This window comes from Chitinophaga sp. CF118, from assembly GCF_900112615.1.
Taxonomy (GTDB): Bacteria; Bacteroidota; Bacteroidia; order Chitinophagales; family Chitinophagaceae; genus Chitinophaga.
Window position 1 is genome coordinate 634,385 of the sequence record NZ_FOMK01000001.1, and the last position, 230,686, is coordinate 865,070.

General features: G+C 42.5%; 186 protein-coding genes (2 of these 186 cut by a window edge). 82 read left to right on the plus strand and 104 right to left on the minus strand.

All coding sequences use genetic code 11. From position 1 onward, the window contains the following. The 8 genes from BM176_RS02425 to BM176_RS32350 all read left to right on the plus strand — a co-directional run. Positions 1-164 carry the end of an ester cyclase gene (locus BM176_RS02425; RefSeq protein ID WP_090099189.1) on the plus strand. Its footprint begins 223 nt before the window's first position, so the window shows 164 of its 387 coding nt (coding positions 224-387); its start codon lies beyond the left edge, outside the window; the stop codon is at positions 162-164. Between the two features lie 30 nt (positions 165-194). Continuing rightward, positions 195-1,229, plus strand: a complete 1,035-nt coding sequence (locus BM176_RS02430; RefSeq protein WP_090099192.1) for a S66 peptidase family protein — start codon at positions 195-197, stop codon at positions 1,227-1,229. A gap of 76 nt (positions 1,230-1,305) precedes the next feature. Then, on the plus strand, positions 1,306-3,768 hold the full coding sequence (locus BM176_RS02435) for a ligase-associated DNA damage response DEXH box helicase (protein WP_090099193.1): 2,463 nt from the start codon (positions 1,306-1,308) through the stop codon (positions 3,766-3,768). Between the two features lie 4 nt (positions 3,769-3,772). Then, positions 3,773-4,414: a ligase-associated DNA damage response endonuclease PdeM gene (gene pdeM, locus BM176_RS02440; protein WP_218162139.1), complete on the plus strand. Its 642-nt coding sequence runs from the start codon at positions 3,773-3,775 to the stop codon at positions 4,412-4,414. Further along, positions 4,414-5,310, plus strand: a complete 897-nt coding sequence (locus BM176_RS02445) for a histone deacetylase family protein (RefSeq protein ID WP_090099195.1) — start codon at positions 4,414-4,416, stop codon at positions 5,308-5,310. Before pdeM ends, BM176_RS02445 begins: the two co-directional genes overlap by 1 nt. An 88-nt stretch (positions 5,311-5,398) precedes the next feature. After that, a complete protein-coding gene (locus BM176_RS02450) occupies positions 5,399-6,451 on the plus strand; it encodes a hypothetical protein (RefSeq protein WP_090099198.1) in 1,053 nt (350 codons plus the stop codon). 185 nt (positions 6,452-6,636) lie between these two features. Further along, a complete protein-coding gene (locus tag BM176_RS02455; protein ID WP_090099200.1) occupies positions 6,637-7,089 on the plus strand; it encodes a DUF6934 family protein in 453 nt (150 codons plus the stop codon). A 30-nt stretch (positions 7,090-7,119) separates the two neighbouring features. After that, positions 7,120-7,293 (plus strand): hypothetical protein, encoded by a 174-nt coding sequence (locus BM176_RS32350; protein WP_177230274.1) that lies wholly within the window; start codon positions 7,120-7,122, stop codon positions 7,291-7,293. Between the two features lie 213 nt (positions 7,294-7,506). Here BM176_RS32350 and BM176_RS02460 read toward each other — a convergent pair whose 3' ends face one another. Beyond that, positions 7,507-8,259 (minus strand): XRE family transcriptional regulator, encoded by a 753-nt coding sequence (locus BM176_RS02460; RefSeq protein WP_089779385.1) that lies wholly within the window; start codon positions 8,257-8,259, stop codon positions 7,507-7,509. Positions 8,260-8,371: 112 nt separating this feature from the next. Between BM176_RS02460 and BM176_RS02465 the strand changes: the two genes are divergently transcribed. Beyond that, entirely contained in the window at positions 8,372-8,833 is a 462-nt protein-coding gene (locus BM176_RS02465) for a hypothetical protein (RefSeq protein ID WP_090099202.1), read from the plus strand. Positions 8,834-8,929: 96 nt separating this feature from the next. On the opposite strand, the gene BM176_RS02470 is transcribed toward BM176_RS02465, so the two are convergent. Next, positions 8,930-9,604: an SdpI family protein gene (locus BM176_RS02470; RefSeq protein WP_090099204.1), complete on the minus strand. Its 675-nt coding sequence runs from the start codon at positions 9,602-9,604 to the stop codon at positions 8,930-8,932. A 271-nt stretch (positions 9,605-9,875) separates the two neighbouring features. Between BM176_RS02470 and dinB the strand changes: the two genes are divergently transcribed. Both dinB and BM176_RS02480 read left to right on the plus strand, forming a co-directional pair. After that, entirely contained in the window at positions 9,876-11,093 is a 1,218-nt protein-coding gene (gene dinB / locus BM176_RS02475) for a DNA polymerase IV (RefSeq protein WP_255373411.1), read from the plus strand. Between the two features lie 2 nt (positions 11,094-11,095). Then, positions 11,096-14,041, plus strand: a complete 2,946-nt coding sequence (locus BM176_RS02480; RefSeq protein WP_090099206.1) for a DNA polymerase III subunit alpha — start codon at positions 11,096-11,098, stop codon at positions 14,039-14,041. Between the two features lie 29 nt (positions 14,042-14,070). Here BM176_RS02480 and BM176_RS02485 read toward each other — a convergent pair whose 3' ends face one another. The 11 genes from BM176_RS02485 to trpS form a co-directional block, all read right to left on the minus strand. Continuing rightward, complete coding sequence (locus BM176_RS02485; RefSeq protein ID WP_090099208.1) at positions 14,071-15,393, minus strand: aspartate kinase; 1,323 nt, start codon at positions 15,391-15,393, stop codon at positions 14,071-14,073. A gap of 65 nt (positions 15,394-15,458) precedes the next feature. Further along, the gene (locus BM176_RS02490) at positions 15,459-16,532 is read right to left on the minus strand and encodes an Ldh family oxidoreductase (RefSeq protein WP_090099210.1); all 1,074 of its coding nucleotides are present in this window, start codon (positions 16,530-16,532) and stop codon (positions 15,459-15,461) included. Between the two features lie 50 nt (positions 16,533-16,582). Next, on the minus strand, positions 16,583-16,897 hold the full coding sequence (locus BM176_RS02495) for a DUF3467 domain-containing protein (protein ID WP_090099212.1): 315 nt from the start codon (positions 16,895-16,897) through the stop codon (positions 16,583-16,585). 89 nt (positions 16,898-16,986) lie between these two features. After that, positions 16,987-18,327, minus strand: coding sequence for a SusD/RagB family nutrient-binding outer membrane lipoprotein (locus tag BM176_RS02500; RefSeq protein ID WP_090099214.1), 1,341 nt, complete (start codon positions 18,325-18,327; stop codon positions 16,987-16,989). A 19-nt stretch (positions 18,328-18,346) separates the two neighbouring features. Continuing rightward, positions 18,347-21,583 carry a SusC/RagA family TonB-linked outer membrane protein gene (locus BM176_RS02505; protein ID WP_090099218.1) on the minus strand — a complete coding sequence of 1,079 codons (3,237 nt, stop codon included), beginning with the start codon at positions 21,581-21,583 and terminating at the stop codon, positions 18,347-18,349. A 491-nt stretch (positions 21,584-22,074) separates the two neighbouring features. After that, positions 22,075-23,511 (minus strand): SusD/RagB family nutrient-binding outer membrane lipoprotein, encoded by a 1,437-nt coding sequence (locus BM176_RS02510; protein WP_090099219.1) that lies wholly within the window; start codon positions 23,509-23,511, stop codon positions 22,075-22,077. A gap of 24 nt (positions 23,512-23,535) precedes the next feature. Continuing rightward, a complete protein-coding gene (locus tag BM176_RS02515) occupies positions 23,536-26,775 on the minus strand; it encodes a SusC/RagA family TonB-linked outer membrane protein (RefSeq protein ID WP_090099221.1) in 3,240 nt (1,079 codons plus the stop codon). 489 nt (positions 26,776-27,264) lie between these two features. Then, positions 27,265-29,316, minus strand: a complete 2,052-nt coding sequence (locus BM176_RS02520) for a ComEA family DNA-binding protein (protein ID WP_090099222.1) — start codon at positions 29,314-29,316, stop codon at positions 27,265-27,267. Continuing rightward, a complete protein-coding gene (locus BM176_RS02525) occupies positions 29,289-30,068 on the minus strand; it encodes a hypothetical protein (RefSeq protein ID WP_143097680.1) in 780 nt (259 codons plus the stop codon). Before BM176_RS02525 ends, BM176_RS02520 begins: the two co-directional genes overlap by 28 nt. Positions 30,069-30,183: 115 nt before the next feature. Beyond that, positions 30,184-30,819 (minus strand): deoxynucleoside kinase, encoded by a 636-nt coding sequence (locus BM176_RS02530; RefSeq protein ID WP_090101564.1) that lies wholly within the window; start codon positions 30,817-30,819, stop codon positions 30,184-30,186. A 135-nt stretch (positions 30,820-30,954) separates the two neighbouring features. Then, positions 30,955-31,959, minus strand: a complete 1,005-nt coding sequence (gene trpS / locus BM176_RS02535) for a tryptophan--tRNA ligase (protein ID WP_090099226.1) — start codon at positions 31,957-31,959, stop codon at positions 30,955-30,957. Positions 31,960-32,097: 138 nt separating this feature from the next. Between trpS and gatC the strand changes: the two genes are divergently transcribed. From gatC to BM176_RS02550, 3 genes are read left to right on the plus strand one after another with little or no spacing between them, the layout of a single operon-like run. Continuing rightward, complete coding sequence (gene gatC / locus BM176_RS02540) at positions 32,098-32,388, plus strand: Asp-tRNA(Asn)/Glu-tRNA(Gln) amidotransferase subunit GatC (protein ID WP_090099227.1); 291 nt, start codon at positions 32,098-32,100, stop codon at positions 32,386-32,388. Between the two features lie 20 nt (positions 32,389-32,408). Next, on the plus strand, positions 32,409-33,116 hold the full coding sequence (locus BM176_RS02545) for an ABC transporter ATP-binding protein (protein ID WP_090099229.1): 708 nt from the start codon (positions 32,409-32,411) through the stop codon (positions 33,114-33,116). A gap of 11 nt (positions 33,117-33,127) precedes the next feature. After that, entirely contained in the window at positions 33,128-33,691 is a 564-nt protein-coding gene (locus BM176_RS02550; RefSeq protein ID WP_090099231.1) for a cob(I)yrinic acid a,c-diamide adenosyltransferase, read from the plus strand. On the opposite strand, the gene BM176_RS02555 is transcribed toward BM176_RS02550, so the two are convergent. Beyond that, the gene (locus BM176_RS02555) at positions 33,684-34,364 is read right to left on the minus strand and encodes an ABC transporter ATP-binding protein (RefSeq protein WP_090099233.1); all 681 of its coding nucleotides are present in this window, start codon (positions 34,362-34,364) and stop codon (positions 33,684-33,686) included. The two genes, BM176_RS02550 and BM176_RS02555, sit on opposite strands and share 8 nt — an antisense overlap. A 100-nt stretch (positions 34,365-34,464) precedes the next feature. Between BM176_RS02555 and BM176_RS02560 the strand changes: the two genes are divergently transcribed. Beyond that, positions 34,465-34,686 carry a DUF2795 domain-containing protein gene (locus tag BM176_RS02560; RefSeq protein WP_012794455.1) on the plus strand — a complete coding sequence of 74 codons (222 nt, stop codon included), beginning with the start codon at positions 34,465-34,467 and terminating at the stop codon, positions 34,684-34,686. Between the two features lie 507 nt (positions 34,687-35,193). On the opposite strand, the gene BM176_RS02565 is transcribed toward BM176_RS02560, so the two are convergent. From BM176_RS02565 to BM176_RS02585, 5 genes are all read right to left on the minus strand, one after another. Then, positions 35,194-36,006 carry an enoyl-ACP reductase FabI gene (locus tag BM176_RS02565; protein WP_090099235.1) on the minus strand — a complete coding sequence of 271 codons (813 nt, stop codon included), beginning with the start codon at positions 36,004-36,006 and terminating at the stop codon, positions 35,194-35,196. A 69-nt stretch (positions 36,007-36,075) separates the two neighbouring features. After that, positions 36,076-37,725 (minus strand): DNA repair protein RecN, encoded by a 1,650-nt coding sequence (recN, locus tag BM176_RS02570; protein ID WP_090099237.1) that lies wholly within the window; start codon positions 37,723-37,725, stop codon positions 36,076-36,078. 87 nt (positions 37,726-37,812) lie between these two features. Further along, positions 37,813-39,312, minus strand: a complete 1,500-nt coding sequence (locus BM176_RS02575) for a tetratricopeptide repeat protein (RefSeq protein ID WP_090099239.1) — start codon at positions 39,310-39,312, stop codon at positions 37,813-37,815. Positions 39,313-39,456: 144 nt separating this feature from the next. Next, a complete protein-coding gene (locus BM176_RS02580; RefSeq protein WP_090099241.1) occupies positions 39,457-40,209 on the minus strand; it encodes a zinc ribbon domain-containing protein in 753 nt (250 codons plus the stop codon). A 4-nt stretch (positions 40,210-40,213) separates the two neighbouring features. Further along, positions 40,214-41,308: a Nif3-like dinuclear metal center hexameric protein gene (locus BM176_RS02585; protein WP_090099243.1), complete on the minus strand. Its 1,095-nt coding sequence runs from the start codon at positions 41,306-41,308 to the stop codon at positions 40,214-40,216. A gap of 65 nt (positions 41,309-41,373) precedes the next feature. Between BM176_RS02585 and BM176_RS02590 the strand changes: the two genes are divergently transcribed. The 6 genes from BM176_RS02590 to BM176_RS02615 all read left to right on the plus strand — a co-directional run bounded on the left by BM176_RS02590 (position 41,374) and on the right by BM176_RS02615 (position 50,614). Further along, entirely contained in the window at positions 41,374-41,913 is a 540-nt protein-coding gene (locus tag BM176_RS02590; RefSeq protein WP_090099245.1) for an ORF6N domain-containing protein, read from the plus strand. Between the two features lie 26 nt (positions 41,914-41,939). Further along, the gene (locus BM176_RS02595; RefSeq protein ID WP_090099247.1) at positions 41,940-43,451 is read left to right on the plus strand and encodes a carboxypeptidase M32; all 1,512 of its coding nucleotides are present in this window, start codon (positions 41,940-41,942) and stop codon (positions 43,449-43,451) included. 223 nt (positions 43,452-43,674) lie between these two features. Next, positions 43,675-48,549, plus strand: a complete 4,875-nt coding sequence (locus BM176_RS33055; RefSeq protein WP_090099249.1) for a PKD domain-containing protein — start codon at positions 43,675-43,677, stop codon at positions 48,547-48,549. Positions 48,550-48,587: 38 nt separating this feature from the next. Then, positions 48,588-49,619, plus strand: coding sequence for a PorP/SprF family type IX secretion system membrane protein (locus BM176_RS02605; RefSeq protein ID WP_090099251.1), 1,032 nt, complete (start codon positions 48,588-48,590; stop codon positions 49,617-49,619). Positions 49,620-49,657: 38 nt separating this feature from the next. Continuing rightward, positions 49,658-50,128 (plus strand): redoxin domain-containing protein, encoded by a 471-nt coding sequence (locus tag BM176_RS02610; RefSeq protein WP_090099253.1) that lies wholly within the window; start codon positions 49,658-49,660, stop codon positions 50,126-50,128. A 135-nt stretch (positions 50,129-50,263) separates the two neighbouring features. Beyond that, on the plus strand, positions 50,264-50,614 hold the full coding sequence (locus BM176_RS02615; RefSeq protein WP_090099255.1) for a T9SS type A sorting domain-containing protein: 351 nt from the start codon (positions 50,264-50,266) through the stop codon (positions 50,612-50,614). A 183-nt stretch (positions 50,615-50,797) separates the two neighbouring features. Here BM176_RS02615 and BM176_RS02620 read toward each other — a convergent pair whose 3' ends face one another. Continuing rightward, a complete protein-coding gene (locus tag BM176_RS02620) occupies positions 50,798-51,970 on the minus strand; it encodes a class I SAM-dependent rRNA methyltransferase (protein WP_090099257.1) in 1,173 nt (390 codons plus the stop codon). 137 nt (positions 51,971-52,107) lie between these two features. Between BM176_RS02620 and BM176_RS02625 the strand changes: the two genes are divergently transcribed. The 4 genes from BM176_RS02625 to BM176_RS02640 all read left to right on the plus strand — a co-directional run bounded on the left by BM176_RS02625 (position 52,108) and on the right by BM176_RS02640 (position 56,082). Further along, on the plus strand, positions 52,108-52,683 hold the full coding sequence (locus tag BM176_RS02625) for a nucleotide exchange factor GrpE (protein ID WP_255373412.1): 576 nt from the start codon (positions 52,108-52,110) through the stop codon (positions 52,681-52,683). Between the two features lie 66 nt (positions 52,684-52,749). Then, positions 52,750-53,916 carry a molecular chaperone DnaJ gene (dnaJ, locus tag BM176_RS02630; protein ID WP_090099259.1) on the plus strand — a complete coding sequence of 389 codons (1,167 nt, stop codon included), beginning with the start codon at positions 52,750-52,752 and terminating at the stop codon, positions 53,914-53,916. A 168-nt stretch (positions 53,917-54,084) separates the two neighbouring features. Beyond that, the gene (locus tag BM176_RS02635) at positions 54,085-55,032 is read left to right on the plus strand and encodes a class I SAM-dependent methyltransferase (RefSeq protein WP_090099261.1); all 948 of its coding nucleotides are present in this window, start codon (positions 54,085-54,087) and stop codon (positions 55,030-55,032) included. A gap of 3 nt (positions 55,033-55,035) precedes the next feature. Beyond that, a complete protein-coding gene (locus BM176_RS02640; RefSeq protein ID WP_090099263.1) occupies positions 55,036-56,082 on the plus strand; it encodes a glycosyltransferase in 1,047 nt (348 codons plus the stop codon). Here the strand turns inward: BM176_RS02640 and BM176_RS02645 are convergent. From BM176_RS02645 to BM176_RS02685, 9 genes are all read right to left on the minus strand, one after another. After that, positions 56,071-57,198, minus strand: coding sequence for a glycosyltransferase family 4 protein (locus BM176_RS02645; RefSeq protein WP_090099265.1), 1,128 nt, complete (start codon positions 57,196-57,198; stop codon positions 56,071-56,073). The genes BM176_RS02640 and BM176_RS02645 overlap by 12 nt on opposite strands. A gap of 144 nt (positions 57,199-57,342) precedes the next feature. After that, positions 57,343-59,106: a YfbK domain-containing protein gene (locus tag BM176_RS02650; protein ID WP_090099267.1), complete on the minus strand. Its 1,764-nt coding sequence runs from the start codon at positions 59,104-59,106 to the stop codon at positions 57,343-57,345. Positions 59,107-59,199: 93 nt separating this feature from the next. After that, entirely contained in the window at positions 59,200-59,736 is a 537-nt protein-coding gene (hpt, locus tag BM176_RS02655; RefSeq protein ID WP_090099268.1) for a hypoxanthine phosphoribosyltransferase, read from the minus strand. A gap of 26 nt (positions 59,737-59,762) precedes the next feature. Continuing rightward, positions 59,763-61,256 (minus strand): glucosaminidase domain-containing protein, encoded by a 1,494-nt coding sequence (locus BM176_RS02660; RefSeq protein WP_090099270.1) that lies wholly within the window; start codon positions 61,254-61,256, stop codon positions 59,763-59,765. Between the two features lie 26 nt (positions 61,257-61,282). Then, positions 61,283-61,927 (minus strand): O-methyltransferase, encoded by a 645-nt coding sequence (locus BM176_RS02665; protein WP_090099272.1) that lies wholly within the window; start codon positions 61,925-61,927, stop codon positions 61,283-61,285. Positions 61,928-62,014: 87 nt separating this feature from the next. After that, complete coding sequence (locus tag BM176_RS02670) at positions 62,015-62,713, minus strand: LOG family protein (protein ID WP_090099274.1); 699 nt, start codon at positions 62,711-62,713, stop codon at positions 62,015-62,017. 490 nt (positions 62,714-63,203) lie between these two features. Then, positions 63,204-63,806 carry a hypothetical protein gene (locus BM176_RS02675; RefSeq protein WP_090099275.1) on the minus strand — a complete coding sequence of 201 codons (603 nt, stop codon included), beginning with the start codon at positions 63,804-63,806 and terminating at the stop codon, positions 63,204-63,206. A gap of 48 nt (positions 63,807-63,854) precedes the next feature. Beyond that, complete coding sequence (locus BM176_RS02680) at positions 63,855-64,877, minus strand: PorP/SprF family type IX secretion system membrane protein (RefSeq protein WP_090101569.1); 1,023 nt, start codon at positions 64,875-64,877, stop codon at positions 63,855-63,857. A 5-nt stretch (positions 64,878-64,882) separates the two neighbouring features. Then, positions 64,883-68,548: a gliding motility-associated C-terminal domain-containing protein gene (locus BM176_RS02685; protein WP_090099277.1), complete on the minus strand. Its 3,666-nt coding sequence runs from the start codon at positions 68,546-68,548 to the stop codon at positions 64,883-64,885. Between the two features lie 521 nt (positions 68,549-69,069). Between BM176_RS02685 and BM176_RS02690 the strand changes: the two genes are divergently transcribed. The 6 genes from BM176_RS02690 to BM176_RS02715 all read left to right on the plus strand — a co-directional run bounded on the left by BM176_RS02690 (position 69,070) and on the right by BM176_RS02715 (position 76,780). Beyond that, positions 69,070-69,483, plus strand: coding sequence for an EamA family transporter (locus BM176_RS02690; protein ID WP_090099279.1), 414 nt, complete (start codon positions 69,070-69,072; stop codon positions 69,481-69,483). Positions 69,484-69,487: 4 nt separating this feature from the next. Beyond that, positions 69,488-70,165 (plus strand): response regulator transcription factor, encoded by a 678-nt coding sequence (locus BM176_RS02695; RefSeq protein ID WP_090099281.1) that lies wholly within the window; start codon positions 69,488-69,490, stop codon positions 70,163-70,165. Then, positions 70,162-71,397 carry a sensor histidine kinase gene (locus tag BM176_RS02700; protein ID WP_090099283.1) on the plus strand — a complete coding sequence of 412 codons (1,236 nt, stop codon included), beginning with the start codon at positions 70,162-70,164 and terminating at the stop codon, positions 71,395-71,397. The genes BM176_RS02695 and BM176_RS02700 overlap by 4 nt, the downstream gene beginning before the upstream one ends. Positions 71,398-71,563: 166 nt before the next feature. After that, entirely contained in the window at positions 71,564-72,811 is a 1,248-nt protein-coding gene (locus BM176_RS02705; RefSeq protein ID WP_090099285.1) for a TolC family protein, read from the plus strand. Positions 72,812-72,817: 6 nt separating this feature from the next. Beyond that, on the plus strand, positions 72,818-73,738 hold the full coding sequence (locus BM176_RS02710) for an efflux RND transporter periplasmic adaptor subunit (protein WP_090099287.1): 921 nt from the start codon (positions 72,818-72,820) through the stop codon (positions 73,736-73,738). A gap of 9 nt (positions 73,739-73,747) precedes the next feature. After that, complete coding sequence (locus BM176_RS02715; RefSeq protein WP_090099289.1) at positions 73,748-76,780, plus strand: efflux RND transporter permease subunit; 3,033 nt, start codon at positions 73,748-73,750, stop codon at positions 76,778-76,780. A 58-nt stretch (positions 76,781-76,838) separates the two neighbouring features. On the opposite strand, the gene recG is transcribed toward BM176_RS02715, so the two are convergent. From recG to tgt, 4 genes are all read right to left on the minus strand, one after another. After that, the gene (gene recG, locus BM176_RS02720) at positions 76,839-78,971 is read right to left on the minus strand and encodes an ATP-dependent DNA helicase RecG (protein ID WP_255373413.1); all 2,133 of its coding nucleotides are present in this window, start codon (positions 78,969-78,971) and stop codon (positions 76,839-76,841) included. 186 nt (positions 78,972-79,157) lie between these two features. Further along, positions 79,158-80,477, minus strand: coding sequence for a citrate (Si)-synthase, eukaryotic (locus BM176_RS02725; protein WP_090099290.1), 1,320 nt, complete (start codon positions 80,475-80,477; stop codon positions 79,158-79,160). A gap of 194 nt (positions 80,478-80,671) precedes the next feature. Beyond that, on the minus strand, positions 80,672-81,751 hold the full coding sequence (locus tag BM176_RS02730; protein ID WP_177230275.1) for an LptF/LptG family permease: 1,080 nt from the start codon (positions 81,749-81,751) through the stop codon (positions 80,672-80,674). Positions 81,752-81,840: 89 nt separating this feature from the next. Continuing rightward, positions 81,841-82,971 carry a tRNA guanosine(34) transglycosylase Tgt gene (tgt, locus tag BM176_RS02735; protein ID WP_090099295.1) on the minus strand — a complete coding sequence of 377 codons (1,131 nt, stop codon included), beginning with the start codon at positions 82,969-82,971 and terminating at the stop codon, positions 81,841-81,843. 209 nt (positions 82,972-83,180) lie between these two features. Between tgt and BM176_RS02740 the strand changes: the two genes are divergently transcribed. The 5 genes from BM176_RS02740 (at position 83,181) to BM176_RS02760 (ending at position 86,429) form a co-directional block, all read left to right on the plus strand. After that, entirely contained in the window at positions 83,181-84,314 is a 1,134-nt protein-coding gene (locus BM176_RS02740; RefSeq protein WP_255373414.1) for a glycosyltransferase, read from the plus strand. 114 nt (positions 84,315-84,428) lie between these two features. Next, on the plus strand, positions 84,429-85,058 hold the full coding sequence (rsmG, locus tag BM176_RS02745) for a 16S rRNA (guanine(527)-N(7))-methyltransferase RsmG (protein ID WP_090099299.1): 630 nt from the start codon (positions 84,429-84,431) through the stop codon (positions 85,056-85,058). Between the two features lie 98 nt (positions 85,059-85,156). Further along, positions 85,157-85,750 (plus strand): RNA polymerase sigma factor, encoded by a 594-nt coding sequence (locus BM176_RS02750; RefSeq protein WP_255373415.1) that lies wholly within the window; start codon positions 85,157-85,159, stop codon positions 85,748-85,750. An 11-nt stretch (positions 85,751-85,761) separates the two neighbouring features. Next, the gene (locus BM176_RS02755) at positions 85,762-86,175 is read left to right on the plus strand and encodes a hypothetical protein (RefSeq protein ID WP_177230277.1); all 414 of its coding nucleotides are present in this window, start codon (positions 85,762-85,764) and stop codon (positions 86,173-86,175) included. A gap of 5 nt (positions 86,176-86,180) precedes the next feature. After that, positions 86,181-86,429 (plus strand): hypothetical protein, encoded by a 249-nt coding sequence (locus tag BM176_RS02760; RefSeq protein ID WP_255373416.1) that lies wholly within the window; start codon positions 86,181-86,183, stop codon positions 86,427-86,429. An 87-nt stretch (positions 86,430-86,516) separates the two neighbouring features. Here the strand turns inward: BM176_RS02760 and BM176_RS02765 are convergent, their stop codons facing one another. The 5 genes from BM176_RS02765 to BM176_RS02785 form a co-directional block, all read right to left on the minus strand. Next, positions 86,517-88,406 (minus strand): M1 family metallopeptidase, encoded by a 1,890-nt coding sequence (locus tag BM176_RS02765; protein ID WP_090099303.1) that lies wholly within the window; start codon positions 88,404-88,406, stop codon positions 86,517-86,519. A gap of 35 nt (positions 88,407-88,441) precedes the next feature. After that, positions 88,442-89,113 carry a 16S rRNA (cytidine(1402)-2'-O)-methyltransferase gene (gene rsmI / locus BM176_RS02770; RefSeq protein ID WP_090099305.1) on the minus strand — a complete coding sequence of 224 codons (672 nt, stop codon included), beginning with the start codon at positions 89,111-89,113 and terminating at the stop codon, positions 88,442-88,444. 99 nt (positions 89,114-89,212) lie between these two features. Further along, on the minus strand, positions 89,213-89,458 hold the full coding sequence (gene purS, locus BM176_RS02775; RefSeq protein WP_090099307.1) for a phosphoribosylformylglycinamidine synthase subunit PurS: 246 nt from the start codon (positions 89,456-89,458) through the stop codon (positions 89,213-89,215). 91 nt (positions 89,459-89,549) lie between these two features. After that, entirely contained in the window at positions 89,550-90,323 is a 774-nt protein-coding gene (locus tag BM176_RS02780) for a CDP-alcohol phosphatidyltransferase family protein (RefSeq protein ID WP_090099309.1), read from the minus strand. Between the two features lie 99 nt (positions 90,324-90,422). After that, positions 90,423-91,715 carry an aminopeptidase P N-terminal domain-containing protein gene (locus BM176_RS02785; protein ID WP_090099311.1) on the minus strand — a complete coding sequence of 431 codons (1,293 nt, stop codon included), beginning with the start codon at positions 91,713-91,715 and terminating at the stop codon, positions 90,423-90,425. Positions 91,716-92,528: 813 nt separating this feature from the next. Here BM176_RS02785 and pckA point away from each other — a divergent pair. From pckA to BM176_RS02840, 11 genes are all read left to right on the plus strand, one after another. Continuing rightward, the gene (gene pckA / locus BM176_RS02790) at positions 92,529-94,130 is read left to right on the plus strand and encodes a phosphoenolpyruvate carboxykinase (ATP) (protein WP_090099313.1); all 1,602 of its coding nucleotides are present in this window, start codon (positions 92,529-92,531) and stop codon (positions 94,128-94,130) included. Between the two features lie 222 nt (positions 94,131-94,352). Beyond that, on the plus strand, positions 94,353-95,240 hold the full coding sequence (gene folD, locus BM176_RS02795) for a bifunctional methylenetetrahydrofolate dehydrogenase/methenyltetrahydrofolate cyclohydrolase FolD (protein ID WP_090099315.1): 888 nt from the start codon (positions 94,353-94,355) through the stop codon (positions 95,238-95,240). Positions 95,241-95,264: 24 nt separating this feature from the next. Then, positions 95,265-95,894 carry a 7-carboxy-7-deazaguanine synthase QueE gene (locus BM176_RS02800; protein WP_090101575.1) on the plus strand — a complete coding sequence of 210 codons (630 nt, stop codon included), beginning with the start codon at positions 95,265-95,267 and terminating at the stop codon, positions 95,892-95,894. A 231-nt stretch (positions 95,895-96,125) separates the two neighbouring features. Further along, entirely contained in the window at positions 96,126-98,030 is a 1,905-nt protein-coding gene (locus BM176_RS02805; protein WP_090099317.1) for an OmpA family protein, read from the plus strand. A 201-nt stretch (positions 98,031-98,231) separates the two neighbouring features. Then, positions 98,232-99,332, plus strand: a complete 1,101-nt coding sequence (gene dprA / locus BM176_RS02810; protein ID WP_090099329.1) for a DNA-processing protein DprA — start codon at positions 98,232-98,234, stop codon at positions 99,330-99,332. A gap of 74 nt (positions 99,333-99,406) precedes the next feature. Next, a complete protein-coding gene (guaB, locus tag BM176_RS02815) occupies positions 99,407-100,879 on the plus strand; it encodes an IMP dehydrogenase (protein ID WP_090099331.1) in 1,473 nt (490 codons plus the stop codon). A 207-nt stretch (positions 100,880-101,086) separates the two neighbouring features. Beyond that, entirely contained in the window at positions 101,087-102,709 is a 1,623-nt protein-coding gene (gene lnt, locus BM176_RS02820; RefSeq protein WP_090099333.1) for an apolipoprotein N-acyltransferase, read from the plus strand. Positions 102,710-102,820: 111 nt separating this feature from the next. Beyond that, positions 102,821-103,606 carry an alpha/beta fold hydrolase gene (locus BM176_RS02825; RefSeq protein WP_090099335.1) on the plus strand — a complete coding sequence of 262 codons (786 nt, stop codon included), beginning with the start codon at positions 102,821-102,823 and terminating at the stop codon, positions 103,604-103,606. Positions 103,607-103,615: 9 nt separating this feature from the next. Next, positions 103,616-106,270 (plus strand): PKD domain-containing protein, encoded by a 2,655-nt coding sequence (locus BM176_RS02830; protein ID WP_143097681.1) that lies wholly within the window; start codon positions 103,616-103,618, stop codon positions 106,268-106,270. A gap of 109 nt (positions 106,271-106,379) precedes the next feature. Further along, the gene (locus BM176_RS02835) at positions 106,380-108,308 is read left to right on the plus strand and encodes a T9SS type B sorting domain-containing protein (RefSeq protein ID WP_090099338.1); all 1,929 of its coding nucleotides are present in this window, start codon (positions 106,380-106,382) and stop codon (positions 108,306-108,308) included. An 11-nt stretch (positions 108,309-108,319) separates the two neighbouring features. Continuing rightward, positions 108,320-109,075, plus strand: a complete 756-nt coding sequence (locus BM176_RS02840) for an SDR family NAD(P)-dependent oxidoreductase (protein WP_090099340.1) — start codon at positions 108,320-108,322, stop codon at positions 109,073-109,075. A gap of 421 nt (positions 109,076-109,496) precedes the next feature. Here BM176_RS02840 and BM176_RS02845 read toward each other — a convergent pair whose 3' ends face one another. The 5 genes from BM176_RS02845 to ruvA all read right to left on the minus strand — a co-directional run bounded on the left by BM176_RS02845 (position 109,497) and on the right by ruvA (position 121,475). Then, positions 109,497-110,693, minus strand: a complete 1,197-nt coding sequence (locus BM176_RS02845) for a sialidase family protein (protein WP_090099342.1) — start codon at positions 110,691-110,693, stop codon at positions 109,497-109,499. A gap of 5 nt (positions 110,694-110,698) precedes the next feature. After that, the gene (locus tag BM176_RS02850; protein ID WP_090099344.1) at positions 110,699-112,978 is read right to left on the minus strand and encodes a TonB-dependent receptor; all 2,280 of its coding nucleotides are present in this window, start codon (positions 112,976-112,978) and stop codon (positions 110,699-110,701) included. A 94-nt stretch (positions 112,979-113,072) separates the two neighbouring features. Then, positions 113,073-113,435, minus strand: a complete 363-nt coding sequence (locus BM176_RS32095; protein ID WP_143097682.1) for a hypothetical protein — start codon at positions 113,433-113,435, stop codon at positions 113,073-113,075. Positions 113,436-113,607: 172 nt separating this feature from the next. Then, entirely contained in the window at positions 113,608-120,852 is a 7,245-nt protein-coding gene (sprA, locus tag BM176_RS02860; protein ID WP_090099348.1) for a T9SS outer membrane translocon Sov/SprA, read from the minus strand. A 35-nt stretch (positions 120,853-120,887) separates the two neighbouring features. Then, positions 120,888-121,475, minus strand: coding sequence for a Holliday junction branch migration protein RuvA (gene ruvA, locus BM176_RS02865; RefSeq protein ID WP_090099350.1), 588 nt, complete (start codon positions 121,473-121,475; stop codon positions 120,888-120,890). 140 nt (positions 121,476-121,615) lie between these two features. On the opposite strand from ruvA, the gene BM176_RS02870 reads away from it, so the two are divergent. Beyond that, positions 121,616-122,614, plus strand: a complete 999-nt coding sequence (locus tag BM176_RS02870; protein WP_090099352.1) for a beta-ketoacyl-ACP synthase III — start codon at positions 121,616-121,618, stop codon at positions 122,612-122,614. 159 nt (positions 122,615-122,773) lie between these two features. Further along, on the plus strand, positions 122,774-123,406 hold the full coding sequence (locus BM176_RS02875) for a zinc-ribbon domain-containing protein (protein ID WP_090099353.1): 633 nt from the start codon (positions 122,774-122,776) through the stop codon (positions 123,404-123,406). A 2-nt stretch (positions 123,407-123,408) separates the two neighbouring features. Here BM176_RS02875 and BM176_RS02880 read toward each other — a convergent pair whose 3' ends face one another. The 4 genes from BM176_RS02880 to BM176_RS02895 form a co-directional block, all read right to left on the minus strand. Next, positions 123,409-125,274 carry an ATP-binding protein gene (locus BM176_RS02880; RefSeq protein ID WP_143097683.1) on the minus strand — a complete coding sequence of 622 codons (1,866 nt, stop codon included), beginning with the start codon at positions 125,272-125,274 and terminating at the stop codon, positions 123,409-123,411. Positions 125,275-125,333: 59 nt separating this feature from the next. Beyond that, positions 125,334-127,178, minus strand: a complete 1,845-nt coding sequence (locus BM176_RS02885; protein WP_090099357.1) for a sensor histidine kinase — start codon at positions 127,176-127,178, stop codon at positions 125,334-125,336. Positions 127,179-127,261: 83 nt separating this feature from the next. Further along, positions 127,262-127,957, minus strand: a complete 696-nt coding sequence (locus BM176_RS02890) for an NUDIX hydrolase (protein WP_090099359.1) — start codon at positions 127,955-127,957, stop codon at positions 127,262-127,264. Between the two features lie 94 nt (positions 127,958-128,051). Then, a complete protein-coding gene (locus BM176_RS02895) occupies positions 128,052-128,549 on the minus strand; it encodes a DinB family protein (protein WP_090099361.1) in 498 nt (165 codons plus the stop codon). Between the two features lie 70 nt (positions 128,550-128,619). On the opposite strand from BM176_RS02895, the gene BM176_RS02900 reads away from it, so the two are divergent. Further along, positions 128,620-129,084, plus strand: coding sequence for a GNAT family N-acetyltransferase (locus BM176_RS02900; RefSeq protein ID WP_090101578.1), 465 nt, complete (start codon positions 128,620-128,622; stop codon positions 129,082-129,084). Between the two features lie 61 nt (positions 129,085-129,145). Here the strand turns inward: BM176_RS02900 and fabD are convergent, their stop codons facing one another. The 3 genes from fabD to BM176_RS02915 form a co-directional block, all read right to left on the minus strand. Next, positions 129,146-130,039 carry an ACP S-malonyltransferase gene (fabD, locus tag BM176_RS02905; protein WP_090099363.1) on the minus strand — a complete coding sequence of 298 codons (894 nt, stop codon included), beginning with the start codon at positions 130,037-130,039 and terminating at the stop codon, positions 129,146-129,148. Between the two features lie 170 nt (positions 130,040-130,209). Then, complete coding sequence (gene folE, locus BM176_RS02910; protein WP_090099365.1) at positions 130,210-130,812, minus strand: GTP cyclohydrolase I FolE; 603 nt, start codon at positions 130,810-130,812, stop codon at positions 130,210-130,212. A 49-nt stretch (positions 130,813-130,861) separates the two neighbouring features. After that, the gene (locus tag BM176_RS02915; protein WP_090099367.1) at positions 130,862-131,278 is read right to left on the minus strand and encodes a 6-pyruvoyl trahydropterin synthase family protein; all 417 of its coding nucleotides are present in this window, start codon (positions 131,276-131,278) and stop codon (positions 130,862-130,864) included. A gap of 108 nt (positions 131,279-131,386) precedes the next feature. Here BM176_RS02915 and mqnB point away from each other — a divergent pair, with 108 nt between their 5' ends. Continuing rightward, the gene (gene mqnB / locus BM176_RS02920; protein WP_090099369.1) at positions 131,387-132,037 is read left to right on the plus strand and encodes a futalosine hydrolase; all 651 of its coding nucleotides are present in this window, start codon (positions 131,387-131,389) and stop codon (positions 132,035-132,037) included. Beyond that, on the plus strand, positions 132,028-132,813 hold the full coding sequence (locus BM176_RS02925) for a 1,4-dihydroxy-6-naphthoate synthase (RefSeq protein WP_090099371.1): 786 nt from the start codon (positions 132,028-132,030) through the stop codon (positions 132,811-132,813). Before mqnB ends, BM176_RS02925 begins: the two co-directional genes overlap by 10 nt. 68 nt (positions 132,814-132,881) lie before the next feature. On the opposite strand, the gene BM176_RS02930 is transcribed toward BM176_RS02925, so the two are convergent. From BM176_RS02930 to BM176_RS02970, 9 genes are all read right to left on the minus strand, one after another. Beyond that, the gene (locus BM176_RS02930; RefSeq protein ID WP_090099372.1) at positions 132,882-134,186 is read right to left on the minus strand and encodes a cryptochrome/photolyase family protein; all 1,305 of its coding nucleotides are present in this window, start codon (positions 134,184-134,186) and stop codon (positions 132,882-132,884) included. A gap of 138 nt (positions 134,187-134,324) precedes the next feature. Further along, entirely contained in the window at positions 134,325-135,164 is an 840-nt protein-coding gene (locus BM176_RS02935) for an aminotransferase class IV (RefSeq protein WP_143097684.1), read from the minus strand. A 772-nt stretch (positions 135,165-135,936) separates the two neighbouring features. Further along, a complete protein-coding gene (locus BM176_RS02940; RefSeq protein ID WP_090099376.1) occupies positions 135,937-136,593 on the minus strand; it encodes a 3-oxoacid CoA-transferase subunit B in 657 nt (218 codons plus the stop codon). A gap of 43 nt (positions 136,594-136,636) precedes the next feature. Beyond that, positions 136,637-137,332 (minus strand): CoA transferase subunit A, encoded by a 696-nt coding sequence (locus tag BM176_RS02945; RefSeq protein WP_090099378.1) that lies wholly within the window; start codon positions 137,330-137,332, stop codon positions 136,637-136,639. Between the two features lie 24 nt (positions 137,333-137,356). Further along, positions 137,357-137,842, minus strand: a complete 486-nt coding sequence (locus BM176_RS02950; RefSeq protein ID WP_090099380.1) for a DUF4296 domain-containing protein — start codon at positions 137,840-137,842, stop codon at positions 137,357-137,359. A 29-nt stretch (positions 137,843-137,871) separates the two neighbouring features. Beyond that, positions 137,872-138,816: a type IX secretion system protein PorD gene (locus BM176_RS02955; RefSeq protein ID WP_090099382.1), complete on the minus strand. Its 945-nt coding sequence runs from the start codon at positions 138,814-138,816 to the stop codon at positions 137,872-137,874. Positions 138,817-138,840: 24 nt separating this feature from the next. Continuing rightward, the gene (coaBC, locus tag BM176_RS02960; RefSeq protein ID WP_090099384.1) at positions 138,841-140,061 is read right to left on the minus strand and encodes a bifunctional phosphopantothenoylcysteine decarboxylase/phosphopantothenate--cysteine ligase CoaBC; all 1,221 of its coding nucleotides are present in this window, start codon (positions 140,059-140,061) and stop codon (positions 138,841-138,843) included. A gap of 67 nt (positions 140,062-140,128) precedes the next feature. Beyond that, positions 140,129-140,470 carry a DNA-directed RNA polymerase subunit omega gene (locus BM176_RS02965; protein WP_089779550.1) on the minus strand — a complete coding sequence of 114 codons (342 nt, stop codon included), beginning with the start codon at positions 140,468-140,470 and terminating at the stop codon, positions 140,129-140,131. A 23-nt stretch (positions 140,471-140,493) separates the two neighbouring features. Next, complete coding sequence (locus BM176_RS02970) at positions 140,494-141,342, minus strand: outer membrane protein assembly factor BamD (protein ID WP_090099386.1); 849 nt, start codon at positions 141,340-141,342, stop codon at positions 140,494-140,496. 455 nt (positions 141,343-141,797) lie between these two features. On the opposite strand from BM176_RS02970, the gene mraZ reads away from it, so the two are divergent. The 13 genes from mraZ (at position 141,798) to ftsZ (ending at position 157,819) form a co-directional block, all read left to right on the plus strand. After that, on the plus strand, positions 141,798-142,265 hold the full coding sequence (gene mraZ / locus BM176_RS02975; RefSeq protein ID WP_090099388.1) for a division/cell wall cluster transcriptional repressor MraZ: 468 nt from the start codon (positions 141,798-141,800) through the stop codon (positions 142,263-142,265). 6 nt (positions 142,266-142,271) lie between these two features. After that, positions 142,272-143,180, plus strand: coding sequence for a 16S rRNA (cytosine(1402)-N(4))-methyltransferase RsmH (rsmH, locus tag BM176_RS02980; RefSeq protein WP_090099390.1), 909 nt, complete (start codon positions 142,272-142,274; stop codon positions 143,178-143,180). A gap of 77 nt (positions 143,181-143,257) precedes the next feature. After that, positions 143,258-143,611 (plus strand): FtsL-like putative cell division protein, encoded by a 354-nt coding sequence (locus tag BM176_RS02985; protein ID WP_255373417.1) that lies wholly within the window; start codon positions 143,258-143,260, stop codon positions 143,609-143,611. Between the two features lie 8 nt (positions 143,612-143,619). Continuing rightward, the gene (locus tag BM176_RS02990; RefSeq protein ID WP_090099394.1) at positions 143,620-145,725 is read left to right on the plus strand and encodes a penicillin-binding protein; all 2,106 of its coding nucleotides are present in this window, start codon (positions 143,620-143,622) and stop codon (positions 145,723-145,725) included. 3 nt (positions 145,726-145,728) lie between these two features. Beyond that, the gene (locus tag BM176_RS02995; protein ID WP_090099395.1) at positions 145,729-147,195 is read left to right on the plus strand and encodes a UDP-N-acetylmuramoyl-L-alanyl-D-glutamate--2,6-diaminopimelate ligase; all 1,467 of its coding nucleotides are present in this window, start codon (positions 145,729-145,731) and stop codon (positions 147,193-147,195) included. Positions 147,196-147,219: 24 nt separating this feature from the next. Further along, positions 147,220-148,470 (plus strand): phospho-N-acetylmuramoyl-pentapeptide-transferase, encoded by a 1,251-nt coding sequence (gene mraY, locus BM176_RS03000; RefSeq protein ID WP_090099397.1) that lies wholly within the window; start codon positions 147,220-147,222, stop codon positions 148,468-148,470. Between the two features lie 2 nt (positions 148,471-148,472). After that, positions 148,473-149,813 carry a UDP-N-acetylmuramoyl-L-alanine--D-glutamate ligase gene (gene murD / locus BM176_RS03005; protein ID WP_090099399.1) on the plus strand — a complete coding sequence of 447 codons (1,341 nt, stop codon included), beginning with the start codon at positions 148,473-148,475 and terminating at the stop codon, positions 149,811-149,813. Positions 149,814-149,830: 17 nt separating this feature from the next. Then, positions 149,831-151,015, plus strand: a complete 1,185-nt coding sequence (locus BM176_RS03010) for an FtsW/RodA/SpoVE family cell cycle protein (protein ID WP_090099401.1) — start codon at positions 149,831-149,833, stop codon at positions 151,013-151,015. Between the two features lie 16 nt (positions 151,016-151,031). Then, positions 151,032-152,129 (plus strand): undecaprenyldiphospho-muramoylpentapeptide beta-N-acetylglucosaminyltransferase, encoded by a 1,098-nt coding sequence (murG, locus tag BM176_RS03015; protein WP_255373418.1) that lies wholly within the window; start codon positions 151,032-151,034, stop codon positions 152,127-152,129. 5 nt (positions 152,130-152,134) lie between these two features. Continuing rightward, the gene (gene murC / locus BM176_RS03020; protein WP_090099402.1) at positions 152,135-153,517 is read left to right on the plus strand and encodes a UDP-N-acetylmuramate--L-alanine ligase; all 1,383 of its coding nucleotides are present in this window, start codon (positions 152,135-152,137) and stop codon (positions 153,515-153,517) included. A gap of 11 nt (positions 153,518-153,528) precedes the next feature. Continuing rightward, a complete protein-coding gene (locus BM176_RS03025; protein WP_143097685.1) occupies positions 153,529-154,584 on the plus strand; it encodes a cell division protein FtsQ/DivIB in 1,056 nt (351 codons plus the stop codon). Next, the gene (ftsA, locus tag BM176_RS03030; RefSeq protein ID WP_090099406.1) at positions 154,581-155,984 is read left to right on the plus strand and encodes a cell division protein FtsA; all 1,404 of its coding nucleotides are present in this window, start codon (positions 154,581-154,583) and stop codon (positions 155,982-155,984) included. The genes BM176_RS03025 and ftsA overlap by 4 nt, the downstream gene beginning before the upstream one ends. Before the next feature lie 158 nt (positions 155,985-156,142). Then, positions 156,143-157,819 (plus strand): cell division protein FtsZ, encoded by a 1,677-nt coding sequence (ftsZ, locus tag BM176_RS03035; RefSeq protein WP_090099408.1) that lies wholly within the window; start codon positions 156,143-156,145, stop codon positions 157,817-157,819. A 273-nt stretch (positions 157,820-158,092) separates the two neighbouring features. On the opposite strand, the gene BM176_RS03040 is transcribed toward ftsZ, so the two are convergent. The 3 genes from BM176_RS03040 to BM176_RS03050 form a co-directional block, all read right to left on the minus strand. Continuing rightward, entirely contained in the window at positions 158,093-159,841 is a 1,749-nt protein-coding gene (locus BM176_RS03040; protein ID WP_090099410.1) for a DUF4091 domain-containing protein, read from the minus strand. 95 nt (positions 159,842-159,936) lie between these two features. Further along, a complete protein-coding gene (locus BM176_RS03045) occupies positions 159,937-161,895 on the minus strand; it encodes a KUP/HAK/KT family potassium transporter (RefSeq protein WP_255373419.1) in 1,959 nt (652 codons plus the stop codon). Between the two features lie 150 nt (positions 161,896-162,045). Continuing rightward, a complete protein-coding gene (locus tag BM176_RS03050; protein WP_090099414.1) occupies positions 162,046-163,596 on the minus strand; it encodes an OmpA family protein in 1,551 nt (516 codons plus the stop codon). Positions 163,597-163,909: 313 nt separating this feature from the next. On the opposite strand from BM176_RS03050, the gene BM176_RS03055 reads away from it, so the two are divergent. Beyond that, a complete protein-coding gene (locus BM176_RS03055; RefSeq protein WP_090099416.1) occupies positions 163,910-164,875 on the plus strand; it encodes a polyprenyl synthetase family protein in 966 nt (321 codons plus the stop codon). A gap of 69 nt (positions 164,876-164,944) precedes the next feature. After that, positions 164,945-166,654: a single-stranded-DNA-specific exonuclease RecJ gene (gene recJ / locus BM176_RS03060; protein ID WP_090099417.1), complete on the plus strand. Its 1,710-nt coding sequence runs from the start codon at positions 164,945-164,947 to the stop codon at positions 166,652-166,654. A gap of 132 nt (positions 166,655-166,786) precedes the next feature. Here the strand turns inward: recJ and htpG are convergent, their stop codons facing one another. After that, positions 166,787-168,616 carry a molecular chaperone HtpG gene (htpG, locus tag BM176_RS03065; protein ID WP_090099419.1) on the minus strand — a complete coding sequence of 610 codons (1,830 nt, stop codon included), beginning with the start codon at positions 168,614-168,616 and terminating at the stop codon, positions 166,787-166,789. A gap of 193 nt (positions 168,617-168,809) precedes the next feature. Between htpG and BM176_RS03070 the strand changes: the two genes are divergently transcribed. The 6 genes from BM176_RS03070 (at position 168,810) to BM176_RS03095 (ending at position 174,933) form a co-directional block, all read left to right on the plus strand. After that, on the plus strand, positions 168,810-172,070 hold the full coding sequence (locus BM176_RS03070; protein WP_090099421.1) for a T9SS-dependent choice-of-anchor J family protein: 3,261 nt from the start codon (positions 168,810-168,812) through the stop codon (positions 172,068-172,070). Between the two features lie 452 nt (positions 172,071-172,522). After that, positions 172,523-172,873: a 30S ribosomal protein S6 gene (gene rpsF / locus BM176_RS03075; RefSeq protein WP_255373420.1), complete on the plus strand. Its 351-nt coding sequence runs from the start codon at positions 172,523-172,525 to the stop codon at positions 172,871-172,873. Positions 172,874-172,877: 4 nt separating this feature from the next. After that, the gene (gene rpsR / locus BM176_RS03080; protein WP_089779598.1) at positions 172,878-173,144 is read left to right on the plus strand and encodes a 30S ribosomal protein S18; all 267 of its coding nucleotides are present in this window, start codon (positions 172,878-172,880) and stop codon (positions 173,142-173,144) included. Positions 173,145-173,200: 56 nt separating this feature from the next. Further along, positions 173,201-173,647 carry a 50S ribosomal protein L9 gene (gene rplI / locus BM176_RS03085; RefSeq protein WP_090099426.1) on the plus strand — a complete coding sequence of 149 codons (447 nt, stop codon included), beginning with the start codon at positions 173,201-173,203 and terminating at the stop codon, positions 173,645-173,647. A gap of 97 nt (positions 173,648-173,744) precedes the next feature. Further along, the gene (locus tag BM176_RS03090) at positions 173,745-174,485 is read left to right on the plus strand and encodes a hypothetical protein (protein ID WP_090099428.1); all 741 of its coding nucleotides are present in this window, start codon (positions 173,745-173,747) and stop codon (positions 174,483-174,485) included. Positions 174,486-174,546: 61 nt separating this feature from the next. Continuing rightward, complete coding sequence (locus tag BM176_RS03095; protein ID WP_090099430.1) at positions 174,547-174,933, plus strand: hypothetical protein; 387 nt, start codon at positions 174,547-174,549, stop codon at positions 174,931-174,933. A 2-nt stretch (positions 174,934-174,935) separates the two neighbouring features. Here the strand turns inward: BM176_RS03095 and BM176_RS03100 are convergent, their stop codons facing one another. The 5 genes from BM176_RS03100 to BM176_RS03120 are packed head-to-tail and all read right to left on the minus strand — an operon-like array spanning position 174,936 to position 180,322. Next, on the minus strand, positions 174,936-176,009 hold the full coding sequence (locus BM176_RS03100) for a dipeptidase (RefSeq protein ID WP_090099431.1): 1,074 nt from the start codon (positions 176,007-176,009) through the stop codon (positions 174,936-174,938). 13 nt (positions 176,010-176,022) lie between these two features. After that, positions 176,023-177,126 carry a D-TA family PLP-dependent enzyme gene (locus BM176_RS03105; protein WP_090099433.1) on the minus strand — a complete coding sequence of 368 codons (1,104 nt, stop codon included), beginning with the start codon at positions 177,124-177,126 and terminating at the stop codon, positions 176,023-176,025. 10 nt (positions 177,127-177,136) lie between these two features. Then, positions 177,137-177,598, minus strand: a complete 462-nt coding sequence (locus BM176_RS03110; RefSeq protein ID WP_090099435.1) for a RidA family protein — start codon at positions 177,596-177,598, stop codon at positions 177,137-177,139. 54 nt (positions 177,599-177,652) lie between these two features. Next, the gene (locus BM176_RS03115) at positions 177,653-179,020 is read right to left on the minus strand and encodes a gluconate:H+ symporter (protein WP_090099438.1); all 1,368 of its coding nucleotides are present in this window, start codon (positions 179,018-179,020) and stop codon (positions 177,653-177,655) included. Positions 179,021-179,050: 30 nt separating this feature from the next. Next, the gene (locus tag BM176_RS03120; RefSeq protein ID WP_090099440.1) at positions 179,051-180,322 is read right to left on the minus strand and encodes an ABC transporter permease; all 1,272 of its coding nucleotides are present in this window, start codon (positions 180,320-180,322) and stop codon (positions 179,051-179,053) included. Positions 180,323-180,376: 54 nt separating this feature from the next. Between BM176_RS03120 and BM176_RS03125 the strand changes: the two genes are divergently transcribed. Both BM176_RS03125 and BM176_RS03130 read left to right on the plus strand, forming a co-directional pair. Then, positions 180,377-181,390, plus strand: coding sequence for a LacI family DNA-binding transcriptional regulator (locus BM176_RS03125; RefSeq protein ID WP_090099444.1), 1,014 nt, complete (start codon positions 180,377-180,379; stop codon positions 181,388-181,390). An 80-nt stretch (positions 181,391-181,470) separates the two neighbouring features. Further along, positions 181,471-182,538, plus strand: coding sequence for a phosphotransferase enzyme family protein (locus tag BM176_RS03130; RefSeq protein WP_090099446.1), 1,068 nt, complete (start codon positions 181,471-181,473; stop codon positions 182,536-182,538). 103 nt (positions 182,539-182,641) lie between these two features. Here the strand turns inward: BM176_RS03130 and BM176_RS03135 are convergent, their stop codons facing one another. From BM176_RS03135 to BM176_RS03215, 17 genes are all read right to left on the minus strand, one after another. Further along, positions 182,642-184,015 carry an NADH-quinone oxidoreductase subunit N gene (locus BM176_RS03135; protein WP_090099448.1) on the minus strand — a complete coding sequence of 458 codons (1,374 nt, stop codon included), beginning with the start codon at positions 184,013-184,015 and terminating at the stop codon, positions 182,642-182,644. 23 nt (positions 184,016-184,038) lie between these two features. After that, positions 184,039-185,475 (minus strand): complex I subunit 4 family protein, encoded by a 1,437-nt coding sequence (locus tag BM176_RS03140; RefSeq protein ID WP_090099450.1) that lies wholly within the window; start codon positions 185,473-185,475, stop codon positions 184,039-184,041. Positions 185,476-185,499: 24 nt separating this feature from the next. Further along, positions 185,500-187,401 carry an NADH-quinone oxidoreductase subunit L gene (nuoL, locus tag BM176_RS03145; RefSeq protein ID WP_090099452.1) on the minus strand — a complete coding sequence of 634 codons (1,902 nt, stop codon included), beginning with the start codon at positions 187,399-187,401 and terminating at the stop codon, positions 185,500-185,502. Between the two features lie 60 nt (positions 187,402-187,461). Beyond that, positions 187,462-187,779 carry an NADH-quinone oxidoreductase subunit NuoK gene (gene nuoK, locus BM176_RS03150; protein ID WP_089779627.1) on the minus strand — a complete coding sequence of 106 codons (318 nt, stop codon included), beginning with the start codon at positions 187,777-187,779 and terminating at the stop codon, positions 187,462-187,464. 32 nt (positions 187,780-187,811) lie between these two features. Then, entirely contained in the window at positions 187,812-188,309 is a 498-nt protein-coding gene (locus tag BM176_RS03155) for an NADH-quinone oxidoreductase subunit J family protein (RefSeq protein WP_090101584.1), read from the minus strand. Between the two features lie 37 nt (positions 188,310-188,346). Then, the gene (nuoI, locus tag BM176_RS03160; protein ID WP_090099454.1) at positions 188,347-188,856 is read right to left on the minus strand and encodes an NADH-quinone oxidoreductase subunit NuoI; all 510 of its coding nucleotides are present in this window, start codon (positions 188,854-188,856) and stop codon (positions 188,347-188,349) included. A gap of 25 nt (positions 188,857-188,881) precedes the next feature. Next, positions 188,882-189,919, minus strand: coding sequence for an NADH-quinone oxidoreductase subunit NuoH (gene nuoH / locus BM176_RS03165; protein WP_177230278.1), 1,038 nt, complete (start codon positions 189,917-189,919; stop codon positions 188,882-188,884). Positions 189,920-189,944: 25 nt separating this feature from the next. Beyond that, positions 189,945-191,033, minus strand: coding sequence for an NADH-quinone oxidoreductase subunit G (locus BM176_RS03170; protein WP_090099455.1), 1,089 nt, complete (start codon positions 191,031-191,033; stop codon positions 189,945-189,947). Between the two features lie 34 nt (positions 191,034-191,067). Next, on the minus strand, positions 191,068-192,432 hold the full coding sequence (gene nuoF, locus BM176_RS03175; protein ID WP_090099457.1) for an NADH-quinone oxidoreductase subunit NuoF: 1,365 nt from the start codon (positions 192,430-192,432) through the stop codon (positions 191,068-191,070). Between the two features lie 6 nt (positions 192,433-192,438). Continuing rightward, on the minus strand, positions 192,439-192,924 hold the full coding sequence (gene nuoE, locus BM176_RS03180) for an NADH-quinone oxidoreductase subunit NuoE (protein ID WP_090099459.1): 486 nt from the start codon (positions 192,922-192,924) through the stop codon (positions 192,439-192,441). Positions 192,925-192,948: 24 nt separating this feature from the next. After that, positions 192,949-194,166 (minus strand): NADH-quinone oxidoreductase subunit D, encoded by a 1,218-nt coding sequence (locus tag BM176_RS03185; RefSeq protein WP_090099461.1) that lies wholly within the window; start codon positions 194,164-194,166, stop codon positions 192,949-192,951. 17 nt (positions 194,167-194,183) lie between these two features. Then, complete coding sequence (locus BM176_RS03190) at positions 194,184-194,705, minus strand: NADH-quinone oxidoreductase subunit C (RefSeq protein ID WP_090099463.1); 522 nt, start codon at positions 194,703-194,705, stop codon at positions 194,184-194,186. Positions 194,706-194,739: 34 nt separating this feature from the next. After that, positions 194,740-195,303, minus strand: a complete 564-nt coding sequence (locus tag BM176_RS03195; RefSeq protein ID WP_090099465.1) for an NADH-quinone oxidoreductase subunit B — start codon at positions 195,301-195,303, stop codon at positions 194,740-194,742. 53 nt (positions 195,304-195,356) lie between these two features. Then, complete coding sequence (locus BM176_RS03200; protein ID WP_255373421.1) at positions 195,357-195,650, minus strand: NADH-quinone oxidoreductase subunit A; 294 nt, start codon at positions 195,648-195,650, stop codon at positions 195,357-195,359. Between the two features lie 262 nt (positions 195,651-195,912). Further along, complete coding sequence (locus BM176_RS03205; RefSeq protein ID WP_143097686.1) at positions 195,913-197,628, minus strand: tetratricopeptide repeat protein; 1,716 nt, start codon at positions 197,626-197,628, stop codon at positions 195,913-195,915. 40 nt (positions 197,629-197,668) lie between these two features. Beyond that, positions 197,669-198,592 (minus strand): substrate-binding domain-containing protein, encoded by a 924-nt coding sequence (locus tag BM176_RS03210; RefSeq protein ID WP_090099471.1) that lies wholly within the window; start codon positions 198,590-198,592, stop codon positions 197,669-197,671. Between the two features lie 11 nt (positions 198,593-198,603). Next, positions 198,604-198,894 carry a hypothetical protein gene (locus tag BM176_RS03215; protein WP_090099473.1) on the minus strand — a complete coding sequence of 97 codons (291 nt, stop codon included), beginning with the start codon at positions 198,892-198,894 and terminating at the stop codon, positions 198,604-198,606. 362 nt (positions 198,895-199,256) lie between these two features. On the opposite strand from BM176_RS03215, the gene BM176_RS03220 reads away from it, so the two are divergent. Both BM176_RS03220 and hisS read left to right on the plus strand, forming a co-directional pair. Next, positions 199,257-199,697 (plus strand): low molecular weight protein-tyrosine-phosphatase, encoded by a 441-nt coding sequence (locus tag BM176_RS03220; protein WP_090099475.1) that lies wholly within the window; start codon positions 199,257-199,259, stop codon positions 199,695-199,697. Beyond that, a complete protein-coding gene (hisS, locus tag BM176_RS03225) occupies positions 199,697-201,052 on the plus strand; it encodes a histidine--tRNA ligase (protein ID WP_177230279.1) in 1,356 nt (451 codons plus the stop codon). Before BM176_RS03220 ends, hisS begins: the two co-directional genes overlap by 1 nt. Positions 201,053-201,377: 325 nt before the next feature. Here hisS and mnmD read toward each other — a convergent pair whose 3' ends face one another. Together mnmD and BM176_RS03235 are read right to left on the minus strand one after the other, a co-directional pair. Then, positions 201,378-202,040 carry a tRNA (5-methylaminomethyl-2-thiouridine)(34)-methyltransferase MnmC2 gene (gene mnmD, locus BM176_RS03230; RefSeq protein ID WP_090099479.1) on the minus strand — a complete coding sequence of 221 codons (663 nt, stop codon included), beginning with the start codon at positions 202,038-202,040 and terminating at the stop codon, positions 201,378-201,380. Between the two features lie 3 nt (positions 202,041-202,043). Next, a complete protein-coding gene (locus BM176_RS03235) occupies positions 202,044-202,697 on the minus strand; it encodes a suppressor of fused domain protein (RefSeq protein WP_090099481.1) in 654 nt (217 codons plus the stop codon). 86 nt (positions 202,698-202,783) lie between these two features. Between BM176_RS03235 and BM176_RS03240 the strand changes: the two genes are divergently transcribed. Beyond that, positions 202,784-203,692, plus strand: coding sequence for a helix-turn-helix domain-containing protein (locus BM176_RS03240; protein WP_090099483.1), 909 nt, complete (start codon positions 202,784-202,786; stop codon positions 203,690-203,692). 63 nt (positions 203,693-203,755) lie between these two features. Beyond that, entirely contained in the window at positions 203,756-204,487 is a 732-nt protein-coding gene (locus BM176_RS03245; protein ID WP_090099485.1) for an SDR family oxidoreductase, read from the plus strand. Positions 204,488-204,634: 147 nt separating this feature from the next. On the opposite strand, the gene BM176_RS03250 is transcribed toward BM176_RS03245, so the two are convergent. Next, the gene (locus BM176_RS03250; RefSeq protein WP_090099487.1) at positions 204,635-204,841 is read right to left on the minus strand and encodes a hypothetical protein; all 207 of its coding nucleotides are present in this window, start codon (positions 204,839-204,841) and stop codon (positions 204,635-204,637) included. Between the two features lie 524 nt (positions 204,842-205,365). Between BM176_RS03250 and BM176_RS03260 the strand changes: the two genes are divergently transcribed. Together BM176_RS03260 and BM176_RS03265 are read left to right on the plus strand one after the other, a co-directional pair. Then, positions 205,366-205,821, plus strand: a complete 456-nt coding sequence (locus BM176_RS03260) for a hypothetical protein (RefSeq protein ID WP_090099491.1) — start codon at positions 205,366-205,368, stop codon at positions 205,819-205,821. A 19-nt stretch (positions 205,822-205,840) separates the two neighbouring features. Beyond that, positions 205,841-206,338, plus strand: coding sequence for a hypothetical protein (locus BM176_RS03265; RefSeq protein ID WP_090099493.1), 498 nt, complete (start codon positions 205,841-205,843; stop codon positions 206,336-206,338). A gap of 69 nt (positions 206,339-206,407) precedes the next feature. Here the strand turns inward: BM176_RS03265 and BM176_RS03270 are convergent, their stop codons facing one another. The 16 genes from BM176_RS03270 to BM176_RS03345 all read right to left on the minus strand — a co-directional run bounded on the left by BM176_RS03270 (position 206,408) and on the right by BM176_RS03345 (position 230,019). Next, complete coding sequence (locus BM176_RS03270; protein WP_090099495.1) at positions 206,408-208,390, minus strand: protein-disulfide reductase DsbD family protein; 1,983 nt, start codon at positions 208,388-208,390, stop codon at positions 206,408-206,410. Positions 208,391-208,483: 93 nt separating this feature from the next. Then, complete coding sequence (locus BM176_RS03275; RefSeq protein WP_090099497.1) at positions 208,484-208,939, minus strand: protein-disulfide reductase DsbD domain-containing protein; 456 nt, start codon at positions 208,937-208,939, stop codon at positions 208,484-208,486. 49 nt (positions 208,940-208,988) lie between these two features. Further along, complete coding sequence (gene purQ / locus BM176_RS03280) at positions 208,989-209,684, minus strand: phosphoribosylformylglycinamidine synthase subunit PurQ (RefSeq protein ID WP_090099499.1); 696 nt, start codon at positions 209,682-209,684, stop codon at positions 208,989-208,991. Between the two features lie 166 nt (positions 209,685-209,850). Next, complete coding sequence (locus tag BM176_RS03285; RefSeq protein WP_090099501.1) at positions 209,851-210,831, minus strand: hypothetical protein; 981 nt, start codon at positions 210,829-210,831, stop codon at positions 209,851-209,853. A gap of 96 nt (positions 210,832-210,927) precedes the next feature. After that, the gene (locus BM176_RS03290) at positions 210,928-211,518 is read right to left on the minus strand and encodes a Crp/Fnr family transcriptional regulator (RefSeq protein WP_090099503.1); all 591 of its coding nucleotides are present in this window, start codon (positions 211,516-211,518) and stop codon (positions 210,928-210,930) included. A gap of 43 nt (positions 211,519-211,561) precedes the next feature. Beyond that, entirely contained in the window at positions 211,562-212,059 is a 498-nt protein-coding gene (locus BM176_RS03295) for a hypothetical protein (RefSeq protein ID WP_090099505.1), read from the minus strand. A gap of 113 nt (positions 212,060-212,172) precedes the next feature. After that, on the minus strand, positions 212,173-214,914 hold the full coding sequence (locus BM176_RS03300) for a M14 family metallopeptidase (RefSeq protein ID WP_090099507.1): 2,742 nt from the start codon (positions 214,912-214,914) through the stop codon (positions 212,173-212,175). Between the two features lie 8 nt (positions 214,915-214,922). Further along, positions 214,923-216,365, minus strand: coding sequence for an amidohydrolase (locus BM176_RS03305; RefSeq protein ID WP_090099509.1), 1,443 nt, complete (start codon positions 216,363-216,365; stop codon positions 214,923-214,925). 27 nt (positions 216,366-216,392) lie between these two features. Next, complete coding sequence (locus BM176_RS03310; RefSeq protein WP_090099511.1) at positions 216,393-219,116, minus strand: M14 family metallopeptidase; 2,724 nt, start codon at positions 219,114-219,116, stop codon at positions 216,393-216,395. Positions 219,117-219,195: 79 nt separating this feature from the next. Continuing rightward, positions 219,196-220,491 (minus strand): M20/M25/M40 family metallo-hydrolase, encoded by a 1,296-nt coding sequence (locus BM176_RS03315; protein ID WP_090099513.1) that lies wholly within the window; start codon positions 220,489-220,491, stop codon positions 219,196-219,198. Between the two features lie 24 nt (positions 220,492-220,515). Next, on the minus strand, positions 220,516-221,136 hold the full coding sequence (locus BM176_RS03320; protein WP_090099515.1) for a hypothetical protein: 621 nt from the start codon (positions 221,134-221,136) through the stop codon (positions 220,516-220,518). A 26-nt stretch (positions 221,137-221,162) separates the two neighbouring features. Then, entirely contained in the window at positions 221,163-222,770 is a 1,608-nt protein-coding gene (locus BM176_RS03325; RefSeq protein WP_090101589.1) for a SusD/RagB family nutrient-binding outer membrane lipoprotein, read from the minus strand. A 33-nt stretch (positions 222,771-222,803) separates the two neighbouring features. Further along, positions 222,804-226,325 carry a SusC/RagA family TonB-linked outer membrane protein gene (locus BM176_RS03330; RefSeq protein ID WP_255373422.1) on the minus strand — a complete coding sequence of 1,174 codons (3,522 nt, stop codon included), beginning with the start codon at positions 226,323-226,325 and terminating at the stop codon, positions 222,804-222,806. A gap of 244 nt (positions 226,326-226,569) precedes the next feature. After that, positions 226,570-227,550: a FecR family protein gene (locus BM176_RS03335; protein ID WP_177230280.1), complete on the minus strand. Its 981-nt coding sequence runs from the start codon at positions 227,548-227,550 to the stop codon at positions 226,570-226,572. Between the two features lie 96 nt (positions 227,551-227,646). Beyond that, entirely contained in the window at positions 227,647-228,273 is a 627-nt protein-coding gene (locus tag BM176_RS03340) for an RNA polymerase sigma-70 factor (RefSeq protein ID WP_090099522.1), read from the minus strand. 228 nt (positions 228,274-228,501) lie between these two features. Further along, on the minus strand, positions 228,502-230,019 hold the full coding sequence (locus BM176_RS03345; RefSeq protein ID WP_090099523.1) for a hypothetical protein: 1,518 nt from the start codon (positions 230,017-230,019) through the stop codon (positions 228,502-228,504). A gap of 283 nt (positions 230,020-230,302) precedes the next feature. Here BM176_RS03345 and BM176_RS03350 point away from each other — a divergent pair, with 283 nt between their 5' ends. Continuing rightward, positions 230,303-230,686, plus strand: partial view of a TIGR01777 family oxidoreductase gene (locus BM176_RS03350; RefSeq protein ID WP_090099524.1) — the beginning only. The gene runs 543 nt beyond the window's last position; 384 of the gene's 927 nt are visible here — the first part of the coding sequence; the start codon lies at positions 230,303-230,305; its stop codon lies off the right edge, out of view.

The window sequence follows — 230,686 nt, forward strand, 5'->3', positions numbered from 1 at the left end:
TAGTAACCCGCAAAGCGATCATTGGTACATTACATGCCCCTTTTATGGGAATGCCCGGCAATGGACAGCAAGTGATTATTCCCACGATAGATATCGTAAAATTAAAAGATGGAAAATATATGGAACATTGGGCTGAAAGACATATACAGCAGGCATCCATTTAACTTTTGTAAAATAATGCTTACATTAAACTTATGAATCGTAAGCATTTCTTATCAGCACTGGCGGGCACCGGTTTAGGGTTGCCTGCTTTTGCACGTTTGCAAAAGACTGCTACCGCCATCCGGCATCAGCAAGAAACATCTATGATTCCTCCATACCTGCAACAAGGAGATATCATCGGGATCACTTGTCCTGCAGGGCATATTACTCTTGAAGAAATCACTCCTTCCATACGCATTATGGAAAGCTGGGGTTTTAAGATCCGCGTAGGCAGTACAGTAAACAAAAGTGATTTCAGTTTTGGCGGCACAGATACAGAAAGGCTACAGGATTTACAATCTATGTTAGACGATCCTTCAATCAAAGCAATCATGTGCGCCAGAGGAGGATATGGCAGCGCCCGTATTGTGGATCAGCTTAACTTTTCCACCTTTATACAACAGCCCAAATGGATCATCGGGTTTAGTGATATCACTGTATTGCATTGCCATATCAACCGGTTATACGGTATTGCTACACTGCACTCAAAAATGTGTAACAGCTTCCCGGATGACTTTAACACAACAGAACCAATTGTAAAGGAAACAATCCTTTCTATTAAGAAAGCACTAACCGGTGAGCAGATGCAATACTCCCTCCCGGCCGATCCGAAGAATCGCATTGGTACTGCCAGCGGTGCCCTGATCGGAGGTAATCTTTCTATACTGACAAGTATAGCAGGTACCAATTCAGAACTCAACACCATTGGCAAAATATTATTCCTTGAAGAAGTGGGTGAATACCTTTACAGTCTTGACAGAATGTTCAATAACCTGCAACGTTCTCATAAACTGGACAATCTTGCAGGATTAGTCATCGGCGGTTTTAACCGGCTCAAACCGGATGATCCGGGGGAGGAATTCGGAAGAACGGTGTATGATATTGTAATGGAAAAAGTGAAGGATTTCAAATACCCTGTGTGTTTCAATTTTCCCGTAGGACATCAGAAGAATAATTATGCGCTGAAATGTGGTGTGATGCATAAGCTGGATGTTCAGACAGGGGGTGTTGTACTAAAGGAAAATTAGCTTTTATTTTACCAGGATACCTACGGGATATTCTGAGTATATATTGCTCGTTGTTTTTTCATAATTTCATAAACTAATGAAAAACAACGAGCGTGGATGGCAAGTGATAACGGAATGGCTGGAATCTCATGAGAGACAGCCTTTTGCTTTCCAGGAAGAAGCCTGGGAGCATTACATACAGGGACGATCGGGCCTGGTGAATGCCCCTACCGGTTATGGTAAAACATTCTCTCTATTTCTTGGAGCGGTGATAGACTGGATCAATCATCACCCGAAAGATTATCAGCAAAAAACAAAGAACGGCCTGCAAATGTTATGGATCACCCCGCTAAGGGCGCTGGCCAAAGATATTGCACGTGCTATGAATGAAGTTTTGGAAGAACTGGGAATGCCCTGGCAGGTAGGCATTCGCAGTGGTGACACTTCTACTTCCTTAAGGGCTCAGCAGAAAAAACAGATGCCGGAAATACTCATCATCACACCGGAAAGTTTGCACTTACTCATGGGACAAAAAGACTATCCCAAAGTATTTACACAACTTACCACTGTAGTGGCAGATGAATGGCATGAACTGCTGGGAAGCAAACGCGGTGTGATGGTAGAACTGGGGCTTAGCAGACTGAGAGGACTGGCAAAAAAAGCAGACCGTCCGCCGCTGAAAATATGGGGCATTTCCGCTACTATCGGCAATCTAAGTGAAGCGCTGGACGTCCTGATGGGCGCTCCAGATCCTTCTGCAGTAATTGTTCGTGCCCAGATCGACAAGCAGATCGAACTGCAAAGTATCCTTCCGGATGAAATAGAAAAGTATCCCTGGGCAGGCCACCTGGGTACCAAACTGCTACCCAAGGCACTTCCCATTATCCTTAACAGCAGAACCACCCTGATCTTTACGAACGTACGTTCACAAACAGAAATCTGGTATCACGAAATACTCCGGCAATGCCCGGAACTGGCAGGAGCCATCGCCCTCCACCACGGTTCTGTCGACATGGAACTGCGGGTATGGGTAGAAGAAGCCCTGCATGAAGGCATCCTGAAAGCAGTTGTATGTACTTCCAGTCTTGACCTGGGAGTGGACTTCCGCCCGGTAGACACGGTGATTCAGGTAGGTAGCCCGAAAGGGGTAGCCCGTTTCCTTCAAAGGGCTGGCCGTAGTGGCCATCAGCCGGGAGCAATAAGCAAGATCTGGTTCCTGCCCACACATAGCCTTGAACTGGTAGAAGCCGCCGCATTAAAGGCTGCCATGAAAGAGCAACTGGTGGAAAGCCGGATGCCAGTACTACTGGCTTTCGATGTACTGGTGCAATACCTGATGACACTCGGTATTTCGGATGGCTTTCACGCCGCTGAAATATGGGAAGAAGTGACCAGCACCTTCTGCTTCCGTGATATGACAGAAGATGAATGGCAATGGATTCTCTCCTTTCTCACCACCGGAGGAGAAGCACTTTATAGCTACGATGAATTCAAAAAACTGGAACGGGAAGACGACTTCTATATTTGCCGCAGTCGTCAGCTGGCACTGCGACATCGCCTGCACATAGGTACCATTGTCAGTGATGCTATGCTGAAAGTGAAATTCGTTAGCGGAGGATATATCGGTGTGATAGAGGAATGGTTCATTGCCCGTTTGCAACCCGGCGATGCCTTCAGTCTGGCGGGACATACCCTGGAATTTGTGATGATCAAAGACATGACGGCGCTGGTGCGAAAATCGAAAGCCAAGCGGGCCATTGTACCCAGCTGGATGGGCGGACGGTTGCCACTTTCTGCCAATCTGGGAAGTGTGCTGCGTCGAACATTCAGCGAAGCTATGTCTGGCAATACTACCGAACCGGAACTGAAAATCCTGCAGCCATTATTTAATCTGCAGGAATACCTTTCTCATGTGCCAAAGGATGATGAACTGCTGATAGAAAAAATTCATACCAAAGATGGTTATCATCTTTTTGCTTATCCTTTTGAAGGGCGCCTGGTACATGAAGTGATGGCAGCCCTTTTAGCATACCGGATCAGTAAACGGCAGCCCATCACTTTTTCCATCGCCATGAATGACTATGGATTCGAGTTGCTCTCAGATCAGGAAATACCAGTCACCCATGAAGACGTACAGGAATTGTTCTCCCTTGAGAACCTGAGTACAGATCTGCAAGCCAGTGTAAATTCTACTGAAATGGCACGGCGCAAGTTCCGTGATATCTCAGTGATTGCAGGATTGATCTTCCAGGGATATCCCGGCAAGCATAAAGCTAACCGGCATCTGCAATCATCTGCCTCATTATTGTTTAATGTATTCAGGGATTACGATCCGCAGAATCTGTTGCTCCGCCAGGCGTTCAGTGAAGCCTTCTTTTATCAGATGGAGGAAGCCCGCCTGCGGGAAAGCATGGAACGCATTTACAATAATAAAATCATCATTACCGAACCGGAACAACTCACCCCCTTCTGCTTTCCTATTAAAGTAGACAGTTTGCGGGAAAGTTTGACCAGTGAGAAGCTGGCAGACAGGATTAAAAAAATGAGACCACAGTTTTAGCGATATGGAGGAAATGATCTACCATTACCAGAATCAAACCTGGCATTTATCTGCCCACCGGGCTATTTTCTGGAAAGAAGAGCAGACAATCATTGTGTCTGATATGCACCTGGGTAAATCAACTCATTTCAGGAAGGCAGGCATTGCCGTACCAGCCAACATCGGACAGGACGATCTGTTTCGCCTTCAACAACTGATTACGGCATATAATCCTGTTCAGGTAATCATTGTGGGAGATATGTTTCACAGCCATGAGAACAATGATGTGTCTTACTTTAAACTTTGGCGGCTGCAGTTTGCACATATCAGCTTTAAACTGGTAAGAGGCAATCATGATATCCTGGGCGATCATTTATATGATGCCATGAGTGTAGAAGTATACGATACGCTCTGCATCGGGGAAATACATTTTGTACATGAACCCTGCGACAATGAAAAAGGATATACCTTTTCCGGACACCTGCATCCCGGTATTGCAGTCGCCGGTGCAGGCAAACAACGTTTACGTCTTCCCTGCTTTTATTTTGGCAGGAGCTGCAGCATTCTGCCTGCCTTTGGCCGGTTTACCGGGCTGGCAATGCTGGAACCAGAAGAAGATGAAGCCGTTTTTGTTATAGCGGAGAACACCGTTCTAAAAGTAAATTGATGCTGATTGCCTTTAATCCGATATATGCACATCCGCTGCCAGAAGGCCACCGTTTCCCTATGGTGAAATATGAACTGATTCCCGCACAATTGTTACGTGAAGGAATTATTACAGAAAGTCAGATTCTTATACCAGCTCCGTTAGAAGAAGATATTATTTTGCAGACACATGCCCCTCACTACTGGCAGCAGCTGAAACAGCAGACACTTACCGATAAAGAACAACGTCGTATAGGCCTGCCACAATCACCGGAACTAACACTACGGGAAATAGTGATATCCCGCGGAACGATCGATTGTGCACTACATGCGCTGTATCATGGTGTAGCCCTTAATGTAGCAGGAGGTACACATCATGCTTTTGCAGACCGTGGCGAAGGTTTCTGCCTGCTGAATGATTTTGCAATAGCAGCGAATTACCTGCTATCGCAACGTTTAGTAAAGCAGGTGCTGATCATAGATCTCGATGTACATCAGGGCAATGGGACTGCCGCACTCTTTATGGGTAATCCTCAGGTATATACTTTCAGTATGCATGGTGCGCATAATTATCCTTTTCATAAAGAAACTTCTGACTGGGATGTTCCACTTCCAGATGGGATGAATGACAACGACTATCTACGCACTTTACGGGATTGTCTTCCTGTATTGATAGATGAAGTGAAACCTGATTTTGTTTTTTACTTATCAGGAGTAGATATTTTAGAGACTGACCGTTATGGTAAGTTAAAAGTATCTGCACAGGGTTGCTTGCAGAGAGATGAGTTGGTATTTAGTACGTTAAAGAAGCATGGAATACCTTGCGCAGTGGCGATGGGTGGCGGATATTCTACACAGATCAGGGATATTGTGAATGCACATTGTAATACGTTTAAAGCTGCGGGTGAGATATTCTGAGTGAAACCGCAGGTGAGTTTAAAGCAGATGTGGATGCCATGAAGCCTTTCTCATTGTTTTATCTATATTTACAATCAATATATATACTATGCCTCTTACTAAAGAAATCTATCGCGACGAGTATTCCCTGCAGACCAAAGAGATATTTTACAACAACAAGCAACAGATTATCGGGACTTTAGAAGTAAATAAAGCGAATGGGGAGGAGCATGGTCAGTTAGGAGTGTATGAATACGCCGGGGAAAACTATAGTTTGATTAAATATAAAAACGGGACAAAAGCCTATACTCATTTTACCTCCCAGGGACATACGGTATTGGGCAAAACAGGCTGGTACTCGATAGAGGAAGCATTTTCTGTTCAGGATTTTAAGTATGAGAAGGGAGTATTGATTGCTGAAAATTATCGAAACCAGGATGGGGCAAAGTATTCTTTTAGCTACAGCTATCAGAATGGGGTGAAAGTTTCCGAGACAACAGTCGCTTTAGATGGTACTGTAACAAAGGTTAATTTGGTGTATCAGGGCACCACTCTGCTCTCAAAAGCGACCTTTATTAATGACCAGTTTTCCGATCAGATCAATTATTTGTATCATCAGAATAACTTGTTATCGGAAGAGCAAAAATTTCTCAAGCATAAAGAAAGTCTCTATTTATCCTCACAAAAGAAATTTTTCTATAATGCTAAAAAGGAACTTGAAAAAACGGAGCATTATGGCAGGTATGATTCAAATCTGCATTTGTATAAAGTAGAAGAAATGATCCGTAAGGGCAATGAGCGAACCATGAAACATTCCTTCATTCCGGACCTGGAGATGGTGATTGGTCACTATGATCTGGCAACCATGCACGATCACCTAAGGCGGGAGAATATGGAATGGGCTGTTTCAATATTTAATAAGCAATATATAACAACTGCGAAGTTGCAAACGTTCAACCATACGATTGAGACAGTTGACGACCAGGGCAACATTGTTGAAACAAAAATGATGCATCCAGAGAACAATGAGGTAATGGCGAAGGTGCTTTATCGCAATGAATATAATGACAAGTCTCTTTTAGAATTTGTGATTTGTTATAGGGTGACTGAAGAAGGGAAAGCAGAGGAAAGTAGTATCAGGAAGTTTTATTATAAGGACTAGTGGTAGGTGGTGGATATTCTACACAGATCAGGGATATTGTAAATGCCCATTGCAATACGTTTAAAGCTGCGGGGGAGATATTTTAAGATGTTATTAATGAACATCTAACTAATATAAATATACGTTTAAGACTTAGCATAAATTATGTAAATTGCCTCCCATTGTTTGTTATTCAAAAAATAAGAATGCGTCTTGATCAGTATAAATTCATCGCTAATGAGACATTCGCAAGTTTTACATTTAATAGCGTTGGTCCCAATGGAATAATAAAAAAAGTAATTAACTATCAGCAAGTAGATGCATTGGCTGATGGCACACCTGTTATTAATCTTGGATTTGGTGATTGGGATGAACAAAAAGGTAAAGTAGACGATTCAATAATTTCGAATAATCAGGATAGAGAAAAGATACTTGCAACAGTAGCCTCAACGATATTAATGTATACCGAAAAATATGGAAAGCTACCCATTGTTGCTAAAGGAAGCTCTCCCGCTAAAACAAGGCTTTATCAAATGGGGATTAATGCCAACAGAACTGAGGTTGAAAATTTGTTTAGTGTATTTGGCCTTTTAAATAAGAATTGGGTAAAATTCGAATCCGGCCAAAATTATGAAGCATTTTTAGTTATTAGAAAATAGTGTTAAATTAGTAGAAAAAAGGGGGTATTTATGTTCTCCACATTTTCCAGAAAACAGAAGACCACAAATATTAAGAAACGTAAAGTAACTGTTAATAAATCCATGAAGGATTATAGCAAGGAAGATTTCTTTGTTAAAAAGGCTGAAGCAGCAAGAGAATTGTTAGCTAAATATGGCTACCCTAAGGAATTGATAACAAAATAGATAATATCTAATCTAATAAAAAAAGAGCTTGTATAGAATACAAGCTCTTTTTTTATTAGGGGCCAGTGATGGAATTATGCAGTTGTTTAAGCAATTCCCAGACCCTTCATTTATTTTTGATATATCAACTTTTATTAAAAATACTATCCAGAAGGTTTAACTCATCATTTTTTACAAACCCCGATGTACTTTTCAAAATTCATCGCCCATCCTCTAATTCTTAATCCTCTTCTTCAGCAAACTTACCTGATCCTGCAGGTGGCTCACCATATCTGCCAGGTGATTCACGCTAAGGCGGCTTTGCTGCCCGGATTTGCTGATTACAGCATCAGACTGCCAGAGTTCCAGTACCTCGTCCATACCAACCGCATAAGGCTCAAATTGGGGATTATCGGATACCAGGGTGATCTTCCCTTTTGTCCGGTTACTCTTCAATATACGTTTGTACACAATCCCTTCCCGGGTGGTTACTACAACATATGCTTCGTTATTGCGGATCTCTTCCCATCCATCTACTTTATGACAAACAATTACAGAACCGGAAGGGGTGGGTAACATGGAATCTCCTGCTATTTCAAATGCGCGGTAACTACCGGCCCCCATCATTGGTAATGTAAAAGTGTTGAGTTCTTCGATGAACTCATCATCATTATAGCCTGCCAGGTAACCTGCAGCAGCTTTCACCGGTACAAATTCTATCTGTTGCCTGTCATTAGACATTTTCAGCTGCCTTCGTTTTTCCAGGAAATTCTCTTTCTGCGATCCTACATCACGACGTAACAGATCGTCAATCGATACACGAAACATATCACTGACCAGCTCCAGTACTTCCGTACGCGGCTCTGCACGCTCTTCTTCATAAGCTCCAAGCAGGGAACGTTTAATCCCTAATTTATCAGCAAACTCTTGCTGAGTCCATCCTTTCTGCTTACGCAGGAACTTCAAATTGCGGCAAACTACTGACATAATCTAAATAATTTAGTACATTACTAACAAAATTAGCATATAATTTTCGTAATAACCAAATATATTCCGCCTGGGTTAACTTATTTTTGCGCAGTAAATCCAACTCAATATTATGCATAACACGCTGTTACTTATTCACTCGCTGTTAAGATGGGCTATTTTACTGGCCGGCATCTGGGCCGTTATCCGTGCTTTCAAAGGCTTTAGCGGTAAAACACCCTTTACCGGTGCAGATAAAAAAGCAGGTCTTTTCTTTATGATCTTTTTTGACCTTCAGTTAGTGGTAGGGTTGCTTCTTTACTTTGTTACCAGCCCTGTGGTTAAAACGGCTTTACAGGATATGAAAGTTGCTATGAAAGATAGTGTACTCCGCTTTTATGCCGTAGAACACATTACCATGGCTGTAATTGCCTTTATACTGGTACATATTGGCTATTCAAAAGTGAAGAAAGCAGTGACCGATGTACAAAAACATAAAACTGCACTGATATTTTTCGGTATTGCACTGATTCTCGTATTACTGCTCACTCCATGGCCTTTCCGCATGGCAGGTGCAGGCAGAGGATGGCTGTAATTTCCAAAGAAGATACTGAGGAGATAAAGTCATCCTTCGTTCATCCTTCGTTTTTAAACGAAGGATGAACGAAGGATGACTTTATCTCTAAACTAATTATCCTTTATCTGTATTAAATAACCTGAAGGAATAAATGTAGGGCAGAAATGCCAGGATAGCCCCCAGGAAGATCAGTATAAACACCCCAACTACCACCGGCATGAAAAATCCGGCTATAATCATCGCAATACCGGAACACATCCACAATGTACCTGCCATATTATGCGTTTGCCGCCATATTTCCGGGCTTTGAAGCGTCCAGGGTGTTCTTACACCTATAAAATAATTGGGCTGTAATCTTTTCAGGTAAAAGCCGATCCCTCCAATCAGCACTCCTACTCCTGTAAATACCCAGCGTTCCATTACAAACGGCTGACCCTGACTTACCATAAAAATGATGGCTCCAGTAAATACTGCCAGGTAAATATGGATCATGAAACGGATCCGGTAATATTTCCTCTGTAATACAGCCAATGGCTCAGTACTGAATGTGGGTTCCTCTACATGGGGAATATACCGGAACAGGAAATATAGCAACAGATTGGTGAAAAAAAGAAAGATCATCAGCAATAAAAAATCACTTTTCTCACCTACCCTTTCAGGTACTCCCTTAATACTAAAGTTTGTAGGAATGATCTCTGGCAACGATGGCCAGATGATTCCGAGGTAAACCATGGGCAAGAGTAATAACATCAATAACAGCAGCTCTTGGCCAATATCAGGCTTTTTCATGCAAAAGTGTTTTTGTATAAGAAGATGTGAACAAATACTATACCCGCATCTTTTATAATTACGCACTCATCCGCCCGATTGTTCTGAACAATTGTTATTTATTAACAACTATACTAATATTATTAGTAATAGCTAAAAATATTAGTACTTTTGAGAAAAAGGTCAGCATCCCGGTTCCTATAAAAAAGTGATAAGAAGACTGTAAAAACATTTGAATCTGCTTAATCTTCGTAAACGTTTTCCATAAAGCCGGGTTGACCGCATATAAGTTATGATCACTTTACAACACAGGTCCATCGCTCATTTTGATATGGACAGCTTCTTTGTGTCTGTAGAATGCAGAGAAGATAACAGTCTGAAAGGAAAACCTCTGCTCGTAGGCGGCATGGGAGATCGTGCTGTAGTAGCAGCCTGTAGCTATGAAGCCCGCCGTTATGGGATTCATTCCGCCATGCCCATGAAAATAGCTCTTAAATTATGCCCGCATGCGGTGGTCCGCAAAGGCGATATGGAACTGTACAGTAATACCTCCAGGGAGATTACCGATATCATTGCCGGGCGGGCTCCACTCTATGAAAAATCATCCATCGATGAATTTTATCTGGACCTTACCGGCATGGATAAATTCTTTGGCTCCATGAAATGGACCATAGAACTTCGTCAGCATATCATGAGGAAAATGAAACTACCTGTTTCATTTGGACTAGCCTCCAATAAGATGATCTCCAAAGTGGCAACCAACGAAGCGAAGCCCAACGGACAAATGGAAATAAACTTCGGAAATGAGAAATCATTCCTTGCACCTATGCCTGTAGAAAAACTTCCTATGGTGGGAAAAGAAACTGCCGGACAACTTCGCCGCCGTGGCGTGGAAACAGTGAAAACACTCAGTGAAATACCCGTGGCATTACTGGAAGCATGGCTGGGGAAAAATGGGATTTCACTCTGGAATAAAGCCAATGGCATTGATGAATCTCCTGTAGTACCCTATCATGAACAGAAATCCATCTCTACAGAAAATACATTTTCTACAGATACAATAGACATGCAGTTCATTCATGCAGAACTGGTACGCATGACGGAAAAGATAGCATTCGAACTACGGCAGCAAGACAAACTGACCGGCTGTGTGACTGTAAAAATCCGCTACTCCGATTTCGAAACCGTTACAAAACAAATGACCATTGCCTATACAGGATCAGATCATGTACTGCTGGCAAAAGTGAAAGAACTGTTCAATAAACTGTATGACAGACGTTTGCTGATTCGCCTGATAGGGGTTCGTTTCAGCCACCTTGTACAAGGCAACTACCAGATCAGCATCTTCGATGATACACAGGAAATGATTGCTCTCTACCAGGCAATCGATCATATTAAAAACCGCTTCGGATGGCAGTACCTGATGAAAGGAACCAATGCGGCTCCTCCCGATAAATCGCATAAAAAGGAAGCACCGGCTGTTACTCCTTACCCAAGAAAAACACGGTAAATATGTACCTGAACTGTAAATCATTTTTCAGCCTGCGGTATGGTACCATTGGTACAGACGACCTGGTGAAGTTTGCCTGTAAATACGGCATCACATCACTCGCATTAACGAACATCAATATCACTTCTGATACCTGGAACTTCGTAAAAGAATGCCGGAATAATGGAATTAAACCCATCATCGGATTAGAATGCCGGAATGAACATGATTTTAAATATATCCTGCTGGCCCGTAACATGGAAGGATGGTTTCACATCAACCGCTTTTTATCAGAGCATCTGCAAAAAAAAGCACCCTTCCCCGATCGTGCTCCTTTCTTCCCAGGTACTTTTGTAATATATGCATGGGGCTGTATTCCTTTATCAGAGCTTGCTCCGAACGAACTAACAGGAATAAGACCTCGTGAAATAAATAAACTATTCCGGGTAGATACACTAACACATAAGGACAAACTGGTGATTTTACAACCTGTTACTTTTCAGAGTGAAGAACACTATCAACTTCATCGTGTATTACGGGCAGTAGACCAAAATATTCTGATCAGCCAGTTATCTCCACACACCACTGCACAACCGGATGAATGCCTGATAGAACCGGGTGTATTATTCGATCGTTTTGAACAATATCCGCATATCATCAGCAACACATTACAGGTAATGGAAGCATGCGATATTCAGTTTGATTTTAAAGTACCACGCAACAAAAAATACTTCCTGAACAGTGAAGCTGAAGATCAGGCAAAGCTGAGAGAGCTGGCGTATGAAGGAATGTTAAAACGTTATGGCCCCGATAATAAAGAAGCACGTGAGCGTATTGAAAAGGAACTGAAAGTAGTACAGCAGCAACATTTTAACTGCTACTTTCTCATTACCTGGGATATTATCAGATTCGCACAGGAACAGGGGTTTTTCTATGTTGGCCGGGGCAGTGGTGCTAACTCTATCCTCGCCTATTGCATGGAAATAACAGATGTGGATCCTATTGAATTAAATCTCTATTTTGAACGGTTCCTGAATCCCTACCGCAGCTCACCTCCTGATTTCGATATTGATTTTTCCTGGCGCGACAGAGATCAGATCATCGAATATGTATTCAATACTTATGGTGTTGAACATACTGCCTTACTTGGTACTGTCACAACGTTTCAGGAGAATGCAACTATTCATGAATTAGGTAAAGTGTATGGTCTTCCCAAACATGAAATAGACAAGATACTGGATACACCTTTTGATATAGAACTGAAGGGCGATAATGTACAGGCACAGATTTTACGGTTCAGTAATTTGATGGCGGGGAAAAAAGCTTTTCCCAATCATCTCAGTATTCATGCCGGTGGAATCCTTATAAGTGAAGATCCTATTCATCAGCACTGCGCTACTTACATGCCACCCAAAGGTTTCAGCACAGCACAACTTGACATGCACCAGGCAGAGGCTATCGGGTTATTTAAATTTGATATTCTTAGTCAGCGTGGACTGGGACATATACGGGATACTATTAGCATCATAAAAGAAAATCATGATGTTGATATAGATATCCATGATGTAAAAACTTTTATGCAGGATCCGCGCATCAGGCATCAGTTAAAAACAGTCAATACCATCGGCTGTTTCTATATAGAATCGCCAGCTATGCGTCAGCTATTGCTGAAACTGCAATGTGAAGATTATCTCACACTGGTAGCTGCAAGTTCCGTGATACGCCCTGGTGTAGCACAATCCGGCATGATGCGGCAATATGTACATAACTTCCGTAACCAGGATAAAGTAGTATATCTGCATGATACTATCAAAGAAGTATTACATGAAACTTTTGGGATCATGGTGTACCAGGAAGATGTGATAAAGATCGTACATGAATACGCAGATATGGATCTTGCTGATGCAGATATTTTACGCAGGGCTATGGCAGGTAAATATCGCGGACAAGACAATTTCGAAAAGATAGAACAACAGTTTTTCCATAACTGCACAAGATTGAAACGACCACCGGAAGTGACCAAAGAACTATGGCGGCAGATTGCCAGCTTCTCTGGTTTCTCATTCTCCAAAGCACACTCCGCCAGCTTTGCGGTGGAAAGTTATCAGAGCCTGTTCCTGAAAACATATTTCCCGGCAGAATTTATGGTAGCCGTGATCAATAACTTTGGCGGCTTTTACAACAGGGAACTTTATTTCCGGGAACTACAAAAAACAGGGGTATCCATACAACCGCCCTGCATTAATAACAGTGAATACTATACGAGAATAACCGGCAAAACAGTTTACACCGGTTTTATTCATATAGAAGGACTGGAAGAAAAATGGATGGCAGATGTACTGGAAGAACGTACTGCATATGGTCCTTATGCAAGCCTGGAAGATTTCACCTTACGCATCGCACCTCCTCCGGAACAACTGGATATTCTGATCAGGATAGGGGCTTTTAATTTTGATGCCTACACCAAGAAAGAATTACTCTGGAAAAGCAGTTTATTATTGAGGAGTAAAGTGCCTGATCATGTGCAGCCACTTTTCGTTGAGCAACTACCAGACTGTCAGTTACCCATGCTCAGCTATTATGAACATGAAAATGCTTTTGATGAAATTGCCTTACTGGGATTCCCATTGTGTTCTCCTTTCAGCCTGCTGAATCATGAGCAGAATCATTATGTACCAGCGAAAGATTTTTCCAGGTATACCGGAGAAATAATATCAACACTTGGATACCTGGTATGCACAAAAGGCATTCATACCAGTAAAGGCATCCCTATGAGCTTTGGTACTTTCACAGATGTAAACGGCGATTTTATTGATACGGTACATTTCCCGGACATCCTCAGGAAATTTCCTTTTCAGAAAGGGGGCTTTTATATACTCCAGGGGAAGATAACTGCAGAATATGATGTGTATACGATGGAGGTAAATTATATGCGGAAGATTGGATATTTTGAAGATAAACAGGGGTGACAGACAGCCACCCCCGTTCTTCAATATAGTTATTCAAGATCAAACAACCCTTTGTTCAGCAGTTGTAAGGTTTTGATTTTATGTTGTCCTCCTATTAAGATGGAAATATTATGACGGCTGCCACCGTAAGAGATCATTCGTAAAGGCACTTCGTTCAGCGCATCAAATACCCTTTTCAGGATAGATGGAGTAGCTGCTACTTCATTACCTACAATAGATACGATCGTCTGGTGATGGTCCAGTTCTACAGTTCCAAACGGCTGCAATTCTTTCAGCAGCTGATCCAGGTGCAATGTACTTTCTATCGTCAGGGAAACAGCTACTTCAGAAGTAGTGATCATATCAATAGGGGTACGGTATTTCTCAAATACTTCGAAGATTTTGCGAAGGAAACCATAAGCCAGCAGCATACGGCTGGATTTGATTTTAATAGCAATGATACCATCTTTGGCAGCAATTGCTTTTACGCCATCTCCATTCGGTAATTCAGTAATGATAGTACCTCTGGCTTCCGGCTGCATTGTGTTCAGTAATTTAACCGGGATGTTAAAATGCTGTGCAGGCCAGATAGATGCAGGATGTAAGATTTTAGCACCGAAATAAGCCAGTTCTGCGGCCTCATCAAAAGACAACTGCTCGATAGGGAACGTTTTGTTCACTACCCTGGGATCATTATTGTGCATACCGTCAATATCTGTCCAGATCTGTATTTCACTGGCCTGGATAGCAGCACCTATCAGAGAAGCAGAATAATCGCTACCACCACGTTTAAGGTTATCAACCTCTCCTCTGGCATTACGGCAAATATACCCCTGTGTAATAAAGATGGTTTGACCATCATGCTTTTCTATCAGATTGCCCAACCGGATCTTAATCTGGGGGATTTCAGGTTCTTCATATTCATCTATGCTCATGAAGTCCAGGGCTGGCAGCAATACAGCTGCAACACCTACTTCTTCAAGGTATACGCTGAACAACTTAGTGGATAATAATTCACCCTGTGCAAGGATATCCTTATTAAGCGCCTCATTGAAAGAGATCTTAAGAATGATGTTCAGGAATTCAAAGTGCTCATCTACAACAGCTGTAGCTTTGGCGCGGAAGGCTTCCTTCTTCAGCAGCGCTTCACAGAATGTTCTGTAATGTGCTTCCAGTTTGTCTATCCGTTCCTTCGCCTGTTCCTTTTTCCCTTCAGACAATGACTGTCCTATCTCTACCAGAGAATTGGTAGTGCCGGATAATGCAGACAATACCACTATTTTAGGAGCATTATCGGCAGTCACCAGTTCGGCTACGGCATGCATCCGTTCCGGTTTACCTACTGAAGTGCCTCCAAATTTTAAGATCTTCATTTGCTGTTGTATTGTTATATATGTTTACTGGCTAAAAAGCCGCAAGTTCGGTGTTTAACCTTACTTTAAAAATTCAATTTAAATTTCCCTGCTACTTCCTGCAGATCTTTCACCACTGCTTCCAGCAGAGGAATACCCGACTCTCTTCTCTCTTTTTCCATTTCCCGCTCCGGATCGCCCGGGATCAATACCTGTTCTCCAGCTACCGGAGTAGCTTTGCGGAAACGGCTGATCCAGTTGTCCATATGCGATTTAAATTCATCTGCCGGCCGGAAGGCATCGATACGCATAGCTCCCAGGAAATGTCCCAGCCCCTGCCCTACCGGATCCGGTGCCAGTGGTAAAAAACTAACGAATGGAGGTGCCCAGGGTCCGTAATTGGCTCCTGAAAGAACAGCCGAGAAAATATCAACAATCGCCCCCAGGCAATATCCCTTATGACTTCCATGATCACGGTCGCCGCCAAGTGGCAACAATGCACCGCCATCTTTCAGTTCATGCGGGTTGGTGCTGGAATGCCCTTCTTTATCCTGAATCCAGCCGGTAGGAGCTTCCTCATGCTTACGCTGCAGGATTTCCAGCTTTCCATTGGCGGCTGTGGTGGTGGCAAAGTCAGCCACAAAGGGAGGTTGTTCTTTAGCAGGTATGGCTACCGCAATAGGATTGGTGCCCAGCATTCGCTCGGTAGCAAAAGTAGGAGCTACCAAAGGGCTTGCATTGGTCATAGCCATCCCTATCATATCCTTTTCAAGGGCCATCATTGCATGCTGGCCCGCAATACCGAAGTGATTGGAATTTCTAACGCTTACCCAGCCGGTGCCCACCGCAGTGGCCTTCTGAATGGCGACGGCCATAGCAAAAGGGGCTACTACCAGCCCAAGGCCGCTGTCGCCGTCTACTGTTGCCGTACCGGGTGTTTCATGTACAATACGGATATTGGGTTTTGCATTGATCCGGCCGGCTTCCCATAAGCGCACGTAGCCGGTTAACCGGGCCACACCATGCGAATCAATGCCACGCAGGTCGGCCGATAGTAAAACTTCACTGGCTGTATCTGCATGTTCCGGCGAACAGCCCATACGTAAAAAAACTTCTCTGGTAAATTCCCGTAAATGTTGGTAGGAAACTATATGACTCATGATCAGATTAAACTCAAGATTCCGCTAAATGGATGTCCATTCATCACTATTTATGCCTGTGCTGTAGGGCCGCCAAAGTTCATAGGCAGGCTAACAGGCTCCTGGTCCTGAATAGCACCATGTACAGATTCATATTTTTTAATATTATCCACCATGGCTCTCATGAAGCGTTTAGCATGCTGAGGAGTCAGGATAATCCGGGACTTCACCTTCGCCTTGGGTAAGCCGGGCATCACATTCACAAAATCCACTACAAACTCTGCATTGGAGTGCGTAATGATAGCCAGATTTGCATATATACCTTCTGCAATTTCTTCGCTCAGTTCTATATTAAGCTGGTTTTGTTCTTCTTCCTGATTTTCCATATTATTTTGCTTTTGCGGTACAAATGTAAAAAAGAGACCTCAATATGAAAGGTCTCTTTTTACAAGTACAATATTATATGTGGTTTAATTTATGGGGCATCCCACCATACCCTGCGTAAGAGGGTGGTATTTTTGGGTGTATTTTTATTATAGCGGACTTCGCTGCTGGGATAAAATATGGTGCGGGGCAACGCACCACCCAATGCATTATTAGCAGGTGCTGTTAATACGGGATAACCCGTTCTGCGCCAATCAGTCCATACTTCCTCTTCTAAGAATAATGCAATATACTTTTGCACTATTATATCCTGTAAAGTAATGTTAAGCGCGGTTTTGGCTACAGAGGCCAGGTAAGTAGTACTATTAACTGTACGCACCAGGTTAGCTCTGACGCCTTCATTATAAGCAGCAGCGGCCGTCGTTTTATCATTATTCCTGAATGCAACTTCTGCTTCTATAAACTTCAGTTCATCATATGACATAAAATATACGGGGGAACTTTCTGCGCCATATAAAGTACCTAACAATGTACTATCGGATGGATCATAATAAACGCCGTACCTGGGATCACCACTATTAAACAAAAGATCATTCAGGTATCCGTCAAATGTAATATCACCTCGTTGATTGTTAAACTGAAACCAGGGAGCTTGTGTAGTAACTGCACTACTTCCTACAAACTTTATAAATGCCGCTTCCCCATCGGCAAATCCGTCAGCAATCTGTGCCTGTGCTTTTGCCAGTGCTGTATTATCCACCTTTATCAGGTGCAGATAAAATTTAGCTTTCAGTGAATGTGCAAACTTTATCCACAGGCTGAGATCGCCGTTAAATAAAAGGTCGTCCGAACTGCTTGGCTGGAAAGGACTACCATCATCTGTTTCCAATGCTGTAATGGCCTGGTCCAGTAAACTCTGCAATGTATCGTAAATCTGTTTCTGGCTATTATATATTGGCTGGGTATTGTTTAAACCCTGGAATGCTTCAGTATAGGGAACATCCCCCCAATAGTCTGTCACAACTCCCAAATCGTTTGCCATCAGAATCTTACCTAATGCCGCATAATGGAATTGCTCCTTCATGTTTGCAATTTTTATCAGCGTATCTATATTGGTCATGATAGCCCCATAAAAACCCGCATACCACATATTATCAACATCGTCGGCCGTTAATACATAGCTGTTATAACTGGCAGGCTGATTGGCGGCACCTGTGACCTGTTGCATAAAAATGGATGCATAACGGGATGCATCCCCGCCCCAGGTGTAAGCACTTTGCAGCAGAACCCCTGGTAATATGGAAGAAGGAGTGGGATTCTTTAACTGAGAAGGATCTTCATTAATTCCGGAATAAAAATATGCTTTCTTACAACCCTGTGCCGTTAGCAGCAGGATCAATACCGGTAATATATATTTTATAGTACGTAACATGATCTTACTTTTTAACGGTTTAGAATTTAAACTTCAGGTTCAAACCATAACTGGATGTACCGGGCATATTAAAATAATCGATCCCCTGTGCGTTAGTAGCGCCGGTAAGACTGGTTTCAGGATCTATCCCCTTGTAAGGACTCCATATTAATATATTCCGGGCAAATGCACTGGCTGAAATTGTTTTGATAAATTTTCCATTGCCGGATTTAGCCAGATTAAAATCATAGGAAAGGCTTACTTCCCGAAGTTTTATATAAGAACCGTCATCTATAAATGTTTCTGTCTGGGCTCCAAAGCCGCCACCATTTCCCTGGTACCATGCCTGATCCAAAGCTACAGCTGTAGTATTATTTCCGCCTACTCCGGGTTTCTCTGCAGCGGCATCATTGTGTACGATTTCCCCTGCAGTGTTTAAATGCCCCAATACACCAGGAAAAACAGTAGTACTACCACGATCCAATGTATAAGCAGAGGTACCGATTGCCATTAAAGAACCACGGGTACCATTCCAGATATCACCCTTATGTTTCCAGTCAAGTAATGTATAAAGCGAAAATCCTTTATAACTGAAAGTATTACCAAATCCAAGCAGGAATTTGGGATTGGGATCTCCTATCTGTGATTGTTCAGGGGAAACAACCGGGTAACCAAAATCTCCGCTTTGATCGCTGATCACAATACGTCCCTGGCTATCCCTTAACCATGCATAACCATAGATAATACCTGCAGGCTTGTTGGGCAAATGCGAGATAGTGGTACCTGTAAACCCATTCACCGTGATCTGGTTAATACCTGGTGCCAGCTTCAGTACCTTGCTCCTGTTCATGCTGTAATTCACAATCATGTCCCAGGTAAAGGTTTTGCCAACGATTGGTTTTGCGGTGAGCGATATTTCCAGTCCCTTATTCCTGATGGAACCCGCATTAAGGGTTACATACTGGAACCCGGTAGATCCCGCTATGGGAGAGCGTACCAGCAGGTCTGTACCTGTTGAATAATAATATGTTGCATCTATTCCCAGTCTGTTCTGCAGGAATTGTAATTGTAAACCAGCTTCATAAGAAACTGTTTTTTCCGGTTTCAGGTCGGGATTACCTAATACGTTATTTAGAGTGAAAGCCCCTTTGCCGCTGTAAGGGAAACTAATCCCGGTAGTAAATCCATCAGGATAAGTAGTAGGTGTAAAGAAAGAACGGATATTGAAAGGACCAGGATCTTTACCTACCTGTGCAGCAGACAAACGGATTTTACCCATATTTAACACATTCCCACCTTTTAAGCCTTCCAGCTCAGTAAATACAAAACCCAGGCTGGCAGATGGATAAAAGAAATGATTACTATGTTTGGGCAAAGTAGATGACCAGTCATTACGTCCTGTTATTTCCAGGAACAGCATAGACATGTAATCCAGGTTAATATCAAAATATCCGGATACTCTTCTGTAGGGAGTAACGAAATTATACGATTTCTGCGCGGTTGCATTACTGATATTATCGTAACCGGGAGAAGTAAGTCCATCGCCCTGTACATACAATTCATCCAGCTTACGGGAGTAATAGTTGTTACCCACTTTAGCATCCAGCCGGAAATCTTTGGATAACTGTTTGGTATAAGTAAGTATCAGATCTGAGTTCACACTTTTAAATGTGTACCTGTCGTCAAACACCCTTCCGCCGGTGTATGCACTTGACTGTATTTCGTAGTACTGGTGGCGGTTATCACTGTATATGTCCGTACCTAAACGATAGGTTAGGGAAAAGTCATGAATGATATCCCAGTCCAGCTGCACATTACCGATAAAACGATTCACAGCTGTAGTGTAAGGATTGTTATTAATAGTCCAGTAAGGATTATCATAAATACCGTTTCGGTAAGACCGTTGTAATCCGTTTGAGAACAGATAAGTTCTGGGATCATCTGCCTTTAATCCCCCATTGGAATTATCAAAAGAAATAGGTGTTCTGGTCAGGCCCAGCATAATACCCGAAAGGTTACTACCATTCTGAGGCATATTACCTCCGGATGTACTAAAATTGACATTGTTGGACACCCTCACCTTTTCAGAGACTTTCAGCTGCCCGGCAAAAGCCACTGAGGTACGTTGCAGACTTTGAAGAGGAACAATGGAATTCTGATAAAGATGAGAAGCAGACATTCGATAGGTCGCTACATCTGTTCCTCCTGTAAAAGAAACAGAATTATTATAGGTTGCCCCCGTTCTCCAGAAATCTTTTGTATTATCATACGGTTTGAAAGGTATTTTGGCTGATGGGTCTGAATTATCAACTAAATCTCCATGTACATCATATTCATTTGGTACACCTGTCCAGGATAGGGTACTTCCTTTGGGCCCCCAGGAATAACGATTGGTAGAGCTAAACGGCAGAAGCTCACCATCTATACCTTTAACGTATACCTTTTGTATTTTAGGCAGCCGGTTCACTACATCAAAAGAAACACCGGTGCTGAATTCTACCTGGATCCTGCCGGCTTTTCCTTTTTTGGTAGTAATAATAATGGCGCCGTTAGCAGCATCAATACCATAAAGAGCAGCAGCAGCAGGCCCCTTCAATACAGAAATACTTTCTATATCATCCGGATTTAAATCTGCTCCACGGTTTGAATTGGTTGCTCCCTGTAACAAATTATTTGTACCATCTGAAGGGTCGCCGGAATAATTTTGCGAGTTATCTACAGGTATACCATCAATAACAAATAGTGGTTGGTTATTACCTGTCAGGGAATTAGTACCTCTTAGTTTAATGTAGGTAGCAGCCCCTGGTGTTCCTCCGGAACCAGTAACCTGTAATCCAGCCACTTTTCCGGATAATGCTCTCAACGCATCACCCTGGCTGGCTCTTGTGAGGTCATCTCCTTTTACATCCTGCACGGAATAACCCAGTGCCTTTTTTTCACGCCGGATGCCCAACCCTGTTACAATCACTTCCCGCAGATTGGTATTGTCCTGCGCAAGTGCCACATTAATAACGGTATTTTCTCCCACAAGAATCTCCCTGGGGGAAAAACCTACACTTCTGACCTGCAAAATGGTATTAGCACCATCTACCTGTAACCGGAAATCTCCACTCTGGCTGGCGGTGGTACCCCGGGTAGTTCCTTTGATCTGTATAGTAGCATAAGGTACAGGTAAGCCATCACTGCTGGTTACCTTACCTGTAATTTCACGTTGTTGCGCTGAAATATTAATAGTGAAACAAAGGATTGAGAATAGAGTAAGTATTTGTTTAATCATAACGGTTCTGAAATTTATGCTGATGATAAATTGCACTTAGTGGATAGTAAAGTAAAGCCGGTTAGATTGATCTATTTCCCCATTTTAGATTAAAGACGGTTCCAATTGAGTTTGATTCCTTATGAGATTTATTAACTTAAACAACAGTTTGATTGATCTATTTTCCCAAGTTTAGATTAAGACGGTTCTAGTTGAGTTTGATTCTTTATGAGATTTATAAACTTAAACAACAGTTTGATTGACCTATTTTCCCAAGTTTAGATTAAGACGATTTCAATTGAGTTTGATCTCTTATGAGATTTATTAAATTAAACAACTATTATATGCTAAGGGTTCTGATATTCTAAATATATATATTCGGAGAACGTAGAACAATATCAGGTTTAAATTTTCTTACATAAATTTAACATATTTATTTATTGTATCCAAAACGCAAAAAAGGCTCCGGCGAATGCCGGAGCCTTTGACAATTATGATCCTGTTCAGTTCTTTTAGGGTTTATCCCAGAATAATTTGGTTGTCACTTTATCGCCGCCAATGGCGGTAGCCGCAATTTCATATTGTGTTTTGTTCAGGTTCTGCTCGCTAACAGGATAGGTCAGCCTAACAGGAATATTATCGTATGTGATATCTGCAGGAGGAGTGAAGATTGGATAATCCAGTCTTCTCCATTCCAGCCACGCCTCATATCCCCTGTTATATAATCCAATATATTTCTGCAAACCTATTTTTTGCTGCCAGGTACCCGCAAGCAATGTATAATTTACAGTTGGCTGTGCGATGTAAGTAGCTGCCTGAGCAGCAGTTCCACCCCAATAAAGAATAGAGGCAGTGATAGCTTTATCATAATGTTCCTGTGCAGTACCGGTTACACTAAATCCGCCACGTGCAGCAGCTTCTGCCAGTAAAAATTCTACTTCCTGATAATCCATCAGTAATGCTTCAAAATCAGGAGCAGTTACTTTAGCACTTACATGTGAGAATGAAGCGAATACATTACCCGCACCATATACCCCACCTTTATAAGTAGTATCTGGTGCTAAAGTGAAGTAGAAAGGACGTCTTGGATCATTTGTAGCATTCATCGGATCTACCAATGTACTTGCTATTACATAATCTTTACGTTTGCTGTTTACAAGATCAACCCAGATAGGATTTGTATTAGGTTGAGAAGTTTTGTATTGTATTCTTGCATTATCTGTGTTAGATGTAAAAACATTAGTTGCAGCATCATTCACCACTTCTACTGCTTTTGCATTGTCGATATCAGCAATGATCAATCCCATTTTCAGTCTTACTGAATTAGCAAATTTGATCCAGGATGCCACATCTCCATTGTATATGATATCAGCAGAACCAAAACTACCCTGCGAAACATCCAGTTTTGCAACGTCTGCTTTCAAACGGTCCAACAAATCATAATACACAGTTTTCTGATCGTCAAATTTAGGATCAAGTTTAGTGTAATTCATGGTTTCTGTATAAGGTATATTACCATAACAGGTTACCAGTATGAAATTAGTAAATGCTTCTGTGATGTCGATAATAGCCAGCTTATTCTGCTTAACGATTTTATCTGCAGGTAACAGAGCAGAATCTGCGTTGATCAGCAATTTGCCGGCAGAAAGATCCTTTAATACGTCTCTGTATAATGCCTGCCAGAAGGCCTGTGGAATATTACGTGTTCCAAGGTCATAACGGCTCTCAGAAATATAAGTAACCTGTGCCTGTTGCTGTGCCAGCAACCTGAATACATTGAGGTTTACATTATTGGAAGCCAGGTTATCAAAAATGTTTTTTTCTGCTGAAGAGAACAACATTTCACCCGGCACCACTGCTGCCTTTTTAGGATCTGTGTTCAGGCTGGTCAGATCTCCACAGGAGGTAGCCAGCACAAGCACTGATATATATGCGAATATCTTTTTCATGTTAAATGTTTTCTTTACTGATAATTAGAACCTGAGTCTTACGTTAAAACCAAAAGTGCGGTAAGTAGGATATACACCACTCTGATAACCCTGGATATTACCTGCACTCAGATTTTCTTCCGGATCAGCAAACGGTACGTTCTTATGAATAATCCAAAGGTTGCGACCCAGGAGACTCAAATCAATTCCTTTAAACCCTTTAATATGGCTCATAAGGCTAACTGGTAAAGAATAGGTAAGAGATACCTCACGTAATTTTACAAAGCTGGCATCATAAACAAATTCTTTGGCAGGGAAACCGTTATTACCTAAACCACGTGTACCACTCACACGTACTCTTTGTGTATTTGCTTTTCCATCAGGTGTCACACCATTGAAAATGATACCACCTCCATCTTCTACTGCATCTCTGATGGATTTACCGTTGTCATTCAGTCTTACACTACCTTCATAGATACCTGTTCCTTGTCCATAGTACTGGTCAAGAGAAAATACATCACCACCATGTTTCATATCTATAAGGAAAGCCAGTGAGAGGTCTTTATATCTCAATGTATTGGTAATACCTCCGATCCAGTCAGGAGTATAGTTACCAATTACATTATTGGCAGAACCCGTTTTCTGATAGTAACCAGGTGTTGCACCAGTTGCATCATCAATCACTTTATTACCTTTTGCATCATAGATATAATCTGTACCACGGATTACACCATATGCATTGTTCATAGCATGACCAACTGTTATACCACCTTGTAATGTAGTAGTGCTGAGCTGGATGAAATCCACTCCCGGAGGCAGATCTAATACCTTGCTCTTATTGGTAGACCAGTTTGCACCTACTACCCATGAGAAATCACGTGTTTTTACAGGTGTTACATTCAGGCTTACTTCTACCCCTTTATTGCTGATAGTACCACCGTTTATATATATCTGATCATAACCGGTAGCTCTTGAAACTGGTAAACGCAGAATCTGGTCAACACTTTTTGAAGTATAATAAGTAACATCAAAGCTCACGCGATTCTGGAATAATGCCACTTCCACACCTGTTTCAAAACTTTTGGTTTGTTCAGGTTTCAGGTTAGGATTTGCTTTTGTAGCAGGAACAGAGAAGATAGGCACACTACCAAAACCAGTTGGCTTGTCATATGCATCTATCAATGCTTGTGCAGGTGCACTGTTACCTACTTGTGCATAGTTCACACGTAATTTACCATAACTCAACCATGGTGCTTTCACTACTTCAGAGAAAACAAAGCCAAGGGATGCTGATGGATAATAGTATACATTATTTCCGTCTGGCAAAGTAGAAGCCTTATCACGACGACCAGTCAGATCAAGGAATAACATTTTCTTGTACCCTAATCCAACACTTGCAAACACGCCATTCACCTGCATTGTACTATCGGCTTCAATAGGTGCTTCGATCGGATTTACAGTGTTAGTCAGAGAATACAAATTAGGGACTACAAGTCCGCCATTTGTTTGTGCACGTACATATTTAACCTGGGTGTTTCTGATGTTACCACCTACGAGTCCTGTAAATTTGAAATTGTTATTGATTTCTTTGTCAATATTCAGTAACAGGTCGTAGTTATACTCACCAAATGTGCCATCGTATCTTGAATAAGAAGAGGTATTCTTACTACCAATTGCATTTCTTTCTTCCTGTGACTGTGTGTAAGTATCCATACTTACTCTTCCCAATAAATTCAGCCAGGTATTTATTTTGTAGTTCAGTGCTACGTTGCCGAAATAGCGGATACGGCTATCTCTTTCGTAGTTCTGATTCCGCATAAAATACATGTTATCAGAATAGATAGGCACAGGGTTATTTGGATCCTGGAGGTTCCAGCTTTTATTCTGTTTAGTCCTTTCGTAATCTTCTTCCTGTTGTTTCAGATCCACATTCATCTGCCACCACTGGCGGAATTGCTGCATAGGATTGTATTCGTCATATCCGGTACCATAACGGCCTTTGCCATCTACCTTAGACATGTTGACAGCAGCACTGGCCGTAAGTTTGTTTGTTAAGTTATAAGATGCGCCAAAGTTCAGCATGTCTTTAATCAGCTTGGCATTAGGCAGCATACCACTCTCAGTTGTTTTGGTATAACCAAGTTTGAAATAACCCTGGTCATTACCACCATCAATAGCTACACTATTATTGGTGGCTACTGTATTCTTGAAAAGGTAAGCAGGACCATTTTCAGCAGCTACCCATGGACTTGCCTTTTTATATTGCGGAGAAGTTGGATCAAAAGAGCGGTAATTATACACCATCAGATTTGGATCAAACTTTGCACCGAAAGAAGCATCTTCTGACATAGGTACTACTAAGTCTTTTGTACCATCACCGTTGATATCCCTGTACAGGAAATGACCATCCGGAGATTCATAAGTATTATCATCCACATCATAATAACCTGCTCCATATTGCTTCTGATACTTAGGGAAAGTACTCTTATCCATTGTACCAAGTGTAGCGCCGATATTGATGGTTACGCCTAATCCTTTTCTGCCTTTTTTAGTTGTGATCATAATCACACCATTTGCAGCACGTGATCCGTATAACGCAGCAGCAGCAGCACCTTTCAGTACGCTTACAGACTGGATATCATCCGGATTAATATCTGCAGCAGCATTACCATAGTCAAAACCACCGCGGCCAGTCCCCTGGTCTGTTGTATTGGTAGTTGAGTTATCGATAGGTACTCCATCAACAACAAACATTGCCTGGTTAGAATTCTGGAAAGATTTGTTACCGCGTAGTACAATGTTGGTAGATCCACCCATAGTACTGTTTCTGCGTACTTCCAGACCAGCTACTTTACCGGATAAAGAATTTACAACGTTGGCATCGCGGGTTCTGTTCAGCTCTTCTGCATTCACAGTTTGTGCGGAGTAAGCCAGTTCATTCTTTTTTCTGGTTATACCCAGCGCGGTTACTACTACTTCCTGAAGATTTTTATCTTCTTCTTTCAATTTAATGTTGATAGCACTGCTACTTCCAACAGTAATTTCCTGAGTAGCATAACCTACACTTCTAATTGTGATAACAGGATTACTTCCTGTTACAACTAATTTGAAACTTCCTTCCTGATCTGCTGTTGTCCCTGTTGTTGTCCCTTTAAGTTGGATTGTTGCAAAGGGTAAAGGAGTTCCGTCTGGACTGGAAACCTTACCCGTAATCTGGCGTTGTTGAGCATACGCCAAGGTTACGCACACCATAAGCATGGTGAAAAAGAGTAACGCTCTTTTCATAAAACGATTTAGATTTAATTGACAATAAAAAATTTAAATGAGAGTTCCTTTTGCTGCAATAGCCAACCAACAGCCATCACAGCAAAAGTCTCATAAGCTTAAACCACAGTTTTTATACTAATAAATTTGTTGAAAAAAAAACCATCCCGGGTGAAGGCGGCAAGAACCTGGATGGTGTTTGGCTCAGAACACAACTCATTTTCTCCTGCAAGATGCATAGAACAGAACCGCTGTAAAAAGGTTGACAAAAGATTAATCACAGCTGAGCAGGAAAAAGAGATGTTCGCCTCTCTCATATTACGATTTAGATTTATTACGATTTAGATTTTGGTTGTGGAGCACAATTTAGATATTTTTTTTCCTCACTACCAAGAAAATTTTAACTTTTTTTAAACAAACAATAAACTCTTAATATGTAATAATATTATTCACAATATTATAAATAGGAAAAAAGTGTTCTTTTCTTAACATTAGTTGTCCATTGTATCTCTAAAGCAACTGCTGAAGCTGGAGGAACACCGCTCCCTTACTGCTTCCGGCTACTTCATCCCACCCATTTCCAATAGATGATACATCTTGATAAGTTACCTTCTGAAAACGCACCCACAGCGACATACGAGGCATGATACGCCATCTTACACGTAACTGATACTGATCCCCTTTTCCATATAATTGTGACAACACGTACTCATACAACATACCTGTTGCAGCAACATACATTCGTGTTTCGGTTCCGCCTGTCATGAATTTTGTATACCGTCCTGAAATCATCAGAGGCCATCGGGTAAACTGATATCCTGCATCAGTGAATAACATAAAACCCTGCTGTTGCATAATCGTATTTTTATAACTATTCACTTCTACTCTCGTTTTTAAAATCAATCCCTCTGCCAATTGCATCGTTGTTTGACATCGCCAGCTATTTCGTTGCTCCCATACCTGCCATTTTATAAAGTCAGCAGCAGATCCTTTTTGCAGTTTGCCCGAATAGCTATAACGGATAAATGCTTCCGTGTGTTTATCAGGGATATAAGTAAGCGCCAGTAATAACTCCCTCCCATTACCGGGTGCATTCATACTATATTGTAACCAGGGGAAATTAAACACATCGGCATAAGCATTCAGTGTTAAACGGGGCGTAATCTTTAAAGAAAGGGCTGTATATAATCCGCGCTCATTGGCAGGCCTGTAATATTCTCCAAAAGCATTCGCATACATAGATTGATAGGCTCTGTTATAATTGCGGTACAACAAACTTAGATCTGCATTTTTTGCTACACTTATCAGCACACCATGCACCATACCTGTTTTGTGATTATCACTGATAGCCACTTCTCCGAAGAAATGCATATTCTTCCATGTAACTGCATAGTCCAGACTAACATTTATCAGTTGTGTACCTCCAAATGTAAACAGATTATAAGGAGCAGCCTCTTTTCGCAGTGGAACGGAAAAATGATGCCTGATGATATTGATTCCTGCATGCCAGTTTTGTTTTACAAGAGAGAGATTGCCACCTGTGGTAAACTGTTGCAGTACATTCATTTTTTCCTGTTCTGTATATGATCTGTGATACCCACTGCTACCCAGTGATGTGATATATTGTGATGTCAGCAATGTGTCCGTACTGCTGATACTTCCATCCGGCCGCCGCAATGAAATAAATCCTGTCCCCTCCCAATATCCCTGGCGGAGTGTAATGCCAGCCCCTCTGTAAAAATAAAATTCTCCCGCAGATGCATAAGGCCGTAATAACTCACCCTCCCGTTTTATCTGCATTACAGCAGGGCCTTTTCCTAAAGCCAGTGATTGCCAGTTGATCAGTCCCTGCCCCATATTTACCGTAAAATCACCCAGTGCCAATGCTTTGATATGTTTATAATTTTTCACAAACAGGTGTGCACTGTAAAAATCAAAACCGTTACGCTGTGCACCACGGAAAAATTGTTCTCCTGCATCTTTCTCCATTACAATACCCCAACTCATATAACGGGGAAAGTTATACCGGTAACGTAATAATAATTTATCCGGACTCCCCCTGTAATGTGCAGCCGTACTGTCTGTTGGCAAGTATCCCCTGCTTTTTTCCAGATCACGGCTGTAACGCAATAAAAGTGCATGTTCACCACCATGTGCATAGTCCTTTAAGCGATAGTGTGGCACCAAATCATCTCCTACCCGCACATAGGGTAATATGCTCCTTATCACAGCAGTGTCAAAACCGGGTATGGCCTGTAACTCATAAATGCTTAACAACTTGCCCAGCAACTGCCGGTACAGCAGAAAATTATGAATCTGCAAAGGTGTTAACAATCCCAGCGATTGCAGGGCTGCTGCATCTGCCGTGTTTAAAGAAATCCGGTTGTGCAGATAATTATTCAACAATTGCGGTTGCGCATCATCTTCAGGTATAACAGCTGCCTGATTTTCCAACTGATTTTCTGCTCCTGCATTCAATACAGGCTCTGACTGTTGTGCGTGTATCCATTGACAACAGCATAATAACAATACGATTATGCTGCCTTCTTTTTTAAATGCCATATGATGGATGTAGTGGGTGTAAATCCCAGTTGAGGATGATGGGTAGCTGATAAAAAGATTCGCATGCTACCGAGTGTAAAACTTGCGGCAGCGCTACTGAACTGCGGATCGGGAGATAATCCCAGTTGAAGCGATAACTGCGGAATAATACGATACTCGCACATTATTGAGGTTGCAGGTGTGGCATCATCCTGCTGGATCACAGCAGCACTGATCAGGAAAGCGTCTGACACTTCATATCCCAGTCCTGCAGTATAAATAACGGGCATTGGTTCATTGCCCAACTTTCCCGCAACAGGATTGAATGCATGCAATCCTGCATGTAACTGCGGCGTAATATGCAGCAGGCATCCCAGTTCAAAAGTAACGGCATCAGCCCTGCCATACTGTCGGATTGCTTTTGAGAAATAATCCACCTGCATTCCTATGCTTAATTTGTTACCCAGCTTTCTGCCATAGGCAACGCCCATTTGTTGCTGATGGTAAGCGCTGTAACCAGCCTGCTGTAAAGTGAATGCAAATGTGCCCGGCGGTACGGGCAGAGCCAGCGTAACAGTATGCATACTGAGCGCTTTTAACATAAACCTGCGCTCTGTGCTTACACCGGCAGATAATACAGGAATATAAGCCAGTGCGGCCTGGTTCTGCATAGCAGTAAATACCTGTTGGAAATGGCGGCTGTAAGTGCCGGGATATAGTTGCTTTTCTGTAGAAAGCAAAACAGGCTGCGCGCACGAGAGTAAAGTGCACATTGTGCAAACAATGGAAACAAACATCTTTTTCAAAATGAACCGGGTATTGATTAACAAACAAAAAAAACTCCTCACATGAAGTGAGGAGCAATATTAATAAATTATTTTTATTTTATTAAAAAAGTCCGTGCAACTGGGAATCTATCCGGTTAATAATTTCTCCCAGATCCTCTTCATTATCGGGAAATTTATTTTTATCAATATCGATAATCAGGAGCGGTCCTTCAGTGTATTTCTCTATCCAGTTATTATAATATTCGTTCAGCCTTTTCAGGTAATCCAGGCGGATATTTTCTTCATATTCGCGACCTCTTTTCTGGATCTGCGCTACTAAAGTAGGCACGGATGCACGCAGATAGATCAGCAGGTCCGGTGGTTTTACCATCGACTTCAATGTTTCAAAAAAGTTGAAGTAATTATCGAAGTCTCTTTTGGTCATCAGCCCCATTTCATAGAGGTTGGGCGCAAAGATATGTGCATCCTCATAGATGGTCCTGTCCTGTATAACGATATCATTTCCATTCTGGATCTCCAGTAATTGTTTTAACCGGCCATGAAGGAAATATACCTGCAGGTTAAACGACCAGCGGGGCATATCTTCGTAAAAATCATTCAGATAAGGATTGTGCTCTACATCTTCAAACTGGGGAGACCATTTGTAATGCTTTGATAACAGTTCAGTAAGAGTGGTTTTGCCCGCACCAATATTACCGGCTATTGCGATATGTTTAATCTTATTTTGTTTTGCCATGACATTATCAGGGTCGTTAATCATTCGTTTCGGACTGGTCGGTTGTGGTATAGTTCTAAATTACAATCCCATAATTTACATAAATTATTTGATTATCAATCCAAAAAAACTTGTTCCGACTAATACAATGAACAATTAATAATAGTTAATTCCGATGAGTTTTCTCGCTTCCAGCAAAGTCTGTGCCGCACTTTCTCTTGCCTTCTCTGCCCCAACCTTCATGATACGGTTCAGGTAGGCCTGATCCTGTTGTAAATCAAGCGCTTTCTCCCGGATAGGGGCTATAAAACGCACCATATCTTCACCCAATTGTTTTTTCATTTCACCAAAACGGAGACCCTGACTATTATATTGATCCTCAAAATATTTAATCACATCCGGTGCTGATACCTGCTGCATTAACAGGAATAAATTCTGTACGGATTCGGGCATGGGAGCACCTTCAGGAACGACACCGCTATCTGATTTTGCCTTTTTTATTTTTTCGAGTATGAGATCATCACTGTCAGAGAGATACAGTGTAGCCATCTGATTTTCGCTTTTACTCATCTTACCATTGCCATCCAGACTTGGTATTTTTACCAGATCATCTCCAAAATTAAAGGGTACTGGTTCCGGGAATAACTGACCATAATGGTTGTTAAAACGCTGTGCGTAGTTGCGGGCCATTTCCAGGTGTTGTTCCTGATCTTTACCAACAGGTACCTTTACACCACGGTGAACCAGAATATCGGCACTCATCAGCACCGGGTAGGTAAGCAGTCCTGCGTTTACATTTTCCGGCTGCAGGCGTACTTTATCTTTAAAGGTGGGCACTCTTTCCAGCTCACCTTTGTATGCCAGCATATTCAATAACAGGTATAATTCTGCAATTTCAGGCACATCGCTCTGCACATACAGGGCAACCTTCTCAGGATCTAATCCTGAGGCTATATTTTCTGCCAGTACGCGGAACACGTTGGCTCTAAGGTCTTTCGGATCTGGATGTGTAGTCAGCGAATGCCAGTCAGCTACAAAAAAATAACAGTTAAAAGTTTCCTGCATCTTAATGTAGTTGCGGATAGCGCCAAAATAATTGCCTAAGTGTAAATAACCGGTAGAGCGAATACCGCTTACCACTATCTCTTTTGATGTAGCCATAATGGGGTGCAAATTAAGAAATTCCTGATAGTCCAAATACGTTCCTTCACTTTAGACTTTGGACTATTTAAGCTAACTTTAACGCCAGCCATAATAAATATTAACTATATTTTATTACCTTTTCATCTAATTTGAATTATGGAAGTGAATGAGATGCTGGTACAGCAACTGGCAGACCTGGCAAGACTGGAATTCAGCAAACAGGAAACCACAGAGATTAAAGGAGATCTCCAACGGATGATCACCTTTGTGGAGAAACTGAATGAGCTGGATACAACTAATGTGAAACCATTATTACATATGACAGCAGACGGAAATGTACTCCGTGAAGATAAAGTAGTGCCTTCCATAACCCGGGAAGAAGGATTACAGAATGCCCCTGCTGCCAATGACCAATATTTCAAAGTACCTAAAGTTATTAAGAAGTAATCCCGTAATCTATCAATCTTATGCACCCACAGGCTGTCATCCATTTGGAAGCAATCCGTAAAAGTTATTTTATTGGCAAAAATGAATTGCCCGTTCTTAAAGGTATCAACATAGACATTTTAAAAAATGAATATGTTGCTCTGATGGGACCCTCCGGTTCCGGCAAGTCTACTCTCATGAATATGCTGGGTTGCCTGGATACGCCAACCAGCGGCAGATACATTCTGAGTGGCCACGATGTGAGCCAGATGAAAGATGATGAACTGGCAAGGGTGCGTAATAAAGAGATTGGATTTGTGTTTCAGCAGTTTAACCTCATGCCGCGCCTGAGTGCCCTGGAAAATGTAGCCGTTCCCCTGATTTATGCAGGGATCAGCAAAAGAGAAAGGGAAGATAAAGCCCGGGCCATGCTGGAAAAAGTGGGACTGGGAGAACGGTATAAACACAAACCAAATGAGCTTTCCGGTGGACAATGCCAGCGTGTGGCCATTGCCCGGGCCCTGGTTAACGATCCCTCACTGATCCTGGCCGACGAGCCTACCGGTAACCTTGATACCAAAACGTCTGTAGAGATCATGGAGATTTTTGGCAAGATCCATGCTTCCGGCAATACCGTTGTACTGGTTACACACGAAGAAGATATTGCCGACCACGCCCGCCGCGTTATCCGCTTGCGAGATGGGCTTATAGAGTCGGACAAACTGAATACACATGCTGTATTGGTATAAAGCACATTCCCATGTCGTTTAAGATTTACACCAAAACAGGAGATAAAGGTAAAACCTCCCTGATCGGCGGTACTAAAGTATCCAAAAGTCACCTGCGTATAGAATCTTATGGTACTATAGACGAATTAAACTCCTATATAGGGCTTGTAAGTGATTACCTTACAGATAATACTGCCATTGCTTTTCTACGGGAAATACAGGACCGCCTGTTCACTATAGGCTCATCCCTGGCATGTGATCCTGAGCGGGAAACAAAAATGCGTATCCCGGATCTTCAGGCGGCTGATGTCAGCTTACTGGAAAACAGTATTGACAAGATGAATGAAGTACTGCCAGAAATGAAGTCGTTCCTGCTGCCGGGTGGTCATGTGGCAGTATCCACCTGCCATATTGCCCGCTGTGTATGCCGCCGTGCAGAACGTCTTTGTGTAGCATTACAGGAACAGGATCAGTTTATAGACCCTCTTGTATTACAATATATGAACCGGCTGAGCGACTATCTTTTTGTGCTGGCCCGTTGGATAGGTCATCAACTGAAAGTGGCTGAAATCCCCTGGAAACCACGTATTAGCTGATAATTTTCGCCGTCAGCTCCTCAGAAATAATTTTCCCATCCCTCATTACCAGCTGCCTGTCACTTAAAGGCGCCAGCTCTTCATTATGGGTTACTATGACAAAGGTCTGCTGAAATTTATCTCTCAGTTCAATAAACAGATGATGCAACTCCCGGGCATTCTTGGAGTCCAGGTTGCCGGTAGGTTCATCTGCCATAACAATGTCGGGATTATTGATCAAAGCCCTGGCCACGGCCACACGCTGCTGTTCGCCGCCGGAAAGCTGGTTGGGTTTATGATCGATCCTGTCTGCCAAACCGAGTGTTTTCAGCAAAAAAGTTGCCCTTTCCCTGACAGCCGATTTTTTAGTACCAGCAATAAAACCGGGGATACAAACATTTTCCAGGGCGGAAAACTCAGGTAAAAGGTGGTGAAACTGGAAAATAAACCCCATATGCCGGTTCCTGAAATCAGCCAGTGCATTCCCTTTTAAGGTTCCCAGGTTTACACCTCCAAGCCATACTTCGCCCGATGATGGCGTATCCAGTGTACCCAGGATATGTAATAAAGTACTCTTTCCGGCACCGGAAGAACCTACTATTGTAACGATTTCTCCTTTACCCACTGTAATATCAACGCCCTTAAGGACGTGTAAATTGGAATAATTTTTGGTAAGATTGCGTGCGGTTAGCATACTCAAAGAAAAGTAATTAACCTTTAAAATAGTAAAAGTTGTTTATTTCAAATTAAATAATACTTTTGCGGAAATTTCAGAAAGTAAAAATTTCGATAACATGTACTGGACATTAGAATTAGCTTCATACCTGGAGGACGCTCCTTGGCCAGCTACGAAGGACGAATTAATAGATTACGCCATCCGTTCCGGTGCACCGATTGAAGTGATTGAGAACTTACAGGAGCTGGAGGATGAAGGGGAAATTTATGAGGGAATAGAAGATATTTGGTCTGATTATCCGTCGCAGGACGACTTCTTCTTTAATGAAGATGAGTATTAGATTAGACTATTTTCCATTGTAGCCTCAGCAATTTGCCTATGCTTAAAAAACTTAGCCGCTCCTTTTTAATTAAAGGAACGGCTTTTTTTGTGGTATATACGAAGAAGATACCGGAACTCATGATGGGGATTCCCGATAGTGAGTCTATAGGCTGAACATACGTTGAACATACATTGGACAATCTTAGAGCACATAAACGTGTTCAAAGATTGTCCAATGTATGTTCAATGTATGTTCCAGGTGTGACGCAACTACGAACTCACTATTAATTTACTATCAACTCTTCCCGGACTTTCTTTAATCTACGAAAATTTACCGGTCCTGGCAATAAAAAATTGGGAAATGGACCAGGGGGAATTGATATAAGAATATCCCCGATCTATTACAGGAATCTTCTCCCTGAAAATTTATTTTAACTTCCTCTTCGTTATAGAAACACTAACTCCGTTAGAGAGTCCCCTTTTCAGGAGCTCTCTAACGGAGTCAGATCCAAAATATTATTACGAACTATTTTTCCATTTGATTGATAACAGCCGCAGTAACACCGGTAGCAGAGAAACCACCATCATGGAACAGGTTCTGCATCGTTACCATCCGGGTAAGGTCGGAGAACAGTGTTACACAATAGTCAGCACACTGGTCGGCAGTAGCATTGCCCAACGGGCTCATTTGCTCTGCGTAGGTAATAAAGCCATCAAAGCCTTTAACACCACCACCTGCAGTAGTCCTGGTAGGAGACTGGGAGATTGTATTTACACGTACTTTATTCTTCATACCATAATGGTAACCAAAGCTGCGGGCAATAGATTCCAGCATAGATTTGGCATCTGCCATTTCGCTGTAATCAGGGAATACACGCTGTGCTGCAATGTAGGTAAGTGCCACTACAGATGCCCACTCATTCAATGCATCCAGCTGGTAGGCCGTTTGCAATACACGGTGCAGGGACATTGCAGAGATATCCATTGTCTTATGAGAAAAATCATAATCCAGCTCAGTATATGCCTTTCCTTTACGCATATTGATACTCATACCTACAGAATGAAGTACAAAATCAATCTTGCCGCCAAAATGCTCCATGGATTTAGTGAAAAGGTTTTTCAGATCATCCATATTAGTAACATCAGCAGGTATTACAGGTGCCTTACACTGTTCAGACAGCTTATTGATTTCTCCCATACGTAAGGCAATAGGAGCATTGGTAAGCACTATCTCTGCGCCTTCTTCAACACAATGCAATGCAATTTTCCAGGCAATAGACTTTTCATCCAACGCACCGAATATGATACCTTTCTTTCCTTTTAATAAGTTATGAGCCATTGGGTTCAATAATTAATTTTGGCAAAAATAGTTGTTATAGTTGAAAAAAAAAGATTAATTGAATAGCAGTTACTTTACCAGCTCCCGCGCATTCTCCAGCGCTGCAGCTGTTGGCTTCTCGCCACTCAGCATTTGTGCTATGTGGTTAATACGTTCTTCCTTGCTTAAGATCCTCACGTTAGTGGTTACTTTCCCATCCGTGCTGCCTTTGTAAACAAAGTAATGCGCATCTGCCTTACCTGCTATCTGTGGCTGATGCGTAATACAGATCACCTGGTGCCTTCTCGCCATTGCCTGCATAATAATGCTTACCTGCCTGGCCGCTTCTCCGGAAATCCCGGTATCTATCTCATCAAAGATCATTGTAGGCAACGCTACCGACTGTGCCACCAGTGATTTGATGCATAACATCAACCTGCTTAACTCACCACCGGATGCTACCTTGCGGATAGGCCCGAAGTTGCCACTCTTATTGGCATCAAACAGGAATTCTATAGTGTCCTGGCCGAAAGCATTAAGGTTGCCCTGGATAATTGCGGCCTTTAATTGTGCATTGGGCATCCCTATCTGTGCGAGCAAACCATTCACATCCTTTTCAAAAGGAGTGGCCACCTTTACGCGGGCTGCCGTGATCACAACAGCCTGTTTCAGGAGTGACTGATGCAGATTGTCCTGCTCTTTTTCCAGCTGAGCCAACTGTTCATCCATATTCAGAGCCCCTTCTACACTTTGGGTAAGGGTATCCCTGATCTTTAATAACTCGTCTGTAGTTTGTACGCCATGCTTCTTCAACAGCCTATAACCAGTGGAGATACGTTCATTCACGACTTCTATACGGGCCCCATCAAACTGTACCTGGTCATTAATCTGCTCAATTTCTGAGGTGATATCCTGTAATTCAAGATAAGCTGACTGGAGTCTTGCCGCAATGGCCGGGGCATCTTTATGGAAAGCAGAAAGTCCCTGTACGGAAGACTGGATCTGCCGCAGCTGCGATAAAACAGGCTGTTCATCTTCCTTCAACTGGAAATAGGCACGGCTTAAAGCATTCCGGATCTCTTCCGCATGACTTAATACCTTCAGCTCTGCATCCAGCTCCTCTATTTCATTAGGTGTAAATGCAGCTTCAATCAGTTCGTCCAGCAGGAATTTATTATAATCCAGTTCTTTATTAGCGTTATTACGCTGATCCTGAAGTTGTTTAAGCTGTTTCTGCACCTGCACATAACGCAGGTATAACTGGTGGTATTCCTGTTGTAATGTAGGCTGGTTCACCAGAGCATCCAGCACTTCCCGTTGAAAATCTGATTTTTCAAGGTCCAGTGTATCAAATTGCTGATGGAGATCTACCAGGTACTGGCTTAGCTCTCCCAGCTGGGAAAGGTTTACCGGCGTATCATTAATGAATGCACGTGATTTTCCGGCAGTACTGATTTCTCTGCGGATGATCAGTTGATCTTCCAGATCCAGCTCATGTTGCTGGAAAAAAGCAGCCACCTGTGCTTTCTTTACTTTAAACGCCCCTTCTATTACGCACTTTGCCTGTTTATCATATAATACACCCGGATCTGCGCGCTCTCCCAGTATCAGCGACAATGCCCCCAGCAGGATAGACTTACCAGCCCCGGTTTCCCCTGTAATTACATTCAGGTTGCCAGAGAAATCCACCTCCAGGTGATCGATGATAGCGTAATTCTTAATCGTTAGTTTTTGTAGCATAAGGAGTATTGGAAATACGAATATAAGACTTCGGATTATCCCGCAAATTAATACATGCAGCACGTATTGTATCTGCGTATTGACAACTCAGCTTCCATTTACCCGTTGAATCCCGGCTTTGGCCCGCTGATCAAGTGAATTTTTATAGTCATGCTCTTTCATGTCCAGGCAGGCCTGGTAACATTGAATAGCTTTTGCCTTCTCTTTACGTTTTTCATAAATATACCCCATTTGAAGGGAAGCTCTTGCTGCAAAATATTCAGGACGGCTGGCGCCTGTTCTCACTGTCACCTCATACATAATGATCGCATTATCATCCATTCCCATTTCGTCATAAATACGACCCAGGCGGTATGCATATTCCAGCTTATCTTCCATACGGTCAAAATCTGCCGCCTTTTTTGTCTGCAACATTTTCAGTGCTTCGGCAAAAAATCCACCATCACTCAGCAGCCGTGCTTTCAACAATAAAGGATTCGGCCATTTACCACTCTTTGCATCCTTCAGCGCCTGTTTATCAGCATCGGTTTCCGTGTTGCCACGAGTCAGGATCATAGTCCGGTATTTATTGGCAGCCTCCATATTCCCATGCATGTAATAATACCAGCTTAACCTCTGTAAGCACTCCTTCACATAAAACTTTCCCTTAAACTTGTCAAGGAAGCGTTGAAAATAAATATTTGCATCCTCGTCCTGCCGGGATAATTTCATCTCACCCAGCAAATAGTACAGGTATGGGATATCCGTATATTGCACACTGTCATTCCGCTCTGTTAGTATTTTAATACCTATTGCTGCCTTCTGATTGTTCATGGCAATGTTTGCCACCATCAGTGCAAACAGATAGTTGTTCTTAGTATCCAGCTGATGCTGCTGAATGAATGCCCATACCTCTTCCGGTTTATTTTCTATGAAGAGTTTCAGGTAACAATAGTAATAATAAGCCTCAGGTTTAAATAGCACAGCTACATCTGAATTACTGTCAATCACCTGTTGTACCTGTTGCATACCCTGTTTGATACTGCCTTTCAGTCCCAATATATTAGAGATCCAGCGGTATCCCTCAGGAATGGTACCAAATACTGTTTGCATAGCACCCGCCATCATGTTATTAGGAAGAAACTGCGGAAACTTTTTCTGGTTATCTTTCAACATCACATATGCCTTACGTATTTCCCATACGGCATCCCATTTTTCGCTGAACTTTATCCTTACCATTCCCCATTGGAACCTGATAGCTGCCTGTGTATATATATAATACGGAGAGTTGGAAGGACCTTCCTCCATCATCGCAAGGCGTTCTGCACGCATTCCTTTTCTTTGTGCATACAGGGCGGGATCTTCATTAAAAAATAAGGTAAAAAAATCAGTGTAGTTATCCAGGAAATAAGGAATCAGGTTATCGGGATGCGCTTTTTTCTCTTGTTCAAGCAAAGCTGTTCCTGCAGCCAAACGAAGTTGCATAATAGCTTCATAAGCTTGCTGACAGCGGGGATTAAAGTCGTAGACTTTTTGCCGGCCAGAAACTGAACTAGTGATAGTAAAAAATAACCCCAGCAGCAATAGTGTACGTGTGAAAATCAACATATCAGATTTTAAATTCCGGGCTCAAATCTCCAAATTCCAAACCAAACTTTCTATATACCCTTCTGCTGAATGTAAAAGTCCCGGGTATTTTGCCCGGGACTTTACAGTATGAAATAAACTAAAAATTGAGAATTTGCCTGTTACTTAGATAGTTACAGTAGCATCCAGGTCGTTATCCACCAATACACGTCCGCAATGTTCGCAAACGATGATCTTTTTACGCTGGCGTATTTCTGCCTGACGTTGTGGAGGGATGGCATTGAAACAACCACCGCAGGAATCACGGGCAACAGTTACCACGGCAAGACCATTACGGTAATTTTTGCGAATCTTTTCATAAGCACCCAGTAAACGAGCCTCTACTTTAGTGCGGGCCTCATCACTCTGTTTGCGGAAAGCTTTCTCTTCCTTATCAGTCTCAGCTATAATCTTTTCCAGTTCGCCTTTCTTATGCTTCAGGTTAGATTCCTTTTCTGCAATTGCTTTTTTAGCAGATTCCAGTAAACGGCTCTTATCCTTTACTTCTTCGTTTGCGTCTTTGATATGCTTTTCTGCCAGTTTGATTTCCAGCGACTGCATTTCAATTTCCTTGGTGATAGCTTCAAACTCACGGTTGTTCTTCACGTTGTCCTGCTGCTTCTCATATTTCTTCATCAGGGCTTCAGACTCTTTTATTGCCGCCTTTTTATTGGTGACAAAGTCCTGAATACCACGGATTTCATCTTCCACATGGGTAAGACGCGTATTCAACCCTTCGATCTCATCTTCGAGGTCTTTTACTTCCATTGGCAACTCCCCTTTCAACACCTGGATTTCATCCAGTCTGGAGTCCATCTTCTGTAGTCTAAGTACAGACGCCAATTTTTCTTCTACGGAGTATTCTTTTACAGTAGCCATGTATTTATAAATAATTTACCGGGTTTGTACGAATTGTAGATTTAAGAGGCGCAAAATTACGGAATTTCTCAGTCAATATATGATAAAATAATTCAACCGTGAACTGTTCGCTCTCAAAATGCCCCACATCCGCTATAACTAATTGATTTTCAGCATCAAAAAACTCGTGATATTTAAAGTCCGCAGAAATATAAGCATCGGCTCCAGCGGAAATTGCCTTTTTTAACAGGAAACTACCCGCTCCACCGCAAAGTGCTACCTTTTGGACCGGCCTGCCCCTCAAAGGAGTATACCGGACGCAGCCGGTACGGAATTGCTGCTTTACCATCTGTAAAAAAGCCAGCTCCTCCATTGGCTCCGGCAGGTTGCCAATAAGCCCTGAGCCTACTTCATTATATGCATTCCCGAGTTTTACCACATCATAGGCCACCTCTTCATAAGGATGGCTATCTAATAATGCCTGGACCACACGCGGTTCCAAATATAGGGGAAAAATCACTTCCAGCTTCGTTTCGGGTTCAAGATGCAGCTGTCCCACCTGCCCGGTATAAGGTTTGGCCCCCTCTCCTGCTTTATACCCACCGGTACCTTCCACGTTAAAACTGCATTCACTGTAATTCCCTATATGTCCGGCCCCTGCTGCAAACAAAGCATTCTGAACTTTTTCTGCCTGTGCATGAGGCACAAAGGTGTACAGCTTAGCCAGTAATTCCCGCTTGGGGGCCAACACCCTGCAATCCTGCAATTGCAACTGACGAGCCATCATTTTACTAACGCCATTACGCACATTATCCAGGTTGGTATGCGCTGCATATACCGCTATATCATGTTTGATAGCTTTAATAGCTACCCGCTCTACATAATTGCTGCCATTGATCTTTTTCAAACCACCGAACACAATAGGATGATGTGCTACCACCAGGTTACAACCGCGTTCAATAGCTTCACTGATCACAGCTTCTGTTGCATCAAGCGTTAACAATACCCCCGTTACTTCCCAGTCGGCATTACCAAATAGTAATCCGGCATTATCATAACTCTCCTGGTATTGAAGTGGCGCATAGGCAGCAATGGCGTTGGTAATCTCCCTGATTTTCATACCAACAAATATGAAAGGATTTATTTAATTTTAAAAATTACAGTTTGTTAACCAAATATTATAAAATGGAAAAAACTAAAAAGCTAATCCCATTAGCTGAGGAAGAGATCATTGGTAAAATCTATTTCATCAGAGGTAAAAAGGTACTGATTGACAGGGACCTGGCCGCATTATATGGCGTGGAAACACGGGTACTGAACCAGGCAGTAAAGCGAAATCTTAAACGATTCCCGCCAGACTTTATGTTCCAGTTAACAGCTGCTGAATTTAAAAATTGGACATCACAAATTGTGATATCTGGTTCTGACAAAATGGGATTACGTAAGCCACCACTGGCATTTACAGAGGAAGGAGTAGCGATGCTTTCGAGCGTGTTAAATAGTGAAATTGCGATTGCCGTGAACATACAGATCATCCGTATTTTTAGTCGTATGCGGGAAGCCTTTTTAACGCAAAAGGATATTTTGCTGAAACTGGAACAACTGGAAAGGAAAATGGAAAACCGTGATACAGATATACAAACCATATTTGCAGCGTTAAAAGAATTGGTTCACATTCCTCAAACAGAAAGAGCACTCATTGGTTTTAAGCAACAGGAAGAATAACTTTACCTTTGCAAAAAATCAATAGCATGGTAATTGCAAAATCCTCCACGGAACTTTACGGTGAATACAAAGCCAAAATGCAGCAGATAGCCGATGTTCGCAACGCTATAGCCGTGTTAGGCTGGGATCAGGAAACCTATCTCCCTGAAAACAGTGCGACATTCCGGGGACAACAAATTACCACGCTAAGCTCCATTGCTCATGAAATGTTTACAGAAGAGCAGCTGGGCCAACTGCTACAGGAACTCCATTCCCGGGGTGACCTGGACCCAGTATCGGCTAAAAACATAACACTTTCACTGGAAGACTATGAGAAAAATAAAAAATACCCTGCCAGCTTCGTGGCAGAAATGTCTCAAACAACAAATGAATGCTATCATGCCTGGATAAAGGCGCGGAAGTCTGGTACTTATGCAGACTTTGAGCCGGTACTGGCAAAGATGGTCGAGCTGAAAAAGCAGGAAACAACCATTCTCGGTTATCAGGGCCATTGTTACAATGCATTACTGAATGAATACGAGAAAGGGGCTACTACTACCATGCTGGACACTGTATTCACAGATGTAAAGACAGCCCTCACACCACTGTTGCGTCAGATTGAGCAAAAGCCCCAGGTTAATAAGGATTTCCTGCATCTGCACTACGATCGTAACCATCAGTGGACTTTCGGGATCGACTTGCTGAAAGCGATGGGCTATGATATGAAAGCCGGCAGACAGGATATTTCCGAACATCCTTTTACTACCAGCTTCAATCCTCAGGATGTACGTGTAACCACCCGTATAGATGAGAATGACTTCGGGAATATGACCTGGAGCTGTATTCACGAGGGCGGGCACGCCCTCTATGAGCAGGGACTGGATATCGCAGCTTATGGATTACCCACCGGTGAAGCTGCCAGCCTGGGTATCCATGAATCACAATCCCGGCTATGGGAAAATAACGTAGGCAGGAGTCTCTCCTTCTGGCAACACCACTACGGGCCATTACAACAGGCATTTCCTGGTAATCTTCAATCTGTTAGCTTACAAGATTTTTATAAAGCCATTAACCAGGTAAGACCTTCCCTGATACGCACAGAAGCAGATGAACTTACTTATCATTTTCACGTTATGATCCGGTATGAAATCGAGAAAGGATTACTGGATGGTACTTACAGCACTAAAGATCTCCGGGAGTTGTGGAACCGTTATTATAATGATTACCTGCATGTTACTGTTCCCAATGATGTAGAAGGTGTTTTGCAGGATATTCACTGGTCGCATGGCAGCTTTGGTTATTTTCCTACCTATTCCCTGGGCAGTTTTTATGCCGCACAATTTTTTGCAGCTGCTGAACAACAAATATCCGGATTAAATTCATACATTACGAATGGAAACTATACGAAGTTATTAACCTGGCTTCGACAACAAATCCACCACTATGGCCGTTATTATACGTCCAATGAATTATGTGAGAAAGTGACGGGTAAACCATTGGATTTCAAATATTTCCTGGATTATGCCACTAAAAAGTTTGGGGATATCTACACCTTATAATTTGTCTTAACATATTGATATACTTATATCTATGCTGTTATCTTTACAGGTAGAGTTTGGAATAACTTTTGTGTTATTTTTGAATCCGTGGGTGAACTATAACCTAATGATTACGTTTACTTAACTAGAATAATCGAGCCGAATATATTAAATTTATTTTTTTATCATTTTATACAACCTATGCTATCTGTCTGAAACCAAGGACATTTAGCCATATCGGAGAATGAAACACCAACACCTGCGCCGCCACCTACTTACAGGTTATACTATGTTATTCCTGTTTGCAATACTACTGTTTACCAGTGCAAAAGCACAGGCACAGAATGTTGCAGAATTTACCGCCGACAACTGGACTGGTTGTGGTACTGCTTATGTTCAGTTCATTAACCAATCAACTCCTGTGGGAGGATCCGCCTCCTGGGATTTTGGAGATGGTGGAACCAAATCCACCATATGGAATGCAACCCGGGCTTTCAATAAACCAGGTGTATATGTAGTCACGCTGACAGTTACCTTTCCAGATGGTAAAACCGCCTCTGTAAAGCATACTGTGAACGTTTACAATAAACCGAATGTAAAATTCACCACTACTCCGGTTGATGGATGTACACCTTTGAATGTAACTTTTACGGACCAATCAACAGCGGGAGACGGTACCATTTCCAGCATTAACTGGGACTTCGGAGATGGTAACGGTGCCACGGGATCTACGGCTACCTATACTTATAACCAGGGCATGGATATAATAGCCAGCTCTATCGTTACAAACAGTTTCGGTTGTACGAATAGTGCTGACCAGATTATTAAAGTGAAAGCTACTCCACAGGTAGCTTTTACAAGTAGTAACCAGGGAGGATGTAAGTCGCCCGTTTCAGTAAACTTTACCAATAATACATCCCTGAATACTACTTCTTCTGTTCCGGTAACTTATGAATGGGACTTCGGAGATGGTAGTACCAGTACGGATATGAACCCTACTCATGTTTACACTACAAAAGGGAGCTTTACTGTTACATTAAAGGCTACTACCGCCGACGGATGTACACAAACACTTGTCCAGCCCAATTATATATTGGTTGCTACCATGCAGGCCGACTTTTCTATCGTAGAAAAACCCTGTAGCGGTATTAACCTTCATTTTACCAATACCACCAAACCGGACCCGGTATCTGCTACCTGGACTTTCTCCGACGGTAGTACGCAGAATACTGTAGACGCTGTAAAAACATTTGCCGCTGCCGGAGATTACGACGTAACGATGAACTCTATCACGGTAGATGGTTGTGATGCAACTGTTACAAAAACAGTTCATATTACAGATCCTCCTCAAGCCAGTTTTACAATATTGCCCGCAACAGCTTGTTCCGTGCCTGTAAATGCAACATTTACTGCCACCACTACCGGAGCTACTGCATGGCAATGGGATTTTGCAGATGGTGGTACTGCTACCACGCAAAACCCTGCACATCAATACACCACGGAAGGCGCATTCAATGTTACTCTGGCAGCAACCAGTGCTGAGGGCTGTGTTGCAACAGTGAATAATACCATTAATATTAAGAGGCCAATACTGTCTATTTCCGGGCCTACCGCAGGATGTATACCGGTAACTGCCACTTATACACCTTCAATAGGCAGTGCAGATCCTGTAGTCAAATATGACTGGAATTTTGGAGATGGCGGTACTTCTACAGTCCAGATACCAACACATACATTTACAGTGGAGGGCAACTATGTAGTATCTCTGACTATTACTACGCAGGGAGGATGTACACAAACTGCTACCCTGCCGGTAAGAGTCGGTACTCCTGTAGTGGTAGATTTCACTGTAGATAAAACCAGCGGATGCCAGCCAACTCTTTTCTCATTTACCAATAAATCAGTACCTGCAGGACAGGAATGGTTCTGGACCTTTGAAGAAAATAATGGTTCTATTGGCTCATCTTCATTAGAAAATCCTACTTATGTTTTCAATAGTATTGGTAAACATGATGTGACACTAGTGGTGAATAATAACGGTTGCGTACGGCAACTTACAAAACCAGACTATATAGAGATATTTCCACCAGCTGCAAGTTTTAACGTAGCCCAGCCGGATTGCGGAAACATCTTCCAGCGGATATTTGTAGATGCGTCTGATTTCGGAACCGGCACAACAAAAATCTATACATGGGATTTTGGTGATGGTACTCCTACCTCTGACGTTCCGTCTCCTACTCATACTTATGCAGCAGCAGGTTTGTACACTGTAATACTGACTGTAGACAATGGAAGCTGTACTTCCAAATGGTCAACTACAGTAAACATTATCACCGATAAGCCGGTGATTACTCCAGACCAGACCGTAGTTTGCCGGGGTACCGCTGTCAACTTTACAATGAATCCAGTACAGGCAGGCAACTATATAAACTTTCAATGGGATTGGGGAGATGGCAGTACCACTCCGGCACCTGCAAATTCACCTGTCTCCCATACTTATCTGGCGCCGGGCGTGTACCAGGTAAAACTGACCCTTACAGATATTTATATGTGTCAGCATATTTCTGATCCAATAACCATCACCGTGAACGGTTCTATTGCCGGTTATACTATTAACCCACGTCAATGTAAGGATGAACCGATTTCCTTTACGGACATCTCTACTACACGTGCAGGTAATACAATTGTTTCATGGACATGGGATTTCGGTGATAATACTGCGCCTTTAACATCAACTACCAAACCAGTAAATGTAACTCATACTTACAGTGCGATCAGTAACTATCCGGTAACACTTACCGTAAAAGATAATACCGGATGTACTGATACTTATACTGATATCGTTCATATTGCTAACATAGTAGCTAGCTTCGGGGCCAATGACAGCATTGCCTGCTTAAATCTGCCTTTCAAGTTCAACAATTCCTCTACCGAAGATCCACTTACTTATGCATGGACTTTCGGAGACGGAGGTACCAGCACAGATAAGGAACCCTTGCATACTTACACTACTCCGGGCGTTTATAATATTACACTGGATATTGTTGGCAGCACCGGCTGTACATCTCATGCAGAGATCAAGAATTTCCTCCGGGTACCTAATCCGATAGCTGATTTCACCGTTCCTTCAGTAGCAGCAGATGTTTGTCCGCCGGTAAAAATTCAGCTGACTAACAACTCTTCAGATTATGTACGTTCAGTATGGTCTTTAGGAGATGGTAGTACTTCTACAGAAAATGATCCGCTACATAACTATATAAGGCCTGGCACCTTCCCTGTTTCTTTAACTGTTTATTCTGCGGGTAATTGCGCAAGTGCTCCTGCCGGGCCGAAAAACATCACGATCGCTGGTCCTGATGGTACATTCAGCGTTACACCTGAAACAGGTTGCTCGCCACTCTCTATTACTATGACAGCGGTATCATCCAATGCAAAAAAATACATCTGGGATTTTGGAAATGGCTATTCCGTTACAACAACTACACCTACCTCTCCTGCTTATACGTATCCGCAGGAAGGTGTTTATTTCCCGGTAGTATTGCTGGAAGATGATCGTGGATGTAAAGTAGCCGCCCTTGGTAATCCTAAAGTAGTATCAGATAAAATTCATGCAGATTTCAGTACTGATTTAACCCAGGCGTGTGATGGTGGCACTGTTTTCTTTACAGACAAGACAACCGGAATATCAACAGAAATGGGATTAACTCCAACTTTTGCGTGGGACTTTGGTATAACCACCCGCACAGATGATGTAGGTTCAGGTGCTACTCCAACTTTCGATTATACAACACCAGGAACATATACAGTTAAACTGACCAGTACCAGCGTTTATGGTTGTGTAGACGATACCACAATGGACATCCTTATAGAACCCAGACCAGTTGCGGTGATTACTCCGGTAAATCCCATCTGTGCAGGAACATCAGTACAGTTACAGGGACAGGATACCAAAAACCTGCCGAATACCAAATGGGTATGGACTGTAGCCGGAAAGGATTATAATGTAGTCACTCCTCCGGCCATCACCTTCAATAATGCCGGCAGTCAGCCCGTGCAGCTTGTGATTACTACTGCCAGCGGTAATTGCAGTGGTACCGATAATAAAACTATTGAAGTATCCGGATTCCCGGCATTACAGCCATCTCCTGCCAGTGCAAGTATCTGCCTTGGAGATGCCATACAGATCCTGGCAAATACAGATCCAGGTGTACAGATCAACTGGACTGATTATAAAATATCTGACCCTCAAAGCGCCGCTCCAACTGTCAGTCCTGAAATTGATACTGTTTATCATGTAGTGGTTGAAAATACAGTTGGATGTAAAACAGAAGCTGATGTGCCTGTAAAAGTTTCACAGCCATTCCAGATAACGGTAAGTGATGTGGAAATGTGTGTAGGAAAAACAGTACAGCTGCAGGCTTCCGGAGCTGTACATTACAGCTGGTCACCAACAACAGGACTCAATAATCCAACAAGTGCCACCCCAATAGCCAGTCCGGAAGTAACCACCACCTATCAGGTGACAGGTACAGGCAATGATAATTGCTTTACGGATGTAAAAGATGTTTTGGTAACCGTACATACATTACCAACTGTAAATGCAGGAGAAGATGTGGTACTGCCAGTGGGTTCTTCTATACAGATACCGGCTACCATCAGCAGTGATGTTACCAAACTGGAGTGGTTCCCGCCAAGCGGACTCACTTGCATTGACTGTCTTACACCAACGGCTACACCCAAACAGACCACGGATTATATCTTAACTGCTACCAATCAATATGGTTGTATAAGCACTGATGAGATCAATATAAAAATGGTGTGTGAGTCAGGCGTAGTATTCCTGCCTAACACATTCACACCTAACGGTGACGGACAAAACGATATTTTTTATATCAGGGGAAAAGGAATCAATACAGTGAAATCCTTCAGGATCTATAACCGCTGGGGACAACTGATATTCGAAAGGTCAAATTTCAATATAGAAGATGCAGCATACGGTTGGGACGGAAAAGCAAAAGGTGCGCTGGTAGATCCTGATGTATTTGTTTATGTGGCTGAATTGGTTTGTAATACCAATGAGTCATTCACACTCAAAGGAAATGTGATGTTACTGAGGTGATGCCACAATATAATACCATACCATAAAAACTTGGCAGCATGAGAATGATTTGTAGAAAACTGTTATTGGTACTCAGCATTTGTAGCGTACATCAGCTGTCTGCGCAGGATATCCACCTGTCACAGTTTTATGAAACGCCTATTTTGCGTAACCCTGCACTGATAGGTATTTTTAATGGAGATTACAGAGTACAGGCTGTTTACCGGAATCAATGGAATAGTGTAACCATCCCGTACCAAACAGGTGCATTGAGTGCGGAACTTAAATTCCCGGTAGGTAAAAGTGAAGATTTTCTTACCACAGGGATTCAGTTTACATATGACAGGGCAGGCAGTGCCCGTCTGCAATCCGTGCAAGCCTTACCTGCGGTGAACTATCATAAGAATCTCAGTCAGACCAAAAACATGTTTCTCTCCCTTGGTTTTATGGGGGGCATTGTACAAAGACAATTTGACGCTACCAAGCTGACATTCAATAACCAGTACATGAACGGGCGTTACGACCCCACAGTTGCATCCGGAGAAGAAGGCCACCTGGCATTACGAGGTTATACTTATGTGGATATGGGGGTAGGTATGAGCTTCAACAGCACTATCGGAGAAGACATCAACTATTTTATAGGTGCTGCACTTTTCCACTTTAACCGTCCTAAAGTATCTTTTTATAAGGATAACAGTATTACCATGGACCGCAAGATCACTATTAATGCAGGGATCACCATCCCGGTTGATGAAAGGGTAAAAGTAATCGGGCAGTATAATCAGTTACATATGGGCAGCTATTCAGAATACATTGGTGGCGCCCTGGTAGGGTACAGCCTGCTGGATCAGGGATTGGAAAGTACCCGTGCAATATATGGAGGATTACTGTTGCGCTGGAATGATGCTATTATTCCTTCCTTCCGCCTGGATATGGAAACTTATGAAATTGGGTTAAGCTATGATGCAAACATTTCCAAGCTCAAAACTGCCAGTCAGACTTTTGGCGGATTTGAATTATCTCTTGTATTCAAAGGTTTCCTGAACAGTCGCAACAGTACACTGGAAAGTGTACATTGCCCAAGATTTTAAACAAATACTATCTTTACAAGAAATAAACAGTCGAATATATGAGCGTAAAAATTGGTAGTAAAGCACCTGCATTTTCATTAGTGAATACAGAAAAACAAAAGGTTTCTTTAGACGATTTCAAAGGGCAGAACCTGGTGATCCTATTTTTCCCGATGGCATTTACAAGCACTTGTACAGCAGAGCTTTGCAGCATCAGGGATAACATTTCAATGTATAATGGTCTTAATACTGCGGTAGTGGGTATATCTGTGGATTCTCCATTTACTTTGGGCAAATTTAAGGAAGAGCAGAAGTTGAATTTCCCCCTTTTGTCCGATTTTAACAAAGAAGCATCCCCGGCTTATGGTGCATTTTATGAAAATTTTGTACTGGACCTGAAGGGAGTATCTAAGAGAGCTGCTTTTGTGGTGGATAAAGAAGGTGTGGTAAGGTATGCGCAGGTTTTAGAGTCCGCTGGAGACCTACCTGATTTTCAGGCAGTTAAGAATAATTTATCCAGCTTACAATAAAAAGAATTTAAAAAGCGTTAAAAAATGTACAAAACTAATGGCAAGGCATCCTATTTGGCTTGCCATTTGTTATTTTTACAACAGATATTTTGAAATAAATGGAGTGATATTTAAAAAAATCTTTATCTTTATATTATGTGGAAAACCTTTACACTATTACTAACATGTTTTATCTGCCTGTTGTCCTTCTCGGGGAAGGCACAGAGCAATAAACTTCCATTTAACGATGGTGGTAATAAAATTGTAAAGCTATACCCTAACCCCGCTACCAGTAGAATCAATTTTGAATTACAACATTCTAATAACGATCAGGTTTATGATCTTATTGTATTCAACTTTTTAGGAAAGCAAATTGATCAGATAAAGAATCTTAATACGCGTACAACTGTAGAGTTGGATAAATATTATAGTGGTCTTTACATTTTCCAGTTACGTGACAGGCAGGGTACGCTTATAGAATCCGGCAAATTCAACGTAGTTAAATAGTTTTTATACTTCTTCTAAAATAATTGAACAGGGCGAATGGTAATCATTCGCCCTGTTTTTATTTAAAGCTGTTATTCTGTTTTGTTTGAAGGAAACGTTCTCCTTTCTTTGGAAATAAACAAACTCCGTTAGGAATTCCTCTTCCAGGAACTGCTAACGGAGTTTGATTCGATATATTAAATACTATTGTACTTCTACTATCAGGAACTTCAAATAAGTTGTATTTTCTATATTCCACATAATCGGATGGTCCTGTGCCTGAGTCTGAAAAGTTACCTGCCTTAATTTCTTCTTGGCATCTTTCGCGGCCATATCAATGATTTCCAGGAACATGGAAGGAGGTACAAGATTCGTACAGGAAGCTGTTACCAGGAAACCACCTGGTTTCAGCAACTTCATTCCCCTAAGGTTGATCTCTTTATAACCGGTGATGGCTTTCTGGATATTTTCCCTGCTTTTAGTAAATGCCGGAGGGTCCAGAATCACCACATCAAACTTCTTATCTTCTTTTGTCCACTGTTTTAATACATCGAATGCGTTAACTGCCTGAAACTTACAGATATCATCCAGTTTATTCAGCTGAGCATTACGACGGGCAGTATTTACAGCGTGCTCAGAAATATCCAGTCCCATTACGCTCTTAGCACCATAATAACCGGCATGACATGAAAAAGTGCCAGTATAACAGAACGCTTCCAGTACATCTGCCCCTTTTACAATGTGTTGAATAGCCCTCCGATTATCCTGCTGATCAAGAAAATAGCCCGTTTTCTGGCCATTTTCAATATCTACATGGAACTTCAGACCATTTTCATTAATAATGAGGTTCGTATCAAAGGGTGCTGTCAGGAAACCTTTCTGCTGAGGCATGCCTTCCAGTTCACGCACTGGTACATCATTTCTTTCATAGATCCCTTTGGGAGAGAAAATCTTTTGTAAGGCGTTTACAATGGCACCTTTCCAGCGATCCATTCCCAGGGCCAGCGTTTGTATAACAAAATAATCGTTGAACTTATCTATTACCAGCGCAGGCATTTCATCCGCCTCCCCGAACACCAGACGGCAGTTTTCCACGTACCCCAGCTGCTGGCGGTATTTCCAGGCCTTCAGCAGGCGGCGGTAAAAGAACTCCTCATTAATCGCTTCTTCCTTATCCCGGGTAAGCAGGCGTACCAGGATCTGTGACTGTGGATTGATATATCCCCTGCCAACAAAAAAGCCCTGATGAGTGAAAACATCCACTATATCTCCTGCATTCACATCTCCGTCAATCTGCCCCACTTCATTTCCAAATATCCAGGGATGGCCGTGCAGTACGCGATTCTGGATCTTTTTCTTTAAAAAAACTTTAGTCATTATCAATGTTTCGAGGCCGCAAAGGTAAGAAAAGCTCCGTTAGCACCTCTCTGTTCCTTAGATTTGTGTCAATTTGTCTTTTCAGGGCCGGTTGGCAAGCAAATTGACTGTATGCCCATAGAAGACAAATTTACTTCATGACTGAAAAAGATAATGATATGCAGACAAACGGACAGGACACCGAAATTGGTAACACGCCGGATATTAATGCTGATGAGAATATGGCCGGTACCAGTCACATGAACGATGCCTTGACTGATGAAAGCGCTCAGGATAAAAAACAACAGGAACTTGACGAAATGAGGGATAAATACCTTCGTTTGATTGCAGAATTCGATAATTACAAGAAACGTACTGCCAAAGAACGTATAGAATTGATGCAAACTGCCAATAAGGAAGTAATTGTTTCCTTACTGGACGTTTTAGACGATAGCGAAAGAGCCGCCAAACAATTGGAAACCACTACAGATATCAATGCCGTAAAAGATGGTGTAATGTTGGTTTTCAACAAGTTAAAATCAACCTTGCAAGCTAAAGGCCTGAAACCTATGGAAAGTTTGCATACAGAATTTAACCCGGATCTGCACGAAGCCATTACTGAAATACCAGCACCCACCCCGGATTTGCAGGGTAAGGTAGTGGATGACATGCAGAAAGGTTATTATCTTAATGACAAATTGATCCGTTACGCAAAGGTGATCGTAGGGAAATAAGTGACTTTCTGACAGAAATGTTTTTCATTAACCACGCCGGCATTATTGCCGGCTTTAGTGTGATATATGTCTACCAAAAGAGATTTTTACGAAATACTGGCAATTTCCAAAACCGCTTCCCAGGATGAAATAAAGAAGGCTTACCGTAAAGTAGCCATGCAATACCATCCCGACAGAAATCCCGACAATAAGGAAGCTGAAGAAAAATTCAAAGAGGCTGCTGAAGCCTATGAAGTATTAAGTGATGCCGACAAACGGGCACAATACGACCGTTTCGGTCATGCTGGCATGGGCGGTAGCCGCGGTGGCGGTTACGGCGGTGGCAACATGAACATGGATGATATCTTCTCTAACTTCGGAGACATCTTCGGGGATGATATCTTTGGTAGCTTCTTCGGCGGCAACCGCGGTGGCGGTGGTGGCGGCAGACGTTCCCGTGGAACCCGCGGATCTAATCTCAGGATCAAGATCCGTCTTACCTATGAGGAAATTGCCAAAGGTGCCAACAAGAAAATAAAAGTTAAAAAATATGTGCCCTGCAGCCATTGTGGCGGTTTGGGCGCTAAAGATAAAAATGCATTTCAAACCTGTAATACCTGCGGTGGTTCTGGCCAGGTAAGGAAGGTTACACAAACCTTCCTGGGACAAATGCAGACTGTTACCACCTGCCCTACCTGTCATGGTGAAGGACAAATCATTACCAGCAAATGCGGACACTGTAAAGGTGAAGGCCGCATGTATGGTGAGGAAATGGTCAACATCGATATCCCGGCAGGTGTACAGGAAGGTATGCAATTAAGCCTGAGCGGTAAAGGAAATGCGGGTGAAAGAGGCGGTGCTCCCGGCGATCTGCTTATTCTGATAGAAGAAGAACCTCATCCGGAACTACATCGCGATGGATTAAACGTTGCCTTTGATCTGTACATTTCCTTCTCGGATGCCGTATTTGGTACCCAATTGGAAGTACCAACCATTGATGGCAAGGCTAAGATCAAAATCCCGGCAGGTACCCAGAGTGGTAAAATCTTCCGCCTGAAAGGAAAAGGATTCCCTTCTGTAAACTCTTACGAAAAAGGCGATCAGCTGATCCATATAAATGTATGGACACCACAACAGGTAAGTGCTGAAGAAAAAGCATTCCTGGAAAAAGCACAGTCGTCCGAAAACTTCCGGCCTAACCCGGAAAAGTCAGAGAAAGGATTCTTTGAAAAAGTAAGAGATATTTTCAGTTGAAATTAATACAGGACGCTTCTAACAGAGCAAATTATGCCTGTTAACAGCAATACATTACAGACTCCGTTAGAAATCTCCTTCAAGGGATGACTAACGGAGTTTGCCTTTATGGGTATATTAGCGATGTTGGGGCCATTCTCTTTTAATTGTTTTATTTTTACAGGTTACATGTTCGATCCATCCAAACTACAAATGCTAGAAAACCGGCTGATAAAAGTGTTCAAACACCTCCGTAAAACAGCTCGCCGGCAAAACATTACCTGCTACAGGGTATATGATGACGATATTCCGGAATTCCCATTCAGTATTGATCTGTATGAAGATCATGTATATGTTTCCGAATATCAGCGACAGCATGGGATGGAGGAAGAGGCGCATGAAACATGGCTTGACAGCTCTCTGGAAGTAATAGCCAAAGTACTGGAAACTCCGCCCGGTAAAATCTTTGTAAAACAACGGCAACGCAAAGCCAGCCGGCAGGATCAATATGAGAAACTCTCTTTTGAAAGTCATGAGATGATAGCACATGAAGCCGGGCTTTCTTTCAAAGTAAATCTCTCTGATTATCTTGATACCGGTCTGTTCCTGGATCACCGGATTACCCGTGGTATGGTAAGGGCAGAATGTGCGGATAAGAAGGTACTTAATCTATTTTGTTATACGGGTTCATTCTCGGTATATGCAGCAGCAGGAGGAGCCTCGCAGATCGTTTCTGTGGATCTCTCAAAGACTTACCTTGCCTGGGCAGAAGAGAATATGAAGCTGAACGGCTTTGATACAGACAAACATATTGTTGTACATGCAGATGTGCTGCAATATTTAGATACATTGCCCGCCAATGAATTTGATATAGTAGTACTCGACCCTCCTACTTTCTCCAACAGCAAACGCATGAAAGAGTTCCTGGATATTCAGCGGGACCATGTGACTATACTGAATAAAGTGTTGCATGCTACCAAAGCGGGTGGTACCGTTTATTTCAGTAATAACTACCGCCGTTTTGTGTTGGAAGCAGACCAGGTAAATGCGTCTGCTATCAAAGACATTACAACGCAAACCATCCCTTTCGATTTTCAGCAGAAGCTGATCAGGAAGTGTTACAAAATAACGAAGTAAGAAATGAAGATATTGGTTGCCGGAAAATTTGATCCTGCCTACAACAGAACAAAGATCATCCTTGATGGCCTGCTGGCGCAGCCAGGCGTATCGCTTTCCTTTTACAATTATAAAGAGAAAAATAAGTTGCACCTCCCTGCCCTGCGTAAAGCTTGTCAACAGGCAGATGTTATCTTCCTTCCTTCTTTTACTCATTTGAATGTACCACTGATAAAATGGCTGTCTGGAAAACCTGTCATTTTTGATCCGCTGATTTCCCGTTATCTGACTAAAGTATTTGATTACAAACAGGTATCGAAATACTCTCCAAGAGCATTAAAAAATTTCCTGAAAGATAAGATCTCCATGAGCATGGCTGATCTCGTATTGTGCGATACTCAGGCGCATCTTCAATATTTTCATAAAACAATCGGTATCCCATTAAATAAACTGCAGATTCTCCCTGTAGGCGTGAATACAGACGATTTCAAGCCATCACCCGGACAACGTAACAACAATGTTTTTATTGCTGGTTTTTATGGTGGATTTATTCCCTTACAGGGAACAAAGATGATCGTGGAAACTGCTAACTATTTACGGAAACATACAGATATTCATTTCCGGCTGATTGGTAACGGATTTGAATATAATACGATGAAAAAACTGGCGGATGATTATCAGCTCACGAATATCAGCTTTCCGGGTTGGGTAGATTATAATAAGCTGGCAGAAGAAGTAAATGCATTTGATCTCTGCCTGGGGATTTTTGGAGAAACACAGAAAGCAGATGTTGTGATCCCTAATAAGATTTTCCATTACGCTTCCCTGAAAAAAGCTATCATCACAAAAGATACACCCGCTATCCGTGAGATCTTTGAAGATGGTAGTGATATATTGTTATCTGAAAACAATGCTGCTGCAATAGCAGAAAAAATACTGCTACTGAAAAATGATCCTGCACTACGCACAAAGATCGCTGCTAATTGTTATGAAAAGATTACAACCAGTTATAATCACCTGGCAATAGGTAAGAAATTCCTGGCAATGGCCACAAAATTATTATCCTCCTGATACCTCTACGTTCTCATCTACGTCTGGCTCCACAGAGACAGTAGCAGTACGTCTATTCATATTTAAAAGCAGGTGCATATACTTACTGGTAATATGCTGCAGACTATGTTTACTGCAGGTATAATCGTATGCGCGCCGGATGATCCTTTCACGTATTTCCGGTTTATCCAGCAATATGTTCATGCCATTTGCCAACATGCTATGCTGTTTGATACCGCATGCAATACCACGTCCTCCCTGCACCAGATCAGATAATCCACCAGCATCGGTAGACACTACCGGAACTTTGTACATAAAAGCATCCAGCACACTGCTACCCAGTCCTTCCTGTTCTGAACTCATTGCAAATACATCCAGTATGGAAAACACATCCTCCACATTCTCATAAAACCCCATCAACCGGTATACCTTTTCCAGTCCGTATTCTGTGATTTTCTGCCTCACCTGTTCTTCCAGGTTTCCCTTTCCGAAATGCAGGAACACAAAATCTTTCCGGATAGCTGCCAGCTCACGTACCGCTTCTACCATTGTAAGCGGATCCTTATGTTGTACAATCGCAGCTGTAGTACCTATTATCCGTACATCAGCAGGAATATCCTGTTCTTTCAGGATCTGCCGGGCTCTTTCATTGTTCAAAGGCTTGGATACGCTGGCACTGGAAATCAGCTGAACATCGGCCGCACCAAATTTTTCGAGTATATTTTTAATAGCATTGCTGATAGCCACTACCTTATCTGTCAGTTTATATTTAAGCAATGTCATTCTGCCGCGGGGTACAAAATCCACCCGTCTGGTAAAGAGGATCTTTGCCTGATGGAATGGTTTGGATAAAATGCAATAGGTAAGTATATGAGAAGTTTGTGCATGTAACACGTCGTATCTCCATCCCCTTAAAATCAGGTAAAACAATACACCGAAAATATTTGAGTAGGAAATTACTTTAAACCCTTCTGCCCTGGCTTTAGTTTCCATGGGGTAATTCTTTCTGCATAACAGCGCTACACGAACGCCTGAATCCTTAAATCCCTGCATGCTATAAAGGGTTTGACGCTCTCCTCCACGCCATGAACGCTCGAAATTTAATTCGAGAATCCTCAATGATTTGCTCCTCCGCATAGATTTCTCAAAGTTTTAGTTCGCCGGTTGTTATTCTCTTCTTCTTTAGATGCATAAATCGGGCAAAGTTTAATGGCATAAGTGGAGCTTAACAGTAAATAACACTTGTAGAGAATTGTCGCAGGATAATGAGAAGTAAATAATTTATTCCAGACGGCCTGATTTTTTCAGTTCTTTTACCAGCTTTAATAGTTCTTTCCGGTAGCCTCCGGGGTCATCGGAGATTGATTTTTTTGCCAGTTCCAGCACCATTTTGCCGGAACCATTACCTTTATAGGCAGACTTCCGTAATAACATGCCCAGCAGGGCTACAGCGCTTGAAAAACGAAAATCGGAAGTGGCATCTGAAAAGGAAACTGGTACTCCGGGGACTTCGTAATTGATCGTATGTAAAACAGTATCAGCAGGTTCGCGATATTGCAAAGCCACTTCTGCCAAAGGAGAGCCTGCTACAGTGGCTCCTGCCACAGGAATGATCTCATAAATAGCAACTGCACAATGTCCGGCTCCGATAATACCGCCGGATATCTTATCGCTGTTAGTGGCCTCATCCTTTATCACTTTATTTTCATATCCAATTAGCCGGTAGGACTTTACCCTGGCGGGATTGAATGCTACATCCGCTCTTACATCCTTGGCAACGGTAAATAAGGTACTACCAAATTCCCTGGCAAAGATTTTACTGGCTTCTTCCAGGTTATCTATATAGGCGAAATTGCCATTTCCTTTTCTGGACAAAGTTTCCAGCTTGGAGTCTTTATAATCCTTCATACCAAAACCCAGGCAGGTAAGCAATACCCCGGTTTCCTTTTTACCCAGGATCAGTTGTTCCATATCCTGATCGCTTGTCTGCCCTACATTAAAATCGCCGTCTGTAGCCATTATAACGCGGTTATTCCCTTCCTTGATGAAGTTCTCTTCTGCAATCTGGTAGGCTAGTTTGATAGCGGCCTCACCAGCAGTGGCTCCACCAGCACTCAGGTAGTCGATCGCATTCAGGATTTTATCCTTCTGGTTTCCTGGCGTGCTGGGCAGTACTACACCGGGTGTTCCTGCATAAGCAACAATAGCGACGTGGTCATTTTTCCTCAGATTATTCACCAATATGCGGAATGCAGCCTGCAGTAGCGGTAGCTTATTTGGGGTACCCATAGAACCGGAAACATCTATCAGAAAAACAAGATTACTGGGGGGCAAACTATCAATATTAACAGCTTCACTTCGTACCACTATCTGCAGCAATTCATGTGCAGGTTGCCAGGGGCAGCCTGCGTAACTACTGGAAATAGCCAGTTTTTTGCCGGGTGGTGGCAGTGGATAATGGTAATGGAAATAGTTTACCATCTCTTCTATGCGGACAGCATCCACAGGGATGCGCTCTTTTAGATGTATAAACCGGCGGATATTACTGTAGGCAGCTCGGTCTACATCTACAGCAAATATAGAAGTCGCTTTCACGGCGGTTTCTATGAATTTATTCTCGTAAAGTGTTCCGTAAGTTTCATCAAAAAATGCTCTTATTCCCATACTGGAATTACCATAATATGGATTGGAGCTATGAGAAAAACGTTCGCGTGCAATGGCTTTCGCCTTTGAGATAGGATCGTCAGTACCGTCTTGAGTGTCCATATCCACCAGGATACGGTTATAGGTTCCCACCGCCACCTGTTTGGGGCGATATTTATTGTGCCTGAATAACAGCACCGCATCTCTGGAGGGAACCGCTATACGGAAAAGGCCATATTGATTGGTCGTTACCTTAATCGTATCATTGATCACTTCGACAATCACTCCTGATAAGGGATTATGGGAGATACTGTCTTCAACAGCACCGGTTATCCAGATTTTTTGGGCGTTTACAGGTACAAGGATTATTAAGCTGCCCAGCAGCATAAGGAGCCTTTTCATCAGTGTTATATCATATACGCGTAGTATAAATATAACAAAAAAAGTGCTGTCTTATACAGCACATAACGAATAGATATGAGGAAGTTACGTCGCTTACTCTACCAGCTGATAGATCTCAGGAAGGTTACGTCCAAGGCCATCATAATCCAGGCCGTATCCCAGGAGGAACTTATTGGGAACTGAAAAACCCAGGTAATCGATGGGTATTTTATATTGCAATGCGTCCGGCTTGGTGAGCAGGGCTGCAATTATCATCTTCTTAGGCTGCTGGTGTTTCAGTTGCGGCAGGAACTGGCTTAATGTTTTACCGGTGTCCACAATATCTTCCAGGATCACTACTGTACGGCCAAAGAGGTCTTCATCCAGGCCGATAGAGGTAACTACATTGCCGGTGGATTTGGTTCCTTTATAGGAAACCAGTTTGATGAAGGAGATCTCTGCTTCGATGGTGATATATTTAAAAATATCCGCAGCAAACATAAAAGAACCATTCAGGATGGCGATGAACAGTGGTTTTTCTCCCTCCAGGTCTTTATTGATCTGTGCGGCCAGCTCCTGAATACGATTCTGCAATTCTGCAGCATTAATGTAAGGTTGAAATTTCTTGTCGTGCACCTGTATTACAGACATGTGATTCGGTTTACTATTTAAGATGTCTACATTTTTCCTACCAAAAGTCGTTGCCCTATTTTGATATCGTATGCTTCTATGTGATTCCATTCCTGGAGCTGCGCTATTGATACATTGTATTGCTTTGCAATACCATATAGGGTTTCTTTAGGTTGCACCTCATGATATAACGGTCCCTGAGCATTTTTCACTACAGGAGCGGGTGCAGGATTCTTCACTGCAGGAGTTACGGGAGTTGCCGGTGTGGTATTCTTTACCACAGGGGCTGCGGGTGCTGCTACCGGGTTTGCAGGTGTGTTACTACCTGCTGGTTTCACTTCTGCCACCTTTTTCAAATCGTCCACCATTCCCGGAGGAAGACTATTCTGTGCAGGAGCTGCCTGTTGCTGCTGTTGTGCCACCGCTTGTTGCTGTGCTGCCTGCTGCGCTGCTTCAACCTGTTCCTTCACATCTTTTACAATAGCACGGGGAGACAAATCTCCCTCTGTTGGATCTTCTTTAGGTGCTTGCTTAGCGAGGCGGGGAACGCTGCTTGCATATCCTGCCAGGGCCAGTTTTTCACCTGCTGCGGGTTCCTGTCCTTCTTCCATTTTATTACGGCGGCGCAGCCAGCGTAACTGGATCCCTTCTGCCTGTGCAATGTCATACATTGTTTCACCGGACTTCACCACATGATAATCATCTTTCCCCTGTTTGCTCTTTTTCTGCAGATAGATAAACATATCTTTCGGCAACAGGTTATCATCCTGCAAATCGTTATAGCGAACCAGATTTCGCAGTTTTATATCATTGTCATTCGCCACCTTAATCAATGCAGTACCTGCCGGCAGGTAAATTACCTTACGGCCGTTGATCTCAAATACTCCTTTTGGAATAGCAGCTGTGTTTATGCCAGATGATATAGTAGCCGATGAGCCAGCTGTTGTACGGCCGGGTTGATCATCGCGGATTTCCGCATCTTTTGCAGCACGGCTATCTTCAAATGTACCGGCTGTTGCTACTCCTTCTGCCTGTAACGTATATTGTTGCAGGTTATAATCTTCTATAATTTTGATTAGTTGCTGCGGATAAGTTTTGCTGGTAGCATAACCTGCCTGTTTAAGACCATAGGCCCATGATTTATAATCCTCTGCCTGGAACTGGAACAGGAAGGCATACCGGGGATTATTCTTCAGAAACTGGGAATGATCACGATAAGAGTCTGCTGCTGAATTATATTTACGGAAACATTCCTGCCGGGCATCATCATCATAATTAACCGTTGCACCCGTCCAGTTATTCTTACATTTAATACCGAAGTGATTGTTGGAATTCAACACCAGCCAGCCATTTCCGGATTGTGTTTCCAGAACGCCCTGGGCCAGTGTGATAGAAGCAGGTATCCCATTTGCCTTCATCTCATTTATTGCTACATCCTTGTATGTAGCAATGTATTGCTGCGTACTCATGGTTTGTGCTTCCAGCAATGGCATGCAGCCAATAAGAAAACTAACCACTAAAAAGCATCTCTTTAGTTGCATGTATATTGATTTAATGGGTATTCAGATCAGTCAGCTTTTCTGATCATTAGTAGTCCATCCCTAATTGTTAATAATAATTGTTCTGCCCGTACATCTGCTGCTACCTTTTCACAAAAGTTAACCATTGCTTTGGCATTATTGCTTTGCTGTGCTTTATCCAGCAGCGTTTCACCGTGATAGAGCACATTATCTGCGAGAATAAATCCACCAGGGCGCAATTTACTCCATACAAGATCATAATAATGCTCATAGCCTGTTTTATCTGCATCAATAAACACCAGGTCAAACACTTCATCCAGTTCCTGAATGATACTGGCAGCTTTACCGATATGCATTTTTATTTTATGTGAAAGACCAGCTTCTTCGAAGTATCGCAGACACATATCCTCTCTTTCTTCATTAATATCTATCGTATGCAGGATCCCGTTTTCAGTTAAGCCCTGTGCAAGACAGATCGCTGAATACCCGGTGTACGTGCCCAGTTCCAGTATACGTGCGGGCCGCAACATATAACTTACCATACTCAGGAAGTTTCCCTGCAGATGGCCACTTAACATATGCGGCTGCTCTATTTTTAAATACGTTTCGCGATTCAAGCGCTGAAGCAATCCGTTTTCCGGACTGGTATACTTTTCCGCGTATGCTTCTACTGCAACAGGTATTAATTCCATGAGCATAATTTGTGCAAACCTACGAAAAATGCTGAATGCTTAATCCTCAACGCATATCGCAGCTTTCATATTGCATAAACAAGATCATTAGAAATTAGGCCGCAACTTATTGGTAGTATAAAATACCCTGAAATATTCCACCACTTCATCTGCTGTATCAAATAACTTCAACAGTCCAAGATCTTCCGGTGAAATGTTACTTTCTTTTTCCATCATCACTGTACGGATCCACTCCAGCAGCCCACTCCAGTATTCCCTCCCTACCAGTACCATAGGCGTTTCCGTCATCTTCTTTGTTTGTATCAGTGTAGCTACTTCAAAGAATTCGTCCATTGTACCAAATCCTCCGGGCATCATCACAAATCCCTGGGAATATTTGGTGAACATCACTTTGCGGACAAAGAAATAGTCGAAGTTCAGGTTCTTGTCGTAATCTACATATGAATTAGGGTATTGCTCATGCGGCAGTGTAATGTTCACTCCTACAGATTTTCCCTTTGCTTCCTGTGCACCTCTATTGGCTGCTTCCATCACACCCGGACCACCACCGGTAATGATCCCGAATCCTTCATCAGACAGCCTTCGGGCTATTTCATGCGCCAGTTCATAATACTTGTTTCCCTGTTTAGTACGTGCTGAACCAAATAGAGAAATACAGGGACCCATTTTGGCAAGGGCCTCAAAACCATCTACAAATTCGGCCATGATCTTAAAGATCTGCCAGCTTGAATGTGCTTTGGTTTCGGTCCAGTCTCTTTCCTTCAGGTGCTTTAAACGATCATTCATTGCCGGAATTTATTTGTTCATTAAAGGGCTAAAATAGTGAAAAGTGGCGTGTGAACCATTCAACATACTGAAAAACAGGACTAAAAAGAAGCAGGTAACTCAAAAGAAACCTGCTTAACATTTAACACGTTATGAACATGCAACCGCCGTTGTCAGGCTAGCCGCATAATTTTTATCCATAGCAGGCATAACGTAACTTTATTATAATTTGAGAAATGCAATCATTGATACCTGGATAGCAGGAAGAGTAAACAGGGCAATGTTTTCATTTAACGTGGTTTATTCTGTTGATTGACCAGGTTATGGGGAGGCCAATTTTTACAAAAATTACAGATAATCTTTCTTAATTCCTAGATTTATCTTGTAGAAGAAAACAAGACATATAAAAAATAAATGAAGGATTTGAATGATCACCTGTTTCCATCAGGGATCCAAAATAAAAAGAGCCTGTATTTCTGCAATACAGGCTCTTTTTATAGTAAAATATATGTTAGATGCCAAGGCTGGCCCCTATACGTAATATTAGTCCATTCTGGTAAGGAGATCTGGTATCCTGCAATACGTCGTATAACGCCATGATGCTGAAAGCCGCTCTTCCACCAACCGGCTGCGAATAACCGGCTCCCATCAGCAGACTTGGTACACCATAATGATCAGTAACTGTGACCTTGGGATCGTTAGTATAATCCGTGCTTTTCATGCTCACAAAGTTATATTCCGGTTGTACGTGTATGAAAAGGAAATCGAGCGGATATACGCGGCCCCATATACCACCGCCAAAGATGGTGTATTGGTTCCGTTGAGTAGTATAATTGTTATAATCGCGAAAGCGTTCTGAACCATACTGTGCATTAATGTTGATACCTGCTGCGAACAGTTGAGAAATACGGTAGCCTATCAACGGCGATATATTCAAATTGGTATAATCTCCAAACGATAGTCCCAGAGAGCCTCCTATAATCAAACGGGAAGCATCAAATTTTTTACTTGCGGCAGGTGTTGCGGGTGCTGCGGTTGTATCCGTTTTATAATACTGTGCCTGTACCAGTTGTACCGTTGTTACCAGTAAAAAACATAACAATAAACGTTTCATACACTAATCCTTTAAATGGTTTTTTATTTCTTTAATGCACGTGTTAAATCAGAAAGAAGGACATAATGCAGCTCTCCTTGCGTTGGAGAAACCACGGTTAGGGTAAATACCTGTATATACAATACCTATTTCGTAAGCGCCGCGACGGTTATTAGCCTGTGCCAGAGTTGAAGTAGTTATATCATAACTAAACATTAGTTTTACATTTGATAACTGGTAACCCACCAGGAATACTGCTGCATCTTTCATACGATAATAGATTCCACCATATAATTGTTTATTCCCGTCTCCGGAAAGATTATACGCTGCATTTCCACCAAATACGGTTTCACTGGAACCTACCTGCCGGGAATAGTAAGCAGAAGGATTCAGGATCACTTTATCACTTACTTTCAGACTGGCATTCAGGAAGCCAATATAACGCCGTGCTATCTGGTTATTGTTATCATAAAAAGTTTCTCTCGGTTTATTGATATGCTGCACGGATAACCCTGCATTGATGTAAATATTTTCCGTTGGGAAATAGGCGTAGTTCATACCTACCTGCATATCAAAATAATTGATCTTCGTCTGGTCAAAAGGCTCGGCAGTTGGCACCTGCGAGTCAAAGAACTTTCCATTCCACTGATCTCCGAATGTGAGCTTTGTAGCATCTACCCGCTTACTGGCGGAACCGACGTTGAAGCCCAGGGAAAGCAGGCTGCTTTGTCCCAGTAACTGATGATACGCTACAGAACCATATACTTTAGTAGAAGTTAGATTTCCAGCTCCCGCCACATCACGCAGGATAACAGCTCCAACACCTACCCAGCCATATTCAAGCCTGTCGCGAAACAATTGAAAATCTCCAAAAGCAGACATCGTTTTATAAGGTACAGGGATGCTGGTCCACTGATCGCGGTAATTGATACCTATCCGGTAATTACCATCCGGAATAAATCCTGTATTGGCAGGATTGGTAATAAGCGGTGAGTTGAAGTACTGCGAAAAATGCAGATCCTGGGCACTGCCCTTCAATCCTGCAAAGAGCAGTATTGAACAACTGGCTATGTATTTAAAAATCTCCTTCATGTCCGTCATCTTAACAAGGTTACACTTCCATTCTTACTTGCTGTTGTACCGTCACTAAACTCTAAGTTGATTACGAAGGCATAGACATCCATTGGCTGTAGGTTCCCTTTAAAGGTTCCGTCCCATCCTATGGAGGGGCTGTTTGTCTCAAACATCAGCTGACCCCAGCGATTATATACTTTCATATTAAACTTGGCAATACCAAATCCTTTTACCAGAAACACATCGTTCACTCCATCCCTATTAGGCGAAAAAGCTGAAGGGATATCGAATAAGGGAATTATAATCGCACTTACCTGTTTATGTACTGTATCCGTACAACCGGTACGGTTAGTAGCAATCAGGTATACATCATAGATACCTGTTTTATTATACTGATACACCGGGTTAACATCGGAAGAACCATTGCCATCCCCGAACTCCCATACGAAGGTTACCGCGTCGGTAGAAGACTGATTCGCAAAAGTGACAGGTGTATTCTCTGTAGGCTTTACAGGTGAATAAGTAAAGTCTGCCGTTGGCGGAGCAAATACATTTATAGTCATTGCCGTATCATGCTGTTTGTTACAGGTACTCTGATCTTCCGCATGCAGCTTCACTATATAAGCGCCAGGTGTATTATAAGTATAAGTAGGACTTATATCTGTAGATGTACCAATACCATCACCGAAATCCCATGTAAAGGTTTCGCCACCTTTACTGGTGTTTTCAAATGTAATTGTAGCAGGTACACAGGAACTGTCCGGTGCTACAAAGGATGCCCTTACATTCGCCGCAACACGTAATGTTACTGTATCAACTTCCGGTGCATTACAATAGTTGGAATCTACAAGTGTTAGTGTAACGTTGTATACTCCTTCTACCTGGAATTGATGTGTATATGGAAAGTTTGCAGGCCCTACACTTACAGCCGGTGTATTATCTCCGAAATCCAGCACAAATGAGTTAGAAGCATATGGTTTTGGAGGAGCACTTACAAGATCAAATAAATAACTCAGTGACTCGCAGGGTGGCTGACGAACGGCAGTCATATTGAATTTTGCTTCATCCGTACGGATACGCAGTACCAGTCTGGCCGTATCGCAACCGTTACAACTGGCAGGATCACATTTTATCAGTGTTACGGTATAATTGCCTGAAAGACTGTAAGTATGTGTAATAGTATCGTTTGTATTGGTTACCTGTGGAGAGCCATCTCCGAAATCCCAGGTCCAGGTTAGTGCTTTTGAAGTGGTAGTATCTACAAATGTAATAGTAGCTGGTACACAATAATTCGTTTTCCTTTCCAGCGTTTTAATACCAGCCTTCACTCCATCCAGGTTAAAAGCTATCTTCAATGCACCCAGGTTACATTCTGGCGGTGCAGTACTACTGTATGCACCAGGTGTAGTAGGGTAACGAGGTCTGAAATCAGGGTTGGTAGGGCACCAGGCACAGATAGCCTGGTATATTACACCATTGCGGTCAAAACGGCTGGTACCACCATCCACATGTTCATATGTACCGTTACCACCAAAGTAACTGGCAAACAGTACATCCGTAGCATCGCGCTGCAAGACAAAAAAGTAAAAATCCTGACTGTCTGTAGAACTCTGCAATGCATTCTTCACACGTAAGCCGGTAGTATTTGAATTAGCATAATGTAATGAAGTATTGATTCCTCCACCCCATCCGGATACATATACATTCTCACAACGGTCTACCAGGAAGGCTACTGGTGAAATACTGGGAGTAGATGCTACTTTCCCAAAAGTAGTGGAATATACAAATGCAGAAAGATCTGGTTTCAGCTTGGCTATAAACTGTTTGGAATTATCATTGTAGAAGGTAGCAGTACCGGTGGGCTGCATAGTAGGCCAAGAGCCTTCTGTGGTACCCATGATATACACAAAACCTTTTGAATCCAGCTGAATACCATATACCTGGTCTGCTGCGGCAGCGCCAGCGGTCATTGTTCCAGCTCCCATATAGGTACTCTGCTGTAGTGTTTTACCATCTGCTGTAATATGTGCAATGAATCCATCACATACACCTCCACGGTAAGTACCGAACAATGGAGTGCCCCTCATCGGGAAGTTGTTACTGGCAGTACCACCTGCTACATATAAGCTGCTGGTGCCATCCAATGCCAGCACATAAGCCGCATCTTCCTTACTGCCTCCAAGATAACTGGCCCACAACAATGTATTACAATCCTGATTTATTTTCATCACCACACCATCCTGAGAACCTCCGGAATTGGGTTGGAAAACACCGGCGGTTACCGGGAAATTGGCTGAACGGGTACAGCTGGCAACATAAATATTACCGGTAGCATCGATAACCACTTCACTACGGGCATCATCTCCATAATTACGCAATAATATAGAGGTTCCCGTCTGACGGTTTTCGTTGATATTCACCCCTTCATCTTCAGGACTGGCAATAATCAGCGAGCCAATAATACCACTACCGCTGGCATTCAGTTTGGTGATGGCAATATCCCAGCCTCCTCTTGTTCCGACTATAGTACCGGGATAATTAGAAGAAGTTGTTCTGCCGGAAATCACCAGGTTGCCCGAAGGGTCTACAAATAAGCTATGTGGCTGTTCTAACCCATTGCCTCCCAGGTAGGTGGCATAAATCAGGGAACGTCCGTTGGATGCAAATTTACTGATCCCGATATCAAATGTACCACCACCATAAGTGGTTTGCAATGCACCTGTGGTAACTGGATAACCTACATTAAAAACGATCCCGCCTCCGTAGAAACACCCCTGTGCATCATAAGTGGCCGTAAAGCCCCAGTTGTCTGCAGTGGAACCTGATACTGTAGAAAAAACATAAGAAGGATCTATAACCAGCGGGTAAGCATCATTGTACTTACCGGATACCTTAAAACGCAGCTTATTGCCGCTTAATGAATAAGAAACCTTTACGCTTACACGTTCATTATCAATATACTGATAAGCAAATGGCATCTGCTCTGTAATGGTACCTACAGAAGTGGTGATGATCAACTGCTCTTTTTTGATCTCCATTTTATCTACTCCGGTATACTCCAGTTGTATAAGGGAAGGATCTGCACCCGCTTGCACAATGAGGTCATATTTAAGCACGGAGGACTCTGAGTACACCTGCATATCTATGCCGGGATATAATGATTTATAATTAACGAGTTGATACGATTTTACACCGGAACGCCATTTGGAAGGATCATTACCAATCAGATAATTGGCATAACTGTCTGCCGCTTTATCAGGTACAACTTCCGGATTGGCAGATGCATTCACGAAAGTAACTTCATATGCATGCCCTTTTACATCAGGTATTGTACCCGTTGCTGTGGTTTCAGTAGCTGCGGCTGCAGCATTGTTCTTAAAAGCTGTACGTCCTGAGGGATCAACACTGTAAGTGGTATCATGCACATGGCCGTGGATCTTATCTTTCAATCGATCACGGTCTGCTTTATCCTGCAATACAAACATAAAACCGGTACGCTTTAAAAAAGCGGCCCCTCCTCCCATATCTGTTTTGAATAAAAAATCTCCTGTCCACTGTCCTTTATTTTCAGTGAAGAGCAAAGGCTTATTATCGTAAAACTGCTGTGCTTGTGCCTGCGCGATAGCCTGATCACTGGCAAACAGCGAGAAGAAGAAAGCTAAACAGCCTATAGGGAAAGTAAGATTCAACGGAAAAGATTTAATTTTTGTACTGGAAAAACAAGTTTTTATACTTATAAACGCTGGTGCCGGTACTATTATTACAGCAATAACAACGCCAATCTCAGCATATAATCGTCCCTATAAACACTTCCTGGTTTTAGATATCTAAAACAGGCATGAGTTTAAAACGTACGCACTCTAAATTTAGTTACACGAATCAGTTTATAACGTCATATATTAATGAAAATCATTAATATAATAAATTGGCAGGCTAAAAGATTTAATAATGGTCAATATTACTTTTTCTCATTATATCTGAGCATGGCTTTAATAAAGGTACATCCTATTTGATTTATGCTGGCAATTTTAACCATCTCACATATACGAACCACGCTAATTTCCTTATCCGACAAAGTCCCTCTTATAATAAACGAGAAAAACCAGATCTACATCTGTGAAATCCAACCTATTTTTAAAATTTCTTTAGAATTACTGTGTTAATTTGAAGTTGATAACAACCGGCTTGTTATATAACAAAATAACTCTACATGTGGAGATATTATGCACTTCTGTCAGCCCTTTTTGCTGGCCTTACCGCTATTCTTGCTAAAATAGGAATGAAAGGTATTAACGGCAATGTGGCTACAGCTATCAGAACCGTGGTGATCCTGTTCATTTCCTGGGGAATTGTGCTCGCGGCCGGAGAGTTCAGGGAGTTAAAAACCCTGACAAAGAATAACTTACTATTTTTGCTGTTGTCTGGCGTAGCCACCGGGCTTTCCTGGATCTTTTATTTCAAGGCACTGGAAACAGGGCCCGTTTCCAAAGTTGCGCCCATAGATAAGTTAAGCGTAGCCATAGCTATAGGACTTTCTATTGTAATACTTAAGGAGTCCGTTGACTGGAAAACAATTGCAGGTGCCTTATTAATCATCACAGGTACTATTACCCTGATACGTTAATGTCATGAAATTACTGTTGGTTGAGGATGAACCTTTGTTGTTGGAGGAAATGGAAAATTATCTGACAGAGCAGGGATACCTTTGTGAGAAGGCCTCTACTTTTAAAGAAGGAGAAGATAAGATCAATTTATACGATTACGATGCCATCATTCTGGATATTAACCTGCCAGGCGGTACCGGTCTTCAACTGCTCAAATTACTAAAAAACCAGCACCGGGATACCGGGATATTGATAGTGTCTGCCAAAGATTCCCTGACAGATAAATTAACAGGCCTGGAAATGGGGGCTGACGACTACCTTACCAAACCATTTCATCTGGAAGAACTCAATGCCAGGATTAATGCCCTGCTGAGAAGAAAATCTTTTAATGGTCATAGCAAAATTGTAATAGACCACCTGGAAATTGATACCGCTGCCCATGAGGTACGCGGCAAAAATGAAATCATTAATCTTACCAAAAAAGAATACCAGCTGCTACTCTACTTCATCATTAATAAAAACCGGGTGGTGAGCAAACAATCTATTGCAGAACATTTATGGGGCGATCACTATGATATGGTTGATAATTATGACATTGTATACGTGCATACAATGAACCTGCGTAAAAAAATCACTGCATCTACAGGTACCGATTACATTAAAACTGTATATGGAATCGGCTATAAATTTACGCAATCATGAAATTACTGTATAAGACAACGAGAGACTTCCTGCTGGTGACTATCATAATAATGACCATCGCGGGGGTAGGGATATATCTATTACTGAAAAAGGAAGTAAAAGATGAAATGAATGAACAACTGGTATTCCAGACAGAATTAGCCATTAAACAAATGCAAAAAGGGAAACCGGCAAGTGACCCTTTCATAAGTATTACGCCTACCACAAACTCTCTAAGTTTAAAGCCGGTATACAAGGATACAGTAATATTTGACCAGGTTCAACAGGAAAATGAGGACTATCATTATCTGGAAATTGTTAAAGAGATTAATGGACAACATTATCATATTAAAGCAATGACCACCTATGTGGGCTGGGGGGAATACTATAAAACCATCTTTTACTTACTGCTGGCAGCCATCATTCTACTGGCCGGCTCAGGTGTATTAATCAATTACTTTTCCAATAAAAAGATCTGGAAACCATTCTGTCAAAACCTGGAACAACTGAAAAACTATTCAGTCAGCACCTCCACTCCTCTTCAGTTATACGACTCTCCTATCACAGAATTTAAAGAATTACAAGCTGCCCTTAAAGATCTAACCGAACGCAGTCATAGGGAATATATGGCCCTCCGGGAATTTACCGAAAACGCCTCCCACGAAATTCAAACGCCACTTGGTATTATTCAATCCAAACTCGACAGGCTAAGTCAATTGGAAGTAACGGAGGAAATGGCCAGATATATTGTGCAGGCAAAATCGGGCGTGGAAAGGTTAAGCAAAATGAATAAAAACCTCTTACTCCTGGCAAAACTGGATAACCAGATTTTTGAGGATAAACAGACCGTTGATCTGCAGGAAGTACTTGAACAGCATCTGTACTTAATGGAAGATTTATTTGCTGCTAAAAACATTGAGATAAAGACTCATATCAATAAAGAAACAATTATCGCAAATCTGTATTTATGCGATGTGCTTATATCCAACCTCTTTTCTAATGTACTACGTTACACCGAACAGGGCGGGCATGCTGGTATCCTCCTGCAATCCGGGCAACTGATAATTTCTAATTCCGGTAATCCCCTGGATTTCCCTTCCGATCAGTTGTTCAACCGGTTTAAGAAAAGCAACAACGCTGTTCAGTCCAATGGATTAGGTCTTGCTATCGTTCAACAAATCTGCATGGTAAGCGGATGGAATATTCATTACCACTACCTGGATCACACACATGTATTCAGCGTGCACTTTTAGACATTGTCTCTATACTTTAGAATGTATATAGATTCAGGATGTACGTTTACATCGTCATTACATTTTCTCTAAAATTTAATCCTTTACAATGAGCAGATATCTTGTTGGATTAACAGATATTTTTATCGCTGCGTTTATACATATACAGGAAGGCAAATAATACAGCATGATCAATTATAAGAAATACCCCTTCCTGCTGATCTTTCTTATTCCTTTGCAACTACTGGCACAACAAAAGGATATGGATTATTATATTGAACAGGGCTTACAAAATAGTCCCGTGCTCAGGAATTATCAGTACCAGGCACAGAGCACTAAAATTGACAGCCAGTTGTTAAGAGCTACCTTCCGGCCACAGGTTAACAGTAATAACACAGGCACCTATGCCCCCACTGTAAATGGCTGGGGGTATGATGGCGCACTATCGAACCTGCATACTTTCACTTCTCTCATTGGTGTATCACAAACCGTGATTGGCAGGAACAATATTAACAATCAGTACCTCTCTATCCAGTTACAAAATCTTGGATTGCAAAACCAGGGGAAAATATCTGCGCAGGACTTAAGGAAGAGTATCACCCAGCAATATATAACAACATATGGGGACCTGCTCCAGATAGATTTTAACAGTGAAATATTTACGCTCCTGAAAGCAGAAGATATTATTCTGAAAAGACTGGCTGAAAAAGGAGTGTATAAACAAACAGATTATTTATCCTTCCTGGTAAACCTTCAGCAACAGGAATCAATGATCAGTCAGTTGCGCATTCAGTATCAGAATGATTTTGCTACCTTAAATTATATCACCGGGTTAAATGATACTGCTTATACCGTATTACCAGCACCCAACATTAGTATAACACAACTACCCGACCTGCAGCAAACAATCTTTTATGAGCAGTTTAAGCTGGACAGTTTAAAGATAAAAGTGGATGATCAACAAATTGATTACAGCTATAAACCCAAAGTTGATCTCTTCGCAGATGGTGGTTATAACTCTTCCTTTGCTGTCACTCCCTACAAGAATTTCGGAGTAAGTGCAGGTGTATCCGTAATCGTGCCTATCTATGATGGGAAGCAGCGAAAAATGAAACATCAGAAGCTTTCCATTTCAGAACAAAACCGAAGTGCACAAAGAGATTTTTTCACAACGCAATATCATCAGCAGCTGGATCAGTTAGCACAGCAACTATCGCTTACCGAACAATTAATACAGCAAACTGCTATCCGGATAAGTTATGCAGAAGGATTGATAAAAGCACAAAAGCAACAATTGATAACAGGCGATGTACACATTGCAGATTATATCATTGCCATCAGTAATTATCTCAATGCAAAAAATATTATCACGCAGAACACTATCAATAAGTGGCAGATCATTAATCAGATCAACTACTGGAATCAAAAAATGTAACGCAATATGATGAAACAGGCTGCTATCTTTTTATTTTGTTTTGCGCTTGCTGCGATAACAGCATGTGACTCTCATCCGGATACGGCTGTTGAAGACACATCAGAGGCCGGTGTGCCGGTAACTATAACCAGCATTTCAACCGGGCCAATGACGGAAAACATTGAACTGAATGCTACTTCCTCTTTTCAGTTAAAAACATATATTAAAGCCAATACAACAGGATACCTGCAAGCAGTAAATGTCTATATAGGCGAGTACATCAGTAAGGGACAGGAAATATTTGTAATTAAAACGAAAGAAGCGGAGGCACTGGGAAATACAATCAACGCCCTGGATTCGTCTTTTCGTTTTACAGGTTTACTACATATTAAATCTCCTGGTAGCGGTTATGTTTCTACACTCACTTATAAAAAAGGAGATTATGTGCAGGATGGAGAGCAACTGGCTGTGATCAGTGATAAGAACAGTTTTGCTTTCCTGCTTGACATTCCTTACGAATTAAAGTCTTACCTCAACAGCAATAAAAATATCGTCATCAAATTACCGGATGGTACACGGCTGAATGGTTATGTTGCTTCTTCCATGCCTTCAGTTGATCCGGTAGCGCAAACACAGAGCATCGTGATAAAAGTAAATACTGATCAGCAGATACCGGAAGGGTTAATTGCAAAAGCAGTATTGGTAAAAGAAGCAAAAGAAAACACAATCTCACTGCCGAAAGAAGCGGTGTTAACAAATGAAACGCAGACTTCCTTCTGGATAATGAAACTAACAGACAGTGTGACAGCTGTAAGAGTTCCCGTTAAAAAAGGATTGGAAAATGGAAGTATGGTAGAGATTCTTTCTCCTGCATTTTCTGTCAATGATAAGATTTTACTTACCGGAAATTACGGTCTTTCAGATACCGCAAAAGTATCGGTTAAATAACTGCACCTGATGAAGATTTCCTTTACAGCATATAAACACCCGGTAACAGTTGTACTGGCTATTATTATTTTAGGAGGCATGTTTGCTTATAGCAGATTGCAATCAGCCTTATTTCCGGAAATTACTTTCCCTAAAATAAAGATCATTGCAGATGCCGGTCAGCAGCCTGTAAATAAGATGATGATCACCGTAACCCGTGAGCTGGAGAATGCAGTAAAGCAGGTACCGGATCTGCAAATGATTCGTAGTACTACCAGTCGTGGCAGTTGTGAAATAAGTGCTTTCATGAATTGGAATGCTGATATAGATGTAAGTCAGCAACGCATTGAATCCAAAATCAGCGAGATAAAAAATATACTGCCGCCGGAAGTACAAATCACTGTTGAAAGGATGAACCCTTCCATACTCCCTGTGATTGGATATACTCTGGAAGCACCGGGTATGACGCCCATTGAAGCAAAGCTACTTGCTATCTACACCATCAAACCATTTTTGTCGCAGGTAGAAGGGGTTAGTGAGGTCCGCGTGGCAGGTGGTAAAACAAAAGAGTACTGGCTTATTTTGAACATTGGTAAAATGAATGCGCTGGGCCTGACTTCCGACGCTATTACCACTGCGCTGAATCAAACCAATTTCATTCAATCAAATGGTTATTTATCAGATTACAGGCAAATGTATCTAACGGTAACGGATGCGCTGGTGGATACTAAAGATAAATTAGAGAACCTTGTTATTAAAAATGATGGCAAGCGGATTATAACACTTCATGATATTGCTGACATAGAAATACAGGAAGCAAAAGAGTATGTAAAAATAAATGCTAACGGGCATAATGCTATTTTACTTTCTGTAATAAAACAGCCAAATGCAAACCTGGTTGACCTCTCAGAAAAAATGGCAAAAAAGGTGGCAGAACTCCGTACTATCCTACCCAAAGGAGTAATCATTCAGCCAGATTATGTACAGGCAGATTTTGTAAATGATGCCATTAGAAGTGTGACCGATAGTTTGTGGATCGGGCTGGTTCTTGCAATCATTGTAGCAATTATTTTCCTGCGTTCATTAAAGGCAAGTTTGGTTATCCTGATCACCATACCCGTTACGCTGTTAATGACGTTGATTGTTTTATATGCTACCAGACAAACCTTCAACATTATGACACTCGGGGCTATTGCCGCTGCCATCGGGTTAATCATAGATGATGCTATTGTGGTAGTAGAACAAATTCATCGTACGCATGAGGAACATCCGGAAGAACCAACTACCAGTCTTCTACAAAAGGCCATTAGCTATTTATTACCAGCGATGGTAGGATCATCACTTAGTACAATCGTGATTTTTCTTCCATTTATGCTGATGACAGGAGTAGCAGGCGCCTATTTTAAAATAATGACCGATACCATGATCATCACATTGGTATGTTCATTCTTTGTAACCTGGATAGGGTTGCCGGTTATTTATTTATTATTCAGCCGAAATGAAGGTAAAATGCCTGCTAAGAATATCAGGAATGAAAGCAGTATACATCATCTGAACTGGGTAGCTTTTTTCATAAAGCGCCCCATTATCAGCATATTGTTTATGTTATTCCTGGCGGGTTCTATTTACTTTATATTACCCAGACTGGAAACCGGTTTTTTGCCGGAAATGGATGAAGGAAGTATTGTACTGGATTATAGTTCACCGCCAGGAACTTCACTGGAAGAGACTGACCGCATGCTCAGGGAAGTGGAAAAAATCATCACTAAAATTCCTGAGGTAGCAACCTACACCAGGAGAACTGGTACACAAATGGGATTCTTTATAACAGAACCTAACCGTGGTGATTACCTGATACAATTAAAGAAGAACAGAAACAAAACAACCAACGATATAATTGATGAAATAAGAACCAGCGTAGAAGCTTCACAACCTGCATTACGCATAGATTTTGGACAGGTTATTGGTGATATGCTGGGTGATTTAATGACATCAGTACAACCAATTGAGGTTAAAATATTCGGTAATGACCAGCTAAAATTACAGGCATTATCAAAGCAGGTAGCCAATGTGATTGAGAATGTGAAAGGTACGGCAGATGTGTTTGATGGTATTGTGATTGCAGGGCCATCTATCTCCATTAAACCACAAGCGGTAACTCTGGCACAATATGGGATTACGCCTGCCAATCTGCAGTACCAGCTTCAAACCGCACTGGAAGGAAATGTGGTGGGTACCGTTTTTAATAAACAACAAATCTCTTCTATACGACTGGTATATCCAGGCAACCGGAATTTAAGTGTGGAAGATATTAAACGACTACAGATATCTTTACCAAACGGAAAACTTACACCCATTACTAACCTGGCAAGTGTGAAAGTAAATGCAGGAGATGCAGAAATTGAACGGGAGAATTTACAGTCAATGGGAGTGGTGACCGGCCGACTGGACAACCGGGATCTGGGCAGTGTAATGAGAGATATTCAAAAGGAAGTGGGAGCCCGTATAACGTTACCCATAGGTTATCACATCGAATATGGAGGCACTTATGCCGATCAGAAAAAATCTTTCAATGAGCTACTGATAATTCTGATAACAAGCTGCCTGCTGGTATTTGGTGTTATACTATTTTTATTCCGGAGTTTCAGAGAGGCATTACTGATATTGCTGATTGCAGTACTGGGTATTAGTGGTAGTTATCTGGGCTTATATCTTACTAACACTCCCCTTAACGTAGGTAGTTATACCGGTCTCATTATGATTGTTGGTATCATTGGTGAAAATGCCATTTTTACTTTTCTTCAGTTCAGAGAGTCAATGATGAAAAGTAATAACGTTGAAGAAGCTATTGTTTATTCTATTTCAGTAAGGTTACGTCCCAAATTAATGACAGCATTAGGGGCCATCATTGCATTAATGCCACTTGCTCTGGGAATCGGAACAGGTGCACAATTACACCAGCCACTAGCCATTGCCGTGATTGGAGGTTTTATAGTAGCATTACCGCTGTTGCTGATAGTGCTGCCAAGTTTGATGTATGCAGTGTTTAAGAATAAACAATAGAATATTTTTAAGAGATTGACCATGATACTCCGGAGGAGTTGCTGGTTATGGGAGTAATTTAAGAGATTTTACTCCACTGGGATTTCCCCAGTTGTGCAGATAAAAATTGTTGTAAAGGTTGATTTTCCGGTAGTGTAAGATCTGGATCTTCCTGCAAAATTTTCTCTGCGCTGGCACGGGCAGCTTCCAGCACAGCCCTGTCGGCAACAATATCTGCCAGTTTAAGATCCAGCAATCCACTTTGACGGGTACCTTCGATATCGCCGGGACCACGTAGTTCCATATCTTTTTCGGAGATCAGGAAACCATCGTTGGTTTGTACCATCACACCGATACGTTCTTTGCCATCATGCCCCAGTTTATTGCCCGTCATCAGGATGCAATAGGACTGTTCAGCACCTCTTCCCACTCTACCCCTCAACTGGTGCAGCTGGGAAAGACCGAAACGCTCGGTGCTTTCTATCACCATTACAGAAGCATTGGGTACGTTTACGCCTACTTCTATCACGGTGGTAGCCACCATGATCTGCGTGTCGCCAGTCACAAAACGGTGCATGTTTGCGTCCTTCATATCTGCCGGCTGCCGGCCGTGCACCATACTGATATAATATCTCGGTTCAGGAAAAAAGGCTTTCACTTCTTCATACCCTTTCATCAGGTTCTCATAATCAAGTGTTTCCGATTCTTCAATTAACGGATACACGATATATGCCTGCCTGCCTTTTCCTATTTCCTCTTTTATAAAATCCATTACCTGCGGACGTTGAAACTCTGTGCGGTGTACCGTCGTGATGGGTTTACGGCCCGGTGGCAGTTCATCAATCACAGAAACATCCAGATCACCGTATACCGTCATGGCCAGTGTACGCGGGATAGGCGTAGCCGTCATTACCAGGATATGCGGCGGCATCACATTCTTTTGCCAAAGCCGGGCACGCTGGGCCACACCAAAGCGATGTTGCTCATCCACAATAGCCATTCCCAGGTTTTTGAACTCCACCTGATTTTCCAGTAAGGCATGTGTGCCTATCAGCAGGTGGATTTCTCCGGATGCTACATCTTTCAAGATTTGTTTACGTGCCTTTCCTTTAATACTACCAGTGAGCAATGCCACTTTTACCTGCATTTTTTCCAGCAATGCTGAAATGCTTTTATAGTGCTGCTGTGATAATATTTCGGTAGGAGCCATTAAACAGGCCTGGAAGCCGTTATCTACTGCCAGCAACATTGTTAACAGCGCCACCATTGTTTTACCGCTGCCCACATCTCCCTGGATCAGCCGGTTCATTTGCCTGCCTGTTACGGTATCCTGACGGATCTCTTTCAGTACCCGTTTCTGAGCGCCGGTAAGAGAAAAAGGCAGGTGTTCATTGTAGAATGTATTGAATGCATCGCCAACAAGGTTGAAAATGAAACCATGTGACTGCTGTTGTCGTCTTATTTTAAGCCGGCAGATCCTGATCTGTGCAAGGAATAACTCTTCGAACTTCAGCCTGCGCCTGGCCTGCTGCGCATCTTCTTCTCCGGCAGGAAGGTGGATCTTAAAGAAAGCCTTTGAACGGTCCATCAACCGGTATTGTTCCAGCACTGGCAGAGGTATGTTTTCCTGGATTTCCTGTGGAGACATTTGTTCCAGCAGGTTTTTTGTCAGCTTTCCGATTGCCTTGGCCGTGAGCCCCCGGGCTTTCAGTTTCTCGGTGGTATAATACACCGGCTCCAGGAATTGCTTACCCGCAACAATCTCTCCGGTGAGCAGGTCCATTTCAGGATGTGACATCTGAAGGTAACCGTTAAACAGAGACAGCTTACCAAACACCAGGTAGGCAGTATTTAACTGTAGCGATTTCTCCATCCATTGCCATCCCTGGAACCATATCAGGGAGATTTCCCCGGTTTCGTCTTTCAGGGTTGCTACGAGTCTTTTTGCGCGGTTCTCTCCCACTACTTCCAGGCGGGTAATCCGTCCTCTTATCTGCACATAGTCCATCTGTCCGTGTAAACTGATGATCTTTTCCACTTTGGTACGGTCTACATACCTGAATGGAAAATAGTCCAGCAGATCACGGAAGGTATGCAGGCTGATTTCTTTACGCAACAGTTCCCCCCGCTGCGGCCCTACTCCTTTCAGATACTCTATGGGATTGGATAATATGGAAGTTACTGTAGCGATGATTTTAGTATTCGGGTACAAAAATACCTTTTGTGGAAGACATGATTACTACAAACTCAGACTCCGTCAGGAGTCTCCTGTTTGTAATAATTTAACAGGGGACTCTTAACGGAGCCAAATGTAGTGATATAAGATAAGCCATTTTTATGCACAGGCAACTCCTCGGAGTTTTCCTGTCAGCTTCTCTATAATTTGTTTTGTGATCAGTTATTCAACTTCCACTTTACCTTCTACGAATTGCTTCATCCATTCTGTAGTAACGGATTTAGGTCTTTCGAGAGAGAAACCAAGCGCACGGTCCCAACACAGGGAGGCCAATACACCCAATGCGCGGGAAACACCAAACAATACGGTATAGAACTCATATTCTACCAGTCCGTAATGCACCAGCAAAGCGCCGGAATGTGCATCCACATTAGGCCAAGGGTTCTTTACTTTACCCAGATCTTCTAAGATTGGCGGAACGGTTTCATATACCAGCCAAACGATTTTTACCAGCTCATCGTCAGACAGGTGTTTCTTTGCAAACTCCATCTGTGCGGTAAAGCGTGGATCTGTTTTACGCAGTACGGCGTGACCATAACCTGGTACAACCTTACCTTCAGAAAGTGTTTTACGTACGTAGTCAGCGATCTGCTCTTTGGTAGGCATGCCACCACCGAGTTCTTCGCGCATGCTCAGTATCCATTTGATCACTTCCTGGTTTGCGAGGCCATGCAGCGGACCTGCCAGGCCATTCATACCAGCAGCAAAAGAAAGGTAGGCATCACTGAGGGCAGAACCCACCAGGTGGGTAGTATGTGCACTCACGTTACCACCTTCATGGTCTGCGTGGATAGTCATATACAGGCGCATCAGTTCTCTGAAACCTTCATCAGAATAACCCAGCATATGTGCAAAGTTACCTGCCCAGTCCAGCAATCCATTAGGCTGAATATGATTTCCACCTTTGTATTTGCGGCGATAGATATATGCGGCTATACGTGGCAAACGGGCAATGAGGTCCATTGCATCGTCGTACATATAGCTCCAGTAGTCTTTTTTATTGATCCCTTCCCCATAGGCTTTTGCAAAAGCAGATTCTGTTTGCATAGCCATTACACCCACAGTGAACATTGTCATAGGGTGAGTGGTAATAGGCAATGCTTCTATAGCATCAAAAACGTGGTTGGGTACATGTGAGCGGCGGCCCCACTGGCTTGATAAGTGTTGTACATCAGCTTCAGTAGGCAGTTCGCCTATCAGCATCAGGTAAAATAATCCTTCCGGCAATGGCTCAGCACCATTGGGTGCTTTTGGCATTTTTTCACGTAACTCCGGAATAGAATAACCGCGGAACCGGATACCTTCATTGGCATCCAATAATGATGTTTCTGTAACCAAACCTGTTATACCACGCATTCCCTGGTAAACCTGTGCTAACGTAACATCCTCTATCTTCCTGGTGCCATGGTTCTTCACGAGGTCTTTTACTTCGGCGTTGAGCTCATCGGCCTTTACCTTGAATTTTTCTTTTATATACCCCATTTTAAACTGTTGATTTGGTAATAATAACAAAAAATCGATCGATTGTCAAAAGTAATGATTTGTTAATGAACTTAACAGCTCCCGATCAAGGTTTTGAAGGAAACTACAGCCAGAGCACATCACAAATTATTGGCTATCAATATACTAAAAGATATGTTTATTGCATAAGCAATGTATTAAAGAAATGTGAATTTTTATTTGGGCGCTCTGAAATACAACCAGAATGCAAGGAGTCCGAACATAAAATTGGGAATCCAGACCGCCAGTAGCGGGTTCAGGTCTGCTTTAATAGAAAACACCGTGGAAAATTGCAGGAAGATAATATAGCTGGCGCTGATCACAATTCCAACGGCCAGGTGTAACCCACTTCCTCCCCTTACTTTCTTTGACGCAATAATGGCTCCTATGAGGGTAAGGATCACTACTGCCGCGGCGGAAGAGGTACGCCGGTATCTTTCAACATATAATACATTCAGTCCTTCTGCCCCTTTCAGTTCCTCCCTGTTGATATAACGGTTCAGTTCCGGAGTGGTCATAGCCTGCTCTTTGTTTTTTTCTTCCTTCATTTCTTCCGGTCGCAGGCGGATACTGATAGAGGTATCCGGGCTGTTCACCCAATGTTCTTTCAATCCATCAATAGTACGGATGGTTACAAAGTTGAGTTTCCACTTTTTAGTGACGGAATCCCAGGCAATACGGTCTGCTTTCAGTTTACGGAACATTTGTTGTCCACGGATATCTTCCAGCATAAAGTTCCCGCCGCTTTTATAATTGGGATCATAAGAACCGAAGGTAATATAGGTAAAGCTGTCGATACGCATGGTTTTGTCGTAGATATTCTGCTGGGTCTTCTTCCTGTCTACATACTCACTCTCAAATTTATTCCGGACACGATTAGCAGTAGGTACCGTCCAGCGGTTACCTGCCCATAACAGTGTACCAAACAGGAAAGCGCCTACCCAGTAAGGGCGTAAAAAGCGCCGGAAGCTTACCCCGCTGCACAAAATAGCAACGATTTCCGTCCGGTAAGCCATTTTGGAGGTAAAAAAGATCACTGATATAAAAATAAACAGGGGGAATAACAGGGCAGCTATATATGGTATAAAACCAAAGTAATAATCTACCACAATCCTGTATAAGGACAGGTTACTGTTCATAAAGTCATCAATCTTTTCAGTTATATCTATCACGATGGATATAACGAGCAGGATTGACAACGAATAAATGAAAGTACTTATGAACTTGCGTAATATATACCAGTCGATCTTAGTCATAATATATAGGCAAAATAATAAATAATATGAAAGGGCAGCTATAAAGCTTTTGTTAAAACCCTTCATAGAAGCCTCCTTAAATTAGAGGGCTATAATCTTGTCTTCAATTGTGGCACCATTCTCTCTTTCCAGCCGGCAAAAGTGCCTGCCAGAATCTGTTCCCTTGCTACTTTTACCAGTTCAAGGTAAAAGGCCAGGTTGTGAATACTGGCTAATTGCATTCCCAGGAATTCTCCGGCAGCAAAAAGATGCCGCAGATAAGCCCTGGAATACTGGCGGCTGGCAAAGCAGTCGGTACTTTCAGCAATAGGAGAAAAATCGGTTGCCCATTTCTTATTCTTAATATTGATTACTCCTTCCCAGGTGAACAGCATTCCATTGCGACCGTTCCTTGTTGGCATCACGCAATCGAACATATCCACACCCAACGCAATGTTTTCCAGGATATTCCAGGGAGTGCCCACGCCCATCAGGTAACGGGGTTTATGAGCCGGGAGGATGTCGCATACCAGACCGCACATTTCGTACATATCCTGTTCTGGCTCTCCTACACTCAGTCCACCGATAGCGTTACCCGCGCATTCACGGGCAGCAATTTCGGTAGCAGAAATAGTACGCAGGTCTTTATAGGTACTACCCTGCACTATGGGAAACAATGTTTGTTCATGTCCATAGGAAGGCTCTGTTTCTCCCAGGCGTTTTATACAGCGATCCAGCCAGCGGTGGGTCAGTTCCATCGACTTGCGGGCATAACGGTATTCTGAAGGGTAAGGCGGGCATTCATCAAAAGCCATAATGATATCGGCCCCGATGGTCCTCTGAATATCCATCACATTTTCAGGAGTAAAAAGGTGTTTGGAGCCATCTATATGTGACTGGAACATTACTCCTTCTTCCTTGATTTTACGGTTGGCAGCCAGTGAAAATACCTGGTAACCACCACTATCTGTCAGCAACGGCCGGTCCCAGCCATTAAACTTATGCAGTCCGCCTGCCAGGGAAAGTACTTCCAGTCCGGGCCGAAGGTATAAATGATAGGTATTTCCCAGTATGATCTGTGCATTGATGTCTGTACGCAACTGTTCCTGCGTTACAGCCTTCACGCTGCCCACTGTACCTACCGGCATAAAAATAGGTGTTTCGATAACGCCATGGCCGGTAGTAATCACTCCTGCGCGCGCTTTGCTGCCGCTGTCTGTTGTTTTCAGTTCAAAAATCATCTCTTTACAAGTTCAGTAGGGTTTTATTTCCCCCCTTTGGTTGGGGGAAAATGAAACCCTACCCTGTTTTCAGGGGGCAAAAATAAGGGAAAAGATACTTAATGCTGAATACAGGTTGCAACAGGCTTAAGGCAATACACATTTTGTGCATAATCTTTTTTTTCCACAGACACATACAAATAATCAAAATCATATATATTTGCTATGCTATGTTGTATAACTTGGGCTTAATAGCCTTTTACTGTTTTGCTACTATTGCAGGCTTACAGATACTGTATTACCTGATTTTCTTTTCCCGGGTAGCCTTTTATCGCCGTACCTTCGATAATGACCACGAACCGGAGCTGCAATGCTCTGTCATCATCTGTGCAAAAGATGAAGAGATGAATCTCCAGCGGAATCTCCCGTCTGTACTACAACAACGCTATCATGGCCCAAAGAACCCGGCGTATGAAGTAATTGTGGTAAATGACAATTCGGAGGATGATTCCAAATATTACCTGCGTTCTATAGAACCCGGATACCCTCATTACCGGCATATAGAGATCATGCAGCCCGCCAAATTCATTCCAGGTAAAAAATATCCGCTGTCAATGGGTTTAAGGAGTGCTAATTATGAAAATGTGCTGCTGACAGATGCCGATTGCAAACCTGCGAGTACTTACTGGTTATCTTTTATGAGCCAGGGATTTACCAATGGGAAGGAGATTGTGCTGGGTTACAGTCCTTATATTAAAAAACCGGGGCTGCTGAATAAGGTGATCCGTTATGAAACCTATTTCAGTGCTTTACAATATCTTTCTTTTGCCCTCAGCGGTATTACTTATATGGGTGTAGGCCGTAACCTGGCTTATAAACGTGAGTTGTTTTTCCGTATGAAAGGTTTCACCTCTCACCATCACCTGGCTTCCGGCGATGATGACCTTTTTGTAAACGCTGCTGCTACCCGTAATAATGTAGGCGTTGTGATTAACAAAAAAGCCTTTACCTATTCGGAACCTAAAACAAGCTGGCGTAGCTGGTTCCAGCAAAAAACAAGGCATATGTCTACCGGGAAACACTACCGGTTTGCGCATAAATTCCTGCTGGGTCTCTTTTCACTGAGCCACTTCTTGTTTTACCCGACTTTTATAGCTGCCTTGTTTTACCATCCTTTATGGATCTATACAGTAAGCATTTTCGGGTTTAAATTCGTTTTACAATCAGTGATCACTTTCCTGGCCATGCGTAAGCTGGATGAAGCTGATCTTTTCAAGTTCAGCTGGTTTATGGACCTGTTCATGTTCCTTTATTATCTTATTCTTACACCCGCTTTAATGTTCAAGTCAAAGAACAAGTGGTAAACGATAAATTATTTTCTACTATAAACAGCAATGGCGCCAGACGGCGCCATTGCTGTTTATGCTATTATTCGTTCAAATTTGGGGGCTTGTTTGTAGATTGCACCTTTATTTAATATGGAAATGGAGATAGTACTGAAATACTTTTCGGATTTTACGGAAAAACAATTGCAGCAATTACAGGCATTGGGTGGGCTGTATAAAGAATGGAATGAGAAAATCAATGTGATATCCCGTAAGGATATTGATGCCCTGTATGAAAAGCATGTATTACATTCCCTGAGTATAGCTGCTATCGCCGACTTCCCTGCCAAAACACAGATCCTGGATCTTGGCACCGGTGGAGGATTTCCTGGTATTCCCCTGGCTATTTTCTTTCCTGAAGTAAGATTTCACCTTGTAGATTCTATTGGTAAAAAGATCAAAGTGGTGCAGGGCGTAGCAGAAGCGATTGGTTTACAGAATGTAACCACGGCACATTCCCGGGCCGAAGACATCAAAGACCGGAAGTTTGACCTGGTAGTATCCCGGGCGGTAGCTCCCCTGAAAGATTTATGGCACTGGAGTAAGCCCTTGCTGAAAAAAGCACCGGCTCATGAACAGGAACCCGGACTGATCTGTTTAAAGGGAGGTGATTTGAGCCAGGAAATATCCGAAAGCGGTTGCAGGCCCAAGATCACTAACATTTATAAGCTGTTCCCGGAAGAATTTTTCCAGGAAAAACATATTGTGGTAGTAAATAAATAATTGATTTTCAGTATATAGTCAGAAATAAACCAAAAAATCCCATAAAAACTTTGTAAACTGTAAAATATCAAGAAAGTTTTTTCGTCTCCATTACTAAGATGAAAGAATTGCTCCTAAATAAAACACCACTGGCTATGGCTGCAGAACAGAACGAGCGCATACAGGAAACGGTGCAGCAGGAGCGTAAGCGCTTACTTAACTTCATCAGAAAGAGGGTTAATAATGTAGCAGACGCGGAAGATATTTTACAGGATGTACTATACCAGTTTACAGAATACTCCAGGGTAGGCAGCCATATAGATTCCATCACCGCCTGGCTGTTTACAGTTACACGCAATAAAATTACCGACTGGTTCCGCAAAAAGCGGGAAACTACCTTCAGCGATCATACCCGTGAATTTGACGGAGAAGAAACCATGTTTCTTGCTGAAATAATCGCAGATCCTTCCGCCCAGAGTGATGCTCCCATGACCCGTAAGATTATGGCAGAAGCTATCATGGAAGCAATTGACGAATTGCCTGAAGATCAGCGTGTGGTTTTCCTCCAACACGAGATAGAAGGGAAATCTTTCAAAGAAATGTCTGCCGAAACCGGTGTATCCGTTAATACCTTATTATCGAGAAAGCGATATGCAGTGCTGTATTTGCGGGAACGGCTGGCAGAATTGTACCAGGAACTTTTAAAAAATTAAAAACATTAGATATGCATACGCGTAGAAAAATACCAAAGGTCTTCCATGTATTAAAATTCATGCTGCTGGGCGCCTTGTTCCTCACAGCATTAGGCCTTGGAGTAAGAGAATTATGGAACTGCCTGATACCTGACCTGTTTCATGGCCCTGTCATTACCTTCTGGCAGGCACTGGGTCTTTGTCTGCTCGGTAAACTATTGTTTGGCTGGCATGGTGGTGGAAGCTCCAGATGGGGTGTTGGGGCAAAAGAACAATGGCGGAAAAAAATGAAGGCACGTATGGAGCATATGACGGATGAAGAAAAAGAAAAGTTACGTGAACGCTTTAAACGTTGTATGCCTGACAGATATAACCGCTGGCGCGATAATGACGACTGGAACGAAGGAACAAAAGATACACAAACCAAACCTGAAACAAATCTATAGCCGTTATGCTCTCCCCTACTATTAATCACTCAACATTATATGCTATGATAGGGATCTTCAAAACCAATATAGCAACTCAGGAAGACAGGCAACACATTATACATGCCATCCGCCATAATTTTGAAGTAGGCCAATGTCATGTAGACCTTGAAGATTGTGATAAAGTATTGCGAATCACAGAAATGAAGGTGGAAGAGGATGCTGTGATCAATTTTGTACAGCAACATGGATTTGATTGTGCTATACTGGATTAAACATTATTCAGGACTGACTAAAAAGTAAAATGAAGGCGATTGCTAATGATCATTAGCAATCGCCTTCATTTTACTTTTTAGTCAGTCTTAATTCAATTCTAATTTATTATTACTCCTGTTTAAATCTGCCATCCTCAAACTTGGATCAATCTCCAGGGTTTTGATCTCACTCATTGGCAAATCCACTTCCACATCATAAGTCCTGTTTGTCCAGGCCCAGTAATCATGTACTATACGCGGAATACTGTTATCCTCATTCGGCTTCGCACCATACATCAGGGATAACGGTATATAATGCATTACTTTTTTACCATCCTTTGCTGTTACCAACAGATCTATGGGCATGGGCATATAGTCTACCCTGCGCAGCCTTACCACGGTTTTCCCGTTGTTCTCAAATACACTATCTATTCCATAATCAATGTGTTTGGTACTATATACAAAATACTGTTTGTACCAATCCAGTTGCAGACCACTCTGTATCTCCATTTCCCGGATAAAATCATTCGGATTAGGATGTTTGAAACGCCAGTCACGGTAATAGCGCAAGAGACCTTTATCGCGGTTTTCCTTACCTATAATATACCCCAGTTGTTCCAGGAATACGGCTCCTTTGGCATAAGCAGTTAAGCTATATCCGAAATTTGTATTGTAATGATCAGAGTGTGTGCTCATTGGTTCTTCGAACCCGCTGTTCACCAGGCTAAAATAACCATTGTACGAACCTGACTGAGCAGAAGGCCCCTTAGAGGAATCCCGTGTATAATAGATGATATTGTTCTCTGCAAAAGAGGTAAACCCTTCATCCATCCAGGGATAAAGGCCTTCATTGGTGGCCAGCATTCCCTGATACCAGCTATGCATCCATTCATGTGCAGCCAGTCCGTATAATCCTTCCAGTTTGCCATTTCCCATGATCAGGGTAGCCATTGGGTATTCCATACCACCATCTCCCCCCTGGATAAAAGAATAACTTTTATAAGGATAAGGGCCGTAATGCGATTTTATGAATGCATACATACGAGGTACCAATTTGGCAAACTCGGGCCAGGTATTTTTAGTAGCGTCATTCTCTATGTAAAAAAAATGTGCCCTGAAGCCATCCACTTCCTGGGTAATATGCTTGTAATCAGGATCTGCAGCCCAAACAAAGTCGTGTACATTTGGTGCTACAAAATGCCAGGTCAGTTTATCACCTTTGGGATGAATAACCCGGGTGCCGGGCATTTCATATCCATACCCTATCTGGTTGGGATTTTGCAGGTAACCAGTAGCGGCTACTACAAACTTCTTATCAATTGCAATCTTTACGTCAAAGTCGCCCCATACACCGTAAAATTCACGTGCCACATAAGGCGTAGGGTGCCATCCTTCATAATCATATTCGCACATCTTCGGGTACCATTGCGCCATGGAGTAATCCACTCCTTCGGAATTATTACGGCCACTACGCCTGATCTGTACAGGCACCTGGCATTCGAACTCCATTTCAAACACGGTAGTACTATGTGGCAATACCGGTTTTTTCAACGGCACTTCCAGGATTGTACCTATCACGTTATACGTTTGCGAAATACCATCCTGTTTTAAGGAAAGTATTTTTTCATAGCCAATCTGGTCTGGCTGCAGCTTTTCTATACGATCTGTTACGCGGGCATCCCAGTCATGTTTTCCATTTCCGTTTCTGTCTTTATACAGAATAGTTTTACCCAGTTCACGACTGCGAACGTCCATCATACTGCCAGGCTGAAAGGCATTCCAGTACAAATGATAAAATACCTTATACAGTGTATCCGGTGAATTATTGATATACTCCAGTTTCTGTTTACCGGTGAACCGGTTCGTAGGTACATCCATGTTAATGTCCATCGTGTACTTTACCCTTTGCTGCCAGCGGTCGGCCTGTGCGGCTGCACTCTGCCATCCGGATGCCATAAGGCATACCATCAGGCATTTTGCGACTGTCAATTGCTTCATTCCGAATATCAGTTTTATAATGAATAGTCTATCCCTTAAGATACTCCTTCTACGATTAATACAATCTCTCCTTTCACACCTTTTTCTTTAAAGTAATCATGTACTTCCTGTAAGGTACCCCGTTTGTTTTCTTCAAACATTTTAGTCAGCTCCCTGCTTACGCAGCAGTTACGGTCTGCACCAAAATACCCGATCAGGTCTTCCAGTGTTCTAACCAGCCTGTGAGGAGATTCATAAAATACCAGTGTACGCTCGTCTGTAGCCAGCTGCGTAAACAAGGTATGCCGGCCTTTTTTTAGCGGAGGAAATCCTTCAAAGGAGAAGCGGTTCATAGGAATACCGCTGTTTACGAGAGCAGGCACAAAAGCAGTAGCTCCCGGCAGACATTCTACCGGAACGCCGGCACGTACGCATTCACGTACCAGCAGGAAACCCGGATCAGAGATACCCGGCGTACCTGCATCAGTAATTAATGCCATGGTTTTGCCGGCCTGCATCTGTTGTACCAGGTGCTGTAATACTTTGTGTTCGTTATGCTGATGATAGGGAGTGATGGGTTTGTTAATGTTATAGTGCTTTAACAGCACCCCGGATGTGCGGGTATCTTCTGCCAGCACCAGTGCAGCATCTTCCAGCACCTTTATCGCACGGTATGTTATATCGGCCAGATTGCCTATGGGAGAAGGAACGAGATATAGCTTCGACATGATGAATATTTAGCAACAAGCCGCAAGCTACAAGCTACGAGAAGCTATAAGATGACAAGCTACAAGATGCAATACACCTTGTAGCTTGTAGCTTGCAGCTTATTGGATGTGTACTTCAAAAGACTCCATTACCTGGTTTGCCAGTAATTTCTGGCAGGCGGTTTCCGCCAGTTGCTGTGCTTCCTCTTTGGTAGCAGCATCTATCTGCAAAGTAATATGCTTACCTATTCTTACATCATGTACATGGCTGATACCCAGGTTTTTCAAACCACTCATAACCGCCTTGCCCTGCGGGTCCAGTAATTCTTTCAGCGGCATCACATTGATATGTGCAGTAAACGTCATTTCCTAAAAATTTTGACGCAAACCTAATACTTTAATCCCAAAAAACAAGTCGCTAATTACAAACAAAACCCTTGGAATGCATGCTGACACTCTATTTTCCAGCGTTCCCGGTTACAGGAGGTGCAATCACAGACAGCAATACATAGCAAACAAATACAAAGGGGACTGCAGCAAATTTCAGCAAAAATGCACCGGCCACTGCCAATATGATAAGTAAAATGCGGGGCCAGTTCTGCCCCATCTGAAGGTTTTTAAATTTAAGGCTCAGCATTGGTATTTCTGCTACCATCAGATAACACAGTAATACGATGATAGCGTACAATACCCATATATTCTGCAGGAAATGAGCCAGATTAAAGGGGTTATATAACATTATGAGCGGAAAAGATGCTACCAGCAGGCCAACTGCCGGTGTAGGCATCCCTATGAAATTTTCTGATTGCCGGGTGTCCAGGTTAAACTTAGCCAGCCGGTAAGCAGCAAAACAGGGAATCAGTAAAGCTGGGGCCAGGTTTACATAAGAAACATCAAATACCTCCGGCATTCTCATATACGCGCTACGCAACAAGCGGAACAGGATCATTCCCGGTACCAGACCAAAAGTGACCATATCAGCCAGGGAATCCAGTTCTTTCCCGAAAGGGGATTGCAACTTCAGCCACCTGGCAGCCAGGCCGTCCAGGAAGTCGAATATCCCCGCCAGCAATACAAGGGCTGAAGCCCAGTACACCGGCTCCGGATTGGTAATTGTATATTCCACTCCATTAAACTCTGCGATATACTGAGGAGCATGCAGGATAAAAATAATGGCCAATGCGCCACAAAACAGGTTGCCGAGTGTAAGGAAATTAGGAAGTTGTTTCATTGTTTTTATCTATCTAACCACAAACAGGGGCGCTGCCAACTGAGCGTTCATCTGATCCGCATTGCCAGCAGCACCCTGTTCATAACATAAATATATATACTATTTCTTCATCAAAGCTTCAATCTCATCTGCTGTTTCCGGAATATTTTTCATCAGGTCAATATTACCTTTTGCTGTCACCCAGATATTATTCTCAATACGTACGCCCATCTTCTCTTCCTCTATATAAATACCCGGTTCAACAGTGAGCACTGAATTTTCCGGAATAGGTTGGTAAAAAGATGGTCCCAGGTCATGAACATCCACACCCAGATGGTGAGAAATACCATGGTACAGGTATTTCCTGTATGCCGGTACTTCGGGGTCCTGATTCTTTATATCAGCATCAGTAATCAGTCCAAGTTTTACAAATTCTTTCCCCGCTTCCACACCTATCATTTCATGATATTTGCCAATCATCAATCCTGGTTTGAGAATAGACTTGGCATAGTTGTGCAGGTGCAGGCAGGCATCATACACCTGGCGCTGACGTGCTGAGAACTTACCATTTACCGGTACGGTACGGGTCAGATCGGCATTATAACCACCATAGGCAGCACCAAAGTCCATAAGGATGAGGTCTCCATCCTTGCATTCCTTGTTATTTGAATGATAGTGAAGGATACGGGCACTGTCACCGCTGGCAAGGATAGAACCATAAGCTTCTCCATCTGCTCTGTTGCGCAGGAACTCATGCAGGATCTCAGCATGAACCTCATGTTCCCATACACCAGGACGGATAAATTTCAATAACCTGCGGAAGGCTTTCTCCGTAATATCAATAGCTTGTTGCAGTATTTTTATTTCTTCCGGAGTTTTGGTAGCACGTAATTTTTTTAATATTACGGCTGCACGCAGATAATTGTGCAAAGGATAACGGCTACGCAGTTCGGCAGCATAACGGTAATCCTTTACCGGCACCAGGCTGCTTTTGCGGTTATTTTCATTTGTGTTCAGATAAATATTAGTCGCCTCATGAATCCATTGCTGCAATAATGCATCCAGGGTATCCAGCCACACTACATTACCAATGCCAGAAATTGCCAGGGCTTCGTCTTTACGCAGGCGATGCCCGTCCCATTTTTCTTTCAGCTCATTAGGACGCACAAGTACCAGTACTTCCCGGTATTTAGGATCCGGATTATCTGGGTATAATATCAACATTGTATCTTCCTGCTCCACACCTGTAAGCCAATAGAGGTCAGCATTCTGCTGGAATTTATGCAGCGCATCTCCATTGGTGGGCAATTCATCATTGGAATTAAAGATAGCAATGGATTGGGGTTGCATTTCTGCAACAAAACGCTGACGGTTCTTTATAAATGTCTGCGGGTCTAATGGCAAATTTTTCATATGAAACTTTTACGGTGGTGTCTGATTAAATGCGCGTCAAACCTACTGAAAATTCGCAAATATCATCGAATAATGAAATAACCGGGAGAGAACTGTAGTTAAACGGGAAATAGTAACCTTACCATATCATCGCAAACAATAGCCAGGAATGCAAATCTTTATAGTAAACAACAATTAGTAATATAATTTCTTATTGGAAACGGATAGTTGTGTATAGGCAAATTATAACGTTCTGCTAATAAGTTCGGAGAGAGTTCGGGATGTGTTCAGAGAGAGTAGCTAGTGAGTAGCACTTTTGGTAGGTGGTTGATCGGTGATTGATCGGTGATTGATCGGTCATGACCGACCAACCACCGATCAATCACCGATCAACCACCTACCAATCACCTACCAAACCTTGGAGACTCTAGCCACTTACTATGAAGTTTCCCCGAACACTCTCAGAGGTCTCCCCGAAGTCACTACCAATTAGAAATAAAGACAAATGAAGCGGTACTTGTGGAAAGGGCGGAAAATTTTGGAGAATCACGGCAGACAAGGTGGATTTATTGATCATTTCCAATCGGCGCTCCACATTTACTTCCCCCACAGCCATAACGGCCGCAGCTGTTGTAATCAGATTCAGGTTAATAAACGTATTTATACCCTTTTATCCTTGCCATTTTAGATAGTACAAGCACAGCCATTTTAGATATTCTTCAAACTAACATCCATTTAGCATCGAGAATATCTAAATTTATGCTAATTAGAGGCTAATAATTTGATAATATCAAAAAAGCACTAGTTTTGCTTATACACCAAAACAATCTTACTATGCAAGCTAGCAGCGTAAGGAATTCCGTTGCCGATCTTTCAATATTGGGGATCAGGCAGGCAGCTAATATCTACTACCAACTTGAGCCTTCAGTGCTGGTATCTCAAACATTATCACGCAGACAAGGGGCACTCACCAGTAGTGGTGCCTTGTCTGTGAACACAGGCAAATTCACAGGCCGCGCACCCAAAGACAAATTCATTGTAAAAGATAATCTGACGGCAGATACAGTGAACTGGAATGATTTTAATATTCCGGTTTCTGCTGACTGCTTTGATCGTCTCTATGAAAAAATCACTGCATACTTTACTGGAAAGGATGTATGGGTAAGAGACTGTTATGCCTGTGCCGATCCGTCGTACCGGATTAATATCCAGGTGATTACAGATACACCCTGGGCCAGTCTCTTTGCATATAATATGTTCCTTCGTCCTGCAGAGGAAGAACTGGAATATATGCATCCGGAATGGACCGTTATACAGGCTCCCGGCTTTCTGGCCGATCCTGCTGTAGATGGCACCCGGCAGTCAAACTTTGCCATGGTGAGCTTTACCCGGAAGATGATCATCATCGGTGGAACAGCCTACACAGGAGAGATCAAAAAAGGGATTTTCACTATCCTGAACTATGTACTGCCACATGATAATGGAGTACTGAGTATGCATTGCTCTGCCAATCAGGGAATTGATGGGGATACCGCTATCTTCTTCGGACTGAGTGGTACCGGTAAGACTACGCTAAGCGCAGATCCGAACCGTAAACTGATCGGCGATGATGAGCATGGCTGGGCAGCAGACAGTATCTTTAATTTTGAAGGCGGCTGTTATGCCAAATGCATTGACCTGAGCGAGGAAAAGGAACCACAGATCTTTCATGCAATACGCGAAGGCGCCTTGCTGGAAAATGTTACGTTCCATGCCAATACCACTGAGGTAAACTATGCAGATAAAAGCATCACAGAAAACACCAGGGTATCGTATCCGCTGCATTACATAGATAATGCGATGATCCCTTCTGTTGCCTCTCTTCCAAAAAACATCTTCTTCCTTACCTGCGATGCGTATGGTGTGTTACCACCCATTTCCCGGCTCACACCGGAGCAGGCAATGTACCAGTTCATTTCCGGTTACACTGCCAGGGTAGCAGGTACAGAAGCAGGCGTATCTGAACCAACCGCTACTTTCAGTAGTTGTTTTGGAGCTCCTTTCCTCCCCCTCCATCCTGTGCAGTATGCACAAATGCTGGGTGAAAAACTACGCCAGCAGGCTGTACCAGTATGGCTGATCAATACCGGCTGGACGGGTGGAGCCTTTGGTACCGGCCAGCGTATAAAACTGAATTATACCCGTGCTATAGTGGCAGCAGCACTAAATGGGGACCTGGAGAAAATGTCTTATAAATATGATCCTATATTTGGGTTTGCTATACCCGAATCCTGCCCTGGAGTACCAGAAAATATGCTGGACCCGCGCAATACATGGGAGAATAAAGAAGCATATGACCAACAGGCAAAGGACCTGGCTGGCAGGTTCGTTCATAACTTTAAAAAGTATGCCTCTATGGCAGATCCAGAAATTTTATCCGCAGCTCCAATAATTTAGTCTATATTAGGGATTCAATTCCTGCCTTTAAAATTTCCACTACTATTACAAGTTCTATCCTATACAGGTTTTGCCTGTAGCAAAACAAGTGACCTTATTCGTAATTGAAAGCAGGAAACTTGTTTTGCAGAACTTGCACTTTCGACCTCTTAAATTTGCCCATATCAGCTGTCTTTTTCAATTTTGCCATCATGATTTAAGGGATTTACTGTACCTTTGCGCATGCAAATTTTAGACGGTAAACTTGTTTCAGCGGCTATCAAGGCCCAATTAGCAGATAAGGTAACTGAATTGAAGGCGATGGGTAAGAAGGTACCTCATCTGGCAGCAATACTGGTTGGTGACAGTGCCGCCAGTGAAACTTATGTGGCTTCCAAGGTAAAATCCTGTGCCGAGATCGGTTACAACTCCACCCTTCTCCGTTTTGATGCACAGATCTCCGAAAAACATCTGCTGGATAACATTATCCTGCTGAACGAAAATCCGGATATTGATGGTATTCTCGTACAACTTCCTTTACCCAAACATATTAACGAAGAACTGGTAATCAATACTATTGATCCGAGTAAGGATGTGGATGGTTTTCACCCGGTGAATGTAGGAAAGATGGTAAGCGGACTACCTACCTTTATTCCTGCTACACCTTATGGTATCATGCTGATGCTGGAACATTACAAGATTCCTACCAAAGGCAAACATGCCGTGGTAATAGGCCGCAGTCATATTGTAGGTACACCTATGAGCATCCTGCTGAGCCGGAACAGCTATCCCGGTAACTGTACAGTTACACTTTGTCACTCACATACAGCCAATCTCACCGAAATATGCAAACAGGCAGATATCATTGTGGCAGCCATTGGTCGCCCGGATTTTGTGACTGCCGACATGGTGAAAGAAGGTGCTGTGATTGTGGACGTAGGGATCAACCGTATACCAGATGCAAGCAAAAAGAGCGGATTCAGGCTGGTGGGTGATGTGAATTTCCAGGATGTGGCCGATAAATGCAGCTTCATTACCCCCGTACCAGGTGGTGTTGGTCCTATGACCATTGCAGCATTGCTAAAGAATACCTACCACGCTTCTATTGGCCAGAAAGTGAATTTGAACTAATGCCTAATGCATAACTTTGCAGTAATGTCAGTATCTACAACATCTTATTCAGGCACCCTTGAGCTGCCAGTGATGGAACGCTTCTACACCATTCAGGGTGAAGGCTACCATCAGGGCAGAGCTGCGTATTTTATACGCCTTGGGGGCTGTGATGTTGGCTGCCATTGGTGCGATGTAAAAGACAGCTGGGATGCTACCCGTCATCCGCAATTATCTATTGATGAACTGGCCCATGATGCGGCAGTTCATCCCGGTCGTATAGCCGTTATCACTGGTGGAGAACCACTGATGCATAACCTGGATGCACTTACAGAAATATTGCGCCAGGAAGGATTTCATACACATATCGAAACATCCGGTTCCTCCCCCCTCAGTGGCCACTGGGACTGGATCACACTTTCTCCCAAAAAGTTCAAAGCTCCCCTGCCGGAAATATGTACCCTGGCGAATGAACTGAAAGTGGTTATTTTTAATAAATCGGATTTTGCCTGGGCAGAGAAATATGCTGCACTCGCTAATTCCCACTGTAAATTATACCTTCAACCGGAATGGGATAAGGCAGCAGAGATCACCCCTCTGATCATAGATTATATCAAAGCACACCCACAGTGGCAGCTTTCCCTGCAGGTACATAAGTACATAAACGTTCCATAATTATCCTTCTAAAAGAACTCCGCGCTGATAGGTTTAAACGGTATATCTCAAGTAATATCTCAAACCTGATAAGATTAAACGGTACTTACACGTTCTATAATCTCAATTAATATTCTAAAATGGGCATCGCGCTGATAGGTTTAAACGGGATGTACAGGTTCTATTATCTCAATTAGGCCCTTACATTTGCAGATTTTTTCATATATTGGCCAGCGATGACAATCATATGTTATGAATAAAGTCCTATTTCTACTGATCTGTCTTGTGATGTGCATCGATTTGCATGCCCAGGTAGTGACTTACGAGAATGCGAAGAAAAAAGCCCAGAAAAGTTTTGACAATGCACAATTGGCTGTTCAGGAATATAAGCTGGAAGATGCAATAGCACTACTTCAGGATGCTATTAAAACAGAGCCGGGATTTACAGACGCCTATGGGCAGATGGTAATCACCTCTGTTGAAATGAGAAAATATAAAGAAGCAATCAACAGCTATGAAGTATTGGTAAGACTGGATAGCGCTTCTACAAGACCCGCTATGTTAGCCTATTGCAAAGCATTATCCGGAGTAGGACGTTTCAAAGAAGCACTAGACCTGGTGAACCTTTATATAGCTACCAATAAAACAAAAAGCGCAAAAGCAGAGGGGCTGAAAGCAAACCTGAATTTTGCAGTAAATACCGCACAACAGGCAGTTCCCTTCCAGCCGCATAACCTGGGAGACAGCATCAACAGTAAAGATCCAGAATACTTTCCTTCTCTTACTATCGATAATAAAACACTCATTTTTACCAGGCGCGTAAATGGGAAAAATGAGGACTTTTATGTGTCTGAAAAAGACGACAGTTCGAAATGGGGACCAGCAGTAAGTATCGGACAACCTGTAAATTCATCTTCTTTTAATGAAGGTGCACAGAATGTCTCACAGGACGGTAAAATGCTCGTATTTACCGGTTGTGATTTTCCCGGAGGCAGAGGAAGTTGTGATATCTATTACACGATAAAAACACAGGAAGGATTATGGATAGATCCCGTTAATATGGGAGCACCTATTAATAGCCGTGACTGGGAATCTCAACCCTGCCTGTCAGCAGATAAACAAACACTTTATTTTGCAAGAGAAACACCTGGTAGTGGTTCCGATATCTATACAAGTCAATTACAGCCCAATGGCAAATGGGGTATGCCGGAAAGGTTAGGCCCAAATATCAACACCACTGGCAGGGAAACCACTCCTTTTATCCATGCAGACAATCAGACGTTATATTTTGCATCAAACGGCCTGCAGGGCTATGGAGGCATGGATATCTTCTACTCACGCAGGCAGGCAGATGGCAGCTGGGGACCAGCTACCAACCTGGGATATCCGATCAATACCATTGATGAGGAAGCCAGTCTGGTAGTCGCTTCAGATGGTAAAACCGCATATTATGCATCCGATCGCGCAGACAGTCGTGGAGAACTGGATATTTACAGTTTTGAACTCTATCCGGCTGCCCGTCCGCTCAAAACATTATTCGTCAGAGGCTTTGTACATGATGCTAAAAATATTAATCGTCGCCTGATAGCAACACTTGATCTCACAGATCTCGAAACCGGTTATAATATTGCAACCATAAAAAGCGATGAATACGGCAATTACCTGGTAACATTACCAGTAGGAAAAGATTACGCTTTTAATGTTAACAAGAAAGGATTCCTCTTTCATTCTGAAAACTTCTCTTTAAAAAATTCTACGGATCAGGATAGTTCTTTTGAACAGAATATTCCATTGACAGCAATTGATACAGGTGCGGTACTTATCCTGCATAATATTGTCTTCGACAGCAAACAATATAACCTGAAACCAGCATCTTACTATGAACTGGAGAAGGTGGTTGCTTTGATGAAAGAAAATCCGACAATGACTACAGAAATAGGTGGTCATACTGATAATGTGGGTAGTGGTTATGATAATATGATTCTTTCCGAAAACCGTGCAAAAGCAGTGCTTAACTACCTTGTAAGTAAAGGTATTTCAGCGGACCGCCTGGAAGCTAAAGGTTATGGAGAAAGCAAACCCGTTGGACCGAATACAACAGAAGCCGGAAGAGCATTGAACAGAAGAACGGAGTTTAAAATATTGTGTCTGGAATAATATTTCAAATGAGACACGAAATAAAAAAAGCCTGTATCGCAAGTACGATACAGGCTTTTTTTATTTCTACGTTTGCAGAGCAGACTGTTTTATAATCTTTCGGGTAGTAAAAATGGTGAATGTTAATAAAAAGATGAGTTAAGATATGGAGGACCGGAAAAAGAGAATTAAATTAGGAGTGTTAACTACAAAAGAAGGAATATGCAAGAGGAATTACGCCACCAAATTGCCCTCACCCAAATTTCACAAATAGGAGATATAATAGCAAAAAAACTGTTGACCATCTTCGGTACTGCAAGTGCTATTTTTAAAGCTGCTAAAAGAGAACTGGAATGTATTGAAGGTGTAGGCACCAATAGAGCCAATGCTATCAAGGAATTCAAGGATTTTAGCAGGGTAGAAAAAGAACTTTTATTTATAGAAAAATATAACATTCAACCTTTATTTTATACGCATCAGAATTATCCGCAACGCTTGCAGCAATGTACGGATAGCCCGGTGATGCTCTATTTCAAAGGACAGGCAAACCTCAATGCTACACGTATTGTAAATGTTGTAGGCACCCGTACTCCAGGTGAATATGGAAAACAAATGTGTGCACGGCTGGTAAAGGAACTGGCACCGCACAATATCATGGTGGTGAGCGGGCTGGCCTATGGTATAGATATTCTTGCACATAAAACGGCTATCGAAAATGATATGCCGACAATTGGTGTACTGGCCCACGGGTTGGATCGTATCTATCCCGAAATGCATAAAGAGGCTGCTATCCAAATGCTTGACAATGGTGGCTTATTGACGGAATTTCTTAGTGAAACCTCTCCCGATAAACAAAATTTCCCAAAGCGAAACCGCATCGTAGCCGGTATAGCGGATGCAACAATAGTTATAGAGAGCGGAAAAAAGGGAGGCTCACTAATCACGGCAGATATCGCCAACAGCTATAACAGGGATGTACTGGCCGTACCCGGCCGCGTAGGTGATCCAAATGCAGCTGGTTGTCATCACCTGATCAAAACAAACCAGGCCATGCTTATCACCGATGCCAGGGATCTTCTGGAGCTCATGGGATGGGACTCTGCTGTATCGGCCCGGCCGCATCCGCAAAAAGAACTGTTTATCACATTAAGCGCTGAAGAACAACATATTCTGGCTCTGTTTGCAGGGCAGCAGGAGAAACATATAGATGAGATTTGCCGGCACAGCACTTTACCGGGCAGTCAGGTGGCCAGCCTGGTTTTCCAGATGGAAATGCAGCATGTATTAAAGAGTTTACCCGGTCAAAAATACCAGTTGGTATAAAATTAGATACCTGTTGTCCTTTTTTTATCGTACATTTGCGTGCAATTATTTTATAACTGACAAATAGTTGCAACATGCCTGCCGGAAAATCAAAACCGAAATTTGTTGAAGAAGGACTCACCTTTGACGACGTGCTGCTGGTTCCAGCCTACTCTGAAGTATTGCCCAGAGATGTAAATCTTACTACGCAACTTACTAAAAACTTACGCATAAATCTGCCAATGGTATCTGCGGCTATGGATACTGTTACCGAAGCTGAGCTCGCCATTTCACTGGCTCGTCAGGGAGGTATAGGCATCCTGCATAAGAATATGAGCATTGAGAAACAGGCAGAACTGGTGAGAAAGGTGAAACGCAGTGAAAGCGGCATGATCATCGATCCAATCACTCTACATGCCAATGCTACTATAGCAGAAGCCCTGAGGCTGATGAAAGAGAACAAAATCGGAGGTATTCCCATTGTTGATGAAGACAACAAACTGGTGGGCATCCTTACGAATCGTGATCTTCGTTTTGAAAAGAATACAAAACGTCTTGTGAGTGAGGTTATGACTTCACAAAACCTCATCATTGCACCTGAAGGGACCGATCTTAAAAAAGCAGAAAAAATCTTACAGCAGAATAAAATAGAAAAGCTGCCTGTGGTAAATAAACACGGGAAGCTGGCAGGACTGATCACTTATAGGGATATCCTGCAACTGACCAGCTACCCCAATGCCGTTAAAGATGCATTTGGCCGCCTGCTGGTAGGTGCTGCACTAGGAATCACCCCGGATGTAATAGAAAGGGCACAGGCGCTAATTAATGTGGGTGTGGATGTGGTTTGCCTGGATAGTTCCCACGGTCATTCCATTGCTGTAATTAATACGCTGAAGAAACTGAAAAAAGCATTCCCGAAACTGCAGGTGATAGCAGGTAACGTAGCAACTGCCGAAGGTGCACTGGCACTGGCAGAAGCAGGTGCTGATGCGGTGAAAGTGGGTGTAGGTCCCGGCTCTATCTGTACTACCCGTGTTGTTACAGGTGCTGGTTTCCCACAGTTATCCGCTGTATTAAACGCTGCAGAAGCACTGAAAAAAACAGGCGTACCTGTAATTGCTGATGGTGGTATCCGCTATACCGGCGATATGGTAAAAGCCCTGGCTGCAGGTGCTTCCGCTATCATGGCAGGTTCTATCTTTGCAGGTGTGGAAGAAAGCCCAGGAGAAACCATTATCTACGAAGGACGTAAGTTCAAATCTTATCGTGGTATGGGCTCACTGGAAGCAATGATGGAAGGTAGTAAAGATCGTTATTTCCAGGAAGAAGATGATATCAAAAAACTGGTTCCGGAAGGAATAGTAGGACGTGTTCCCTATAAAGGAATGCTGGCAGAAGTAATCCAGCAGTTTGTGGGTGGATTACGCGCTGGTATGGGATTGACCGGATCTAAGGATATCAAAACCCTGCATACGGCACAGTTCATCAAAATATCACCGGCTACCGTAAAAGAAAACCATCCGCACGATGTAGTTATTACGAAAGAAGCACCGAATTACAGCAGATAATTATAATTAATTAATTAATAAATAACAAAAGCCTCTTGTCGCAGACAGGGGGCTTTATTGTTTATTAATTAATCTGTTGGGAAGATTTTGCGATTTATTAGCAGACCTGTTGGTATGAAGAACTATGGACTATTGACCAGTATCCCTTATTTTTGATAACGTTATCCAAATAATACCATCAGCATTAAAGAACCAGTTACAATAGCAATGGCAAAAAGCAGTATACAAAGATGGATTCCGGCAATATTTAGTCTTATTGGAGGTCTCCTTCTATGGGCAGCCTGGCCGACTTCTCCCCTTACCTTCCTCATTTTCATTGCGTTCATACCCTTACTCTGGTTAACAGATGTGATAGAATCCCGCGGGAAATATTACGCTTCTATTTTCCTGTCACTGTTCATCTGGAATGTTGCAGCTACCTGGTGGGTAGGTAATACCACCGTACCCATTAGCGGACTGGCAGCCAACCTCATTAATACCACTGTGATGAGCGTGCCACTGATGGGATACCACCGCGCACGCAGAAGGCTGGGAACTATAGCTGGCTATTTTGCACTGATCGTATACTGGCTGACATTTGAATATGTTCATCTGAACTGGGAATTCAGCTGGCCCTGGCTCAGTCTGGGTAATGCTTTCGCCATGCATCCCTCATGGATCCAGTGGTATGAATATACTGGTGTAAGTGGTGGTACTGTGTGGATCCTGCTGGCAAATATTTCCATCTATAATACCTGGCAACAACGCAAAAAATATCCGGTTCCGTTATCCACCTTTATCTGGAAAACTGCCTGGCAACCAGCAGCAATTATAATAGTACCATTCCTGATAAGTTCACTGGTACAATATCAGTTCAAAACACCGGATGGCCCTGCCGCAAAAGTTGTGATTGTACAACCGAATATAGACCCTTACGATAAGTTTGCAGATAGTAACTCACGCATGCAGCTGGATAAACTGTTGCAGCTTTCCCGGCAGCTAACAGACAGTCAGACTGCTTATGTCATCTGGCCGGAAACAGCCCTATTCACCCAGGGGGTATGGGAAAACAGGCTAAGTTTTGAAAATGAAACACAGCAGCTCCGCCATTTCCTGCAACAATTTCCTAACACTAAAATTGTGAGTGGTGCAATTACCCTTAAACGTTATAGCGGCCAGGATGAGGTTCCTAATACAGCACGTCCAATAGACGAAACATCTTCATATGATGCGTTTAATGCAGCAGTGCAAATAGATACCTCCAGTACTGTACAGATCTATCATAAATATAAACTGGTACCCGGTGTGGAAATGGTACCTTATGCCCGCTATATGTATTTCATGAAATACCTGGCACTGGATATGGGCGGTATTACCGGCAGTTATGGCCGTACACCGGATGAAGAAATACTGGATAATACATCCCGGCATATTAAAGTATCCGCAGCCATCTGTTATGAGTCTGTATATGGCGAATTTGTAGCGGAACATGTGCGCCGGGGAGCCAACCTGTTATTCATTATCACTAATGATGGCTGGTGGGGTAATACGGAAGGCCACAGGCAACACCTGCAATATGCCCGTTTACGTGCTATTGAAACCAGGCGCTGGGTTGCCCGAAGTGCCAATACAGGCATCTCCTGCATCATAGATCCTATGGGACGGATCCAACAACCCCTGCCCTATTGGAAGGACGGTGTTATAAAAGGAAATGTAACACCGGGCAATGTTTTAACGTTCTATGTAAAATATGGCGATCTGATTTCAAAGGCTGCCATTCCTTTTTGTATATTGTTGATTATATTTAGTTTTTACCTTCGGTTCAGGCAAAAACCCGCCTTGGACAGTTAATGATTGATTGCGTTTTACGCATGTATATATTCTTAGTTACATTATAACCTACTTGTCAGGTGCATAACAGCATACTGATAAGTTAATCGTGTTTTAAATAAATTAATTATAATGCAGACTAAACTTTCTGCCCGGAATAGTGCTCTAAATGACAGAAAAAGGCCAGCTGTAGTACTGATTCATGGCTTTGCAGAGAACAACCAGATCTGGGAACAACAGCAGGCTTATCTGAGCGAACAATTTTATTTGATAGTACCGGACTTACCTGGTAGCGGCCAGACACCGCTTACAGAATCTCTCAGTATAGAAAGCATGGCTGATTTTATACATGCTACTTTACTGGAAGGAGGCATTGAAAAGGCAGTGATCATTGGTCATTCTATGGGAGGTTATGTAGCGCTTGCACTGGCAGAAAAATATCCCGCTATGGTAAAAGGACTGGGACTATTCCACTCCACCGCTGCAGCTGATAGTGAAGAGAAAAAAGAGGGTCGCCTTAAATCCATCGGCATCATTGAACAATATGGTGGTGACGCATTTATAAAACAAGCGTTACCAAATATGTTCAGTCCTGTTTATAAAAAGCAACATCCTGAAAAGGTTGATGCTTATGTGGAAGCAGGATCGCAATGCGCGCAGGCATCATTGATTGCCTGGTACCATGCCATGATCAATCGTCCTGACCGTACCTCAGTATTATTATCCCTGAAGGCACCTGTGTTGTTTGTGATAGGGAAAGACGATACAGCAGTGCCCCTTAAAGGTGTATTACCACAGGTATCTATGCCTGACACCAGCAGCATCCACATACTTGCCGATACAGGACATATGGGGATGTGGGAGCTACCTGAGGCCAGCAGTCATCTGTTACAAGAGTTTATTCTTTTTTGCCAATAATATTTACCCGTGAAACGCATCCTCCTATTGCTGATTATTCTTTCCTGCGGAGTAATTTCCAGGGCTTCCCATATTATTGGGGGAGAGATGTCGTATAAATACATATCTAAAACAAATACGGATGTTACTTACCAGGTAACATTGAAATTGTTCCGTGTATGTTTACATGCAGATGATTTGGCAGAGTTACCATCTTCTGTATATTTTTCCGTTTTCAGCAAAGTGGATAATAGCAGTATTTCCGGATCTCCCTTCCTCGTATCCCGCACCAATAAAGAAGAAAAAACTCTGGGACAGATAGATCCATGCATTGTAAACCCACCAACAATATGTTTCCAGATCGGGACTTACAGCACCAACATTACGGTACCTATCAATAGCGGAGGATATACAGTATCCTTCCAGACCTGCTGCCGTGATTACTCTATGGATAATATTGTGGATACACACCGGCCTAACGACCTGGATAACTATCCTGGAAATGGTGCTACTTATTTTACAGAGCTGCCAGGGAGTACAGGCATCCTCACCAATTCCAGTCCTGTATCTGCAAAAGATGAAGCAGTACTTGTTTGTGCCGGTAAAAAATTCACTTATGATTTTTCTGCTACAGATATAGATGGCGACAGTCTTTCATACGTGCTTTGTCAGGCATATGGAGGCGGACAACCAACACCTGGTAAAGACGCAATTCCACCGGCAGCTATTGCACCCCCTTATTCTTCCGTCCCATATCAGAGTCCTTATACCGGCAGTCTCCCACTGGGAGCAAACGCTTTTATAGACAGCAAAACAGGTATTATTTCAGGTATTGCGCCCCCCGCGGGTAAATATGTGGTGACCGTATGTGTATATGAATACCGGAATGGAGTCTTACTCGGTATTCACCGGAAAGATTTCCATATGAACGTTACTACCTGCATAAAAGAAGTGGAAGCTGCTATGCCCGATAAATACAGCGACTGCTCAGGTTATACCGTTACTTTTCTCAATAACAGTACAGAGGGAAAAACATATGATTGGGATTTCGGAGATGGTAGTACGCTGACGACCCAAAGTACCGATCCCATTCCACATACTTATACGGCTGATGGAACCTATACTGTAAAATTATATGTGGACAAAACCAGCAATTGCGGAGACAGTGCAAAGGCTATTGCTTACGTATATCCACTATTGAAACCAGCTGTCAGCATCAGCGGATTTTGCAGTAATACCATTACGACCTTCAACAATACCTCTACCACTTCTGGTGCTGGTGACGTGCTGAATTATTATCGTTGGGACTTCGGCGTTACATCCACTCTTTCAGATACTTCGCTAACAAAAAGCCCCCAGTTTAAATATCCGGGTGCAGGCAGTTACCAGGTTGTATTATTGCTGAGAACCAAAAATGGATGTGAGCGATATGATACAAGTAATATTCTTGTGTATGATAGTCCACCGCTTTTCACCACAGGAGATACATTGCTGTGTATACGTAATTCACTGTCTCTTTTTGCACAAAGTACAATAGATGGGAATGTTGTAAATGGTACCTATGCATGGACACCTAACTATAATATTACAGGAGCAAATACCGCTACGCCTGTTGTTACACCAAAAAAAGATACTGTTTACAAAGTTACATTTACAGATGGTACCGGTTGTACAAATACTAAAAGCATAGCTGTAGATGTAAGAGATACATTGTTGGTAAGAACCATTGCAGACAGTACAATCTGTACAGGAGATGAAGTTCATATCCGTGCTTTCCCCGATGGCAATTATCCGCTTACCTGGTATAATATTGACAACAATACACAGATAGATACCGGCAGAATACTCACCATCACACCTGATCCCCCGGTAGCAGTATATATGGTGCAGGGAAACCTTGGCGACTGCAGTGGCAGTGATATTGTGCAAATAAAACTGGTAGATCCGCCCATAGCCTATGCAGGTGAAGACACTACTATCTGTTATGGAGAACAGGTATTCTTACACGCATCCGGAGGTAGTTCTTACCAGTGGACACCCACCTTTACATTATCTACCCCCTCAAAAGCCAATACTACGGGCAAACCACAGGATACTACTTCATATGTTGTATATGTTACGGATATACTGGGCTGTCCAAAAACAATTACTGATACGGTAACAGTGAATGTAGTGCCGCAGGTACCCGCTTTTGCAGGAAACGATACGATTGTAATTCTCAACAAGCCTTTTCAATTGCATGCAACCGGTGGAGCAACCTATGTATGGTCTCCTGTAGACGGCCTGGATGATCCTGCCATTTCAAATCCTGTCACTACTATTAATCACGATTTTACGTATACTGTTACAGCCTATACGATAGAGGGCTGTTCCGGCAAGGATGATATTTTTGTCCGTTTTATTGCAGGCCCGGATATTTACATTCCCACCGGCTTCACACCTAACGGAGACGGCAAGAACGATATCTTCCGTCCATTGCCTGTAGGCATTGTTCAACTTGAGTTTTTCCGGGTATACGACCGCTGGGGAAAACTGATGTACAGTACCAATGAATACCTGAAAGGATGGGATGGTTATTACAACGGACAACCTGCTGCTGTTGCAGCTTATGTATGGGTAGTACAGGGTAAAAACATAAATAATGAAACCGTTCTGCGCAAAGGGACTGTTACCCTTATAAGATAAGTAATGATTACCAGAGGGCTGTATATACTGTTTAAATTGATGTTGCGGGGACATTTTTTTTCAGTAAATTCCTATAGTAAATTATTAGCCCTGTTACTTACCCCTGTTAATGCGCAACTTTATCATTCTGGCTTTTTGCTGCACTTTATTCCACGTTACTGCAGTAGGTTACCATATCATTGGCGGCGAGATATTCTATGAGTTTGTGCGTGCAAATCCCGATGGTAAATACAGTTATGTAATTACATTAAAACTATACCGGAATGCAGATTTTACCTGTGGTGAAATTCAGGGCTGCCTTGACCATTTTGAGAATCCGATTCCGCTGAACATTTATACATCCGAAGGTATCAGGGTTTCAAATGCCATCCTGTTATATATTAAAGAAACCCGGCCACTACGGGATACCCTGAAAAATCCCTGTCTTGCTCCCCGTACACAAAACCTGGAAGTTGCTTTCTATCAGGATACCATTGCCCTCAGACCGATATCCGGTGGTTACTATATTGCATATCAACGATGCTGCCGCGGACAAAAATTAGCCAACATTTACAATTCCGAACACGAAGGCTCCACTTTCTATACTATGATTCCCGGAACAGAAAGCCGTCCTGCAAATAATAGTGTACACTTTAATAAAGATGCAGCTATCGTTATCTGTGCAAACCTTCCTTTCACATATGACTATGCTGCTTATGATGCCGATGGCGACAGCCTTACCTATTCACTATGTAATGCTCTCACAGGAGGTACTACCCGTAATGAAGTAGCTTCTGCCGATCCTCCTCCCTATAATACTACCGTCAGCTACATCTCTCCCTATTCAGGAGAAAACCCTATGGGAGGTTCTCCGCAGGTAACTATTAATAATAAGGGATTTTTGCATGGTACACCCTATAAAGAAGGGCAATTCGTGGTATCTGTATGTGTAAGTGAATACGACCGTAAAACCAGGCAGCTTATAGGTACACATCACAAAGATATCCTGCTCACCGTATTCAATTGTTATACCAGTATAAAGGCTGGTTTCCCTTCCCTCTTAAAAAACTGTGTAGCCGACCCGGACCTGAGTGTTCTTATTCCCAATTCCAGTAATGCTGGCTATACCTCCAGCTACTACTGGGATTTTGGAGATGGCACCGATACTATTACCTACGACAGAAAAGTATTCCCTCATCAATACCCCGATACCGGTGTATATAAAGTAAAACTGGTGGTGAATCCCGGCCTGACCTGCACCGATAGCACTACCGGTATTGTCAGCAATTATCCCGGACTACATGGTGATTTCAGTACTACAGGTCTTTGTAAAGGCAGCCTGATTGAGTTCGATGATCATTCCTCCTACACTTACGGACACATCACTGATTACCGCTGGGATCTTGGCCTGCGGGACGATACTATTTCAAGTCTCGCCTATGGTATTCATGCAGGCATTATCTATAATAAAGGGGGTGTTTATACCGTCACCCTTTCGCTCTTTACAGATCATCAATGCACTGCCACCATAACAAAAGATGTTACAATCTATGAAGTGATCCCCTTTGCAGGAAATGATACCATTCTTTCCCGCGGACAACCATTACAGTTACACGCTACAGGAGGAGATTTCTACAACTGGTCTCCCCCGGAAGGTCTCAGTAATACCGGCCTGGCAGATCCTATGGTTAACTGGAACCAGGATATCAGTTATACCCTTGCAGTATCTGATATGCAGGGCTGTATTGGTTACGATACCATCCATATCAAATATTACACCGGTCCGGACATTTACGTACCCAATGCGTTCAGTCCAAATGGAGACGGCCAGAACGACCGCTTCCGCTTTATTCCCGTTGGCATCACCGAATATAAATACTTCCGCATCTTTAACCGCTGGGGGCAGGAAATCTACTCATCCACGGATTTCCGCAATGGCTGGAATGGCACTATCAAAGGTGCTCCGGCCCCTGTAGACACCTATATCTGGATTCTTGAAGGAAAAGATTTTACAGGTAAAACAATTTTACGCAAAGGCACTGTAACTTTGGTGAAGTAAATATTCATTAAATGGCTATAGTTCTAATTACAGGTGCCACTTCAGGGTTCGGTGAAGCATGTGCAAAAAAGTTTGCGGCTAACAGTTATGATCTCATTATTACCGGACGCCGGCAGGAAAGATTACAACTCCTTCAGCAACAACTTGAACAACAACATAATATCCGGGTATTACCGCTGTGTTTTGATGTAAGGGATGAAAAAGCAGTAACCTCTACGCTGAACGGAATACCGGAGCAATGGAAGGCTGTAGATATCCTCATTAACAATGCCGGTCTTGCATTAGGAGCAAGCGGGATTGATGAAGGAGCATTATCTGACTGGGATACCATGATAGACACGAATGTAAAAGGCCTGCTCTATGTATCACGTACTGTAATTCCCTGGCTGAAAACAAAAGGGAAAGGCCATATCATTAACCTGGGGTCTACAGCTGCCAAAAGCGTGTATGCAAAAGGAAATATATACTGTGCCACCAAAGCTGCTGTAGATTCGATTTCCCAGGCCATGCGCATTGACCTGCTACCCTATCATATTAAAGTAACAGCAGTACATCCCGGAGCAGCAGAAACTGAATTCGCAGTGGTTCGTTTCAAAGGAGATACCGAGAAAGCAGAGAATGTTTATAAAGGTTTTAAGCCATTGTCCGGAGAAGATGTGGCAGATACAATTTTTTATTGCGCTACCCTGCCGGCACATGTTTGTATTAACGACCTGGTGATCACTTGTTTACAACAAGCTAACGCTAATTACTTCCATAAAGAGTAAAAAATATTTTAATATACAACGTAAATGTTATTTCATAGTCTATATAATTTATATATATTTGAAACGTTGATATTATATGTGGAATATTGTATGGTAATGATGGAATATCGATGAAAAACCTAATTATCCTGGGGAGAGAATGCCAACTATCCAATTGAATTAATGTTTTGATGATGCTAACTACTATCTATCCTAAAACCGATAATCCCTATGCTTACATTCGCAACACTGTATTTGTTGCGCCTTTACTATCCCAAGTGGAAAGCAGAATGGCGCTTTTACGCTGACAAATCTAAAAGAAATAACTACGGTCGCTGGGCAACTCGCCAGGATTGGGCCGGAGCTTTTAGTTACTAAGCAAAAGAAAATCAAAGTCCCAGGTAAAGCCTGGGACTTTTTTATTTTTAACCGGAACAATCCTTTAAAGTTGAATCAAACGGTATACTACTTCCTCAGATTTTCCCTCTCTTTTCGTATAGGCTACCAAAGCCTTATGATCATCGATCCCCTTTATTACAGGAAATGTATTGTATAAAGAATCTGCCGTCAGCAAACCAGTTTTTAATACTCGGCCGCTTCCTGTTCTTGTTTGAAAACCAATACGGCTGTTAAAGATGTTTCCCACTTTAACAGGTTCATCCCATACCATTACAATACGTTCATTCCCCAATGCTGTTATCTGCGGATGCTTAGCCATAGGGGCTGTACTAACCGGCTCTTTCTGTGAATATGTTTTCCCATTATCAGCAGATTTGCAATAGAACACTCCCTGTCCCCCACCCATCGTAAACCAGGCAAAATGCATAGCACTGTTATTCTTTACCATGGCAGGCCCTGTATGCGGACAACCACGTACTACCCAGTTATCAGCACTGATCCGGTTAAACGCATTAAAAGAAGTACCTCCATCCGTAGAAACCATATGCACCATATCCCGGATAGAGTCATTAATGATATCCCGGAATGCAATATGAATACCTCCCTGCGCATCTGTATATAACGCAGTGCGGCAGCACTGGCAAACAGTTTCCGCAAGTGGCTTTTCCTGTTTAAATCCGTCATGCCCAGCAGTTACTGCATAGTATAATGTAGAACCTTCATCATCTGTGTGCTTACGATTGTCCAGCCATATCGCCGCTGCTTCTCCATTAGGCAGTATCGTCATATCAAAATAACGCTGGTCATAACTACCGGTATCCCCTACCAAGGGCTGCGCGGGTAACCAGGTTTTACCACCATTCAGAGAACGCGTGTAATACACCCGTCCCGCATATTTATTACGTGCATCATTCTGCTCTACCCCATACATAGCTATCACTTCTCCATCTGGTTTAAATACCATTTTAGGCATATTCTCTGCATGTGGTAATACCCCGGTTGAAGTAGGAATAACCTGCGGGGTAGTAAAAGTCGTTCCTTTATTGTCAGACACTGCATAACAGATCATTCCTGTTTCGGCATCCGGTGCAGCTTCTATCCAGCTGATAACATTTTTTCCATCAACCGTTGCCGTTATATGAGCACAGGAAGCATCTTTACCTTTGCCGGAAAGAGTGTGTTCCGTATCTACTTCATTACAGGCTGCCAGTAGGGCTATCGATAAGATCCACCATTTCATCTCTGTTATTTTTTACCAGTAAATGTATAAGCCAGCCCTATATCAAAAGTACGTTTGGGACCTGGTCTGTAAGTTGTACTGTATGTAGTTTTCTCTGCAGTAGTAGCATATATTTTATCCGCAATATTGCGACAGTTCACCCAGCATTCAATATTCTTCCAGGTATATCCTGTACGTGCATTCAGCAGATCATATCCATTGTAATACTGTGTATTCTGAGGATCCATATAATAACGGCTTACATGCTGCCATTCGCCACTGATACGGAATCCCCGGAGCAGAGCAGGCTTCCAGGTGAGCTCTGTGTTAGTGATCACTTTAGGTGCACCACTCATCTGGTTACCATCGTATACAGTTCCCTTTTCTATATACTTATTGAAGAAGTGTTCTGCATAAGCACCACTGCAACGAATCCACAAAGAACGTAAAGCAGCATACCGCACATTCCATTCCACACCTCTGTGTGTAGTACGTCCTGTATTGCGGTTTTCATAAGAACCATCTTCCAGTTTTACACTGATGATCTCATTAGTGCCTTTCATTTCATATACACTCACATCTGCATATCCTTTATCATTTGCAAAACCAAACCATCCACCTGCTTCATAGTTACGATAGGTGGCAGGTTCAAGCACAGGAACCTTTACCCCTCTGTATAGTTCTGATATATTAGGCGGTGCAAATCCCACACTGTAATTAGTATATAAACCCCGACTGTGGCCAAAGTCGTATGTCAGTCCCAGTTTAGGAGTAAGTGCATTAAAATTATTATGGTCGTCCGGTGCACCGGTGTATGCAGATGGAGGCAAATGATTATCAAAATTATAATCCATCCTGTCATAACGTGCGGCAGCAACCAACTTCAATCCTTTCACCAGTTCCAAATCAAACTGTGCATATGCAGCGGTATTTAATAGGCCTACGTTGTAGTCGGTTAATACTGAATCTTCTTTCGTATACCCGGTAAAGTAACCAGCTGCATTCTTTGTAACATCTATATAATCTGCCAAGTAAGTAGCCGGACTGTAATCTGCACTCACACCAGCTATCAGCGATGCCTTCTTCCAGAGAAACTGTTTCTTATGCTGGATAATGAGACCATAACTGTTAAAACTATCCTCATTAATTTCGCCGGCAGCCTTCAGCGGATCAGGTAAATTTTTGAGTGCATAAAAAGGATTTTGTCCAATACTGCTATGTCTGAAGAACCCTGTTACCGTAGTATGATTCGTATTATCCCATGTATGTTCCAGCGTACTTCTGTATCGCAATGCATTTACCTTACGATAAGAGAACGTTTGAAAATTGCGATAATCCTTTCCATAAAAATGAGCGCTATCTAATCCGCCAACCTGGTCTGTATAATAGTTGATCAATGTAGCAGCATTAATCCATTTGTTACGGTCACTGATCTGATAATCTGCGCGGAGCGTCAATCCCAGCTTATGAAAATCACTGTGATCCATATAACCATTACGTTGATCTGCATAGTAACCACCTATAGTAATACCCACTTTATTAAAGGTATTCGATACATTGAAATCGGTACGTTTGTATCCCCTGTCACTCGCCTCTGCCTGCACTTTTACTGTAGGTTGCAATGATGGTGCTGCTGTGATGAAATTAACTGCACCACCAACAGCTTCACTTCCATACAAAGAAGATGCAGGTCCTCTGATCACTTCAATAGTACGTAATGCCGCCATGTTGATTTCAATGAGTGCATTGTGATTAAAATCACCAATCGTACGAATGGGAATACCATCTTCCATATACAGGAACAAACTTTTGTAACCGATAGGCTGACGGATTGCCATGGTATGCTGTTCATTCCCCAAGTCTACCATGTATACCCCACTCACCTTATTGAGGAGTTGTTCCAGGGAAGTGGCTTTTGTATCTCTCATCTCCTGGGTAGAGATAGTGCTGATAGCCACTGGTGCATCTGTACGGTTTTGCCTGTCACGGCTGGAAGTCACAATGATCTCATTCAGGCTGGCTGTTTTGGGTATTAATGAGATAATGAAAGGCTTGTTGGTTTTCAACGCCAGCTTTTTTGACTGGTAGCCTATAAAAGATACCTGTACGGAATCTTCTGATCCGCTCGCCGGTAATATAAAATGCCCTCTTGCATCGGTACTGCTGCCCTTTGCCTGATGCAGAAATTGAATGTTTACTCCTGATAATACTTCTCCCGTCTGCGCATCAATCACGCTACCCTGCATTTGGGCGCGCGATTGCATGAACAGAAATACTCCTGTTATTACTAATATAATTCGCTTCATTTTTTAGTTCAGTTGTTGACAGTAAGACGTGAACAATGGCATAACCATACATGTGTATGATCACCATTATTTACAATAAAAATGTACTGATCGACTAAACTTGTGGTGGACGGAAGAAAGAGAAGGTAGGACTGGGTAATGCGGCGTCCTGGTAAAAAGCGGTTAACTGTGTAAATGGAGCTAAGGACTGCAGGTTAAAGGAGAGCAGGTTGTCTATATACACTACCTCAAACTTTTCCTTTCCAGATGTACTATTATGCTCCTGTTGCTGATCTTTTTCCAGTTGCTTCCGCAGGTGACATTTACCGTTACAATGCATTTCAGGTTTATCCCTGTTTTCGCAAAGTACGTTCGCAACGTAGCTGAAATTAATTTTATACTCCAGCACGATCACGAACTGGTTGAAGTTTTGCAACATCAACCCGGTCAGAACGGATATGAGGAAAAAATATTTCACGGGGTAAAGTTATGAGAACGAAGCACTACTTACAAATGATATATATCAGGGTTATGAATATTTAAAGGAATTTTTCTAAACGGGCGCTAATATCTCCATTAAATACAGAAGAATGTCTTATAAAAAGAGAACGCCCCTTACGGAGCGTTCTCTTTTTATAAGATGATTAATATTATTGAGCGAGCATAAACCTGAGCGTGATACCTCCCCTTGTATTTGTAATCGGGTAAGCGGTGGAGATAACCGGTATGGTCTGTCTGCGATCATAAAAGAACCGCAGGTTCAGGCGGTTGTTAACCACATAGTCGATAGATGGTGAGATACCAATCACCTTTTGTCCGCTGGTAGGTATTACCAGATCAGCATCCAGGCGGTTATTCACTGTCTTATCGTCACGGAAGCTCATATCCAGGCGGAAGTTCATATCATTCTGTGTTTTCTTACCATCCTTACTTACTCCCAGGAAAGCGAAAGTAACGTTACGCAGACGATAGCTACCACCTATAGTAATTTCGCTGGAGCGTAACTCGGTTAGCTGATAGTCAATCAAGCTAAGACTCAGTGACCGGCTCTTCTTGAATTCCACCCGCATGTTCAGGCTGTTCGTGAAGGTAACATCCACACCCAGTAAAGGTGCAAACTGTTCAGTCATGGTGATATTCGGTAACAGGAAGTATGGTACGTAGTTGCCTGAAACGGTATCCACAAAGCCAGGATAACCTGCCAGACGGGGATCTTCATACAACAGGTTGGTGTTATAAGAGCTCATGCTCAATGAACCCACATAGGCATGTGTTACAGTGAAATTGGTAAAAATGCTCTTGAATGGTTCCAGCTTGGTAAGACCATTATAAGTAACACGCCAGTTAGGTCTTGGCAGGTAGTTGCTGAAAGGATTGCTTCGAACACTGGAAACACCGGCATTCTTAAGTAGGCCAATCTTCTCAGGATCTTTACCGGTATAAGCAGCCAGGAAGGCTGGTACCAGTACATCCTGTGCATAACGGCCATAACCATAGCGGTAGGTCGGGTCTTTCGGATCGTAAACAGGCACTCCAGGGTCACGGCTGTAAGGGTTAGCAGCACCCAGACGTGCAGAGATTGCCTGACGGTAACGCTGGAAATCACTGAAAGTTTTCGTAGTCCCCGTTTCTGAATCTATCTTTCCAAAGATTGTTTTCACTGCCACATAAGAGATTTCGAATCCACCGGCATCATATGGACTAAGGTGCTGGAAACCGGAATCACTAAGGTTCTTGAACAGTTCCGTATGCGTTTTAGTAAATGATTTAGTCACATTCAGATCTATACGCAGGTCATTTGCCGGTTCCAGTTGAGCCTGAATTTGCAAACGCGTGGTAAATTGTTGCTGATACTGAATGTTAAATAATGTATCTGGTGTGATCAATCCTCTCTTAGCAAAATTATCCAACCATGCTTTATCCGGTTGTTTACCTGCCACGAATGCCAGTCCCGGTGCCATGCTTGCCCAGTTCATACCCAGAATTTTGGTACTGTCAATATAGCCCGGCAATCTTGTTCCAGCATTCTCAGAGTAATCAATATTAATACGCTTCAGAGACAACAACGGTTTCATTACCGCCTTCAGGATCGGAGAAATTTCGGGGCCATTATCCTGTTTAGCAGGTTGCTGTTTACCATTTGGCTGGTTCTTATTATTGTTCTGTTGCTGATTGTTCTTATTATTCTTATTACCTGAGTTATTGATCTGTTTCAGGAAGCGGGAACGGTTATACAGATCAGAGAACTTAAACTCTGCCGTTAGCGTTTTCTGCTGGGTGTTCTCAATAGCGTTACCAAGATATTGTGCCAGCAAAGAAGCGCCAGTCCATCTGTACTCTGTTGAATATCCAAGCGCGATATTCGTCCAGCTGAGCAACGGGAATTTGGAAGTAGGCAGTGTATAAGTAACGTTAGCAGTATGGAAATAATTGGTAGTTCTGCCCAGTTTGAAGAAATTCTTCCAGGTGGTGTCTTTCTTCGCTTTGGTATCCAGTCGTCCGGCAGGTTCATCAATACGGGCATTGTTCACCGCATTAAAATCTATGCTCAGGCTGCGGCTAAGATCCCATTTAAGACCATAATAACGGTCGAACGTAAAGAACTTATTATAGGTTTCCGGTAACTTGAAAGTACCATCTCCTCCAACATTCCGGATTCGTGTAGCACCAAACTGACGGGTAACGTCTGCTCTGAAACTGATCAGTGACGGAACATAGTTGAAATTGAAATCACGGATCAGATCCAGCCAGTGTGTTTTGGTTTTGAACAATTTCTTGAACGGCTGTACAAACTTGCTCTGACCACTGAAGTTATATCCTAATCCTCCACGATGTTTAGTCAGGATATCATTTTCTATAATAGGTGTATGAATCAATGTTTGTGTAAATGAATAGCTGATATCGAAGTTCTCGATATCCCAGAGGTGATTCTTTTTCCGGTTGAGGTTCAGCTTACGTACATTGGTAAAGTTCAGACTCTTGATAGATGTAAAGTCTTCTGCCGCCCTCTTGATGGAATCACGCTCATACTGACTCCTTGCCATTCTCAACTTATACTTCAGTTTAATATCCAGATCATATGGATCATATTCCGGACGGCTTATTGCCCGTGAGTAACCTGCATACACAGGGATGGTTAATCCTGTTTTTTTAGGTAACAGCTTACCAAGATCGAGACTTGCAGCCGCATCATATTGCGTGAAGTTATCGCGGAAACGCTCATTTACCCGCTGATCCAGGTTACCAAATCCGGCAGTATGCATATTTCCGGATATGCTCACTGTACCAAGATCGGCCAGTTGTACATCCACACGGCCCACCCCTGCATAACCGCCTTTCTCATCTAGTCCGGACAGTCGGAGTTCATTGAACCATACCTCACCACATTTGGTCAACCCATCATCTTTTGGATTCAATATACCCAGCAACATGGTTCTTACATCTCCCAGGTTAGGATTTCCCACCACACTAATGAAACCACCATTTGCATTCTGTTCAGTGTAAGGTTTTAAAGGAGAACAGGTATCACACTGGTTACGACGTTGTTTCAGTTGTGTCAGTGTTTCCAGTGCCAGATCCACATTATTGGCATCCGGCCATATCACGGTGTTGTTATTGCTACCCCAGGGAGTTACTTTCAACGGTACCTGGTATTCATAATAGTTCTCAACAAAGTCACTACCCATACGGATCACGGCGCGCAGCTGACCATCTTTCAGCGAGTTTGGATCATTCATTGCTTCTGCGTGCAGATCCACCTGCAGTCTCTTATACTGACGGAGATCCATGTTCAGGCTCTTGGAAACACCGCGGGTATCGCCATCTTTCAGATCACATACCTGTAAGGACATGGATTGCTCGTTCAGTTGTAAAGTAGTATTGTTGGTACTCACTGTATTCTGACGAACTACTCCCGGAGGCAATACATAAGGTATTGGCTTACGGGAAGAGTTTTCTTCAATATTTACAGCAGAAGTATTAAAGGAGGTTGCATCGTCATTAGGAATAGGATCGCCGGCTTGCAGTTTATAGTTATACTGACGCCATTGATTACGTACAAGCTGCAGTTTTGCAAAACGTACTACTACAGAATCTTCGAAGCCAGTCAGGAACATACGCATGAAGCGGATGGATTTAAAATCCGGTATGCTACCTACTTTTTTGTCGAAGCCATTTACCGGCACCTTGAACTGATACCAGTTTTCGGTATGTTTCGTACCATCAACTGTAGTAACATCTGTAACGATCTTATCTACGATGAAGTTGGTACCCACTAACATGTTAGGTCTTAAGTTGATCCGGTATTGGAAATATTCTTCTGTTTCATTCAGGGTATTATCCCTGTTTAGATCTTCCGATTCCGGAATATTTGTAGCAGCACTTGAATAAGAGGAATTGTTAGAAACAGGGGAGTTACCTTCCGGGTTACTATATCTCTTATAACGTTGCAGGATGGTTGCACCATCATAATCACGGTAATGTTTGTAATCGTCATTAGACGGATCCGCCACTGCCTGCTGATAGATATCAGAACCTGGTCCGAAATTAGCTGCCAGCTTATCCATGTAACTTTTGTGGAACACTCCTTCTGCAGTACTCTGCAAACCATCATACCCTACATCCTGGTATTTCCGGATCTCAGGGTCATTATCAAAAGCCTGGGTGATCTGTTGCTGGAACTTTGGCGTACGCCCCCAGTTTGAAGAATCTGTTTTAGCCAGGTCCGTATTGGGATTAGGCATTCCGTTTTCAAAGAACTTACGGGAGTCTTTCAGAATATCTTCAGAAACGTTACCCAGGTTAAAATAGAGCTGACCACCGGTACTGTTGAGCAGATCTTTATGCGTAAAAGGGTCTTGAATCCAGAATTCAATAAACTCTACGTTCTGTGTTTCAAAATCACTGTTATCAATAGAACGCATAATACCTCCCCATTTCTTTTTGGGATTACGCAGCTTACCTTTTGCATCGATACTATCTGCACCTGCAGTAAAGTTATATGGTCCTCTTTCTGTTGGGTAATAAGCAAGGTCAAGGGTGCTCAGCTGGCTTTGTCCGAAATCGGTAGAGCGGTTGGCAAATACCTCGGTCTGATATACCAGGCGTACACGCTGGTCTGACTGTTGCTCCTTATCTATACCTGCCGGCAAACCGGTTCCACCTAATCCTGAATTGGGGATCTGGAGGGTAGGTTCAATAATATACCAGGCCAGTTTAGCCCTGTTCGTTCCATAAGTCAGTTCATTGTCGGCATTCGCTTCTGGGAACATGATAGCACCAGAACTGTCTGATGCATCTTTTGGTGTAGAAGCCAGGGCCCAGCTGGTAGCAGGGAACTTAAGATCATAACCACTCTGGGAACCTTCAAAATCATCAATATAGATCTGTCCCTGGTTGCTGCCGGATGCATTTACCAACTTACTATGACCGGGGAACAGTTTCGCCACCTCACCGGTGAACATAATATTAGAAGGAGTTGTGCTCTTATAATTAGGTAATTTATTCAGTAAGCGGGTAAGCCCTTTCCATTGGGAGTTATAGTTTACGTCAAATCCTACAACAGTATTCTTGATAGGATCTTCCCCGTAATTCACTTTCTGGTAATAAGGACGTTCACTCATCCTGGCGATAGTAGAACCCAGGCTTAATTTATCATTCACCACATAATCCAGGCGGGTACCAAAGTAGTTACGTACCTGTGTCCCAAAAGCGGCATTGTTTTCAAACTGTACATTGATGGCCTGACCAGAGTTCAGGATTCCCGAATTGATAATTTTGATACGGCCCAGGTTATAATCTATCACATAATCCACATTCTCACGCAGTTGTTGTCCACCTGCTGTCACTGTTACGGAACCGGCCGGGATATTATATCCTCCCAGTTGGATTTCAGAAGAGTTACTGGATTTATAGGAACCTTTGATGATGTACCTGTTCAATTGGGGGAACTGCTGGGCCACCACCTTTATGGAATCGTACAACACTTTGAAAAGGTATTGTTTTTCCAGGGCAGCATTTCCTTCGAAAGCCTTTTGAAGACCGCCGGCAAATGGTTCCAGTTGTGGGAACATGAGGCGACCGGTCTGTGAGTTGATGGTATATCCCTCAACATAGTCGAATACACCATCCGGCTGGGGATCATTCTGGTTGTTCAGACGATCCAGGTTCAGGATAGTAATCAGGGGTGCCCCTGCAAACTGCCCCTGGGCATCTGGGAGGTAACGTTTATCGCTAGGAGCACGGGTTTCCGTACCCGGATCTTTATAATATACGTCCATTTTAAAGTCGGCCCGGTTCAACTGGTAAGCACCTGTAGAATAAATGTTCTTCATCATCAGGTCCCAGATGGGCAGATTAGGACGGGCAGAAGTAGCTTTCAGCAATTTCAGGAACAGGATCTTCTGGTTAGCACTGTTCGTTTGATCTGGCGGAACATCCTGGGAGAATTCCCCCACATTATATACCCGTCCGTTGTAAGTATACTGGAAAGCAACAGCCAGCACCTCATCGGCCTGTAACTGCTGGTTCAGGGATATAAAACCGAGCTGCCTGTTAATGGTATACTCGGAAGAGTCCAGTTTACGGGCAAATGTCTTCTCATACTCCTGAACTGCCTGTATGCCATTAGCCTGTAAACGACTCACCACTGTACCTGTATAACGGCTTGCACCATCAGATGCCAGAGTAGCATACAGACTATTGAGGCCGTTGGCTGGCAGATGTGAGTTACTTAATACATTAATAGTGGTATTATAAGGTTTGTATTCACCAAGGTCCATCAGACCCACGATGTCTCTTGTATTAGTAGTAGCCCCTGTTTTATTGGTCACCCATACTTCTACACGGTTTACGTACGCCAGGGAACGGATCACAGGCAGATTGCTCATGGAAAAGTTAAAGGTATCCCTGAAGAACTGAGACAAAAGGAAGTGACGGTTATCTTCATACTCATCTGCCTTTATATTGTAGTCCTGTACCTGAGTCCCTCCTTTAATGAGCAGGTTTTGTTTCTGTGATTTCTGGTTAGATAGTACACTGGTAACGGTAAGGCGGCCAAACTGTAATTGTGTTTTGATACCAAACAGAGATTGTACACCAGAGATAAGTGAACTGCGTAAAGGGAAACTTACGTTCCCCGCTTCTATCTTTTTAATAATCTCATCGTCGTACCCGGTATATTCCAGTTTTACCTGGTTTTCGAAGTCGAATGTGGATTGTGTATTATAATTGGTGATCAGTTTGAGTTTATCTCCGATTTTACCGGTTACGTTCATATTGATATTCATATCGAACGCAAATCCGCCGGTTTTACGAGCCTGTTCTGTAAGCACCGGGTTCTTAATATTCTGGCCTTCATAGCCGAAGGTCAGTTCCAGGCTTCCCTGGGGTTTGATATCTACCTTGTTACCACCAAAAATCCTATCGAACAGTTTACTGCCATTATACAGTTGAGGACCATCCCCTTTCTGGTTAAGAGAGCCGAGTGTACTGGCCCTTTTCTGCCAGTAATCCTGTTCACTTTTCTGGGATTGCAATTTGTAAAATTCGTCAAAACTCAGGTAGGTTGGATTGCGGTAGTAATGGTCTCCTATTTTTTCTGTTATGGTATATTGCTTGGTAACGGGATCATAATCAACAGTTTTCGAGATTCCGGAAGGATCTTTAAGATCGATCTTATTTTTCACAGGATCGGTGATACTGGTTCCATACCGATCTTTGATAGGATACTTTAAAGAATCCTTTATGGGATCTTTAATAGTAGTATCAGGTTTTGGTTGCCAGTTGTCACGATCATTGTTGGTGTAACCCGAACGATTCCTTGCTGCAGTGTCAACAATAAAAAAAGATGCGACTCCTATTACTGCTATAGCACCGAAATATGTCTTTCTTGACAAGAGAAATAGGTTTTTATAGAGGTCAGGGTAAAGTTTTAAAGACCTTTGAGGGATTTTTTAATCAGCCCTTCCAGATCTTCCAATAGTGGTTCAGCCTTAAGTACTTTGGAAATAGCCTGTTCTGCAACTGTTCGTGCAATTCCCAGCGTGACTAATGCATTTAACGCGTCTTCCTGCATTGTATTGTTTGAGGTCACAGATATTTGAAAACCAGTATCCTTTTGTTTCTTAAACTTATCTTTTAATTCCAGTATTATACGTTTGGCTGTTTTTGCTCCTATGCCTTTGATGCTTTCCAGCATTTTTTCATTTTCCATGGTAATAGCCCGTTGAATATCCTCCGGTTGTAAGGAAGACAGCATCATACGGGCGGTATTGGCACCGACGCCTGACACACCTATGAGCATCAGGAACATAGTACGCTCAGCATCATCAAAAAAACCATACAAAGTATGGGCATCTTCCTTTATTTGGAGGTAAGCCAGCAGCTTACAGCTTTCAAGTGCCTGTATACGGGAGTATGTATTTAAACTAATCTGCACTTCATATCCCACGCCCTGTACATCCAGATGTACCATAGCAGGGGATTTATAGGACAGTTTTCCATTCAGGTAAGCAATCATACAGGTTCAAAATGTATGACAAACCTAGTAAAAATTTAGCAAGAAGGAGGCAGGAAGTACCCCTGGTTTATTTCTTATCCCACGATTTCCAAATTCTTATGTATTTTTACGCCCTCGTTTAAAACATCTATATTTCTAATATGAATAAAATAACGGCCGCTATTACAGCGGTAGGTGGCTATGTACCCGACTACGTGCTTTCTAACAAGGAACTGGAAAAACTGGTTGATACTACAGACGAATGGATTATGACCCGTACGGGGATAAAGGAAAGGAGGATTCTGAAAGGCGATAAGATGGGGACCTCTGAGTTATGTGTACCTGTAGCATTGGAAATATGCCGTAAAAGAGGGATCAGTCCGGAAGAAATAGACCTGCTGATAGTAGCCACTGTAACACCAGACATGGTATTCCCTGCAACTGCTAACATTGTAACTGATAAAATAGGCGCTAAAAATGCCTTTGGATTTGATATTGCTGCTGCCTGTTCAGGTTTTCTTTACGCCCTGGAAACAGGTTCAAAGTTCATAGAAAGCGGGCGTTATAAGAAGGTAATGGTAATAGGAGCTGATAAAATGAGTTCCATTATAGATTATACTGACCGTACCACCTGTATTATTTTTGGAGATGGTGGCGCTGGTGTATTACTGGAGCCTAACTTAGAAGGATATGGTGTAATAGACAGTATCCTGAAAAGTGATGGCCATGGCCGTGAATACCTGCACATGAAAGCAGGTGGTTCTGCTCAGCCAGCTAGCCTCCAAACTATTGCCAACAGGGAACATTATGTGTACCAGGAAGGTAAAATGGTATTTAAATATGCTGTAGCTAACATGTCTGAAGCTGCACACGACATCATGAAACGTAACCAGCTGACTGCTGATGATATTTCATGGCTGGTACCCCATCAGGCTAACAAGCGTATCATAGATGCTACTGCTCAGCGGATGGGACTTCCGGAAGAGAAAGTAATGATGAACATCCAACGCTATGGTAACACCACTGCGGGCACACTTCCTCTTTGCCTGTGGGACTACGAAAAACAACTCAAAAAAGGTGATAACCTGGTATTGGCTGCATTTGGTGGTGGGTTTACCTGGGGAGCAAGTTATCTGAAGTGGGCATACGATAGTAAATAAAAAAATTCAAAATATATTGGCTTCGTTAGGAATTTCGTGTAAACATGGAATTCCTGACGAAGCTCTTTTTTGCAAACATTTATCGATGAATGAATAACATCGAGATCATCAATTCTCTGATTACTTTTTATACTAGTATCATATAAATCCCTGATTACTATGTACTTTTTTTTCATTTATGGGAAAAAGAAAACCCATATAAAAAGCGATACCAACCACGAGTACGTTTGTCAGAATTGCAATCATTCCGATCTTGACGTTCATGTTTACAGAGAATACTTTCACCTTTTATTTCTTCCCATCATCCCCGTTGGCGCTAAAGAAGTAAAAATACGTTGTAACAATTGCGAACAATTAAAATGGATCGCATCTCTTGAAAAACATTATGAGAAGACGAGCAGAACTCCATTCTATCTCTATACAGGGTTAGGGATTCTGATTGGATTAATTCTATTCGCTTTCATCGCTGGGCTCCAGGGGAAAAAAGAAAACATACTATTTGTAGAGAATCCGCATGTAGGAGATGTATATACTATTAAGCATGAAAAAAAAGATAGTACCTCTTATTACTTTTTCAGAATAGCACAGATTGAAGGAGATAGTGTTTCTGTTTACCATAATAATTTAATTTATTATGGCTACGTAAGTAAATTTAATGAACAGGATTTTTTCATGAAAGATGAAAAATTCCTTTTTACAAAAAAGATGCTGAAAGAGATGCTTGAAAAAGGTGAAATTGATAATGTTGACAGGGATTATGGCGTATATGAGGGCTTTAATCGTATACAATAAGTTTAGTTAAATGATGGTAGCGTATATACCAGTAGCAACAACCCTCCTTTCTTTTCTGCCCATATATGTCCCCCCATCTTATCAATAAAGTCTTTACAGATTACCAGTGTGAGGGAAATATCCTCCCCCTCCGGTTCTTCCTTTTCCCTGTAGATATCAAACAGCCTTGCAGCCACTTCCCCGGTAAGCTCCGGAGCTATAGAGGTCAATGTCACCTTTACCCTGTCGGCTTCCTTTATTGCTACAATGCCAATAGTATGATTCGCTGGTGAGAATGATACCGCACAATGTAACAGGCTGCGGTTCACAAACTGCAACATTTCACATTCTCCTGCCAACAACAGGTCTTCAGAAATATTCAGACCAACAGTGATCTGCCTATGCATAAGTGCCAATTCCAGGCTTTGCACTACTTCCTCAAACAATTGTAGCAGATTACAGGCCATCGGACTATAAACAAACCCGGAAAGCTGAGATTTAATCCAACGTAGAATATTATCAAAAACAACCAATGTATTACGGGAGGAAACATCTACCTGTTCAATCACCTCCTGCAATGCCTCCTGGTTTGCATTATTCCTGAACATAGCCGCCACGCGAATAATGTTATTGAGCGGTTCCCTGAAATCATTCGCAATAATAGAGATCAGCTTATTCTTAAAATCGTCATTGGTTTGTAACTGCTTATTCTTCTCAGAAATAACTCTATTCATACCTGCAAGCATTAGTTCCTGCTGGCGCAGGTTACGGTAAGAACGATAACGGCTAAAGGTAAAGCCTCCCAATAGCAGGAGCATAACCGATAGAAAGCCTATCAGCAATAGTCTATGCATCTTTACCATATTGGCCTTCGCTATTTTTTCCTCCTGCACCTTATTACTTAGCTGCCATTCCGCCAATATTTGCTCTTTCAGGAAATAATCCAGGTGATTTAAATAGGTATTATTCTTTATTTCCTGTTTGCGACTTATTAATTCATATAGTTTGTTACCATAAACAGCGGTTTTAGCGGTATTTTTCCTGGCCGCATAATAGCGGTATAAACTAATAGTGACAGGTAACATCAGATCGGTATAGCCTGCCTGTTTTGCCAGTTCGAATATTTTCTCTTTATAAGATATCACATCAACGACATTACTATTTTTATGATAGTTGTTTATGTGTTCAAGCATATCAATAGCTACAAAAACCAATCCTTCCCGGAGTGACTGATCAGCCAGTTCATTGATCCTCTTCACGGCCTTTCCAGCCTCTCCCCTTCGCATCCATTCATCTGCCTCAAAAGCCTCAATATAATAATGGTTCCGGCCGCCCGGATATTTCTTCAGGATTTCTTTTGCTTTATTTAACGCCCACGAAACTGAATCTTTCCGGAGCGTATCGTCATCAAAATGGAGTGCATAATTGATCAGGACCAGACCATAAATAGAATCATCCCGCAGGTGCTGACCAATGTTCATTGCCTGCTGTAACAATACTGTGGCCTCCTGCTTCCTTCCTTCAATGTCATGATAAACACTACTGTTCATCAATACCTGGCATACATTGGCGGAATCGCCCAACTGACGATACAACAATAATGCTTTATAATCATATTCAATGGCCTGTTTCATGTTGGCCTTCAAAGCATAAAATATACTAAGGTTATTCAGCGCATCAGCACCCCCTTTCCTGTAATTCAGCCGGGTAGCAATATCCCGGGCCTTTACCGCAAACAGGAAACAACTATCTGCATTACTCAGGTGATAACGCATGCCCAGTTGATTCAACACATTCACATAGTCAATACTATCCCGCTTTCCGGACAGAGTTTGCCTCAGTTCGCGGATCACCTTATCCTGTGCAGGGAGTGAATTGCACAAAAACATCCAACCCATTATCAGTGGGAGAACTATGTGTAATTTCGATATGTAACCCTGTGTTATTTTCATTTTACAGCCGGCAAAGTATATGATAATGTACTTCCCTTATCCGGGTTATTAACGGCCTTTATTGTCCCATTCATCTTATCAATAAAATCTTTACAGATAATGAGAGCAAGCCCTGCACCTCTTTTGTCTTTGTCCATATCCTGGTATTCGAATAAATGAGACAAGATCTCCGGCTGAATTCCCTTTCCTTCATCCTTAAAAAAGACGGTCACCTTCTCTCCTTCCACAACTGCATACACACTGATAGTTCCGCAGGCAGGACTAAACTTTACAGCATTATGCAACAGATTGCGGTGTATAAACTGCAACATTTCCCTATCCGCCAGCACCAGGATATCATCTGATAGCTGTACGTTGATCTTTATTGATTTCTCTTCACAGTTTTCCTTGAGTGCCAGCAATGCCTCTGCTATCATTTCAGCAGGCTGACAGGGCGAAGGTGCATATACAAAACCAGTCAGTTGGGATCTTATCCAACGTAAAATATTGTCAAATATGTGCAGGGTATGTTGCGAATTACTCTCCAGTCTTCTGAAGAGCTTTTCCACTTCATCCAAGGTAAGCAACTGGTCTTTTAAAAGCGCTGTAATATCTGTAATATGGATCAGTGGTGCCCGGAAGTCGTGAGCAATCAGGGAAATAAGTTTATTTTTGAAATCATCATGTGTGCGCAGAAGTACATTTTTTTCGCTGATCTCACGGTTCTTTTCTCCCAGACGTTTTGTATTCCTGGCAGAACGCCGGTGGGAGCGATTCACATCTACCAGCAATAATACAGTTAACAGGAGCAGAATGAGCAGAGCAATGATGATGATGTACCTGTCACGGCTCCCTATCGCTTTCCTGTCCAGCCATTGCTGCTGATAATCATGTCGCAGCTGCAATTCCCGCAACTGTTTTTCCTGCATATAGTAATCGATATAATCAAGTTCGCCCTGTGTTTTACTCTGTTCCTGCTTTTCTGTAATGTCTGCGAGCACACCACTATAATGTGTAGCAGAATCTACCGGGCCATAGGCGGAATAATATGCATACATCCCCAGTGCCTCTGGTAGTACCACCTCACGATACCCTGAAGCCAGGGCCGTTTTTATCAATTGCTGCTGATAGTAGAGCGAATCCGGGCGGTGTTGCAGGCATTTATATACGGCTATTTGAGAATACCCATACATTGCATGGTAGGAATATCCCTGACGGATGGCCTCGGCAATCAGAGTATCCAGTTTATTCTCTGCGGCAGCAGTATCTCCTTTGTCCAGCAGTTCATCTGTTTGCAGGATGCTGGTATACAATACCATACGTTCATCACCGTATTTTACTGCAAGGCTGCGCGAAACAGCCAAAGCCTTTGCCGCATCTGCCTTATACTGACTATCTGAATGGTATATAAAATAATATTTGGCCAGCACAATGGCATACAGACTATCATTATGTAAACGCCGGCCAATACCCACAGCCTTTTGTATGTATTGCGTGGCCTCCTTATGTTTCCCTCCAAACTGGTAATAGGTTCCAAGGTCCATGTTCAGGAGACAGATGCCGATACTGTCGCCAAGTGCTTCATAAATTTTAAGGGCATCCAGGTAAAAGCGGAATGACAGGTAACTATTGTCACGGTACGTGTAATAGGACCCGAGAGTCCTGTATGACTGAGCTTCACCCTTTTTATAACCCGCCTGCCGGGCGCCTTCGCAAGCCGCTGACAGATATAAGAAACAGGTATCCAGCTGCCTGTGCAGATATTGCGCAGCCAGCTTGTTTAATATATCTATATGGGAAGTATCATGTGTAAGGGGTAACTGTGACTGTAAAGCCTGGATAATTTTTTGCTGTGCATACAAATTAGCGTACCGGCAAAAGGTTCCGGAACAAACTATCAACCAAAAGAATAATGCGGTCTTTTTGATGCGTAAAATATTGGTTTTTATATCTCGAAAACAAAGCCTCTTCTTCTCAGTTCTTCATACTGCTGTTTATCAAACCTGTACAGGTAAGCCCCTTTCTTGGAGGTAGTTTTATCCTTTTCTTCCAGCTTTTCCAGTATGTTCATCGATAATATCTTCTTCCTGAAGTTACGCTTATCCAGCTCATGCTGGTAAATTTCTTCATACAGGCTTCTTAATTGTGAGAGTGTGAACTTTTCCGGAAGCAATTCAAATCCTATAGGGTGGAAATGAGCGTTTTCACGCAGTTTCTTCAGTGCATCGGCAATCATTTGGCGATGGTCAAAGATCAGTTCGGGAATCTGGTGTAGTTCCAGCCAATGAGCAGCATACTGTTGTGCCAGAAAATGATCATGCTCTGTAATCCTGATCAGTGCGTAATAAGCCATGGATATCACTCTCGCGCCAGTATCACGTCTTACATTGCCATAACAGGCCAGCTGTTCCATATAAATATTCTCCAGACCGGTAGTTTGTTTCAACACCCTTCCCGCAGCTTCGTCAACGCTTTCTTCATTTTGCAGGAAGCCTCCCATCAGGGACCATTCCCCTTGCATGGGATCTACCTTTCGCTGCATGATCAGCAATTTTAGCTTACCATTTTCAAAACCCAGAATAATACAATCTACTGCTACCAGGTGCTGAGGTACATTTGCATAAAATGATTGTGCACTCATTGAAATATTATTGTCTGCGTGGTTACAGGTTGGCAATACAGCTCAAAAACGGCTATTGCACCTGTTATTGTATAGCTCATCAGTTGCAAAGATGCTATATTTTCCTGCTTTTTGTGAACTCGCTGTAATCAGTAACAGGAATCTTATTAATACCAGCCTGCCGTAACATAGTCACCAGCTGCCCGCGATGATAGGTGGCATGATTAAACACCTGCATCAGTATTTCTATAACGGTTGATTTACAATATTGTTTCCGGGTATCATAATAAGCCACCACATGCTCAAGTTTTACCGGGGTTGCTTTCTTTACCCACTCCAGCAGCGACTGTGATTGTTGCTGCCATAACTGACAGGCATCCGGAAAAGAACCATCAAAGCTGTCTGTAGGTTTTACAGCCTGCTCTGTAAGATGTAACCTTTGGTACCAAAGGCTTTCTGCATCCCACATATGATAAGCGGTTTTGCGCAGACTACCAAAGCTACTGCCGGTTTCATGATCCAGTTGTGACTCCGGCAACTTCTTCAACACATCTACCATCTTCCCGTTTGCCCAAATATTATATGCTGCGTAACTGAGCAGGATATCCTTCATGGATATTATTTTAGTTTACTACCTTCAACAAAATACCAAAAATTACGCACATACAAATAATCAAAAGAATATGACAGGTGTTACCATCAGGGATGTACGAAGAGAAGACTGTCCGCGATTGCTGGAATTAATACAGGAATTGGCGGAATATGAAAAGGCTCCACAGGAAGTGACGGTTACCCTGGAACATTTTACTACGGCAGGTTTCGGAGAGAAGCCTGTATGGAAAGCCTTTGCTGCCGCTTATACAGAAAACGGTCATGAAACCATTATCGGTTTTGCACTTTATTATATCCGTTACTCTACCTGGAAAGGTTGCCGGATGTACCTGGAAGATCTGTTGGTGACTGGAAGCTGGAGAGGAAAAGGAATTGGCAAACTGCTGTTTGACAGGTTGATAGAAGAAGCCCGGGAAAAAGAGTTTAATGGTATTGCATGGCAAGTACTGGAATGGAATGAACCCGCTATTAATTTCTATAAAAAATACGAGGCGCAGTTCGACACAGAATGGTGGAATGCGAGTATAACTTTATAAACAGAAAAGCTCCTTGAGGAGCTTTTCTGTTTATAAATGTGGTGGATTAATTAATATCAAATTAGCTGATACCGTTTACTACAGCATCTTTCTGGATCTTAACGATCAATCCCTGTAATACTTTTCCAGGTCCTGCTTCTGTGAAATTTGTAGCACCATCAGCAACCATTGCCTTTACTGACTGGGTCCATTTTACAGCACCTGTCAGTTGATCTATCAGGTTTTGTTTTATTACAGCAGGCTCACTCACCGCTTTAGCTACCACATTCTGATAAACCGGGCAGGAAGGTGTATTAAAGGTTGTTTTTTCAATAGCTGCTTTCAGCTCTTCTCTGGCAGGAGCCATCAACGGAGAATGGAAAGCGCCACCCACCGGTAATACCAGAGCTCTTTTAGCACCAGCAGCTTTCATTCTTTCACAGGCTATTTCTATTCCTTTTATTGTTCCTGAAATCACTAACTGGCCAGGGCAGTTATAATTAGCTGCCACCACCACTTCTCCTGTTTCAGCACTTACTGCCGTACAGATCTCTTCTACCTTTGCATCATCCAGTCCCAATACAGCTGCCATTGTAGAAGGCTGTTGTTCACAGGCTTTCTGCATAGCAGTGGCCCTGATAAATACCAGGCGTAGTGCATCTTCAAAAGTGAGTGTACCATTCGCTACCAACGCTGAAAACTCTCCCAGGGAATGACCTGCAACCATATCAGGTTTTACAGGAGTTTCCGCGCACAGGAAAGCAATTATGCTATGGAGAAATACGGCTGGCTGTGTCACCTTTGTCTGCTTCAGATCTTCATCTGTACCGGTAAACAGTATATCGGAGATACGAAAGCCAAGGATTTCATTAGCCCTTTCGAACAGTTCTTTTGCTTTAGGATTGCTGTCATACAGGTTTTTTCCCATACCGGGGAATTGAGCACCCTGACCCGGGAAAACGTAAGCGTGTTTCATCTGGTTTGATTTACAGTTGCCAACCGAACATATGTATTAATGTTCCTACATATATCTTCGTGATTTGGATTGCAAATATTCATACTCTTTGTGATATATCAAAATATCATTCGTAAAAAGATATGGCCCGCTTGTGCGGGCCATATCTTTTTACGAATGATATTTTGATATTATTTACCGATCAGGTTGGCACTGATCAGTCGTACGAATTCGCTTCTGGTTCTACCGTCTTCAAACTGTCCGGAAAAGGCAGATGTGGTCGTGGTAGAATTCTGTTTCTGTACCCCGCGCATCATCATACACAAGTGCTGGGCTTCTATCACCACCCCTACGCCAAGTGGCTGCAGGGTTTCCTGGATAGCATCCAGAATCTGGTGAGTTAAACGCTCCTGTACCTGTAGCCGACGGGAAAAGACATCCACCACACGAGCCAGTTTGCTAAGACCCGTAATATATCCATTAGGAATATAAGCAATGTGAGCCTTGCCAAAGAAAGGTAGCATATGATGTTCGCATAATGAATACAGCTCTATGTCTTTTACAATGACCATTTCACTATAAGATTCAGTGAATCTGGCACCTTCGAGTATCGCTTTTGCATCCTGCTGATACCCCACAGTCATATATTGCATTGCCTTGGCCAGGCGTTCTGGTGTTTTCAAAAGTCCTTCCCTCTCCGGATCCTCACCTAATAACTCTATGCTACTCCTATAATTTTCTATAAGCCCAGAAGTTACCTTATCATCGTACGATTCTATCTTTTTGTAAGCCATTTCGATTCGATCATTAAACTTAATCAACAAATCAGCAAGTCATCCTATATTACTTACTGTTACCAAAATATTCTACATAAATACGGGGGGTCTCGTACAATTTGATGCAATGTAAATGTACACCAGCAGGAAGATGCGGTGTTAACTGCTCCCATATTCCAATAGCCAGATTCTCTGCAGAAGTAAATTTGCCTGCCATGAAATCCACGTCCATATTCAGATTCCGATGGTCGATCTTTTCTATAACCTCGTCTTTTATAATTACACCTAATGTTTTGGCATTGAATACAAAACCAGTTTCAGGATCCGGATTACCTTTCACCGTTACATGCAGCTCATAGTTATGACCATGCCAGTTTTCATTAGCACACTTGCCAAACACTTCTTCGTTCTTTTCCTTACTCCATGCAGGATTGGACAACTTATGCGCGGCATTGAAATTCTCGACACGCGTTAAATAGATCATTATTACCCTTATATTTTCCGCAAAAGTACGACAATTAGACCAATACTATACGGAATAAGGTATGGGCACTATCCCCCCTTACTAATCAAAAAAGTCTAAATTTGCACCATGAAAATACTGGTTACGGCAGCTACTATCTTCGAAATACAACCGTTTCTTGATCACCTGGCCACACATACTTATCCTGATTGTCAAGTAACCACCCTTATTGGCGGTATTGGCATGATGCATACAGCCTTCCAACTGGGACGACAATTCGCCACATCCCGACCGGATATAGCTATCCAGGCCGGTATTGCCGGCTGTTTTGACCATTCCTGGGAAATAGGGAAAGTCGTTATCATTGAAAATGAACAGTTGGGTGACCTTGGTGTGGAAGACGACCAGGCCTTTAAAGACCTGTTTGACATACAGTTATGGCAGCCAGATCAGGCTCCATTTAACAACAGGCAACTGATCAACAGCCTGGATAATTTACCATTTATACCGGCATTGCCACGAGTATCAGGTGTTACTATCAATACAGTAAGTGGCAGTGAACGCACCCGTAATCTGCTGGTAGCCAAATATGCTCCGGATGTGGAGAGCATGGAAGGGGCCGCCTTCCATTATGCCTGCCTGCAGGAAAAAATTCCCTTCTTACAATTACGCAGTATTTCCAACTATGTAGAGGTAAGGGATAAAAGCAAATGGAATATTCCACTCGCCATCAGAACGTTGAATGAAACATTGATTAAATATATTGAACAATGGAACTAACACTGGGTTTTTCACCATGTCCGAACGACACATTTATTTTCGATGCCATGGTGAACAAGAAGATTGATACGAAAGGCATTACGTTCAACACAAGGCTTGAAGATGTGGAAACACTAAACAAGCTGGCCATGCAGGGGCAACTGGCTATTACCAAACTGAGTTTTGGTGTATACAGCAAAGTAAAAGACCAGTATGAACTGCTGAACAGCGGTAGCGCACTTGGCAGGGGCTGCGGCCCCTTACTGATTTCCAGGGAGCCTATCCCCGATGAGAAAATCAAGGATTGCAAAATTGCAATTCCCGGAGAAAACACGACCGCCAACCTATTGTTCTCCCTTGCATTTCCAGAGGCAAAGAATAAACAGATTATGGTGTTTTCTGACATTGAAAATGCAGTACTGGAAGGACGTGTAGATGCAGGTGTGATCATTCACGAAAACAGGTTTACCTATCAGTTGAAAGGACTGGTAAAAATCATTGACCTGGGTGAATACTGGGAAAATACTACCGGCAGCCCGATTCCTCTTGGTGGTATCTTTATACGTAAAGATATTCCTGATCATATCAAACAGGAAGTAGATCAACTGATCCATGATAGTCTACAATATTCCTATAAACATTACCCTGTTCTTTCTTCTTATGTTACATCACATGCACAGGAAATGGACGAAAAGGTAATGAGACAGCATATAGATCTGTATGTAAATGATTTCAGTCTTGGACTGGGCGAAGCTGGCAAAGCAGCTGTAGACAGACTAATGGCAGTTGTGAAATAAAAGAAATACAGTTAAAGGGGTATGGCCCGCACTTGTGGACCATACCCCTTTTTTTATACTTTGGAACATTAACCGTTCAATGCTTTTTTATATACTTCCAGTACCCGTTTATGTGCATCTTCATGTACAACGATCGGTTTGGTATATGTTAATTCTTCAAACTCAGGCACCCAGGTTCTTACATATTTAAAATCCTTGTCAAACTTCTCTGTCAGCAATACAGGATTGAATACACGGAAGTAAGGTGAGGCATCACAACCACAGCCTGCCGCTAATTGCCAGTTACCGTTGTTGGCTGCAAGATCATAATCCAATAGCTTCTTTGCAAAATAGGCTTCTCCCCAGCGCCAGTCGATCAGCAAATGTTTTGTCAGAAAACTTGCCGTAATCATACGTACACGATTATGCATAAAGCCTGTGGTATTCATTTCTCTCATTCCCGCATCCACAATGGGATACCCCGTTTCCCCATCACACCATTGCTGAAATTCTTTTTCATTATTACGCCACTGGATCTTATCATATTCCGCCCGGAATGACTGATGCTCCACATGCGGGAAATGCCATAAGATAGATTGAAAGAAGTCCCGCCAGATCAATTCTCCCAGAAATGTTTCATTCAGATGTTTTGCCCTATCAGCTATTTCACGCACACTGACTGTTCCAAAACGCAAGTGTAATCCAAGATGTGAAGTGCCTGACAACGCAGGATAGTCACGCGTCTCATCGTATTTCTCTATCAGGCTGTCTTTTACCCTGAGTGAAGGAAAATGACGCTCACCGGCTAAGAAGCCTATTGTACGCAGTGCAGGAATCTTCTTAACTTTCTGTTTATGGAAGTTGCGGAAATACTTTTCTGTAGGGTATGGGCGGAGATGGAAATCTTTCAGTAATGTCTTCCATTTTTTACTATAAGGAGTAAAAACGGTATATGGCTCTCCATTATCTTTCAATACCTCATCCCGATCAAAGATTACCTGGTCTTTATACTGATGAAAAGTGATATTCTTTTCTTTCAGCATTCTGGCGATAGCTGCATCTCGTTTGGTGGCATAAGGTTCATAATCGATATTTGTAAATACAGCTTTTACATCATACTCATTTGTAAAGTGTCTGAAAGCATTCTCAACAGTGCCATAAAATACATCCATTGTGCTTCCCAGCCTGGCAAGCTGCTCCTGCATTTCCTCCAGCCTATCGTGAATGAATGTAACTCTGCGGTCATGCTTATCATCTAAATCATTTAAAATGTCGGAATCAAATACAAACACAGGCACTATGGGGTTGTCTGACTTTAAGGCATGGTAAAGTGCGGCCTGATCCAGCAGACGCAGATCACGGCGCAACCAGCATAAGTTTACTGTTGCAGGCATAAAGGGTTAGTTTTGCAATTCTCGATTACTTGTACACAATCAATGGCAATATAAGCCGGAATAAATTAAAATAGCTGTACTAAAAATATACCACTGCGATGCTTTATCAGTATTTATTTGTAATTAGTAATGATGGTTTTACAATATTCCTTCGTGCAATAATTCATGTATTATTACAGCAGAAGCGTTTCCAAAGCTACTGTCACGAAACATTCCTACCCAACGGATACCTGCAATGGCATTCGTTAGAAATATCTCATCTGCATTTTCAAGATCTTCAACTGTGAGGGGCTTTTCTATAACGGGAAAAGGAAGATCCATCTTCAGAAGATTTTTACGCATCACACCACACACACAACCTTCCGATAACGGTGGGGTAATGAGTTGTCCGTGCTGTACAATGAATAGGTTGGCAGTAGTTGTATCAGCTACCCGTCCATAAGGGTTTAACAGTATGGCTTCATGGATACGGTGCTGTTTCGCATACATAGCCGCCATTACATAGCGCAGGCTGTTATTGGATTTGATAGAAGAAAACTTATCGCAGGCAATTCTCACATCTGGGAAAATGTCCAGTTCCAGACCAGTATCATTCAATTCCAGTACTTTTTTGTCCAGTTCCCAGCTTTGAATAATGAAATGGGGGATATTATGCAGAGGATCATACAAGCCGCCGTCTCCCCGGAAAACAGTCAGTCTTACCCGGGACAGCTCGTCATGGTCATTCCTGTTACAAAGTTCCATTACCAGCTTTGTGAAGTATGTTTTTGTGAAATGTTGGGGAGGATCAAAATGAAGCAGGTGAAGACTGGCCATTAACCTTTCAAAATGGAGATCTGCCAGTAACACCTCACCCTGGTATACCCTCATAGTTTCAAAACACCCGTCTCCATAGCGGAAAGAACGATTATCGGCCGTTAAAATGGTATCAGAGGCCGGTAGGAATTTCCCATTGTAACATAAACATCCTGATTGCACTTCGAGCACTTTAACTGTGAAAAGAACTGTTAAGTTACGGAAATTTAATGGGTTAAAAACAGGTAGCGGTCATCCCGGTAAGTACCCAGGACAACCGCCTTTTTAACATAGGACAGGGGTTCTTCTACGGCATAACCGTGGATGAACGCTTGTCCTTATTTATATTTATTGCTGTTTAGTTCGCTTGTTGTTTATCCCAACGATAATAATTGTTTGGAATGCTAGCGGAGCTGAAGGAAATACCATTGACCCTTGTATAATTTTCTGTATGGAATCCAGCAAGATCTTGCTGTGCGCGAGCCCTCAGGAAAAGACCCATGGAAACTGCTAAAGTCGACACAATTTTTGTCATAGACACAGATTAAGGATAAGTAGGACAATAAAGGAACAAAACTATTATATAATCTATATTTAGAATTTTATAATAAGTTATTGTATCTAATTGTCTCTTTAATAAACAGGATAGGTTGACACGCGGTGAAGTGTCACTAAAATATTGTAAAACAATTGATTAATTCACTGACAATTTTGATGGCTTTGCATCATCGACATTTCTTATTTTGGTTTTTGCCCCTTAGATTTATACCAGTTATTGCTGCTGAAAAGGATGGAATAATTCCTAACAGTTGACAGGACAAAGATGCTTTATTTGGCGCGCAATACAATAGCCACTTATGGGTATTGTAAATTTGAAGAAGAATACTTATTGGTGTGTAAAAGACACTTTGAAATCAGACAAAAAAAAGACTGAATTTTCTTCAGTCTTTTCAAATTATAATTTCATTTCCGGGATGTCTCCTTCCACAATGAGCCGGCCTGCGGTTTTAGCGATGATCTCCTCCACACTTACTCCAGGCGCACGTTCCAGTAAACGAAATCCGTTGGGAGTGATATCCAGCACAGCCAATTCCGTTACTACTTTTTTCACACAGGCAACACCTGTTAATGGAAGACCACATGCTGGTAATAATTTACTTTCTCCTTTAGGATTTGTATGCATCATAGCTACAATAATATTTCTTGCAGCGGCTACCAGATCCATTGCTCCTCCCATTCCTTTTACCATTTTTCCCGGAATTTTCCAGTTGGCAATATCACCTGTATCAGATACTTCCATGGCTCCCAATACTGTCAGGTCTACTTTACCAGCCCTGATCATCCCAAAACTCTCTGCTGAGTCAAAGAAACAACCTCCTGGCAGTAATGTTACCGTTTCTTTACCGGCATTTATAAGATCTGCATCTACTTCTTCCTCTACAGGATAAGGCCCCATACCTAAGATCCCATTCTCTGATTGCAGCATAATGGAAATACCTGAAGGGATGAAATTAGCTACCAGTGTAGGAATCCCGATACCTAAATTTACATACATGCCATCGCGTAGTTCCTGCGCTATTCTTTTAGCTATACCATATTTATCTAAAGACATACTGATGCTGAGGTTTAAGGTTGTAAACAAGGATACACACCCATCAATTCATTTTCACTGTTTTCCGTTCAATACGATTTTCATAATTACTTCCCTGGAAAATACGATGTACATAGATACCAGGAACATGTATATTATCAGGATCAAGCTCTCCTGGTTGCACAAGATGTTCGACTTCTGCAATTGTAATATTACCGGCTTTTGCCATCGAAGTACTGAAGTTACGGGTAGTCTTCCGGAAAACGAGATTGCCCATTGTATCGCCTTTCCAGGCTTTTACCATTGTGAAATCTGCATGTAATGCCAGTTCCATCAGGTAGTGTTTGCCATTAAAAACGCGGGATTCTTTCCCTTCTGCTATTTCTGTGCCGTAACCTGCAGGTGTAAAAAAGGCAGGAATTCCCATGCCTGCCATTTGTATGCGGGTAGCCAGTGTCCCCTGGGGGATCAGGTCCACTTCCAGTTCACCAGAAAGCAGCTGCCGTTCAAACTCCGCATTCTCACCTACGTAAGACGCCATCATCTTTCTGATCTGTCTTGTTTGCAGCAGGAGTCCCAGACCAAAATTATCAATACCAGCGTTATTGGAGATGCAGGTTAACTGTTGAATACCTTTGCGTACTAATGCAGTTATACAGTTTTCCGGTATTCCACAAAGGCCAAATCCACCCAGCATAAGTGTGGCCCCATCGCGGATGTCATGCAATGCCTCATCGGCATTTGCTACAACTTTGTTCATGTTTTGGTGTTTTGAGCAGAGAGTTTATTGTTTGAAATTCACCCTCTTATTTTTCTTAACAAATGGAATTATTGTATCCCTTACATCTGAAATTAGCACATTCTTACCAAATGGCAAAAGCGCCTTGGGATTATTGATATACTCTTTTATACGACTTTCATTTTCCACAACATCTTTCTCCGCAGTCACTACATCCTTCATCATATCATATACCTCTTTCAGCCTGTCCGGATGACTTTCATAGAAATCATAACTCTTCTTAAACTGTTGATGCGTGAGCTTATGTAACTGCAGGATCTGACTGAAATATATTTTTACCTGATGTTGGCGGACAGAATCCGGTAATGGCATACCATGATCGCCATTTTCACTGCTGTAGACATCTGCCATATTCATATCGATAAGCACATCCCGCATATCTTCTTTAGACAGGATTCCATCAGGAACTCTGTCAGCTTGTCCACAGGCAATAGTAAACAGCAAAAGAAAAACTATAACAATTCTATACATAAAAAATTTCCGCTTAATAAAGTGCAAAGCTATTTCATCTGCTGATATTTTGCTGCATTGGTAACATCCATTTGTGCAAGTAACTGTGCTGCACGGGATTTTTCCTGTGGCGGAGCTTTGGAAAATATCTTTTGTAGCTCATCCGATTTAGAAGTGAAGAACGTTGCCATGAGCATAGAGTTAGGGATATCCTGATAAACGGCATATAACATATTCAGACAATTCATGACAGCTCCACGTCCCTTAGACATATCATCATACATCACATCCAATCCCTGGCGGTGATATTGATACATCACATCATGAAAACGGCTGAATTTTACATTCAGCAGATTATCCTGCAACCAATAGCGGTTACGGTTACCTTCAAAAGGTTTCCAGCCGGCAATATCTTTACCATCCGGTGCATTGCTTACTATATTGAGTGCCTTTTTGAAAAACGGATCACCTCCGCGGGGAGAGAAAGAATCATTGTCCAACCCCACGATAATATAGGCATAATAAGCGAGAGTAGCCGTTAAATTAGAGGCCAGGGGATCATTTCCCACTACGCGGTTATCACTGAATTCCAGCGGCTGAAATTCAACATAACGGAACACCAGGTTGTTATCCTGCATATTCAGCAGACTACTTACGTAACCGGAATTAAACACAGGACGTGTAGCCTGGATAGTCAATGTAGCTTTGTATTGATTACCACCCATATCCCCTGTTATATTAAGCAGGAAATTGCATTCTATGCGCTCTGCGGGAGTATATACCTCATCGGACCAACGACGGCCATTTAAAAATTCCTTGATGGAATTCTGCAGGGTGGTAAACATCTTTTTATCGGAACCGCTTACCTGGTTACTGTTAACGGTAACATTTACCCGCAGCTCCTGCGCCTGTAATGACAGGGTAGCAAACATTAATAGCAGACATGCGATGCCGGTACCAGCTTTCGTATGCCATGATTGTGGATTATTTACCATTTTGCGATTCTATTATACAGATTTTCATACTACTATCCGCGTGTTGCTGTTTTGCATGATCCCTGTTATGGCAATAACAATATCCTTTGCCACTTCCTGTTTCGATTTCAGCGGCAGGTCCGTTGCTATTCCGTTGCGATCAAACAGAGTCACTTTGTTGGTATCATAGTTAAAGCCAGCACCTTGATCATTCAGGGAATTCATCACTATCATGTCCAGGTTCTTTTCACGTAATTTCTTTAGTGCGTATTCCTTTTCGTTATTCGTTTCCAGTGAAAATCCGACAAGGACCTGTCCTGCAGGTCGGTTAGTTCCCAGTGTACGCAGCACATCCTGTGTTTTTTCCAGCTCCAGTGTCAGCCCATCTCCTTCACCTTTCTTAATCTTCTTATCTGCCACAGATTTAGGTCGGTAATCTGCCACAGCCGCAGCCATCACAACCACATCTGATGTGTAGAAATGCGCCTCACTGTTGCTTAGCATTTCTGCCGCTGTTACCACCTTCAGTGTCTTAACACCCTGAGCTGTAGTGGATAACCAGGTAGGCCCCAGTACCAGTGTCACTTCTGCACCAGCTGCTGCCAGTGCTTCTGCAATAGCAATCCCCATTTTCCCGCTGGAATGATTGCTAATATAACGTACAGGATCCAATGGTTCTTGTGTAGGACCAGCTGTAACCAGGGCTTTTTTCCCGGCAAGTGGCTTTTTATCTCCGAAATGCGTATCTAAATAGGTTACTATATCGGCAGGTTCAGCCATACGGCCTTCTCCAAACAGGCCACTTGCAAGTTCACCTTTCTCCACTGGTAATTGCTGATGCCCGTAAGAGAGCAATTTTTCAATATTATGCCGGGTAGCTGTATGATGCCACATATCTTCATCCATTGCCGGCGCAAAAAGAACAGGGCAGGTAGCAGAAAGATAAACAGCCAGTAACAGGTTATCACAGAAGCCATTGGCCATTTTCGCAATGGTATTCGCAGAAGCAGGAGCTATCAGCATTACATCAGCCCAACGACCCAATATTACATGGTTATTCCAGCTTTGATTATCACTGATGGTAACAGATACTTCATTCTTTGATAAAGTAGCCAGTGTCAGGGGCGTAATGAAATCACAGGCAGCCTGGGTCATGATCACTTTCACATCTGCCCCTTCTTTTACCAACAGCCTGACAAGGGTTGCCGCTTTATAAGCTGCAATACTGCCTGATACGCCGAGTAAGATCTTTTTTCCTTGAAGCATATAAAAATAAAATGGCGGCAGAATATTATTTCTGCCGCCATGAAGTTAGATATTTTTCAGTCATTACTTAGCTATACAGATCATCATCATTTCTTCTGAAATAGATCTTGTCTTCCAGGAATTCCTGTGTAGCCTGGATAGCAGGATTAGCCATTCTTTCGTAAAAACGGGAAATCTCAATCTGCTCTTTGTTCTCGTGCACTTCTTCCAGGTTATCTGTATGGCTGGCAAATTCTTCCAGTTTGGAATGCAGCTCTTCCTTTACAGATATATTAATCTGATTGGCGCGTTTGGCTATTACGGCAATAGATTCATACAGGTTACCAGTCTTGCTTTTAATCTCGGTAGTACTTTTAGTTTCCACCATGGGATTAATACTACTGGTCAGACCTCTTTTTATTTTGCTCATTCTCCAGAGAATTATGTTGTTTACTAATTGATATTGTTTAAAGTGGATGTCTTATGCTCGGGCTTGCTATAAGCTTCAAGCGTTTTGATATTACTTTGTGCTAAGTTATAGTATTTTTCGGCATCACCCTTCAATTTGCTATCTGGGTAATGGTCGGCAAAATCAAGGTATTCTGTTACCACGTCATCATAGCGTTCTTTCTGCTTATCCATAATACTATGCTGAGCATATTTGTAATAAGCCTTGATAGCCATGTACTTATAACCATCACTCTTATCAGAATCAGGGTAATTACGCATCAGGCTTTTGAACGAGATAGCAGCTGATTTATAATATCCCAGGTTATAATACAGTTCTGCGCTATTAAATTCTTTCGTTTCCAGTTTCCGGCGGCATAATTCGATTACCAGGTTGGCTTCGGCCACTTTATCGGAAGTAGGATAGTTATTAATAAAGGTTTGCATTGCAGCAATAGCCTTTTGTGTATTAGTTTGATCCAATGGAATTTTAGGAGATTGCTTATAATAGCAATACGCCTGCATATAATCCATTTCTGTAGCGTGAGGGCTGTTCGGGAAGTTGTCCAGGTAGTTCTTAAAATAAAATCCTGCCTGTACATAGTCCCTCAGGTAATACGAGCAATAGCAATATTTATAATATATAGGTTCGTACTTTTCAGTACCCTTATATACCTGGAACAGGGATTCGTAAAGCCCTTGCGCTGATGTGTACTTCTTTTTTCCGTACAGTTTGTCAGCATAGGCTAGTTTGGCCTCATAGTCCTTACTTTTTTCAATTCTACGCAGCTCCACATTACAAGAAGAAGCAATTACGACTAATAAAAGACTGATATATAAGAGAATTTTCCGCATAAATGTGGGCAAAGTTAAGAATTAAATGTAAATGTAAGATAGGGAAGGAATTGAAGCTGTTAAAATTTTGTCAAAGCCGGCTCCCCACATTTTACCACAATTGGGCTTTTTTAGCTGTATTGTCCCTGTTTATTCCTTTCTATAAGGGTATTTGCATACGAGTCACTTGCTTTAAAGTCCCATTTTTTATCTTTCAATGGCCGAATCTTCCTGATGAGAATAGTTACTAATGAGCCAACTACGATTTTATAAACAAAATATTAAAGGTTTTAAACAAATTATCCACATTCATATTAACACTATCCACATTTAGCTCTATAAAAAGCCACTATAAGCTACTGTAGCAAGCATAAAAGTGCTGTGGAAAAAATTTATATTCCATTTAGTCGTTAGAGAGTGGGAAAAAGTGTTATTTTGTGTTAGAAAATGGAAATTAAGGACTTTCTCCCCCAAGTATGATAGGTTTTCTGGGTGAATATGAGGCTACGCTTGACGCAAAGGGGCGCTTTTTACTACCTGCTGGATTTAAAAAACAGCTGGGAGAAAGCGCCGGAGAGCAATATGTCATCAATCGGGGGTTTGAAAAATGTTTGTCCTTGTATCCCATGAGTGAATGGCAGCCAATTTTTGAACGGATCAGTAAGCTAAATGATTTTGATCCGAAAGTTAGGGAATTCCGCCGCTATTTTCTTAATGGAGCAACTATTCTCGAACTGGACAGTGCAGGGAGATTATTATTACCAAAAAGCCTGATGTCATATGCCAACCTTGAAAAAGACATCGTACTGGCAGCAGCATCAAATAAGATAGAGATCTGGGATAAAGGCAAATACCAGGAGTTCTTTGAAAATTTTTCACCAGGATCCTTTAGTGATCTGGCTCAGCATGTAATGGGAGGTGGAGATAATAATATTTCGATTTAACTGAGTATGGCAGAATCTTCACAATATCACCTGCCTGTATTACTGCAGGAAGTGATCACGCAGCTACAGATTATCCCTGATGGGGTGTATGTAGATGCCACTTTTGGTGGTGGCGGCCATTCCAGGGCTATCCTGGAACAGCTGAATGAAAACGGGCGGCTCATCGTGTTTGACCAGGATGAAGATGCTTTTAAGAACAGAATAGATGATCCAAGGGTCACCTTTGTACAGCATAATTTCCGGCATATGCAACGTTTCCTGAAACTGTATAAAACAGTTCCGGTAGACGGTATCCTTGGAGATCTGGGAGTTTCTTCCTGGCAGTTTGATACAGCAGAAAGAGGGTTCAGTACCCGTTTTGAAGGCGCGTTGGACATGAGAATGGATCAACGTAGCACCATCACAGCGGCCTCATTGCTGCAAACTTATTCCGAACACCAGCTACATCTGATGTTCCAGGATTATGGGGAAGTAACAAATGCACGGACCCTGGCAAAAACAATTGTAACACAACGCAGGGCCCGGCCTATGCGTACGATCAATGAGTTTAAATCTGTTATACAACCTATAGTTAAAGGGAATCCTCAAAAATACCTGGCACAAGTGTTCCAGGCACTACGAATAGCTGTGAATGATGAGTTGGGAGCATTGAAAGACCTTTTGATTCAGTCTGCCGAAATATTAAAACCAGGAGGCAAACTGGCTATCATCACTTTCCACTCTCTTGAAGACAGACTGGTGAAGAATTTTATGAAGACCGGACAATTTGAGGTGCAGGATGATCAGTATTCTTTTGAAACACCTGCCAAATTGTTTCGTTTAGTAACTAAAAAGCCGGTTACTGCCAGTGAGGAAGAATTAAAACGTAATACAAGGTCCCGGAGTGCGAAACTACGGGTAGCCGAAAAGATATAATCCAGATTATGAATCCGCTATGCCAATGTGCTTGTTATGCGACAGGTATGTTGGCTTAGTAGTATAAATAGCATATCGTGTTGCAGGAAGAAAATATACCAGTTGAGGTGATGCCGGAAGAACCGGAACAAAAAAGGGAATGGCGCTTGCGGATCAATTACAGAGCCATCACGCAAAACATGCCATTTATTTTGTTTCTGTCACTATTGGCACTGATATATATCGCTAACAGCCACATGGCGGAGAAAAAAGTTCGCCGCATTAATCAACTGGGAAGAGAAATAAAAGAACTGAAATGGGAATATCTGAATGTGAAGAGTGAACTGATGTTCCGCAGCAAAATGAGCGAAGTGAGTAAAGCTGTGGAACCACTGGGATTAAAAGAACTGAGTATCCCACCACAAAAAGTAGAACTAAAGAAAAAAGAATAAATCAAACAGTGGAAGTAAAGAAGGACATATTGTGGAGAGTGTATCTATGCTTTATTGGCATGGGACTGTTTGCTGTGGCAATACTGGTAAAGGTGTTCTTTGTACAGAATGTAGAAGGTAATTATTGGCGGAGTATAGCAGATAGCCTGCATACCCGTTATGTATCCCTGGATGCCGACCGTGGTACTATTTATTCTGAAGAAGGCAGGATGCTCTCTACATCTATCCCCTACTTTGATGTGCGGATAGATTTTGCAGCAGATAACCTGCGCGACAAAAATGGAAAAGTATTCAAGGACAATGTAGACTCATTGTCCATTTATCTTTCCCGCCTGTTCAATGATCGTACACCGGGGGAATACAAACAGATATTACGCGAAGGCTTCAAAAGCAAAGACCGTTACTTTCTTTTAAAACGTGATATACAATTTAACCAGTTCCAGCAGCTCCGTGGTTTTCCTATGTTCAGACTGGGTAAGAATAAAGGAGGACTGATAGCAGAAACGAAAAACAAACGCATCAATCCTTTTAAACTATTAGCGAATCGGACAATAGGATTATCCAGGGAAAATGCACAGAACATAGGATTGGAAAGAACCTATGACAGTTACCTGAAAGGGGTAACAGGAAAAAGATTAATGCGCCGCATAGCAGGCGGCACCTACATACCGGTAGAAGGTTATGATATAGAACCGGAAAATGGCCGCGATGTTATCACTACCATAGATGTGAACATGCAGGACATTGTGGAAACAGCTCTCATGAACATGATGGTGAGTAATGAAGCAGAACATGGTACCTGCATTCTCATGGAAGTAAAGACTGGTAAGATAAAGGCTATTGCCAACCTGGGAAAACAACCGGATGGCAGTTACTTTGAAGATATGAACTATGCCCTGCAGGTAGCAGAACCAGGTTCGACATTCAAACTTGCAACCATCATCTCTGTTCTGGATGATAAATATGCGACCATGAATGACATGGTAAACCTGCATGAGGGTGAATGGCAGATAGGTCGCAGAACAGTATTCGATTCTGAACCTCATCCGGGACAAACGAACGTGACGATCAAACACGCTTTTGAACTGAGTTCTAATGTGGGAATGGCAAAACTGGCGTACCAGTACTATTATAAAAAACCAAACGATTTTGTTGCGCATCTGAAGAAATTGAAGCTGGACCAATCTACAGGTATTGACCTGGTGGGAGAAGGAAGGCCGGTGATAAAATCGACCGCTTCAAAAACATGGAGTGCTACCAGTTTACCCTGGATGGCATTTGGTTATGAAGTGCTGGTCAGTCCGTTACAAACCTGTATGCTCTACAATGCTGTAGCGAACAACGGCAAAATGATGAAGCCTTACCTGGTAAATTCTATTATGGAATATGGTAAACCGGTAAAGGAATTCGAACCAACAGTAGTACTTGACAGCATTTGTTCCAAGAGTACTTTAAGGCAGGTGAAACAAATGTTAGAAGGTGTGGTGATGAATGGAACTGCTAAAGGATTATGGACTCGCTATTACAAATTTGCCGCTAAAACCGGTACGGCCCTGGTAGCTAACGGCAACCGTGGTTATTCGGATAAGATCTATCAGTCATCGTTTGCTGGATATTTTCCAGCAAACGATCCGCAGTTCACCTGCGTGGTAGTAATCAAAAACAAAGCGCATGCGTCTAAATTTTATGGTGCAGCAGTAGCAGGACCCGTATTTCGTGAGGTGGCAGACAAATTGTTTGCGATAGCAGTAGAAAAGCAACTGCCCATAAAAGCCAGCATGCAGATAGATACGTTGATGGCTTTCAAGAATGGTCAGGGGCATGAGTGGAAAGAAATACTGAACACATTGAACATCCCGATGCAGGGCAATGTGGGCAACAATAGCTGGGTAAGTGCAAAGGTGGACGACAAAAAAATCGCTTTTGCGCAGGTGGCACAGAATAAAGGTGCTGTACCCAATGTAACAGGAATGGGATTAAAAGATGCGCTGTACCTGCTGGAAAATGCAGGGTTGCGTGTTGTTATAAAAGGTGCCGGTAAAGTGAGGAATCAATCCATACCAGGCGGTACACAGTTATCAAGAGATCAGACAATCGTTATAGAACTTAGTTGAGAGATGAGAACACTGAGTGACATATTATACAACGTGAACATCCAGGCAGTGCATGGTAGTACTGATATTACCGTGAATGCTCTGAGCATAGACTCCCGTGCCATTGGCAGTGGAGATGCTTTTATTGCTATCAGGGGTGTACATGCTGATGGTCATCTCTTTATTGATAAAGCACTGCAACAAGGAGCAACTGCAATAATCTGTGAAGAGTTACCAAAGCAACTGACTGCTAATGTATGTTATATACAGGTGGCGAACAGTGCTATTGCAGCAGGTACGATTGCAGGTAACTTTTATGATAATCCATCTCAGAAGATCCAGTTGGTAGGCGTTACAGGAACTAATGGGAAAACCACCATCGCTACGCTCCTGTTCAGATTGTTTGGGGCATTGGGATATCATTGCGGATTATTATCTACCGTACAGAATCAGATTGGTGATAAGATCATACCTGCTACACATACCACACCGGATGCAATTCATCTGAATGCATTACTGGCAGATATGGTAGCGGAAGGGTGTTTGTATGTTTTCATGGAAGTAAGCTCTCACGCCATCCACCAGCAACGTATTGCCGGGTTGATGTTTGCCGGTGGCATCTTCAGTAACATTACACATGATCACCTTGATTACCATAAAACGTTTGATGAATATATAAAGGTGAAGAAAGCCTTCTTTGACGGACTTCCCAACACAGCATTCGCGCTCACAAACCTCGACGATAAAAGAGGGAATGTGATGCTACAGAATACACGTGCAAAGAAAACAACCTACAGCCTTCGTACAGTGGCAGATTTCAAAGGCAAAATCCTTGAAAACAATCTGACAGGGCTAATCATGATGGTAAATGAGAAGGAAGTTCACTTCCGCCTTATAGGAGAGTTCAATGCTTACAACCTGCTGGCTGTATACGGTGCTGCCCTGATGCTTGGAGAGGAGAAAGACAAGGTATTGCAGGCACTCAGTGGATTAACCGGTGCAGAAGGACGATTTGATTATATCATGTCTGCAGAGCAGAAGATAATTGGTATTGTTGATTATGCACATACCCCGGATGCTTTACTGAATGTACTGGCTACTATCAAGAATCTGCGTAAAGGAAATGAACAGGTAATCACGGTAGTGGGTTGCGGCGGTGACCGCGATACGGCTAAACGTCCCGTGATGGCTGAAGTGGCAGCAGAACGCAGTGACAAAGTAATCCTTACTTCGGATAATCCCCGCTCGGAAGATCCGGCAGAGATAATCCGGCAGATGGAAGCTGGTGTACCTGTACATCTTAAAAAGAGAGTATTATCAATCGCAGACAGGAAAGAAGCCATAAAAACAGCATGTAGCCTCGCCAACCCGGAAGATATTATCCTGGTAGCTGGCAAAGGACATGAAAAATACCAGGATATCAACGGGGTGAAACACCCATTTGATGATAAACAGGTATTACGAGAGATGCTGGAACTGATGGAAAAATAACAACAATAGAGACTAACTAACTATATGCTATATTATTTATTCAACTATTTAAAAACACTGAATTTCAGCGGAAGCGGGATGTTTCAATTCATTACGTTCCGAATTACCATGGCGCTATTGCTGTCATTGGTCATTTCCTTATTGTTGGGTAAGAGCGTAGTGAAATATCTGCAACGTAAACAAATAGGGGAAACAATCCGCGATCTGGGACTGGCCGGTGAGAATACTAAAAGAGGAACTCCAACTATGGGAGGTCTTATCATACTGGCAGCTATTTTAATCCCTACGCTCCTTTTTGCACAAGTAAAAACAGTGTATATCTGGCTGATGCTTTTATGCACGGTATGGTTGGGCCTTATCGGTTTTGTGGATGATTATATCAAAGTATTCAAAAAGAACAAAGAAGGGCTTGCCGGTAAATTCAAAGTACTTGGCCAGATTGGCCTTGGTATTATCATTGGTAGCACATTATACTTCAATGAAAATGTAGTTATCTCCCGTGAAATCATAGGTGCAAAGAAACTGGCGCCCTATGAAAGGGTAATCAGCAGCAGTGAGCGGGTAACGAAAGACGGTCACCGTTTTGTTGATGTAAAAACACCAATTACTTCTATTCCATTCGTAAAGAATCATGAGTTCAACTATTCAAAACTCATTTCCTGGATGGGACCTGGTGCAGAAAAGTATACTTACATCCTGTACATCTTCATAGTGATTATCATTATCACAGCTGTGTCCAACGGAGCCAATCTTACAGATGGTCTGGATGGATTAGCTACCGGAGTGTCAGCTGTGATCGGAGTCTGTCTTGGTGTGTTTGCCTATGTATCAGGTAACATACAATTCGCAGAGTACCTGAATATCATGTATATACCCAACCTTGGCGAGCTGTCTATTTTTATCGCAGCCTTTGTAGGAGCATGTGTGGGATTCCTTTGGTATAACGCTTTCCCGGCACAGGTATTTATGGGAGACACTGGGAGTCTTGCACTGGGCGGTATCATTGCCTCTCTGGCTATTATTGTGCGTAAAGAATTGCTGATACCTATTTTCTGCGGGGTATTCCTGGTAGAAAACCTGAGTGTGGTATTACAGGTATCTTATTTCAAATACACAAAAAAGAAGTATGGAGAAGGAAGGCGCATTTTCAAAATGTCTCCGCTCCATCATCATTATCAGAAGCTTGGATATCATGAAAGTAAGATTGCCGTGAGATTCTGGATCATAACAATTATGTGTGCAGTGGTAGCAATTGCAACATTAAAAATGAGATAAGCATGAAGAAGAAACTCATCATACTGGGCGCTGGCGAAAGCGGAATAGGTGCTGCCATCTTAGGCAAGCAGCAGGGGTATGATGTATTCGTATCTGATGGTGGTGCCATTAAAGATCTTTACAGACAGGAACTGGCTGTTAACGGTATTGCATTTGAAGAAGGGCAGCATTCCTGGGATATAATATTAGGAGCAGATGAAATTGTGAAAAGCCCCGGTATTCCTGAAAAGAGCGAACTGATGAAAAAGGTGAGGGAAAAACAGGTACCGGTTATTTCAGAAATTGAACTGGCGTATCGTTTCAGTAAGGATAAAAAAATCATTGCGATAACGGGTAGTAATGGTAAAAGCACTACTACAGCACTTACATTTCACATTTTCGAAACAGCAGGACTGAACGTAGCCATGGTAGGCAATATTGGTCTTAGTTATGCCAGGCAGGTAGCTACTGCTCCTGCAGATTATTATGTAGTGGAAATAAGCAGCTTTCAGCTGGACGATATAACGGAGTTTAAACCTAATGTGGCCATCTTACTGAACATAACGCCAGATCACCTGGATCGTTATGACTACAAGATGGAAAATTATGTAGCTTCTAAATTCCGCATAGCAATGAATCAGGGACCGGAAGATTACTTCGTGTATTGCAAGGACGATCCGGAGATCAGCCGTTATTTACAGAAACAAACTATTTACTCAACAACAATACCCTTTACTATCATGGAACCATTAAAGCAAGGAGGATTTATGGCAAACGAACAGGTGAACATCCAGGTAAATGATGAGCCGGTGATCGTATCAATGTATGATCTTGCACTTAAAGGCAAACATAACTTATATAACTCAATGGCAGCGGGTATTGCAGGACGCACCATGGACATCAGAAAAGAGAAGATACGCGAAAGCCTTACTTCCTTTAAGAGCCTGGAGCATCGCATGGAGTATGTAGCTTCAGTGCGTGGAATTGATTTTATTAATGATAGCAAAGCAACAAACGTAAACTCTCTGTGGTTTGCGCTTGAAAGTATGGAAACTCCAGTGATACTCATCATGGGGGGAGTAGATAAAGGGAATGATTATAGTGCTGTCAGGGAACTGGTAAAAGAAAAAGTAAAGGCGATCATTTGCCTGGGCGTTGATAATGCACCTATCAGAGAAGCATTGTCAAACGATACCCCGGTAATGGTAGATACCAGCAATATGAAAGATGCTGTACAAGCAGCTTTTCAGCATGCGGCCAAAGGAGATGTAGTATTACTCTCTCCTGCCTGCGCCAGCTTTGACCTCTTCAAGAATTACGAAGACAGAGGCAAGCAGTTCAAAGAAGCAGTCAGAGAACTGTAATTAAAAAAAAAGAAAAAATGGACGGTATACTTCATAGGACAAAGGGCGATAAAGTGATATGGACCATCGTGGTCTTCTTATCACTTGTGAGTCTGTTGGCTGTTTACAGCGCAACAGGGTCACTGGCATACCGTGAACAGGGAGGTCATACGGAGTATTATCTGTTTAAGCAACTGAGTGTGTTGGGAATGGGTTTGTTGATCATCTATTTTGCTCACCGGGTAAATTACACTATTTACTCCCGTGCGGCACAGGTGGGCTTCATTATTTCCATACCCTTGCTGGTATATACATTAGCGTTTGGTTCTCATATTAATGACGCAAGCCGGTGGATAAGGCTCCCCGTTATTAATCTGACATTCCAGACATCAGATGTTGCTAAGCTGGCCATCTTCATGTATGTAAGCAGGCAGTTGTCTAAACGGCAGCATGTAATTACTGATTTTAAGAAAGGCTTTCTGCCGATCATTATACCGGTTGGGATCATCTGTGTATTGATCATGCCGGCGAACATGTCTACTGCATTGCTACTGGGGGCCAGTTGCATGCTATTGTGTTTTATAGGCCGGGTACCCATTAAGTTCCTGGCTGCCATGGTAGGTGCAGGTGTTGTTCTGATATTGCTGATGTTTGCATTTGCAGCTATAACGGGAATAGAGCTACGTACTAAAACATGGGCTAAAAGGCTTGAACATTTTTCCAATAATGATAATACTGAAATGCCCTACCAGGTGCAACAGGCAAACATTGCAATAGCAGGTGGCGGACTGCTGGGGAAAGGTCCGGGCAACAGTACACAAAGAAATTTTCTTCCTCATGCATATAGTGATTATATATATGCAACTATTATTGAAGAGTATGGTATCTTTGGCGCCTTTTTGATATTGATGGCCTACATGTTGCTTCTGTTAAGAAGCATTCGCATATTCCGGCAATGTCCCTATGCATTTGGTGCATTTCTGGCAGTAGGGTTAAGTGTTACACTTGTGATACAGGCACTTACAAATATGGCGGTAAACGTAGGGATATTTCCGGTTACAGGGGTAACACTACCATTAGTGAGTATGGGAGGATCCTCAGTAATATTTACCAGTCTTGCCATTGGAATCATATTGAGTGTTTCGCGCAATGTAGACGAACTGGAAGGCAAACGTATTGAACAGGAAAGGATTGCGAAGGCGATGGAACAACAAATTGCTTAAAAGAGAAAAATTAAAAATGATGCAACGCAAAATTATCATAGCAGGCGGCGGTACAGGAGGACATATCTTCCCGGCTATTGCTATTGCCAATGCGTTGAAAAAGATAAATCCGGATACTGAGATACTTTTTGTAGGAGCCAAAGGAAAAATGGAAATGGAAAAAGTGCCGCAGGCTGGCTACCCTATAGAAGGATTGGAAATAGCAGGTTTTAACCGCAGCAATATGTTTAAGAACCTTTTGCTGCCATTCAAGATACTAAAAAGCCTGGGGCAGGCACGCCGCATTTTAGAACGTTTTCAACCACATGCAGTGGTAGGTGTTGGCGGTTATGCCAGTTTCCCTGTAATGCGAAAAGCGCAGCATAAAGGCATCCCTACATTAATTCAGGAACAGAATTCTTTTGCAGGAAAGGCCAATATGTCATTGGGAAAGAAAGCAAAGAAGATCTGCGTGGCTTACGAAGGCATGGATAAATTCTTCCCGGCAGACAAACTGGTGATGACAGGAAACCCTGTTAGGGGGAACATTACACAATCGGCAGTTACAAAGGAAGATGCATTACAGCACTTTGGGTTACAATCAGGTAAAACCACTGTACTTGCAGTAGGTGGCAGCCTGGGCGCCAAAGCTATCAATGAAGCATTACAGCCTTTGTTAGCAAGTTTTGTTGAGAAAGATATTCAGCTGATATGGCAAACAGGCAAACCATATTTCGATACTGCCAAAGCAGCAGCATTACCATACAGTTCGCATGTAAAGGTGTTTGACTTTATTAACCTGATGGACTTTGCATACAAGGCTTCAGACGTAGTAATATCACGTGCAGGTGCGCTGGCCATAGCTGAGTTATGTGTTGTAAAAAAGCCGGTAATATTTGTACCCTACCCTTTTGCAGCCGAAGATCATCAGACTTTCAATGCACAAAGCCTGGTAGTAAAGAGTGCGGCACTCATCATTAAAAACGATGAAGCAGGAACACTCCTGGGAAATACATTATTCAGCCTGGTACAAAACAAAGCATTGCTGGAACAACTGGAACAGAACATTGGAAAACTTGGTAATACCAATGCAGATATGGTGATTGCAAAACAGATAATGACATTAATAGGATAAGAAAAATGGATTTGAACAACATACAACGCGTATACTTCGTTGGCATAGGAGGCATTGGCATGAGCGCCATTGCACGGTTCTTCAATGAGAAGGGCGTGCATGTGAGCGGTTATGACCGTACAGAGACTGCTCTTACACGCCAGCTAACAGCGGAGGGTATGCAAATCCATTATACGGAAGATGTGAACATGGTAGACAAACAGGTACAGCTGGTAATTTACACACCTGCTATTCCTACTATTCATGAGGAACTGAAATGGTATCGGGAAAATGGTTACGAAGTAGTAAAACGCAGTGATGTACTTCAGGAAGTTACCCGTGAGCTTTTTGCTATAACAGTAGGTGGTACACACGGTAAAACAACTGTTTCTACCCTTATTGCGCATATACTAAGGAACAGTGGTTATGGTTGCAATGCTTTTCTTGGAGGTATCAGTGCTAACTACAACCGTAATTTCTGGAGCAATGACAGGAAAGTTGCTGTTATTGAAGCAGACGAATACGACCGTTCATTCTTAAAACTACATCCAGACGTGGCTGTATTAACAGCAATGGATGCAGACCATCTGGATATTTACGGTACCGAAGCTGAAGTGCAGGAAGCATTTTTACAATACTCCGGCAATATAAAACCAAATGGTACCCTGGTTGCAAGAATGGGATTACAACGTGCGACAGATCTGAAGGGTGATAACAAACTATGGTATCACCTGCAGGATAACAAAGCAGATGTATATGCTGCCAATATCAAAATAGAAGATGGTGGATATCGGTTTGATGTGATAGAAAAAGACTGGACAATCCGTGATATACAATTGCCAATTGGCGGTACACACAATATTGAGAATACAGTGGCGGCAGTAGCTGTTGCTCATCTGCTTGGTATTGAAGATGATAAGATCCGTGCTGCAATCGCTGAGTTCAAAGGAATCAAACGGCGGTTTGAATACCTTATCCGGAATGATTATCAGGTGTATATAGACGATTATGCACATCATCCGGAAGAATTGCGGGCACTCATCAGCAGTGCGCGTGCATTGTTTCCTGATAAGAAGTGTACGATCATCTTTCAACCGCATTTGTACACACGTACCCGCGATTTCGCAGCAGGCTTTGCAGAAAGCCTGTCTCTCGCAGATGAAGTGTTATTACTGCCCATCTACCCTGCCAGGGAATTACCTATTGAGGGTGTAAGCAGTGAAATGATAGCAGAGAAGATCCGTAAGGTGCCTGTACAAATAATAGAAAAAGAGAACGTGCAGGACTGGCTCAAATTGCACAATGTACCTTTATTCATTACAGCAGGTGCAGGAGATATTGATCAGTTCAGGGAACCGGTGCAGGAAATCTTAAATGGTGAACGCATTATTACAGACGAAATAAAATAATAATAAAACGCATGCAGCGCAGAACCAAAATAGCATTAAGACGAATAGGCACAACACTGCTTTGGATGGCAGTGGTGAGCGGTTTCGTTGTATTGCTGGTAGCTGCGGTGCAGGATAAAGAAGCCAGCAGATGTAAAGGTATTGTGGTGAAACTGGTGGGTGATGATAGTAATTTCTTCATTGAAGAAAAAGATATCAAAGCACTGATAGCAAACGACCGGGCATTAAACCCTGTGGGCATGTCGGTCAGCAGCATCAATATCGCCAACCTGGAAAAGATCGTATCACGCGATCCGTGGGTAAAGAATGCTGAGATATTCATTGACAACCAACGTAAGCTGAATATCAAAGTAACTCAGCGGGAACCGGTAGCACGTGTATTCACGACATTGGGCAGTAGCTTTTACTTTGATAAAGATGGAGACCGCATACCAGTGTCTTCGCGCTATGCGGCCAGGGTACCGGTATTCACTGACTTCCCAACGGATGCCATCAACCTGCAAAAGGCAGATAGTGCACTTGCAGCAGAAGTGATAGAGATGGGCAGCTTCATTATAGCAGATCCATTCTGGCTTGCACAGGTTGACCAGGTACAGATTACGTCGAAACGGGAATTTGAACTTATACCAAAACTTGGTGATCACGTAATTGCATTTGGTGATGGTACTGATATAGAAAAGAAATTCAACAAACTGTTGGCGTTTTATAAAGAAGGACTAAGTAAAGTAGGCTGGAACAATTATTCACGCATAAATGTTGCTTATGAGAACGAGGTAGTATGTACACGCAGGAACGGTGCAGAACAGCCTAAAACGCTGACAGCTGCAGACAGTGCACAGATTGTGGGAACGCATGACAGCACAGCACATGTACAAACACACGTGAAAGAAGTAAAGCAACCGGAAACAACAAAATCAAAGGCAAAGACAAAGGTGGTAACACCCAAACCAGCGCCAGTAAAACCGAAAGTACAAAAGGAAACGGTACCCCATAAAAAGGAGCCGAAAGCTGTGTATAAGCCGGTGAAGAGATCTGTTAACACAACAAAAAACAATAGAACGCCATGAATCAGGAAGCTCCCATCATTGTAGGTCTCGATATTGGAACTACAAAGATTGCTGCCATTGCAGGAAGAAAGAATGAATACGGAAAATTGGAAATCCTGGGATTCGGTAAAGCCCCGTCTTTTGGTGTTCAGCACGGCATGGTGCTGAATATCGACCAAACTATCAAGGCCATCCGTCAGGCCCTGGAGAACTGCTATGCGTCCAATCCTAACCTGGAAATAAATGAAGTATACGTAGGTATCGCAGGACATCATATCAAAAGTTTACAAACACGCGGTGACATTGTTCGCAGCGACACGGATGCAGAGATTTCGCAAAAAGACATTGATCAGCTGATCAATGACCAATATAAAACAGTGATACCCGCCAGTGATCAGATCATTGACGTGATACCACAACAATATATCGTGGATAGCCTCCAGAACATCACTTACCCGATCGGGATGTCTGGTGTTAAGGTGGGAGCAAACTTCCATATCATTACGGGCGATAAAAACGCTATCCGTAATATCAACCGCAGCGTAGAGAAATCCGGTCTGAAAATACATGACCTGGTATTACAGCCACTGGCTTCCGCTGCTGCTGTAATGTGTGATATGGACTTTGAAGCTGGAGTAGCCATTGTGGATATAGGAGGTGGTACTACCGACCTTGCTGTTTTCTATGAAGGTGTTCTGAAACATACAGCAGTTATTCCTTACGGTGGAGAGAACATAACCAACGATATCAAGAACGGACTGGGAGTGTTGAAAACACAGGCGGAACAGATGAAGGTACAGTTCGGATACGCACTGGCTGATGAGGCTAAAAACAATGCCTATATCACAATACCTGGTCTGCGTGGTCAGAGTCCGAAAGAGATTTCCGTAAAGAACCTGGCACATATCATACAGGCACGTATGAGTGAGATCATGGACTTTGTTGTATACCATCTGAAACAGATAGGTATGGATAACAAGATGCTGAATGGCGGCATTATCCTTACCGGTGGAGGATCACAACTGAAGCACCTGATCCAGTTAACAGAATATACTACAGGTGTAAGTGCACGAATTGGTTATCCGAACGAACATCTTGCCAATGGTCATATAGACGAACTGACAAGACCTATGTATGCAACCTGTGTGGGGCTCATTCTCAAAGGTTACAATGATTATGAGAACGATCGCAGAGCGCTGGAAGAAAACTATGTTAAAATAAATACCAGTTATCTCCGCAAAGAACAGGCTGCAAATGCTACTATTGAAGAGGAAGCTGATGACTGGCAGGAAGAGTCTTCCGCGGAACAGGTGCAGGAAAAGAGAGCGAAAAAAAGAAATGCTTCTTTGAAAACATTCCTTGACGGGATGAAAACAAAGATTATAGATATGTTCACAGAAGAAGAGGACGCAAAGCTTTAACAGCAATTTTGTACTAAGTGGCTTAATTGTTGCAGCTTCAACCGATTTTAAAATCAGTAATTAATACGCGAATAATTAATAACATAAGATAGACCATAGGAATAAGTTGTTGTGGGCATTATTAATTATACTAACTAACCCATAAAAGAGATAGAGTCATGATACATTTTGATCTTCCCAAAGAAAAATCTTCCATCATCAAGGTGATAGGTATTGGTGGTGGTGGGAGTAATGCGGTGAACCACATGTTCAATCAACGCATTGAGGGTGTGAATTTTATCATCTGCAATACCGATGCACAAGCTATTGCAAACAGTCCCGTGCCCAACAAAATTCAGCTGGGACCGCACTTAACGCAGGGGCTGGGAGCAGGTGCTAATCCGCGCATCGGAGAACAGGCGACGGAAGAGTCCTTTGAAGAAATCAAAAAGATATTGGAGGTAAATACAAAGATGGCCTTCATAACGGCAGGCATGGGTGGTGGTACCGGTACAGGTGGCGCTCCTATCATTGCTAAAATATGTAAGGAGCTTGGTATTCTAACCGTGGGTATTGTAACCACACCTTTTTCTTACGAAGGTAAAAAGAGGATGGCACAGGCAGATGAAGGTGTGAGCAGGTTGAAAGACTATGTTGATACCCTGCTGATCATCTCCAATGATAAACTGCGTCAGAAATTCGGCGATCTGAAATTCAAAGCGGCCTTTGAAAAAGCAGATAACGTACTCGCAACTGCGGCTAAATGTATTACAGATGTGATCAACTCAACTGGTCAGATCAATGTAGACTTTGCCGACGTTTGTACCGTTATGCGCAATGGTGGTGTGGCGATTCTTGGTGCGGCTGTTGCTGAAGGTGAAAACCGTGCACAGAGAGCTATTGAGGAAGCACTGACATCTCCGCTATTGAATGATAACGATATCCGTGGTGCTAAATGGATTCTTATCAACATTTCATCTGCTGAGGGTGAATTCGAACACACACTCGATGAAATGGATGCTATACAAGCATATGTACAGAGCCAGGCTGGTGAGGATTGCGACGTGATCCTCGGTGTTGGTTATGATCATACACTTGATCGCAATCTTGGTGTTACCATTATTGCTACAGGTTTTGAACAAAAACCAATACAGCTGGTAAAGCTGCCTCAGGATGCTTCTCAGATAGAACAACCAAAAATTGTGATGGAACTGGGTCGCGATGGTGATGAAAAAAAAATGAATAACAAGGTGACCCCTGTTGTGGAACCTACCGATCATATGGCACCACGACTGGTGGAACCGGTGGTAACACAACCAGTTACTTCTTATACACCACCTCAACAGCCGGAAAGACAAAACTATACGCTCAACATTGAGCCTATATCAACTCCTCCTGCTCAACAAGCTGGTGGCATAAATGTTATCCAGCCAAATCAGGCAGCTAACGGATACCCTGCCAGACCTTCACCCATTTTCATAGAACCGGGTAATACGCCCCCTTCTGCCGATGAAACACCAGCTATGAAGATGGTATTCAGAGAAGAAGATCAGGCACCGGAACCACATCAGGATGGGCAGCAATTGCACTACTTCGATGAGCAGATGGAAGAGCAAAAAAGGAAACAGGCGGAGAGAGTAGCAAAATTGCGCAGCATCAGTTTTAATGTGAAAGGCATCGACAATGCAACTGAATTGGAAAACGTTCCTGCATACATCCGCCGCAATATCGATCTCGATAACGGTTCGGGTTCTGCAGAAAATTTTTATTCTAACTATACTGTAACCGATAGTCATAATAACCAGGCAGAAATCAATACGATTAATACCTTTTTAGATGGGAAAAAACCCGATTGATCTATTCGATGTTTGATTGTTTTTTAGTTGTGTTAAAAAAGCTCCTCCGGTTCCCCGGGGGACTTTTTTTATTCTAAATATTCCGGCAGACTTTAAATGATACTTTAATCCTTTATTATGATGGGCTATCTTCTTTAGTGACCCGAATATAAAACAGGCTGTATCAAGAGTACGATACAGCCTGTTTTATATTCGGGGCCACTGTTGGAGGCGATATTCTGTTTAAGTGATCCTCAAGCCCTGCATCTATTTTTGATCCATCCTCATTTACTATTATAATTCATTCAATCCGGCCTGCGCCTTCCGCACCATCTCTGCTGCCGGTTGCGTTTTCAAAGCATCCAGCTGAAAAGGTGCTAACAATGCGTCCAGTTGTTGCAACTTTGCAGTATTATTTTCGCGGGTAAATTCTTCCCGCAACAAACGTACTTTTTCATAATCCTGAATCCCTTCTTTCAACCGTTCGAAACGGATAGATGTTCTTGCACCTGGATATACAAAGTAGGTATCCCCTGCCGCCCAGTTACGGAAGCGGGAATCGTGCAGAGGATCTTTCACCCAGCTGTTATATGCCCAGCGCAGATAACCATCGAATCCTTTCATAGCTGCGTACCAACTTAACCAGGTAGCCTCTGCCGGTGGAGAGAACGTAAATGTATTAGGATGTCCTTCGTGGCAATAAGTATAATAAGTTGTGATATCCCCCCGCTTTTTTCTCATAGCCAATACATCGGCAGGGATCACTTCAGCAGAAGCAACACAGAGGTCCGCCAGGCCACTTTCTATTTCTGCATGATAACTACCCGCCAGTGAAACTTTAAAGTCTTTATCAACGCTCCTAATCAGTCCAATGGTCCATTTCATGTCTTCCATTGTCCGTTCATCCATTGCGATGGTAGTGATGTTGAACCAGCCCTTTGCTCTGAGGTGTTTTACAAAATCGGTAAGCATAGGTCGCCAGTGTGCATCATATTCCGCTGAACCGGGTTTTGCCACAATAAAGGTGTCTTTACCAGCTACCTCATCGTAATACCAGAATTTGAGATTCCAGGGGATCATGCTATAGCAATTGATCTCTTTACTGATGCCCAGATCCAGCATGAACTGTACCCATTTATCAAAGATGGTATAATCGTAAGACCAGCTACCATTACGCTCGTGGGTCCATTTTATCATGCTGCCATAGATGTCTTCAGTCTGACCATTCCAGGGATCATAGATCAGTGTGGTGGTGATCACTTTCTGCCCGGCATCTGCCAGCATTTTCATATAAGGTTTCATCACTGCAAAATGTGCAGGACTCCAGTCCTTTACTTTATACACCCGGCTAATAGCATACGGACTTTGCCACAAATCAAGATGATATTGCCATTTGGATGCTGGTGGCAGTGTATGTTCCAGCACCTGTACCTGATAAGGCAAAGTGATCTTTCCCACTTTTACAGCTCCATGATAAACACCTGCGGGTGTTGCTGAGGGTACTTTTATACTTAGCCACACTGGTTGTGTGGTATAAGCAGGTATGTCCTGCTTTGTTACTACGTCAATAGCATCTTCTACGAGGGAAGAATCAAAATCGGCGGAGTTACTACGGAAACCGCAGCCTGTACCATCTTTATTGAGTTCATCCGTCATAACATACCGTACAAAGCTGGCACTGATCTGGGGAGAAGGAATAGTATGTCCTTTTCCATCCTGCAATGGCAGTAAACTCACAGTTGTACCAGTCAAGGGTTTTGTGGTCCATATCAACAATTGTGTATGCACCTGCTCTCCTTTCCAGGCTTTCACCTGCCATTCGGATTGCAAACTGCCTGCATCCGGAACACTACCCTTTTCATAGCGAATGTCGGCACTGGCAAATCTGGCATGAAGGTCCGGCCCCGTAACGGCATCCCAGGAAGACTTATTCAGTGTTCTGGGATCTGGCAGATCCTGGTAAGGCAAAGGCTTTGCCTGCTGTGCATAGGATGCACAGGTAAGGGCCATTGGTATGGCGGCCCAATAAAGTTTACTGAACATAGGTGGTTTTGGTTTTAGCTGCTTTCAGCAGATAAAATACAAACAATAGCGGGAAAAGTGAAGTAAAAAAAACAGACGGTAAACCGTCTGTTTTTCTAAGAATGTATAATTCGCTTCAGCTGCAGATTGGTGACCGGAGCCACCACTAAAGGATATTTTTCAATCGTAACATAACTGGAATCGAGACCGAAACCTCTTTCTTCCGAGAGACTGATCTTTTTCAGGAAGAAGTACATCCTCATTACCAGGCGCTCATATAATGGAAGGTCATTATCATGAGAAAGGAATTTTTCCATCACAATAAACTGGAAGTCGCCCACTACATTATTCTTACTCAGAGATTCGTAACGGCTGGTGATATTCACTTCCTTGTTACGTACCATATCTTCCACTACCATACGGAACATCAGGTTAATACGTTGTTCCACTTTAAAGCCTAACCGGAATTCAACCCGGATCACTTCATTAGGGATGATAGTCTGCACAGAATATTCACTGAGATAAGGCTCATCAACTACATCTACATGCACAAACCAGTAAATATCAGCCCGTTTAGGCTTCTTATTTAAGATAGAGTAAATGATCTTATGTTCAATTTCTTTCGGATTATCTGCACTACTCATATATACCAGATGAGTGGCATACTTGGGAATAGTGGTATCATTACTCAGCTCCTGCATGATAGGCAGATGGTCTTCCAATCGCACGAATTCCACATATCTGTTCTTGATCTTACGGGATTTAAACCATACTATCATGATCAGAAAGAGGACACCTGCAACTATTACTGTTACATAACCACCATGCATAAATTTCACCAGATTGGCAAAAAGGAAAGAGAACTCAATAGTAAAGTAAATGATAAGGTAGATGAGGATCAGGCTTAGCCGTACTCGTCGCGTATATAAATAGAACGCAAACAGGCAGGATGTCATAAGCATACAGATTGTAATGGACAATCCATAGGCCGCCTCCATTGCGCTTGACTCCTTAAATATCAACACGATAGCCACGCAACCGACAAAAAGCATTGTGTTAATGCCGGGTATATATAATTGCCCACGCATTTCTGTGGGATAATTGATCTTCAATTTAGGCCACAGGTTCAGTCGCATTGCCTCAGAAATTAGGGTAAAGGATCCTGAGATAAGTGCCTGACTGGCGATAATAGATGCCAGTGTGGCAATGAGTACACCAAAAATCACAAACCATTCTGGCATAATGGTAAAGAATGGATTCTGATCTTTAGGGATAATCTGACCACGTTGTGTCAGTAACCATGCTCCTTGCCCAAGGTAATTCAGGATAAGACAGGTTTTTACGAATATCCAGGACATCCGGATATTGCCTCTACCACAGTGCCCCAGATCAGAATAAAGAGCCTCTGCTCCTGTAGTACACAAGAATACCGCTCCCAGGATCAGGAACCCTCTTGGATAGGTGGTTAATAATTCAATAGCGTAATGGGGACTAAATGCTTTGAGTATTGACAGATCATCTGCCAGATGCGACATTCCTAAAATACCAAGCATGGAAAACCAAACTACCATGATAGGTCCAAACAGCTTTCCGATGGAAACAGTACCGAACTGTTGTACTACAAACATTCCTGTTATAATAGTAAGTACAATCTTTACGATTGTCCACTGACTAAGATCTTTAAATACTTCCAGTGTACGTAACCCTTCTATAGCAGAAGTAACTGTAATAGGTGGTGTAATAATGCCATCTGCCAGTAGTGCAGCACCACCTATCATACCAAATATTACGGCCCATTTAGCATGCCGTCTTACGAGGGCGTATAATGAAAAAATCCCGCCTTCGCCCTTATTATCGGCACGGAGAGTCAGGATCACATATTTGATGGTTGTTTGTAAAGTTAGTGTCCAGATGATACAGGATATACCACCAATGATAAGCAGATCGCTTACCGGGTTATTTCCTACAATAGCTTTGAAAACGTATAACGGAGAGGTTCCAATATCACCGTAAATAATACCTAGTGCTACTACTAAGCCGGCCAGGCTTACCCTGTTAATGTCTTCTTTTCTCACAAGTATGCAATTGATTAAAAAAGCGACCAAAGGTAAGTCGAAATGTGGATATCAACAAATGTGAGTATCTGGGGTATTCTTCAAATTGAAAACCCCGTCAAGGACAGTTAGCCTTGACGGGGTTTTATATCTTCACAAGTGAAACACTTATTAGTTAGCAGGAGCTAAATCTACAGTGCTGGATTCACCAGGAGTGTTTTGTTTGATGAAGCGACCGCGATCGATACCTTGCTTGTCAGCCAGGTAATCAATAACTGCGTCAACTCTTCTGCTGCTCAGATCAACACCACCTTTCTTACCCTTAGCACCAGCGTGACCGGTAACCAGGATATTACATTCAGGGGCAGTTCTCAGCGTGTTAGCTACGCTAGACAGAATTGCTTCGTTTTCTGCAGATACTTTGGTAGAGCTACCTTTGAAAGATGCGCTAGGCAGAACCAGAGTAGCACAGTTAGTTTTAGCAGGTCCTACATTCTTGCAACATTCAGGATCTGGGCATTTACCAACACCATCAGCATCAACTGGCTGGCAATAAGTAGGCGTGATCAGCTGTTTGTCTTTGAAGTCAGGAACACCATCACCATCAGTATCCTTAGCAACACCATGGATATCTACAGGAGCACCTGCTGGAGTGTTAGGCTCACGATCGAATTGATCAGTTACACCATCACCATCAGCATCAGGCAGTACCGGAGTAGGCAGCTTCATGTGACGAGGTGCGCTCAGTTCGTTGTAAGCGTAGTTCAGCGGATTTATCCACCATAATGGTTCTACGCGTTTAGCGGAGTTACCCAGGTTGAAGTTCAGACGAACGCTTGTGTAGCTGAATGCGTCTTTGTGGCTGGTAAAAGGAGAAGAATAACCGTCCAGATAATCGTCAAAATACATTGTGTATTTTTCTTCAAAACCAATGTTGAAACGTTTAGACACTCTGAATGCGATACCAGTACCGAAATCAGCACCATGGCGTAACAATTGGTTATCATCTTTACGACCGATGTTAGCTCTGTTACCCTGAGAAGGAGCATTAGATTCGTAATCTCCATCCTGCAGGCTTTTCAGTTGGTCGCGGATATCTTTACGTTTTCCAGTGAAATTAATTCCAGTGTAGTCGTAACCAGCACCGCTACCATCTCTTGCATCAACGTCAACGTCGATCAGGCCGAGGCTATAACCACCGAATACATACCAGTTTACTTTAGGCTGAGCCTTGTAAAACAGGATGTTGCTCAAAGAAGCCATCAGATCTAAAGACAGCTGGTGAGTAGCTGTTTTATAGTTAGGAACGATAAAACCACCATTCCTAGCAGCTGTAGCAGCCCATGCTGTGCTACTACCTGCACCGGTAGAAGGTCTTAATCTGTAATCCTGTCCTTTATCGAAAGAACCAGTGTATTCAGCTCTAACAGAGAAAGTGTGACCCAGTGATTTTCTCAGAGAGATACCACCACCAAAACCTGGTCTTGCAGGAATGGTACCATTGATCACATGCAATCCACCATGGAATCCTAATTCCCACATATCACGTGGTTTTGCAGGGAAATCATACTGGTGGTTGGAAAAATTGTTCTGTTGCGCCTGTTTTTTAGCCGGAACTTTCGTTGAATCCAGAGCGTCAAAAACAGGGGTAACTTGTGCAAAACTAGTTGACGCCGCCAAGAGCATAGCGCCACCCAGTAATAAGTACTTTTTGCTTGCCATAATTGTTTTCTATTTAAAAACTGTTAAAAATTTACTAATAACCCGTTTTTTTACCCAGCAAAGGTAAAATTCTCAAATGATAATTCAAATTTTTGTTGCAATATTATTTTCATTGATAACTACTTAACTACTAGCGCTTAGTCAAAACAAATGTTATACCTTAATTTGCTTTGGTATATAACGAATAAGCATATTTGTTATAACTAAAACAAACTAATGTTAAAGTTATGTTACTCCCTTATATACAAATTAGGGGCCAAATTGTTAAAATTTGACATTTTAAGCATAGCTTAGCAATCTTTTTAGTGCACCTATGGACGAAATTAAACACCTGATCAGTAAGGAATTACGAGATTTTGAAATCAAATTTGCAGACTCTGTAAAAAGTCATGTTCCTCTGTTGGACAGGATCATGCATTACATTGTTAAACGCAAAGGAAAGCAGATCAGGCCCATGTTTGTATTTCTTTCCGCTAAGCTCTTTAGTAATGATATCCAGGAAAGTACTTACAGGGCTGCTGCACTTGTAGAACTACTTCATACAGCCACACTCGTTCATGATGATGTTGTGGATGATGCCAATGAGCGACGTGGTTTTTTCTCTATCAATGCTTTATGGAAAAATAAGATTGCAGTACTGGTAGGCGATTACCTGCTATCAAAAGGATTGTTACTCTCACTTAATAATAATGACTTCAGGTCTTTACAAATCTTATCTGAGGCTGTTAAAGAAATGAGCGAAGGCGAATTACTCCAGATAGAGAAAACGCGCAAGCTGAATATTAAAGAAGATATCTACTTTGAAATCATACGCCGGAAAACGGCCTCTCTCCTGGCCTCTGCCTGTGCGGCAGGAGCATGGAGTTCTACTAATAATGAGGAGATTACTGAAAAAATGCGCCTTTTTGGAGAAAAAGTAGGAGTAGCCTTTCAGATAAAAGATGATCTGTTTGACTATGGCTCTGATAAAATAGGCAAACCTACAGGTATAGATATCCGGGAAAAAAAGCTTACACTACCTCTTATATATACACTTGAACACGCTACTCCTGACATAAAACGACGTATTATCAATATTGTGAAAAACCACAATACAGAAAAAGACCGTGTGGCAGAAGTCATAGACCTCGTTAAAGCCTCTGGTGGTATAGAATATACAAGGGGTAAAATGTTCGAATACCGGGATGAGGCACTTGCCATTCTTCATAGTCTTCCAGAAAATGACATCCGGACAGGCTTAGAAACACTGGTCAGATATACAACAGACCGCACTTTTTAAAATATAAACCCTATCTTCCGACAAATAGAGACAATTTCAACCTTCTTTAGATACAACTAATACGCTTTGATGCAAAAACGCTGGACAGTAAGATCTCATCAACCAAAACAGGAAGCATTGCTACAGTCCTTACTGCGCATACACCCCCTGTTATGCAGGTTGCTGGTACAGCGTGGGATGCATACGTATGACGAATCCCGGCTATTTTTCCGCCCTACCCTGGCTGATCTTCATGATCCCTGGTTAATGAAAGACATGGATAAAGCGGTATCCCGCATTGAACATGCTTTTTTCATGAAAGAAAAAATACTGGTATTTGGAGACTACGATGTGGATGGTACTACTGCTGTGGCTACTGTATATGATTTTCTGCATACCTTATATGATAATATAGAGTTTTACATTCCTCACCGTTACCGGGAAGGCTATGGTATATCCACACAGGGTATAGAATATGCCCGTGATAATGATGTGAAACTGGTGATAGCACTTGATTGTGGAATTAAAGCAGTGGAACAGATCACCTGGGCGAAAGAGCACGGGATTGATTTTATAATATGTGATCACCACCTGCCGGATGCCATCCTGCCTCCGGCTGTGGCTATATTAAATCCGAAACAGTACGATTGTCCTTATCCTTATAAAGAGTTAAGTGGCTGTGGTATAGGTTATAAGCTGATATCCGCTTTTGCTCAGAAACAAAATGTACCGGAACAGAATGTTCACCGTTACCTGGACCTTGTAGCTACCAGTATTGCAGCAGATATTGTTCCGATGACCGGGGAAAACAGAGTACTGGCTTTTCATGGGCTAAAAAAAGTAAATGAATCTCCCCTTCCTGGTATACAAGCACTGATACAACTGAGTGGCCTCAAAGAACAACTCACCATTTCGAACCTGGTATTTGTAATTGCACCACGTGTTAATGCTGCCGGTAGAATGGACGATGCCCGCAAAGCCGTGAACCTTTTCATTGAAACCGATATGGAAAAGGCCATGGATATTGCTAAAGTATTACATGCTGATAACTTTGACCGTAAAGAAGTAGATAGCACCATCACTAAGGAGGCAGTTGCTATTATAGAAAACGATATTGAACTGCAGGGACGTAAATCAACAGTGCTCTATAAACCAGACTGGCATAAAGGTGTGGTGGGTATTGTGGCTTCACGTCTTATAGATAAACATTATTACAGGCCCACTATCATTCTTACTCTCAGCAATGATAAAGTTGCAGGGTCTGCACGTTCTGTAACGGGATTCAATGTATATGAGGCTATACATAAATGTAAAGATCTCCTGGAAAACTATGGTGGTCACTTTTATGCCGCTGGCATGACGTTAAAGCCCGAGAACGTATTGGCCTTTCAGGAAAGGTTTGAACAGGTAGTATCTGACAGTATCAATCCGGAATTACTGAAACCGGAAATCGTTATTGATACTGAGATCACATTACACGACATTACTCCCAAATTTTTCAGAATACTTCAACAGTTTGAACCTCTGGGACCTGAAAACCTTCGTCCCGTGTTCCTGGTGAAAAATGTGATGGACAGCGGATATTCCCGCCTTGTGAAAGATGAACATATCAAATTCTCTGTGAAACAGGGCAGATCGTCCATATCTCATACAGGTATCGGATTTTATATGTCGGAAAAATTCCCCATTGTTTCCAGCAACCAACCATTTGATATGGTTTTCACAATTGATGAAATTGAATGGAATGGTAAAATGAATCTGCAACTGAAAGTAATTGATATCAGAAGTGCTAAAAGCTAATGCTCTAACTGTGTAGACCTATTCTTACAAATTGTATTATTTTCAACACTTTGGGCAAAAGTCTCCTACATCCACAATAAAAAATCCCGTCCGGGTTTAACTACGGACGGGATTCATATTTTATACTAAACCTTAATTATTCTTCTCCCCTTCCATTAATTCAACACTTCTGTTTACAAAAGCTGTCAGGTCTGCACCTGTTAACAGGTTTTGTGATAACAGTGCAAGGTCTGCCAGGTTACGTACTTTCTTCTGTTGTCTGCCTTCATCTCCTTCGTTCAGGATCTGCAGGTAGATAGGATGATTGGCGTTCACTGTCATGTTGATCTCGTCTGGCATACTTGCATACCAGCTCATACCGCTACCACCTGCTGCTGCCATATCTTTCATACGACGCATTAATTCCGGACGGGTTACAATTACCGGCTGTGCTTCTGCACTTAACCCTTTGAGTTCTACTTTTACATGCAGCTGCGGCAAATGACCAAACAACTCTTTTAGTTTTGCTTCCTGATCCTGTGTAAGTACACTGTCGGACGGTTCATTCTGGTCAATCAGGTTATCAACAATGTCCGCATCCACACGAGTGAAGGATACTTTTTCCCATTTGGATTCCATCGTATTGATAAACGCTGCATCCACCAGGGTATCCATTTTTACAATTTTATACCCTTTATTTTTAGCTGCCTGGATATAACTATCCTGTTGAATAGGATTTGTAGCATACAGAATTATGATATTGCCATCTTTATTAGTTTGCAATGCTGCGGTTTCCTGTTTGTATTCTTCCAGGGTATAATATTTGCTGGCATCTACATCATGCATGATCAGGAATTTATTCCCCTTTTCCTGGAACTTGTCGTCTGTCATCATACCATATTTGGCAAACAGACCAATGGATTCCCATTTTTCTTCAAAACCTGCACGGTCATTGCGGAATATTTCATCCAGCTTATCTCCTACTTTCTTCGTGATATACGCACTGATCTTTTTCACGTTAGGATCTCCCTGCAAATAGCTTCTGCTCACATTTAGCGGAATATCCGGACTGTCAATCACACCATGCAGCAACATCAGGAATTCCGGAACGATCTCCTTTACTTCATCTGTTACAAATACCTGATTGGAATAAAGGCCGATTTTATCTTTCTGTATTTCGTAACTCTTATTGATCTTAGGGAAGTATAGGATACCTGTAAGACTAAAAGGATAATCTACATTCAGGTGAATCCAAAATAATGGTGGTTCAGAGAAAGGATATAATTCTTTGTAGAAGCCCTGATAATCTTCAGCAGTTAATTCACTGGGCTTTTTAGTCCAGGCAGGATTAGTGTTGTTGATTTGTTTGTCGCCAAACTTTACTGGTACCGGCAGGAATTTACAGAATTTTTCCAGGATGGTTTGTATACGATGCTCATCCAGAAACTCTTCACTTTCTTCATTGATGTGCATTACGATGTCCGTACCACGATCTTCCTTAGTAGTTTCTTCCAGGGTATATTCCGGACTGCCATCGCATTCCCAGCGTACAGCAGGAGCATCTTTATGAGATTTTGTAATAATCTCCACTTCATTGCTCACCATAAAGGATGAATAGAAGCCCAAGCCAAAATGACCGATAATGTTAGTTCCGTCACCCTGACCTTTATATTTGTTCAGGAACTCTTCCGCACCGGAAAAGGCCACCTGATTGATATATTTATCTACTTCTTCCGCTGTCATACCAACACCACGGTCAGAAATAGTAAGTGTTTTTTTCTCTTTATCCAGTTTTACAGTTATTTCCAGAGCACCCAGGTCGCCTTTGAACTCACCAACACTAACAAGGGTTTTGAGCTTTTGGGTCGCATCAACTGCATTGCTCACTAGTTCGCGGATAAAGATCTCATGATCCGAATAGAGGAATTTTTTGATAATGGGGAAAATGTTCTCTGTTTGAACACGTATTGCGCCTTTCTGCATGGATGTCAATTTTTAAAGAAAGGGACCCCAAAGGACATGCCAGCAGGCAGATAGCTGACAAACTGTCTGTCTGATCTTAACAAATAATTCATGTACAAGCAATAAGAACTCTAATACAAATATTGTAGTTTTAAGTACCATTAACTCGAAGCACTAGAAAATATTACCCACCCCTGATAAACTGTCTTTCTACATGAAGAAAACTCTACTCTTGTTTCTTGCGTTTACCGGCCTTACCAATGCATATGCACAAACACAGCCGCCTCCGCAAGCCTTGCCTTATCAGCAACATTTTGACGGCCTGGCTTCCACCTCCACCACCTATCCGGATGGCTGGCAGGGTTGGACGCTCAGTGGCTCTCCTTCTGCTGCTTTTAATACCGCCACTCCGTCAGCAGATAAGGCACTCGCTACTGGCAGTGCCTCCAGCACCACTAACGGAGTATATAATTACAATGGCAAACTGGGATTTCTGAACAGTGGCAGTGCAGACAACTGCCTGGCACTGGCGCTTAACACAAGCGGCCAGGTGAACATTTCAGTTCAATATGATGTGATGACATTGCGCAATCCTTATGATGGCACCAGCAATACCCGCATCAATGAAGTGATCCTGCAATACCGCATTGGCAGCACTGGTACCTTTACCAATATTACCGGTACAGAATACCAGAATACCACTACCACACAAACTACCTCTGGTGTTACCACTCCGCTGGACCCTGCTACCAAAACGCTGGTGCTCCCGTCCGACTGTAATAACCAGCCACTCGTACAGCTACGCTGGGTAAACCGGCAAATAAGCGGAGCAGGTTCACGCCCCTCCTTTGCAGTGGATAATATTGTGGCTGGAAGCAGTGGTGCGGATACCACCCCTCCTGCTATCAGCGCCCTGCTGCCGGAAAATAATTCCACTGGTGCCGCTCCTTCCACCCAACCGGCTATCACCTTCACTGAAAATGTGCAGGCAGGCAATGGACAGCTCATTCTGCATAACGTGACAACTGGTGTGCAGCAAACATTTGCAGTGAATAGTTCATCTATCATTGTCAGCAATGCTACCCTTACATTGATAGCAACTCTTCATCCAGACCAAACCTATTTTATCACGCTGGACAGTGCTGCGGTACTGGATCTTAGTGGGAATGCCTTTGCAGGTATTACAGATAGCACTAAATGGAAGTTCAGCATCGGTGCTCAACAACTGAATTTCGACTTCAACAATTGCAGTGGGACATTGGGCGGGTTCACACAATACAGTGTGAGTGGCTCTCAGGTATGGGATTGCACTACTTTCGGACAAAACAATACCAACGGTGTACAGATAAACGGTTATAGTGGTGGCGCTGTTGAAAATGAGGACTGGCTGATATCCCCGGCATTTGATCTGACGGGATTTGACTATCCTTTACTTGGATTTGCCAGCCGGACTGCCTTCTCAGGCCCTACACTCCAGCTGCTGGTATCTACAGATTACAGCGGCACCGGCAATCCACATAATGCCACCTGGGTGGCTGTTAACGGCCGCTTCCCACAATTACTGTCCGATGTATGGACTCCGTCTGACAGTATCAATCTGGCAGCCTTTAAGCAGGGTAGCGTGCATGTGGCATTCAGATATACATCCTCTCCTGCCCTTGGTGCTGCACGCTGGACAATAGACGATGTACATATTAGCAACAGTGTTACCGCTCCATTGCCGACGATTGATAAAAGTCCTGCAAGCATAGACTTTGATTATGTACCCGCCGGACAGCAATCAACGTCTCAGCCATTTACCTTCCAGGGTAATGACTTCACCGGTAATCTGACGCTCACTGCTTCTGCAGGGTTCCTGCTGGCAAAAGACAGTAGCGGATCTTACAGCCAGACATTGAATTACACCCCGTCACAGGCAGACAGCCTGCAAACAGCCTGGGTGAAATTCCTGCCCACCGCAGCCAACCAGGCTTACAGTGGCAATATTACTTTCAGCACAACCGGACTAAATACTACCTCCATCGCACTTTCAGGCACCTCCCTGCGTTCTCTGAAAGTAGTGAACTGGAATATAGAATGGTTTGGCAGTCCGGCACAAAATCCGGCTAATGATAGTCTGCAACAGGCTAATGTGACTACCATCCTGAAAAAACTGGATGCAGACATCTTCGCGCTTGCAGAAGTGGTAGACACTGCCCGTTTCAGAACTGTGGTGAGCCAGTTGAATGGATATAGTTATATACTATCCGACTTTGGTTCTTATGCAGACAGCACTACAGATGTTGATTATGTTTCTGCACAGAAACTCGCCTTTGTATATAAGACATCTGTTATCCGTAGCCTGCGCTCATATGGTATATTAAGAAGAGGGGGTAGCAGTACTGCTTATTATAACTGGTCATCTGGCCGCTTCCCATTCCTGATGGAAGCAAAAGCAAACCTGAATGGCGATAGTGCACTGATCAATTTTATATTGATTCATGGTAAGGCCAATACAGGCACCAGTGCAGAAAAGCTTATCTCCTGGCAACGCCGGAAGGATGGCGCCCTGGAATTAAAAGATTCCCTGGATGTACAATATCCTGCCAGCAATTTTGTGGTGCTCGGTGATTTCAATGATGCACTGGATAAAACCATTACAACTGAGAGGGCACCAGATACTACAACTTCTTATATAGATTTCATTAATGACAGCCTGCATTATAAACCGCTCACTTTACCATTGAGCCTGGCAGGGCAGCAATCTACCGTTGGTTATAATACAGTAATAGATAATGTACTGGCTTCTGATGAACTGGCGATATCTTATCTACCCGGCTCTGCCCGTGTACGTAAGGAGGTAGAAAAGCTGGTTAATGCTTACAGTACCACTACTACAGATCATTACCCGGTGCAAACCAATTACAACCTGCACATACTGGGTAATCCTGTGCCGGTGAGCAACTTTACAGCTGTTACAGACTCTGGAAATGTGAAGCTCACCTGGCAAACGCCATATGAGATCAATGTCGCTTACTTTGTAGTAGAGCGTTCCCGTACGCAACGCAACTTTGAGGCGGTGGATACCATTGCAGCACACGGTACTACTACACAACCCAGTGATTATCTTACTTATGATACCTGTCCATGGCTGGGATTATCTTATTACCGCCTTAAGGCAGTAAGTAAGGATGGTACAGTTGTTTACAGTAATAATCAGCGGGTAATTATTACACTTAGAGACATCTGGAAAAAGCTTTTCTGGTGTATCTTTGGTCATCAGCTGCAAATCTGGCTGGATATGGGAAAATACGGTCCGGCACAGTTGCAACTGGTTGATCTTCAGGGACGTATAAGACACCAGTCCCAAATAGTACTCAATAAAGGCATGAATCTAAAAACACTGGATATCAATAACTTACAGACTGGCATTTACTTCCTGCGTGTAACAACCGCAGAAGGGTCACAGGTAAGCAAGATCTTTGTTAGCCATTGACTTTTTTGAAAATCCCTCAATTCATAGGACTGGCCAGAAAGGCCAGTCCTTTTTTTTAAAGCAATCCAAAAAACCGCTCAAGATCAACACTAACTAATTTATTACTATGTCTAATCAATTAATAGTTAGTATTAGAAATGCTCCATAATATCATTAGTACAGTTTAACTAATTGATTATCATTTTGTACAGATATATAACCCCTATATAACTCCTATATACCCCCCATTTAAGCCGTATATAATTGGTACCTATATAGATAGGGCTTATATACCTGTTATATTCATTTGAATTAACTGAGGTTGATAAGATCCGGGACTGATAAGGTCGGGTTTACCAGCAACTAAAAGAGAGTGGCCTTTAAGATTGCCCTTTTATTTGCTGGTCTCCACATTTTGAGTATCTTTGCACTCCAAATTTTTTTATTAACAATTTTCTAAAATCAGGGAAATTATGAACTACGAATTGATGGTGATCTTTACCCCTGTGCTTTCTGAGGAAGACTACAAAGTCGCCCAAAAGAAATACGCCGATATCATTAAAGACAATGGTGGAGACGTTACGCACGAAAATCCCTGGGGATTAAGATCACTGGCGTACCCTATTCAGAAAAAGACTACAGGTATGTATCTTGTTCTGGAATATACTGCGCCATCCGACCTCAATGAGAAGCTGAAAATTCAGCTGAACCGCGACGAGAATGTATTACGTCACATGGTTACCGCACTTGACAAATATGCTGTTATTTACAATAACCGCAAAAGGCATGGCGCGAATACTGATTCTAAAACCGTAGAAGCTTAAAATTATGGCAGTAAAACAAGAAATTAAGTATTTAACGGCCGTAAAAACCGAGAAACGTCAGAAGAAATACTGCCGTTTTAAGAAAATGGGCATACGGTATGTGGATTACAAAGACGGAGAATTCCTGAAGAAATTCCTGAACGACCAGGGTAAAATGTTACCCCGCCGTATCACTGGTAACTCTCTGAAATTTCAGCGCAAAGTAGCTCAGGCTATTAAAAAAGCCCGTCAATTGGCTTTGTTGCCTTACGTTACTGACCTTTTAAAGTAAACCTCAGCTAATCCTGATGCAAATCGGGAAGTAAAAGGTGCTTAAAACCGACTAACATGCAAGTAATCTTAATACAAGACGTAGATAACCTGGGCCAGAAAAATGAACTGGCTGCCGTGAGAAACGGTTATGCCAGAAACTTTCTGATTCCGCAGAAATTTGCGGTAGAAGCCAGTCCTTCCAACATGAAGCAACTGCAGGAACGCCTGAAGGTGCAGAAAGCTAAGGAAGAGAAAATGTTGGCCGAAATCGCCAAAGTGGTGGAAGTGCTGAAAGCAGGCCCTGTTAAAATTGGCGCTAAAACCGGTACATCCGGTAAGATATTCGGTAGCGTAACCGGCGTGCAGATTGCACGTGCTATTAAAGAGCAAAAAGGTTATGAAATCGACCGTCGCCGCATCCACATCCTGGATGATGTAAAAGAATTAGGTACATACAAAGCAAAACTCGATTTCGGTAAAGGCAACGAAGCTGAACTGGAATTTGAAGTAGTAGCTGAGTAGAACTCAAATATCTTAAGTTGAAAAGATCCCGGGCATTGTCCCGGGATTTTTTTGTTCTCCCTATCCCCTGAAAAGTTTTTTATATTTACCCCGTCATATGAGAAAGCACCTGCCAATTTTTCTGATAGCGGTATTTACAGTTGCCTGCATCCATCCCAAAACGGCCAATAATACGGCTACTGATAGTTCCTCTGTTGCAATGGCAACAAAATCTGCCAATATACCAACCGATACTATCCAGATGGGGAATCAAACCTTCCTTATCTATGCCCTGGACGAATCGCCCTTTGATGAAGCACCTGCAGTAGAGTCTGACAGTGCAGAACTGAAACTATTAAACCACCTGGATAAAAGCGGCCATGTGGAACGGATAGATGACTCCCTGATTATAACACTGGATAATGGCCATCAGGAAGTATTTGAAAGTAATATCCACCCGGAACACGATGATAGCTATACAGAATATACCTACACCGGCTATCTCCCGGATATAAAACAATACGGAATTTATGGTACTTACTATGAATCTACCGACTTCTTACTGATAAACCAGGCTACCGGCGAAACTGTCCACACATGGGGTGCTCCCATCATTTCTCCCGATAAAAAATACTTCATCTGCTCCTCTTATGACCTGGGTGCAGATGTTATTGCTAATGGCTTTCAATTATTTTCTTACCTGAATGGAAAGATTATCCCGGTAGGTGAAATAAACCTGGAGAACTGGGGGCCTGGCCAGGTAAAATGGCTGGACAATAAAAGCCTGGTGGTAGAAGCTATCAGCATGGATGCTGCCATGAATAAAGTGGTGAAACCTGTCAGGATGGTAATGCAATAAACACATTAATTGTTTTTAGGATGCTGCAAATAAAGTAACTTCCCAGGCAAAGCCCTTTTGTATGAAAAATATGTGGATCTCCGCTGTGATCTTATGCCTTTTTGCGGTTTTGGCTCCTGTGCAACGCAGCTTAGCCCAGGCACCTATGCAGAATATTGAGGGAAATGTCAATGCCATAATGAGTAAACTCAATACTGCATTGACATTAACAGATATACAAAAACCTAAAATATCAACCGGAATAACTACTTTTTTGAATCAGCGGGCGCTCATTCTTCCACCGGCAAACAGCAATCCTAAAGCCTATGATACAAAGCTGAACAGCATGCATAATGGCTTTTACAGAAAGCTGAAAAGTATCTTAACGGAAGATCAATATACCAGCTTCCTGCAATTGAAACCAACGGAAAATGACGCCACGAATGTGTTGTCGCAGTTATTTTATTAGCACTACTTAGCCCAGGCCTTTCTCAGGAATCGCAACCAGTTACCATGCATCACATTTTCAACATCGGTATCTGTAAATCCTCTCTTTTTCAGGAGATCAGGGATCTTTTGCAAATCTGCGATCGTTTCCAGGTCATAAGGGCATTGTTCTTTCCCAAAAGCGCCATCCAGATCAGAACCTATTCCCACATGTAATGTGTTACCTGCCAGTTGGCAGATATGGTCCATATGATCAATCACTACATCCAGAGATGCTCCCATCGCTTTTGGCTCAGATTTGCCTCTTACCCAACCCGGTACCATCATCCAGGCATCCATTGCACCACCAATTACAGCATCACGGCTAATCAACTCACGGATCATCTCATCAGAAAACTGACGGTTGTGATTCACCAGTGCCCGGCAATTATTATGACTGGCCCATACCGGTCCATGAAAATGTTCCAGGGCTTCCCAAAAACTATCGTCGCATAAATGGGTAGCATCCAGAATGATGTTCAGTCGTTCCATTTCCTTTAGCAAAGCATGGCCACGTTCTCCCATAAATCCGGTAGCATCTGTACCCTGCGCATAACGGCCGGGGCCATAGTGTGCGGGACCTACTGCCCGTAACCCATTGTTATATGCCCGTTCCAGGTAGCTGACATTTACAATCGAATCTGCACCTTCAAGGCTCAGGATATAACCAATTGGTTTATTTGTATTAGGTGTTCCATCATTCCAGAATGCAAGGTGCTTTTCCAGAGAAGCGAGATCTGTGATGGGTGTTATTTCTCCTGCCTCTTCCATGGTTTTATACCAGGTAAGCTGTCCCTGTGTCTGTGCCCATGCCTGTTCCGGAGAAAACCAACCTGGTAAAGGGTTATCAGGAGCCACATAACGTGCAATCTGGGTTCCTACTACCAGTCCTATATTACCTTTGCGCAACTCCGGGAACGACACCACTCCTTTGGCCCTGTCGGGTTTATCATTCATCCCTTCTTCCCGCTTCCTGATATCGCCTACCGGCAACCGCAGATCGCGGTTCCATTCCATTGCGTTCATGCTGAGATCCAGGTGCGCGTCTATTGCAAACATGTTATTATTATTTTTAGATCATAATCTTCCTGTCTCTTGCCACCACTTTCCATTGTGCAATGCAGGTATTGTTTTCTATTACGTTTGCCCGTTCGTACAGTGCAACGGTAGGACAAATATGATAAGGTACACCATAGAAAACGGTGCCTATCGGATACAGTGATGTATCAGATACCTTCACAACCAGATGCTCCTCACTTTGTGATACCGGCAGTGCATCCGGCACATTCAGAAAATGTACACGGGGCTGCGGATTTTCGGCTGCTACGGATTTATGTCCCAGATCAAGACATAAACGTTCATTGTCTATTACAGAGATCACTCTTGTAATAACCAGTGCAGCGTATTCAAATGCCTGTTCCGGAATATGCTGACGGTAGCCCCAGTCCCAGAATATAAAAGTGCCCGGACTACATTCAACACCAGGACGAGTTGCATGGAAGGTATAAGTAGGTGTGCCCCCGGCTATGATTAATGGCGCCGGCGATCCGCTGTCTGTAATAGCCTGTGCCAGCGCCTGCACCGGTGCAAATGCGGCATCACATTTTTCCTTGCGGACAGTAGCATCTTCGTCATGCAGGTGGCCATCATAAGCATGCAATCCCAGAGGTTTGATTCCCGGCAGATGCTCCAGTTCCTGGTATAATGCCAGGGCGGCTTCTCCCGGAACAATCCCTGTGCGGTTCATCCCAACATTCAGATCAAGGAATACTGGCAGCACCAGTTCTGCTGCTGCAAAGCAGGCAGCAATGCCAATGGCAGTGGTACTATTATCTGTCAGGCAGGAGAATCTGGTATCCGGATATTGCTGAACAACATCCAGCAGCCGGCTCAATTTCGGCCCTACCGGCTGATAAGCCAGTAATACATCCGCAGCTCCGGCAATGCCAAGCATTTCAGCTTCTGCAATGGTTGCACATTTGAACTTATGGATTCCTTCTTCCATCAGCAACTGCACAGCCTCTGTCATTTTACTGGTTTTTACATGGGGACGTAAACGCTTTACATCATTTACTGTTGCTTTCAGCGCCAGTATGTTGTCGCGCATACGTTCCGTGTATACCAGTAAACCCGGTGAGTCTACGGTGTTGACATTATGTAATTCGTACCAATGCATAATCTGGTTATTAATATAACTCGAACAGAGCTTCTACTTCCACGGGGATGTTATCAGGCAAAGAGCCCATACCTACTGCACTACGAACACCGATACCATTCTCTTCACCCCATATTTTAGCGAACAATTCACTGCAGCCATTTATTACATAAGGATGGCGACCAAAGTCTGGTGTACAGTTCACCATGCCTAATACTTTTATTACTCTTTTGATCTTATCCAGGCTACCCAGGTTGGCAACGATAGTAGATAACATGGTTAATCCAACCTGACGGGCTGCCAGTTTGCCCTGCTCAATATCCAGATCTGTACCGATACGGCCTATAATCAGACTTTTATCATCCTGTACCGGGCCATGACCTGATAAGTAAAGATATTTACCGTCTACCAGACAAGGTTTATATACACCTAAAGGAGATGGAGCCGGAGGTAATGACAATCCTAATGCTTTGAAATTTTCTGTAGCCGACATGTTATCAATGTTTTATAGCTTAAAGTTATTATTGCAATCCCGAAATTAAAAGTATTAAACAAAGAGACTCATTAACAGACAACCTAACAACCCCACAACAGATACAATTGTTTCCATGACCGTCCAGGTTTTAAAGGTATCCTTTACTGATAAGTTAAAATATTCCTTGAACATCCAGAAACCTCCATCATTTACATGGGAGAACATCAGGCTGCCGGCTCCTGTGGCCAATACCATCAGGGATGGGTTAATTGTAGAGCCAACCACAAGAGGCGCTATAATACCTGCAGTTGTTAATCCTGCCACAGTAGCAGAACCTACACTTACCCGAATCAATGCCGCTATGCTCCAGGCGAGCAGTAACGGATTCATATGCATATGTTGCAAACTTGTAGCAATTGCTCCACTCACTTTACTGTCCAGCAGCATTTGTGTGAGTGCTCCGGAACCACCTATAATGAGGATGATCACAGACACATCTTTGATGGCCTCATCCAGTAAACTCATTACTTTCTTCACAGGTGTACCCCTGCGAATACCTAGTATGTATACGCCATTCAGTACAGCCAGTAACATCACGATCACAGGATCCCCAAGCCAGGTAGCGATTTTAAACCATACTGTTTCAGGTGCCACCACTAATTTCAACAAAGCAGTACCTGCCAGCAGGATCACTGGTAGTAAGGCTGCCAGAATACTATTGCTCATAGTTGGCAGTTCTTCATCCGGTATGGGTACTATGGTAAAAAGCTTTGCTGGCTCCTGTGTGTACTTTTTAAGGAAACGGCTGAATACCGGTCCGGCCAGTATGATAGATGGGATGGCCACCAGCAGACCATACAACAGTGTGAGGCCCATATTTGCATGAAAGGTACCCACCAGTGCTGTAGGAGAAGGATGCGGCGGCAGGTAACCGTGTGTAACAGATAATGAGGCCAGCATAGGAATACCAAGGTATACCGCAGGGAGTTTTGTACGGGCCGCTACCGTGAAAATAAGCGGCACCATCAGTACAAACCCGATGTTATAAAATAGAGGAATTCCTACAATAAAGCCGGTCAACATTAATGACCATTGCACATATTTGCGGCCGAATACATTCATTAGTCCATTGGCAATGCGCTGTGCAGCACCACTCTCCGCCACCAGTTTGCCAAGCATACTGCCAAAAACAATAATGATCACCAGCGACCCAAGGGTTTTACCGATACCTGTTTGAACAGACTGTGTGATATCTGAAATCTTCATGTCTAAAGTGAGTCCCATGAAAAGGCACACCAGCAGAAAAGAGATGAATGTATTCAGGCGGAGCCAGGCCACCAGGAATATCAAGAACAAAATTGAGATAAAAACGACTACCAGCGGCGCAAATGTAGGCCCAACCCACTCATGCAGGAGCTGTAAAACGGTGCATAAAACCATGAATCAATATTAAATGTTGGCAACTGCCTTTTATTCATAACGTAATGCAACAATCGGATCCAGACGGGATGCCTTAATTGCAGGGTAAATACCTGAAATAAGTCCCACCGCTGCACAAAGCAGTATGCCCAGGGATATCCAGATCCATGGTACTATAAAACTGGTATTCAGTAATACAGAAACAAGGTTTCCTACCAACATTCCCAGAATAACTCCCAGCACGCCACCCAACATACTGATAATGATAGCCTCATATACGAACTGCCGGCGGATCACAACACTGGTAGCCCCCAATGCTTTGTTAACACCTATTTCGCGTGTACGTTCAGCTACTGATACCAGCATGATATTCATTAACCCAATGGCTGAGCCAAACAGGGTGATGAAGCCGATTATAGCAGCGGCAATTGTCACTTTGCTCAAAATGCCAAACAGCATTTCCGCTATACTGTCGCTTTTGCTGATATAAAAATTATCTTCTTCATTCAGGTGCAGGTGCCGGATGATTCTCAGCAAGCCAGTGGCCTCTCCTACGGCGGCCTCCATCCTGGTAACATCTTTTACTGAAACGCCTACATTGTAGGATGCATTCGGCCGGTCAAAGATTCTGCGTGTATTATTCACAGTTGTGATCACCACATTATCTGCACTCATAAATCCACCACTGCCTTTAGGTGCCAGCACGCCTATTACACGATAACGTACATTCCCCACCCGTATAATGCTGTTAACGATATTCTTACGGTTATCTCCATACAGCTTTTTGGCAACGTCCTCTCCTATAATCACCACATTACGGCCAGACTCTACATCCAGCAGGTTTATATTACGACCATCTTTCAGATCATAATTGGATAACTGCAGATAATTCTCGTCTCCGCCAATCATACGCACGTTAGGGTTCGTTTTTTTCTCCCCCCTATATACAGTAGTACTTGTAGTAGCTACTAATGAAAGGCTTACAGATGCCGGGAAAGTATACCGCTTTTTAAAAGCCACTGCTTCCGAATAAGTAATAGGAATATTACTGTTGGACGCTTTCACTTTCACCTTTTTGTTTCCTTTGGTAGCACCTTCTCCTCCTCCTATACGGATTCTTAAAGCCCGGCTTTGCACGGAGAAGCTGTTGGCTCCCATATTGGCAAAGCCACTATAAATGCTGCCTTTCATACTATCGATGGCAGTAAGGATGCCCACCAGGGCCATGATACCAAATGCGATAATTGCAATGGTAAGCCCGGTGCGCAAACGGTTTGCGCTAACAGAGCGATATGCGAGGGAAAAGATGTCTCGGGATTGCATGATTTAAAGTTAATAAAAACTTTTTTTCCGCTACTTTTATTCCATAAATGGCCGATGGCGAATCCTCCTACCATAAAAGAGATTGCAAAAAGGCTGAATCTGGCTAAATCAACAGTTTCAAGAGCGCTGCACAACCACCCCAGTATTGGGCTCCGGACCCGCATGCAGGTGCAGGAACTGGCCAAAGCATTACATTACGAACCTAACCAGACGGCCATCTTCTTCCAGCAAAAAAAAACCTTTACCATCGGAATTGTATTGCCAGAGCTGTCTGAAGCCTTTTTTTCTGCTGCCATCAGCGGCATTGAGGATACGGCCAATAAAAGTAATTATATGGTACTCCTGGGGCAATCGCACGATGATGAGGCGCGGGAAAAGAAGATTGTGGAGATTATGAAAAATCACCGGGTGGACGGGTTACTGGTATCTATTGCTAAGAATACAGCGGATTATGCACACTTTGAAATGCTCGGGAAATATGATATCCCGGTGGTTTTCTTTGACAGGATTCCCAACCTGGAAAAAATCCATTATGTAGCCTGTAATATGCAGTCAGGTACCTTGCAGGCAGTATCATTACTGCTGGAAAAAGGTCACCGGGTGATAGGTATGATCAATGGGCCCGAAAAGCTGATTGCCAGTCAGCAGCGAACTACCGGCTATCAGCAGGCTATGCAGAAACGCCGGCTGAAGTTCGATGCCAGCCTGATAATAACTTCGGACCTTACCAAAGAAGGTACCCGTGCGGCTATGAAGCAATTACTCTCCCATAAAAGAAAGGTTACCGCTATAGTGGCTTTTAATGATTATGTATCACAGGATGCTGTACAATATGCACTGGAGCAGCAGCTGGAAATCAATAAGGATATTACATTCGTGAGTTATGCTAACCTTCCTCTCAGCAGTTATATGGCCTATCCTCCTATCGCATCTGTGGAGCAATATCCCTACCAGCAGGGACAAAAAGCTACCGAAATACTACTTGAATTACTATCCGGGAAAAGCGTTTCCCCTACTTTTCACACCGTTACACTCGACTCCCGTCTTGTACTGGCTCCCGGCAAATAAATTTTGCGCAACCGTTTGCGCACGCACTCTATTGATCTAATTCATAAGTTTGGGATATCAGCAATCTTTCAATCAACAACATGCAGGCTACGATATTGGCAGCTTATGGATTAGTGGCAGATGAATGTAATATTCAACCTTTTGGTAGTGGCCTCATTAATACCACCTGGAAAGTAACATGTGGAAACCGGGCGTACATCCTGCAAAGGATTAATCACCAGGTATTTAAGAATCCGGCATTGATAGCACAGAATATCAAACATATAGGAGAACACCTGAACCTCCATCATCCTGAGTACTTCTTTGTGGAACCGGTACAAACGCTGGATAATAAAGGGTTGGTCATTACAGAAAACGGTGAGTATTTCCGGTTACAACCCTTTGTTCCGGATTCTGTAAGTTATGATGTGGTAATGAATGTGGAACTCGCTTTTGAAGCTGCCAGACAGTTTGGACAATTTACCCGGCTGCTGTCAGGACTGGACATTGCTGCTATCCAGATGACTTTACCTGATTTTCATAATCTCACCCTGCGTTATGAACAGTTCGAGAAGGCAGTTAAAAATGGTAATCCTTCAAGGATCAAAGAATCGGCAGGTATGATCGCAGCCATCCAGAGGTACAGTTTTATCACAACTACCTTCGAAAAAATCAGGCTGGATCCCGATTTTAAGATACGGGTGATGCATCATGATACCAAGATCAATAACGTGTTGTTCAATAAAAGCGGTAATGGGCTTTGTGTGATTGACCTGGATACAGTTATGCCAGGTTATTTTATCAGTGATTTTGGAGATATGATGCGTACATATCTGTCGCCGGCCAATGAAGAAGAAGCTGATTTCAGCAAGATAACAGCAAGAGAAGAATATTTTAAAGCAATAGTAGATGGATACCTGGGCGAATTGAAAAATGAACTTAGTCATACAGAGATCCGGCATATGATCTATGCTGGCCAGTTTATGGTGTATATGCAATGTATCCGTTTCTTAACAGACTACCTGAATGATGATGCCTACTATGGCGCGAAATATGAAAAACATAACCTGGTAAGAGCAGGAAATCAGCTCACGTTATTGGATAGAATTACAGAAAAAGAAGGAGAATTTTTTCAAGCGGTCGCCATGCACGGCAACTCTGTTGCATGATAATCTTACAGCGACCGTGTCGTTTGAAAAGCAGCACCACCACCAAAGAACAATACCGGCCATGTGGCCGGTATTGTCGTTTTTATAATGCAATAATTTTAGATCAGATCAGTTGAAGTAACAGTCCGGGGAAAACACCCAGAATAATTACGATAGCAGCAGTCAGAACCAGCAGGAATTTGAAACCACCGGTAATTTCCGCTGTCTGCGGTTCGCCCTGTTTGAAATACATGGCAATAATCACCCTGAAATAGTAGTACACGCTGATTGCCGCGCAAAGCACTGCAACTATTACCAGCCAGAGGAGATTACCCTGCTGTACAGCGGCTGCCAGTACAAAGTACTTAGCAAAGAAACCTGCCGTGAGCGGAATACCTGCCAGTGAAAAGAGGAATATAGTAGTAGTAACAGCCAGCAGCGGTTGTGTGCGTGCCAGGCCATTAAAACCATCAAAAGTGTAATCTTTTAATTTGATCAGCACTGCAAATATGCCGATGGTAGCAACACTGTAGGCAGCGGCATACAGGATGATCCCTTTGGTAGCCAGATCGTTCAGTGCAATAACAGCCAGCAGCATAAAGCCTGCCTGCGCAATACTGGAATAAGCCAGCATACGCTTTACACTCTGCTGGAATACTGCTGTAAAGTTACCGATGATGAGGGTAACTGCAGTAATAACAGATAAAAGCAACTGCCAGTGCTCACTGATTACACCACCTGCAAAAGCAATATGGAAAATGCGGATAAAAGCGATGAAACCACCAGCTTTTACTACAGTCGCCATGAAAGAGGTGAACACGGTAGGTGAACCATCATACACATCTGGTGTCCAGAAATGAAAGGGAGCGGCAGAAACTTTGAAAGATAATGCAAAGGCCAGCAGGATAATACCGCAGAGTGCCAGTGGACTAACTTCACCTTCTCCCAAACCTAATTCGTTAATATTAAATGTACCAGTAGCTCCGTAGATGAGCGTGATACCCATCAGCAGGATACCGGTAGAGAAAGAACCCATCAGGAAATACTTCAGGGAAGCTTCATTACTCTTTGGATTCTTTTTATCGCTGCCCGCCAGGATATACTGCGGAATAGAAATGATTTCTATTGCCAGGAAAAGCATTAATAAACTGCTGAAAGAAGATGCCAGCGTGATACCAGACAAGATAAAAAAGACCAGCGCAAAATAGTCGGAAACATGTTCTCCTACTTTTTCAAACGCGCTACCAGACAACAGGAAGAATAACAACGTAGCACCAAAAGCTACTGCGTTGAATAATATGCTGAAATTACTGATAGTGATCATACCATATACGGTGCGGCTGCCTGCTGCGATGGTAGATAATTCTGCCAGGTTAGCGCCGAACGTAATGAGCAACGCCGCTATGGCAATAAATTTAATGTGCTGCTTATTGCGAACAAATAAACCCGCAAACATCATTACAACACCCGATAAAGCAGTAAATATTAATGCATTCATATTCCTGTGTTACGAAAACCTTTTTAATAAACCTTATTAACCAATTCCGTAGTGCTGCTTACCAGATCCAGCATTGGTTTAGGATACACTCCCAATGCAATAATGATCACTACTATAATACTTAATACCAGCATTTCATTTCCTTTCAGATCTGTAGTAGTTGCGGTAAGCTGGTTACTTTCACCAAAGATCACTTTCTGCACCATGTTGAGTGTGTATACTGCTGCAAGGATAACACCCAGTCCGGCTACTGCCATAAACCAGGGATTAAACTGGAACAAACCACTGAACATAAGGAACTCACCGATAAATCCATTGGTAAGCGGTAAGCCGATATTTGCAAGACTGATAATTACCAGGAAGATGGCCATACGGGGCGCATATTGTGCTATACCTCCCAGATCGTTCAGGTTCTTCACCTTCAAACGGTCCTGGATGATCTCTACAATGATCCACAATCCGATAATGTTGATACCGTGATTGAATAACTGGATCAGCACACCCTGCAGGCTCTGTTCGTTATTAGCAAAAATAGCAGCGCTCATTAAACCGATATGCGCGATAGAAGAATAAGCAATCAGGCGTTTAAAATCAGATTGAACGATGGCAATGCAGGAAGCATAAACAATACCGATAATAGACAGTACAATCGCTGCATCAGACCACATATCAGCGCCTTTCGGTAATACAGGCAGTAACCAGCGCATTACACCAAACAGTCCCATCTTCACCATGATACCGGAAAGTACCATTGTAACAGGAGTGGGTGATTGTTCGTATGTATCCGGCTGCCAGGTATGGAAAGGGAATACTGGCATCTTGATCGCGAAGGCGGCAAAGAAAAGCCAGAATAACCATGATTGTGCATGTGCATCAATACTACCTGCTGTAAAGCTGGCATAACTGAATGACTTATCTGGTGATTGCAGGTAGATGTAAATTATTCCTACCAGCATCAACAGAGAACCTGCGAAGGTGTATACAAAGAACTTGAAAGTAACAGGAATACGTTTCTCACCGCCCCAGAGAGAGCAGAGGAAATATACCGGGATCAGTGCCAGTTCCCAGAAAACGTAGAACAGCATTGCATCATAAGCGGTAAAAACACCTGTAAGCCCTGCCTGTGAAAGCAACATAAGGCCATAGAAGCAATTGGAACGCTCATAATTCCGGTTATAAATAACTATAAAGATCAGCAGGAAAGAAATGGCTGTGAGTAAACAAAGCATCATTCCCATTCCATCCAGACCTACGCTGAAATTAGCACCCAGTTGCGGGATCCAGCTGGCGGTAAGCTGCAGGCTTTCCGGAGCTGTCCGAAACTGGAACAAGGCACCCACTGTTACTGCCAGCGAAGCTACAGATGCTATCAAACCCAGCGTTTTAGGGCCCGACCCCTTCAGACCAAATGTGACCAGGCCCGCTACCAGAGGAATTAATATGAGTAATACTGTCAACATAATTTATCGTACGCTTAGTTCCTTTTATTTCAATAAAAACCCGATCACAAATAAAATAACCATTCCTATCACCATGGCAAAGATGTAGAACCCAACCTGGCCATTCTGTAATAAACGTGCCTGTTGGCTACCCCAGGAAACACTACGGCCCACCCCATTGATCAACCTGTCTATTCCCGATTTTTCTATTGCATCTTCAAAGAAACGGCTTAGTCCTATCAGAGGTTTTACAATGATCGCATCATATAATTCATCTACATACCATTTGTTTTCCAGCACTTTAGCGAAACCGGTACGTTGTACACCAGTATCCTGATAATTGCGGAACAAGCTACGCGCAATGAAAATAGTAATGATCACCAGAACGGAACTCAATCCCATCAGTATCCATTCAGTATTGTGCTCCAGGTGATGCACTTCTGCAAATGGTACAGAAGGTGCGAATACAGGAGCGAGATATTCTGCAAGTAAGTTTTTAGCACCGAATACTTCAGGTAATCCTATGTAACCACCAAATACAGATAAGGTAGCCAGTACAATCAGCGGGAAGGTCATTGCTGCAGGACTTTCATGCAGGTGATGTTCCTGTTCATGTGTGCCACGGAATTTACCCTGGAAAGTCATGTAATATAAACGGAACATATAGAAGGCTGTCATCAGCGCGGTGATCAGTCCAATCACATACATGATCTTATTCACCTCAAATGTGCTGGACAGAATTTCATCTTTGGAGAAGAACCCTGATAAACCAGGAATACCGGAAATAGCCAGGCAACCGATCAGGAAAGTAATGTTGGTAACTGGCATGAACTTTTTCAGGCCACCCATTTTACGGATATCCTGTTCCCCACCCATTGCATGAATCACAGAACCGGAACCCAGGAACAATAATGCTTTGAAGAATGCATGTGTCATTACGTGAAACACAGCTGTAGTGTAAGCGCCTACGCCAAGTGCCAGGAACATATACCCCAGCTGACTTACTGTAGAATAAGCCAGCACTTTTTTGATATCATCCTGTTTTAATGCAATAGAAGCTGCCAGTACTGCTGTAGCCAGACCAACCACTGCTACGATAGTCTGTATGCAGGGAGCCAGTGTATAAAGAATGTTGCTGCGGGCTATCATGTAGATACCTGCTGTTACCATCGTAGCAGCATGGATCAGTGCAGATACGGGAGTAGGACCCGCCATTGCATCTGGTAACCATGTATATAAAGGAAGCTGTGCTGATTTACCCATTGCACCTACAAAGAGCAGGATAGCGATAATAGGAATCACAGCGCTGTGTGCACCGAGTGCAGCAGCTTTTTCAAATACTTCAGGGAAAGTAACACTACCGAAGTTTACGATCATCATGAAAATACCCAGCAGGAAGCCAAGGTCACCGATACGGTTCATGATAAAAGCCTTCTTGGCGGCATTGTTGTAATTGGTGTTTTTATACCAGAAACCGATGAGGAGGTAAGAACATAATCCTACACCTTCCCAGCCGATGAACATCATTACATAGTTAGCACCGAGTACTAATATAAGCATGGAGAAAATGAACAGGTTGAGGTATGCAAAGTAACGTGCAAACCCTTCGCTGGTTTCATCATGCATGTAAGAAGTAGAGTAAATATGGATCAGCGTACCAACGCCGGTAATAATCAGGAGGAACAAAGCACTCAGTTGGTCTACCTGGAATGCAAATGGAATTTGCAGGCTACCCGCTGAGATAAAATCGAACAGGCTTACAACCTGTGCCTGGAATCCTGGCTGCTTCACTTCCAGGAATATCAGCAGGCTAATAACAAAAGCTGCCAGTACAGCCCCGCTTCCAACAATACCTGCCAGCGATTTGGAGAGGTATCTTCTTCCCAATCCATTCACCAGGAATCCTAATAATGGTAAAAATGGTACCAGCCAAACGAGATTAATCATTTATACAATCTGATTTACGACGATTACAAGTTACAGTTACAATTAGCCCTCACATTGCTGCTAATTCTTCAATCTGTTCATTATATTTATATCCACTGAATGGGAGTTCCTGTACACCATCACGATAATGGCCAGTCCTACAGCTACTTCAGCAGCAGCCACCACCATAATAAAGAATACAAAGATCTGTGCAGAACCCGCATCCACACGGCCAGCATCTGCCCACATTTTAGAGAAGGCAACCATCAGCAGGTTCACAGCATTCAGCATCAGCTCCACACACATGAATATAATGATGGCATTCCTGCGCATCAGCACACCCATAACACCTATACAGAACAGTGCAATGCTTAAGAAAATGTAATATTGAACAGGCATCTTATTTTGATTGTAAATTTCTGATGATAGAATTAGTCCTCTTTCTTTCCTATTACTACAGCACCTACCATGGCACTCAGGAACAGGATGCTACTCACTTCAAAAGGAACAACATACTGACTGAATAATGTTTTACCAAGATTGGCGATTAACCCAATATCTGTAGATTCCGGCTTCAGGGAAGGAACACTGGCTTCACGTAATGCAGCCAGCAGAACCACCAGCAATGCACCGCCGCTGATAGCACCGGCATATTTCAACCAGCTACGTTTCTGCGGTTCTATTTCTGCATTCAGGTTCATAAGCATGATCACAAAGAGGAACAGTACCATGATAGCACCTGCGTATACAATAATATGTACCACTGCCAGGAACTGTGCATTCAGCATAATGTAATGCCCGGCTATGGTAAAGAAGGTTACTATAAGACAAAGAACGCTGGTAACGGGATTCTTACTCAATACTACCCCAAGGGCAGATACAAGCGAGATGACAGAAAGTACCCCGAAAATTATTTGTTGTAAACTCATTCCCATTGCTATAATTGACTAATGTGTTTTCTTTCTTTTATGCTTTCTTCTTTTCACCAGGCATAGGGATCAACAGATCTTCCTTACCATAAATGAAGCTTTCACGGTTGTAGTTAGAAGGTGCAAATGTTTCTGTAAGATAAATAGCGTCTTTAGGACAAGCCTCTTCACAAAAACCACAGAAGATGCAACGCAGCATATTGATTTCATAACGGGCTGCATATTTCTCTTCACGGTACAGATGTTCTTCACCTGGTTTTCTTTCAGCTCCTTCCATCGTGATGGCTTCTGCCGGGCAGGATACGGCGCACAAACCGCAGGCAGTACAATTCTCACGTCCTTCCGCATCCCGGTTTAATACATGCAAACCACGGAAAACCGGGCTAAACTTACGTTTCTGTTCCGGATAACTTATGGTTTCTTTCTTTTGGAAGATATGCTTAAACGTGATCACCATCCCTTTGGCAATAGCCGGCAGATAGAGCTTTTCTGTGAAAGTCATCGGCCTGCGGTCTACCGGTTTTGCCCTGTTCGTTAATGCTTGCATATAATGCTTTTTAAAAAGTCTTTAATCAATGTGACTGCTGCCATAAAATGACTGCTCCTGTGATCAGCATATTCACCAGTGCCAGCGGGATCATAATGTTCCAGCCCAAACGCATCAGCTGATCGTAACGGAATCTTGGAATAGTCCAGCGTACCCACATAAAGAAGAACAGGAAGCAGATGATCTTTATAAAGAACACTACAGTACCCAATATGGTTACTATATTCTGATCCAGTCCCATCTTATCCATGTAAGGGAAAGCATACCCGCCGAAGTATAAACTAGCCATCAGCGCTGAGCTGATAAACATGTTGATATACTCTGCAAACAGGTAAAATCCAAGTTTCATGGAAGAATATTCCAGATGATAACCACCATTCAGTTCACTTTCCGCTTCCGGTAAGTCGAATGGGGAACGGTTACATTCTGCAAAAGAACATACTAAGAAAATAAGGAAGCCCAGTGGCTGAGCAACAACATTCCAGTAAGTATGACGCTGCTGTTCAACGATCTCTTTGATACTCAGTGTACCAGTCATCATCAGTAACGCGATCAGCGACAACCCCATAGCCAGTTCGTAGGAAATGATCTGGGAAGCTGCACGTACAGATGCCAGCAAAGAATATTTATTATTGGAAGCCCATCCACCCAGCATAATACCATATACACCAAGGCTCACAACGCCAAAGATGTACAGGATACCGATATTGATGTCTGCTATCTGTAATGAAAAGCTATGTCCGGCAATGGTGAGGGTATCTCCCCAAGGAATTACAGCACTGGTCATACACGCTATCATCATTGCCAGGGAAGGACCCAGTATGAACAGAAAGCGGTTAGAGTTTGTAGGGATGATCTCTTCTTTAAAGAACAGTTTACCACCATCTGCCAGCGGCTGGAACAAACCCATAAACCCGGCTCTGTTGGGACCTCTTCTGTCCTGGATAATAGCAGCTACTTTTCTTTCGCCCCAGGTAGAATACATGGCTACTACCAGTGATACTACCAGGACTCCTGATATCAGCAGGACCTTTTCCAGAATAAACACCCAATCTATTGTCATCTATTATGCTTTTAAAATATGCTCGTTAATTTTTAAAATCATCAGAGTGTGCAGGCCCTTCTATCCTGGAAAGGTCTATCTCCGGACGGTTCACCTGACTGATGTTATGAATGTTCATCATCAGCTTAGGCTGGCGACCATCCAGAACTTCCGGTAATGCATCTTTAGGTTTGTGTACACCTACGTACTGACCCTGAGAGATTACACTGTGGCGGTCAACTTTACGTGGACCTTCCACAATCCAGTCTTTCGTCTCTTTTTTATCAAACCGGCAGGTATCGCAGATAAACGCTTCCACTTCACCGTATTTGTCTTTACGGGCAGTTACACGGAACACTTCATCTCCACGTAACCAGAGTACAGTTTTACCACAGCATTTTGGATTTTCGCAATCACGGTGAGCATCTACCGGTTTCAGGAACCATACGCGGTTTTTGAAACGGAAAGTTTTATCGGTCAGCGCACCTACAGGACAAACATCAATCACGTTACCGATAAATTCATTATCGAGTGATTTATGAATGTAAGTGCTGATCTCAGATGCTTCTCCACGGCCAAGAATACCATGCTGACGGGTTTCGGTCAGTTGATCTGCGGTGAACACACAACGGTAGCAGAGGATGCAGCGCGTCATGTGTAGTTGTATTTTATCGCCGATATCTATCTTTTCGAACTCACGGCGTTTAAATTCATAGCGGGTACCATCTGCACCATGTTCATAACCCAGATCCTGCAGGTGACATTCTCCCGCCTGATCGCACACAGGGCAATCCAGAGGATGATTGAGCAGCAGGAATTCCACCACACCTTTACGTGCTTCCAACACTTCGGGAGAGGTGATGTTGGCTACTTCCATACCATCCATTACAGTAGTACGGCAGCTGGCCACCAGTTTAGGCATAGGGCGCGGATCTGCTTCAGATCCCTTACTTACTTTTACCAGGCAGGTACGGCATTTACCACCGCTACCCTGCAGCTTGGAATAGTAACACATTGCAGGCGGCACGATATCTCCTCCTATCTGGCGGGCAGCATTCAGAATAGTAGTGCCCGGCTCCACTTCCACAGGGATACCATCAATCTTAACCTTAAAAAGTTTCTTTTCTTCAGCCATTTTGCTTCGCTTAAACTTTTATTACTATCGATTCTTATACTGCAGCAGGAGCAGCAATTTCCAGCGGATCAGCATAATGTGCCAGTCCGAAGTTGCGCACCTGGCTTTCTTCCGGATTCAGCACATGCCATTCAAATTCATCGCGGAAATGGCGGATAGCAGCAGCTACCGGCCAGGCAGCAGCATCACCCAGCGGGCAGATGGTGTTACCTTCTATTTTGCGCTGAATATCCCACAGCAGATCTATATCGCTCATTTTACCTTTACCCTTCTCAATATTCTTGAGCACTCTTTCCATCCAGCCGGTACCTTCACGGCAAGGGCTGCATTGTCCGCAGCTTTCATGATGGTAGAAGCGGGCAAAAGTGAGGGTATTTTTTACAATACACTGGTCTTCATCCAGTACAATGAATCCACCGGAACCTAACATCGTACCGGTAGCAAAGCCTCCGTCGGACAAGCTTTCGTAAGTCATCATACGAGGTTCACCCTTTGCTGTTTTCAGCAGCAGGTTAGCCGGCAGGATGGGAACGGAAGAACCACCAGGGATACAGGCTTTCAGGCGTTTGCCATTAGCAATACCACCACAATATTCCTCAGAATAAATAAACTCCTCTACTGAGATGTTCATTTCTATCTCATAAACCCCCGGCTTGTTGATATTACCACAGGCAGAGATCAGTTTGGTACCGGTAGATTTACCAATACCATATTTAGCGTATTCCTCACCACCAATGCGCAGGATAGGCACTACGGTAGCTAGTGTTTCCACATTATTTACCACAGTTGGGCAGTCCCACAAACCTTTTACAGCCGGGAATGGCGGTTTGATACGGGGATTACCGCGTTTACCTTCCAGTGATTCTATCAGTGCGGTTTCTTCACCGCAGATATAAGCACCCGCACCACGCTGTACATATATTTCAAGATCGAAGCCGGAACCCTGGATATTTTTACCCAGCCAGCCATTCTTTTTAGCATCAGCAATAGCTTCTTCAAGGATATCAGGAATCCAGGCATATTCACCACGGATATAGATATAGCAGCTATTGGCACCCAGTGTGTAACTGGAGATGAGCAATCCTTCTATCAGAAGGTGCGGCAGGAACTCCATCAGGTAACGGTCTTTGAACGTACCGGGTTCAGATTCATCCGCATTGCACACCAGGTAGCGGGGAACGCCTTCTGGTTTAGCGATGAAACTCCATTTAAGGCCGGTAGGGAAACCAGCACCACCACGACCTCTCAGGCCGCTCTTCTTCACCTCTTCCAGCACCAGTTCCGGTGTCATACTCTTTAGTGCTTTTTCAGCAGAATCGTAACCACCGTTGGCCCGGTATACATCGTAGTACCGGATATTTTCTATATGAGCCTTGTCAAAAAGTAATTTGCGTCCCATCGTTATTTAGTTTGCTTTTGCCCTGCATTCGTTAATGATCTCATCCACTTTTTCAGGAGTAAGGTGTTCACGGAAGTGTTTACCCAGTTGCATCATTGGTGCATAACCGCAGGCACCCAGGCATTCCACTGTTTTAAGGGTGAAGAGTCCATCCTGTGTGGTTTCACCCACGCCGATGTTCAGCTTCTTTTTTATATAGTCGATGATGTTATCTGAGCCGCGCAGCATGCAGGGACCTGTATGGCATACTTCAAATACATGTTTGCCTACCGGCTTCATGTTAAACATGGAGTAAAAGGTTGCCACTTCGTACACTTCGATTGGCGTTATCTGTAACAGGGAAGCCACGTAATCCATGGTTTCCGCGCTCAGCCATCCGCCAAACTCTTCCTGTGCCAGGTGTAATACCGGCAGCAATGCACTCTTCTGCTTCCCTTGCGGGTAGCGGGCAATGATTTCTTTTACCTTATTCAGTTTCTCTTCAGAAAACATAACTATGAAAGAAAAAATTAAAAATTAAGCATCCAGTTCACCTGCTATCAGGTTCAGGCTACTCATACAGATCACCGCATCACTTAACATTGCACCTTTTACCAGTTCGGCATAAGCCTGGTAATAGATAAAGCAGGGACGGCGGAAATGCAGCCTGTAAGGGCTACGGCCACCATCACTGATCAGGTAAAAACCAAGTTCACCGTTCGCACCTTCTACCGGGTTGTATAATTCACCTGGCAGAATATCGGATTCACCCATAATTATCTTAAAGTGATAAATGAGGGCTTCCATTTTTGTGTATACATCGCTTTTCTCAGGCAGGTAGTAAGCCGGTACATCGGCATGCCAGATATCAGAAGGCAGCGTTTTGATCTTATCCAGCGCCTGACGGATAATGCTGAGGCTTTCCCACATTTCGGCATTACGCACCAGGAAACGATCGTAACAGTCGCCAGTGGTACCTACAGGTATGGAGAATTGGAAATCTTCATAAGAACTATATGGCTGAGCCACACGCACATCGTAATCCACTCCTGCAGCGCGCAGGTTAGGACCCGTAAAGCCGTAGTTTATAGCTCTTTCTGCACTAATAGCACCTACCCCTTGTGTTCTTTCTATGAAGATCCGGTTGCGGTTCATGAGTGATTCAAACTCTTTCAGTGCAAGCGGGAATTCTTTCAGGAATTTCTCTAATTTTTCAAATACCGCTGGTGTGAAGTTTCTTTCAAAACCACCCACACGACCGATGTTTGTAGTAAGACGGGATCCGCAGATCTCTTCATACACCTCATAGGCTGTTTCACGATGCTTCATGAGGTACAGGAAGCCGGTAAAGGCTCCGCTATCCACACCTACCACGCCATTACAGATCAGGTGATCGGTAATACGTGCCAGCTCCATGATAACCACACGCATGTAGTCTACCCGCTTAGGAGTTTGCACGCCCAGCAGTTTTTCTACAGTCAGGTGCCATCCCATATTATTGATAGGAGATGAACAATAGTTCAGTCGGTCTGTTAAAGGAGTAATCTGGTAGTAGGGACGGCGTTCTGCAATTTTTTCAAAAGCCCTGTGGATATATCCTACAGTAGATTCTGCACTCACAATACGTTCACCGTCTATTTCCAGGATATTCTGGAATACACCGTGTGTAGCAGGGTGAGTAGGACCCAGGTTAAGAGTTTGCGTTTGCCTTTCTATTGAGCCTTCCGGCAGTGTTATATGTTGCTGCTCTGACATGTTCAACGAATAATTTATTAAATGCCAATATGCCCGCCGCGGCCGAACATTTCATCGTCTTTATCTGTACGCGATTGATCTTCCAGAGGGAATTCCTTACGCATGGGGAAATAGGTCATTTCGTCCACGTTCAGGATCCTTTTCAGGTTAGGATGTCCTACAAATTCCACCCCGAAGAAATCGTATGTTTCTCTTTCCATCCAGTTAGCAGATTCGAACAGTTTGGTAGCGGTAAATACCTTTGGATCTTCCACGCTGGTATAGACTTTTAAACGCAGTCTAACCCTTTGTGTAAAATTATAGAGGTGATATACCACAGCCAGCTCTTCTCCTTTCCTTTCGGGATAGTGTACAGCAGTCAGGTCCGTTAAAAAACGAAATTGCAGTTCCTCATCATCGTACAGGAACTGCATTACTTTCAGGTTCAGGTCTTTAGGTGCTGCAAATGATAGCGTCCCAAAGGATTCTTCTACCTGGGAGATTGACTCTCCAAACTTTTCTGCCAATCTTTGCTTTATATAGTCGCTTGTCAAAGACATTACGATTTCGGATTTTCGATTTTAGCTAGGTGGATTACTGGATTCCGTAGGAGTTCAGCAGGTCCTTATATTTTTCAGAGTTGCGGCGGCGCATACTTTCCTGACCTACCAGGTCCTGGATCCGCATAAAGCCATCAATGATAGCTTCAGGGCGCGGAGGGCATCCTGGAACATATACATCTACCGGAATTACCTGGTCTATACCCTGTAATACAGAATAGGTATCAAAAATACCACCGCTGCTGGCGCAGGCACCAACGGCAACTACCCAGCGGGGCTCTGCCATTTGCAGATATACCTGACGTAATACGGGGCCCATTTTCTTGGAAATGGTTCCCATCACCATCAGCAGATCACACTGCCGGGGGGTGAAAGCCATTCTTTCCGCACCAAAACGCGCCATATCGTAAGTTGAAGCCATCGTAGCCATAAATTCGATTCCACAGCAGGAAGTTGCAAAAGGCAACGGCCAGATGGAATTTTTACGTGCCAGACCTATCACTTTATCGAAAGAGGTAGCAAAAAAACCTTCTCCGGAATACCCTTCGGGTATATCCACAGACTTCACTTTTTCGTTATACTGAACCGGACGAGACATACCATTTCAGATTTAAATATTTCAGAATCAGATTTGACCAACAATTGATTGTATTAGTCTTCCCATTTTAACGCACCTTTCTTCAGGATATAGATGAAACCACCCATAAAGAAGGCTACAAAGAGTAACATGGCCATAAAGCCTTCCCAACCAAGCTCCCTGAAATTCACTGCATAAGGATAGAAGAAGATCACTTCCACATCGAACAATACGAACAGGATGGCTGTTAGGAAATATTTAATGGCTACTGGTTGGCGTGCGTTTCCTTTTTGCTCGATACCACTCTCAAAGGTAACGAGTTTGTCGCTCGTTTTACGTTTTGGGCCCAAAAAGTGTGTCGCAAACATAGTGAGACCCACAAAGCCGAGCGCAGCAATTAGCTGTAAGACTATTGGAAAATAGCTAAATGGAGTTGTTGCCGACAATAATACTGTGTCTGTAAACATAAGCTTCCCTAAATATGATGAACATTTCTCCGAATGCGCAAAAATAGGCTAACTATACCAAAAATCAAATCTATGAAGGATTAAAATATTATCTTTTTTCGCCAATCGGAAATAAAAAAACCCCGGCAGTTGCCGGGGTTCCTATATTATGAACACGTTTATGTTACTTTTTATTGCCCTGAGCAGCTGGTTTAGCTGTTTTGGCCCTGTTTGCCAGGTTTTCCTGGATCGCTTTCACGGTAGCATTGTTAGGATCAAGGCTTACTACTTTGTCCATCCAGGTTTTCATGTTGGTCAGATCATCCTTGTTATAGTAATAGATCATCAGGTACTGGTAAGGGAACATCAGCAAAGCCGGCTTGTTCACTTTCTCTTCACCCTTGATTTCAAAGAAATGCTGGAAGTGAGGTAATGCGGCACCTAATTTGGCATCTGCATCCTTGGCCATGTTGGCACGACCTCTCCAATAAGTACCTAAAGCCTCCTGAGTAGGATACTTTGCTACAAACGAACCAAAGGTAGAATCTGCCAGATCATATTCACGTGCATATATTTCCCAGGTACCTTTGAAGAACTGATCCTGTATTTTACCGGTGTTCTGTTCATCGGTAAAGTCAGTTACCAGTTTACCATACCATTGAGCAGCACGTTTAAAATCGCGCATGCTTTTGAATGTTTCAGCTACATTTCTGTATTTCTCAACATCTTTGGCGGTGTCTGCCAATGCATACTTTTCAAGGTATAAAGATGCCAGTGAATCATTGATAACCGCCTGGGCAGAGTCTTTAGTTTTAGCCTGATAAATAGCGCTCAGCAGTTTATAATCATTAGGCTGCAATTTAGCTTCCCCTACGCTCTTCACATACTCATCAATTACCTGTTTACCTGTAGCGGTATCACCTTTCTGCAGGTAAGCATCTGTTAACAGCAGGGTAAATTTATCTTTATAACCTTCTGTAGCAGTTGGCAGTACAGCCTTAGCCTTGGTAATAGCAGCATCATAGTCTTTCTTGTAGAAAGAGATAGCAGCAAGGTTGTATTCATTTTCCAGTTTACCGGCACCTTCACCTACAACAGCCATATATTGTTCAAGATATTTGGCAGCGTTTTCCAGAGAGAACTGGGCTTTGGTTTTGGTAATATAGAACTGGTACAGTTCGTATAAAGCAGGTGCATACTGAGGGTCCATGTTGGTAGCTTTGGTGAAATCATTCACCGCATCCTGCAACAGTTTGGCATTATAGTTTACCAGACCTTGTTTCATAACTGCTTCTGCCCTGTTTGGTTCCAGTTCCAATGCTTTCTCATAGGTATTGATGGCTTTACCACCATTTTCACCACCCAGTTGACGGTAAGCATCACCCAGTTCGATATAGTCTACTGCTTTAGCAGTGTATTGTTCTTTCTTTTTACGGCCTTCGTTATTCAGCAGCCTTTCCATGATGCTTACTGCATAACCGCGGTCGCCACCTTTAATGTCGGCACTTGCATCTGCAATAGCGCGGGCTACATCTCCATCACGTCCCTGAGTAACAGTGCTGGCAGCTTCAAACTTCTGTTTGGCAGCAGCGGCATCTCCTTTCAAAAGGTCTAAACGGCCTAACCCAACCTGCAGTAAAGGAGAGGTAGGAACTGCCTGTAATCCTTTCTGGAAAGCAGCAGCAGCACCGGCCTGATCGTTCAGTCCCAGCAGTGCTATACCCTGGTAATAATATGCTTTATCCTCAGTAGGTTTAGCTGTAATAACTTTGTCAAAGTCTTGTCTGGCTGTTTCATACTTACCATAATACAGGTCTTTCAATCCATCTTCTACGGATTGGGCCATTGCGCCGTTAGCGACGCACAACATGGCTACGATTAAACTTTTCCGTCTGGTCATGAGCACTCCGGTTTTAAATTTTTAGTTGTGTTAGTTTTTTCTATTTAATATTTGCTTCCCTGAATACGATGTTCAACCTTGCGGGGAACAACCTGAATTTCCCAATTACCATCTGCCCTTCATAACTTCCCAGGAAAGTGGCAAAGCCTGATCCCAGTCCGGAATAGGGTTCTTTTAAACAATAAAAGAAGCCACGTTTCAGCGGATATGATCCCAGAGCAATATATGCCTGATATGGTTTTACAAATTCCGAACCATAATCTGCGCGCACCTTAACTACATTCACTTTATTATTAAATTCTATAGAGGAAGAGTCGTTCGGATCAGAGATCCAGCTCACCCCTATTACTCCAAGTGCATTTGGCATTTTAGCCACATAATCAACTACTTCGGGATTTGTTTTTGCCGCCATTACACTGGCAGGTAAAGGTTTTCCCTTGTTGATTGAATCACGTATAAATCTTACGGTACTTGAATTCTGATTATCAAAAACAATCTGCCATTTCTTTTCAGTGTCGCTACCGTCCATAATCTTACGCACCTGATCCATGGTGAGGATAGAATCCGCATTACTTTTATTAGTAATCAGTGCAATTCCATCCCATGCCAATAGCATGCTTTGCGGTGTTATCTTCAGCTCTTTAAAGAATGTGATCTCTTTATCGTTGAAATCCCTTGTTACAATTACCAGGCGGGCACTATCTGTCAGCAGGTCTTTGAAACAATCCGCTTCCGGTTTGTATTCTGCAATAATGTGAGCTTTTGGATATAAAGATTCAAATACTTTTATTTCTGATGAAATTAATGGCTTATAGGTTTCGTCCACGCTGATCCGGATAGTACCAGACGTTTGTGTATCCCTCTCCGCTTCTGATTTAGACTCTCCGCATGATGCCAGCATGATTGTTACAAGTGCCAGCAGTACAATATAAGCCTGATTCCGTTTAATTAGTCTGGTATACATAGCTCTTCTGGTTAGTCCTTTTTAAAAAATGTATTCTTCACCCCTCTATATACACGGAAAAGCCCATAGGCAATTAATACCCCTCCCAAAATATTTAAAATATTCTGAGATACTGCAAAGTGGCCAATACCTAGCTTTTCTGCAAAACAGGCATACAATCCAAAGAGTATAAAAAATAGACCTCTTACTAATTCTCCCAGTGCACGGTAATTAATTCCTATGCCCTTTTTGCCCGATCTTTCATACGTGCGGGAATCTGTTCCTTTCTGTTCGTTATCTGGTTGTTCGTGTTGCATCTGCATTGTTGCGAATTACAAGTATACAAAAAAAAATTTCTAAACAAATACCTGTTCTTTTAGAAAAATGTTAAAAAAAACAGGTACACTCCTTAAACATATTTCCCTAAACCAGCCACTACAGCAGATATAATAACCACCACCATCATACATATTAGTCAAATCGATCAACGGATTATTATTCTCCAAACTTGTTAAAGGCGTGTTAAATACTATAATTCCGGTCTTTTTTGCATTAAACCTATATACGCACAAAGTGATAGTATAGTATTACCATATAGATGCCAAAAGTGGATATTTCCATAAAAAGATGGAAGAAGTGCCCGGGGTGGCTAATCTGCCTAAAATCGTGTAGGTTTGCGCAAATTATGAAGGTTTTAATGGTATGTCTCGGCAATATTTGCCGTTCGCCGCTGGCAGAAGGAATTTTAAGGCATCTTGCCAAAGAAAAGGGACTTAACTGGGAAATAGATTCCGCAGGCACAGGAAACTGGCATGTTGGAGATCCGCCAGACCGGAGGTCTGTAGCCGTTGCACGCCGGTATGGTATTGACATATCCTCTCTGCGTGGCAGACAGTTCCAGACAACAGATTTTAGCGTGTTTGATCGTATCTATGTGATGGATCTGGATAATTACAGGGATGTATTGAAGAAAGCACGTACCGATTCTGATAAGGCTAAAGTACAGTTACTCCTTGATGATCAGCAGCCTGTACCAGATCCGTGGTATGATGATGCACTGTTTGAACCTGTGTATAATATGGTCTACAAGGCCTGCGAAAAAATAATTAATAATACTGAACGATAATGATAAAACCCAGTATACCAAAAGGTACCCGCGATTTCGGTCCTGTTGTGGTAAGAAAAAGGCAATACATTTTCCAGACGATCCGTGAAACATTTGAACTGTTTGGATTCCAGCCATTGGAAACACCATCCATGGAAAATCTGGATACACTCACCGGAAAATACGGTGAGGAAGGAGATAAACTGATATTCAAAATACTCGATAACGGAGATATATTAGGTCGGGCACAACAAGCTAAAGATAGCCGGGAACTGGGTATTTTATTATGTGAGAAAGCATTGCGCTATGATCTTACCATTCCTTTTGCACGGTATGTAGTAATGAACCAGAATGAACTGGCATTGCCTTTTAAACGCTACCAGATGCAACCGGTATGGCGGGCCGATAAGCCACAAAAAGGTCGCTATCGCGAGTTTTACCAATGCGATGCAGATGTGGTAGGAAGTAATTCTCTCCTCAACGAAATAGAATTGCTGCTGATCTATGACAGGGTATTCACTAAGTTGGGCATGTCGGGCTATGAACTGCGGATCAATAACCGTAAGATCCTGAGCGGGTTGGCAGAAGTAATAGGGCAGCCTGCTCTGTTGACTGATATCACTATCGCGATAGATAAACTGGATAAGATAGGTGTGGAAAAAGTGAAGCAGGAATTGCAGGAACGTGGGCTCGCAGAAAATGAAATTGTAGTGATAGAAAATTTCCTGAACATCCGGGGAAGCAATGAAGAAAAATTGCAACAGCTTCGTACTTTATTGCAAAATTCTGCCACAGGATTGAAAGGCATTGAAGAAATTTCATACGTACTGCATACACAACCAACTGCGTTTAAAACAACTCCTATTCTGGATGTAACACTGGCCCGCGGCCTGAATTACTATACAGGTATGATAGTAGAAGTGAAAGCCCCTGCTACCGTTAAAATGGGCAGTATTGGAGGCGGTGGTCGCTATGATGATCTTACCGGTTTGTTTGGATTACCAGGACTTTCAGGCGTAGGTATTTCTTTCGGTGTAGACAGAATCTATGATGTCCTGGAAGAACTGCAATTATTCCCTGCTACGGCACAACAGAGCACCCGCGTATTATTCCTGAACCTTGATGCTAATACAGCAGGTACTGCATTTAATCTCCTGATGCAACTACGTGAAAGAGGCATTGCCTCAGAATTATTTCATGAGCCGGCGAAGATGGATAAACAAATGAAGTATGCAAATAAACGCGGTATTCCTTATGTGATTATTATGGGAGAAAGTGAGATACAGGAAGGAATGCTGAGTGTAAAAAATATGGTGACCGGGGAACAAAGCAAAATTAAAGTAGCAGAACTGGAAGGTTATTCCTTTACGTCCTAACCAGGTATACTAAGACTGTGAAATCTTAAAAAAAGATCATTTTTTTAAGACTTCACAATACCACATCTGATGACAAAATTGTAACTTCAAGAGGAGTTACTATAGCAAGTTAATAGTGAGTCTATAGTGAGTTCGTAGTGAGTCTATAGTTGCTTCGTAGGTTGAACGTCCTTTGGACGTACCTTGGACGTCCTTAGTTCGCATAAATGTGTTCAAAGGATGTCCAAGGTATGTTTTATATATGTTCTACCTATAGTCATCCCTCAATTAAAGTAGCCATTTAACAACATCAATACCCAATAGTTAAAAGGTGGCCAACAGGGTTTCAGTTTATTTTTATAGCGCGTAATATTTCTCTTTTACCCGGCGGACCAGGTAGTTTTTCCACTTTAAGTCCTGCGGATTGCATGGTTCTTCTTACACTTCCTTTGCTGCAATAGGTAACGAGCACCCCGCCCGGATGTAACCAGTTGTATAACTTCTCAAAAATAACAGGTTCCCATAATTCGGGTTGTACATCGGGAGCAAAAGCATCGTAATAAATTACATGGAAATGTTTATTCACGGACAGATGGGTAATGGAATCATGTGATTTATGTAAGGTAAAAAGAGGATTGATCATTATATCCTCTTCCCATTTGCTACTATGCAGCAAGGAGAATGTTTCGGATGAATCATTCAGCTGTGTTGTATAATTGAGACCTTCTGCGTCCTCCATTGAAAGAGGATATAATTCAACAGACTGGTAATAGACGTGACATCTGCTCTGAATAGATTCCTGCACCGTTAGCAGAGCATTTAATCCTGTACCAAATCCCATTTCAAATACATTGATGCTGTCTTTTGGCATTACGTATTTCAATCCGGCTTGTATAAATATATGACGACTTTCCTGCAGGGCACCATAAGTACTATGATAGGTAACCTGCATGTCCGGAAGTACAATTGTATGGGAGCCATCTGCAGTTATGTACAACTGGCGTTTCATACATTAGCTTTTTCTTTTAAGATCAGTAATCAGTAAGGGATTTGTTTCCCTCATTTCATTGATCAGCCTTTCCACTTCATCCGTTTTAGGATTAGCAAGCAAACGTTCTGTTTCTTTAGTAGTAAGTCCCACCATCTGTAAGAAAGAAACTTCGCCATGCGGTGTCTGGATTACCCCCAGTTCAGGGTCTGGTACAAATGCCAGTCCTACAATATCGGTGTCAGTTTCAAGCCTTATAGGCCCATTTGCGGGGATGAAATGATATGCCTCAAACCATTTACCACTGCTGTATACATATTTTGCCAGGTTGTTCATTACCTGGATAGCCCATAAAGGGTCTTTTTCATCCTCTTCAAACGGTTTGATCCTGAAGGTAAATTCAAATCCCCATTTACTGAATGGCTCGCCAATCTTCTCCTCATTATAGTATAATTCCGACATACCATAACTGATAATATGCCTGTGAAAAGATTGCTTTTCGCTATCATAAATACTGGAGCCATCAATTGGATCTTCACCTCCAATTGCATAATGGAGAGCAGGAGCGTAATGTCTGGGTTCGGTATCTCCATAAATCTCTTCCAGTTTTTTATCTATGGATAACCATCCCACGGCATCCTCTTCATCAAATGAGTCTTTATATTCTTCTTTTGTCATAGTTGCAATTTATTACAAATAATCAGTTCATCCAGATAACTGACCCCACTCCTTTTTGTTATATTTGAATTTCATAATTTTGCGGTATGAGAAGAAAGGAGAACGTGACTGATTTTCTTGAACGGAGCGGCAGGAATTATTCTGAAGCGGGGCGCTTCAATGTTTATAAAGTGGATGAATTTTATAAAGGAAATTCATCTCCACTCATCAGAAGAGATTATTATAAAATATCCCTGATTTGTAAAGGTGAGGGACTGCTTTCTTATGCCGATAAATCGTTCCATATAAAAGATAACGCAATCATTTTCGGAAACCCAATGATCCCATATTCCTGGGAACGTATTTCAGAAAAACAAACAGGCTATTTCTGTATGTTTACCGAGGAATTCATACATCATCAACTAAAATCAAAAAAGCTGTCTGAGTCGCCATTATTTAAGGTAAATGGCAATCCTGTATTGTTTCCATCTCAAAAATCTATGGATCTGATGGTAGGGATTTTTGAACAAATGCTAGTGGAAATAACAGCTGCATATACGAACAAATATGAATTGTTACTTAACTATGTTCAGATTATAATACATGAGGCTCTAAAGATGAGCACACCTGAAAATATCAATGCGACAAGCTCTTCTTCCATCCGCATTACCGAACTGTTCCTGGAGCTACTGGAACGTCAGTTTCCTATCAGCTCGCCACAACATATCCTTCAGCTTAAAAACCCAGGTGAGTTTGCAAAACAGTTATCTATACATCCGAATCACTTAAATAAATCATTGAAAGAAGTAACGGGTAAAACCACTTCAATACATATAAGTGAAAGAATCATAAATGAATCAAAGGATTTGCTCATCAATAGTAATTGGGATATAGCAGAAATCGGTTATTGTCTGGGTTTTGAACACGCTTCTAATTTCAATATTTTTTTCAGGAAACATACAGGTCAAACACCAAATCACTTTCGCAGGCAAATGATTGACGGGAATAACAATTGATTTGATTTGCATAATTTTCGCGCTAGCTTTTGTACCAATTTTGTATCCTAAAAATAATTACAAATGGAAGGTATAAAAAACAAAGTTGTTGTAATAACAGGTGCCAGCAGTGGCATGGGTGCAGCTACAGCCCGTAAATTGGTCCAACTGGGAGCTAAAGTTGTATTGGCTGCCCGTCGTGAGGATCAGTTAAAAACTATGGTGCAGGAATTGGGAGACAACTCCATGTACGTAAAGACAGATGTGACCAGGCGTTCCGATCTGGATAACCTTATTAAGCAGGCAATAGAAAAGTTTGGTCAAATAGATGTATTATGGAATAATGCGGGTATCATGCCAATCTCTTTCTTTGATGAAGGGCTGGTAGATGAATGGGACCGGATGATCGATATCAACATTAAAGGCGTTTTATATGGCATTAACGCAGTGCTCCCACATATGTTGAAAAGAGGACAGGGCCATATTCTTGCTACCTCATCGGTAGGTGGCTTAAAAACCACACCAGGGATAGGTGTATATGCAGGTACTAAATTCGCAGTACGGGCCATCATGGATACGCTTCGTGAAGAGGTGGCACAAACTATAAAAGTAACAACAATTTACCCCGGAGCCACCCAATCTGAATTAGGCCATGATATTACCAGTCCGAAGATTAAGGCAATTTACGGAAACTTACAGGGCATGCCCAAAATGGACGAAGAGGCCATTGCAAATGCGGTTATATATGCGATAAGTCAACCGGGAAATATAACAGTAAATGAGCTGGTATTAAGACCCCTTGGACAAACAAGGTAATGGCAAAGTTATAGGAACTGAGGCCGGCTAAAAAGTACTATTAAAAAAGAAGAACTCTATTCGTTTTAGGTCTCCAATGGTGATCAAAAATTTGGGGAACTATTTTCTCTAATAGAAAAGGAGGGAAATTCCCTCCTTCTATTTAGCTTAATAAGACCGCTTATTAAATTTGTTGTAATAAGTTTTCCCAATAGTATCAACTGGTGGAATAAAATAACCTCGTTTGGAAACATATCCCATCTTCTCTAAATTATCCACTACTCGCACGAATTCTTGAAGTGTATTTAAAGTACTATCAGATTTCGCATTTTCTTTTGCCACAACGTCACTTACTTTTTCGATAATTGCCTGCATTTCAGATGAATTATCCTGAATGTAAAAACAACTCTATATCCCTACAGGTCGACGTTTACTTTCCAATATAATCCTTTTACCTTTTGTTATAGCAGTTAATCTATTGAGTAAAACCTTCTTTTCCCTTTCAGCCGTAACGAATCTTTCCCTATAGCGGTCAATAATAAACGCAGAAAACCTTTCATCCTGAGATTCTATTTCCCGAGTATCAGATTTAATTGATTTGTTATTTTCTTCATGTGTAGCCATATTCATTTAGCATTAATGTTTTGAGATTTACAGACACTAATTTATATGTCTTAATGTGGAATAACAAAAAATAATCCCCATAAAAATCTGATTATTAATACATTAAAATAACATTTTCTGAAACAAAATCAATGTGGCAAAATTGTATAGTCATGATTCAAATACAAACGGCAATTGAAATTATTTAAATATAGAAGAGTATTTTAGAACAGAAAAAAAACTAACTTTATTACCTTGGTAGACCAAAACTACCTTCGTTTAAAATCCCCAAGATTATGATAGCAAACACACAGGTGCAAGCTGACAGGGATAAATGGTTTCACGAATTCATTTCCAGCATTCAGGCCGATAAATTTATGCTGGATGCAGATATTGCATCTAAACAAGTTATGGAGACGTATGATATGCTAATGAGAGGCAATCAGGATGAAATTGCCCTTGCAAGCCATAACAGTTCCAAGATTTATTTCATAAAGCAACTGCTTTTATCTTATCTGAAAAAAGTAATTGGAGAAAAATTACCCGTTAAAATGGCCTTTGACATGGATAATTGTGAAATCTTAGTCTGGGCACAAATTAAAGATGATGACACCGAAACTGAAGATCGATTATTGATGATTGAAGCAGAAATCAATGGCATCTATCACAATATAGGGTATGACCTTACAACTACTATTGTTGAAAACAGAGATAATCTCAACATACCAAATCATTATATAGAACTTTGTTAACTTTATTAATACCTTTTTTGTGCCTCAGTTTTTAGACCATGTTAACCAGGCCAAACATAATATAAGTTTCCTGGAAAATATTAATAGTTCCAATCCTGCCGGGTATATTGACTGGCAGGTTACCTCTTGCTATTATGTTGCTGTACGTTTAATTAATGCACATCTTGCAAACCATGATATGCAGTACAGAACTCATGTAGATGTTAAGGATGCTATCAATCCGCATAGTGCATCCTCTATTCGTCAAGGAAGTGCTTTGGAACAAACAGAATATCTGGCCTATGTAAAGTTACAATCCCTTTCCAGAAGGAGCAGATATCTCGTAAATGAGAAAGATGATAATTTAAATGAACAAAAAGTATTTCTTACTTATGATGTTCATTTTGAGAAAGCACTCAGACATCTTAATACCCTCATCATTTATTTTAATAAAAAGTTGGGGACCAGAATAAATCCATTAAAAATAAAATGTTCTACTATTAAAAAAGAAGAACTCTCATTTATTGCTATACAATAAAAGAAAAAGACTCCGTCTTTGGTTATCAATGGTGATCAAAGACGGAGTCTTTTTAAATAAAAGTTTATACTATTTCTTAAACGCTTCCAATCCACATTTCAGCCACGCTGCATATGCTTTCGCGTCAGGTGTGTAACCTACTGGTCTTGTCAGTAATTTCTCGTCCGGACTGATTAGCACATAAAATGGCTGGGAGTTATTCACGAAGTTTTCTGTCTGCATAGTAGCATACTTATCTCCTATCGTTTTAATTTCCTTTTTATGGCCAGTGTTGGTTGTGAACAGGAATTGCTCATTTTCCGGAAGTAATTTACGGTCATCCACATAGAGAGATACAAGTATATATTCTTTTTCGATCAACACTTTTACTTCCTCTTTCGGCCATACGTTTTCTTCCATTTTACGGCAGTTAACACATGCCCAGCCGGTAAAGTCCAGTAATACAGGTTTGTTAAGTTTTTTTGCCAGTTTCAGCGCCTCATCATAATCGTTGACCACATTCGCTTCTACCCCTTTTCCTTTGGCTGCATCTTCACCATAAACGCTATAGCTGAGTGGTGGAGGAAAACCACTGATCAATGCACGGTTAGCATATTTAGTGTTAGTAACGCCTGGGATCAGATAAAGAGTGAATGCAAGGAAAAGCAATGCCAGAATCAAACGTGGGCGACTCAGCTTTTTCAATGGAGCATCGTGTGGGAAACGGATCTTACCTAACAGATATAATACAATCAGGAAACCGATAATGATCCAGATACCGAAGAACACTTCTCTCTTTAAAATACCCCAATGTTTTACCAGGTCAGCATTAGACAGGAATTTGATAGCCATCGCTATTTCCAGGAAACCTAATACTACTTTTACTGACGTCAGCCAGCTACCGGATTTAGGTAATGAATTCAACCAACCCGGGAACATAGCAAATAACGCGAAAGGCAGTGCCAGTGCAAAACCAAAACCAGCCATACCCACTGTGAGCTGAATAGCACCACCATCTGTAGATAATGAGCCTGCAAGCAGAGAACCTAAGATAGGTCCTGTACAGGAAAATGATACCAGCGCTAATGTAAGCGCCATGAAAAAGATACCAATAGTACCTCCTACACTGGTTTTAGCATCTACTTTGCTGGCCAGACTGCTTGGCATTGTTATCTCAAAATAACCAAAGAAGGAAATTGCAAATACTATGAAAATAACAAAGAAGGCCAGATTCAACCAGATGTTTGTAGAAATATTATTCAGTATTTCCGGATTCAGTGAATCGAGAAAATGGAAAGGTAAACTCAGTAATACATAGATGAGAAAAATGAAGAAGCCATAGGTAGCAGCATGAATAACTCCCTTCTTCTTATCCTGGGATTTCTTGGTAAAGAAAGATACTGTTAAAGGGATCATTGGGAATACGCAGGGAGTAAGCAGGGCAATGAAACCACCCAGCATACCCAATACAAACAGACTCCACAATCCTTTTTTACCTTCTTCGTGCCCAACACCACCACAATCATTTATCGGATGTTCAAGATCGATAGTGGTACGTTTAAGTGTTTTTTCCGCATCAGCAGAAGCCTGCAAACCAGCAGCTACATTCACGAGATTGCCTGCTGCATCCACATTAAATTTAAACTTCACTTCTTCCGGACCAACTACTTCCTCTCCCTTCAACGCCATATAATTAATGGCACCTTCCAGCTTTTTTACCGGACCATTCAATTTGACAGTTACCAGTAATGATACTTTGTCTTCAAAGTATTTAATTTCCAGGTTATCAAATAAAGGCTCCTTTTGTTTTTTCAGACTACCTTCTTCTGTGATATTTGTAATAGTGACTGCGCTATCTACTACTACACGGGTATTGGGATCATCATCTTTCATAGTGGTGGAAAATAACTTCCAGCCCTTTTCCACTGTACCGTTCAAATGTAGCAGGTACTCATTCTCCCCTTTCTTCTCTGCTGTATATTCCCACTTAGCTACAACCGGAGAAGCTGTATCCTGTGCTTTTACTCCAAAAGTAGCGGCGATTAATATGATAAACGTTAGCAACTGCTTCATATAAATAATAGGCTTTAGAGACTTTGTATTCTTCTAAATGATAAACGAGTTCCCTGGAGAACTCGTTTATCAGATTATTACTAAAAATGATGTTTATTTTCCGCCAACACTGATGGCAAATTCAAGTTCTTTAGGAGGCAGACATTGGTGGTCATCGCACACCATGAATTCTACAGTACCTTTTACTTTTGTAGCTGCTTTACCTTTTACAGTCACTTTCTGTACAAAGTCTACCTGGCTTTCGTAATATTTTAGTTCGGAATCAAAGTTCTTATCAAATGCCTTGTGCAGTTTACCCACTTCTTCAATTTTACCTGTAGGTACTACCAAAGGATTTTTATTGAGTTTGAAAGAAGTTGGTACCGGGCCTTCGCCAGCAACCTGTGCATACAAATGCCAACCACCATCGATATTAGCTGTCATATGCAGTTCATATGTAGTTGCATTGATCTTTTTAGAAGTAAAGCTCCACTTAACCGGGTTCTCTATCTGCGCACTCGCCAATATTGGCAGAGCAAGCAATAAGAATGCTGTCATTACTTTTCTCATAATCGTTTTTTAACTGGTTGGTTGGTTGATTATTGGTGTTTTGATCTTATCAATTACTATTGTTGATGAGGCTCTGGAAGATCAGCTGACCGTCTGTATTACCTAACACAGATCTGGTAGCTCTTTCCGGATGTGGCATCATACCAAATACGTTACGCTGACTATTGCAGATACCTGCAATGTTGCGCATCGCACCATTTGGATTAGCTTCATCCACTACATTACCAAACTGATCGCAATAGCGGAATAATACCTGATTGTTGGCAAACAGTCCTTCCAAAGTAGCATCATCAGCATAATAACGGCCTTCACCATGTGCTACCGGAATCATCAAAGGACGACCAGTTACATCTTTGGTCATGGCAGCTACAGTATTCTCACTTTTCAGGAAGATATTCTTGCATACAAACTGCTGATTACCATTCTGTAACAGCGCTCCAGGCAGTAAACCTGCTTCACAAAGAATCTGGAAACCATTACAGATACCGATTACACGACCACCTTTATTGGCAAACTCTATTATGCTCTGCATCATCGGACTGAAACGCGCAATAGCACCACAGCGCAGATAATCACCATAAGAGAACCCACCTGGCAGAACAATGCAATCTTCTTTGCTGAACTTACTCAGGTCTTTGTCCTTATGCCATAACTCTATTACTTCCTGACCAAGGTCATTACGCAATGAATCAATCATATCATGGTCACAGTTAGAGCCTGGGAAGGTGACAACGCCAAATTTCATATCTAATTAATTGAATTTTATGATCTAAAATATTAATTCCTGCTTCTATCCGGCATTTTAACAGCTTAAATCATTCTACGAAATTACCGGAAAAGGTACAAAATTACAGCGCCGTCTGCACATTTCAATGGCCGCTCATCCGGTTTTAACAAATACCTGCAGAAGATTAATGACTGAAATACTGCATTACAATAACATATACTAATGTTATGATATGGATCAGGTTGGCCACAGTGTTGTTCCTGATAGACCAATATACGTTGGCGACGAACATAGAAAGTGGCAATACTGCCAGTAACCAGTAAGAGGGAGAAAAATGTACATTAAAGAAAGGCACTACCATCGCGACAAACACATATACAATCAGCACACTCCATATTTTGCGGCCCTGGATCAACATCTTCTTAATAGTTCGTTGCAATAATAGCCAACCCAAACTGAAAAAGAAGATACTGGCCACCACGGCTCCCCACACCTTATAATGTGCGATTACCGGAATATTGACGCCTATGCGTGGAATCCTTGCAAACAGGCTCCACTGGTCAGTAAGATAGAGATAAGTACCCAGCAGGTATAACGGGCATATCAGCCCCAATAAAGCAATAATCCACTCTGCCAGCCTGAAAGGCCGCATAATAAGCAGACTAAGCAATAACAGCAGGCAGAAAACGACAGAGGGGAAATAAAACAGGCTACATACCCCCAGGGCAAACCCAATGTTAAACACTACATCCCTGGCGGAAGTACGTGTATACAGAAGTGTGATGCTGGAAAATACCCATAACATGATCAGATTTACCAGCAAAGCAGGAGAAAACACATTCCATCCCTCCAGCAGAGAGGTAAAGAGCATGTAACTCATAGCCGGTAAATAAGTTGGCTTGGCAAATAGACGCTGGTGATTGATGATCTTGGTAATAAGCAATGCCTGTAGCAGCAATACCAGGATGGCAAGGCTGGTAAACAGGTAAGGACTTGTCCCTATCGCCCGCTGGATCCATTTTACGAACAGGTCATATAATAAGCCTTCTGAGCCGTCTGCCAGGAAGGTGGACGGGTGCAGCAGGTAATAGAACTTTACCAGTAACGTATATATTAACAACAGCAAAACCGTCAGCGGGTTGCCGGAGCGGAAAAATTTTACCACAGTCTATTATCTCTTTTTCACTTTTGAAAGCGTTCCAAAGGTATTTTAAAGCAGGAGAAAATCAAAATATTATGAAAACCATGTATAAATTGGTGATTATCCCTTGCTAAGCATTCTTTTCCGGATACGGCTGAGGGATGGCCCCTGGATACCAAGATAAGAGGCTATATGATAAAGTGGTACTGTATTGAAGATATTGGGATGTAACTTCAGTAACTCCACATATCGCTGCTCGGGAGTTTTAAATAAGATGTCTTCCGTACGATTCATAATCAGGTTGAAACCCATTTCTACCACATACCTGCCAAAGCGTTCCCATTGATGCGACTGCTGATAAAGTTCCTGCAGATGATTAATATGGATGTATATAATAGTGGAATCAACCATACACTCAGTATAATAGTTACAAGGTGTTTGATTGATGAAACTTTTATAGGCGGCAACAATCTGGTTATCAGTATAGAATAATATATTCTTCTCCTCCCCCGTTTCTTCATTCAAATAGTAAGTACGAAAAATACCATTGATGATAAAACCGAGATGCTTACAAACATTCTTGTATTCATTATAGTACTCTCCCTTTTTGTATTGCTTCACCTGCCAGAACGGAATCGATAAAGCAAATTCCTTTTCATCCATTCCGGTGAAAGAATGTAAGGCCTGTTCTAATAATTTAATCTCAGTCATTTTTATAAATAGAGTTCAAATTCATTTCCAAACAGGAAGTAAATTAATTCCTTGAAGTAGCCTTGCCAGATGAATCTATATGAAAATCCCAGGCTTTCAGAATACTATCCACTTGCTCCCTGGTAATCACATTTGGTCTTTGATTCGTTAATGAACTACTGAAAGTATATGTCCATGAGGGAGTGGTATCATAACGATAATTGAGAGCCAGTTCTTCTTTGTTGGGCAGTGGTTTCAGGATAAAGTCATTTTCATATTTTATCCGGTCATATGCCACTCCTACCACCTTCATTCCCCTGTGTATACTGTTGATATCGCTCTTCGGAGGGAACCAGACTTTAGTTTCCTTTTCATCATTCGCAGTAGTCCAGTTGCCTGGTAGTGGCAAAATGCCGCGGCGTATTCTTTCCTTATTGAATTTTACACCGTATTGATCGGCAGTGGGGAATAATTTATACCAAATTGTGTTTCCATATACATATCCGATAAGCACCAATAATAGTACGCCCAGTTGAATGATATCCTTTTTATGCTTCTTCATAACTTTTCCTATCTAATGCAACTTACCACTTTCGTGCATTAAATCAAACAGCCGTCACATCTCTTTTAACGGAGCGTGACGGCTGTATTTTCATTGAGGGAAGAGATTATTCGTTATTTAACAGTGTATAATCCATTAAACAGCAATTTAAATGTACTATGTGATTGCCCGCGGAAAGTGATTTCAGGACCAAAAGCATAAAGTGTTCCTTTTCCTACTGGTGCAACAAATGCAGCTACTCCATCTTTCAGGTAAGCCTGTCCCCAGGCCCAGCCACTGCGTAAAGGCTTATCCGTTGTAAACCAGGCTATAGGCTTCACTCCCTTTTCTGCTGCTGTGGCATCCAGCTTAAACACCGGACTGTTATCGAAATTAATATCCCCCACAGAAGGCATTCCCCAACCAGCGGTTTGTGTACTGTCGAATGCTACCTGCAGAATGCTGCCGGGTACAAAATATTTCGTACCAGGTAAAGGCTTACCTGTTTTGTCGTCCACTAATGCATTATGGACAGGTAGCTCCATATGGTAAGCAAGATTAGTGCTGGTGCCAATGGTGATGATAGTACCTCCTGCTTCCAGGAATTCTTTCAGTTTAGGCACAGAAGTATCTTTCGAGATCTTGCCCATCATACGCCGGTACTTTTCAGGAATCTCTTCTTTTACCGGAGGCTTCTCTGCCCATCCATAACGGTTAGGCTCTACTCCTGATACAGGCGGAATAGCACGGGTTACAAAGATGATGGCATCATATTTTTTACGCAGATTGCCGGAATCAATATCCTGCGGATAGATCACCTCTACCGGAAAATGATATTGCTCCATAATCCAGCGGATCCAGCCGGAAGGTATAGAACCCCCGTAATTATCCCAAAGGGCAATACGCATAGCGGAAACAGGTTCCATTCCTTTGGGCTTTTTGCTAATGCCAACAGGCTGCACGGCAGATTGTTGCAATATCGCTTTACCCGCTGCAGGAATATAGAAGGTTCCGGCAGCATAATCAGCCGTTCCTTCTGTAAGGCGATATACTTTTACGCCCGCTTTCAGCAGGTCGTTGACTGCAATGAATGAGTTGTTAGCGTGGGGACTTAACAGGTAGCCCGAAGCTGTAGCAATAGTAGCTTTTGGCATTTGCTGTAATTCACCGTAAGGCAGACGCTGAAAAGGTCCGTCAAAAGCATCCAGTAACCGATCGTACTGAACACCCATCTGGAAAGCGAGTGTCCATCCGGCTGCATCATACGGACGAATAGGAGGACCACCGGGATATTGGAAATCGTTAGGATGATCCTGTGGTTCAAACATATCCAGCACATGCGGACGAAATGCCTGCGCTGTTTTCACAATATAAGATCCGGCAGGATAATGTTTACCTGCTATAGTAAAAGAATCCGTTGCCTTGTGTACACTAATACCTGCTTTGATCAATGCATTGATGAACTTCACAGCTGTTGCAAAATCCGGCTGATCAGCAGAAATAACATACCCACGCGGATCTCTTTCCGCTGGATTTTTATACACTGCATCGTAGTAAGACATTGGAATGTTGTTGCCTCTCTTCATCCAACCATATGGGTCACTGCCATCATCCTTTGTCGTGTCTTTTTTATCTTTCTTATATGCTGCAGTAATAGCGTCGGCACGTTTGGGAGAAAGTGTCCAGGAATCTTTGTTTCCCCTGTCTATCGCATTCTTTCCCATCTTATAGATGTTGTACAATACTTCGTCGCGCTGGCGTGCTGCATAATCCAATACAGAATAATTCAGGGATACGGAATAATCAATAGATCTTCTGAAATGCCAGTTATCCTGCGGCGTTACCGGGTTTGGCGTAGCTCCGTTTGGAATCAGGCGTTGGGGTACTACCGGGATCTTTTCAGGAGTAGGATTACCAATGATCTCTGTAAGCAGACCAATCATATTGTGGTACTGTGTAGTAGTGCGTAAACCGCCATTGTACCAGGTAGAAAAGCTGGACCCGTTCAGGCGGGTGTAACCGGGTTTATCTTCCACATTGAGACGGTTATACATAGCGGCTCCCAAAGCATCAATACCAGTGATCATTAAAGGATCAAACACATAGTTGAAAGGATCGCGGTAGGGAGGTCCTGCCAGGACAGAACCTTCCGGTCCGCGTTGGTGATGATTGTACATGATCTGCGGCATCCACTCCAGAAAAAGTTGTTTTCCCATGTTGCTGCTTTCTTTCATGTTCATGATATAGAAATCACGGTTGTTATCATGACCAATATATTTCTCATACAGCACCGGTAATTGTTCTGTAGATCTTTTCAATGTATCTGCATTACGCATGTACCAGTTGGTTACCAATTCCTGTCCGTCAGGATTAGCATGTGTCATCAGGATGATTACGTTATCCAGGATGCGCAGCGTTTCAGGATCTTTGCGACTTACCAGCTGCCAAGCTGTTTCTATCAGCTGATGTGTACCCACTACTTCTGTAGCATGCAATCCACCGTCAATCCATACCACTGCCTTACCTTCTGTGGCAAGTGCGTGTGCCTGTTGTTCTGTGAGGTCTTCAGCCCTTGCCAACTGCTGGGAGATCTGTTTATAACGCTCCAGGTGTTTAATGTTTTCAGGAGAAGAAACTACGAGCATATATTGGTGCCGTCCTTCTTCTGTTAAGCCAATGTCTACCAGCTTTACCCTGTCTGACGTGGCCCCCAGCTTCTCAAAATAAGCAGCAGTCTGTGTATAAGTGGCCAACTGATAATCATCTCCGATATTAAAACCGAAGTGCTGTTTGGGAGTAGGAATTGTTTGTGCAACAGATACATCAGCACATAACAATGCCGTTACTATCCATAAGACGGAAAGTTTACTTTTCATAAAGCGGGTTATTTTTTGCGATAATCCAAAGCGGGTGCACGATTGCCCAGCATGGCCTCATATTTAAAATCAGGTCCTTGTCTTTTTTTCAACTCCTGCTTTGCAGCTGTTAAAGCTGCAGGATTATTAAACAGATCATAGGCTGTTAATGCTAATGTTTTCGCTGCAATCATCATTCCTTTCGCGCCTATACTATTACCCGCAGCTGCTACATTCTGCCAGCTATGTCCAGAAGATCCTGGTACAAAGGTCGCTGTGGATATACCTGCAGTAGGTGCTACCCAGCTCACATCTGCAACATCTGAAGATCCAATTCCTCCTGATTTTTCTACCTTAAACGGTTGTACGGTAGAAGTAGCTTTATCAAGATCAGGAAGATGTGTTTTGTCTATCAGGGTAGACTGAATTTTCGTAGCAAAATCCCTTTCAGCAGTTGTATAAGTAAAACCGCCAACGGTATGCAGATTACTATCCATCAGCTTCGATAAAGTTTCATTCGGCAACATGTTATATACACCTCCGATCACTTCATAGTTCATACGTGTGCCAGTACCCATAGCTGCACCTTCTGCGGCTTTCACCATCCTTTCCCATATATCTTTCACTACCTGCATATCCGGGTGACGCACATAATAATACACTTCTGCAAATGCTGGTACTACATTCGGAGCGTCACCTCCTTTGGTGATCACATAGTGAATACGTGTTTCTTCGGGTACATGCTCCCGCATCATATTCACCATATAGTCCATTGCCTCTACTGCATCGAGTGCTGAGCGTCCTTTTTCTGGTGCACCAGCGGCATGTGAAGCAACTCCGTAAAATCTGAATTTTGCATTTTTGTTAGACAACCAGGGAAATATATCAGCAGAGTTTTCATTGCCGGGATGCCAGTGTAATACAGCACTTACATCATCAAACAATCCTGCTCTTACCATATATACTTTACCGGAGCCACCTTCTTCTGCAGGACAACCATACAAACGGATCGTACCTTTTGCGCCGGAGTTCTTTAACCAGTTCTTTATACTAATAGCTGCTGCTACAGAAGCTGTACCAAACAGGTTATGACCGCAGCCATGTCCTGCTCCTCCATCTGTTATAGCTTTTTGCTCTGGCTCATCTACCTGTGATAATCCAGGTAATGCATCATACTCAGCGAGAATACCAATTACCGGTTCTCCGCTTCCATAACTAGCCATGAAGGCAGTAGGAATATCAGCAATACCTGCTTTTACAGTAAAGCCTTCCTGCTGCAGCGTTTCCTGTAGCAGAGCAGAACTTTTCTGCTCCTGGTAACCTACTTCTGCAAAGCCCCAGATCTTTTTTGCAATGGTGCTATATTCTGGTGTATGCTGGTCCAGATAGGATACCAGCGCTGCTTTATCTTTGTTCTGCCCCATCGTTAAAGAAGACAGGCAACAGAGTATTGGAAGAAGATAGTATTTCATGAAATCATGTTAAATGATGAACACGCGTTATTTGTACAATTGATTAAACAACAATTTAAAGGTACTGTGTGATTGTCCGCGGAAAGTAATTTCAGGTCCGAAGGCATACAACTTGCCTGCACCCACTGGTACAGAGAAGGCTGCCACACCATCTTTCAGATAGTTTTGTCCCCATGCCCATCCGCTATGCAGCGGTGTGCCGGTAGAAAACCACATCAGTTTTTTTATGTTACTGCCAGGTGTAATTTTAAATACAGGACTACGTTCAAAGTACACATCATTTTTTGCATGCATACCCCAGTTCTCAGCAGCAGTTGTATCCAGATCTGCGGTTAACAGGCTACCTGGAATATAATATTTAGCGCCTGCCAGTGGTTTTAATTCTCCTTTACCATTCTTTTCAACCAACGCATTTTCAACAGGCAACTTTAAGTGATAAGCAAGATTAGTACTGCTACCGATCGTTACTATCTGTCCGCCTGCTTCAAGGAAAGTTTTTAACTGGGGAATAGATGTATCCTTGCTGATTCTTCCCAGCCACGGTTTGAACTCCGCTGTCAGCTCTTCGGGTTTGGGAAGCTTGCCAAATGAGTATTCAGACTTTTTCGGTTTACCTGTATCAGGAATGGCGCCGGTTACAAAGATAATCATATCATATTTTTTGCGCAGCGCACCTGCATCAATTTCCTGTGAGTATACCATTTTATAATCGTAATGATATTGCTCCATCAGCCAGCTTAACCACCCCGCAGGAATAGAACCACCATAAGTATTCCAGATAGCAATACGCATAGGGGAAACAGGCTTCAATTGTTCCGGGCGGGTACTGGCATTTTGTACAGTCATGCCCAATGTTGCAGCAGCAGTATTCAATATCTCCTGTGCTTTTGCAGTAGCAGGAATATAAAATGCGCCATCCTTTGGCAAACGGGATACTTTAACTCCGGCTTTAAGCAGGTCGTTCACAACAATGAATGCATTGTTTACCGCAGGGCTCAGCAGATATCCTGTTTTGGAAACAGCAAAAGTACTTGCAGGTGGTTGTTCAATTTCTCCATAAGGTAACTGAGTGAATGGCCCGTCCACGTTATCCAGGATCCGGTCAAACTGTACTCCCATCTGGAAGGCCAGCGTCCATCCTGCTGCATCATAAGGACGTACAGGCGGGCCACCTGCATACTGAAAATCATTAGGATGATCCTGTGGCTCAAACATGTCTATCACATGCGGGCGGAAAGCCTGCGCAGTTTTCACAATGTAAGAGCCCCCAGGATATTTTTTACCAGCTACAGTAAATTCAGTTGTGGCTTTTTGTATGGCGATTCCGGAACGACTCAACGCATTAATGAATTTAACGGCAGTTGGAAAGTCCGGCTGATCTGCTGAAATAATATATGCACGTGCATCACGATAAGCAGGTTCTTTCAATACGGCTGCATAATATTTTGATGCAATTGTATCTTCTTTTCCTAATGTATATTCTCCTGTCGATTCTTTGTCCTTTACTGTATCTTTTTTGTTCCTTTTATAAGCGGTTTGGATAGAATCTATATAACGGGGATAGAAAGTCCAGTGATCACTGCTACCCCGTGTAATAGCATTCTTACCCATCTTGTAAATATTATACAACAACTCACTGCGATAACGTGCTGCATAATCCAACACTGCATAGTTCAGTGATACGGAATAATCGATCGACTGTCTGAAGTGCCATTCCTGCGGAGCTATAGGGTTAGGCGTGGCTCCATTAGGAATCAATCTTTCAGGAACCAGTGGTACTGTTTCAGGCGTAGGCCCGCCAATGATCTCTGTGAGCAACCCTATCATGTTATGAAAATAAGGTGCAGTACGCAGGCCACCGTTCCACCAGGTGGAGAACTGTGAACCTGCACGCTGAGTGTAACCAGGCTTACCTTCTACATTCAGCCGGTTGTTCATGGCAGCGCCAACTGCATCAATACTGGTTACAATTAATGGATCAAAGACATGGTTGAAAGGATCGCGATAAGGAGGACCTGCCAGTACTGAACCATTAGGACCACGTTGATGATGGTTATACATGATCTGCGGGATCCATTCCACATATAACTGGCGACTGATGTTCTGCGACTCCTTCATGTTCATCATATAGAAGTCACGGTTGTTATCATGCCCTACATATTTTTCATACAGGCGGGGAATGTTCGTTGCACGTTTCTTCGGATCTTCCGTACGCATATACCAGTTAGTCACCAGCTCCTGTCCGTCAGGATTAGCATGCGTAAGCAGGATGATATCATTCTTCAGTATGTCCAACGTTTCCTGGTCATTGCGGCTTACCAGCTGGTACATGGTTTCAATCAGCTGATGTGTACCCACTACTTCAGTAGCATGTAAACCTCCATCTATCCATATTACGGACTTCCCTTCAGCAGCCAGACTGCGGGCCTGTTCATCTGTTAATCCTTCTGCATGTGCCAGCCGTTGTGAGATCGCTTTATATTTCTCCAACTGCTTCATATTCTCGGGAGAAGAAACGATCAGCATATACTGATGCCGTCCTTCTTCTGTAAGACCAATATCCACCAGTTTTGCGCGATCTGATGCCGCCAGTTTCTTAAAGTAGGCTTCCGTTTGAGTGTAGGTAGCCAGTTGATAATCGTCGCCGATATTGAAACCAAAATGCTCTTTAGGAGAAGGAATTGTCTGGGCCCGGACCGTTGCTATGCATAATAGCAGTAAGGTTAACATACTATAGATTTTCTTCTTCATTAGACCTGATTTCGATTAGATAAAATTGCTGTATTTTTTTCCGGAGGCACTCACCCCGGAAGTTGGATCGAAAGCGATGTTATTTTGCAATACCGGCTTCTGATAGTAAGATCAGTAATGCCTGTTGTATTGCCAATGCACCATTATCATTCACCCACCATTCTTTCAATGCATGCGGATTACCCGCATTGCCACCTACACCAATCGTTATTGCGGGAATACCTTTTGAGATAGGAATGTTTGAATTGGTAGAACCCTCGGTCAATTTAGGCGTTCCGCCTTCGTACCGGATAACGGCCATCGCCCGCTGAATGACCGGCAATGTGGAATCCAGTCCTCCGGAAGGACGGTCTCCTATCAGCTTCACCATTACTGTCAGGTCATTACCACTATGCTTCATTTTGTTCTCTTCCACAAGTGCCCGCTGTACCGCATCCTGTAATAGTTTGTCCATACCGGCCACACGTTCCGGACTTTCAGAACGCATGTCTACTTCCATCCATGATTCAAAAGGAATGGAATTGACAGAAGTACCTCCCCCTATTACACCTACATTGTAAGTAACCCTTACACCTGGCAACAGCGATAATGAATCTGCTCCTGCAGACCAGTAATGAATAGCGCGACCTAAAGCATTGTGCGGATTGGCAAAGCCAAAGTTATAGGACGAATGACCTCCCGGGCCATTAAAGGTTATACGATAGCGATGAGAACCCAGTGCCCGGTGTGTAATATGCGTACTTTCCCATCCGTCAATCGCGATATAACTATCTATTTTCCCCGGTCCTTTTTCACTGAACAAATTCTTTACGCCGCGCAGATCTCCTTGTCCTTCTTCACCTACAGTACCAATGAACAATACATCTGCATCAGTTTCAATTCCTGTTTTTTCAAGTGCTTTTACGACGGTCAATACAACAGCCAATGCTCTTGTATCATCACATACACCGGGCGCATACAGCGTATCGCCTTTGTGTACGATCTTCACGTCTGTCCCTTCCGGGAACACCGTATCCATATGTCCTTCCATGACCACTGTTTTCTTTCCGCCTTTACCTTTCCGCTTACCGATCACATTACCCACATTATCAATCCATACAGAATCAACACCCGCATCTTTCAACATAGCTGCATACTTTTCTGCCCGTACTGATTCTTTGTAAGGAGGTGCCGGAATTTCAGTCAATAAGATATGATTGCTTAACGTTTGTGGCTCCAGGTCGATAATGGTCTGTAATGCCTTTTTTACCACTGCCTTATCAGTAATTGTTTTGATCTCTGCAGTGTATTTAGCTGCGGGCTTATCCTGGGCACGAATGCCCAGGGCCGCAGTTATCAGAGCGAATGAAAGTGAAACATTTTTTACAATACGCATAGTTATTTGTATTTCAGAACGGAACTATTGATTTTTAAACCTTACACCTACCCTGCAATCACCGGGTTCTCCACGTGCTTCATCACAAATATTGTTATAAAAACTTACTATTCTACTGCCATCTCCCAAATTGAGTATGAACTTGAATAAGAAATAATCATTCGTCTTTACAGTACTGAGATCAACGTTATTGATCGCAGCCAGTTGTGCAGCTGTAAAGGAGAATGTTTTGGGAAAGGTTGTTACTGTTTCATATAGCAACTCACCCGAGCCTACTATGCTTGGCAGCGGAAACTGTGCGATACTGGTATATTGATTACCCGGAGATGAAATCACCAAAGGATATGGAGGCACACTTGATTCTGCTTTATTGTAGGTAGTATATACTTCTATAGAGGTAACAGTTGCTTTATCAAATCCCACCCAATCCAATGAGAACGCAAACTCCTGATTGGCCACATTCGTATCTTTCAGATTGAAGAATGCAACCTTTCCTGCCTGTCGTGTAGGCAATGCTGTTTTAGTAGTATCTATCGTTACTACAGGAACCGCTGTATATTGGTAATCTTCCCACTCATAGTGCTCCTTTTTACAAGCAGGTAAACCTAATGATATGATCAATATTGTAACTAACAGATATCTCATAATTAATATTTTAATGCCCCGTGATTTTATTTATCCCAGAAAACAGGAGTGATTTGCTGCGCAATTTGTAAAGCACTTACATCACCCAGATTAGTATTAGCAGATAATTCCGTTTGTGAATAATACAACCGCAATGGGAAAGTAGTGAGTGGTGATAATGGTGTACGTAATACCGGCAATGCTGTTCTACGGTAATCATTATATGCTTCCATCCCATTTCCATAGGTGGCAATATATTTCTGCGTCATCACCATATTAAGTTTCCCTGCATCGTCTGCCGCGTCATACGCTATGAGCAGTTTATCTTTAAATGCACTGATTGCACTGGCGGACAACGCAACACCACCATTGGCAGCACCGAAAGTGCTTACGCTATTTAAGTTTGCAGTAACGCCATCACTAAAGTTCTGCCTGGCATCATCGCCTGTATTTAAGGTAAGTGCTGCCTCTGCACGGATAAATTTCACCATGGCGTTTGTGATCATCGGGATCACTCCGGCGCCTGTTCCATCTGTAGTTGCTACTACTTTCAATGTGGCAGTAGCGCCTGTATTTGTGAGGAATACATTAGTGACAGGAATATTATTAATAGGTGCATTGTCGTATAAACCTCCGGCAGGATACACTCCAAAGGTAGAACGCCTGTTCAGATCTGCGGGAGCTGCTGTACCATCGCCCGGGTTACGGCCATAATAGCCGTTGCTGTTCGTTGAGTTATTTAAGCCTGCTGTTGCATTCTGACGATAGATAAAATACCGTAAGCGGGGATCATCGTTATTGAACAGGAGATCAATAAATGACTGACACATGTAAAATGTTTTGGGAGACTGGTATTCTATACGATGCCAGGGATGACGGTTGTTGGGATTCTGTGCAGAACCGAACTTAAAAGTATAATCAGTGGCGTTAGTATTAGTAGTACCTCCTATCAATGTACCAGGACTACTGATCAGTGCCTGTATAGCAGTAGCAGAGCGGGTAGGATCTACCAGCCGGATCTGGTTATACAGTTTTAATTTCAGTGAATTAGCCATGCTGATCCACGATGTTTTAGTACCGCTATAGATCATATCTGACGAGGCAGGTACCAGTGTTGCAGTTGTAACCTTATCGGCATTTACGAGTGCAGAGTCTATCAGTACTAATACACTTTCATATATATCAGCGCCTTTATCAAACTTAGGACTTACTGTTTCCTGTCCCTTTTCAGATTCAGAATAAGGAATATCTCCCCACATATCCACCATCAGACTTACGAGATATGCTTTTTCCAGCCTTGCTATGGCCACATACCCCCAGTCGCCCTGCGCTGTACCACTGGCAATGATTGCCTCCAGGTCATTCAGCGTCTGGCTGTAAAAGCCATTCCAGGAGTCGTCAAAGCTGGTACCTTGTTGCTGATAGCGACTAAGATCACCGGAGAAAACAGCATGCTGCATGAACGTAGATGTACCACTGTTCAGCAGATACATATTAGCTGCCATAGAGACTTCGGTAGAAGGCAATAGTAAGGACCGCTGTGCTGTGGTTGGATTATTAGGGTCTGTATTGATATCTACAAACTTCTTGCAGGCACCGGCTACCAACGAAATACCGGCTATCAGGAATGTATATGTGATGTATTTATAATTCATAAACATGACAGATTGATTGATCAATATCCCAAATCAGAAAGAACACCTTAAGTTGACGCCGAATCTTTTAGTAGTAGGCACTGCGAGGTTATCATAACCTTGTGAGTTACCTACACCCAATGAACTAACTTCCGGATCGAAATTGGTATACTTAGGAAAGTTGGGCGCATTATACCATAGGTTGCGACCGGAAACAGAAATGGTAGCAGATCCGAAAGGCGTTTTACCTAAAAAGCTTTTTGGTAATTCATATGCCAGTGAAATCTCACGCAACCGGAACACAGTGGCATCAAATACAGACCCTTCATTTAATCCGCCGGGGCCAATACCACTATTAAAGAAGAGATCTTCGTAAGACATGGCTACGTTGTTCTGAATCTTCTTTCCTCCGGCATCAAATAATGGAGTCAGCGTTTTCGCATCACCCAGCACTCCTTTAGATACAGTCTGGAATTCACGGTTTTCCGTATCCCTGGTTACTCCACGGGATAACATCTGTCCAACCGTATTGGAATACATTTGCCCACCCTGTTTCCAGTCGAATAAAATATTCAGGGAAAGGCTTCTGAACCTGAAGGTATTGGTAAGGCCCACCATGAAATCAGGATTCGGATTTCCTATTGCTTTCAATGCACCGGATATCAGTGGTTTTCCTGTACCGGGATCTATCAGTATATTATTCTCCTCATCACGCGCATAAGCGGTTCCCTGGATCAGTCCATAAGGCTGGCCTACGATGTGCACACTGCTGGTACCAGCAGTACCACCGTAACTGAACTTTTCATAACCACCCAGGTTTTTGATCATGTTCCTGTTACGGGTAAAGTTGGCATTGATGTCCCAGTTAAAACCATTATCGGTTCGGATAGGTGACAGGTTCAATCCTATTTCTACTCCTTTGTTGGTAGCTTCTCCCAGGTTCAGGATTTGTGTGGTATAACCGGAAGAAGGTGCAGCCGTTACTTCAAAGATCTGGGAAGTACTACGTTTGCTATAATAGGTGAAATCAATGCCTATCCGGTTATTGAAGAACTGTAATTCTGTACCCAGTTCCAACTCTGTAATGAACTCAGGTTTTAAATTGGCGTTGGTGAGCAAGTTGGACTGTGTTACAATATTATAAGTGCTTCCATTTGCCGGAGTGAAAGGCAACCCTACATTTGAAGGATTGGTAGAACCTCCCAGGATGGCATTAATCTGGTAGAAATTGGCAGTCTGATAAGGAGAAGCCTCATTACCCACCTTTGTATAACCAGCTCTTACCTTACCAAAGTTCAATACGTTTTTAGATAGGTGGAGTGCTTCTGTAAATACCAGCGATCCGTTTACACCACCATAAAAATAGCTTCTGTTGTTGGCTGGTAGTGTAGAAGAAATATCATTCCTTCCTACCAGGTTCAATGATGCAAAGTTTTTATAATCCAGGGTGATATCTGTGAAGAATGCATAGTAGCGTTGTTTCAGTATATTCCTGTTATTAGTAAGCTGTACACCTGTAACAGAGCTGGTGTTATTCATATCGTGCAGGTCGGCCACAATGATATTATCACCATAAAATGCCTTACGATCCGTGAACCGCTGATTCACGTTATTACCGAAGATAGCGCGGAGTGACAGATCAGGACGGATAGTATGTGTAGCTGTTAATAACAAGGTGTTATCCAGTTCCTGCCTGTAGATATTATCTGTAGTAATACTACCGTTTGAGTAAGATGCGGAACCTTTTCCTCTTACACTCATGCGCCTGTCTGTATAAGCATTAAAACCAATTGTATTCTGTACATTCAGCCAGGGCAACGGATCAAAGCCCACAATCAGATTACCGTAATAACGGTCTACATCGCTGGTATTAGGACTATGCTTAACAGACCAGTAAGGATTATCTATACCCGTGTAATCATATACGTTGCTGCCATCTATTGGATTCTCGTAAGGGTATCTTGTTAAGTCGTAACTGGTAGGTACATACATCAGCGTAGACATGATGGAACCTGTCAATCCGCCTACAGGAGGTGTTTTCTGCCGGGTGGTTACATAGTTAATGGAACCACTCGCATAAAATTTATTATCCAGTTTGATATTACCACCAATGTTGACAGAAGTACGTTTGATCTCATTTCCAGGTACTACTCCTTTATTCACTGTATTAGAGAACCCTGCATTGAAATTACCTTTTTCACTACCGGAAGAAATGGAAAGCGCATTTTCATATACACTACCCGTCTTGAAGAAGTTTTTAGCATTTTCTTTTGCATAAGACTTATACGGCACCTGAATAGGTGTTACGCCATCCGACTCATAAAACTGTGGAAATACAGCTGAGCTGAATTGCCTTGTTAATTGATGAGGTATGGTAGCCCTCGTAGGCAGCATACTCTGCACTCCCTGAAAAGGTTGCCCCCAGGAAGCATATACCCCCTGCCGGTAATCGTTGTTAGTTCCCTGACCATATTTAGTCTGATAATCTGGCAGGCCCGCCACCTCTTCAATAGCATAAGAAGTATTGTAAGTGATCTCAGTACCCTTCCTACTTTTCTTTTTACCAGCTTTTGTAGTGATAATGATGGCACCATTTGCCGCCCTGGAACCATATAATGCAGCGGCAGCAGCACCTTTGAGCACTGTCATGCTCTGAATATTGTTCGGGTCAAGGTCAAAAGCACGGTTGGTAACACCGGCACCTCCTACAGTAGCAGATCCTACATTCGCAAAGCTGGAGTTATCGAAGGGCACCCCATCTACAACAAACAGTGGCTGGTTATTACCATTCAGGGAAGAGTTACCGCGAATGGTAATATTGGTACCGCCACCGGCCACACCACCAGCCGATTGGATATTTACACCCGCCACTTTACCTGTTAAAGCACGTACCGGATCAGGTTCAGATTTCTGAGCCAGTTTATCGGAAGTAACGGTACTAACGGAATAGCCCAAACTATTTTTCTGACGGGCAATACCCGCAGCAGTTACTACTATATCGTGTAGCTGTTTTACAGCCGCCTGCAGTTTAATGGTACCTGCATTTGCCGCTTTTATTTCTGTAACATGATAACCAACAGCTGAGATCATCAATGTAGCATCCTGTTTTACTTTCAGCGTAAAAGAGCCATCCGGGCCAGAGGTTACACCATTGGAAGTACCTTTCTCTACAATGGTACAACCGGGGAACGGTTCTCCGTTTTCGCTCACTATTTTTCCTTTAATGATAGTATCTGCGGCGGGAGCAATAATAACCGGCGATTTATCTTTTAAGATGATAAAGCCATCGTTCACCACAAAATTAATATCCAGTGGTCCAAGCATTTTATTCAATACTTTTCCCAACTCCTCACCATCTGCTGAAGCAGAAACTTTCTTATCCATGGGAATACGATTGGAGCTGTATACGAACTTTACATCTGCCTCATTACGAATCTGGTTCAATACCATTTTCAGGCTAACATCATCCGCCTGCAGGGAGATCTTTTTACTGAGGATACCTTGTGAATAAGCGCCATTGACGCAGGAAATACCGGCTAGTAACAACATGAGCATACCCGCTGTTGTTCTTTTCATGAATTTGGAGATACAGGCATTTGTCTTTACATTTATATTCATAGACCTATTTACTTTGTTAGATTTCTGGTTGAATGAGACAAAGAGATTCCATTACCACGCTGTCACGTGGATATTACATGGGCTATAATTCTTAGCAGGGGGCTGTCACCTCCTGCTTTTTAATTCTATATGGTGCTTGTTTTACGCATAGGCTTACTTTTTTTTGTTTGATACATTCTCGTTGGTTGCAATAATTTATATTCTATATTTTTGGTTGAAGCAAAATAATTGGTCCTTTTATCTGTACCTCCAGGTTGAGTGCCTGGCTAATCATTTCCATTGTTTTTTGTAAAGACTGGTCTGTCATGTCCGCTGTAATTAAGTTGTTTACGATAGCGGGATCCTCTAATTGTATATCTACATTAAATTTCTTCTCTATTCTCTGGATGACATCCCGCATGCCTGCGTCGTTAAATGCCATATCGTATTCTGTTCCTTTTGTCAGTTCATGCAAAGCCCTGCCAGCTTTCTGTGCCTTCGTGATAGTGGCCTGCGGTTCTGAATAAACTGCATTTTCATTTGCATACAACATGAGCTCTTTTGACTGTCCCGTAGTAAGAGATATCTTCCCGGTAAGCACTGATACAGCTATTTCGCTACCGGTATTACGGATGTTAAAGCTGGTACCTAATACCTTTGTGGTAAGAGAACCACAATAGATCAGGAAAGGGTGTTGTGCATCTTTTGCTACTTCAAATAAAGCTTCTCCCTGTAATGTTACTTTACGGTCACCATGGCCGAATGTGAGCGGAAAAATAAGTTTACTGTTTCCCTTCAGCCATACAATAGTACCATCTGACAGAATCTGTTTTTTAATACTTCCCGCCGTACCGGCTACATAAGTACTTCTGTGCGGAGCTATAAGGTTCAGCAGGCTTTCTCTTGACAAAAATCCTGCTGCTACAATGATAATAACGGATGCTGCAATTTTCAGGAACTTATTACGACTGAAACTGAAAATAACGGTCCCCCTTTTCTGTTCATGGTTGTTGATACGTGCTGTCAGTTTATTATACATTACCTGCTTATCGTTGGCAAGTTCCTGTGCAGGCAGGGTATCGAATGCTTCTTTATTTTCCAGTGAGTCCAGCCAATTCTCCACATATTCCACTTCCTGCTTATTCAGCAGTCCTTTTAAATATTGATCTATTAAGGATTCAAATTTTTGGTTGTTCATCGGCATCTCAAACATTCATTTTTGTGTGACCTTATATCAGCACGTTGTAATAGATAAGTAAACTGAAAAAGGTAATACACCTAGCCGGCCGGAAAATATTTTTTAAAAGAACCAGAAGTGATCACTAAAAGCTACTCTCAATTGGCGGAGCGCCCTGGTAAGATGGTTTTCAACGGTTTTATGCGAGATATTCAATGTTTCGGCTATATCCCGGATAGATCTGTGTTCATTACGGCTCATTCTAAACACCTGCTGACATTTTTCGGGCAAACGGGCTACTTCTTTCTCCACTGCCTTTGTCAGGTCTGATAATTCGATGTTTTCCTGATTGGAGTTATCCATCATTTTCTCCTCATAGCGGGAAAAATGGCTGGCATATGTTCGTCGTACTTTGTCTGCCTTGATATAATTGAATACCTGGTATTTAACAGCGGTAAACAGGTAAGCAGTGAGAGAATGGGTCAATGTAAGCTCTGCACGCCTGGTCCAGAGGGAAAAGAATACTTCCTGGATGATCTCTTCAGCGGCTTCTTTGGTTTTCAGACGATTATAAACATATGCATATAATCTTGACCAGTAATCATTGTAAATACATTCGTAAGCGTCCCTGTCACCTTTTATTAATAAGGTAATGAGCTCAGCTTCACTGTATGTATTTAGTTTTTTAATAATGTTGTAGATTTTAGCTCGTCGACTGGTTGATACTCTAAAAAAACAAAAAATAATCAAAAAATCATAGACATTTTATAATAAAATAATTGGCTACTAAAAAAAGTCAACAAACTAGTCTCAAATAGCCCACCCAGTCAATGTATTAAATTAATAGCAATGTAACATAAGAAGCCCTCATAAAACATATGAAGGGCTTAAATGAAGCATTGTGTTCCTCAGGGAACCAAAAAAGGGGCGTATCATCCTTTTGATACGCCCCTTTTCATTAAATATCTATATCAGCCCTTAGAAATCTACTTTAGCAAAACAGATGTAATTTCTATACACACATGGGATGAGTACAGAGCGTCCACTTATTTGTTTACCATAACGGGGCATCCAGGTAAAGCCTTTATCGAGATTACGTAATGTAGGTTTACGGCTGCTTTGCCCATCGGGTTCCAAACCAACATCTGTCATGATATAATTACGCCTGTCCAGCTCATTATACAGGAAACGAAGTTCACTGCCAATGTTTACCATCATGTAAGAGAGATACAGGTCTTCTCCGTCATCATACTGACTTTTGTGTATAAAGTTGCTCCACAGCAGGTTGCCGTCATCATCCATGGAAAGGATGGCTACGTTATCGTAGTGATAACGGTTCTGCTGATTATTATTGTTGTTATTATACCACGGGTTGTAATACCATGGAGAATACGGAGAGTAGTAGTATGGTGAGTACATGCCGTAAGGCGCGCCATACATATAGTTCCAGCGGTTCCAGGGCTGATAACGGGAGGTGGTATAAAATGATTCTGCTGTAAGAATGAACCCACCGTTTTTTGTATTGATGATCCGCCGGATAAAGTAATCATTAAATGCAGCATTCGTAGATGATTCTCCACGGGCATTACCTTTCAGTTCGGGAGAGAACACTACTTCTTTTTCGTACAGCAGTTTGTTTTGTGCATAATCATATTTGCTGACGTACAATCCTTCTACGTTCCCCCGCTTCTGTTTGTAATAGAATGCAGTCACGAGTACTTTGTGACTGGCATTATCCATCTTCATTTTCACTTCGTCCAGCAGTTGTGATTTCAGCTCCAGTGGCACCTGTTCGAAGGAATCTACAGCCGCACGTTTGATGACCAGTGAACCACTGACTATATAATCCCGGTTGGAAGTACGTTCCAGTTTATTGAACAGCATGTCCCCCTCGTTAGACAGGTTAAAATTGCTCAGGAAAGACTTTTTGGTTTCCATGGGCAGTGATACCCTGCTGTTGTTCATGAGATGGAAGGTACTATCGTACAGAAAGGTGTAGAAAACGTTATCGTTCTCTTTATCCTGATTGATTTTATATACCAGTATCTTACTCTTGTCTTCCGAAAATTCTACAGAGTATACCTTGTTTTCTTTGGAATAGAAGCCGATCCGGGTAGAATCTATCATAGTAGGAGCATCTTTGAACTTACCATCTCCGTTCATGGTAGCGCAGAAGCTATAAACGGCATCTTTACGCTGGAACTGGTATAACATAAATACTTTATCCGGATAAGACACGAAATCAACGCTAATCAGTTTCCTGGGAAGAAAATCCAGCTTTACACGATCTTTGAGCTGCATGGCATTATCGTATACAGATACTGCATAATCGTCCCTGTCGCTCTTGTAAACAAGGATATTGCCTGATACCTTTCCGAGAATTTCGAATTCTGTGCTTTTGTAATCATCCTTTTCAGGATCGGTGTAGGATACCTTCTGTGCGATGGCGGTCCCACTCCATAAAACCAGTAAAGCATAGAGATATAGAATACGCATTGCTATATGATTTAAAAATTGCAGTTAAGGTTATTATGATCTAAACGGTAAATGGCTGTAATTCATTGTGAAAGCCGATAATTAACGTGGAGGGGCTTTCTGTTCTCCATTCTGTTATCAAACCTACACGAAAATTTGCTTACTGCAAAACCAGCATGCACAATTACGGGAATCCTGACCAATAAAAGATTGGTGCGATTCTGGCTATATTCCTGCAATAGATTATTGAGCATTTATTTGTGTACTTTTATTCAATTTCTTACAAACCCACTTTTATACCTTCATGGATACGGTATTAATAACCGGTGGTACCGGACTGGTAGGCCAGGCGCTTTCCAAGCTACTTGCAGACGTTGGCTACAGGGTAATTATCCTGAGCCGCCACAACGGTACAACTTCAGATAATGAACTTATCAGTTATGCCCAATGGGATGTTTCGCGCCGAACAATAGATATTGATGCTCTGCAACAGGCTGATTATATTGTACATCTTGCCGGAGCCAACGTAGCCGATAAAAGGTGGACTGCTTCCCGTAAAAAGGAGATCCTGAACAGTCGTACCCATAGTGCGGCCTTATTATACGATTCCCTGGAAAAACATCCCAATAAAGTAAAAAAGGTGATCAGTGCTTCTGCTACAGGTTACTATGGAGAAGATCAGGGTCAT

What these genes read in the sequence shown, in the direction of transcription:
- BM176_RS03190 (WP_090099463.1), bottom strand. Translation starts at nt 194,705, where the DNA reads ATGTCTTTGACAAGCGACTATATAAAGCAAAGATTGGCAGAAAAGTTT.
- BM176_RS03235 (WP_090099481.1), bottom strand. Translation starts at nt 202,697, where the DNA reads ATGACAAAAGAAGAATATAAAGACTCATTTGATGAAGAGGATGCCGTG.
- dinB (WP_255373411.1), top strand. Translation starts at nt 9,876, where the DNA reads ATGATCACTTTACAACACAGGTCCATCGCTCATTTTGATATGGACAGC.
- BM176_RS02585 (WP_090099243.1), bottom strand. Translation starts at nt 41,308, where the DNA reads ATGAAAATCAGGGAGATTACCAACGCCATTGCTGCCTATGCGCCACTT.
- BM176_RS02995 (WP_090099395.1), top strand. Translation starts at nt 145,729, where the DNA reads ATGAGAACACTGAGTGACATATTATACAACGTGAACATCCAGGCAGTG.
- BM176_RS03185 (WP_090099461.1), bottom strand. Translation starts at nt 194,166, where the DNA reads ATGTCAGAGCAGCAACATATAACACTGCCGGAAGGCTCAATAGAAAGG.
- BM176_RS02945 (WP_090099378.1), bottom strand. Translation starts at nt 137,332, where the DNA reads ATGAACAAAGTTGTAGCAAATGCCGATGAGGCATTGCATGACATCCGC.
- BM176_RS02670 (WP_090099274.1), bottom strand. Translation starts at nt 62,713, where the DNA reads ATGAATGATCGTTTAAAGCACCTGAAGGAAAGAGACTGGACCGAAACC.
- BM176_RS03210 (WP_090099471.1), bottom strand. Translation starts at nt 198,592, where the DNA reads ATGTATACCAGACTAATTAAACGGAATCAGGCTTATATTGTACTGCTG.
- purS (WP_090099307.1), bottom strand. Translation starts at nt 89,458, where the DNA reads ATGACGTTTACTGCACATATCAATGTGATGCCGCTGAAAGAATTACTG.
- BM176_RS03135 (WP_090099448.1), bottom strand. Translation starts at nt 184,015, where the DNA reads ATGAATGCATTAATATTTACTGCTTTATCGGGTGTTGTAATGATGTTT.
- BM176_RS03290 (WP_090099503.1), bottom strand. Translation starts at nt 211,518, where the DNA reads ATGACTGAGATTAAATTATTAGAACAGGCCTTACATTCTTTCACCGGA.
- BM176_RS03320 (WP_090099515.1), bottom strand. Translation starts at nt 221,136, where the DNA reads ATGAGATATCTGTTAGTTACAATATTGATCATATCATTAGGTTTACCT.
- BM176_RS02550 (WP_090099231.1), top strand. Translation starts at nt 33,128, where the DNA reads ATGTCGTTTAAGATTTACACCAAAACAGGAGATAAAGGTAAAACCTCC.
- rsmI (WP_090099305.1), bottom strand. Translation starts at nt 89,113, where the DNA reads ATGTCGAAGCTATATCTCGTTCCTTCTCCCATAGGCAATCTGGCCGAT.
- BM176_RS02870 (WP_090099352.1), top strand. Translation starts at nt 121,616, where the DNA reads ATGAATAAAATAACGGCCGCTATTACAGCGGTAGGTGGCTATGTACCC.
- BM176_RS02850 (WP_090099344.1), bottom strand. Translation starts at nt 112,978, where the DNA reads ATGAAGCGAATTATATTAGTAATAACAGGAGTATTTCTGTTCATGCAA.
- BM176_RS02460 (WP_089779385.1), bottom strand. Translation starts at nt 8,259, where the DNA reads ATGTCAGTAGTTTGCCGCAATTTGAAGTTCCTGCGTAAGCAGAAAGGA.
- BM176_RS02840 (WP_090099340.1), top strand. Translation starts at nt 108,320, where the DNA reads ATGGCTATAGTTCTAATTACAGGTGCCACTTCAGGGTTCGGTGAAGCA.
- BM176_RS02525 (WP_143097680.1), bottom strand. Translation starts at nt 30,068, where the DNA reads ATGTGCACTTTACTCTCGTGCGCGCAGCCTGTTTTGCTTTCTACAGAA.
- BM176_RS03295 (WP_090099505.1), bottom strand. Translation starts at nt 212,059, where the DNA reads ATGAAGAAGCATAAAAAGGATATCATTCAACTGGGCGTACTATTATTG.
- BM176_RS02765 (WP_090099303.1), bottom strand. Translation starts at nt 88,406, where the DNA reads ATGAAGCAATTGACAGTCGCAAAATGCCTGATGGTATGCCTTATGGCA.
- BM176_RS02700 (WP_090099283.1), top strand. Translation starts at nt 70,162, where the DNA reads ATGAAATTACTGTATAAGACAACGAGAGACTTCCTGCTGGTGACTATC.
- BM176_RS03110 (WP_090099435.1), bottom strand. Translation starts at nt 177,598, where the DNA reads ATGTCGGCTACAGAAAATTTCAAAGCATTAGGATTGTCATTACCTCCG.
- BM176_RS03270 (WP_090099495.1), bottom strand. Translation starts at nt 208,390, where the DNA reads ATGAAGCAGTTGCTAACGTTTATCATATTAATCGCCGCTACTTTTGGA.
- rsmG (WP_090099299.1), top strand. Translation starts at nt 84,429, where the DNA reads ATGGAAATGGAGATAGTACTGAAATACTTTTCGGATTTTACGGAAAAA.
- BM176_RS02515 (WP_090099221.1), bottom strand. Translation starts at nt 26,775, where the DNA reads ATGAAAAGAGCGTTACTCTTTTTCACCATGCTTATGGTGTGCGTAACC.
- BM176_RS02500 (WP_090099214.1), bottom strand. Translation starts at nt 18,327, where the DNA reads ATGTTACGTACTATAAAATATATATTACCGGTATTGATCCTGCTGCTA.
- BM176_RS02545 (WP_090099229.1), top strand. Translation starts at nt 32,409, where the DNA reads ATGCACCCACAGGCTGTCATCCATTTGGAAGCAATCCGTAAAAGTTAT.
- BM176_RS02785 (WP_090099311.1), bottom strand. Translation starts at nt 91,715, where the DNA reads ATGAAAAATTTGCCATTAGACCCGCAGACATTTATAAAGAACCGTCAG.
- BM176_RS02625 (WP_255373412.1), top strand. Translation starts at nt 52,108, where the DNA reads ATGACTGAAAAAGATAATGATATGCAGACAAACGGACAGGACACCGAA.
- folE (WP_090099365.1), bottom strand. Translation starts at nt 130,812, where the DNA reads ATGGCTTACAAAAAGATAGAATCGTACGATGATAAGGTAACTTCTGGG.
- BM176_RS02805 (WP_090099317.1), top strand. Translation starts at nt 96,126, where the DNA reads ATGAATAAAGTCCTATTTCTACTGATCTGTCTTGTGATGTGCATCGAT.
- BM176_RS02750 (WP_255373415.1), top strand. Translation starts at nt 85,157, where the DNA reads ATGAAAGAATTGCTCCTAAATAAAACACCACTGGCTATGGCTGCAGAA.
- BM176_RS02710 (WP_090099287.1), top strand. Translation starts at nt 72,818, where the DNA reads ATGATGAAACAGGCTGCTATCTTTTTATTTTGTTTTGCGCTTGCTGCG.
- BM176_RS02730 (WP_177230275.1), bottom strand. Translation starts at nt 81,751, where the DNA reads ATGACTAAGATCGACTGGTATATATTACGCAAGTTCATAAGTACTTTC.
- ruvA (WP_090099350.1), bottom strand. Translation starts at nt 121,475, where the DNA reads ATGATTGCTTACCTGAATGGAAAACTGTCCTATAAATCCCCTGCTATG.
- pdeM (WP_218162139.1), top strand. Translation starts at nt 3,773, where the DNA reads ATGGAGGAAATGATCTACCATTACCAGAATCAAACCTGGCATTTATCT.
- rpsR (WP_089779598.1), top strand. Translation starts at nt 172,878, where the DNA reads ATGGCAGTAAAACAAGAAATTAAGTATTTAACGGCCGTAAAAACCGAG.
- BM176_RS03115 (WP_090099438.1), bottom strand. Translation starts at nt 179,020, where the DNA reads ATGGTTTTATGCACCGTTTTACAGCTCCTGCATGAGTGGGTTGGGCCT.
- BM176_RS02965 (WP_089779550.1), bottom strand. Translation starts at nt 140,470, where the DNA reads ATGAGCAAAATAAAAAGAGGTCTGACCAGTAGTATTAATCCCATGGTG.
- BM176_RS02560 (WP_012794455.1), top strand. Translation starts at nt 34,465, where the DNA reads ATGTACTGGACATTAGAATTAGCTTCATACCTGGAGGACGCTCCTTGG.
- BM176_RS02510 (WP_090099219.1), bottom strand. Translation starts at nt 23,511, where the DNA reads ATGAAAAAGATATTCGCATATATATCAGTGCTTGTGCTGGCTACCTCC.
- BM176_RS02690 (WP_090099279.1), top strand. Translation starts at nt 69,070, where the DNA reads ATGTGGAGATATTATGCACTTCTGTCAGCCCTTTTTGCTGGCCTTACC.
- BM176_RS02875 (WP_090099353.1), top strand. Translation starts at nt 122,774, where the DNA reads ATGTACTTTTTTTTCATTTATGGGAAAAAGAAAACCCATATAAAAAGC.
- purQ (WP_090099499.1), bottom strand. Translation starts at nt 209,684, where the DNA reads ATGAAATTTGGCGTTGTCACCTTCCCAGGCTCTAACTGTGACCATGAT.
- BM176_RS02660 (WP_090099270.1), bottom strand. Translation starts at nt 61,256, where the DNA reads ATGCAACTAAAGAGATGCTTTTTAGTGGTTAGTTTTCTTATTGGCTGC.
- BM176_RS03155 (WP_090101584.1), bottom strand. Translation starts at nt 188,309, where the DNA reads ATGAGTTTACAACAAATAATTTTCGGGGTACTTTCTGTCATCTCGCTT.
- BM176_RS03215 (WP_090099473.1), bottom strand. Translation starts at nt 198,894, where the DNA reads ATGCAGATGCAACACGAACAACCAGATAACGAACAGAAAGGAACAGAT.
- fabD (WP_090099363.1), bottom strand. Translation starts at nt 130,039, where the DNA reads ATGAAACACGCTTACGTTTTCCCGGGTCAGGGTGCTCAATTCCCCGGT.
- hpt (WP_090099268.1), bottom strand. Translation starts at nt 59,736, where the DNA reads ATGTCTGTAATACAGGTGCACGACAAGAAATTTCAACCTTACATTAAT.
- BM176_RS02950 (WP_090099380.1), bottom strand. Translation starts at nt 137,842, where the DNA reads ATGTATAGAATTGTTATAGTTTTTCTTTTGCTGTTTACTATTGCCTGT.
- BM176_RS02620 (WP_090099257.1), bottom strand. Translation starts at nt 51,970, where the DNA reads ATGACTAAAGTTTTTTTAAAGAAAAAGATCCAGAATCGCGTACTGCAC.
- BM176_RS03100 (WP_090099431.1), bottom strand. Translation starts at nt 176,009, where the DNA reads ATGTTTGCAATAGACGCGCACCTGGATCTCAGCATGAACGCAATGGAA.
- BM176_RS02465 (WP_090099202.1), top strand. Translation starts at nt 8,372, where the DNA reads ATGCATAACACGCTGTTACTTATTCACTCGCTGTTAAGATGGGCTATT.
- gatC (WP_090099227.1), top strand. Translation starts at nt 32,098, where the DNA reads ATGGAAGTGAATGAGATGCTGGTACAGCAACTGGCAGACCTGGCAAGA.
- BM176_RS02640 (WP_090099263.1), top strand. Translation starts at nt 55,036, where the DNA reads ATGAAGATATTGGTTGCCGGAAAATTTGATCCTGCCTACAACAGAACA.
- BM176_RS03125 (WP_090099444.1), top strand. Translation starts at nt 180,377, where the DNA reads ATGGCGAATCCTCCTACCATAAAAGAGATTGCAAAAAGGCTGAATCTG.
- BM176_RS03205 (WP_143097686.1), bottom strand. Translation starts at nt 197,628, where the DNA reads ATGACCAGACGGAAAAGTTTAATCGTAGCCATGTTGTGCGTCGCTAAC.
- BM176_RS03220 (WP_090099475.1), top strand. Translation starts at nt 199,257, where the DNA reads ATGAAGGTTTTAATGGTATGTCTCGGCAATATTTGCCGTTCGCCGCTG.
- BM176_RS02485 (WP_090099208.1), bottom strand. Translation starts at nt 15,393, where the DNA reads ATGAAGATCTTAAAATTTGGAGGCACTTCAGTAGGTAAACCGGAACGG.
- BM176_RS02430 (WP_090099192.1), top strand. Translation starts at nt 195, where the DNA reads ATGAATCGTAAGCATTTCTTATCAGCACTGGCGGGCACCGGTTTAGGG.
- BM176_RS02835 (WP_090099338.1), top strand. Translation starts at nt 106,380, where the DNA reads ATGCGCAACTTTATCATTCTGGCTTTTTGCTGCACTTTATTCCACGTT.
- BM176_RS02890 (WP_090099359.1), bottom strand. Translation starts at nt 127,957, where the DNA reads ATGAGTGCACAATCATTTTATGCAAATGTACCTCAGCACCTGGTAGCA.
- BM176_RS02605 (WP_090099251.1), top strand. Translation starts at nt 48,588, where the DNA reads ATGAGAATGATTTGTAGAAAACTGTTATTGGTACTCAGCATTTGTAGC.
- nuoH (WP_177230278.1), bottom strand. Translation starts at nt 189,919, where the DNA reads ATGACAATAGATTGGGTGTTTATTCTGGAAAAGGTCCTGCTGATATCA.
- BM176_RS02565 (WP_090099235.1), bottom strand. Translation starts at nt 36,006, where the DNA reads ATGGCTCATAACTTATTAAAAGGAAAGAAAGGTATCATATTCGGTGCG.
- BM176_RS02800 (WP_090101575.1), top strand. Translation starts at nt 95,265, where the DNA reads ATGTCAGTATCTACAACATCTTATTCAGGCACCCTTGAGCTGCCAGTG.
- BM176_RS02520 (WP_090099222.1), bottom strand. Translation starts at nt 29,316, where the DNA reads ATGGCATTTAAAAAAGAAGGCAGCATAATCGTATTGTTATTATGCTGT.
- BM176_RS02880 (WP_143097683.1), bottom strand. Translation starts at nt 125,274, where the DNA reads ATGTTTTTGTGCAATTCACTCCCTGCACAGGATAAGGTGATCCGCGAA.
- BM176_RS03120 (WP_090099440.1), bottom strand. Translation starts at nt 180,322, where the DNA reads ATGCAATCCCGAGACATCTTTTCCCTCGCATATCGCTCTGTTAGCGCA.
- rpsF (WP_255373420.1), top strand. Translation starts at nt 172,523, where the DNA reads ATGAACTACGAATTGATGGTGATCTTTACCCCTGTGCTTTCTGAGGAA.
- BM176_RS03305 (WP_090099509.1), bottom strand. Translation starts at nt 216,365, where the DNA reads ATGAAATACTATCTTCTTCCAATACTCTGTTGCCTGTCTTCTTTAACG.
- BM176_RS02450 (WP_090099198.1), top strand. Translation starts at nt 5,399, where the DNA reads ATGCCTCTTACTAAAGAAATCTATCGCGACGAGTATTCCCTGCAGACC.
- recJ (WP_090099417.1), top strand. Translation starts at nt 164,945, where the DNA reads ATGCAAAAACGCTGGACAGTAAGATCTCATCAACCAAAACAGGAAGCA.
- BM176_RS02845 (WP_090099342.1), bottom strand. Translation starts at nt 110,693, where the DNA reads ATGAAATGGTGGATCTTATCGATAGCCCTACTGGCAGCCTGTAATGAA.
- BM176_RS02455 (WP_090099200.1), top strand. Translation starts at nt 6,637, where the DNA reads ATGCGTCTTGATCAGTATAAATTCATCGCTAATGAGACATTCGCAAGT.
- BM176_RS03275 (WP_090099497.1), bottom strand. Translation starts at nt 208,939, where the DNA reads ATGAGAAAAGTAATGACAGCATTCTTATTGCTTGCTCTGCCAATATTG.
- BM176_RS03050 (WP_090099414.1), bottom strand. Translation starts at nt 163,596, where the DNA reads ATGGCAAGCAAAAAGTACTTATTACTGGGTGGCGCTATGCTCTTGGCG.
- nuoI (WP_090099454.1), bottom strand. Translation starts at nt 188,856, where the DNA reads ATGCAAGCATTAACGAACAGGGCAAAACCGGTAGACCGCAGGCCGATG.
- BM176_RS02780 (WP_090099309.1), bottom strand. Translation starts at nt 90,323, where the DNA reads ATGAAACAACTTCCTAATTTCCTTACACTCGGCAACCTGTTTTGTGGC.
- BM176_RS02940 (WP_090099376.1), bottom strand. Translation starts at nt 136,593, where the DNA reads ATGTCTTTAGATAAATATGGTATAGCTAAAAGAATAGCGCAGGAACTA.
- BM176_RS02615 (WP_090099255.1), top strand. Translation starts at nt 50,264, where the DNA reads ATGTGGAAAACCTTTACACTATTACTAACATGTTTTATCTGCCTGTTG.
- BM176_RS03300 (WP_090099507.1), bottom strand. Translation starts at nt 214,914, where the DNA reads ATGAAAAGTAAACTTTCCGTCTTATGGATAGTAACGGCATTGTTATGT.
- BM176_RS03330 (WP_255373422.1), bottom strand. Translation starts at nt 226,325, where the DNA reads ATGAAAAGAACAACAGCGGGTATGCTCATGTTGTTACTAGCCGGTATT.
- BM176_RS02755 (WP_177230277.1), top strand. Translation starts at nt 85,762, where the DNA reads ATGCATACGCGTAGAAAAATACCAAAGGTCTTCCATGTATTAAAATTC.
- BM176_RS03055 (WP_090099416.1), top strand. Translation starts at nt 163,910, where the DNA reads ATGGACGAAATTAAACACCTGATCAGTAAGGAATTACGAGATTTTGAA.
- BM176_RS02705 (WP_090099285.1), top strand. Translation starts at nt 71,564, where the DNA reads ATGATCAATTATAAGAAATACCCCTTCCTGCTGATCTTTCTTATTCCT.
- BM176_RS02915 (WP_090099367.1), bottom strand. Translation starts at nt 131,278, where the DNA reads ATGATCTATTTAACGCGTGTCGAGAATTTCAATGCCGCGCATAAGTTG.
- BM176_RS03130 (WP_090099446.1), top strand. Translation starts at nt 181,471, where the DNA reads ATGCAGGCTACGATATTGGCAGCTTATGGATTAGTGGCAGATGAATGT.
- BM176_RS03090 (WP_090099428.1), top strand. Translation starts at nt 173,745, where the DNA reads ATGAGAAAGCACCTGCCAATTTTTCTGATAGCGGTATTTACAGTTGCC.
- BM176_RS03310 (WP_090099511.1), bottom strand. Translation starts at nt 219,116, where the DNA reads ATGAAGAAGAAAATCTATAGTATGTTAACCTTACTGCTATTATGCATA.
- trpS (WP_090099226.1), bottom strand. Translation starts at nt 31,959, where the DNA reads ATGGCTACATCAAAAGAGATAGTGGTAAGCGGTATTCGCTCTACCGGT.
- nuoK (WP_089779627.1), bottom strand. Translation starts at nt 187,779, where the DNA reads ATGCCTGTTCAATATTACATTTTCTTAAGCATTGCACTGTTCTGTATA.
- coaBC (WP_090099384.1), bottom strand. Translation starts at nt 140,061, where the DNA reads ATGCTTCAAGGAAAAAAGATCTTACTCGGCGTATCAGGCAGTATTGCA.
- BM176_RS02680 (WP_090101569.1), bottom strand. Translation starts at nt 64,877, where the DNA reads ATGAAGGAGATTTTTAAATACATAGCCAGTTGTTCAATACTGCTCTTT.
- BM176_RS03315 (WP_090099513.1), bottom strand. Translation starts at nt 220,491, where the DNA reads ATGCGTATTGTAAAAAATGTTTCACTTTCATTCGCTCTGATAACTGCG.
- guaB (WP_090099331.1), top strand. Translation starts at nt 99,407, where the DNA reads ATGCCTGCCGGAAAATCAAAACCGAAATTTGTTGAAGAAGGACTCACC.
- BM176_RS02580 (WP_090099241.1), bottom strand. Translation starts at nt 40,209, where the DNA reads ATGGCTACTGTAAAAGAATACTCCGTAGAAGAAAAATTGGCGTCTGTA.
- BM176_RS03105 (WP_090099433.1), bottom strand. Translation starts at nt 177,126, where the DNA reads ATGCATTGGTACGAATTACATAATGTCAACACCGTAGACTCACCGGGT.
- htpG (WP_090099419.1), bottom strand. Translation starts at nt 168,616, where the DNA reads ATGCAGAAAGGCGCAATACGTGTTCAAACAGAGAACATTTTCCCCATT.
- mraZ (WP_090099388.1), top strand. Translation starts at nt 141,798, where the DNA reads ATGATAGGTTTTCTGGGTGAATATGAGGCTACGCTTGACGCAAAGGGG.
- murG (WP_255373418.1), top strand. Translation starts at nt 151,032, where the DNA reads ATGATGCAACGCAAAATTATCATAGCAGGCGGCGGTACAGGAGGACAT.
- BM176_RS03025 (WP_143097685.1), top strand. Translation starts at nt 153,529, where the DNA reads ATGCAGCGCAGAACCAAAATAGCATTAAGACGAATAGGCACAACACTG.
- BM176_RS03260 (WP_090099491.1), top strand. Translation starts at nt 205,366, where the DNA reads ATGATAGCAAACACACAGGTGCAAGCTGACAGGGATAAATGGTTTCAC.
- murC (WP_090099402.1), top strand. Translation starts at nt 152,135, where the DNA reads ATGGATTTGAACAACATACAACGCGTATACTTCGTTGGCATAGGAGGC.
- BM176_RS03095 (WP_090099430.1), top strand. Translation starts at nt 174,547, where the DNA reads ATGAAAAATATGTGGATCTCCGCTGTGATCTTATGCCTTTTTGCGGTT.
- BM176_RS03040 (WP_090099410.1), bottom strand. Translation starts at nt 159,841, where the DNA reads ATGTTCAGTAAACTTTATTGGGCCGCCATACCAATGGCCCTTACCTGT.
- BM176_RS03245 (WP_090099485.1), top strand. Translation starts at nt 203,756, where the DNA reads ATGGAAGGTATAAAAAACAAAGTTGTTGTAATAACAGGTGCCAGCAGT.
- BM176_RS03140 (WP_090099450.1), bottom strand. Translation starts at nt 185,475, where the DNA reads ATGTTGACAGTATTACTCATATTAATTCCTCTGGTAGCGGGCCTGGTC.
- BM176_RS02610 (WP_090099253.1), top strand. Translation starts at nt 49,658, where the DNA reads ATGAGCGTAAAAATTGGTAGTAAAGCACCTGCATTTTCATTAGTGAAT.
- BM176_RS03195 (WP_090099465.1), bottom strand. Translation starts at nt 195,303, where the DNA reads ATGTCTCGTCCGGTTCAGTATAACGAAAAAGTGAAGTCTGTGGATATA.
- BM176_RS02645 (WP_090099265.1), bottom strand. Translation starts at nt 57,198, where the DNA reads ATGCGGAGGAGCAAATCATTGAGGATTCTCGAATTAAATTTCGAGCGT.
- BM176_RS02925 (WP_090099371.1), top strand. Translation starts at nt 132,028, where the DNA reads ATGGAACTAACACTGGGTTTTTCACCATGTCCGAACGACACATTTATT.
- BM176_RS02575 (WP_090099239.1), bottom strand. Translation starts at nt 39,312, where the DNA reads ATGTTGATTTTCACACGTACACTATTGCTGCTGGGGTTATTTTTTACT.
- mraY (WP_090099397.1), top strand. Translation starts at nt 147,220, where the DNA reads ATGCTATATTATTTATTCAACTATTTAAAAACACTGAATTTCAGCGGA.
- mnmD (WP_090099479.1), bottom strand. Translation starts at nt 202,040, where the DNA reads ATGAAACGCCAGTTGTACATAACTGCAGATGGCTCCCATACAATTGTA.
- hisS (WP_177230279.1), top strand. Translation starts at nt 199,697, where the DNA reads ATGATAAAACCCAGTATACCAAAAGGTACCCGCGATTTCGGTCCTGTT.
- nuoF (WP_090099457.1), bottom strand. Translation starts at nt 192,432, where the DNA reads ATGGGACGCAAATTACTTTTTGACAAGGCTCATATAGAAAATATCCGG.
- BM176_RS02635 (WP_090099261.1), top strand. Translation starts at nt 54,085, where the DNA reads ATGTTCGATCCATCCAAACTACAAATGCTAGAAAACCGGCTGATAAAA.
- BM176_RS03170 (WP_090099455.1), bottom strand. Translation starts at nt 191,033, where the DNA reads ATGGCTGAAGAAAAGAAACTTTTTAAGGTTAAGATTGATGGTATCCCT.
- BM176_RS03250 (WP_090099487.1), bottom strand. Translation starts at nt 204,841, where the DNA reads ATGCAGGCAATTATCGAAAAAGTAAGTGACGTTGTGGCAAAAGAAAAT.
- BM176_RS33055 (WP_090099249.1), top strand. Translation starts at nt 43,675, where the DNA reads ATGAAACACCAACACCTGCGCCGCCACCTACTTACAGGTTATACTATG.
- BM176_RS02555 (WP_090099233.1), bottom strand. Translation starts at nt 34,364, where the DNA reads ATGCTAACCGCACGCAATCTTACCAAAAATTATTCCAATTTACACGTC.
- ftsA (WP_090099406.1), top strand. Translation starts at nt 154,581, where the DNA reads ATGAATCAGGAAGCTCCCATCATTGTAGGTCTCGATATTGGAACTACA.
- BM176_RS02895 (WP_090099361.1), bottom strand. Translation starts at nt 128,549, where the DNA reads ATGAAGGATATCCTGCTCAGTTACGCAGCATATAATATTTGGGCAAAC.
- BM176_RS02970 (WP_090099386.1), bottom strand. Translation starts at nt 141,342, where the DNA reads ATGCGGAAAATTCTCTTATATATCAGTCTTTTATTAGTCGTAATTGCT.
- recN (WP_090099237.1), bottom strand. Translation starts at nt 37,725, where the DNA reads ATGCTACAAAAACTAACGATTAAGAATTACGCTATCATCGATCACCTG.
- tgt (WP_090099295.1), bottom strand. Translation starts at nt 82,971, where the DNA reads ATGATTTTTGAACTGAAAACAACAGACAGCGGCAGCAAAGCGCGCGCA.
- BM176_RS02675 (WP_090099275.1), bottom strand. Translation starts at nt 63,806, where the DNA reads ATGAAACGTTTATTGTTATGTTTTTTACTGGTAACAACGGTACAACTG.
- BM176_RS03345 (WP_090099523.1), bottom strand. Translation starts at nt 230,019, where the DNA reads ATGCGTATTCTATATCTCTATGCTTTACTGGTTTTATGGAGTGGGACC.
- BM176_RS02955 (WP_090099382.1), bottom strand. Translation starts at nt 138,816, where the DNA reads ATGGTAAATAATCCACAATCATGGCATACGAAAGCTGGTACCGGCATC.
- lnt (WP_090099333.1), top strand. Translation starts at nt 101,087, where the DNA reads ATGGCAAAAAGCAGTATACAAAGATGGATTCCGGCAATATTTAGTCTT.
- BM176_RS02530 (WP_090101564.1), bottom strand. Translation starts at nt 30,819, where the DNA reads ATGGCAAAACAAAATAAGATTAAACATATCGCAATAGCCGGTAATATT.
- BM176_RS02900 (WP_090101578.1), top strand. Translation starts at nt 128,620, where the DNA reads ATGACAGGTGTTACCATCAGGGATGTACGAAGAGAAGACTGTCCGCGA.
- murD (WP_090099399.1), top strand. Translation starts at nt 148,473, where the DNA reads ATGAAGAAGAAACTCATCATACTGGGCGCTGGCGAAAGCGGAATAGGT.
- BM176_RS03335 (WP_177230280.1), bottom strand. Translation starts at nt 227,550, where the DNA reads ATGCCGATGAACAACCAAAAATTTGAATCCTTAATAGATCAATATTTA.
- BM176_RS03070 (WP_090099421.1), top strand. Translation starts at nt 168,810, where the DNA reads ATGAAGAAAACTCTACTCTTGTTTCTTGCGTTTACCGGCCTTACCAAT.
- BM176_RS02470 (WP_090099204.1), bottom strand. Translation starts at nt 9,604, where the DNA reads ATGAAAAAGCCTGATATTGGCCAAGAGCTGCTGTTATTGATGTTATTA.
- BM176_RS32350 (WP_177230274.1), top strand. Translation starts at nt 7,120, where the DNA reads ATGTTCTCCACATTTTCCAGAAAACAGAAGACCACAAATATTAAGAAA.
- BM176_RS02825 (WP_090099335.1), top strand. Translation starts at nt 102,821, where the DNA reads ATGCAGACTAAACTTTCTGCCCGGAATAGTGCTCTAAATGACAGAAAA.
- nuoE (WP_090099459.1), bottom strand. Translation starts at nt 192,924, where the DNA reads ATGTTTTCTGAAGAGAAACTGAATAAGGTAAAAGAAATCATTGCCCGC.
- BM176_RS02495 (WP_090099212.1), bottom strand. Translation starts at nt 16,897, where the DNA reads ATGGAAAATCAGGAAGAAGAACAAAACCAGCTTAATATAGAACTGAGC.
- BM176_RS02490 (WP_090099210.1), bottom strand. Translation starts at nt 16,532, where the DNA reads ATGAGTCATATAGTTTCCTACCAACATTTACGGGAATTTACCAGAGAA.
- BM176_RS02445 (WP_090099195.1), top strand. Translation starts at nt 4,414, where the DNA reads ATGCTGATTGCCTTTAATCCGATATATGCACATCCGCTGCCAGAAGGC.
- BM176_RS03240 (WP_090099483.1), top strand. Translation starts at nt 202,784, where the DNA reads ATGAGAAGAAAGGAGAACGTGACTGATTTTCTTGAACGGAGCGGCAGG.
- BM176_RS03200 (WP_255373421.1), bottom strand. Translation starts at nt 195,650, where the DNA reads ATGTTTGCGACACACTTTTTGGGCCCAAAACGTAAAACGAGCGACAAA.
- BM176_RS02480 (WP_090099206.1), top strand. Translation starts at nt 11,096, where the DNA reads ATGTACCTGAACTGTAAATCATTTTTCAGCCTGCGGTATGGTACCATT.
- BM176_RS02595 (WP_090099247.1), top strand. Translation starts at nt 41,940, where the DNA reads ATGGTAATTGCAAAATCCTCCACGGAACTTTACGGTGAATACAAAGCC.
- BM176_RS02435 (WP_090099193.1), top strand. Translation starts at nt 1,306, where the DNA reads ATGAAAAACAACGAGCGTGGATGGCAAGTGATAACGGAATGGCTGGAA.
- BM176_RS02725 (WP_090099290.1), bottom strand. Translation starts at nt 80,477, where the DNA reads ATGGGGTATATAAAAGAAAAATTCAAGGTAAAGGCCGATGAGCTCAAC.
- pckA (WP_090099313.1), top strand. Translation starts at nt 92,529, where the DNA reads ATGCAAGCTAGCAGCGTAAGGAATTCCGTTGCCGATCTTTCAATATTG.
- dprA (WP_090099329.1), top strand. Translation starts at nt 98,232, where the DNA reads ATGCAAGAGGAATTACGCCACCAAATTGCCCTCACCCAAATTTCACAA.
- BM176_RS02740 (WP_255373414.1), top strand. Translation starts at nt 83,181, where the DNA reads ATGTTGTATAACTTGGGCTTAATAGCCTTTTACTGTTTTGCTACTATT.
- BM176_RS03010 (WP_090099401.1), top strand. Translation starts at nt 149,831, where the DNA reads ATGGACGGTATACTTCATAGGACAAAGGGCGATAAAGTGATATGGACC.
- nuoL (WP_090099452.1), bottom strand. Translation starts at nt 187,401, where the DNA reads ATGATTAATCTCGTTTGGCTGGTACCATTTTTACCATTATTAGGATTC.
- BM176_RS02665 (WP_090099272.1), bottom strand. Translation starts at nt 61,927, where the DNA reads ATGGAATTAATACCTGTTGCAGTAGAAGCATACGCGGAAAAGTATACC.
- BM176_RS02930 (WP_090099372.1), bottom strand. Translation starts at nt 134,186, where the DNA reads ATGCCTGCAACAGTAAACTTATGCTGGTTGCGCCGTGATCTGCGTCTG.
- dnaJ (WP_090099259.1), top strand. Translation starts at nt 52,750, where the DNA reads ATGTCTACCAAAAGAGATTTTTACGAAATACTGGCAATTTCCAAAACC.
- BM176_RS02695 (WP_090099281.1), top strand. Translation starts at nt 69,488, where the DNA reads ATGAAATTACTGTTGGTTGAGGATGAACCTTTGTTGTTGGAGGAAATG.
- folD (WP_090099315.1), top strand. Translation starts at nt 94,353, where the DNA reads ATGCAAATTTTAGACGGTAAACTTGTTTCAGCGGCTATCAAGGCCCAA.
- rsmH (WP_090099390.1), top strand. Translation starts at nt 142,272, where the DNA reads ATGGCAGAATCTTCACAATATCACCTGCCTGTATTACTGCAGGAAGTG.
- BM176_RS02715 (WP_090099289.1), top strand. Translation starts at nt 73,748, where the DNA reads ATGAAGATTTCCTTTACAGCATATAAACACCCGGTAACAGTTGTACTG.
- BM176_RS02505 (WP_090099218.1), bottom strand. Translation starts at nt 21,583, where the DNA reads ATGATTAAACAAATACTTACTCTATTCTCAATCCTTTGTTTCACTATT.
- BM176_RS02650 (WP_090099267.1), bottom strand. Translation starts at nt 59,106, where the DNA reads ATGAAAAGGCTCCTTATGCTGCTGGGCAGCTTAATAATCCTTGTACCT.
- BM176_RS02590 (WP_090099245.1), top strand. Translation starts at nt 41,374, where the DNA reads ATGGAAAAAACTAAAAAGCTAATCCCATTAGCTGAGGAAGAGATCATT.
- ftsZ (WP_090099408.1), top strand. Translation starts at nt 156,143, where the DNA reads ATGATACATTTTGATCTTCCCAAAGAAAAATCTTCCATCATCAAGGTG.
- rplI (WP_090099426.1), top strand. Translation starts at nt 173,201, where the DNA reads ATGCAAGTAATCTTAATACAAGACGTAGATAACCTGGGCCAGAAAAAT.
- mqnB (WP_090099369.1), top strand. Translation starts at nt 131,387, where the DNA reads ATGAAAATACTGGTTACGGCAGCTACTATCTTCGAAATACAACCGTTT.
- BM176_RS02760 (WP_255373416.1), top strand. Translation starts at nt 86,181, where the DNA reads ATGCTCTCCCCTACTATTAATCACTCAACATTATATGCTATGATAGGG.
- BM176_RS03325 (WP_090101589.1), bottom strand. Translation starts at nt 222,770, where the DNA reads ATGAATTATAAATACATCACATATACATTCCTGATAGCCGGTATTTCG.